The following is a 162219-nucleotide window of genomic DNA, read 5'->3' on the forward strand; positions in this document are numbered from 1 at the left end:
TATTCAGCAGGCAGCTGACGTCAGCGCCGATCAAAAACTCCGGCTTCGCATCCATCAGATGTAAAACTTTCTCTTTCACCATCTCGCCGGAGATCTCGGCCATCTTGACCGAGAACGTCCCGCCAAAGCCGCAGCAGGTGTCCTGATCGGCAAACGTCAACAGCTCCAGTCCGCGCACGTTTTTCAGCAGCGTGAGCGGCTCTTCCTTCACCCCCAGTTTGCGGGTCAGGCTACAGGAAGGGTGATACACAGCGCGGCCCTGTAGGCTGGCACCCACGTCCACCACACCCAGTTTGTTGACGATAAAAGAGGTGAGATCCTGCATACGTCCGGCAACCTTCTCGGCGCGCAGCGCCCATTCAGGCTCATCCGCCAGATACGTCGGGTAGCTTTTTACCGCGTAGGTGCAGGAGCCTGCCGGGGAGATAATCGGATCGTCGTTGTCTTCCAGGGCGGCGATCAGGTTTTTCATCCCGGGGATCGCCTCTTTGATGTAACCGCTGTTGATGGCTGGCTGACCGCAACACCCTTGCTTCTCGGGGAAATTAACGCGACAACCCAGTTTTTCCAGCAGCAATACGGAGTCTCGTGCCATCCGTGATTTCAGTGCGTCACCAATACAGGTAACAAAGAAATTTACATTCACAATAACTACTCCATTGCTTCATTTCTGTTTATTGCGCTTGATATCGCGATATCAAACAAATGTTCATTCGTATTTCATGCCCAGTTTTTCTGTTTGCTGGTTTTACCAATACCTGGGTTCATGGTGATGCTCTGATCGTTTTCCTTTGATGACGACTCTCCTCTTCTTATATCAGGACAATCGCAAATGTCTGTATTTTCATTTGTATGACAAAACCAAATAATCCCCTAATCGACTCGCACATGCAATACCCTGGTTTATTTATTTCGGCCTCGCTCACATTTTTACATTGGAAACCACAGCGTTATTAACACCTTAGAAAACAGTTTCAAGTGATTACCACTGTTGTCACTACCATTATTAAAAAGTTTATTAAATAACTACTTATAGGTATTTAATCGGCACTTAAGTATATTTACCTGGCATTGGATTTTAATTAAAAGATTACAATAGTTACAAAACTATAAATCATAATTACTTTATTCACTGAAGCGATTCAGTTTGCATACTTTATTAGAACAGCAATGTAGCCTCCCCACCATAAATATAAATCAGGTTTAATGAACCAATTGGGAATAGCAATGAACGAATATTTTATGTTTGCCCTGGCACTCTCTCCGTTACTACTGATGGTATTTTTAATATTGAAATTGAAAATGCCCATCCATTATTCAGTACTGATCTCTTTGGTATTCACCGCTGCACTATCGACAGTATTCTGGGAAATGCCCGTACAAAATCTGAAAGCCGCGATAGGCTATGGCGCGCTGAAGGGATTATGGCCGATTGTGATCGTGATCCTCGGCGCTATCTTCAGTTATAACGTCATGCAGGCGACCAAAGCGCTGGATATTCTGCGCGATATTCTCGCCAGTATAAGCGAAGATAAGCGTATTCAGGTGCTGCTGATTTCATGGTGCTTTGGTGGATTTCTTGAAGCCGCGGCGGGTTATGGTACAGCGGTCGCCATTCCGATCGGCATTCTTATCGCACTGGGTTTCAATCCACTGAAGGCGGCGATTGCCTCTCTGGTGGCAAATACCGTTCCCACTGCATTCGGCGCGGTCGGGATCCCGGTTTCTATTCTGGCAGAACAGGTTAACCTGCCGGTTTATACCTTAGGCGGAACCATTATTCTGCAGCTCGCGCTGTTTAATATCCTGCTGCCGTTTGTGATTGTCTGCATTATTGGCGGCGGCCTGAAAGCCATTCGCGGCGTATTTCTGATCACGTTGATTTGCGGTATTACCACGCTGGTTCCGCAGTATTTTGTCGCTATTCATCTCGGCGCTGAATTACCCGCCTTTGCCGGTAGCCTGGTCAGCCTGTTTGCCGTGGCGATGGTTAGTCGCCTGCGCAAAGGGAAAACCGATCCCGAGTGGCGAATTGAAGTCAGCCATACCCGCGAAACCACGCCGCGCTCGGCAAAAGTGTTGTTCCGAGTTGGCTCTATTTATCTGTTTATTTTTGTGTTTATCCTGATGTGTTCGCCGCTGTTCCCGACGATAAAAGGCGCAGCCTCACAACTGGCCTCGGTGCTACATTTCACGTTGGCTGACGGCAAAACGATGGCGTTGAAAGTTGAATGGGTGACCACGCCAGGGATGTTGATCATCTTTGCGACCATTATCGGTGGTTTTATTCAGGGAGCGTCCGCACGCGGGATGCTGGAAGTATTTATCAAAACGATTTTCCAGCTTAAAAACTCTATCGTCGCAATTATGGCGATCGTCGCGCTGGCCACGGTGATGGATCTCAGCGGGATTATCTCCACGCTGGCACAGTCAATTGTCGATCTGACCGGCAGCTCGTACGTCTTCCTCGCCCCGGTGATTGGCGCGCTGGGCACGTTCGTTACCGGCAGCGATACCAACTCGAACATTTTGTTCGGAAAACTGCAAACCATTGCCGCCAGCAAACTGCATATCGATCCCAACTGGCTGGCGGCGGCCAACACTTCTGGCGCAACGGGCGGGAAAATGATTTCGCCGCAAAGCATCGCCATCGCGGTATCCGCCACAAAAATGGACGGTCAGGCCAACCAGATCATGTCTGGCACCATGAAATACTGCTGCGCCTATATCGTGATCCTCGGCTTAAAGGTTGGCCTCTTTTATTACTGGTTTATGGCGTAAGCCATTGTCAACCCCGTCAAATTTGCGGCAACCGTATTTGACGACGCGGTGACCAAAAAGGTTTACACCTCCCCGGAAACGGAACGAGGCGACAGACTTTACGATTTGTCGGCGCTGACTAAAATAGCGCCGATGTTTCAAATCGAGGATTGTTGTTATGTTGTTCTGGAAAAAGATGGTGAAGAAGTTCGACGCCTTTTCCGCGTTGATTCCACCACGCTACTTCCGCGTGTAATACTGGGCACTTATGCCAGATGGCGCTTCGCTTATCAGGCCTACGTTTCGCACTCATTTGTAGGCCGGATAAGGCGCTAGCCGCATCCGGCAGCAGCGTAAAATGTTCACCCCTTTCTCTTACGCAGTCCGCACGTTCTTAACATCACAACCCAAATACGAAGCCATGCAAAACGGTAGACCAGCGGATGCTGAAACCTCAGCAATGTCAGAAACACAGAGCCCCCTTGCGGCTTCAGATCACCGTTGCCTGATAGCGAACCTGTGGGTCCATAATCTGGTGGCGCGCGTCTATCAGCCGCAGTTCATACGAATCATGCTCTTTCGTCAGCCGCATTACCGCGTCAACAACACTGGTGGTCCGCTCCAGTGCCTGCTTGTCCTCGTAACCATTGAGCAGTGAGGCCAGCATCACGCTGCAAATCAGATCCCCAACGCCGACCGGCATTTTGGCAAAGGTATACAGCGGCCGGGCAATGTGTAACGTCTGTTCCGGCGTCACCAGCAGCATTTCAAACGCCTGTTTGTCCCGCGAACAGTCGCCGAGATGCTTCACCAGCACCTTCTTTACGCCCCACGACACCAGCTGCCGCGCCGCTTCCACCACCTCGTCAAAACTACGCAGTTGTCTGCCCGTCAGCACGCCCAGCTCATAGAGATTCGGTCCCATCATGTCGGCCAGTTGAATGGCGTCATCGACAAAAAATGACTCCACGCCCTGCGCGACAATGCAGCCTTTTTGCGGGTCGCCCATTACCGGATCGCAAAAATAGAGCGCCTGCGGATTACGCTGACGAATGGTGGTGACCGCGTGCTTCACCTCTTCACAATGGCGTTTATCTCCAAGATACCCGGACAATACGGCATCGCATTGCGCCAGCTTTTGCAGGTCATCCAGCCCGCTGATGATCGCGCTCAGCTCGCCGTGCGGCATCGCCATGCCCTGCCACATCCCATATTGGGTGTGGTTGGAAAACTGTACGGTGTAAAACGGCCAGACATCGATCCCCGAGAGCTGCATCGGCAACACAGCGGCTTTATTTCCGGCATAGCCATAAACGACCGACGACTGAACAGACAACACGTTTTTCATTTTGACTCCGTCTAACGAAACGTTGGCAGCAGACCAAATACGTCCAGAACAACCGTCAGATAGACAACCGCTCCGCAGACAATCACCAGGTTAAGCACGGTGTTATTACAGGGCGCGGTATAGCTGGCGGTTGGGAAACGTTTCCGCGCGGCTTTCACCAGGAACGGCGGCAGGATCACGCTCCAGATGGTAAAGGCCAGACCGGCGTAACCAATCGCGTGCACAAAACCGTTCGGGAAGAAGAAGCACACGGCGGCTGGCGGGAAGTAGGTCACCAGCGCGGTTTTCAGGCGGCCCATGCCGTCGTCCGGGAAGTGAAACAGATCGGCGATGTAATCGAACAGGCCAAGCGTCGCCGCCAGCAGGGAACTGGCTACCGCGAAGTTGCCGAAAAAGGTGAGGATCAGATCCATATACCGGCTGGTGAACAGCCCGCTGATGGCCTCGACAAACACATCGATATTGCCGCCTTTGGCGATAATCGGCGGGAATGAGGAACGGCTGATGTTACCCATCGTCACGCCCAGCCAGAAAATATACAGCAGCAGAGCAAACAGCGTACCGATGATAATCGAACGCGTAATATTCGAGACTCCGCTTGTGCCATACAGTTTGACCAGGCTCGGCACGTTACCGTGAAAACCAAACGAGATAATACAGAACGGCAGCGTCATCAGGATGTACGGCAGATACTGCGAATTGGGCAACGCCACCGCCACGCTGTCGATGAGTTTTGCCACTTCGATATGGCCAATCAGCCCGGAGAACGTGGCAAAGAACGCCACAAACTTACCGATAATCAGCACGGTAGTGATGCGTCCGACCAGTAAGGAACTATACCAGGCAATCGCCCCTACCAGCATACTGACGATCACCACCGAGATATTCGCCGGAAAGCGCACGCCGCTGTATTTGAACACGGTTTGCGCCATCACCGCCGACGAACCGGAGATATAGGCATAGGTCAGAATATACAGCACAAAGCCGAAAGCGATACCAACCACGATATTCCACTTCCGGCCTAATAAATCCTGAGTAAAAGTATTAAAACTGGCACCGGCGCCATAATGCAGGTTAACTTCGACCAGCATCAGACCGGTTAATAACATCATGATGGCGATAAACAGAAGAATAACAGACGCACCGGGGAACCATACGCCGGCCATCGCAATCGGCAGGGAGAACATCCCGCCACCCACTACGGTCGCGATAACCAACATGGTTCCGCTAATCAGTCCGGGGGTACTACTCTGTCGCTCAATGGCATTAATATCCATGATAAATGTTCCTGTAGACTATTCGTTATAATTACAGCTGTCATTTGTACATCATGCGGATAATAAAAATGTCGGAGTCAGGGTTTACTTTTTTTAGTTATGTCACGGTAACGGGCACCGCAAAGGCTTCCTGTTCATGGAAAAGGAATACAAAAAAGCCCCATCACGTGATGGGGCCATAACTATTTTTAGATGTAATCAAAGCGTGCAGTAAAGAAACGCAATTGCTTCGGCTCGTAAATAAACTTCAGCCCGCGAATATCTTCTTTGTGCTGGTAAAGTTTAATAATGCCGTCAGCCACGACATCCATATGTGCGTAGGTATAAACACGACGTGGAATAGTCAGACGCACGGTTTCCAGTTTCGGTCTGTGGTGTTCACCGGTCACGTTATTACGGCCCGCAGAGATAATTCCGCGCTCCATGCTGCGCACGCCGGTTTCCACATAGATGCTGGCGGCCAGACTTTGCGCCGGGAACTCATCTTGCGTCAGATGCTCGCAGAAGCGACGCGCATCGAGGAATACCGCGTGACCGCCTACCGGTTCAACAATCGGTACGCCAGCGGCTTTCAGCTTATCGCCCAGGTAGCGAACCTGCTTCACGCGGTGCTCAATGTACTCATACTGCATGGCTTCGCGCAGGCCAATCGCCATCGCTTCCATATCACGTCCGGCCAGGCCGCCGTAAGATGGCATCCCTTCGTAGACAACGACTAACTCTTTGGCAGAAGAGAACATTTCGTCATCGTTCATGCACAGGAAGCCGCCGATGTTCACCAGACAGTCTTTTTTACCACTCATGGTACAACCGTCGGCGTAGCTGAACATCTCATGCACGATCTCGGCGATGCTCTTGTTCTCAAAGCCCTGCTCTTGCTCTTTGATAAAGTAGGCGTTTTCTACGCAGCGGGTAGCGTCGTAGAACACTTTAATGCCATGCGCTTCTGTCAGTTCACGCACCGCACGCATGTTAGCCATCGAGACCGGCTGCCCACCCGCGAGGTTAACCGTCACCGCCAGGCAGATATACGCAATATTCTCTGCGCCTTTTTCATCAATCAGCTTTTGTAATTTTTTAAGATCGATATCACCTTTAAACGCAATATTCAGACCGGCATCGTGCGCTTCGTCACGAACGATATCGACAAACACCGCACCATTTTTTTCCTGGTGATAACGGGTGGTAGTGAAATACATATTCCCGGCAACATATTGCCCAGGTTTAATAGCCAACTGCGATAACAGGTTTTCTGCGCCACGCCCCTGGTGAGTCGGAACAATATGTTTAAAGCCAAACAGTTCCTGCACTGTTCTTTCCAGATGATAGAAGTTTTCGCTGCCCGCGTACGCTTCATCACCCATCATCATTCCGGCCCACTGCTTGTCGCTCATTGCGTTAGTGCCACTGTCTGTCAGCAGGTCAATATAAATATCTTTCGAATTTAACAGGAAAGTATTGTAACCCGCTTCCTGCATTTTCTTGAGGCGCTCATCACGCGGGATCATAGATACAGTTTCAACGCTTTTAATACGGAAGGGTTCTGCCGGATAATTCATTTTGTTTCTCCAGTAACAGTGGTCATGTACGTATTAATGTGAAGTAAATCATACCTGGTTCATCAACAAATCCTGATGAAATATAACTATTCGCCTCCTGAGTCAGGGGGAGAAATAATGTGGAGGCACTATGCAAGATTTGATTGATTATGGAAATAGCCCGGTCAACATTAATCACTGGCAATAATTTAAAAAGCTGTAAATGTGGGTGATGCAAATCACACGTCATTTTTTTACCCGTTAATATTCAACAAGTTTTTTTTTGCGTTTCGATTTGTCATTCGTCGTAGTGTGTCTGCGGAGAGTGGAAATACTGAAAACATAACTTTCCAGGCTGGGCGCATAATGTATTGGTGAATGAGTACACCTCATTTTGTGAGAGTCGGATCACTTCACGGAGTGATATTTGTGATTCACATCACTAAAAGTGTAAAGCAAAGTGTACAAAACCGTGTTGTTTCAGAGTTTGCTATTTGCTTCAGTGAGTGAGATCGCATTTTTGGCCAGATGCAGAGGAGCATTATTTTCTGGAAATGGCAGGTATTTGGCGGATTGGATGAGAATGGATTTATACGGTGAATAATACCGGATTCATTGGGGTGAAGGCGTTTTCTATTTATTCCGAAAGCGTGCTATTCGCGCTTATTTCATCTTATTTACATCTGGACTTCCCCCTGGATACTGGCGTAATTTACAGGGGTTTTATTAGCGCGATGCGAAGGTGCGCCAACACCTCCGCATCGCTAATCACAGCAACTATTAATAGAGAATAGCAGCCATGACTGATACGCATTGTATTGCAGTTTCATTTGATCCAGAAGTCCACGCCGCAGATAACCGTCGCCTGAAGGTGGGTTATGCGAGCCGTTATCCTGATTACAGCCGTATTCCGGTGAAGTACGTTCGGTTTCCGTCCATTGTGATGAAGGGCCAGTGGCTGAAAGCCGCCGGATTCGACACCGGCACCGACGTTGATGTTCGCGTAATGCAAGGCTGCATCGTATTAACCGCCCGCACCGCCGACCCCGAAGAGTCAGAACTGATGAAATCCCTGCGCGCCGTGGAAAAGCTCTCCGCGCGTAAGCAAAAGCAGGTACTGGAGTTTATCGGGGTGATTGCGGGGAAAGCGTTGAAGGGGTGAGTGTGTGATTGTCATTGGGGCGCCTGCGGGCGCCTTTTTGAGCTTTTACAGGTAAGCGATAAAGTGACATCGATAGTGTATCGGCCTCACACCTGTTGATCAGGTGATAATTTGCGAGCATCATCGCAATTATTTACCTGATAATGAAATCAATGACTTCCAGTAAAACCCTGCAACAGGCAATTGCCGACATCACCATCTGGCGTAAAGGCGAGCAGCGCGCGCCGCACAAGCCCCTGCTGCTGCTTCATGTGCTGGCGGGTTATCAGCAGGGTCACGGTCGCCTGTTTGACTACGGTTCGGAGGTTCGCGACCCGTTGCATAGCCTGCTGGAGCGATTTGGACCACAGCGCGCGCAATACCGCCCGGATATGCCCTTCTGGCGCTTACAGGGAGATGGGTTCTGGGAGCTACAAAACGCCGAGCACTGTTCAACATCCGGTAGCAGCAAACAGCCCCCTGCCGGGGAACTGGTAACGCACAACGTTGCCGGAGGTTTTGATGAACAGCATTTTGCCCAGTTGAAAAAGAGCAAAAGCCTCATCAACGCCCTGGCCCAGCAAATCCTCGAGGCGCACTTCACCGAAAGCATTCAGGAAGAGATCGCGGATGAACTGGGATTTGATATCCTGCAAATCCGCAAACAGCGGGACCCATTGTTCCGCCAGCAGGTTCTGCGTGCCTATAACTATGAATGCGCTATTTGTGGCTTCAATATGCGCCACGACAGCACCTCTGTCGCCCTGGAAGCCGCCCATATCAAATGGAAACAGCACGGCGGCCCGTGCGAGATTTCAAACGGCCTGGCGCTGTGTGCAATTCACCATAAAGCCTTTGATAAAGGTTCGATTGGCCTGGATGAAAGTATGCGAGTTCAAGTGTCGCCCGCAGTAAATGGCAGCGGCATGGTGGGCAGACTGTTCTGGGATTTCGACGGGAAGGAGATTGCTCTACCGATGATGCGCGAAAATTATCCACAAGAAGGGTTTGTGGAGTGGCACAGGAAAGAGGTGTTTAGAGGGTGAGTGCGAAGGCCGGACTCGCCGTTCAATGGTAATCAACTGAATTTTAAGTGATTAACAACCAATGAGTTGCATATGTATACTCAGTTGTATACTCAACTACTTTCTTTTGAAAATCAGCGAATAACAAAGTATCTGAATCAACTCAAAGATGATGCAGCGATTATACTGGGTAGAATCATTTCAGCCAGGGATGTTTTAACTATCGGGAGGATGTCTGCAAGTTTCACATTGCTGCAGTGTGGTTGCAGCCTCGCAACAGCCCCATGTCCCGACGCATTCGCAGAATGTCTACAGCTCGCAAGTATGGAGATGGTTCCAACCAGCCAAACGCCCTGCGGTCGATACGAACCAGCTCGTACTTTTCCACCAAGAAGTTAACAGTATCAACGAGTGTAATACCGGCATCGATATGTTCCTGAATGACGCTTTCATCACCGAACGGTGTGTCGTTCAGCGCCAGCCCGTAGTGTTGTTCCAGTAAACGAGTTAGCAACGTTTGCCAGATAGTTACGGGCGATGGGCATAACTGAACAGCCCACTGGTTTATTGCAGGTAAAGTATTCATGAGTTGTTCTCGTAAAAGTGAGTTCTAAAGTTAATTAGCGTTGAGTAGGATAAATGGAGATATAGACGTGACCACAGGAACCCAGCGTATCAGCTTCGCAGGTCAACCCCTTTGCATAGAGGGTGACGCTATGCTGGTGTCGGGGATTCAGTTCGCCGCTAGTAAGCATGAGCTCCGTCTGCTTCAGCAGAACAGGAAATGCCTGGTCAAGATGGAGCAAATCCGCTTTATTGAACTGACCTGTTATGCTGGCGCGGTCAGACAGGTAATGTAGGCGGTTACCTTCCTGGACCAGACGTGCACCAAAACAAGGAATGACATTACGATTCAGCCCCCACCAGGGCTCAGCGGTATCATCATTCACTGTCAGTGTCTTACTCGACATCTGATGCTCCTTTAATAAGGTTAATTGAGAGTGACGCTGCGCAGAGAGACATACGGTCCGTTCCGGTCCTTGCGTCGCTCGGCAAAGACAGCCAGAACACCCTTGATATCCGGAACTTCACGACCGTAGTAATGGCAGACGCTCCCGGACCAGCAATATTTCCCGGTACAGAATTGAAACAATCGGGATTCAGGATGCAGACGATAAATTGCCATCGCCTGACGCTTACTGATGATTTTCATTAGCCCTTCCTCTTCTTATAGCCATCCATGCTCAGCAAACGACAACGCTTCACCATCACCAATGATGAAATGATCCAGTAGCCGGACATCGACCAGACCCAGCGCCTCTCTAATCCTGGACGTAATAGCTCTGTCAGCTTTACTGGCATCGGTAATGCCAGAGGGGTGGTTATGAGAGATGATTACCGCAGCTGCATTATGACGTAGTGCAGATTTCACAATTTCGCGAGGATGAATTTCGGTATGGTTAATCGTGCCGAGGAAGAGCGTTTCATGCTCCAGCAGACGATGTTGATTATCGAGATAGATAACAACAAAGACTTCGCGCTCCTGCTTTGCCAAATAGAGCTGTAACCATTTTTTCGCGAAACTAGCGGCTAGGAACGACTCACTTGGCTGCCGCTGATATTTCTCCAGTAATCGCAGGGCACAACGGATGGTACGTTGTTCATTCATCGGGAAGACCGAAGGTAAAATCAGTTCGGACATGGTGGCTCCTTAAAAGAAAAAGCCCCGTAACAACCAGCTACAGGGCTATAAACAAACACGGAGATATCGTTCATGAGACGAGTTGCAGCATATTTTCTGCCATCACCCACAGAGCTCGATTCAGCTTCACATCACCATCAATACCTTTAATTGCACGTGTATGTGTGCGTCCTCCTTTTGCATTGTGACCGTTCAAACCACCTTTGATTAGGTTCTCCTGAATACGCTGATAAGTTGTCCAGAGATCTCCGGACTCATCCTGCCAGCGACGAGGGGCCAATAGCTGTGATTCCGTCACAGGTTGATGCTCCTCGCCAAAGCGATATGTCAGAGCAGCTTTCGCCAGTGCCTGTTGTGCTGGTGGCGGAAGCATTAGTGACTGCATGGCGTCGCGTTTTTCCTCCACCCTGTCAAACACCCCAAGCACCTCGTAAGCCCCTTCGATAACCTTTTCCACCACGTTGCCCTTATGGGGCACTCGCACCTCTCCAAAGCTCTCGCCGCAAATCAGTCCGTTCTGACAGACCGAGCGGAACAGTCCCGGCAGCATCTGGTATGAACTAGAACCGTCATGGCTGTTAAGCAGGATAATTTCCGGCACCTGTTTACCGGTAATCTGCCCTTCGCGGCGCAGACGCAGCATATGTTTGGTGTGTTCCCGCTTGTCGGGGTTACGCACACGGGTCTGGCAGGCAAAGAACGGCTGAAAACCTTCGCGCTGCAGGTTATCCAGCAGAGTGATGGTCGGGATGCAGGTATAGCGCTCGCTGCGCGATTCATGCTTTTCCTCACTGAACACGCTGGGAACATAGTGAGCAAGTTCATCACGGGTTAAGGGGCGGTCACGGCGAACAAGGTTCACCGCACCAAAGCGGGATGCTAATCGCATAATTCACTCCTTTGTGTGTTTATCGGTATAAAAAGAAAAGGCCACGCTCCCGAAAGAACATGGCCTTTAACATTAAAAATGGCGTGGCGGATAAGACGTTATTGCCCCATGTATTCAACCCTGGCACCGGTGGCCTTACCATCAGCACCAACGGTCACCACCACCTTATCGTAGGTACGATACCCGGCATTGTAGACCTCATAAACCACAGTATTTCCCTCCACTTTGTAGCTGCCAAAATCAGCGGCCTCAGCCGTGTCACGGTCATACTCTTTCGTGTACGCCTCTTTGGCCGCTTTCATGACTGAGCCTTTGTTAATCTCCGGCGCTCGACTCCCGGCACTGGCATCAAGGGCAGATACGTATTTCGGGCAGACCGTCATCATGTCCCCACGGGTGAATGTCAGTTGCGCACCAAAGACCTGAAGGGTCGATGTTTCCTGACCTGCAATCGAAGCAATTGCCTTTCTGGCGGCTGCAGGTGCCTGCCCACCTTCAACCTCAACAGCCTTAAATCCTGTTTGCTGGTTGCACAACTGAGATGTGGGTACCAGATTGCCGTTTACACTGATGCGACTCCCCATCAGTTCCTGCGGGCCATTGGGGCAGCCCTGCAACTGACCAAAGATGCCAATGGTGTTGTTTTTCAGCATCACCAGTGCCTGACCATTATCGGTCAGCGTCTGGCACCAGCCGTTTTTCACAGCCCAGTTACCCGCCTGAGCAGAAACCGAAATGGCTGACAAAACAAGTGCAATCACGGTCTGAATTTTCATATGTCACCTTATTAATGAATCAGAAGCGGCAACGGAGGACGCGGTACACAGAACCTGATGCATCTTTGTATCCGGACCATCACGTCAACGTCCCTGTTCGTCGTGCTCATGAACACTTTTGAGAAAGAAATATCCCTTTGCTTTGATAGGTAAAAGCGATCAATAGGGGGCTTATACATCGATACTTTAATAGATAAAAACGATCGATATTCTATTATCGATCGTTTTTACAGATCAATATACTGTTTTTTGAATGTGGTAATTGAGGGGTAAAGCGGCAGATTTCAGCCAAATACTCGGTCCCATAATGTCGTGGCAAGTTGCACTAATTTTTGTCGGAGACACCTTAACAGAGCAGTCCAGACAGAAGGCAGGTGGTCAGGATTAATCACCGAGTCAAAAGCCTTACCCGCTGCCTCACCAAACTGCTGCCGTACAGCGGCGTCAGTGTCCGGGGTCTGATGCTCTGGTTTCAGCTGGCAATACACGGCACTGCTGGCCTGTACGGGCAAGGCATGCACAATCAACTCCACCAGGGCGGGCAGGTTATAGCCGGTATGTGCAGAGACAGCCATGACCGGGAAAGAGGACGGCAACTGACCGGCAACCTGCGCACTGACTGCAGCCAGTGAAAGGCATTGCTCAGAAGAAGGTGATGCCTGCCAGGGCTCACCATCCCTGAGGGGTGGAATGCGGTCGGCCTGAGTCAGTACAAACAGGAAACGTGAAGGGTCGGCACCGGCTTCCATCAGTGCCCTGTATGCCGTGATATCCGTTGCCCGGGCACGGTCATCGGCACGCAGTACCCAGATAATCAAATCCAGCTCTACCAGCAACGCCTTATAGAGCGCCAGATATTCCTCGTCATATTCCGGTGTCTCGCCCACCCCAGGCAAATCCACCAGTGTCATGCTGCGCTCACCAACGGTGAGTAACAGACGCTGGGGTTCCCGGGTGCAGCCTAGCAAATCACTGGTCAGACAGACGGGTTGCTGAAAAAGCGCGTTGCATAATGAACTCTTGCCCGCACCACTTTTGCCCATGATGCCTATAACGGGTTCATAGTTAATCGCCTCCTTGAGGCGGGACAGAATACGTTCAGTAGCTTGCCGGGGTAAGAGATTGAGACAGGTACGCACCGCATCACAGGTATCCTGCGGATCGGGGATTTGAGGCATGATTTACTCCTGTGAAAAAACTATGCCGGGAAATTTTTCTCCCGGCGACTCACATGAGTAATGTAGGCGTTATATTTTTTGGAGTTATCGTTACCTATTTAGGATGGATTTTTGTAATCAAAAAGTTTGCTTTTATATCTTAGATACTCATCATGAATAAGTTTTTCAATAATTTTAATCTCTTTTTTATCAAGTGCCACTGCTAACTCAGATAATTCCTTGCTGGCTTTGGCAGAGATTGTCAAATCATTTTTTCCAGACCTTCTTTTTCGTTGCTTAAAGGAATCCCTCATATTTTTTAGAAGTGCATCTTTGTCATCCAGAAATTTTCTATAATTTCCCACATCCAATTTATTCGGGATGGCCCAGCAATCAATCGCGCCCATTACACCAATATATCGCTCATTAAGATCTGCTGGTTTGAACCATGACAGAACATTTATTTTTATATCCTTTTTCCTTGACAAATATGACCACGCCCACTCAATGGCTTCGTTATCATTTTTCTTTAACCATTTGGGGCTTTGAACCTGACTATTAAAAACAAGCCAGATACCACGAATATAATCGAATGTTTTCTTACTTTGTTCTGGACTGAGGGAACAAGAAAGTTCATTCATGAAGGTAATAATCACCCGGCTTCTTTCAGCTGAACTAGTTGGATTACTAGGGAGTCTGAAAAAAGAGTATAAGTTTTCCTCTTTTCGATCCCATTCCGGAATTAACCCCGCAGTGTTTTCAGGTAAACAAAGCTCCCGCGCAGAGGCTTTTCGTATATACGCCCAAAACCAAAAAATAGCACGTGAATTAACCGCCCCCTTCAACCACTTTAAATCGACGTCTTGTAGACATGAAGAATCTCCACCATGAAGACTTTTACTTTTAACATTGCGTTTTTCCCCAGCCTGTATATTTTGCATCAAACGCTTAATAGCTTCATCAGCCCCAGTGGCGTTTTTGCTGCTTTCAGATATCGGATTGCCTGAGGCCGTTTCTCCTGTCCTGTCTTCAATATCACAATCCTCGGCTGCCTGCGCAGACTCGTCTTCTGGCAAAGAATCGACACTAAATTTGCTCTCAGGACTGGTAAAGCGGTTCCCTCCCTCATAAGGAGATTCTTCTGGCCTTGCTAATTCTTCAGCGCCCAGTTTACCAATCCTTTTTAGATAATAATTCTCATTATCACCATCACTCACCGTTACCTCCTGTAGTAAAATCCACCATAAATAGTACTTACAATGAATCGATTATGAAGTAAACAAGTTTTCATTTTGAATGAAAATAGCTCGAAAATTGTAAGTTTTTTGTAAGAGTAAAATCGACGCTAACCTCTAAAAAAGGGACTTTCAGCGGTTTGCCAGGTAAAAATGATCATTCATAAAACTTGTACAGCATACAGAAATTTGTGGCAGGGATTCAGTATGTTTTACATTGTCACATGCTCCGCGAACGTAGCTCACGGCAGTTCTGTTCTTATTATCAGACGTTACAGAGCCGGACACGTTATGTACTGATAGCACTACTAGCTGGTGAAAACCAGCTGATGTAATTTTCTACTTATCAGCTAATGGTATGAGAAGGATGCCCGTTCCTCCATCGATGGCAACAGGCCCTCTCCCGACATCACTCTAAATTGCGGGAGCATTTCCATGACAAACAAAACTCATCCGATATCATCCAGCACCCAGACAACCACATCTTTACTGAATGATCAGCTCGTTGATATGACGTTCATCACCGCCTATACAAACATGACAGACAAATGGTTCTACCGATTAATTTCAGAGAATGCGTTCCCTGCACCAATTAAACTGGGTCGCAGTTCACGCTGGCTAAAAAGCGAAGTGGAAAAATGGATGCTGGATAGAATACAAGCATCTCGAGGTTAGAACCTTTAGTGTTGGTGTTTTACACAGGAAGGTTACGTAATTTAATATAGGTTTTTTAATATAATTATACTCACTCTCATTTGTTCTTATATTCACCGCTTACTGTCAATGTCTCTTTTAAACACCCTCGCAAATACTATTGGAACAACCAGTCTCGTCTTTAAAGCAATAATTAATTTAAGTATCGGCTCAGCATTACCTTAAAGAAAAGTCTTGCATGAAACATCATTAAATTAGTGCTTGCACTGGCCTCTCTCATCATCAGCAGTGGAATAATTATGCTCAAAAATTCAGATAGAAATTTTAATGAAGACTGGTTCCTGGCTTCAGTTCTTAATGCACACATCGATGAAATGATAAACAGATACTCATGCCTTTTGGCATTACGTATGGATTTTTTCTACCAAAAGGAAAGTGCCAGGTATTCACACTTAAATCACCAAACACTTGAACATGACTTGCGTGAACTAATGGAGAAAATGACAAAAGAGAAAGGTGTGGTGGGCTATTTCTGGGTTGTCGAATGGACTGAACGACATAGATACCATGCACATGTCGTATTCTGGCTGGACAGACAAAAAACACAGCACTCTTATCCCTTTGCCCTTACAGCAAATACACTTTGGGAGGAAATAACGCACCGGGACGGCGTATCGCACCGATGTGAATATCGGCCGCAGTATTCTGGAAATATCAATATACCTGTTCGGTATAACGATCCGGAAAGCATTAACAATATCCGTCATGTTCTGAGCTATCTGGCTAAGGAAGAACAAAAAGAAGGTTTGTGTGCATACGGCTGTAATGACGTTCCTCCACGCTCAGCGGCAGGGCGTCCACGTAAGCCAGGCCCCTGATGCTACGGCTACGCAACTGGCTCTGCATCCTGTACAAACCCCGTTATTACGGCGACAAATAATGTCCTCGCAGTCGTGACTGAACCTGCCCCTGGAAGCCTGACGTTCCGACCTTTACTGAATCAACTATTCCACAACTCCATTTATTCCCGGCAGCTCACCTGTCGGGTATTTCTCATACCTGTCAAACAAGGGAAATCAAAAATGAAACAGCCAGAGAACACAATCGCGGTAAAAGTGGCGGAATACCGTTTACACATCACCCGGCTAAGGATCTGCCGGGATAGCCTGGCTGGATGTTGCAGTGATGCCGAGCGGCGTGGCTGGCGTTTGAGAGCTCTTGAGCAGTTAAGTAAAGCCTCACTGCTCTACTGCCGACGGGCAAGTTCTGCCGATACCTGCAAGTTTCAACAGGCCTGTGAAGGTCTTCAGCAACACATCAGCAGAGTTTTACCAGAAGGCCAGTGGTGCGGTGATTTGCCTGCATCCCCTGTCCAGGCAAAATTTTGAGGTATCTGTATGAAACAACAATCGACTAAATGCGCGGTCGATGAATGGGGGAATCTGGTCAATGCAGAAGATTTTCGCTACCCCTCATTCTGGAAACTGTACTGCTTCCACTGCAAGAGTCCGGTAGTGCTGGTCCTTGCCCCGAACGGGCAGGTATCGCATTTTTTGCATGATGAAACCTTTATGGCATCAGCCGATTTCATGGCATGCCCGAACGTGGAATGTTCCTAACCGAAGTAACCCGCGTCAAAAGCAGAAAACGACTTATCTGGCTTGCCTTACTCCTTTTAAAAAGCCAACCCTAACTTACATTTTTGAAAGAGAAACCGATGAATAATTACGCTGAAAATGGAGCGTCGAGGACAAACTCTGGTGGTAACGATGTCATGCTTATCCGTGGTGTGTTGAAGCAGACGACTGATCATTATCCACGGCTGGCTGCGCTGGGTTTTACAGTTCAGGAGAGTAGTTCCGGTTTCTGTGACAAAGTACGACATGATAGTGCCCAATTATTGCGTTTTCATGCTGAAACGTATTGCATTATAAGCGACTACTCAAAGAAGCGTATCGAAGCGGGTAAACCGTCTCAACCTACGCTTCTTCGCTGGTTGTGGGAGGCTGGAAGTATTTCAACATGTCGGATGATGATGCTATTCAATCGGGCTGTTTGCAGTCATCCCCGACATGACTCTTCAGCAATGGATGGAATTCAGGAAGTCATGTCGTTGCTGGTGGCTGCATGGCGTGAAGTAGAACCGGGCGGGGATTTAACGGAAATAAAAGCACATCGGGCAGAGAGAACGATGCCAGCAGCTTTCGATAAACGTTATGCAGAGTTACGAGATGCAGCATTGCAAATGACCTCACCTGTTGCTTTTGCCAAGAGTTGTTCGACAGTGTAATTATTACATCCCATTTTTTCTGAGTTCGAAGTTCTACCCCTTATGTATCGAGCTTTTTCTTATTTGACTTTAAAGATCACTTGTTGAGTGATTCAGATCCCGTTTAACGTCTGCTTTGTGCTGTGAGTTCAACTGATGGACGCAACACACTTATTGAACCGTTCTGCGGGTGATTCATAGTCTAGCGTTTTTCTCGGCCTTTCGTTGAGCTGACTGGCAACACTGTTGAGTCTTTGTTGGCTATGAACCGATAAGTCAGTTCCTTTTGGAAAATATTGTCTGAGCAATCTGTTCGTATTTTCATTTGAGCCACGTTGCCAGGGAGATTGAGGATCTCAAAAATAAATCTGAATGTCTGTCGCTATAGTAAATCGTGTGCGGCTGGTCATTTCAGCGCCACGATCCCAAGTTAATGTTTTATAAAGCTCAGCAGGTAATTCCCGGGCTTATCTGATGAGTGCAGATATAACCGTTATGGTCTTGTTGTCTCTGATTTTCGCCAGCATAACAAAACGGGAATGAAGTTCTACGAGGGTGATGATATAGGCGTTTTTCGAGCCCTGAATCAAGTCACCTTCCCAGTGACCTGGAATGGCTCTGTCAGCCGCCTCTGGTGGCCTTTCGCTGATAGGTATCGTATTCGGGATTGACCCTAATCCTTTCCCTTTAAGCGATGACGTTCTGGATCTACGCACTGCTCTTCCGCTTCTGAGGCATTGCTGCAGCTCTTTTTTTAATGCTCCCCCGGGTTTGTATAAAAAGCGTTTTATAAATCGTTTCGTGTGACACATGCATTTCCTGATTATCCAGATAACAGCGTTTCAGCCAACCGGCGATCTGTTCCGGCGACCAGTCCTGATGCATCTTCTCTGCAATGATTTTACACAATGCGGGGCTTTCAATTAGCTTGCAAGGTTTTGGTCTCAGTGCATTTTCCCACGCAGTAACATCGGCTTTTGATGCACGGTATTGTTTTGCACCACCGTGCCTCCTGACCTCGCGGCTAATCGTTGAGGGCGCTCTTGATAATTTGGCGGCAATGTCCCTGATACTGAGTTTTGCTACCAGTCCTCGGGATATCTCCTCTCTTTCATCAAGCGAAAGCGCTAATCGGTGCCGTTTTCGCACGGGAGGACGGTAGCCACCTGTCTGGTGGATAGTGGGCATAATGGAAGAATGATATCTGTCGAACATTCTGTCGATATCATGTAGAGAATCACCTTGCTTATATCTGTCCCAGATAATTGCCTTTTGCTCTGGCGTGTAGTTAATCCGAGTTCTTCGTTTCATGGCAACGTCCCCCCTTGATTAAGGATAGCGTTGCATCGACTCATTGAACTCACAGCCAAGAGCGGATACTAGCGATTGTACTTTGCATTAATATCACAGCGAGGCAGTTTTTTGCTCCCTTTTTGCGAGTATTCGGTAAAACGCCTATTATGCATGAACCATGTAATCTGACGCCCGGTCGCACTGTGCTGATCCGGACGGGCGAAATTCATTCATCAAAAGGAACTAAAATGACTGACCGGGTGATATTGCAGCGTGAGTTTTCTGAGCTTATGAACGGGCTGCACGGAAGCATCTTAAAATATGCTACTGACCGAGCCGAACACCATCAGTGTGAGGTTTATCTGTGCGTGAACAAAATCACACTGCGATCAAATACTAGAACGCATCTTTGAAAAAAATTATTAATAAACTTAAGTTAAATCAGGTTATCTCCGTTAACGGACGGAAATTGAGTTTATAATCACCCCTGACCCTGAATAAAATTTATCTGCCGGAAGCGGTGTATTTATTGATGTTCCCAAGCCCTGAACTGCTGAAATCTGTTGAATATCAGGCGAGCCTTAACCCCGTTCATGAAATTATTGTGTTTACCGAATCAGACGGGCATACGGAGGCTACGGATAACTAGATGTCGGAACATGAGGTGCGCATGCTGGGAGTCGAAAAAACAATCTAATACAAACAGCCAGCAGGAGGTTTTTACGTCTGTTTTCGAGCATATCTTTCGGCGGGTCGTTGACAATCCGAGTCGCAGTGTAGGCTACCAACGACCAACCAAACAATAAAATTCCACCTATCCCTCCCGAGAACTAACACTCCCTTTCCTCCGCTAGGCGGGCCACGTTCACTGGTCTGGCCCGTTTCCAGCAGAATATTGTCACAATACCCGCTAACGACAGTGGAACAATGCCGTCTTCGAACTTGAAGAAAATCCTCGTAATTACTAAACTGCCACAGTTAATGATAAAATTTTTCCTGAGTTATCTCAACAATTTCTCCGGTGTCGTGGTCTAGCTGTACAATCTTCCCATTTAGAAATGTGTATATGTTCAAACCTTTGAATGTATCTTTGACTTCATCAAATTTTGGATATATAAATCCAAGTACACATTTATCACTCCCTTCAATTTGCTCATATCCAGTAACAGGGATGTAAGTAGTATTAAATACAAATATGCCGATTATTTTATTTTGTTGGATAATCCATTCGTTATAAGTTTGACGTTCGGTCAAAGAACTTCTAAGATCCTCTATCCTTATATCTTTTTTATCAGTATGTCGGACGTAATTATCATCCGTATGACTTCCACAATCTTTAGACGATACTGCTACTAACCCACCCTCATCAAACCCGACGATGACACCAATAGCCCCGATAGCGTTGGTTTCATCCGGGCAAAAAGAGAAAACATCTCCTGGTATAATTAATGAACATGAGATTCCGCCATGTACGTCACCATTAATTATTTTATTTAAATCATCAGGGTAATTAAGGTTAGTTTCACGTCCCATACCTTTTGGACACCCCGAGAAATGTACCACTAATCCAGATACTTCATTAAGAAAGTCATAAATTTCTTTGGTTGTTGGTTTGTTCATGCTCATACCCATAATGATTATACTTTTTGTTAAGCTTCTACAAAATTCATAATGAATAAATCAGATAGACCGCTTCGACCAAAATCAATTATTTCATATAGTACTTATTTTTGATTTCTTCTGCTGATTTTTCTAGGCTCGGATAAATTGTACTGGCGTGAATATTAAGTATACTCAGTTGATCCATAATGTGTTTTTTGTTGGTTACAGATATCCTCTTCACGGAAACCTCACTGTCCCCAGACTCCTGTAATGCAGCATCCATTCCAAAAAGTAAAAATGCTCCCGACTGGGACGCAATACGCGTATTCGAAATTTTACCGCGTACAAATAATATCCTTCCCAAATCTAATGGGTTTATTTTATCTTTAAAGTAAGGTTTCTCATCTTTAATACAATGAAGAAGATGACCACAGACTCCTACCTCATTAAATTTGTCTATAACGTCCCTACGATAGGTATCGGTTTTTTCCCGGCCAATATAGTAATTGTTAGCTTTATCCTTCGAAATATCAATAGCCTTGGTCAACTCATTCTTCTGCTCTTTACTCAGATTTGATAAGTTTGTGATGCAACTGACCGTGTCAGAATCAAAAAATTTAACCTGTGATTTATTAGTTTTTAGAATGATGACCTCACCGTCTATTTCCTTACCCTCTTTATCTTTCTTTATTGAAGAGCATGCAAAATACAAGGCGATTAGGGGGTTGTAAGTCAAATCTAGCAGTCTGGTAGGAAGCCCAAAATGTTGCATCCTCACTAACTTATCCAACATGTATTTATCTGATGAAAACTCGCCGGGCTGGACGGTTAGCATTTCACTGTTTAAATTTCTTTCGTTAAAATAATGCGTGTATTCGCCTGTCTTCTTATCCTTCCTCAAAATAGAAGGCTCGAGCCGGTATTCGTGGTCTGAATGTCCACGATAAAATGTTTCTTCTTCATCACTGGATTCCATTTCCAGAATTAACTTAATATAATCTTGGAGATTGTCTATACTTTCTTTATTCTTTCTATGACTCCCAATCGCACCTAATTGGGTGTTTGTAATCACTAGGGCTAAAGGGATATCTATTGGTAGCACAAGAGATTCATTTACCTTCTCTAAAACTTCACGAAGGTTTTTATTTTTAATGGACCAATGAGTTCTGGTAAGTCCGAAGTTATTAATATCGACATCTAAAGCCTCACTAAGCTTACTTTCACTACTCACATATCTTTCGCCGTAATCCTGAAGTAATGTAAACTCGTAATGCACCATTTTATTAGAAAGACTCAATCGATGGATTTTTCCGATTTTGATATCAATGTAATCAAAATATTCTTCAGATTCTTCTATTTGTCTACTGCGAAGTTCGCTGATAAATAATACATATGTTCCCTCCAATATTTTCAGAGAGTCGTCTGTAACAGGAACTATTTTCTGCGAAATATCTGAAGGTGTGGATTCAAGAAAACGAGATAGCGGGAAATTTGAACTTCCCCGGTCGCCCTCAACCATTTTCCAGTCTGTGTTAAGACTTTCCATTATCATATTAAACAATCGATGTTCCTTTTGTTGGTAACTAACTCTGGCATGACTTAATACCCTTGGGATATCTCACTATAATACTGCGGTACGGCATCATCAAACAAAATCCTGAACCGTTCCCTCTCCCTTCACTCCTAGAGATACCACTGCGTAATAACTGGCCTACTCCCTGTCGGTTAACATACGGGAAGGTGAGTAGAGCATTATAAATGGCGATGACAGTTGTGAACTCCTGCTCCTCGCTCATAAGGGACAACCATACTCAAATCTCCCACATTGCAGGAGATTTGAGTATGAACACGTCACCGTGGAACAAAGACCGTATCATCGGCCAAAAAAAGATCACTTCAGATATCTCATATCTGGGGGATCCGAATCCGACTTGAGCTGGAAGGTAAAACGCGCGATTTAGCTCTGTTCAATATGGCCCTGGACAGTAAGCTTCGGGGCTGTGATCTGGTCAAACCAAAAGTATCTGATGTTGCATATGGTAGCTCTGTTTCAAGCAGAGCAACGGTTTTGCAACAGAAAACCGGTAGCCCTGTGCAATTTGAGATAACCAAAATGACCAGAGAAGCTGTTGCTGCATTGATAAAGCTTGGCAATTTGCACAATAAAGACTTCTTGTATCGATCTCGGATCGGAACTAACGAGCACATTTCAACCCGGCAATACAACCAAATCTTTCATGGGTGGGTAGAAAAGCTTGGTCTCGAAGATTCGCTTTACAGCACACATTCCATGAGAAGAACAAAACCTTACCTGATCTACAAGAAAACCAAGAATCTTCGGGTGATCCAGGTTCTGTTGGGCCATAGGAAACTGGAAAGCACAGTCCGTTATCTGGGCATTGAAGTAGATGATGCGTTAGAGATCTCTGAATCGATTGAAGTCTAAGGTTATCAGGACTGTAATAACAGCCCTGTGCCAGGAGCGGACATACTATGTATTTACAATTCCTCCTACTCAAACGAGTCGTGTCATACTCTTATCTAACTACGAAGCTGATATGGATTTATCCAAGCAAGGTTCATCGAATAGACAGATTTTATTTACATCATTGAATTTTTAAGTGATTAACTTAAGATGACTTTTACGAACACTTATCCTGAGAGAGTGTTGAGTTATCTTGGAGTGGTAGGTTAAGGTCCTCCCCGCTACGCGGGGCCATAGCGGAGGTATTGTATTGATTCACTTCAACAAAGGATATGCTGTTCGAATTCCCTAACAAAATCAACATGTTGAGTTAAATGGAGCAATGACAATGGATAAATCAAAAAGCTTACCGAAATTACATGTAAGATATAAGAGATTTCAGAAGGATCTAAAAGACGTATGGGAATCTTTTTTAATTATAGAGTTTTACACACCCCGAATTAAGGATTTAATAAAAAACGATCGGTTGCCGACCTTAACAATTGATACCTTTAGAAATGAAAATACTAAAACACTTGATAAAGATAACACCTATGGTGCATTAAGTTCATTGGAACGGCGTGGTAATTTTAGACGGACATTACTTGAGGCTGTTCTAATATTTGAAGACTACATGTCTGACTTGATCGAATTGGTGTATTTAGACTTACCAAATAAATTAACATCAGTTCAAGATGACAGCAACAATACTGGTTATCAAAAACTTTTAAAATTAATGCTTAGCTGTTCCAACAAAGATGAAATGGTAGAAAGATTAGTTGAAGAGAAAATTCGAGGAGTGTTTTATGGGAATCCTTTGGATGTATTTGAAAAAGATAAAGCAAAATTGGAATTTGGTTCATTCTTTAAGGATAATTGCACGGCAGAACTTAACAAACTAAAGAAGATAATTGCAGCAAGAAATATTATTGCACATAACAACGGTAAGATTGACAGGAAGTATTTGCGCGAAACCGATGCCAGCGCGAATTTAGGCAGTATAATTAAATTAGACCGTGAATTTATTAAAGACACTTTACATACACTTTTTTTATTTGCAACTCAATCTGCTAAACTTGTAGTGGAAAATATCTATAGCGGCACTCCAAATGGTGTTCTAGGTAGAGCGGTCAATTCTTTAAACAAATGAATTGAACTTAGATATTTGAATATTTCGAAATTTGATTAGCATTTTGCAGTTCCATGTATTTCCTTCATCAGTTGTAGGAATTATATTCGAAATCTAGCTCCTCGTTCAAAACCAACATCGCGTTAATTTTGTAGAACATATGTTGAGCGGGGAGCCTTCCTGAGGTGGGCTTTCTCCTCTTCATATAACTTAAGTCACTTCACTTCTGACCCCAAACTTCCTGTGCTAGTTGTAGAAAGTGGGTTGGTCGCTAATAGTTCCCACCCCACCCTTGATTTGCCCTAGCGTAGAATACTGATGATCTTTTCGTAGGGAAAACGCTTCTTTATGGGAATACCTACACGTTGCTAATGAAGACGTTACTTATATCAGGGTGTACTAATCAACGAGGAGCTGGTTAACTTTGCTAGAAATCACCGAAATAATTAAAGATGGTAAATTTGTGCAACTGGTTTAAGACGCCAACTTCCGCTTCTCGCTCATAGCGGATCTTCAGCTCAACCAACTCGTTCGCTTAATGCCAACAGTGAATTTCGCTGAAATCAGTGCTTACTGACCGAATTCAAATTGCACAAATTTTAATGTCTGCCCATGCCGCAATTTACAGACGATATTTTGGTTCGCGAAGATGCCAGAAAATGTTTTCGCCTGTTCTCTCGGAAGAGTCTTGATCCAACGAACACCAACAACCCATTCGGAAAGCTCTTCATTGTCAGAGTTTGCGTTTGGGTGTTCCGCTTTCAATCCTGCGGAGAGTAGAGGAACATTCGAATCAGTTATGAAATCGCGAATCATAACCGCTGGTTTGGTCACTTCCCCAAAGCCGACGTAACCGCATCCCTTCATGTAAGCATAAATTTTGTCACCAACTGCAAGACGATTAAGTGCTGATGAATACACCTTCCCTTGACCTGCTCCAATAAAGCCAAATTGTCTGTTATCGTCCCAAGTTCGATATTCGCATTCGCCCACATTCACGAACCAACTACCAGTCCATTCATCTTGATTAGAAGCAATTGTTCTTTGCTTAACTTCTTTTCGTTCAATATAATCTTTAGCCTCCGGCAACGGAATAATTGTTTCCGGCTTGATAAATAGCTCACCATCAGAATCGATAAATGGAGCAATCCGAGTGCATTGAATATCTATGCCATATTCTCGCAACCATAATACTGCGGAGATGACTTCAGAGTTAAACTCTTTTGAGGCCAAAATAATATGCTGTTTCGCATTAAGTAACTCAATGTCAGCATCAATAAATTCCTCAATTTTTTTAGTCGCATCAAATTCAGACTTGTTTAAATAGGACGCGTACAGCTTAAAAATCTCGCCGGGCAAGAGACTTGAGCAATACGATGCATACTTTATTGCCTGCCATTCAACGGACGAGCCAGAATCATCCCGTTTCAATTCAACCACAACAAGTGCTGCCGATTTATTTACGCAAAGCAAATCAAGGCGCTTACCAGAGGCAAGAATGACCTCTTTGCCAATGACAAGTAGTTCCTCACCTAAAATAGTCGGGCTTTTTTCGATCCATTCCTGAATATCGAAACGTTCCTTCAGCCCAAGTTCCGAGAAGTTTGTTGGTTTCAGTTTGATTAGTGTCTTATTTATTATATCTACACGAAACATTGGCGCTATCTCCTTTCAAACGTTTACTACACATGAATATGCCATATTCAGCGGGATGCCTACACTACTATGACCATAAAAGATAGTACGCAACGTCAGCTCCTCGTTCACAGCAGACCTTCATTTCAGTCAACAATGTCCGCTGCGTGCCAAGAGCCGACGTTGCCAACATCTACCTGCATCAATCTGTGGGGAGCAGGTCAATGCCCCTTTGTACCATGGTTGAATATTGTAATGCACTAAGTGAGTGCGCTTGAGCATCAAGGGGAGTTTCGAGGATGGGCAGCGGTGATGCTGTACAAAGATGAGCTATATGGTACATTTGATCGCAAAGATAAATAGCCAGGCCCATTTAAAGTATTTGCATATTTACTTCTTGAAAATGGTTTATATCACCGGAAGGAGATGTGTTTAAAACCGATACCGAAGTTCAAGCTAAGCTAAATGAAGAGCTAATCAAATACAACCAAAATGAAATAGAATCAGACCGCGATAATTTCCTTGGAACAATTAAAAACTGGTATGACGCAAAAAACTCAGACATCAAAACCCTAATAAAGAGGCTTGTTGAAAAATAATGGCAAATACTTTTTTTAAATATCCAAAAGCAACTAATTACTAAAATACTTTTCATCTAATTGTTTTTGTTTTATAAATTCCCCCCCAGGATACTACCTAACAACCACTTTGCTTCTCATTCATTGACAAATAATATTTAAGTAATATGTAAAACTTAGCTAAAACCACAAATGCCATTCATTTACAATGACTAACATTTGTGGTTCTCTATATACATATCACATATTATATTCATTCCTAATTCGTATGTTTTCAATATTAAGGAATGACGGTAACTTTATCTTACCGGGTAAGGTTTTGCTGTAAAAAGTGTCTTTTTTCAAGTAATCAGATAATGTAACTGTGCCATCTTCATGTATTTTTATATGGCCTGAATCGTATAAAAGATGGAGATCAGAGCGCAAAATAAAACCATTTTCAACAGAATCATTACCACTGTTTTTCACAGGGATAATATGGCATGCCTGAAGTACCTCACTTACACTTGCATTAGACAATAAACATTTCCCTGAATATGCCTCCATCAGCTTTCTTCTGAACTCAGCCTGTTTTGGTCGTAAAGTGATTTCTGTGAGAACTCGTCTTCTAGCGATTACCTCCGTAGCTTCTGCAAGTTTCGGTACAGCTTGTTCAGGCGACATTGATTTATATGATATTTCAGGAGAATCAATGAGTGATTTAGCTAAAGAATACTGGTAGTCTGTTAGATAAAACTCTTGATTTAGATTGGTTGCCCTTTCATTCTGAGATTGTCTCGAATTTAAATATCCATAACTTTCGAGAAAAAACAGAAACTCCCTGGCTATTCTTTTATCATTAGATTTTTCATTAGCTATCCAAGAATCAGGTCCTAAAGTTGTGCCATGTCGACAATCAAGTATTACTTTAAAGATGTCATAAGCGGTGGCTTTGTTACCAGCCATTGGTATCACTATTTCAATTAACTCTTTAGTGGTTAAATATCCATGTTCACATTTGAAATTGTAAAGGTGATAAATAATACATAAAATTAGTTCTAATGGTTTAATCTTAACACCTTCATGATACCACTCAGAAATAACTTCATCATCTTCAATAAATGGATTAGGAAGCTCCATACTCTTAATTACAATAGCAGAAAATTCATCTTTAGTAATTAGCCCTGAAGAATAAGAACGCCCAAAATCAGTCAGTTCTATTCCATGTTCTGTGCTTAACAGGGTACCCGTATTTTTCCAATACTGACCGGAGTTTCTAAAAAGGTTCCTTTTTTCAGAACGTGCTAATGACACGTTTAAGTCATTATAATCCTTAATGTCTTTTTCTACTTTTTGTAGTAATTCAAAAACATGTTTACTGTTTACATGTTCACCTTCATTCAATGAAAGAACACGTAAACAGCCAAAGTAGACTTCTGGAATATTCAAACTTTCGGATGGTGTCATCGAAGCCCATCTCCAACGATATTGAGGAAATGGTTTAACAAAAGAATACATAAGTCCCCCTCCTTGACTAAACACTTGTTGAGACTATCAGACAAGGAAGGGAAAGGGCAATTGCTATTCTATCGTTTTATGATGCTCAGTTAACATTTTACCTAAGGCTAAACCTAGTTTTGGTGGGACAGCATTAGCGATTTGTCGATATCCAGACGTCTTACTACCACAGAAAAAGAAGTCATCCGGGAATGATTGAACTGCCGCAATTTCTCTGACAGTCATTCTTCTCTCATTATTAGGGTGGTGTAATACAACTACACCACCTTTCTCATCTCCACGACCTGTTACTGTCGGAGCTGGTTTATCCGGATCCATAAACCTATGTCCTAGATGCCCATTGAATGTAAGCTTATACAACGAATGCTCATGATTTTTGAACTCACTATTCCCCCCCGGCTCAGTAAACCTTTTCAAGGCCTGGCCTACAGAAATCCATTTAGGTAGATTTATCCCATCTTTTTCATGAGTCTTAGGCGGTGGAAAGTTTTCAATATCAGGCAAATCTTTCCTTACGCCTAATATAATGACTCTCATTCGAGTTTGTGGAACACCATAATCAGCACAATTTAGAAGACTGTATTTAACATTATATCCTAACGATTCAAAATCACTTGTTATCTTTTGTATAACAAGACCTTTATCCAAGGATAAAATACCTTTTACATTTTCAGCTATAAAATATGATGGTTTCTTATCTCGAATAATACGAACCATTTCTAAATATAATTTATTCCGAGGATCTTCAGACTTTCTATTCATATTTGCGACAGAGAACCCCTGACATGGAAATCCGCCAACCACAATATCGCAATTCGGTATCTCAGATGAACTGATATTGGATACATCACCCAGAACAATATGCTCACCTATATTTTTCTTATAGGTATCTACTGCATCTTCATAGATATCATTTGCCCAGATGATATCTAGCCCAGACAGTTTTAAACCAAGGTCTAATCCCCCTGCGCCTGAGAACAATGAAACAACTTTCATTTATTATCACCTACAATAATATTTTTTAAACTCTTGGCTAAAGACTCAGCAAATAAAACAGGAACAGCATTACCAACCTGCCGATAGCAAGATGTCATACTTCCCACAAACTCATAATCTAAAGGAAATGTTTGTATTGTTGCTGATTCTCTAACAGACATTCTACGGTGATTTTTGGGATGCTGAATAGCACAAACCCCACCTTTACCGTTACCTCTTGCAAGAATTGTAGGCGAAGGTTTACTTGGATCTGTTTCCCTATGACCTGTGAAATTCCTATTTGTTATTTTATAGGCTGAGTATACATGATTCAATAAATCACAATTAGAATCGGGTTCGGGAATGCCATTAAGAGCATCACCGATGTTTACCCAAGGAGCTAACCCCATTTTATTAACTTTTTTAGGAGAGGTGTGCGTTGGCAGTGGATACATATACTCTATATTTACATCGTTTCTAACACCAACGATAATAACTCGGTATCGCATCTGAGGCACACCATAATCAGCCACATTGAAGAGCTGTTTTTTAACTTTATAGCCTAACGCTTTAAAATCACTTTCGATTTTTTCTATAGCCGTACCATTATCTAGGCTTAAAATACCCCGTACATTTTCCGCAAAAAAGAACTTAGGTTTTTTAGCGTCTACAACCCTAAGAAACTCTAAATATAATTGATTCCTTTCATCATCTTTATTTCTTAAGAGATTAGCTTGAGAAAATCCCTGGCAAGGAAACCCTCCGATAACAACATCACAATCAGGGATATCATTCATATCAACCTGAGACAAATCTTTTAGAACAATATGATCGCCAATATTTTTTTTATATGTTTGTACAGCGTCAGAGTCAATATCATTTGCCCAGACGATTTGAAAACCGGCGTTTTTAAAACCAAGGTCAAGACCGCCAGCTCCTGAAAATAATGAAACAACTTTCATCATACTCTCAACTCCAAAAATTTAACCCGATAAATTAACACAAAGCGCTTCCAACTGGAACTACTTTATAGAATAAAGGTAAGTAAGATTTCAAAAGACCTTAAGTTTCTTGAACTCATATGGATTCGTTGCTTTGAGTCTATTGGAGTCCAGGAGATCTGCCCACCACTGCAACATCAAACGGCGCTCATCCAAGTGTTCAGCCTTATGAATATACGCAGCCCGTACAGAGTTACGTTCCATATGGCTCATCTGCCGCTCTACTGCATCCTTCGACCACAATCCCGATTCAATCAACGAACTACATGCCATGGTCCTGAATCCATGCCCACAAACCTCCACCTTGGTGTCATACCCCATAACACGCAACGCCTTGTTCACCGTGTTTTCACTCATCGGTTTACGAGGGTTATGATCGCCAACGAAAACAAAATCACGCTCACCACTAAGCTTGTGAACCTGTTTAAGGATTTCTAATGCCTGGCGAGACAGCGGTACTAAATGAGGCGTACGCATTTTCGAGCCACGCTGTGAATGCTTCACTCCTTCAATAGCTTCTCGTTCAGCCGGTATTGTCCACATTGCCGTTTCAAAATCGATTTCAGACCAACGCGCAAAGCGCAATTCACTGGAACGAATGAAGATCAATAAGGTGAGCTCAACGGCCAAGCGGGTCAAAGGGCGTCCCGTGTAACCGTCAATTCGGCGGAGTAGTTCAGGTAGACGTTTCAGCTCAAGTGCAGGGCGATGGACACGGTTACTGGAAGCAACTGCTCCAGCCATCTCTTGGGCCGGGTTGTAATCAATCAAGCCACATTGCACTGCATAGCGCATGATTGCTGTGGTTCGCTGCTGAAGACGAGAAGCGACTTCAAAGCGGCCTGTAGCCTCTACGATTTTAATGGGTGCAAGCAGGTCTCGAGTCTTCAGCTCTTCAATGCTCCGCTTGCCAATAGCGTGAAACAGATTATCTTCTAGGCTCTTCAGTACCCGTCGACTGTGATCCTCTGACCATTTCTTGTTAGTTGCGTGCCACTCTCTGGCAACTGACTCAAAGGTAATAACCTCTTTCGCCTGCTCTTCTTTTACTGCCCGCTTGTGCTCGCGAGGATCGATACCTGCAGCAACAAGCTTTCTGGCCTCTTCTCTCTTTTGACGAGCACCAGCCAGTGAAGTTTCAGGGTAAACCCCAAAAGCCATCAGGTGCTGCTTACCACCAAAACGAAAGCGGAAGCGCCAGTATTTTGAGCCGTTAGGGTGAATAAGCAAAAACATGCCATCCCCATCGACAAGGGTGTACTCCTTTTCCTGCGGTTTCGCAGAACGTACTTTAGTATCTGTCAGAGCCATAAAAGTTCTCCTTCCATGTGCCGCTGTGAGTATACAACCATTATCGAACCAGCATATATACTCGGTTCTATACTCACAAGCGACTTGATGTGGGTTGACTCAGATTGACTTCTATTGAAAGGAAAATCGCGGAAAGCCTTGTGCAGCTCGGATTTTAGGCACAAAAAAAGACGTCCGTTGACGTCTATTGATGTTCCGATGGTGCCGAAGGCCGGACTCGAACCGGCACGTATTTCTACGGTTGATTTTGAATCAACTGCGTCTACCGATTTCGCCACTCCGGCACGGAAGGGATGCGGAAAACGTTGTGGATTATACCTGTCGTGCGCCACCATGCAAGCGCCAGCGTGTGTCTGGCTCGCTAAGTGTTGAAAATTTCAGCATTACCTTTCTTACCTGTAACCATCATCACAGTTTACCCGCTTCTTAATCCCCCCTTCTGCGAAGCGTCCCGTTTCCCCATGCTCTACACTTCCAGTTCAACACCACACTGAGGGAAACACGATGTCGATGATAAAAAGCTACGCCGCTAAAGAAGCAGGCAGCGAACTCGAACTCTATGAATATGATGCGGGCGAGCTCAAGCCGGAAGATGTCGAAGTCCAGGTCGATTACTGCGGTATCTGCCATTCTGATTTGTCGATGATCGACAACGAATGGGGATTCTCTCAGTATCCGCTGGTTGCCGGGCATGAGGTGATTGGTCGCGTGGCGGCGCTCGGCAGCGCGGCGCAGGATAAGGGTCTGAAGGTTGGTCAACGCGTCGGCGTTGGCTGGACGGCACGCAGCTGCGGGCACTGCGACGCCTGTATCAGCGGTAATCAAATCAACTGCCTGGAAGGTTCCGTTCCCACTATTCTTAATCGCGGTGGCTTTGCCGAGAAGCTGCGGGCCGACTGGCAGTGGGTGATCCCGCTGCCGGAGAGTATCGATCTGGCGGCAGCTGGCCCATTATTGTGCGGAGGCATTACGGTGTTCAAACCGCTGCTGATGCACCATATCACCGCCACCAGCCGCGTCGGTGTGATCGGCATCGGCGGCCTGGGGCATATCGCCATTAAGCTGTTACACGCGATGGGCTGCGAAGTGACCGCATTCAGTTCCAATCCGGCGAAAGAGCAGGAAGTGCTGGCAATGGGGGCGGATAAGGTGGTCAACAGCCGCGATCCAGATGCGCTAAAAGCACTGGCGGGCCAGTTCGATCTCATCATTAACACGGTTAACGTCGATCTCGACTGGCAGCCCTATTTTGAAGCGCTGGCCTACGGCGGTAACTTCCATACCGTCGGTGCAGTGCTGAAGCCGCTGCCAGTACCGGCGTTTACCTTAATTGCCGGGGATCGCAGCATCTCCGGTTCGGCGACCGGGACGCCATTCGAGCTGCGCAAGCTGATGAAGTTTGCCGGGCGCAGCAAGGTGTCGCCTACCACCGAGCTGTACCCGATGTCGCAAATTAACGAAGCAATCCAGCATGTGCGTGACGGCAAGGCCCGCTACCGCGTGGTGCTGAAAGCCGACTTCTGATCGTCTTTGCCGGGAGGCGTAAGCTTCCCGGCTATTCTCCCCGCTATTCCAGGCAGGTAAAATTCTCCTCACAATCTCCGCAATTTAGCGGTGAAGAGTGCGTCACGGTTGCCTATACTCCAGGCAGGATAAATGGAGGAAATCTCAATGAGCGCACCCCTGCTAATTGCCCGCACGCCGGACACCGAACTGTTTTTACTGCCAGGCATGGCCAACCGTCACGGGCTGATTACCGGCGCCACCGGGACCGGTAAAACCGTCACACTACAAAAGCTGGCCGAATCGTTGTCCGAAATTGGCGTACCGGTATTTATGGCCGATGTGAAAGGCGATTTAACCGGCGTGGCCGAGGAAGGACAAGCCTCTGAAAAGCTGCTAGCCCGCCTGAAAAACATCGGCATTACCGACTGGCAACCGCATGGTAATCCGGTCACGGTGTGGGATATCTTCGGCGAAAAAGGTCATCCGGTGCGAGCCACGGTATCTGACCTCGGGCCGCTGCTGCTGGCTCGTCTGTTGAATCTCAACGACGTTCAGTCCGGCGTGCTGGATATTATCTTCCGCATTGCCGATGACCAGGGCCTGCTGCTGCTCGATTTCAAAGACCTGCGGGCCATCACTCAGTACATCGGCGATAACGCTAAATCCTTCCAGAATCAGTACGGCAATATCAGCAGCGCTTCGGTCGGGGCTATCCAGCGCGGACTACTGTCGCTGGAGCAGCAGGGAGCGGCACACTTCTTTGGCGAACCGATGCTGGATATCAAAGACTGGATGCGTACCGACGCCAGCGGCAAAGGGATGATTAATATTCTCAGCGCAGAGAAGCTCTACCAGATGCCCAAACTGTACGCCGCCAGCCTGCTGTGGATGCTCTCAGAACTGTACGAACAGTTGCCGGAAGCGGGCGATCTGGAGAAGCCAAAACTGGTGTTCTTCTTTGATGAAGCGCATCTGCTGTTCAACGATGCCCCGCAGGTGCTGCTGGATAAAATCGAACAGGTGATCCGTCTGATCCGCTCGAAAGGGGTCGGCGTGTGGTTCGTCTCGCAAAACCCGTCGGATATTCCGGACAACGTGCTTGGTCAGCTGGGGAACCGCGTGCAGCACGCCCTGCGCGCGTTCACGCCGAAAGATCAGAAAGCGGTGAAAACCGCGGCGCAAACCATGCGCGCCAACCCGGCATTTGATACCGAAAAAGCCATTCAGGAGCTGGGAACCGGCGAGGCGCTGGTGTCGTTTCTGGACGCCAAAGGCAGCCCGTCGGTGGTTGAACGGGCGATGGTGATTGCGCCGTGCTCACGGATGGGACCGGTGACGGACGACGAGCGCAACGGGCTGATTAATCACTCTTCGCTGTACGGCAAATATGAAGAAGATATCGACCGAGAGTCCGCCTATGAACGTTTACAGCAGGGCGTGCAGGCCAGTACCGAGCAGCAAAATACGCCTCCCGCCAACGGTAAAGCGGTCGAGGTGGACGGCGGTATTCTCGGTGGATTGAAGGATATTTTATTTGGCAGCACAGGGCCGCGCGGCGGCAAGCGTGATGGCGTGGTACAGAGCGTGGCGAAAAGCGCGGCACGACAGGTTACTAATCAGATAATCCGCGGCATGTTGGGGAGTTTGATGGGCGGGAGAAAACGCTAGCCCGTATTACGTTGCCGGATGGCGGCTTAACGCCTTATCCGGCCTACGGGTCCGGAGTAGGCCTGAAAAGCGCAACGCCATCAGGCCTACGATTACTGTGATTACGATTTACGCAGCATCAGCCACAGGCTTATCAGGAAGAAGCTGGCGCTTGGCAGCAGCGCACCGATAATCGGCGGAATGCCGTACACCAGCGTCAGCGGGCCAAAGATTTGGTCCAGCACATAGAACACAAAACCGAAGCTAATCCCCGTCACCACACGCACACCCATCGGGACGCTACGCAACGGACCAAAGATAAACGACAGCGCCATCAGCATCATGACCGCCACTGACAGAGGCTGGAAGACTTTGCTCCACATATTGAGCTGGTAGCGTCCGGCATCCTGGCCGCTCGACTTCAGGTACTTCACGTAGTTATGCAGACCGCTAATCGACAGCGCGTCAGGATCCAACGCCACGACGCCGAGCTTGTCGGGCGTCAGGTTGGTTTTCCAGGTGCCGCTCACCGTTTGCGAGCCGGTGATTTGTTTCGGATCGGTCAGGTTGGATTCATCCACCTGTGACAAACGCCAGACCTTCTGCTCCGGGTCAAACGTCGCGCTCGCAGCGTAGCGTACAGACTGCAGACGGCGCTTGTCGTTAAACGAGTAGATGCTAATCCCGCCCAGCTCGGCCTCGCCTTTCACCCGCTCGATGTAGACAAAGCTGTCACCGTCTTTCGCCCACAAACCCTGCTGGGTAGAGAGCAGCGAGCCGCCGTACATCTGCTGCGCACGGTAGTTACGCGCCATCTGTTCACCCTGCGGTGCGACCCATTCGCCAATGGCCATCGTCAGCAGCACCAGCGGAATCGCGGTTTTCATCACCGACAACGCCACCTGCATACGGGTAAAGCCAGAAGCCTGCATCACCACCAGTTCACTGCGCTGGGCCAGCATGCCCAGCCCCAGCAATGCCCCCAGCAGCGCCGCCATCGGGAAGAAGATCTGGATATCTTTCGGCGCACTGAGCAGGGTATACAGCCCGGCGCCCATCGCATCGTAGCTCCCCTGCCCGGCTTTTTTCAGCTGGTCAACGAACTTGATGATCCCGGAGAGCGACACCAGCATGAACAGCGTCATCATGATGGTGGTGAAAATGGTTTTACCGATATAGCGGTCAAGTACACCAAAAGGCTGCATTATACCGCTCCTTTACGCATAAAACGGGCACGCAAGCGGCGCATCGGCACCGTATCCCAGAGGTTAAGCACAATCGCCAGCGCCAGATAAGCCAGGTTAACCACCCACATCCAGAACACCGGATCCAGCTTACCTTTGCCACCGTTCGACTTCAGCGATGTCTGAACCAGGAAGAACAGCAAATAGAGCAGCATTGCTGGCAGCATCGACAACACGCGACCCTGACGCGGGTTTACCACGCTCAGCGGTACAACCATCAGCGCCATCATAAATACGGTGAATACTAACGTGATACGCCAGGTCAGCTCCGCGCGGGCGCGATCGGTGTCGGTCGCCAGCAGCGTACGCATGGTCATCTGTTCGGTATCGTTTGGATCCAGCGCCACGGCCTGATGGCCGATAATCGCCTGATAATCCTGGAAGTCGGTAATGCGGAAATCACGCAGCAGCGCGGTACCTTCAAAGCGCGTCCCCTGGTTTAGCGTCACAACCTGAGAGCCATCGCGCAATTGGGTAAGATGTCCGGAATCAGCTACGACGACCGAAGGACGAGCGTTGCCTTTCGGGCGGATTTGCGCGAGGAACACGTCTTTGAAGTTGCTGCCGTCAACGCTTTCGATAAACAGCACCGAACTGCCGTTGGTCGCCTGCTGGAATTGCCCCTGAGCAAGCGCCGCCATACCGGGGTTCGCTTTCGCCTCTGCCAGGACTTCGTCCTGATGTCTGGAGGACCACGGTCCGGCCCACATCACGTTGACCGCCGCAATAATACTGGTAAACAACGCCAGCACCATCGCCGCTTTAACAAGCACAGCCTTGCTCAGCCCACAGGCATGCATGACCGTAATTTCACTTTCGGTATACAGTTTGCCCAGCGTCATCAACAGCCCGAGGAACAGGCTTAAGGGCAAGATAAGTTGCGCCATTTCTGGCACGCCCAGCCCCAGCAGCGAGAGCACCAGATTTGCCGGGATATCACCGTCAACAGCCGCACCAAGGATCCTGACCAACTTTTGACAAAAGAAGATCAAAAGCAGGATGAATAGGATCGCAAGTTGGCTTTTGAGCGTTTCCCGAACCAGATATCTTATGATTATCACTTTAAATACGCCCGTAAAAACCCGTCTTTTGCCGGAATTTAGCTTGTTTCATGGCTTAAACGTCATTTATTCTCTTGAGTCGTCGAAATCGTCGCTAAGATCATTATACTCAACGGATCCACCTCTCAGAAATTGTTCTGACGTGCCAATGCCGTAATAACGTTAAGATTAACACGAAGTCACCGCAACAGCGGGTATGAGTTACGAAAGCTTGCAATTCTATCCGTAGCCACCGCCGTTGTCTTTAAGATTCAGGAGCGTAGTGCATGGAGTTCAGTGTAAAAAGCGGTAGCCCGGAGAAACAGCGGAGTGCGTGCATCGTCGTGGGTGTCTTTGAACCACGCCGCCTCTCTCCGATTGCAGAGCAGCTCGACAAGATCAGCGACGGGTACATCAGCGCACTGCTGCGTCGTGGCGAACTGGAAGGCAAACCGGGTCAAACCCTGTTGCTGCACCATGTTCCTAACGTTCTGTCTGAGCGAATTCTCCTTATTGGTTGTGGCAAAGAGCGCGAACTTGATGAGCGCCAGTACAAGCAGGTCATTCAGAAAACCATCAATACGCTGAATGATACTGGCTCAATGGAAGCCGTGTGCTTTCTGACTGAGCTTCACGTCAAAGGGCGTAATAACTACTGGAAAGTGCGCCAGGCCGTTGAGACGGCACAGGAAACGCTGTACAGCTTTGACCAGTTGAAGACCAACAAAAGCGAGCCGCGTCGCCCGCTGCGTAAAATGGTCTTCAACGTGCCGACCCGCCGCGAGCTGACCAGCGGTGAGCGTGCGATCCAACACGGTCTGGCAATCGCCGCTGGCATTAAAGCGGCGAAAGATCTCGGCAACATGCCGCCAAATATTTGTAACGCTGCCTATCTGGCTTCTCAGGCGCGTCAGCTGGCAGACAGCTACAGCAAAAATGTTGTGACCCGCGTGATCGGCGAGCAGCAGATGAAAGAGCTGGGTATGCACTCTTATCTCGCCGTCGGTCACGGTTCGCAGAACGAGTCGCTGATGTCAGTCATCGAGTACAAAGGCAATCCGTCCGAAGACGCGCGTCCGATTGTGCTGGTCGGTAAAGGGTTAACCTTCGACTCCGGCGGTATCTCCATCAAACCTGCCGAAGGCATGGATGAGATGAAGTACGACATGTGCGGCGCAGCAGCAGTGTACGGCGTAATGCGCATGGTGGCCGAGCTTCAACTGCCCATCAACGTCGTCGGCGTACTGGCGGGCTGCGAAAATATGCCGGGTGGCCGCGCGTATCGCCCAGGCGACGTGCTGACCACCATGTCTGGTCAGACCGTTGAAGTGCTCAATACCGACGCCGAAGGACGTCTGGTGCTGTGCGACGTGTTAACCTACGTCGAGCGCTTTGAGCCGGAGGCGGTGATTGACGTTGCGACCCTGACCGGCGCGTGCGTGATTGCTCTGGGCCATCACATCACCGGCCTGATGTCGAACCACAACCCGCTGGCGCATGAGCTGATCGGTGCGTCCGAGCAGGCTGGCGACCGCGCGTGGCGTTTGCCGCTGGGTGATGAATACCAGGAGCAGTTAGAGTCTAACTTTGCGGATATGGCGAACATCGGCGGACGTCCTGGCGGCGCCATTACCGCGGGCTGCTTCCTGTCACGCTTTACCCGTAAGTACAACTGGGCGCACCTGGATATCGCCGGTACCGCATGGCGTTCCGGGAAAGCCAAAGGCGCAACCGGTCGTCCGGTCGCGTTACTGTCGCAGTTCCTGCTCAATCGCGCGGGTTTTAACGGCGAAGAGTAAGTTTAAGATTGCCCCGTAGGCCGGATAAGCGCAGTGCCATCCGGCAAAACGCCTGATGGCGGCGCTAATACGCCTTATCAGGCCTACGGTGTGCATCATGGCAACGCATTTAAATCCACCACAAGAAGCCCCATATATGAAGAATGCGACGTTCTATCTTCTGGACAACGACACACAACAAGATGGTTTAAGCGCCGTCGAGCAACTGGTGTGTGAAATTGCCGCAGAACGTTGGCGGGCTGGCAAGCGCGTGCTTATCGCCTGTGAAAACGAAAAGCAGGCTCTTCGACTGGATGAAGCCCTGTGGGCAAGACCGGCAGAAAGCTTTGTTCCGCATAATCTGGCGGGCGAAGGCCCCAGAGGCGGTGCGCCGGTAGAGATTGCCTGGCCGGAGAAACGCAATAGCAGCCCGCGCGACCTGCTCATCAGTTTGCGCGTTGGCTTTGCAGATTTTGCCACCGCTTTCACAGAAGTGATAGACTTCGTTCCTTACGAAGATTCTTTGAAACAATCGGCACGCGATCGCTACAAAGCTTACCGCGTGGCTGGTTTTAACCTGAATACGGCAACCTGGAAATAATGGAAAAGACATACAACCCACAAGATATCGAACAGCCGCTTTACGAGCACTGGGAAAAGCAGGGCTATTTCAAACCTAACGGCGATGAAAGCAAAGAGTCCTTCTGCATCATGATCCCGCCGCCGAACGTCACCGGCAGTTTGCATATGGGTCATGCTTTCCAGCAAACCATCATGGATACCATGATTCGCTACCAGCGCATGCAGGGTAAAAACACCCTGTGGCAGGCTGGTACCGACCACGCGGGTATCGCTACCCAGATGGTGGTTGAGCGTAAGATTGCCGCTGAAGAAGGTAAAACCCGTCATGACTACGGTCGCGAAGCGTTTATCGATAAAATTTGGCAGTGGAAAGCGGAATCCGGCGGCACCATTACCCGCCAGATGCGCCGTCTCGGCAACTCCGTTGACTGGGAGCGCGAGCGTTTCACTATGGACGAAGGTCTTTCCAATGCCGTGAAAGAAGTCTTTGTTCGCCTGTACAAAGAAGACCTGATTTACCGTGGCAAGCGCCTGGTAAACTGGGACCCGAAACTGCGCACCGCTATTTCTGACCTGGAAGTGGAAAACCGCGAGTCTAAAGGCTCCATGTGGCATATCCGCTATCCGCTGGCCGACGGCGCGAAAACCGCAGACGGTAAAGATTACCTGGTCGTGGCGACCACCCGTCCGGAAACCATTCTGGGCGACACCGGCGTGGCCGTGAATCCGGAAGATCCGCGCTATAAAGATCTGATCGGCAAATTCGTTATTCTGCCGCTGGTTGACCGCCGTATTCCGATCGTCGGTGATGAACACGCCGATATGGAAAAAGGTACCGGCTGCGTGAAGATCACCCCGGCACACGACTTTAACGACTACGAAGTCGGGAAACGTCACGGCCTGCCGATGATCAACATTCTGACCTTTGACGGTGACATCCGTGAAACCGCGGAAGTGTACGACACCAAAGGTGAAGAGTCCGACGTTTACTCCAACGCAATCCCGGCTGAGTTCCAGAAGCTGGAACGCTTTGCCGCGCGTAAAGCGATCGTCGCAGCCATTGATGCGATGGGCCTGCTGGAAGAGATCAAACCTCACGATCTGACCGTTCCTTACGGCGACCGTGGCGGCGTGGTTATCGAACCGATGCTGACCGACCAGTGGTACGTCCGTGCCGACGTGCTGGCAAAACCGGCGGTTGAAGCGGTTGAAAACGGCGACATTCAGTTCGTACCGAAGCAGTACGAAAACATGTACTTCTCCTGGATGCGCGATATTCAGGACTGGTGTATTTCCCGTCAGCTGTGGTGGGGTCACCGTATCCCGGCATGGTATGACAACGACGGCAACGTATATGTTGGCCGTACCGAAGACGAAGTGCGTCAGGAAAACAACCTCGGCGCCGACGTTGCGCTGCGTCAGGACGAAGACGTTCTCGACACCTGGTTCTCCTCCGCGCTGTGGACCTTCTCTACCCTGGGCTGGCCGGAAAACACCGACGCGCTGCGTCAGTTCCACCCAACCAGCGTGATGGTCTCCGGCTTCGACATCATCTTCTTCTGGATTGCCCGCATGATCATGATGACCATGCACTTCATCAAAGATGAAAACGGCAAGCCGCAGGTTCCGTTCCATACCGTCTACATGACCGGTCTGATTCGCGACGACGAAGGCCAGAAGATGTCCAAATCCAAGGGCAACGTAATTGACCCGCTGGATATGGTCGACGGTATCTCACTGCCGGAGCTGCTGGAAAAACGTACCGGCAACATGATGCAGCCGCAGCTGGCCGAGAAGATCGCCAAACGTACCGAGAAGCAGTTCCCGAACGGCATCGAGCCGCACGGCACCGACGCCCTGCGTTTCACCCTGGCGGCGCTGGCCTCTACTGGCCGCGACATCAACTGGGATATGAAGCGTCTGGAAGGTTACCGTAACTTCTGTAACAAGTTGTGGAACGCCAGCCGCTTCGTGCTGATGAACACCGAAGATCAGGATTGCGGTTTCAACGGCGGCGAAATGACCCTGTCTCTGGCAGACCGCTGGATCCTCGCTGAATTCAACCAGACCATCAAAGCGTACCGCGAAGCGCTGGATAACTTCCGCTTCGATATCGCCGCGGGCATCCTGTACGAGTTCACCTGGAACCAGTTCTGCGACTGGTATCTGGAGCTGACCAAGCCGGTAATGACCGGAGGAACTGATGCTGAACTGCGCGGTACCCGCAATACGCTGGTGACCGTGCTGGAAGGTCTGCTGCGCCTGGCGCATCCGATCATCCCGTTCATTACCGAAACCATCTGGCAGCGCGTGAAGGTTATCTGCGGCATTACCGCCGACACCATCATGCTGCAGCCGTTCCCGGAATATAACGCGGCTCAGGTAGACGAAGCGGCGTTGGCCGATACCGAATGGCTGAAGCAGGCGATCGTTGCCGTACGTAATATTCGTGCGGAAATGAACATCGCCCCGGGCAAACCGCTGGAGCTGCTGCTGCGTGGTTGCAGCGCGGATGCGATGCGTCGGGTCAACGACAACAAGAGCTTCCTGCTGAACCTGGCGCGTCTGGAAAGCATCACCGTGCTGCCAGCCGATGACAAAGGTCCGGTCTCCGTGACCAAAATCATCGACGGTGCCGAGCTGCTGATCCCGATGGCGGGCCTCATCAACAAAGAAGATGAGCTGGCGCGTCTGGCAAAAGAAGTGGCGAAAATCGAAGGTGAGATTGCCCGTATCGAAGGCAAACTGTCCAACGAAGGTTTCGTTGCCCGCGCCCCTGAAGCGGTCATCGCCAAAGAGCGTGAGAAGCTGGACGGTTACGCAGAAGCCAAAGCGAAGCTGATTGAACAGCAGGCGGTTATCGCCGCGCTGTAATTGTTGTTGAGGTTATCGCTGCATTAAAGGCCGGAGCTTGCTCCGGCCCTGTTGTTTTTACATGAAGTCCAGCGTCGGCATCATGCCACGAGAAAGGCGCGCCACCACGCCGTTTTCAACGACGTCATCGCTATTGGTTAGCTCTAGTTCATCAAGATTACCGACGACAAAGGTATTTTCCGCCAGCCACGCAATGACCCACATTCTCAGCAAAGGATATGCCAGTCCACCGGTAATGGCCGAAATCACATACAGGCTACCTAAGCGGTAAACCATGCCATGAAACGTCAACGTTGAACGAAAGCGAATATTGCCGTCAGCTAATTTCAGATTATTAAGGAAATGATTGCGGAACGCCACGGTCAAATAGCTCATGGATACCGCAATACCTATGTAATAAATGATTTCACTGATAATAATCTGGCGCTGATATTCGAGAAATATCATCATTTCGAGCTCATCCTCTGTCATGGCAGTAGTATCCAGTTCCGCCATAGACAGAAACAGTGCACTCAGAATAAAACCGACCACCACCAGGAAAGGAATCAGCGCCATCATTGCCAGAATCGCCGATTTAATACAGTGACGAACATTGATTTGTACGTCAAAGCGATGAATGCCGAAACGACCGCCCTGGCCAACAATGGTCATCAGTCGGCTGTAAGATATACCGCTAGCGACCCCCAATCCCACCAGCCCGATCAGTCCAATCACTATTACAGAGAAAATCATCTCCCCCGCCGTTTCCATCGGGCAAATCTGCACAAGCGCAAATATCACCGCGCTCCACCCCAGCAGCATGGCTATGGGTAGCCCCAGCATATTCCACCAGGCCCGCATTGCCCCGCATTTGAAACTGAAACGGATACCGTTCAGGGTGGTCATCATCCCCTGATAGTGCAGGTTCTTAACGATCAACACAGGGATTGATAAAACCAGCAGAAGCAGGATTAGAGATCCGGCAAAAATATAATTGTAACTAATCAACACCATGCCAACAATATAAATCACCATCAGCATCAACCAGCTTAAAAAAACCGATCCGCCCGTCACGCCGTAGGTGAAAGACTGCCCATCTAATTTCATGTTAGAATAAATATAACGGCGACATTTCATCAGCGCCCAGGGCAGGTAAATACCCAAAGTAATAAATACCAATAATGAATTCACAAGACAAATAAGAAAATAGCGACCGCCGTCTCCGGTAAACTTAAACGCCTGAGAAGACTGGCTTTCACCCTTAAAATTTCCATCCATAATTTTTCCCTGATTTAATTAACCTTTCCAATGATAATTATTTGCAGGCATCACAATTACCCGCTCAAATATATTATCTTATTACTAGTCAGGCGAACATACACCCTCTCGATTTATAAGTTACTTGCATCGCAATTCAGAGAGTGCTATTAGATAAATTTATTAGCATTGTTTAATCGGGTAGTAGAATGAATGTTGTCGAATCACTCACGTTACGTCCTCTGACGGCTGAAGATAATCCAGCTATCGCTGCCGTGATCCGCCAGGTTTCCGCCGAATACGGCCTGACCGCCGATAAAGGCTACACCGTTGCCGACCCTAATCTGGACGAATTGTTCCAGGTTTACAGCCAGCCGGGCGCGGCCTACTGGGTGGTTGAGCAAAACGGTGAAGTCGTGGGCGGCGGCGGTGTTGCACCGTTAGGATGTAGTGAACCAGACATTTGCGAGCTGCAAAAGATGTACTTCCTGTCGAGTGCGCGCGGTCAGGGGCTGGCGAAAAAACTGGCGCTGATGGCGCTTGAACATGCCCGTGAGCAAGGTTTTAAGCAGTGCTATCTTGAGACCACGGCTTTTCTGACTGAGGCAATTCGCCTGTATGAGCATTTAGGCTTTGAGCATATCAGCGAAGCGCTGGGCTGTACCGGGCACGTAGATTGTGAAGTGCGAATGTTAAAGCCCCTCTGACCTTACGCCGAGAGGCTTTAACCGCGTTACTGCATCTCGGCTGAGAGCATCAGTCGAATAACGCCAGCCGCGCGAGCGGTTGGCAGCTTCAGCACCTGTGACCATAAATCTTGCACCATTTCACAGGCGACTTTCTCTTTGCCCACGCCTTTACTCGGATCGGCCATGATTTGGATATCCGGTCCAAAGCGTTGTACCAGCCCCGGACTGATGGATTGCAGATCCTGAAGCGCCAACTGTTTTTCTTCCGCCGTAACCGTATGTTTGTTCGGGCCATAGGCCGCGTGCATCATACTCATGTCGCTGGCCATACGACGGTTCATGAGCTCGTGCGGAATAATACGCACCGGGTTAATCCCGCCTTTCACTGCCGGGAACAAAAAGCGAAAACATTCGTCATTGCCCACTTTTGCCACCGCGGCAATCTGCTCGAGATTAATCTTCATATACTCGATCACGTTGGCATCAGGCGCCTGCTGCAAACGCGCCATCTGTACCTGCAGGATCTGCGGCTGAATAGCGTCGATAATCTGTTGCTCGCTTTTCCCCGCCTCTTTCAGCTGCGTTGCCTGGGTGAGGATGTTCTGCCACAGCGCTGGCTCCTGCTCCTTAAGCACCTGATAAACGGGCATGGACAGCATCGCGTTTTCAAATTTCTGCGCATCCGTCAAACCATAATCCGGGCTTTCGCGTGGGATCAGGTAGTGCACATCAAACAGATTCCACGCGATAATCGCCACCACAAAGACCACCGCGCCAGAGACCTTGCCCAGCCAGCCTTTTTTGCGAAACATGCCGACGACGATAGCAATCACCGCCCCGATATAACCTGCCAACAAAACGTGTGCCCAGTTCATTAACCATCCTTATGCCAAATCGTCTCTGTTACAGGGATATATTTCCCCTTCGATGTTTTGATTATTACGGCAGCGGCGAGCTATTTCCAGCCACCAGATTTTGCTAACAGAAACAGGAAGGATTAAACCGCGCGGCGATGGGCACCGCGCGTCAAAGAAAGGAACTAAGCTGGCACACCGCTGTGGAAGCGGAATTCATCGTCAGGAGAGGTGATCAACGCGGCTTCTACTTCGCCAAAAAACCGCACCCGGCTACTGATATCATCGGCTGAAACCTGCTGCGCCAGCGCCAGGTAATCCTGATAGTGCCGCGCCTCGGATCGCAGCAGCGACAGATAAAACGCCTGCAAATCGTCATCCAGATACGGTGCGAGCGCGGCGAACCGTTCACAGGAACGCGCCTCAATGTAAGCCCCGCAAATCAGTTTATCGATTAACGTCAGCGGCTCGTGGGTGCGCACCTCTTTGAGCATACCTTTGGCGTAACGGCTGGCGGTAATCTTAATATAGGGAATGTTGCGACTCATCATCGCCTCACGCACCTGCCAGAAATGATGCAGTTCTTCTTTGATCAGCAAAACCATGCTGTCGATAAGCTTGCGTCCCCACGGGTCGTCGGTTTGCGGCATCACGCTTTTGCATATCTGTTTATTCAGCGCGATAAAATCCGGCTCATCCCCTTCTCTGAAAGCAAACGCTTCATAGGGTTTCAGCCAGTCCAGCAGCGCCTGAGATCCCTGTTTATCTGCGACATACTTACGCACCAGCAGCATCGCCGTTTGCGCCGCTTTCAGCTCACAGACGAGGTGGTCGGTCAATAACAGAGGCAGATTAGCCGGGTCTCGCGCTTTATCAAGCCAGGCCTGGGGCGTTTTACAGTGCAGGAAATTGTGAATCGGGGAGAGTATTTGCAGATAATCCATACATTGTCCTTGGCCTGCGGCAGCCTGGGCTACCGCAGGTCAGTAGATGACTTAGTGACGCACGCCGTCATCATCTTCGTCGACGAGATCTTCATCGTCGCCGTCTTCACCTTCTTCGCCGTTCGGGTCTTCAAAATAGGTGCCCCAACCGTCGTATTCCACATCATATTTTTCAGCCAGGTTCATCAGCTGCTCAACCTGAGCATCGATCAACTCCGCATTCAGTGCACATTCGCTCAAAATGTCACAGCAAATAACCGTGTCGCCTTCTTCCACTTCCAGCTCTTCCGGCTCGGTCACTTCATAACCCAGCTTGAAGGCTTCTACTGCCGCTTTTTCCAGGGTTTCGAAGTCATCCGCGGAAAGGTGATGCTCAATGGTGTACAGCGCGTCTGGATCGCTGCCATCTTCGAGTAACTCTTCAATAATCAAGCGCGTTTCTTCACGCTGTTCTTCCAATAGTTCCGGGTTTGCCATGGCTCGTTCCTCATAATGTCCTGCCGATACTCTTATTGTCACATACCGCTGTCATTGCCTCCACCTTTCCAGGAAAGATTTGTTAAACAAGGTTGCAAATGAATAAACATCCATATAAATTGAATTTTAATTCAATAAATGGCCTAAGCCATGTGAGGGAACCATGTCTGCGTTTTATCATAAACATTTTTTGAAACTGCTTGATTTCACCTCTGCTGAACTCACGTCACTGCTCCAGCTCGCCGCGCAGCTAAAGGCAGATAAGAAAAACGGCACTGAAGTCGCAAAGCTCACCGGTAAAAACATCGCGCTCATCTTCGAAAAAGACTCAACCCGCACCCGTTGCTCTTTCGAAGTTGCCGCATACGACCAGGGCGCTCGCGTGACGTATCTCGGGCCAAGCGGCAGCCAGATTGGCCATAAAGAGTCGATCAAAGACACCGCCCGCGTGCTCGGCCGCATGTACGACGGTATTCAGTATCGGGGACACGGCCAGGAGATTGTCGAGACGCTGGCGGAATATGCCGGAGTTCCGGTGTGGAACGGATTAACCAACGAGTTTCATCCCACCCAGCTGCTGGCGGATCTGTTAACTATGCAGGAACACCTGCCAGGTAAAGCGTTTAATGAGATGACGCTGGTCTACACCGGTGATGCCCGCAACAATATGGGCAATTCCATGCTGGAAGCCGCTGCGTTAACCGGGCTGGATCTGCGCCTGGTCGCACCGCAGGCCTGCTGGCCAGAGGAAAGTCTGGTTGCAGAGTGCAAAGCGCTGGCGCAGAAAAACGGCGGCAATATTACGCTGACCGAAGATGTCGCCGCGGGCGTGAAAGGTGCGGACTTTATCTATACCGACGTCTGGGTATCAATGGGCGAAGCAAAAGAGAAGTGGGCCGAACGTATTGCGCTGCTGCGTAAGTACCAGGTTAATAGCACGATGATGGCGTTGACCGGCAATCCACAGGTGAAATTCCTGCACTGCCTGCCCGCGTTTCATGACGATCAAACCACGCTTGGCAAACAAATGGCACAGGAATATGGTCTGCACGGCGGTATGGAAGTGACCGATGAGGTCTTTGAATCACCCGCCAGCATCGTATTTGATCAGGCGGAAAACCGGATGCACACCATCAAAGCGGTGATGGTGGCGACGCTGGCGAAGTGAGGGCATGGATGAAAAGAATGCCGGATGGCGATGCTAAGCATCTTATCCGGCCTACAACCGCGCTCTCGTAGGCCGGGCAAGGCGAAGCCGCCCCCGGCAAATACGCTTATGCCACTTGCATTTTCACCACGGCTTTGCGTACCAGCGCAGGAGCACCGACCGCGCACAGCGGTTTATGCACTTCACCCGGATAGAACACCACGAAATCACCTTCGTTCAGCACCACCGTTTTCTCCTGTACCCCTTCCGGCAGGAAGGCGATGTCTTTATCCGCCAGCCAGTCAGTTTCCGGCGCGCCCGCAGGCTGCGTGCTGAAGGTCATTCCTTCCTGGCCTTTGAGCAGGATCTGAATATCCAGATAGCGGGCGTGATACTCGGCGCGGCGCTGTGCAAACGGCTCCGTCATATCTTCGGCAATCAGATAAAACAGGCGATCGCCGTCAATGTCGTGCTTACCTTTTTCCGTCGCATCCGTCACATGCGCTTTAATGTGTTCAATTGCCTGACGCAGCTCTTCCGGCAGCCAGGCATCCAGGTTGTGAATATTGCCAACAATCATCTCAAACCCCTTAATTAAAACATCGTTTCATTTTAGTTGTTATACGAAAAAACGGCCTGCCATACTACTGCTATTTGCCGATATTTTGCGTCAACGCATGTTTATCGCTGATGGTGTTAAATAATTGCTAACTCTCAGCAACAGGTTATGCATAAACTTTGCATAACTTTCGGCTACCCTTTTTCAATCTGATCAGTAACATACTGTTATTAAAAGTTTTATTAGAAAAACCAGCTATCGATCACAGTTCACCTCTCCTTCGCTATCCTTCTTCATCGTCATATTTATTTTGAAATAAACTTTACCGCGCAAATAATAAAATCATATATTCGCATAATAATTCACCACGCAGAAAAAAGCACAAATAAATCAATGCATTACTTATATTACAGCACACTAAAAGTGTACATAAAATTAACACCGATAAATAACAAGACATATTCCCGCGTAGTAATTCAATTATTCATATTTTTATTTTATTAATTCTCCGAGCCATATCATAAATTAAACATCAAAAGGCAAATATCGACCTGACTGTGAAATAAATCACGTTTCCTCATCAAATAAGATCTAAATATAGATTCCGAAATCAGCTGAAAAGTCATGACTGCAATAAATATTATTTGCAGGCACATCCTCTTTATTTTTTAAAATAGTATTAAAGGAATAATGATGGAAAAGCATTATGTCGGGTCTGAAATCGGTCAATTACGTAGCGTAATGCTACATCGCCCTAATCTCAGCTTAAAAAGGCTGACGCCATCAAATTGCCAGGAACTGCTTTTTGATGATGTTCTTTCGGTAGAACGTGCAGGAGAAGAGCATGACATTTTCGCCAACACGTTACGTCAGCAAGGGATTGAGATTCTGTTACTCACTGATTTATTGACACAAACCTTAGATGTCCAAGATGCCAAAGACTGGTTGCTGGAGACACAAATCTCTGATTATCGCCTTGGCCCCGCTTTCGCCACGGATATTCGCGCCTGGCTTGCAGATATGCAGCATCGGGAACTCGCCCGGCATTTAAGCGGTGGGCTAACCTACGGAGAAATTCCTGCCTCAATCAAAAATATGGTGGTCGATACTCACGATATTAATGACTTTATTATGAAGCCATTACCAAACCACTTATTTACCCGCGACACCTCATGCTGGATATATAACGGTGTGTCAATTAACCCAATGGCAAAAACCGCGCGACAAAGAGAAACCAATAACCTGCGGGCGATCTACCGTTGGCACCCTCAATTTGCTGATGGTGAATTTATTAAATATTTCGGCGATGAAAATATTAATTACGACCACGCCACATTAGAAGGTGGAGATGTGCTGGTCATTGGTCGCGGCGCGGTACTCATCGGTATGTCGGAACGCACCACGCCGCAGGGCATTGAATTCCTTGCCCAGTCGCTGTTTAAGCATCGCCAGGCTGAACGCGTCATCGCGGTTGAACTGCCGAAACATCGCTCCTGTATGCACCTCGATACCGTCATGACCCACATTGATATCGATACCTTCTCCGTCTACCCGGAAGTGGTACGCCCGGATGTCCAGTGCTGGACCCTGACGCCAGACGGGCGCGGCGGCTTGAAACGCACCCAGGAAAGTACTCTGGTACATGCCCTCGAAAAAGCGCTGGGCCTCGACCAAATCACGCTGATAACCACCGGGGGCGACGCCTTCGAAGCTGAACGCGAACAGTGGAATGACGCCAACAACGTCCTGACGCTACGCCCCGGTGTGGTCGTGGGCTACGAGCGCAACATCTGGACCAACGAGAAATACGACAAAGCGGGCATCACCGTTTTACCCATTCCTGGCGACGAACTTGGACGCGGACGCGGCGGCGCACGCTGTATGAGCTGCCCACTGGAACGCGACGGTATTTAAGGAAAAGTCATGGAAAACAAACCTACTCTGGTTGTGGCGTTGGGCGGCAATGCGCTGCTCAAACGCGGCGAGCCGCTGGAAGCTGACATCCAGCGCAAGAACATTGAGCTGGCGGCAAAGACTATCGCTCAGCTCACACAGCAATGGCGCGTGATTCTGGTGCACGGCAATGGCCCGCAGGTTGGACTTTTGGCGTTGCAAAACAGTGCGTATGCCAGCGTCACCCCCTATCCGCTCGACATTCTCGGCGCGGAAAGTCAGGGAATGATTGGCTATATGCTGCAACAGGCGCTGAAAAACCAGCTTCCACAGCGTGAAATTAGTGTGCTGCTGACTCAGGTTGAAGTCGATGCCCACGATCCAGCCTTCAGCAATCCGACCAAATATATCGGACCGATTTACGACGACGCTCAGGCTAAAACGCTACACGCGGAAAAGGGCTGGATTTTCAAAGCCGATGGCAAAGCGTTCCGCCGCGTTGTGCCCTCTCCACAACCCAAACGTATCGTTGAAAGTGATGCCATTCGCACATTGATCGCCCGCGATCATCTGGTGATTTGCAACGGCGGAGGCGGCGTACCGGTGGTGGAAAAAGCCGATGGCTACCACGGCATTGAAGCGGTGATCGACAAGGATCTCTCCGCCGCCCTACTCGCCCGCCAACTCCATGCCGATGCGTTGCTGATCCTCACCGATGCTGATGCCGTGTACCTCGACTGGGGCAAACCTACCCAGCGCCCACTGTCCCAGGTCACCCCGGAACTGCTCGGTGAAATGCAATTCGACGCCGGTTCAATGGGCCCCAAAGTCACCGCCTGTGCGGAATTCGTCTCTCACTGTCGTGGGATTGCTGGCATCGGTTCACTGGCCGACGGCTCAGCCATTCTCGCCGGCGACAAAGGCACGCTAATTCGTCTCGAAACCACCGACGCTAACGCGTAGGACTTTTTTTTGCCGGATGACGGCTTCGCCTTATCCGGCCTACATAAGGACATTTTCATGACTGTTAACCTGAAAAATCGCAATTTTCTCAAACTGCTGGACTACACCCCGACGGAAATCCAGTACCTGATCGATCTGGCTATCGAGTTAAAAACGGCAAAAAAGGCCGGGCGCGAAAGACAGACGCTGGTCGGTAAAAATATCGCGCTGATCTTCGAAAAAACCTCAACCCGTACCCGCTGTGCCTTTGAAGTCGGCGCTTTCGATCAAGGCGCACAGGTGACCTATCTCGGCCCAAGTGGATCGCAGATCGGCCATAAAGAATCAATGAAAGATACTGCCCGCGTGCTAGGCCGCATGTACGACGGCATTGAATATCGCGGATACGGCCAGGACATTGTGGAGGAACTGGGGCAATTTGCCGGAGTTCCTGTTTGGAATGGACTGACAAATGAATTTCACCCCACCCAAATCCTCGCGGATCTGATGACCATGCTGGAACACGCCCCGGGTAAAACCTTGCCGGAACTGAGTTTCGCTTATCTCGGTGACGCCCGCAATAACATGGGTAATTCGCTGATGGTTGGCGCAGCGAAAATGGGGATGGATATTCGTCTGGTCGCACCTAAATCCTTCTGGCCTGACGAGGCACTGGTTGCCGAATGCCGTGAAATTGCCAGCGTGACTGGCGCACGCATTACGCTCACAGAGGATGTTGAGGAAGGCGTATACGACGTCGATTTCCTCTACACCGATGTCTGGGTCTCTATGGGCGAACCCAAAGAAGCCTGGGCAGAACGCGTTAGCCTGATGACGCCCTATCAAATTAATCAGCGGGTCATCAACGCAACCGGTAACCCCAATGTGAAATTTATGCACTGTCTGCCCGCCTTCCATAACGAGCACACAAAGGTTGGACGTGAAATCGAAATGGCCTACGGCCTGAAAGGGCTTGAAGTCACGGAAGAGGTTTTTGAGTCAGCTCATTCCATCGTCTTCGACGAAGCAGAGAACCGGATGCATACCATTAAAGCGGTAATGGTAGCGACCCTCGGCGACTAACCCCAGCGGGCGTATGTCGCCTGACGGCATATGCCCAAGCTATCCGGAGAACATCATGGGCAAATTCAAATTTCCCAGCGCATATACCATCCTGTTTATTCTCATTGCACTCGTCGCGTTTATGACCTGGATAGTCCCGGCAGGGAAATACCAGATGGCGATGAATGCTACTCTGGGCAAAGAAGTGCCAGTTGCCGGTACTTATGCCCCCACAGAGGCGCACCCGCAAGGTTTTACCGCTGTACTGCTGGCCCCGATTGACGGTCTTTACAACCACGAAACCTATACCGCAGGCGCAATTGATGTGGCGTTGTTTGTCCTGATTATTGGTGGGTTTCTTGGCGTAGTAAACAAAACAGGCGCCATCGACGCAGGTATCGAGCGCGTGACGGTCAGGTTGAACGGTAAAGAGGAGTGGATGATCCCCATTCTAATGGGGCTTTTCGCCGCCGGAGGTACGATTTACGGGATGGCGGAGGAATCACTCCCATTCTACACATTGCTGGTTCCGGTCATGATGGCCGCACGCTTTGATCCGTTGGTTGCCGCCGCCACCGTTCTGCTCGGCGCGGGCATTGGCACACTCGGCTCGACAATCAACCCTTTCGCAACGGTTATCGCGGCTAACGCCGCCGGGATCCCCTTCACCCAGGGAATGCTGATGCGCATTCTGCTGCTGGTCGTCGGCTATGTTATCTGTGTGGTGTGGGTCATGCGTTATGCGCGCAAAGTCCGCAATCACCCGGAGTTGTCGATTGTGGCGGATAAAATGGAGGAAAACCGTGCGCATTTTCTCGGCAATCGCGGCAATACCAATCTTGAATTCACAGCCACGCGTAAGTGGATCCTGCTGATATTCGCCGCCGCCTTTGCGGTAATGATTTATGGCGTCGCGGTACTCGGATGGTGGATGGCAGAAATATCCGCAGTCTTTCTGGGTTCTGCCATTATCGTCGGCGTGATTGCCCGCATGAGTGAAGAAGCCTTCACCAGTACCTTCATTGACGGTGCGCGGGATCTGCTTGGCGTGGCGCTGATTATCGGCATTGCACGCGGTATCGTCGTGGTGATGGACAACGGCATGATCACCCACACTATTTTGCACAGCGCCGAAAATTTAGTCTCCGGTCTGTCCACCACCATTTTCATCAATGTAACCTACTGGCTGGAAGTATTGCTCTCCTTCCTGGTCCCTTCCTCGTCTGGCCTGGCGGTGCTCACGATGCCCATTATGGCCCCGCTGGCCGACTTCGCGCATGTACAGAGGGATCTGGTCGTCACCGCGTATCAATCCGCTTCCGGCATTGTGAATCTGATTACACCCACCTCAGCCGTCGTGATGGGTGGGTTAGCCATCGCCCGTGTTCCTTACGTGCGCTACCTGAAATGGGTCGCCCCGCTCCTGCTCATTTTGACGTTACTGAACATGGCCGTCCTGAGTATCGGCGCGATGTTGTAGCCCTTTTAGCCGTCGGATCCCGACGGCTTTTTTGAGCGCACTCTCGTTTTTCTGCGCAACCGCCCGTTTGAGCCGTTATTGATACTGCAAATGTGGTGAATTTCGCCATCACATTGATACAAATGATAAACTTAGGGTGTATTTATGAAGGAATTCGATGATTACTCGACCAAGGAGCAGAAACAATTGGCGATTTGTCAGCGCCTGATTAGCGAAAAAAGCTACCTTTCTCAGGAAGCGCTTCGCCGCGATCTCCAACACCATGGTTTTACCGGAATTAGCCAGTCAACGGTATCCCGTCTGCTGAAACTGCTCGGGGCTATAAAAATAAGAAATACAAAAGGGCAAAAAATTTATTCTGTAAATCCGCAGTCGCGCCCCGCTCCTGATGCTGCCCGATCGATTGCTGAAATGGTGGTCAGCGTTGAGCACAATAGCGAATTTATCCTCATCCACACGGCGGCAGGTTATGGCCGTGCCGTTGCCAGAATCCTCGATTACCACGCGTTACCAGAGATTCTGGGTGTCATCGCTGGCAGCAGTATTGTCTGGGTTGCGCCGCGAGTTGTGCAGCGAACGGGGCTGGTGCACAAGCAGATTAACTATCTATTTAAAATGAATTAAAATTCATAAGAACCGTTTGCGGTGAATAAATTGTGCATTTTCCGCTTGATCCCATAACGGAGCTGAGTATAATCGCGGACAATTTGCCGGGAGGATGTATGGTTCAGTGTGTACGACATTTTGTCTTACCGCGTCTGAAAAAGGACGCTGGCCTGCCGTTTTTCTTTCCGTTGATCACCCATTCCGAGCCCCTCAATTGAGGGGCTTTTTTTTTGCCCAGGCGTCAGGAGATAAACATGGCTAACCCGCTCTATCAAAAACACATCATTTCCATAAACGACCTCAGCCGCGATGACCTCAATCTGGTCCTCGCGACGGCGGCGAAATTAAAAGCTAACCCACAGCCGGAGCTGTTAAAGCATAAGGTTATCGCCAGCTGCTTCTTTGAAGCGTCAACCCGCACCCGTTTATCCTTTGAAACCTCCATGCACCGCCTGGGCGCCAGCGTGGTGGGTTTTTCTGACAGCAGCAACACGTCGCTGGGCAAAAAAGGCGAAACCCTGGCCGATACCATTTCCGTCATCAGCACCTATGTCGACGCCATCGTCATGCGTCATCCGCAGGAAGGCGCCGCACGTCTGGCTACAGAGTTCTCCGGTAACGTTCCGGTACTGAACGCAGGCGACGGCTCCAACCAACATCCCACCCAAACGCTGCTGGACCTGTTTACCATTCAGGAAACTCAGGGTCGCCTGGACAATCTGCACATCGCCATGGTGGGTGACCTGAAATATGGCCGTACCGTCCACTCCCTGACCCAGGCGCTGGCGAAGTTCGAAGGTAACCGTTTCTACTTCATCGCCCCGGACGCACTGGCCATGCCGCAATACATTCTGGATATGTTGAACGAAAAAGGTATCGCCTGGAGCCTGCACGGCACTATCGAAGAGGTGATGGCGGAGGTCGATATCCTCTACATGACCCGCGTACAAAAAGAGCGTCTGGACCCGTCCGAATACGCCAACGTGAAAGCACAGTTTGTTCTGCGCGCCAGCGATTTGAACGGCGCCAGAGCGAACATGAAGGTGCTGCATCCGCTGCCGCGCATCGATGAAATCACCACCGACGTCGATAAGACGCCGTACGCCTGGTATTTCCAACAGGCTGGCAACGGCATCTTCGCCCGCCAGGCGTTACTGGCACTGGTACTGAATAGCGAACTGGCACTGTAAGGGAGAAAAAAAGATGACACACGATAACAAACTGCAGGTTGAAGCCATCAAACGTGGCACTGTGATTGACCACATTCCCGCACAGGTTGGTTTTAAGCTGCTGACGCTGTTCAAACTGACGGAAACCGACCAACGTATCACCATCGGTCTGAACCTGCCGTCTGGCGAGATGGGCCGTAAGGATCTGATTAAAATCGAAAACACGTTCCTGACCGACGAGCAGGTAAACCAACTCTCCCTGTACGCCCCGCAGGCAACGGTAAACCGCATTGACGATTACGACGTGGTGGGTAAATCACGTCCGAGCCTGCCTGAGCGTATCGATAACGTGCTGGTTTGCCCGAACAGCAACTGCATCAGTCATGCTGAGCCGGTTTCTTCCAGTTTTGCAGTGAAAAAACGCGCTGATGACATCGCACTCAAATGCAAATACTGTGAAAAAGAGTTTTCGCATTATGTGGTGCTGGCCAACTAATTGGGGTTGGTTATGAAATCCCGTCTCCCGTTACACATAAGCATTCGCAATGCATCGAGGCGGCAAGTCCGATTATCACTGGGAGCATAGTAAACTATGTGACCAGGGTAAGAGGACGTAGCCAACGAAGAGGCAGTGTGAAGGATGACGTGTATAATGGGCGGGAACATTCTACTACCGCTGTAATTCAGGAGAAATCATGAGCAAGACTATCGCGACGGAAAATGCACCAGCAGCAATCGGCCCATACGTTCAGGGCGTTGACCTGGGTAGCATGGTAATCACTTCCGGTCAGATCCCGGTCGATCCGAAAACCGGTGCCGTAGCGGAAGACGTATCCGCTCAGGCACGTCAGTCGCTGGAAAACGTAAAAGCTATCGTTGAAGCAGCAGGCCTGAAAGTGGGTGACATCGTAAAAACGACCGTTTTCGTTAAAGACCTGAACGATTTCGCCACCGTAAACGCGACCTACGAAGCATTCTTCACCGAGCACAACGCGACCTTCCCGGCGCGTTCTTGCGTAGAAGTTGCCCGTCTGCCGAAAGACGTGAAAATCGAGATTGAAGCGATCGCCGTTCGTCGCTAAGTCTCCTTGTGCCGGATGGCGGCTTCGTCTTATCCGGCCTACGCAAGCATAGTTTGTAGGCCCGGTAAGCGTGAGCGCCACCGGGCATTTATCACATCACGCCAAACAATTTCGGCAGGAACAGTGAAATCGCCGGAATGTATGTCACGAGCATCAGCACCAGGAATAGCACGAGGTAGAACGGCAGCATCGCCTTTACCACCTGCTCTATTTTCTGCTTACTCACCGCACTGGCCACAAACAGCACCGACCCCACCGGCGGCGTAATCAGGCCGATCCCTAAGTTCACCAGCATGATCATACCAAAATGAACCGGATCAATGCCGAGCGCGTTGGTCACCGGTAGTAGCACTGGCGTCAGGATCAGGATCAGCGGCGCCATGTCCATCAGCGTACCGATCAGCAGCAGCATGATGTTAATGCACATCAGGATGACATATTTGTTATCCGAGATGCTGGTGAAGGCTTCGGTAATCCGCATCGGCAACTGCATATAGGTCATAACGGCCCCAAACGCGGCGGCAAAGCCTATCAGGATCATCACGATAGTGACCGTCTTCACCGTGCGGAACATCAGCTTCGGCAGTTCAGACCATTTATAGTCACGATAGATAAACATGGTGACAAAGAAGGCCCACAGACAGGCAATCGCCGCGGATTCCGTCGCGGTAAAGATACCTGACAGGATGCCGCCCATGATGATCACCACCGTCATTAATCCCCACAGCGTATCGACGAAAATCTTCAGCGCCTGGCGAAACGGTACGCGCTCCCCTTTTGGATAACCGCGTTTATGGGCAAAAGCCACGCACATCACCATCAGGCTAAAGCTCAGCAACAGGCCCGGCAGGATCCCGGCGATGAACAGCGCGGCAATCGACACCGTCCCGCCCGTTGCCAGCGAGTAGATAACCGAGTTATGGCTGGGCGGCGTGAGGATCGCCTGCACCGAGCCGCTGGCGGTTACCGCCGCGGCAAAGTCGCGCGGGTAGCCTTTTTTGTCCATCTCCGGGATCATCACTGAACCGATAGAAGCGGTATCAGCCACCGACGATCCTGAAATTGCGCCAAAAAAGGTCGAGGCGACGATATTTACCAGCGACAGTCCGCCGCGAATAAAGCCAACAAAAATATAGGCAAAGTTCACCAGTCGCCGCGCAATTCCCCCTTCGGCCATAATAGCCCCGGCCAGAATAAAGAACGGGATCGCCAGCAGGGAGAACTTATTCACCCCGCTGGTCAGTTGGATCATCACCGCTTCCAGCGGAATATCAATGTACCAGGCGCCAATGATGGCGCTAATGCCAACCGCATACGCTACCGGTACCCCAATTGCCAGCATAATGCCGAGCGTAAAGACGAGAATAAATGCATCCATCTGCTTTCCTTTCTGAAATGGGGGCGGTAACTAGCTGGTCGATCCCAGCATGACAACGGGACGTTGGTACTGCGGACCACGGAAAATCTTTTCTGCGATAAACAGCAGCGTTATGGCAGAGCCAATCGGCAATGGAAGGTAGTTTTGCCCGGCACTTAAAAGTGGGAATTCGGCCACGGGCTGTTCCCACAGCTCAAGACAGAGATTGGTTCCGTACCAGAGGATAAAAAGGCTTATCGCCACTAACATAACGTCAGCGATTACAGAGCAATAACGGCGGGAAGCATCACCCAGACGGTCAATCACCATGCTTACCGCGATATGCGAGCCTGCACGATAGCTCACCGCCGCGCCAATAAAGGTGAATGTCACCATACACAGAATAGCGACGGGTTCAGGCCATGACAGGGCGTTATTCAGAACATAACGCGCGAATATACCAATGGGGATAATGGCGACCATGACTAATAATGCGATACCGGCAATCCACATTGACACCCGATAAAGAAAATCCATTACCGATGAATAGCATTCACCCATAATCATCACCTCGAATTAATCAAAAGATTCAGGCGGAGGGTTGATATCCTCCACCTGATGAATTACTTCACATCCTGAATTCGTTTGATCAAATCCTGGTGGTCTTTACCGTAATTATCCCGCACTGACTGCGTGGCTTTATAGAAATAGTCCGTATCAATATCGTGGAACTGAACGCCGTTGGCTTTCATGGTCTCCAGCGATTTTGCATTATAATCCTGCCAAAGTTTTCGTTGCTCTACCTGTGCTTCTTTGGCGAGTTTAATAATGAGGTCCTGGTCTTCTTTTTTTAACTTATCCCATTTGGCTTTCGAGAACAGAAAAAGCTCAGGAATAATAAAGTGTTTGCTCCAGGTATAGTTTTTCACGACCGGCAAATAGTTATGCGCAACAAACGTTGGCGGGTTATTTTCCGTGCCATCAATAACGCCGGTCTGCATGCCGCTAAATACTTCACTAACGCCCATGACAACGGAGTTAGCGCCCATCGCCTTCAGGGTATCCAGCGCTATCGGACTCCCTTGAACACGGATTTTCATACCGTGTAAATCTTCCGGTTTCACCACCGGATTTTTGGTGATCAGGTTACGCGTTCCGGCATCCATCCAGCCGAGGAACACCAGCCGCGATTTGGCGTTGGCCGTCAGGCGGTCGCCAATCTCCTGACCAATCATGCCGTCGAGAACCTTATGCAGATGGTCTTCATCACGGAAAATATATGGCAGGGTAAACACGTTAATTTCAGGGAGAATAGCGGCGACTGGCGTCATTGAGACACGAATAATATCGATAGCGCCTAATTGTGCCTGCTCAATCATCTGTTTTTCGTCGCCTAACACACCACCGGGAAAGGTTTTAATCTCCAGACGACCTTCAGTGGCGGCGCTAAGTTTTTCCCCCATATGTTTCACGGCAACAACGTTCGGGTAATCAGCCGGATGCACATCTGCGGCGCGAAAGGTTTGTGCCAGCGTTGCATGACTCGCCAGTAATACAGACGCGCCAATACACAGACTTAACAGGTTTTTTGTCAGTTTCATTTGTCCTTCTCCAGAAGTTCATAATATCCATTAACAGGAATAGCTTGCAGAGCAAATGACTGCCGGAATTAAAAACGGGCAGCGAGAAACTTTCTTAACGACGTTACCTGCGCAGACTAACTGGTGTAACAATTTATTTCGATGACTACGTTCACAAAAAATAGCAGACGCTTAAAATTTTTAGCACACTGTTTCATTTTTGCAATACAGATCGTTTTATTGATAAAAAAACAACGCAAGGAAGGCGATTTGATACTAACAACCCGCGTTAGCATTTCAATAAAAATAAAACACCAATATTTCGGGAGAATATCTTTCGAATGAAAAAGAGAAATGCAGGATGGTATTAACACCATCCTGCAGAAGAGAAGTTGAGGATTACTGCCAGCCGTAGCGGCGGCTATAAAAACCTTTCACAAGCTGGGTTAATGTCATGTAACCCGCCAGAATTGCAATCAGCCACGGGAAGTAGCTCAGCGGCAGCGCCTGCAATTGCAGATAGCTGGCCAGCGGCGAGAACGGTAATGCAATGCCCACCACCATTACCACCAGCGTCATCAGCATCAGCGGCCATGCGGCGCGGCTTTGGATGAACGGCACGCGACGGGTACGGATCATATGCACAATCAGCGTTTGCGACAGCAGGCCCACCACAAACCAGCCAGACTGGAACAATGTCTGATGTTCAGGTGTATTGGCATGGAAGACGAACCACATCAGGCAGAAAGTCAGAATGTCAAAGATCGAGCTGATCGGTCCAAAGAAGATCATAAAGCGGCCCAACTCGGCGGGATTCCAGCGCTGCGGCTTTTTGATCTGCTCTTCATCAACGTTATCAAACGGAATCGCCACCTGGGATACATCGTACAGCAGGTTCTGAATCAGTAAGTGCAACGGCAACATCGGCAGGAACGGTAAGAAGGCGCTCGCCACCAGCACGCTAAACACATTACCGAAGTTAGAACTGGCCGTCATTTTGATGTACTTCAGCATGTTAGAGAAGGTACGGCGTCCTTCGATTACCCCTTCTTCCAGCACCATCAGGCTCTTTTCCAGCAGGATGATATCAGCCGCTTCACGGGCAATATCAACCGCGCCGTCAACGGAGATACCAATGTCCGCCGCGCGCAGCGCCGGGGCGTCGTTAATGCCATCCCCCATAAAGCCGACCACATGACCTTCGCGCTTGAGCAGCGTGACAATACGCTCCTTGTGCATTGGTGTCAGGCGGGCAAACAGCGTGGTGCGCTGAGCAAGCGTTGCCAGTTCGTCATCGCTTAACCCCTCAATGCTGCTGCCGATCACCACATCGCCCGCATCCAGCCCCACTTCATGACACACTTTCGCCGCCACCAGCTCGCTATCGCCCGTCAGAATTTTCACCGTAATACCGCTGGCTTTCAGCGCCTTAAGCGCCGGTGCGGTGGTCTCTTTCGGCGGATCGAGGAACGCGATATAGCCTTCGAGGATCAGATCGGATTCGTCAATACGCTGGTAATCACCTTCACGCGCTGGCAGGTATTTCGTCGCCACCGCCACCACGCGCAGCCCCTGGCGGTTCAGCGTGTCCGTGACGCGTTTCACCCGACGCAGCATGTTGTCATCTAACGGAACAATCTCACCATTGTGGCGCACCTGGGTACACACGCTGAGGATCTCCTGTAGTGCCCCTTTACAGACCAACTGGTGCACATCGGTTTCTTCTGCCACCACCACCGACATGCGGCGACGTTCGAAATCAAACGGGATCTCATCGATTTTTTGCCAGCGGGTAGAGAGCCGGCGGGCGGATTCTTCGTCCACGCCTTCCAGCACTGCCGTATCCAGCAGATTCTTCAGCCCGGTCTGGTAGTGGCTGTTCAGCCACGCAGAATGCAGGACGTGTTCGCTGGGCTTTCCAGATATATCAGTATGATTCTCCAGCACTATTTTATCTTGTGTCAGAGTGCCGGTTTTATCGGTGCACAGAATATCCATCGCGCCAAAGTTCTGGATAGCGTCGAGGTGTTTAACGATGACCTTTTGTTTTGACAGCTTCACCGCCCCACGCGCCAGCGTCGAGGTGACGATCATCGGCAGCATTTCTGGAGTCAGTCCCACCGCCACAGACAGCGCAAACAGCGCCGCTTCCCACCAGTCACCTTTGGTGTAGCCATTAATGATAAGCACAATCGGCGCCATCACCAGCATAAAGCGGATCAGCAGCATGCTGACGCGGCTGATTCCTTTCTGGAAGGCATTCTGCTCGCTTTCCTGCTCGCTGACGCGGCCCGCCAGTTGCCCGAACCAGGTATTGGCCCCAGTCGCAATCACGATGGCCTGTGCCGTGCCGCTCACCACATTGGTGCCCATAAAGCACAGGGTATCGCATTCCAGCGGGTTGCTTTGCTGCGGGTCGCGGCTGGTTGCAACTTTTTCTACCGGCAGCGATTCACCGGTCAGCGAAGCCTGAGCCACGAACAGGTCACGTGCCTGAACCACGCGCAGATCGGCCGGGATCATATCCCCTGCCGCCAGTTTGATAATATCGCCAGGAACCAACTGATCGATCGGCAGTTCAACCCAACCGTTCTCCCCTTTCTCGTTGATAACGCGCAGCACCGTGGCGGTGTTGCTGACCATCGCTTTCAACGCATCCGCCGCTTTGGTGGAGCGCGCCTCCTGCACAAAATTCAGCAGCGTCGAGATGACAACCATCAGCGCGATGACGCCGGCAGCGAACAGATCCTCAGTGGCATAGGAAATAGCACCAAGGATGGTCAGCAGAATATTAAACGGGTTGCGGTAGCAGACCCACAGATGCACCCACCAGGGCGACGGCTTCTGCGCCGGCAACTGGTTTTCGCCATGGATTTCGCGAGCGTTCTCGACTTCTGCGGCGTTCAACCCCTCTGGGTGCGCGCCGAACGTTTTCCACAGCGCTGCTTCGTCCATCAGCGCCATTTTCAGGCAATGTTCGCTCAGCGAGGGTGGGATCGGCGTGCTGGCAACGGTCTGCGCATTGGGTAGCGGATCGCGATGCACCAGACGATGCGGTAGATGGCGGTTTAGCCGGGCAAATAGCTGGCGGGTAATATTTTTGAACATAGGCAGTCCCCCTGCGCCAGTCTTAACAGGCGCAGTAAATCCTTCAGGCGTGGCAAATCCTTGCCTGATGGCAATCTCAAAATCGTAACAGGGACGTCAGAACGTCACTGTCTTACGCATCCGGTAAGACAGTGAAAGACAGGCTTACCGGAAAGGGTTGTTTCTCCGTCTCGGGAGAGGGGTGGGATCGGGATCCATATAGCCTCCGGTAAGTGAAAGATTTGCGCTGCGGATTATACGCAGAAAACCATAAGGTTTGTGGCAATTATGGCGGTATGATACAGCACGGAAACTAAACCAAATGTATACCAGACTTTGCCCATTGCACTGCGCTTGAGTAAAGTTATTCTCTATTTGGCATAACTTCACACGCAACATGGGAAAACAGGATGCAAAATCGGCTGACCATTAAAGACATCGCCCGCTTAAGCGGTGTGGGAAAATCAACCGTTTCCCGTGTGCTCAACAATGAAAGCGGCGTGAGTGAACGCACCCGCGAACGCGTTGAAGCGGTGATGAATCAGCACGGTTTTTCCCCTTCCCGCTCCGCACGCGCCATGCGTGGGCAAAGCGACAAGGTAGTGGCGATTATCGTCACGCGTCTGGACTCACTTTCGGAAAATCTCGCCGTGCAGACCATGCTGCCCGCCTTTTATGAGCAGGGTTACGACCCGATCATGATGGAAAGCCAGTTCTCTCCTGAGCTGGTTGAAGAACATCTCGGCATGCTCCGACGCCGCAACATTGACGGCGTGGTGCTGTTTGGTTTTACCGGCATTACTGAATCCATGCTCACCACCTGGCAAGATTCGCTGGTGCTGCTGGCAAGAGATGCCAAAGGCATTGCCTCCGTCTGCTATGACGATGAGGGTGCCATTCGCACCCTGATGCAGCGTTTATACGAACGCGAGCATCGCCATATTAGCTTTCTTGGCGTTCCTCATAGCGACGTGACCACCGGTAAGCGCCGCCATGAAGCTTATCTGGCATTCTGTAAGAAACACAAACTGCATCCGGTTGCCGCGCTGCCGGGTCTGGCCATGAAGCAGGGCTATGAGCAGGCCGCCAGTGTCATCACCCCGGAAACCACCGCATTAGTCTGCGCGACAGACACCCTCGCCCTTGGGGTCAGTAAATATCTACAGGAGCAGCGAATAGAGAACCTGCAATTGGCGAGCGTGGGCAGCACGCCGCTGATGAAATTCCTCCATCCGGAAATTATCACCGTCGACCCAGGATACGCCGAAGCCGGGCGACAAGCGGCCTCGCAGCTGATCGAGCAGATCAACGGCCGCAGCGAACCACGACAAATCATTATTCCTTCCACCCTCTCCTGACCGCTTTCTGAGCGTTAATTTGTGATCTTCGCTGCGTTTCGGGAACGTTCCCATTTTTAAATATTCATCGACGATATACTCTGGCGCCAACAACGCGAGAGTTGCCGGATGGCGACCTAACGCGTCTTATCCGGCCTACAGGGAACACACGTCATCATGAGCAAAATAAAACAAGCAGACATCGACCGGCTGATTGAGCTGGTAGGCGGGCGCGACAATATCGCCACGGTAAGTCACTGCATTACTCGCCTGCGTTTTGTGCTGAATCAGCCTGCGAACGCCAGGCCGAAAGATATCGAACAGTTGCCGATGGTCAAAGGCTGCTTCACCAACGCCGGGCAATTTCAGGTGGTGATTGGCACCGAGGTAGGTGATTACTACAAAGCACTGCTGGCGACTACCGGACAAGCCAGCGCCGACAAAGAGCAGGCGAAAAAAGCGGCGCGGCAGAATATGAAATGGCATGAACAGCTGATTTCTCATTTTGCGGAGATCTTCTTCCCGCTGCTGCCCGCGCTGATTAGCGGCGGCTTGATCTTAGGTTTCCGTAACGTGATCGGCGATCTGCCGATGAGCAATGGTCAGACGCTGGCGCAGATGCATCCTTCGCTGAAAACCCTTTACGACTTCCTGTGGCTGATTGGCGAGGCGATCTTCTTCTATTTGCCGGTCGGAATCTGCTGGTCGGCGGTGAAGAAAATGGGCGGTACGCCGATCCTCGGTATTGTGCTGGGCGTAACCCTGGTTTCACCGCAGTTAATGAACGCTTATTTGCTCGGTCAGCAGGTACCGGAAGTGTGGAACTTCGGCCTGTTCAGCATTGAGAAAGTGGGCTACCAGGCGCAGGTCATTCCGGCATTGTTGGCCGGGCTGGCGCTCGGGTTTATTGAAACACGCATGAAGCGCATCGTGCCGGATTACCTGTATCTGGTGATCGTCCCGGTGTGTTCGCTGATCCTTGCGGTATTCCTTGCGCACGCCTTTATCGGTCCGTTTGGCCGCATGATCGGCGACGGTGTCGCGTTTGCGGTCCGCCATCTGCTGACCGGCAGTTTTGCTCCGATTGGCGCGGCTCTGTTCGGCTTCCTGTACGCCCCACTGGTGATCACCGGTGTGCATCAGACCACGCTGGCTATCGACATGCAGATGATTCAGAGCATGGGCGGCACGCCGGTATGGCCACTGATCGCACTGTCGAATATCGCTCAGGCTTCTGCGGTGGTCGGGATCATTATCTCCAGTCGCAAGCACAACGAACGTGAAATCTCCGTTCCTGCCGCGATCTCTGCTTATCTTGGAGTAACTGAACCAGCAATGTACGGGATCAACCTGAAATACCGCTTCCCGATGCTGTGCGCGATGATCGGCTCCGGTCTCGCCGGACTGCTGTGCGGCCTGAACGGTGTGCTGGCAAACGGGATTGGCGTCGGCGGTTTGCCGGGCATCCTCTCCATCCAGCCGACTTATTGGCAGGTATTTGGCATGGCGATGGTCATTGCGATTGTTATCCCAATGATACTGACCTCATTTGTTTACCAGCGTAAATACCGTCTGGGCACATTACAAATTATCTAACTTTTCTTCGGGGCGCAGTTGCGCCCCAGCGTATTTCCAGGAAACAACCATGAATATTCCCCACTGGTGGCAAAACGGCGTTATCTATCAGGTTTACCCCAAGAGTTTTCAGGACACTACCGGCAGCGGCACCGGCGATTTACGCGGCGTGACGCAGCGCCTCGACTATCTGCAAAAACTGGGCGTTGATGCCATCTGGCTGACGCCGTTCTATATTTCGCCGCAGGTTGATAACGGCTACGACGTCGCGGATTACCTGTCTGTCGATCCGGCCTACGGTACGCTGGAAGATTTTGACGAACTGGTGGCGCAGGCGAAAGCGCGCGGCATCCGTATTATTCTCGATATGGTGTTTAACCACACCTCAACCCAGCACGCCTGGTTTCGTGAAGCGCTGGATAAAGACAGCCCGTATCGTCAGTTTTATCTCTGGCGCGACGGCACGCCAGACAGCCCGCCGAATAACTGGCGTTCCAAATTTGGCGGTAACGCCTGGGGCTGGCACGCCGAAAGCGAGCAGTACTATCTGCACCTCTTTGCTCCGGAGCAGGCCGATCTGAACTGGGAAAATCCGGCGGTACGCGCCGAGCTAAAAAAAGTCTGTGAGTTCTGGGCAGATCGCGGCGTGGACGGATTGCGCCTCGACGTGGTGAATCTTATCTCTAAAGATCAGGACTTCCCGAACGATCCCGACGGCGATGGGCGGCGTTTTTATACCGATGGTCCGCGCGCGCATGCGTTTTTACGCGAGATGAACCGCGACGTCTTCACGCCACGCGGCCTGATGACGGTGGGCGAGATGTCTTCCACCACACTGGAAAACTGCCAGCAGTACGCCGCGCTCGATGGCAGCGAACTGTCGATGACCTTTAACTTTCACCACCTGAAAGTGGATTACCCCAACGGTGAGAAGTGGACATTAGCCAAACCCGATTATGTCGCGCTGAAAACCCTGTTCCGTCACTGGCAGCAGGGCATGCACAATCAGGCCTGGAACGCGCTGTTCTGGTGTAACCACGATCAGCCGCGCATCGTGTCGCGTTTTGGCGATGAAGGTAAATACCGCATTCCGTCGGCCAAAATGCTGGCGATGGTGCTGCATGGCATGCAGGGCACGCCCTATATCTACCAGGGTGAAGAGATCGGCATGACCAATCCGCACTTCAGCCAGATTACTGATTATCGCGATGTGGAAAGCCATAACATGTTTGCCGAACTGAACGGTCAGGGGCGAGATGCCGACGACCTGCTGGCGATCCTCGCCAGTAAATCCCGCGATAACAGCCGCACGCCGATGCAGTGGGATGCCAGCCAACACGCGGGCTTTACCGAGGGCGAGCCATGGATCAATCTGTGTGACAACGCGGCGGAGATCAACGTGGCGGCAGCGCTGAGCGATGCCGACTCGGTGTTCTACACCTATCAGAAACTGATCGCATTGCGCAAAGTGGAGCCAGTTATTACCTGGGGCGACTATCAGGATCTGTTACCGGACAGCCCACATCTGTGGTGTTACCAACGCGAGTGGCAAGGGCAGCGGCTGCTGGTCATTGCTAATCTGAGCGATACCTTCCAGAACTGGCAACCAGCCCAGGCTGATGGAAACTGGCAGGTGCTGATGCACAACTATGCCGAGGTCGCCAGCCAACCTGGGGACATGACACTGCGTCCTTTTGAGGCCGTCTGGTGGTTGCAGAAGTAACGCCGCAAAGATACGGATAAGCATCTTTATCCGTATCTTTTATTATTCAATTCAGGAGTGACGTATAGCGATACCTGAAATGTACCATGATAAAATTTACAAGCGCTGGAGAATAAAACAAAAATACCCCTGCCTCTTATTATATAACCCGGCAGGATATTATGAAAAATCTTATTAGAACATGTTCTCTTTCAGCATTACTGATTAGCAGCCAGGGATGGTGTGGAAATACTGCTGTTGATTTACGCTTTGGTCATAACACCAACTCTGACGTTAATGACTCACGTATTAAAGTCATGCACCAGGCCGATAATGGATTTTATTTTTCCGTTGAGGCTGCACAAAATCACAATGACACATTTTTTGGCGATACCGATCGTAACGACCCCGATGATAAAGGTGTCACTGAAGCCGCTCAAGAAATAGAAACACGCTGGCGTTTTGATTTAGGCGATGGTTATGCAATTGCGCCGGGGATGGTTACTGTATTTACCACCAGCAACACGCATTACCGTCCCTTTATTCAGGGATGGAAGTCTTTTGATAATGGACTTAATCTCTCCGCACGTTATCGCTATAACACCGTAAATGACTCACACAGTGACAGAGAATTAGACGGCAGCGGTTACACTCGCCGTCAATCTCACCAGTTCGATATCTGGTTTGCCTATAATATCGGCAAGTTTGGCATGTCTTATAATCCCCGCTTCCGCTGGCAGGATGGTGTCGACCAGGGAACGGGTGATGATACGTATTGGGAGCATACCGTGGCGTTCAATTATAAACTGGACGATGGCTGGACCCCGTATGTTGAGCTAGTGTCTCTTGATAAAACCTACATCAATGACCACGGAAATCATGAAAATGATTACGCCGTGCGTCTGGGTATCGTTAAGCAACTCTGATGTTTTACGCCGCATCGTGTTGCAACAAATAGCAACCGATGCGGTCAACAACGGTCAACAACTCCAGTTGACCTTCCCGTTGGTACAAGGAAATCGCATCGATATCAATGTCCAGGGGCCAACACAGCGTAGCCAGCGCCGCTAACGACGATTCTCTCCTGGTAATCGCAATTATTTTTAGCCCTTTTCGCAAAGCATTTCTTGCCATCTCAACTAAAGAAGCGGTTTCTCCCGATTTACTGATCAGCACCAGCGTTCCTCGCGAGACCCGAGTAAGCTGATGAATATCATTGAGAATTAAATGGGGTAAACTCGCCAGTGAAAGAAAGCGAGAAAGGTAATTCAAACTGGTCAGCGATGCACCACGTGAATATAAAAATATATGACTTGAATTACTCAGCAGGTTACATAATTGTATAATTACTTCTGTTTTTTCGTTGCCAACACTATATTTTACCGGTTCGGCAACACGTCTGTCTCGTGAAAATTTATAACGCAGTTCGGTATAACTCTGATACCCCATTTTCTTACACACCCGATTCACCGACGTCGTCGTCGTGAAGGTCTCGGTCGCAATCACTTTAGCGGAAATATCAGAAATTTCATGTGCATGGCACTGTATATATTCGAATATTAATCTTTCACTACCTTGAAAAGAATTCATAAAACAGCACTCTTTAACTAAAGATAGAATAATCATACTCGTATCTTATACCTGACACTGCAATGCGAATCACACTATCAGGATACAGGTATGCCCATACGCAATTAGTATCACCAAACGTTTAATGGTTCTTTTATTTCTCTTTATAATTTCCGCAGTCCTATTTTTAGAGATTTTACAATGACAAAACTAAAAATTGTTGCAGTAACGGCGTGCCCTACAGGTATCGCCCATACATTTATGGCGGCCAACAAAATTGTCACCTGGGCGAAAGAAAATGGCTTTGACGTTAAGGTAGAAACACAAGGAAGCGATGGGGTCAAAAATAAGCTTTCCCGGCAAGATATCGCCAGCGCTGACGCTGTCATACTGGCAACGGACGTTCCTATACAGGATGCTGAACGATTCGCAAACACGCTACATCTTAAAATTCGTACCCAAGAACTGATTAAGAATACCGAGCGCTATATTCGCCAGGCGCTAGCCTTGAGCAAAGGCTCCACCCAAATAACTGACGAACCCGAAGAGCATCGTTCCGCATGGCAGATATTTATTGGCCATATTATGGCAGCAATCAGCTATATGCTGCCTGTTGTCGTTCTCGGTGGATTACTTATGGCGGTGGCGAAAATAACCGGGCAATTTATTCCCATCGCCGGAACGCCGTTCGAGGTGCTGGATAAACTGGGCTTTATGGTCATCAAGTTTATGTACCCGGTATTTGCCATGTACCTCGCCTTTTCAATTGCCGGGAAACCCGCACTGATACCTGGTCTTATCGGCGGAATTATGTCTGACGAAGTCTACAAGCGCTTTTTTAATCTCGAAGGTTTTATGCCCTCGGGATTCTTTGGCGCAATCGCCATCGGCTTTTTTGTCGGTCATCTGGTGCAATGGCTCAACGATACAATAAAAGTACGTCAGCAAATCACCACCATAAAAACCATGCTGATCGTGCCGCTGTGTACCGGTATTACACTGGTTATTGTGATGCAGTATCTGATTAACCCCATTTTTGGCGCGCTGAATCAGGCGATGGTGGCCTTTTTTACTTCCGCCGGAGAATCCGGGCGCAGCTTTTACTCGCTGATGATCGCAGCAGGTACCGCTTTCGACCTCGGCGGGCCAATTAACAAAGCTGCGGGGTCGGTGGCGCTGGGACTTAACGGCGTGAGCGATACCTTCGATTTAACAGCCAGAGAACTGGCTATCGTCATCCCTTCAATCGGCGTCGGCATTGCTGCATTGCTCAATAACCGCTTCGGTCTTCCTGATGTGTTCAATAATGAAGAAAAAACTATCGGTAGTACCTCACTACTGCTGGGATTCATTGGCATTTCCGAAGGCGCGATCCCCTTTATTCTAAAAAACCCGCGTCTGATCCCCGTCTTTATGGTCGGCGCAATGTCTGGCGCATTCATCGCCACAACGTTAGGTGTCAAACAATCCTTACCGCTACCTGCCGTTTGGGGATGGCCGCTCGCCACCAACGTCACCGGCTATCTGGTAAGCGTTTTCGCAGGCTCTCTGGTGTGCGCGTTGGGCGTACTTTTCTTCAGCCCGAAACTGGCAACAAATTCAGGAAAGTAAAATGAGTCATATCCATGTCATCGCCCACACGCACTGGGATCAAGAGTGGTATTTCACGTTGCAGGACAGCAATATCCTGGCATCGCGAAACTTTGCCGATGTTATTGATACATTAGAACGTTACGCCGATTACACCTGTTACCATTTCGACGGACAAACCGCCGTGGTTGAGGATTTTCTGGCCGTCAATCCGCAATACGCTGACCGCCTGAAGCTGCTGGTCAAAAACAAGCGGCTTTACATCGGCCCGTGGTACACCCAGACGGATACGTTCAACGTTCACGGCGAATCGATTATCCGCAACCTGAAGTACGGCATACTTTCCGCGCGTAAACTGGGCCACGCCATGATGGTGGGATATCTGCCCGATACCTTTGGTCATAACAGCCAGCTCCCGACGCTGCTTCGCGGATGCAACCTGGACAACATCGTGTTCTGGCGCGGCATTGATCATGACACGCAGGTTGCACAGAGCCAGTTTATCTGGCGTGCGCCGTCAGGTTCGCAAGTCATTGCCTGCGCAATGCTGTTTGGCTACGGGGCAGCCAAAAATATTCAACCGGACGATGCCCACCTGCAGGAAAAAATCTTTCCAATGGTGAATCTCATCCGCCAACGCGCCGGTCTGCATGACTTACTCCTGCCCTGCGGCGGCGATCAGGTCAATATTGATCCTCTGTTACCCGAGATTCTGCAGACGGTCAGCGAACGCTCCCCTACAGGCGATCGGTTCCAGATATCATCGCTGGAAGCGTTTGTTGATACGCTTCGTCAGCAAGCCGATGGATTTACCTGCTGGCAAGGCGAACTGAAATCCCCGCGCTATACCCGGATCCACAAAACCATCGGCTCCGTTCGTTACGACATTAAAAAGAAAAATTACGATATCGAACAATTTTTGTTGGGCAAGCTGGAACCGACTATTGCGCTGGCCCGCCATCATGATATTCACGTCAACCTCCAGTGGGTTGATCAAATCTGGAAAAACCTGTTACGCAACCATGCCCATGACTCCATAGGCGGGTGTAACAGTGATGCCACCAACCGGGATATTCTGCATCGCCTGGAACAGACGGAACAGCTCAGCCATAGCCTGTGGAATCTGGTGATTAAAGAGCTGGCCATTGCCAGCAGCCAGGAGAACGACCTCTTTGTGGTGAACCCTGGCGCGACGCCCTGGTCCGGGGTTGTCAACGCCACGCTATATACCAGCACACCATCCCTTGAACTCTGCGCTGGCGAGCAGACTCTCTCATTTAGCATTATTGAACAAACAGAGCTTTCCGGTGGACGCGTGATTCAGGTTACGCCGCAGGGAGAAAAAGAGGTTGAGCTTCCGCCTTATTATCGCTCGCAGGTCGCTATCGACACGCAGGAACTGCCCGCACTGGGTTATATCAATATTGCCGTTCGCGAGGGCACGCACACGGTTTCTACGCTGCGCCCTTATGCCGAAAACCATATTGAAAATGACCATTATCGACTAAGCCTTGATGACGGAACACTGACACTACGGGATAAACGTACCGGCAGAACTCTCTCCGACCTGCTGACCTTCGAAGATTGTGCGGATGCAGGTGACAGTTATGATTTTTCACCGCTGCAAGGTGATATCCCCCAAAAGTTCAATCATTTCACACTTCTCGCCTGCGAAAAGAGCCAGCACGTCGAGCGCTTAACGCTGGGCATCACGCTCAACCTGCCCTATTCATTAAGCCAACGCGCAACACAAGAATGCCCGGTACAGGTTGTTTGCGAACTCCGTCAGGGCGAAGCCCATCTTTTTATTGATGCCCGTTTAGAAAACAACGTTTGCGACCACCGCCTGCGCCTGCTGATCAACAGCGATATTCATACTCAGGAATCAATAGCCTCTCAGCCTTTCGGCATTATTCACCGCCCCATTGCCGACGCCCCTGCGAACTGGCAGCAAAACTATCGTGAGAAACCTGTCGATATCGAAACCAGCGAAGGAATTATCGCCATTGCGGAAAACGACAACGCTCTGGTCATAAACAGCCTGGGCATGAAAGAGTATCAGATCCTGCAAAACACAACATCGCAGGTGGCGCTGACGCTCTTCAAATCGACAGGCGTTCTGGGACGCGACGATCTGGCCTGGCGCCCCGGACGCGCTTCCGGCATCAATAATACCGTCGTTTACACGCCCGAGGCCCAGCTCCACAAGCCCCTGATCTTTAACCTGACCCTGACACTTAGCGAGCGTGCCGACCATCTGACATTACGCCGCCTTGAGGCCAGAGCTTTACGTCAGCCTTTCAGCTGGCAGAACCAGAAATTGAATACGCTGGACAACCGTCTGGAGCGCTTCACGCTCAATTTCACACCGCGTTCACTGCCAGAAACTTTCAGTCTGCTGGCGTTGCCTGAGCCGCTTATGCTCTCGGCGCTGCCACACGCCCAGACGATAAATGGAACAATATTACGTATTTTCAATGCCGGTGAGCATCCTGTTGAACTCCCACCATTGCTGCAAGAAATGCCGCAGATTAACTATCTGGAAGAACCCGTTAAGCACTGCCGCGAAATTGCGCCTTTCGCCACATGCGATTTCCTTTTCTCACTGCCGGAGCGTGACGCAAAAGTATGAATATCTCCCCACATAAAGCATTTATCCGCGACACGCTGGCACAGCTCTATCCGCAAGCGGATCATCAGGCAATCGCAGCGAAGATTGAACAGCTTATCCAACGCTGGAAACCCAAAACGCAAACGACGATTCCGTTAGATCAAAGCCGTATCTGGATGATCGCCTATGGTGATAGCATCTGCGCGCAAGGGGAAAATCCCCTATCGATTCTCCACCAGTTTGCAAAACTGTGGTTGAAGGGGACGATCAGTGACATTCACCTGCTGCCGATGTTCCCCTGGACCTCCGATGACGGTTTTAGCGTGGTGGATTACCGACAGGTTGATCCACATCTTGGGCAGTGGTCAGATATTGCCGCGCTGGCGGGCGATTTCAATTTAATGTTCGATTTTGTGATTAACCATATTTCACAGCAAAGCCGTTGGTTCCAGGGCTATTTGCATGGTGAGCATCGCTACCAGAACTACTTTATCAACGCCGATCCGGATGAAAATTACAGCCGAATCACACGTCCGCGTACATCTCCTTTATTAACGCCATTCACGCTTAAAACAGGGGAAACGGCGCATATATGGACCACATTCAGCGCCGATCAAATCGATCTTAACTTCCGTGAACCCGAGGTTTTACTGGAAAGTATTGATATTCTTTTGGAATATGCTTCACGCGGTGCCCAGGCAATTCGACTCGATGCCGTCGGTTTCTTGTGGAAAGAGAAAAACAGCCGCTGCATTCATCTGCCGCAAACCCATCAGGTAATCAAACTCTGGCGGGCGATCCTGGAAGAGATCTGGCCTGACTGCCTGCTGATTACCGAAACCAATGTGCCACATCAGGAAAACATCAGCTATCTGGGTGCCGGGGATGAGGCTCATATGGTGTATCAATTCCCGCTACCACCGCTGACACTGCATGCCTGCCTGCGCGGCAACGCACGCTGGCTACGCCAGTGGGCGCAAAGCCTGGAGCAAGAAACCTTTCCTGCCAACACCACATTTTTCAATTTCCTCGCTAGCCATGACGGCATTGGCCTGCGACCTGTCGAAAACATCCTCTCGACGGAAGAAAAAGCGTTCCTGGTCAGTGAAGTAGAACGTAAGCAAGGACGAATTTCCTGGCGCACCAATCCAGACGGCAGCCAGTCGCCGTACGAGATGAACATTAACTTTCTGAGCGCGTTAAGCGAACCGGGAGAAGCTCCCGACACGCAGGTTGCCAGATTTGCCGCCGCTCACGCCATCCTCTTTATGTTGCAGGGCGTTCCTGCAATTTACTACCACAGCCTTCTCGGTAGCGAAAATGATATCGCAGGGTTGAACGCGTCAGGGATCAATCGCCGTATTAACCGTGAAAAACTGGATTTCGCCACCACGCATCAGGCATTAGTCACGCCAGAATCCCGACAAGCGAAGATCTATGCCGCACTAACGACATTACTGCGCATTCGCCAACAACATCCCGCGTTCTCACCGGCAGCAGCTCAGCAAGTCCTTACACTGCCGGATGCGCTATTTGGCGTCAAACGCCACCACCAGACAGAGGAAGAAACTGTCTACGGTATTGTGAATGTCACTGGCGCATCACAAACACTTTTCTTACCCGTGACGGGGACAGATCTCCTGACAGGAACCCCCTTTAATGGCGTTTGCGAACTGGCGGGCTGGCAAACGATCTGGATCCACGTCAAGGCACAACCGGAGGCATAAAACATGGAATTGTCTACACTGACTCGTCAGACGCTAATTTTTATCGATCCGCCGCAATCGTCTCCCGATGCGATCATCCGGTATATGTCTTCAGCATTGTCTGAATGCGGACTCATTACCAATAAAGACGCTTTTATTGACAGCGTTCTGCGCCGTGAAAATGAAGGACCAACCGCGCTGGGAGAAGAGCTGGCCGTCCCTCACGGAAAATGTGATTCCGTCGTGCAGGCGTCGTTCTGCGTCGCCCTTTTTCCCGAGCCAATACTGTGGCCGGGTCTTGAAGGGCCTGAACCAGTACGGTTAGTGTTCCTGCTGGCGATCCCGCCAAATGAAGCGGGTACAACGCATATGCAACTGCTCACCCAGCTCACCTCGTCGCTGGTTGAGGATGAGATGCGAAACGCCATGCTTAACGCTACGTCTGCCGAAGAAGTACTGGCGCTGCTCTCGACTGGAACGACACCAGCTCAGGAAGTGCCAGAAAACCGCGTGAAGAGCAGTTACCTTGTACCACTCATTCTGGGTCTCGTCGCCTCGGCAGCCTTCATTAATGCCGGTATCCACTGGATGAAGTCGCTGTCGTCATAGTGTGTTCCGGGCAGCAGATGCCTGCCCGGCTTTACCTTCCTGTTTTTGTTGAATAATTAATCAGAATTTTCTGCCCATAATTTACAATCGCTGTACTGCCCGTCATCTGTACGCTCCGATTTTTACTTTGCGCTACATCAAATAAACCGTAAACATCCTTGATGCAAATCACTACATATAGAACTTAAAATGCACACCGACCCAATATGTTGTATTAATCGACTACAATTGCTACAACTACAGTGCACCGCTTTACGGTGAAATTGTGGATAAAGTGGGTCAGGATTGCGGGAAGTCATTGGCAATAGAGATGAATAAAGCCATGGCCGCTTCCCCAACCTCTGTGGATAACCTGTTCTTATAAATATGGAGTGATCATGACACCGCATGTGATGAAACGAGATGGCTGTAAAGTGCCGTTTAAATCAGAGCGCATCAAAGAAGCCATTCTGCGTGCAGCTAAAGCAGCGGGAGTCGATGACGCAGATTACTGTGCCACCGTCGCAGAAGTCGTTAGTAGCCAGATGAATGAGCGCAGCCAGGTCGATATCAACGAGATCCAGACAGCGGTAGAAAACCAGCTGATGTCTGGTCCGTACAAACAACTCGCCCGTGCGTACATCGAATATCGCCACGACCGTGATATACAGCGTGAAAAGCGTGGCCGTCTGAACCAGGAAATTCGTGGTCTGGTTGAGCAAACCAACTCTGCTCTGCTGAACGAAAACGCCAACAAAGACAGCAAAGTGATCCCGACCCAGCGTGACCTGCTGGCCGGTATCGTCGCCAAACACTATGCGCGTCAGCACCTGCTGCCGCGTGATGTCGTCCAGGCGCACGAGCGTGGTGATATTCACTATCACGATCTCGACTACTCTCCGTTCTTCCCAATGTTTAACTGCATGCTGATCGACCTGAAAGGCATGCTGACGCAGGGCTTTAAGATGGGTAACGCGGAGATTGAGCCGCCAAAATCCATCTCCACCGCTACGGCCGTCACCGCGCAAATTATCGCGCAGGTTGCCAGCCATATTTATGGCGGTACCACCATTAACCGTATTGACGAAGTTCTCGCACCATTCGTGACCGAGAGCTTTAACAAGCATCGCAAAACCGCTGAAGAGTGGCAGATCCCGGATGCCGACGGTTATGCGCATTCCCGTACCGAGAAAGAGTGCTACGACGCATTCCAGTCCCTCGAGTATGAAGTGAATACCCTGCATACCGCTAACGGCCAGACGCCGTTCGTCACCTTCGGTTTTGGCCTGGGAACCAGTTGGGAATCACGTTTGATCCAGCAGTCCATTCTGCGTAACCGCATTGCGGGACTGGGTAAAAATCGTAAAACCGCCGTGTTCCCGAAACTGGTGTTCGCCATTCGCGACGGCCTGAACCACAAGTTTGGCGATCCGAACTACGACATCAAACAGCTGGCGTTGGAGTGCGCAAGCAAGCGTATGTATCCGGACATCCTGAACTACGATCAAGTAGTGAAAGTGACCGGTTCGTTCAAAACGCCGATGGGCTGTCGCAGCTTCCTCGGCGTGTGGGAAAACGAGAACGGCGAACAGATTCACGACGGGCGTAACAACCTCGGCGTTATCAGCCTCAACCTGCCGCGTATCGCGCTGGAAGCCCACGGCGATGAAGCCACCTTCTGGAAACTGCTCGACGATCGACTGGTGCTGGCACGTAAAGCGCTGATGACCCGCATTGCGCGTCTGGAAGGCGTGAAAGCTCGCGTGGCGCCAATCCTGTATATGGAAGGTGCCTGCGGCGTGCGTCTGAAAGCGGACGATGACGTGTCAGAAATCTTTAAAAATGGCCGCGCGTCTATCTCGCTGGGTTACATCGGCATTCACGAAACCATTAACGCACTGTTTGGTGACAAACATCTGTACGACAGCGAGCAGCTTCGCGCCAAAGCTATCGCCATTGTCGAACGCCTGCGTCAGGCAGTCGATCAGTGGAAAGACGAGACCGGCTACGGCTTCAGCCTGTACAGCACGCCGAGCGAAAACCTGTGCGATCGTTTCTGTCGTCTGGATACCGCCGAGTTTGGTGTGGTGCCAGGCGTGACCGATAAAGGTTACTACACCAACAGCTTCCACCTCGACGTGGAGAAAAAGGTTAACCCGTACGACAAGATCGATTTCGAAGCGCCATACCCGCCGCTGGCGAGTGGAGGCTTCATTTGCTACGGCGAATACCCGAATATTCAGCACAACCTGAAAGCACTGGAAGACGTCTGGGATTACAGCTATCAGCACGTGCCGTATTACGGGACCAACACGCCAATTGATGAATGCTACGAGTGCGGCTTTACCGGTGAGTTCGAGTGCACCAGCAAAGGCTTTACCTGCCCGAAATGTGGTAACCACGACGCCGCGCGCGTGTCGGTCACCCGCCGCGTCTGCGGTTATTTAGGCAGCCCGGACGCCCGTCCGTTTAACGCCGGTAAGCAGGAAGAAGTGAAACGCCGTGTTAAGCATCTGGGTAACGGGCAGATCGGTTAATTTCTTTTCACAGCAAGCAAATCAGGAGATCGCAGTATGAATACTTACGAGTTAATCAAAGGTGCAATTCTGAATAAAAAGCAAGTAACGGCTGTATATGATGGTTACTATCGTGAAATGTGCCCACATGCCTTAGGGACTAAAAATGGTAAGCAACAAGCACTATTTTTCCAATTTGGTGGCGAAAGTAGTAAGGGGAAAATAGATCCATCATCATCTTATAACTGGCGCTGCTTAAGATTGGTTGATCTTGAAGATGTCCAAATTCGTGACGGGGAATGGTATACCGCGGACAATCACAGCAAGGCTCAAACCTGTGTCGATCATATTGATTATGAAGTGCAATTATAAGTGAATTATCATCAATACTATCCTGTTGACATCGTTAACGGCCCAGGAACCCGCTGCACCCTGTTTGTATCAGGGTGCGTGCATGAATGTCCCGGTTGCTATAACAAAAGCACCTGGCGGCTCAATTCCGGCAAGCCATTTACCAAAGAGATGGAAGACAAGATCATTGCCGATCTGAACGATACGCGAATCAAGCGTCAGGGGATCTCGCTCTCCGGTGGCGATCCGCTACATCCGCAAAACGTGCCGGAAATCCTGCAACTAGTGCAGCGCGTTCGCGCTGAGTGCCCCGGCAAAGATATCTGGGTGTGGACCGGCTACAAGCTCGATGAACTCAACGCCGCGCAAATGCAGGTGGTCGATCTCATCAACGTACTGGTCGATGGCAAATACGTGCAGGATCTTAAAGACCCGGCGCTGATCTGGCGCGGCAGCAGCAACCAGGTCGTACATCATTTGCGTTGATCGCTAAAGCCGTTTGTTTGCATCGAGATAAACGGCCGAATGTTCTCGCTTGCCGACCGCGACAACAAACACGGTCACAACCTCATCCCGAACCTGGTACACCAGACGATAGCCGGACGATTTAAGCTTAATTTAATAGCAGTCTGGAAGACCGTTTAAACGGGCAGAGTCAATTCTGGGGTTCAACAACACGTCGGCCAACTTCTTCTTAAACTGAGCCTTCACCGTATCACCCAGTTTATGCCACTCTTTTAAGGCTCTCGGGTCGAATTCCAGTTCATAAGTCATCCAGACTAACCTTGATTCCTTTTTGCGGGCTGGCCAGCCTCTCCCGGACTGTCTGAATCAGTGTATCTTCGCTGTCGCTAACGGTGACGGTTTTCACTGGCATGCGCCCCGTTTCCGCGACGTACTGAAACAGTAATCGCACAGCTTCCGTTGGAGTAATGTTCAGTTTTTCCAGCACGGCATAAGCCTCATTTTTGAGTTTGTCATCCAGACGGACGTTCAGCGTGGCCATTATGCCTCCAGTAGAATCGAATGTGTAATGCAGTTTAGCATTACATACGCATTACATCGAATTCTGGATAACGCCTCTCAAAAACGACTGACACACTCCATGGCGACGGTTTTGAACTCGGTGAAATTCCGGCATGCGCAGAGCCGCGTCATGGCGCGTTCACGCAGGAAGGTGACGAAAATATCGTAGATCGCCATCGCTTCTTCGTACTCGCTTTTACTGATGGCGAGCAGGAAGATCACATGCGCCGTTTCATCACCCCATGCAATGCCCTGCGGTGCGAGGATAGTGTAAACCACCGTTTTCTTTGCCAGCAGACCGAGGGCGTGCGGCAGGGCAATGCTGTCACCCAGCATGGTGCTGACGATGGCCTCACGCTCAACCACAGAATCAAGGAACTCTGCGTCGACAAAACCTTCATCCTGCAACTGACGGCATAAGGTTTTGAACAACGTTTGTTGATCCATTGACTCGTCAATTACACGAAAATGGGCGGCATCGAAGAATTTGTTCAACATCCACGGGCGGGTTCTGTCCACCAGCACCAGTTTGCCAATTTGTTCCAGTTGATAATCTGTCGGGAACGGCGCAATCATCGCTACAGGCTTATCTTTTTCACCGATCCGCGCGGTAGAGATGACAAAATCTTCGCTGATGCTTTCCCGCTGTTCGTAGTCACGCAGCGTGACGGTATCGACGATCTCTATCTGAGGATACTTACGCGCCAGCACCGCTTCAATCATCCGCGCCATCGCATTTCCGGCATCACATACCAGCAGAACCTTCGGCTGTCTCTGGTAACCGATGTTGTAACTACGCTCCAGCCCGACGCCAATATGCAGCACGAGGAAGCCGATCTCATTTTCACTGATGGTGTACGGCGTATATTTTCCCCATCCCGAGACGGCGGCCAGCGTCATGTCCCACGCCATGGGGTAGTGCTGTTTAATATTTTCCAGCAGCGGATTGGGGATCATTATCTGGTAACGCACCCGGGTGATCATCGTCTTAATATGCGTCAGCAGATCAGCATGTAACTGTTTGTCATTCAACAGGTTGTAGTTGTACTGGGTGTTGATAAAACGCAGGATGTAATTGACCAACGCTTCGTCATCATCCGCGTTGATAGCACTGGGCGCGATCTCTTGTACCTGGCGAGCAGCAATATGCACCTGTAGCCAGTTTTCTTCGGAAACGGAAAGCGGTTTGTCTGCCAGGCGGTGCAATACCGCCGCGATTTCCCGCGTGGCCAGGCACACCGATTGATCGGCCTCTTCTGCGGCAAAATCCGGGAGTGGATACCCTTCGCTAATCCGCCGTACCGCCACCGCGCAGTACAAGCGTAAAAACAGCTCGCCCTCATCGGTCAGACGAATATGAAAACGAGCGAAAATATCCTGTAAAACGGGCTGTAGCTGCTCAGGGATCCCGGCATTAAGCGCCTCCTGCATCACTAATGGGTGCTGCGGATCCTGCTGTGCCAGCGTCCACAGCAGATCGGTCAAACAGGCGCGAATCGCCATTTCGCTGCCGAACAGCTTCATGCCGTGACGGGGACGCGTTTCCAGCGTCAGATGATAACGTTGAAGATGCTCGCGCACCTCAGCCATATCGTTTTGCAGCGTCGCGCGGCTGATAAACCATTCATCAGCCAAATCTTCCAGCTTTAGCGAGAAAGCCGACGTCAGAAAACGCACCACCAGCCAGTGTATCCGTTCCTGGCTGGTTCGAGGGATGCGTAGTAACGCGTTGGGCTGCTGCGTTTTCAGGGTGTTATAACTTGCCGGGTCGTCAATTTTGAGCTGATAACCGTTACCCCGGCTGAGGACAAACTGTGCGCCGTACTGGGTGAGCAGCGCGTTTAGCGCGGTGATATCCGCCCGTACGGTGCGTGTGGAAACCGACAACCGCTGCGCCAGCTCGTCCTGTGGAAGCGCTTCGTTTTGCAACATGTCAAACAGCTGTGCTAAACGTTGGTTGGGAAATCGCACGTCAGTTTCCTCATCAGTCAGTTAGCCTACGCAGGCCCGGGTCATCGCCATCAGTTGGCGTACGTCATCCGGACGAGTGTTACCACTCACCTTATCAATAATCGAACTATAGATGTGAGGAATGATTTTACTCACTCCGGCATCGAGGGCAATCTGCAGGATTTCAGTGAAATTATCCAGATCGATACCGCCGGTTGGCTCCAGCCAGAAGTCATGACGGGCGCAGGCCTGTGCTACGGCAATGTACTCTTCACGGCATTTCAGGCCGCCCATCGGGAAGTATTTAATCGAGCTACCGCCCATGTCTTTGAGCAGCGCAATCGCGGTTTCTACCGGCACAATACCGTCCGGCGTCTGGCTGCTCAGCGGACCGGTGGAGATTTTCACCCTGCCCGGCATGCCGGTTGGCGAGACCAGACCGTTGACCACTGTATCCTGCTGGCCCAGCAGCGCGCGACTGGTGGCCACACCGGTAAAGACCTGATTAACATGCTGGGGCTGCACCTGACGGGAAATTTCACTGACCATCGCCGACTGGTTAGGATCGCCTGCCCCCAATCCCACGGAGAGCGCATTGTCGATAAGCGCTGCGTATTCACGCATATCCGCTACTGCGCTTGCGACATCCGGGTAATTTTTTGACAACACACCAACCAACACGTGTCCTTCCGCCGCCGCGTAAATATCCCGCGCATTTTCTTTGGAGCCTGCCAGCACGTTCAGGCAGACGCGGTCGCGATAAAAGTTAGGGATCAGTTTCATGCGTTTTTCTCCTGCGAAATCACTTCACCAATTCGACGGGCCACAATCTCCAGCTGCGCACGATCGACGCTGCGCACATCAGCTTCGATAATGCCTTCGTTGGCTTTGTAACCACGGAAGTAAATCGCGTACTCGCCTTGTTTCAGGGCTTCAACCAGTTCGCCCGTGGCGATCCCGGTTACCGCTTCATCAAACTTAATTTCCGTGCGTGCGATGTCGCGCCCTGCGCTATCCCACACCACGCGGGCGCTCACGCCGTTAAGCTGGTTCAACGCATTAATGAACGGCGTCATTTTCTCGACCATCTCCGCGCCACTCTCTTTCTGCGCGTTCAGATACAGTTCGATGGCGCAGGTTAGGCCAAGAATTCCCTCTTTCCCCACCTTCATCGCCCGGCCAATTCCCGCCGTCTGGCGTTTCACCCACTCAACGTACTGGGTTTTACCTATCACCAGACCGCTGGTTGGTCCTTCAATCGCCTTCGCGCCGCTATAAATAACCAGATCTGCGCCAACCCGGTAGTAGCATTGCAAATCTTCTTCCGCCGCCGCGTCCACGATCAGCGGCAGGTTATGCGTACGCGCCACCACCGCAGCCTGCTCCACGCTGAGCATACTTTTCTGGACGCAGTGGTGAGATTTGATATACAGAATGGCCGCCGTACGCGGTGTAATGGCCGCAGCCAGCTGTGCCGCGGAACATTCGTTGGCATAACCAGCCTCTACTAACTTACCGCCGCCAAGCGCCACCATGGTACCCACCGGAGCGCCAAAGTTGACGTTGTGGCCTCTGGGCAGCACGATTTCGTTGTTCTCGATGGGCGTGACGTGTAGGTTCTCCAGCAGCCAGTCGCTGTCTTTAACCAATACGCCAGCCACCGACAGGGCGATCCCCGCCGAGGCGCAAGAGACAACGGTTGCCCCTTCCACTTCCAGCAATTTCGCGATGTAGTCGCCGGTTTTATTCACCAGGTCTTTCATCTCAAAGTATTGATTCATCCCGGCCATCGCGGCTTCAACCACTTCTGGTCGCGGCGTGGAAACGCCAAGCGCCGTCATGCGGCCGGAGGTATTAATCACCTGTTTTAAATCGTATTTCTCAAAAATCGAAGGCATGTTCCGCGCTCCCTTGTTCGGTCATATAGCCCTTGCCCGCACGTATTGCGGCAAGCGGCACCAGCAGTTGTTCAGCCTGCAGGCTGTCGTTTTCTGCATCTACCAGCACGGTTGGCTGGCGCTTAAGCGTAAAGAGGGTTAAATCAGCATCCAGACCGACCTGCAGTCGCCCCTTCTGTTTCAGGCGCAGGCCGTCGGCAGCATTGGCGGTAACGCACTCAATGACCTGCGGAAGCGACATCCCAATGGCGAGAAATTTCGACATCACATTCGCCAGAGAATGGACCGGGCCGCTGATACGGTTGCGACAGTAAATATCGGAACTGATGGTGTGTGGCAAAATCCCCAGTTCAATAGCGCGTTTTGCCACCGCAAAGCTCAGGCTGGCGGTGCCATGCCCAACGTCCAGACGCACGCCGCGTGAAATCGCCCGCGTCACCGACGCCCGCAGCTCGCCTTGCGGCGTCAGAATGCGGTTCGGCTTACCGTTGTAGCAGTGGGTAATGATGTCACCCGCGCTCAGGCGCTCGGCGATCTCATCCAGGTCCGGCGGGTTGTTGCCGATGTGCACCATCAGCGGCAGGTCGCCGTTCTCTTTTTGCATCGCTTTGGCGCGATCCAGCGGCGTGATGCCATTTTCACCGACTACGCTGCTACTCATACGTGCCTTCAGACCGACGATAAAATCAGGGTGGCGTTTCACCGCCTCTCGCACCGCATCAGCGTCAATATTGGCCATGTTGGCCAGCTCGTTCTGGGCGATAAGCCCAACGCGGGAGATATTCAGCAACGCATACACCTCGGTGGCAGCTTCCCGGGTCAGGGTGTAAAAATCGTCGATGTCATCCGCCCCGGTACTGCCCGCATCCACCACGGTAGTGACGCCGGTCGCAATACCGACGCTATCCGGCTGGTCGTGGTAAATCGGGGATTTCGGGTAGCAATGAACGTGGGAGTCAATCCAGCCTGCGCTGACGTAGCACTCGCCGCCCAGCTCAATGGTTTTCAGCGCCGGGCCATCAACGTCGCCCAACGCCGCGATCTTGCCGTCTTTGAGCGCAATATCGCTCACCGTATCGTCAACGAGGCGCGCACGGCGCAGGAGTAAATCAAACATCGCTCTCTCCTATGCCGGATGGCGGCGTAACCGCCTTATCCGGCCTGCAAATCAACAGTTAGCTAATGGCAATCGGGAAGATGGACCCGAGGATCATTGCCCCAAGAATCGCCCCGCCGGTAATCGGTTTTTGCCACAGATAAAACAGCAGCGCCCCCGCCAGAGAACCGATTCCGATAGGAATAGAAGCCGTCATCGCGCTGAGGATAATCAACGGTCCGAGGAAGCGGCCGGAGGCGTTACCGGCCCCCATCATGACGTCCGCACCGTAGGTTGAATCGCTCTGGTTGATGGTGAACTTACGCGCCAGAATGATGATGTAGCCAATCGCCAGACCAATCACCAGACCAGTGACCAGCGAGGCGGCAAAGTTGGCGACCGGGAAGATAATGCCCGCGCCCAGCAGCAGCGCCGGAACACCTAACCCAACCCCGGTCTGAATCGCCCCGCCGATATCCAGAATACCCACCAGCGAACCTTCAATGATGCGGGCAAACAGGAAACTTGCGCCAAATGCCGCCACCGCCCCGTAGGAGCCGGTATCCATTCCCGCCTTCAGCATCGCCACAAAAGCCACTTCGTTAAATGCGCCAATACCGTACAGGTAGTACATGTGCGTTCCGGCAAATACGCCGGATGAGAGCAGGCCCACGAAGATCGGGAACGACCAGTCAGCGAACCAAAAACCTTTATTCTGTTCCATGATGACCTCCGTTATTTGCCGCTGAGCGAGTTGTGGATAAGTTCGAGCCAGTTAGGCACGGTCAGATGGAAGGATTCGATCATCTTCATATCGAAACCGCGGAAGAAGCCGCTCAGGACAAACAGCGCGACAATAGCCACCATCATCACTTTGGTGACGTGGTTCCAGCCGCTCTCTTCGACGCCTTTGCCGATCAGAATGCCGAGCACCAGCCCCGGAACGGCGTTGCCCATGATCAGCTGCGCCGCGCCGCCAAAAACGGTGGCCCAGAAGCCGGATTTCTTACCGGCGTCGATCGCCGCCAGCCAGAAGATCACCGGCATCACGGTGTTAACCAGCAGGTTAGCCGCGGGCACCAGCACCTTGACGGCGGTAACCTGCAGCGCTTCCGGTACGGATGACGCAGTGAGGTTCAGGAAGGTCACCACGATCATCCCGATAACGCCGCAGGCAATTGCCATGCGCTTAGGATCGTGCAGCGTTTCACCGACGTTGCGATTTTTAATCATCAGCGCGGCGGCGCCCCAGTTGGGGATGATGCGATGGTCGACGTCCTGAGTGAACGCCCCCGCCGCAACGGAGGAAGCCCAGGCGTTAAAGAAGAAGCCCAGGCCGAACGAGAAGTGAGAAGCCGGATCCCCTTCGCAGGAATTCAGTTCTCCAAGAGTACGAAACGCGCCCATCCCTTGAGTGGTAGGCGCATGAAACATGCGTGCAGCCCCAGCGCCGACACCAACGCCAACCAACGCGCCGATGATGAGCGATTTTATTAATATTATCAGGAACATAATTATGCCTTTTAATAGAAAATCAGCGTTGCGTAACGAAATCCACCTTGTCGAGATTGATGGCAGTCACGTTGACGGTCACGTCCAGCTCCACGCTGAAAGTGCGTCTTTCCCGGCGCAAAAAGAGGAATAAAAACGCCTCTTTACGCACCGATTCACGCGCTTGAACAACCTGCACATCCTGTGGCTCAATACGCAGTAAGATATGCGGCGACGCTTTCATCACCGCAGCCTGAACGTGGTTCAGGGCATCGGCAAAGGCGCGAGCTTTGGTCTCGCCCTTACCCGTGACTCTCACCGTGGTGGTGAATTGTTCTTTCATGCTTAAGCGCCGTGTTTCTTTTGCCAGGCCTGCACCAGGCGCTCGCCGAGCTCTTCTTTGTCCATAAAGCCGAATCCCAGTACGTTGCACCCTTCGTTGATGGCGGTTACCCCTTCATCGACCGAACGCATGCCGTATTTCGCCTTGTAGCCGTATTTGGTCTGCGCAGTAATCGCCCCCGCACCACCGCTGCCGCAAAACGAGATACCAAAGGTGGCGTTTTCCGCCTTCATCACGTCACCCAGCTTCATATCTGCTGCAACGCCCGGCACCACAACGGCACGGCCACCCGCTTTCTCTACGCCTGCCGCCACTTTCTGGCCTTTACCCAGACGATCGCCAATCACTACGGTAATCTGTTCCATCTTTTTCTCCTTAAAGGTTGTCTTTCGCGACTTCAAAGTGCACCGACAGCAGCCAGGCCTCTTCCTCAGGAAGATTGCCAAACTCGGCGACCACGTCGCGGGCAAGCGCCATTGACTCGGCAGATATTTCATCAAACAAGCTGGCATCGACTTCTGGTAAGGGTTCACCCGTTACCGAGCGGTGCGCCATGGCGCGAACATGCGACGTCAGCATCTGTTCCTGTACGGCGTTGGGAATAATGTTGCGTTCACGCAGCAAGGCATACACCTGCGCCAGCATGCGGTCGGCCAGTTCCACCGATTCCCCCATGTCATTCATTACAGCTCCGTTATTCACTCGTCTTACCCCGTTAATGTCTCTGAGGGTAAATTAGCGACGGAGGTTATAAGTTTGTAGCGAGTTGTTTTCCACTTCGAAGTGGAAAGGTGTGCAGCGATAGTGATCTGTGCCGCAAAAAGGGCTGGAACCACGATTTATCACCGGAAGAATGTGATTGAGATCGCAAGAGTGGGCCGCAAAATGGAAGGAAGTGCGAACAATGAATGGACGATAAAAATGAAAAAATGTGATGGGGATAGCGTTTACTTATGGGGCGTGCAGTAGCGGAGGATTTTATCCGGCCTACAGGTATGTAGGCCGGATAGCGCAGATTAGCGGAACTTCTTGTGGTTTTCGTTGCGCGTGGTTTTCAGCTCTTCCGCAACGGCTTTCGCCTCTTTAACTTTACCTTCGTTCGCCAGCTTCAGCGCGCCGTCAATCTGGCCGATCAGCGTGTCAAAGCCGTGGCGGAAATCCTTCATCTCCGGGCTGTCCGGGGATTTGTTTTCCAGCTTCGGCGGCGTACCTTTTTGCGCGTCCAGCGCGGCTGCACGCATTTTGGTTAACGCGTCTTTCAGTTCAGTCGCATTATCCGTTTTTTCGACAATTTTCAGGTTGTCGTTGAGGATCCCCATGTCATCTTCGAGATCGGCTGCAAACGCAGAAGAACCAAGAACCAGCGTTGAAGCCGCGACGATCGCTAACAGGTGTTTACGCATTGCTCACTTCCTTTTTTATTATTAAAAATTAACGCCTTAACGAGTATTACTGCCCGGCGATTTTCATCTCCGGTAACAATACCGAACCACATTGGATATTACTGCGCGTTTCAATATCGTTCCCCACGGTCACAATATTGCGCCACATCTCTTTTAAGTTACCGGCGATGGTAATTTCACTCACCGGATACTGAATTTCGCCGTTTTCGACCCAGAAGCCCGCCGCGCCGCGCGAGTAATCGCCGGTAATGCCGCTTACGCCCTGTCCCATCAGCTCGGTAACCACAAGACCTGTGCCCATCTCTTTGAGCAACTGCTCGAAGCTTAGACCCTGTCCCGGAATTCGCCAGTTGTGGATCCCGCCCGCATGCCCAGTGCTCTTCAGCCCCAGCTTACGTGCGGAATAGTTAGTCAACAGCCATTGAGTCAGCACGCCTTCTTTAATAATGTCACGGCGTTCAGTCCGTACCCCTTCGCTGTCGAACGGTGAAGACGCCAGCCCTTTCAGCAGGTGCGGATGTTCTTCAATAGTCAGCCATTCCGGCAGAATTTGTTTGCCCAGCGAATCCAGCAGGAAGGTGGATTTGCGGTACACCGAACCGCCGGCGATCGCGCCGACCAGGTGTCCGAACAGTCCGGTCGCCACTTCGTTGGCGAAAATCACCGGCGCTTTCATGGTGGACAGCTTACGCGGCGACAAACGAGATAAGGTGCGGCGAGCACAGTCAGCCCCTACCCACTCCGGCGTTTGCAGATCGCCCATCGCCCGGCCAATGGTGTAGGCGTAATCGCGTTCCATATCGCCATTTTCTTCCGCGATCACACAGCTGGAAAGGGAATGACGCGTGGAGCAGTAGCCCTGCAGCATGCCGTGGCTGTTACCAAACACTTTGATGCCATAGTGGCTGTTAAAGCTGCCGCCTTCGGTATTGGTGATACGCTTATCAGCCTGCAGCGCCGCCTGTTCAGCACGAGCAGCCAGTTCGATGGCTTCATCAGGGGAAACTTCCGCCGGGTGGAACAGGTCCAGATCGGGCGCATCAAAGGCCAGCAGTTCTTTATCTGCCACGCCTGCGCACGGATCCGGCGAAGTGTAACGTGCAATGTCCAGCGCAGCCTGCACGGTGCGTGCAATCGCCTGCGGGCTTAAATCGGTGGACGATGCGCTGCCCTTACGGTTCTGGTGATAAACCGTAATCCCCAGTGCACCATCGCTATTGAATTCGACGTTCTCCACTTCACCATAACGGGTGCTGACGCTAATACCCGTGGTCTTGCTCACAGCGACTTCCGCGCCATCCGACTTACCTGACGCTAATTCCAGTGCCGTCGAGACTGCTTCTTCCAGAATCTTACGCTGCGCTTCAACTTGTGAGATTACTTTCATCGCAAATGCCATAATGTAGAGAGAGTTTCTCTGAAGTCTAACAGAGAACCGTTTTTCAGTGCGCATCTTAACTGGTAACATTAGCCTCTTTTTTTAAGGAGCCTGAAATGACAAAGCAGCCCGAAGACTGGCTCGACGACGTTCCCGGTGATGACATCGAAGACGAAGACGATGAAATTATCTGGGTCAGTAAAAGTGAAATTAAACGCGATGCCGAGGAGTTAAAACGCCTGGGTGCGGAACTGGTTGATCTGGGGAAAAACGCGCTGGATAAGATCCCGCTTGATGCGGATTTACGTGCCGCCATTGAGCTGGCCCAGCGTATTAAGATGGAAGGACGTCGCCGCCAGTTGCAGTTGATTGGCAAAATGTTGCGCCAGCGCGATGTTGATCCTATCCGTCAGGCGCTGGACAAGCTGAAAAATCGTCACAACCAGCAGGTCGTTGTCTTCCATAAGCTGGAGCAACTGCGTGACCGTATGGTTGACGGTAGCGATGAAGCCATCGAAGAAGTGATGAATCTGTGGCCTGACGCCGACCGCCAGCAACTGCGTTCGCTGGTGCGTAACGCCAGGAAAGAAAAAGCGGGCAACAAGCCGCCAAAATCTTCCCGCCAGATCTTCCAGTATCTGCGTGAACTGGCGGAAAACGAGGCCTAACCTCTTCGTCTGCCGAAAGTGCCGGATGGCGGTGCAATCACCTTATCCGGCCTACAATCCGTTAACACGTTGTAGGCCCGGTAAGCGTAGCGCCACCGGGCATTTTTTTACTCTTCCGCTTCTGCCTGAGCTTTCTTCGCCAGGCCATCCAGCAGTTTTTGATGAATACCACCAAATCCGCCGTTGCTCATCACCAGAATGTGATCGCCTGGCTGCGCGGTTTTCACCACCATATCTGCCAGGGCATCCACATCGCCACTCCAGTGTGCCGGCTGAACGCAGGCTTCAGCGACTTCGGCTACCTGCCACGGAATATGCGGAGGTTGCAGCAGGAACACTTCGTCCGCACGGCCTAACGACGGCGCCAGATCGTCTTTGCACAGGCCCATTTTCATGGTGTTCGAGCGAGGCTCCAGCACTGCGATGATGCGCGCCGTACCGCCCACTTTACCGCGCAACGCCGCAAGCGTTGCCAGAATGGCCGTCGGGTGATGGGCAAAATCGTCATACACCGTCACGCCATTGGCTTCACCGCGCAGCTCGAGACGACGACGGGCGTTAATGAATGAACCGAGCGCATTAGCTGCATCTGCAGGCACGACGCCCACATGGCGCGCGGCCGCAATCGCCATCAGACCGTTATGCATATTGTGCTCGCCCACCAGGCCCCACTTCACTTCACCGACTTTTTCACCGTCCAGCCACACTTCCCACTCAGAAGCATCGGTGGTCAGTTTTTTCGCCTGCCAGTGACCTTGTTCGCCCACCAGTTCTTGTTCGCTCCAGCAGCCCATTGACATCGTCTGTTTCAGATTGATGTCGTTTTCCGGGTAGATGATGCGCCCCTGGCCCGGCACGATACGCACCAGATGGTGGAACTGTTTCTGGATCGCTTTCAAATCGTCAAAGATGTCCGCGTGATCGAACTCAAGGTTGTTGAGGATCAGCGTACGCGGGCAGTAATGCACGAATTTAGAACGCTTGTCGAAGAACGCGCAGTCGTACTCATCCGCTTCAATCACGAAGAAGTCGCTTTCGCCAAGACGCGCAGAAACCTCGAAGTTACCCGGTACGCCGCCGATCACAAAGCCAGGCTTATAGCCGCAGGCTTCGAGGATCCAGGTCGCCATTCCGGCGGTGGTGGTTTTGCCGTGCGTACCCGCAACCGCCAGTACCCAGCGGTCGCGCAATACAAAGTCATGCAGCCACTGCGGACCAGACATGTACGGAATGTTCTTCTCGAGAACCGCTTCCACACACGGATTACCACGGGTCATGGCATTGCCGATGATCACTAAGTCCGGCTGCGGGTCGAGCTGGCTGGCATCGTAACCCTGAATCAGATCAATGCCTTGCTTCTCAAGTAAGGTACTCATCGGCGGATACACATTGGCGTCCGAACCGGTTACTTCATGACCGAGCGAGCGCGCCAGCATCGCCAGACCGCCCATGAAAGTGCCACAAATTCCCAAAATATGAATGCGCATACGTCACTATCCTTTTTTAATCTGGGGGCCATTTTACGCACATGTCCGGCAAGTGAGAAACGCATTTCAGGATATTCCGCAGTTTGCTGGCGCGATTCACCTAAGCGCAACAATGGAAATATTTGTTAATATTGTTGCGGTCGCTTTACTCCACATAAATTGCAGGGAAAGTGTTATGAAAACGTTAGGTGAATTTATTGTCGAAAAGCAGCACGAGTTTTCTCATGCTACCGGTGAACTCACTGCTTTGTTGTCGGCAATAAAGCTGGGCGCCAAGATCATCCACCGCGATATCAACAAGGCCGGTCTGGTCGATATCCTGGGTGCCAGCGGTGCTGAGAACGTGCAGGGAGAGGTTCAGCAAAAACTCGATCTGTTCGCGAACGAAAAACTGAAAGCTGCACTGAAGGCGCGCGACATTGTGGCGGGCATTGCCTCGGAAGAAGAAGATGAAATCGTCGTCTTTGAAGGCTGTGAACACGCTAAATACGTTGTGCTAATGGATCCGCTGGATGGCTCATCCAACATCGATGTTAACGTCTCTGTCGGTACGATTTTCTCTATTTACCGCCGCGTAACCCCAGTCGGTACTCCGGTCACGGAAGAGGATTTCCTGCAACCGGGCAACAAGCAGGTTGCTGCAGGTTACGTGGTTTATGGTTCTTCCACCATGCTGGTGTACACCACCGGCTGTGGCGTGCACGCCTTCACCTACGATCCTTCTCTGGGCGTATTCTGCCTCAGCCAGGAACGTATGCGCTTCCCGGCGAAAGGCAGCACGTACTCCATTAACGAAGGTAACTACATCAAATTCCCGAACGGCGTGAAGAAGTACATTAAATTCTGCCAGGAAGAAGATAAGTCAACCCAGCGCCCGTACACCTCGCGCTACATTGGCTCTCTGGTTGCGGACTTCCATCGCAATCTGCTGAAAGGCGGGATCTACCTGTACCCAAGCACCGCCAGCCACCCGGAAGGGAAACTGCGTCTGCTGTATGAATGCAACCCAATGGCCCTGCTGGCCGAGCAAGCGGGCGGCAAGGCGAGCGACGGTAAAAATCGTATTCTGGATATCATCCCGGAAAGCCTGCACCAGCGCCGCTCCTTCTTCGTGGGTAACGACCATATGGTTGAAGATGTAGAACGCTTTATCCGCGAGTTCCCGGACGCGTAAGCGCAACATCCGGCCTACAGCACGTTGCAGGCCGGATAAGCGAAGTGCCATCCGGCACAATACGGTGATATTGCCGGATGGCGGCGTAAACGCCTTTATCCGGCCTACGCGCGGTTACGCTGTCTGTAGCTTAAATACGGCCATTGCTTCGATTAGCGCTGAAGACTGTTCTTCCAGCGAGCGGGTAGCCGCTGACGACTGCTGTACCAGCGCCGCATTTTGCTGCGCCGTTTCATCCATCTGAATCACCGCAATATTCACCTGCTCTATGCCGCGACTCTGTTCCTGGGACGCACTGGCAATTTCACGCATCAGTTTGGTCATGCGCATGACTTCATTGGCAATCTCATCCATGGTTTCGCCCGCCTGCTGCGCCAGCTCACTACCTTCCCCTACGTGGGTGTGTGAATCACTGATTAACGTGCGGATCTCTTTGGCCGCCTCGGCACTGCGGCTGGCCAGATTACGTACTTCACCTGCAACAACCGCAAAGCCCCGCCCCTGCTCACCGGCGCGCGCCGCTTCAACGGAAGCGTTGAGCGCCAGGATATTGGTCTGGAAAGCAATACCGTCGATTACGCTGAGGATGTCGGCGATTCGGCTGGAGCTGCCGGAAATATCGCGCATTTTCTCGATCACATAGCATACCATTTCGCTACCGCGATCGGCGGTATCCGACACCGATTTTGCCAGTTGGTGAGCCTGTTCCGCGTTCTGCGCATTCTGTTTCACCGTCGCCGTGAGTTCTTCCATGCTGGCGGCGGTCTGCTCCAGTGAAGTAGCTGTCGATTCAGTGCGTTGCGCCAGATGCTGGTTCCCGGCCGTCAGTTCACGACTGCCAATATCAATTTGCGAACTGGCATCGCGTACGCGTTGTACCGAGTCGCCCAGCGCATGGCGCATGTCATCCATTGCCGCGTTCAGGCGGTTGAATTCAGCGCTGGCCGACAGCGTGGTAACAGGTGATAAATCCCCCGTCGCCAGACGTTCCAGTTGCTCAACCATATTATCCAGCGGTTTGAGAAACTTATTTCGCAGCATAAACCAAATAACCGCCAGCAATGCGATAGCAGCCAACATCGCAGCGCTCATAATACCGTGATAAATCAATGAGGTAATGACACGCGTCGAGGCATATAGCCCCATACCACCGGTCAGTAACAGAAGGAAAGTCAGCAAAGACAATAACACCAACAAACTTGATCGAATTGAAAGGGATTTTGGCATCGTTATATTTCCGGTTGTAGGGTTAAAACAGACCTGTACAGAACCTATCGACTACAACCGGAAAAAGTTTAGGTATTTAAATGTTTTGTGCAAAATCAGGATGTTACTTTGGTGTTGCCGCCGTACCCACTCGGGTAACCGGCGAGCTTTGACGATTTTCCCAAAGCACCGTCAGACCGCGTTGTAACGCTATAAAAATAAACAATAAAATGCCAATCGCGATCTTCGTCCACCAGGAACTTAATGTGCCATCAAAATTAATGTAGGTCTGGATCAGCCCTTGGATCGCCACGCCAAATAGCGTACCCAACACCGTTCCCACGCCGCCGCTTAGCAGCGTTCCGCCAATCACCACTGAGGCAATCGCATCCAGCTCAACGCCAACGCCCGCCAGCGCATAACCCGCCTGGGTGTAAATGGAAAACACAATGCCGGCAAGCGTCGCCAGCCCGGTAGACAGCATATAAATGCGGATCGTTGTGCTGCGAGTAGAAATGCCCATCAGGTTAGCAGAGGTGGCGTTGCCGCCAATGGCGTAAACCTGATTACCGAAGCGCGTACGGTGCGCAAGGAAGATGCCAATCACCACCACGCCCAGCATTAACAACCCCATCGCGCTCAGGCGACCGCCGCCAGGAATTTTCCATGCCAGACTTGAGAGCGTGTCATAAACCGGATGGTTAATTGGGATCGACTCTTCAGAGACCAGATAGCTGACGCCGCGCAGGAAAAACATTCCCGCCAGCGTAATGATGAATGCAGGGATCTTCAGCGCATCAATCAGTAACCCCATAAACGCGCCAAACGCGCAGCCCATCAGCAAAATCAGGGGGAACGCCAGCAGCGGGGAAATACCCCAATAGCCAATGGCCTTCGCCAAAAATACGCCGGTAAACGCGATCACCGAGCCAACGGAAAGGTCGATCCCGCCAGAGAGGATCACGAAGGTCATGCCCACGGCGATAATCCCTAAAAAAGCGTTATCAGTCAGGATATTGCAAATCACCCGGGTGGAAGCAAAAGCTGGAAACTGCGTCAGGCAGTAAAGGTAGCCCAGCACAAACACGCCGAGGGTGATCATCAGCGGTAAATTACGTTTTATCATGACCACGCACTCCTTTTATCAGGCTGATAAAGCGTTGTGATTGCACGACCAGCACACACAACACCACCACGGCTTTGACCACCTGATTCAGTTCCGGCTGGAAGCCCGACAGCAAAATCCCGGTGTTCATGCCCTGAATAATCAACGCGCCTACCACCGACAGCAGCAGGTTAAAGCGCCCGCCCATTAGCGAGCCACCACCGATGACTACCGCCAGGATGGCATCCAGTTCCAGCCATAATCCGGCGTTATTGGCATCTGCCCCACGAATATCCGCCGTGACGATAATGCCAGCGATAGCCGCGCACAGGCCGCTCAGCACATAGGTGAGCATCACGATAATGCGGGTGTTCACCCCAGCGTTTTTTGCCGCACGAATGTTGATACCCACCGCTTCGATAAACATACCCAGCGCCGTTTTCCGCGTCAGCAGCCAGAACACCACCAGCGTGAGCAGTGCAATAATTACCGGCGTAGGGAACAGTAAGAGCGAGCCGCTACCAAACCACGACAGCTCGGGCGAGTTGAAAGTGACGATTTGCCCGGAAGTGATAAGCTGCGCCACTCCACGCCCGGCCACCATCAGGATTAGCGTGGCAACAAACGGTTGGATCTTGAGTATGGCCACCAGAATCCCATTCCACAGCCCAGCCAGAATGCCGGAGCCTAAGGCGGCAAGCAGCACCACCGGTAGACTGTGCCCGGCCACCGTCATCGCCGCAGTAGTGGCGCCAGCAATAGCCATGACGGCCCCCACGGAAAGGTCGATACCGCCGGTGGCAATCACCAGCGTCATACCAATCGCCAACAGCGCCACGGGAGCGGCGCGGTTGAGAATATCAATCGGGCTACCAAACAGCCGACCATCCTGCAAAATCACCTGGTAGAAGTGCGGGGCGACCAGGCTATCCACCAGCAGCACCAGCAGTAACGCCACCAGTTGTGGCATCCCCTTTGACCAACGGAACCGCCGTTTAGGCGGATTGGATTGAGGGAGGGATTGAGGCATCACCATAGTCTCCTTAGGCCGCAATGGCGTTCATGATCGCCGGTACGGACAGTTCAGCCAGTGGGATCTCGGCCACTTGTTTGCGATCGCGCATAATAATGACCCGATCGGCATAGCCCACTAACTCTTCCAGTTCGGATGAGATGACCAGCAGCGCCAGACCATCCGCGCACAGCGTTTCGATCAGTCGGATAATCTCCGCATGCGCGCCGACGTCGATCCCACGCGTGGGTTCATCGAGGATCAGGAACTGCGGTTTGGTCAGTAACCAGCGCGAGAGCAATACTTTTTGCTGATTGCCGCCGGAGAGAAACTCGATCGGCTGTTCAGCGTTGGGGGTGCGAATTCCGAGCTGGCGGATAAAACGCTCGGCAATCTCGTTTTGTTCTTTCCGTGGGATAGGCCGCAGCCAGCCGCGCTGCGCCTGCAATGCCAAAATGATGTTTTCCCGCACCGAAGCGGCGGCAATAATGCCATCCGTTTTGCGATCCTCCGGACAGAAACCGATTCCCAGACACGAAGCCTGATGCGGCGATCGCAAGGTCTGCGGTTTGCCTTTGATCAGCGCACTTCCGCTGTCGGCGGGTTTAATACCGAAGATCACCTCTGCCGTTTCCGTTCGCCCGGATCCCAGCAGCCCTGCGAGACCGACGATCTCACCGGGACGCACCTGTAGATCAAACGGCGCGATGGTGCCTTTTTTGCCAAAGCCGCTAAAGGCCGCCACCGGCTTATCGCTAAGCAATGTGCGTCCCGCACGCTGTAGCGCATGGGTATCCAGTTCGCGACCCAGCATCATTTTGACCAGTTCAATTTGCGGTAATTCCCGGGTTTCACGGCAGCCAACGAAGCCGCCGTTACGCAGAACGGTGATGCGATCGCTGACCTGATAAACCTGATCGAGGAAATGAGTGACGAAGATCAGGCTGACGCCCCGATCGCGCAGATGACGCATCAGGCCGAACAGCATTTCAACTTCCTGGGTATCGAGGCTGGCGGTCGGCTCATCGAGGATCAGCACTTTCGCGGAGAGATCGATCGCCCGACAGATGGCGACGATTTGTTGCATCGCCACGGAAAAGCGGTTCAGCGGCTCACGCACGTCAAGGGAAAAACCGTATGACGCCATCAGCTCCGTCGCGCGTTTTTCCATCTGCTTGCGCTGAAGCAGGCCAAAACGCCGCGGCTCACGACCAATAAATAAGTTATCGGCAACCGACATATTGGGCAGCAGGTTCACTTCCTGGTACACGGTGCCAATCCCCAGTTGCTGGGCATGGGCGGTGTTTTTGGGGGAGATCGGTTGGCCTTCGAGCCAGATAGTGCCGCGATCGGCATGGTAAACGCCGGTCAGCGCTTTGATGAGCGTCGATTTGCCGGCTCCGTTTTCCCCCAGCAGCGCCATAATTTCACCGCGACGCAAGCTGAAATCCACGTTATCCAACGCTTTGACGCCGGGAAAGAATTTGCTTAATCCTTCGGTGCGGAGGATTTCCTGATGTTGGTCGGTGGTCATGATTCCTCCTGCATCACGCCGGATGGCGCTACGCTTATCCGGCCTACAAAAGAGCGTAATGTAGGCCGGGCAAGCGCAGCCCCCCCGGCATTTTCATGAAGGCTTAGTAGCCCATGTTTTTCTTCTTCTCTAACTCTTCTTTCGCCGTATCCGGCAGATAGAGGATCGACTTGGTAATGGTCAGCTTCTCAGGCATCGTGCCGTCTTTTTTGAATTTCTCCAGCGCGTCGAATGCCGGCCCCGCCATATTCGGCGTCAGTTCGACACTGGCGTTGGCTTCACCGTCAATCATCGCTTTGTAGATATCCGGTACGCCGTCGATAGAACCGGTGAGAATATCTTTGCCGGGTTTCAGACCCGCTTCTTTGATCGCCTGGATAGCACCGATCACCATGTCATCGTTGTGGGCGTAAACCATGCAGATGTTCTTGCCGTTGTTTTCTGCTTTGATAAAGCTCTCCATCACTTCTTTCCCTTTACTGCGGGTGAAGTCACCGGACTGAGAGCGGATAATTTTGATGTTTGGCGCACTGGCGATGGCTTCAGCAAAGCCTTTTTTACGATCGATCGCCACGCTGGCCCCGACGGTCCCTTGCAGCTCAACGACGTTACACGGCTTGCCGTCCACTTGTTTAATCAGCCAGTCGCCGATCAATTTGCCTTCCAGCACGTTGTCGGCGGTGACGGTGGTCATATAGAGAGATTTGTCTTTTACATCGATGGAACGATCAAGCAAAAAGACCGGAATGTCGGCATCTTTCGCTTCTTTTAAAACCGGCTCCCAACCTGTTGCCACGACCGGCGCAATAAAGATGGCGTCGACGCCCTGGGCAACAAATGAGCGAACTGCTTTAATCTGGTTTTCCTGCTTTTGTTGGCCATCAGCGATTTTCAGCGTAATTCCCCGCTTTTCGGCCTCGCTTTTCGCGACGTTGGTTTCTGCTGCGCGCCAGCCGGATTCAGAGCCAACCTGCGAAAATCCTACGGTTAAAGGGGCTGCCATTGCCATAGACGACATGGCTGCCGAAACTGCTGTGACTAAAAGTAAGCGCTTCCACATAAGTGCGTCCTCGTAGGGTGATTATTGTTGGTTAATTAACCGTTGCGAAAAAACTATAGACAATTGAGCATGTAACGGATTGCGTTACATCACACTTCAAAAAAGTAAATAAAACGTTAATCACAACTTTGTAATCGCTTTCATCTCGCTATGAAAAATGCGGCTGAAGATATGGACTTTTCTGTCACGAGAGAGAGGTAAAAAGAAGAAAATGCACGCAGAGAAAGCGAAAACAAGCGGAGACATTCCGCGCGAGTTGGCTATAATACCCGCCACTTGTTTGCCATAGCTTATTTAAAGGAAACAGACATGAGCTTACTCAACGTCCCTGCCGGTAAAGACCTGCCGGAAGATATCTACGTTGTTATCGAGATCCCTGCTAACGCAGATCCGATCAAATACGAAGTTGACAAAGAGAGCGGCGCCCTGTTCGTTGACCGCTTCATGTCCACCGCGATGTTCTATCCGTGCAACTACGGTTACATCAACCACACCCTGTCTCTGGACGGTGACCCGGTAGACGTTCTGGTCCCGACTCCGTACCCGCTGGAACCAGGTTCAGTGATTCGTTGCCGCCCGGTTGGCGTACTGAAAATGACCGACGAATCCGGTGAAGATGCGAAACTGGTTGCGGTACCGCACACCAAGCTGAGCAAAGAATACGATCACATCAAAGATGTGACCGACCTGCCGGAACTGCTGAAAGCGCAGATCACCCACTTCTTCGAGCACTACAAAGACCTCGAAGCTGGCAAATGGGTAAAAGTTGACGGTTGGGACAACGCTGAAGCTGCTAAAGCTGAAATCGTTGCTTCCTTCGAGCGCGCGAAGAAGTAAGTTGGCTTTCTAAGATCAGCATAACTTATTGAAGCCCCTCACTTTATGAGGGGCTTTTATTGAGATCAATCTAAACAATTAGTTTCAGTTCAGGCTTCGTTTCAAAGAAACGTTCTTGTTCTTGAAAATCTATTAACCTACTAGCCCCTTCAGGTATTTTGGTTCTCGAAATTTTCACTCCAGATTTACAGGTTTCGCACCAAATAACCTTCCAGCCAATATCACCATTATCGAAACCAAAGTATTGATAAGAAAGTCCTTTTTTACCACATGCTGGGCATTCACATGAACTGTAACTACCATCATCTTTTGGTAAGTGCTTCATCCATTCAAGATAGGTCAAAGAGTTCATCTATTTGTACTCCTCTAGCTTTCCGGTCTTATTATTCAGGTAAAATTGCCAAAAGCTATCTTCAATACTATGGGCGGCTTTTTCATTCAATATCAATTCTTTATTCATCTTGATTGCATCATCAGCATATGTATTTGGATGCTTAAAGAGATAGATTTGCATAGTATGTGTTCTTTCATGTCCTAACGTTTTTATTAATTGCTCAATATCCGCAAAAGCATCCGGGTACAAATCAATATCACCACTAGGGTGAGTATAACCATAGATATTCTTACCTTTCAGGTCAGAATCCCTGATAATTCTCACTTTAACTCCCCCCAAGCCTATCCCACCTTCACGTGCAGCCTGTTCAACATAGCGCATCTGCATAGGCACTTTTAGATCTGAAAACACTTCAGTATTGCTAGTCCGACGATATAAATTTTCAGTGGTGTTACTACGCCCTAATGATATGCTCTTGGTTTCAATCCGCCCCAGCTTTTCAAGACTTCTTATCGTCGAACTTAACTCCATCCTCCCAAGCCCATAACCAGCGGCAATAGAGGCAGCCGTAATGGCGACGCCGACCGTTTTCTCATTAAGAATCTGATCGTAGCCTTTGACGGCATCACCACCCAGTTTTTCTGCAGTGTCCCTGAACCCTTCGATGTTACCGTTATAAATCCCTCCAGCCGCCAGCAATCGGCCCACACCTGCACTGTTAAGAGTTTGAGTCTGGGGTTTCGGAATCGGAACAAAAAGCTTATTGTAGTCTGCAGGTAAAGCCAGATAGCTACACTCGGTATTGCTTATCAGGTGCTTACAAAGGATATAATCATAATTTACTGATATTATTTCTGTATCTATCTGGTCTTTTATAACCCTCATCTGAATACTTGATATCGATGCACCTCTGAGCTGAATATAATAATACTTCTCCCATTGACCATATCTATTTATGTGATAAAACCAAAACTCTAGAAACAGGTTTTCATTGTTATTAATCGCATTCATTAATAGTGGTGAGCTTTTATCTATTTGCTTACTGAATGTTAAGTTCTTTAGATTCGTACCTTTACCTGTACTCGCTACTCCTGCAACCAGAGAAAAAACAAATATTTCATTCACATGATTCTGTTGCCACCGATTACCAACTGAATCAATTGTGCCACATCCATCAGAAATATCGCCTTGTTGTTCACCAATGAGCTTGAGATAAACAATATTACTCATTCCATTACTATCCTTACCTGGATAATTATTTTTACAGAATGAGAGTGCAACTAAAATAAAATTATTTCTGCTAACGTGATCATATTGCCTTACAATAATCCACGGTGATGTTTTGAGTAAAATAATAAATTATATTAATTAACGCTTTATTGAACAGGTATTTTTATGTGATGAAAAAAAAGAGAAATGCTTCCTGATAGCCCAGGATTACAGCGACCATCGTATAAAACAACGCCACCCGAGGGTGGCGTGTTATACCTGTCGTCTTTCAAACTGCCTCTGCGTTGGCTTTACTCGGCCTTTGGCCTCGCCCCTTCGGGGCCAGCGTAAGCGCTGTTCAAACTGGCTGTGCCAGTTTGTCCTCGCTCACCCCAGTCACGTACTGAAGTACGCTCCTGGGGATTCTCTGCGTCGCCGCCTTGATGCAACTCGAAATCCATCAGGTATATGTTAGTACTGATCTCTGTCTAACCAGTTACCGCTTTCAATCAGCGTTAAGCCATCAACCGGACGTTGGTACACGTACATCCATGCACTTCCGTACGGCGTTTGAATTAACTGGCGTGCGTATTCACCGCCACGGGTACGCAGAGCGTCAAGCTCTGCCAGCGTGGCGTTATCAATACGATAAACTTCCCCGTGTACTGTTCCATTTCCCGGAACCGCGCCTGGATAGTGGCCCAGGCTGTACAACTGGTAGTTATCGATACTGAAATTTCCCAGCAACAGGGCATTGGTCATCCAGTGGCTGTTGCCTTGTTTGGTTCGTAAACTGCCGTAGACAAATATTCGCATTGCTAAAACTCGAACTGATAGAGCAAATCAAGTGCCTGATCTACGCCAGACACTGCTTCCAGATATAGCTTAGGCATCAGACGATAACGTAGCGTGAGTGTCGCTAAGGAGTCAAATATACCCACACCATATTTCACCTGCAGACCTGGCAGTACGTATCCGCTGACAACCACCTGAGATGAGTCGCCCACCCCTTGCGTGTCCAGTGCCAGATTGCTTACGCCAAATGTCTCCCCGATTTTACCCACAACCTGACCACTTTGTGCAACCCCCAGACCAATAAGCATTGAGGTCATCGCTGCGCTATCGCTCTGCTCGCTATCCAGCCCTTGTCCGCGTAGCAGGTAGGAAAGCGCCATTTGCTGCGACATTGCCGGGTCAGAGAAGATCTCCGCCTTCGGTTCATCGGCGGTACCAGTGACGCGAACGCCAGCGATCACGTCGTCTTCGGTGGCATCAGGGTTACGAATCGCTTCGATGTTAAGCAACGGCTGATCCGGCGGACCGGAGAACAACAGCTCGCCCTTACGCACAATCAGATCCTGACCATAGGCATGGAAGCGACCGCTCGGAATATTAATTTGTCCGTTCAGCCCCAGCCCCTGCTTATCCTGCACCACTTTCAGATCGCCCGTCAGACGCGCTTTCAGACCAAAGGCGTCAAGACGCACGTTGTTACCGACGTGGATGTTCAGGTTGCTGTTGATCGGAATGCCGGCAGTCTGCGGTTTCTCGGGCTGCAGATTGTTGTTAAGCATGACCATGTCGCTGGAAACCCCAACTGCGCTTTCCGGCAGGTCATGTACCACGATACGCGCCCACGGCACATCCACGTTGCCATCAAGGGTGAACAGGCTTGGCGTGGCTTCAAAGACCACGTCCGGCGAGACATCCAGGCGGACCATTGGCGGTACGGTAATACGCACCCTACTGCCTTTAGCCGCGACGCGCGCCCTCCAGTTGTCTATCTGACTCCAGTCGGCATCGCCGCTCAGGTTAATTTCTCCCTGCTGCGTACGCACCACGCCCGCCAGCGTTGAGCGTGTTCCGGTGAAGTTAACGGCTAACTGGCTTGGCTGCATGTCAAACGGCATAAAGTTACCGTCTATATCAAGACCGCTCAGTTGCAGCTGTCCGAGCAACTGCGGGCTTTGCACATCGCCGCCCAGCCGCAGGTTGGCGTTGATCATCCCTGCCGCTTTTTCACCGCGCGAGAAGATGGGGTTCACCATCGCCAGATTGAAGTTGCGAATATTGACGTTACCGCCCAGATTACGGCGCCCTTGCGGATCTGTTACCTGCACCTGTCCGTCAAACTGTCCGTTGTTGGTCAGACGAATCAGCCAGCCCAGCTCGGCACGGTTATTGTGCAGGTCGGCGGTCAGATTCAACGTTTCAAACGCCACGGGGAGCGGTGCATCATTAACGCTTTGCGTGACCTTCACGTTACGTCCGCTCAGGGTGACCTGCCCCTGTGGCAGCCCCTCTTTGGTGGTGTCCCAACTCACATCGGCTTTACCGGTGAACACGCCGCTGGCCTGGGTTGTCTCCGGCATAAACGGTTTTAGCATCGCCAGGTCGAAGCGGTTTAGATTCACCACCGCGCGCCCTTCCGCGCCCGCATCAATCGTCTGTGGTACGCACAGCTCCGCATTCGGGTTGTTCCAGCAGTGCGGTCCGATACTAATTTTTTGTTCCTGATTACGGTAATCCAGCGCGATAGCCCGGTTGAGCAACCACGGACCGACCGGCGTCTGGAAGCGGGTATTGCTTAACTCTCCTTTCCAGCGCTGTTCTTTGCGATCAAAGCTCCCGGCAAGATCCAGTTGCCCGGAAACCGGTTCTCCCTGAATGCGCAACCGCAGCTCGTGCTGCTTTTCACTGCCTTTGGCGTTGAGCGTCACCAGGCCAATATTCACGTCAGGTTGTACAATCCGCTCTACGCGAACATTAAGATTACCGGCGATTTGCTCGGCCGATTTAACATCCCCTTCAATACGTACCTGAGCAACGGAAAGTTCCTGCCAGCGCAGACCACGGGCGGTAATATCCGCCAGCAGCTGTGGTGCTTCAACCGTACCGCGAACTTTTACCAGCCCTTTCGCCGTACCGCCCAGCCCCGGCAGCGCGTTATCCAGGCTTGGGGCATCAATCGTCGCGTCGAGGTTGAGGTCTTTAACCCCCAGTTCACCTTTTACGTCCGCACTGTTGCGTCCCAGTTCCAGATGCAGGCCCGGGATCGTCCACTGCAGGTAGCTGTTCCCCTTCAGCGAACCGTTCACATTGACCTTATTCTGCTTCACGTTGCCGGTCAGCTTCAGCTCGGGAACCTCCATCTGCCAGCTTCCGCCGTACAGACTGCCGCGAGTTTTCACCAGGCCATTCAGTTTTGACGGCCAGTCCGGGATCGCTTTTGCGGTGTTGATACCATCCAGCGTTAGCTCCCCGCGCCAGCTGATCGCCTGCTGCCAGTCCACCAGCGCTTTCAGCTCGGTTTTCCCTTCCAGTGCCGCAACGCTGAGTTTGTCGAGATTGATCTGCTGCTCGTTGCCTTTGGCGTCCAGCGTGATGGTAGCCGGTGGAATATCCTGACCTTTCACGGCGGTACGCATCGACAGCGTATAGTCGGTCATCTTACCGGTCAGTTTGAGTTTGATGTCATCGGCCTGGAACTGTTTCTCACCGGTAAACGGCCAGTAAACCTGCTTACTCACCACCTCAATGTTGAGCGGTAATCCGGCTTCAGACAGACGCGTCTGTGCACGCAGGTCCATATCCACCGGACCAGACAGATTGACGCCGACTTCCAGCTGCTCGCGCAGCGCGCCGCCGACCTTCAGCTTCACCTTTTCGCCTTTTAACGGGTCGATGTTTAGCGTACTGTTTAACGTAATATCAACCGGCCACGTGTTGGTCAGTTGCGCTGTGCCGCTGGCTTTTACCGTTCCCTGATTCGAGTCGATGTCCAGCGCGTCGAGCTTCATGTTGCCGTCAATGCTGCTCACTTTCAGCAGCATGCTATGGACCGTTAAATCCGTATCTCCGGTCACGCGCAGCTGCTCGCCGCGAAACTCTTCAATATTGAGATTGAGCGGCAGATGGACATCGGTCATTTCCGGCAGCACCGGCTGTGAGAACAGATCTTTTAGCGTTTCGCCGAGCGGCTTTTCATCCGGCTGCGGGTTTTGAATCTTCGGTTCGACAACCTCTTCCTGCGCCACTTCCGCCACTTTGGGCAGAGCAATCAGCAGCCCCTGTAATGACGTTGGCTTCAACGTCAGCGTTTTTTCCTGCCAGTTCAGGCCGGAGGTAAAATCCAGCACGGAAACCGTGGTGTCATCGATTTTGATATTGATGTTGTTCAGCGCCACGCGTGAAAGCGTGATGGGGTAAGGCGTGGAAAGATTAAGCGGACCGCTCTCTTCTTCCTCAACCGGCGCGGATGGCGGCATCTTTTTGCTGTCGATCGCCACATTGATGTTTTTCAGCGACAGATCGTTGACGCACAGACTGCTGTCCCACAGGCAGTTAAGCCCCACGGCCAGATGCACTTCGCCGGCATTCACCGCCACGCCAGGCTGGTCATAACGAATATTTTTCAGTGATAAATCCCGCCAGCCGCCGGTGACCTGACCAATCTCCAGCCCCGGAACCCAACGATTAGCTGCTTTGAAGATCAGATGCAGGCCCGAGGTGGTACCGACGAGGAACGCCACCGTGCCTAACAACAGCAGGATAAAAATCAGCACACCGAGGCTTATCTTCTTCCATAAACTCATAATTCAGGCCCCAGACCGATGTAAAACTGTAAACCATGTTCATCTTTGTCGCCGACCGGGACGGCAAAGTCGAGCTTGATAGGCCCCACTGGTGATTGCCAGCGTACGCCGACCCCGGCACCGGTTTTGAAATCGCTTCGGCGAATATCGCTGACCGCTTCACCGCTATCGACAAACATCGCGCCCCACCATTTACCGGTCACGTTGTACTGGTATTCCAGCGAGCCAGTTGCCAGCTTGGAGGCCCCTTTCAGCTTGCCGTCGCTACCTTCCGGCGAAATAGATTTGTATTTATAGCCGCGAATACTGCGATCGCCCCCGGCGAAGAAACGCAGGTCCGGCGGTACTTTGTCGAAGTCTCCGGTCTCAATCCAGCCGAGATTACCGCGCATCACAAAACGATGGCGGTCGTACAGCGTGCGGATCCAGACGTTTTGCGCCTGGAAAACGGAGAAATCAACATCTGACCCCCAGGCGGTGTTGGAGTAATCAATAGAATAACGCTGAGAGTCGCCCCAGACAGGCATCAAGCCGCCGCGTGAGCGCGTCCGGCTGATCATCACGCCCGGATAGAGCAGCATAGTAGTGTTGGTGACGTTACCCTGGGTAAAGTGGTCGAGGCTCCAGCGCAGGTTAATCGCGCGCTGCCAGCCGCTGGAGAGGTCCCAGTAGCGGGAAACCGCAAGCGTTGTGGAATCCTGCTCGGTATCGTTTAAATCGGTTCGCTTAAAGCCGCCCTGTACCAGGTAATACTGTTCCAGCGGGTTCTTTAACAGCGGCATTTTATAGCTGAAATCAAGCACCTGCTCTGGCGCCGAGATACTGGCGCTGGTTGTCAGGCTGTGGCCGTAGGAGTTCATCCACGGCTTTTTCCACGAGGTCTTCACCCGTGGTCCGACATCAGTTGAATAACCAACCCCGGTTTCGATGGTGTTTTCGGTGCGCGGTGAGACCACGCCTTTCAGCGGCAGCACTTTGGTTTTGCGGGCTTTATCAAACTCCGGCGCGACGACCACGGAGTTAAACCATCCGGTCGCCGACAGACGACGGTTCAGTTCGCCCAGATCTTTCGACTCGTACTCTTCACCTTCTTTAAAGGGCACCAGATTTTGCAGATACTCATCGCGAATTTGCGAGCCTTCAAAGGTGACATGTCCAAAGCGATAGCGTTCACCGCTGTTGTAATCGATATCCCAGAACGCCTGGCGGCGCTCAAGCGCTATTCCAAGCTGGCTTTTATTAAATTCACTGTCGAAATAACCTTTGCGCAGCGCCACGCTGGTGAGTGACTTTTTGAAGTTGTCATAGTCCCCCTGATTCAGCACGGTGCCGATTGCCGGGCGCGTTTTCAACAGATCCAGATAATCTTTATCCGTACGCGCGCCACCACGCAAAATCACCTCGGTGCCACCAATCAGCACCGGCTCGCCGGGGGTCACTTTGGCGATCAGCACCTGGCGGCCTTTCGCCGGCGGTGGACGTAGTTCAAAATCAATGGTCGGCTCAAAGTAGCCCAGCGCTTTTAGCCCTTCGCGGATGGCATCATCAACGCGCGCACGAAAGCGTCGGTCTGGAGTGACTTCATCACTTTGAATCGTGGACAGCTGCGCACGGACGTTTTTCTCCAGCGGTCCTGATAATCCTTCGACCTGTAAGCGAACATTCGCGGCGGCGGCGGAGCCACTTAAGCACAGTAATCCCACCCAACATAACTGACGGATATGTGGCACATTTTCTCCTGAATATCCTTTTTTCCCACCCCTGGAAAAAAATACTATGCCGTTCCTCGGCTTAACAAAAAATCAACAATAAGAGTTGAAAAACAGACGGCAACCCAAATATTTCTTATGTTTAACTCTAGACGTATTCACGCCGTTTATTGTGGGCAAAGACGCGTCTCGTTACAACCTTAACCCAAATGACTGATTTCGGGAGAACGGCCATGAGTTTATTTGATAGAAAGCATCTTGTTACTCAAGCAGATGCGCTACCTGGACGCAACACCCCGATGCCAGTGGCAACGCTGCATGCGGTTAACCAACATTCGATGACCAACGTGCCTGACGGTATGGAGACCGCTTATTTCGCCATGGGATGTTTCTGGGGCGTTGAGCGTTTATTCTGGTCATTACCCGGTGTATACAGCACGGCAGCCGGATACACCGGCGGCTACACCCCAAACCCAACCTATCGGGAAGTGTGTTCTGGCGACACTGGACATGCCGAAGCGGTACGCATCGTCTATGACCCGCATGTTATCAGCTACGAACAACTGCTGCAGGTGTTCTGGGAAAATCACGATCCGGCGCAGGGCATGCGTCAGGGGAACGACCAGGGTACGCAGTATCGCTCCGCCATTTACCCGTTAACGCCGGAACAAACCGCCGCCGCACAGGCCAGCCTTGAGCGTTTTCAGGCAGCAATGACCGCCGCAGGCGACGAGCGCACCATTACCACGGAAATCACTACGGCAACGCCTTTCTACTATGCCGAGGACGATCACCAGCAATATCTGCATAAAAATCCTTATGGATATTGTGGCATTGGCGGGATTGGCGTTTGCCTGCCGCCAGAGCGTTAATCCGCGATTAACGCGCTACCGTCACCCGCGCGGCATGGCGCGTTGCGTGGGTAACGGTGCCTCGATCCGTCACCTTTCCTTTCAGCAACAGGTTAAAAACCGGCGCAGAGGGGCGATTAAGACGGTTCTGCAGCAAATGCACCGCTTCCACGCCCAACGCCCGACAAGGAATCGTGATACTGGTCACCGCAGCAACGATATGCGCGTCAAGTTCCTGAACATCCGTCGTCATCAGCGACAACTCACCGGGTATCTCCACGCCAATCTTTTCCAGCACCCGCCGGATGCCCGTCGACATTGACGCCCCGGCGCAGAAAATAACTTCCGGCCACGCTTCACGCGGTGTCTCATTTAGCCAGTTGCCTATCGCCCGCTCTGATTCGTCCTCAGAAAAGCCCTCCGTTACCAGCAGATCGCGCCCGGTATCAAACGGTATTTGATACTGTCGGTAGACCTCCTTGATGCCCTCCAGACGCCAGTACATCGTTTCCCGACGCAGGCTGGTAACATGGAGAATACGCCGGTGCCCCTGATCAAAAAGATATTGCACAGCACGGTTGCCAATCGCCCGATGATCGGGGGATACCGCATCCAGCAACCCTTCCTGGTCCTGCGAATTAATCAACACGCAGGGTTTATCCAACAGTTGCGCCAGTTTATGCACGGTCGGGTCATCAATGCCGATAAGAATAATCGCATTAATATTCTTATTGTTGGCCTTTTCCTGAAAGACCTTGATGTCCGCACGTTGCTCATCCAGTCCGCAGTAACTCAGATAGACATCATGCGGCGCTATCGCCTCGGCAATGCCGCGTGTCACTTCGAGGTAAAATGCATCGCCACGGGCGGTAAAGGTGCGCAACGGGGCGAAAACAGCAATGCCGTTGATCAACAACCGCCCGCTGGACAACGAGTCCAGAACTCCCAGCCTGCGCGCGCAACTGACAATCGCCTCACGTGCTTTATCGCTGGTGTATGACTTTCCGCTTAGCACCCTCGACACCGTACTCACCGAGTAGCCCGTCAGAGCAGCAATTTCGTCCATTTTTAGCTTGCCAGACATTCTGTGACCTCACTCGCAATCAATCTTTGCAATTTTTTGCAAACGCAGTTCATTGACTCTAAAACACTTTTTCAATGACTGGACCAACTTCTTTTTCATCCTGCAACCGTTCTCACAAAATCACATTGTCGATATTCCAGGCGTTTCTTATGTTCCGCATATCCCTTATTTCTGACGAAAAAGGCACGACATGAAAAAAATACGCTTTGGCATTATTGGGGTTGGCAACATTGGTACCGTCCACGCACGCTACCTGCTGGCCGGAACGGTACAAGAAGCAGTGCTCGCCGCAGTTTGCGATAACAATCCGGATAAACATCCGGCGATCCGTCGGCTGGTCGGCGAAGAGGTGAGATTGTTCAGCGATGCGCGAGAGATGCTGGAAAGTGGGCTGATCGATGCCGTCATCGTCGCCACGCCGCATTATGACCATCCGGGTTTATCGATGATGGCCATGCGTCTTGGTATTCATACGCTATGTGAGAAGCCTGCAGGGGTCTACACCGCGCAGGTACAAGAGATGAACGCCTGCGCGCGCGAATGCGATGTGGTGTTCAGCATGATGTACAACCAGCGCCCTAATCCGCTGTATCAGAAAGTAAAAGATCTGATCGACAGCGGCGAACTCGGCGAGCTGCGTCGATCTAACTGGATCATTACCAACTGGTATCGTTCGCAAAGCTATTACAACTCCGGCGGCTGGCGCGCGACCTGGAAAGGTGAAGGCGGCGGCGTGCTGCTGAATCAGGATCCGCACCAACTCGATTTATGGCAATGGCTGGTCGGCATGCCGGTACGCTTGCGTGCTTTTTGCCAGTTTGGCAAGCATCGTCAGATTGAGGTCGAAGATGACGTCACGGCCTACGCAGAATACGCCAACGGCGCAACCGGGGTGTTCATCACCACCGTAGCCGAAACGCCTGGCACTAACCGCCTCGAAATTGTCGGCAGCAGGGGAAAAGTGGTGGTAGAAGAAGGTCGCCTGCGCTTCTGGCGACTGCGTGAATCCGAAACCGAGTTCAACGCCCGCTGGCAAAACGGTTTTGGTGAGCCGGAATGCTGGGAGGTCATCATCCCTACCGAACCGGAATGCAGCGAGCACTATGTCATTACCCGCAATTTTACCGCCGCGATCCTGCACGGCGAGCCGCTGATCGCCCCTGGCCTGGAAGGCATTCGCGGCCTGACGCTTTCCAATGCGATGTACCTCTCTACCTGGACGGATGACTGGGTAGAGCTGCCGCTTGACGAGCAACGCTACTTCCAGCTGTTACAGGAACGTATCGCCTCTTCAGTGGATAAAAATACGGCCAGCCGCACGCTGGACGCTTCCGGTAGCTGGTAACGCGCAGGAGAAAATCATGCTGAACATTGCGATTGTCGGTACCGGGAATATCTCCCACAACCACATTCAGGGCTATTTACAGTTCGCGGATCGTTGTCGGATTGTTGCTCTGGTCGATATCTACCCGGAGAAAGCAGAGGAGAAGAAATCACGCTATGGCCTGAGCGAAGCGCAAGTCTTCCGCAGCAATCAGGCGATGCTGAACGCGGGTATTGAGGTCGATGTGGTCGATGTCTGCACGCCGCCGTACGTACACGCAGGCATCAGCATTGAAGCGCTGCACGCCGGAAAACATGTGCTGTGCGAAAAGCCGATGGCCGCCTCGCTCGAAGAGTGCGATGCGATGATCGCCGCGCAGAAGGCCAGCGGGAAAATCTTATCGGTCATCGCCCAAAACCGCTTTACCGATGCCTTCTGGCGTTTGAAAACCGTGGTTGATTCCGGGCTGGCGGGCAAGATTTGCCATGCGCAGGTGGATTCGTTCTGGTGGCGCGGACACTGTTATTACGATTTGTGGTGGCGCGGCACGTGGCAGAAGGAAGGCGGCGGCTGCACGCTGAATCACGCGGTGCACCACATCGACGCCATTCAGTGGATGCTCGGCTTCCCAACGGAAGTGGTGGCGATGATGACCAACGTCGCCCACGACAACGCCGAAGTCGAAGATCTTAGCGCGGCTATTTTCAAATACCCACACGGGGCGCTGACGCAACTGACCGCCTCGGTGGTGCATCACGGTGAAGACCAGAAAATTGTTATTCAGGGCGAAAAAGCGCGAATTTCTGCGCCGTGGCAAGTCCATGCCAGCCAGTCGGCGGACAACGGCTTTCCGCAAACGGAAAATAACGGTGAGCTGGAACAAGGTCTGGACGCGCTTTTTCACGCTACGCCAGCGCTGCAATGGACGCTGCATACCGGGCAAATCGACAACCTGCTTAGCGCCATCGAACGACAAACCCGTCCGCTGGTCGATGGCGAACAGGGCAAACGCTCGCTGGAGCTGATCACCGCTATCTATAAATCCGCCATCACCCGCACGGTGGTGACGCTGCCCATCCACCACAGCGATGCGTTTTATCGCACCGGCGGCCTGATTGAAATCGCCCCGCATTTCTATGAGAAATCCGCCTCCGTGAGCAATTTTGCGGAAGTGGGCGCCATCCCTCTGGGTAAAGACTTAGATTCAGGAGTTAAATCATGAACAAGCAAGACGGAATGAACTACGCCCCTACCGGGAAGCCTCAGCCGGTCGTGAAGCCTGGCGAGTTTGTCATTGCCGCCGCCACGCTCGACCACGGCCATATCTACGGCATGTGCAACGGGTTGATTGAGGCAGGCGCCACGCTGAAATGGGTTTACGATCCCGATCCGCACAAAATAGATCAATTTTTGCAGCAGTATCCGCAGGCGCAGGTGGCAGATTCGCTCGAAACCATCCTCAACGATCGTGAGGTACAACTGGTTGCCGGGGCGGCTATTCCGTCTGAACGCTGCCCGCTGGGGCTAAAGGTAATGGCGGCAGGGAAAGACTACTTCACAGACAAGGCTCCGTTAACCACCCTTGCACAACTGGAAGACGCCAAAGCGATGGTGGCGAAAACCGGACGCAAATACGCAGTCTATTACAGCGAGCGTCTGCACGTTGAAAGCGCTGTCTTTGCTGGTCAGCTCATTCAGCAAGGGGCGATTGGGCGCGTGATGCAAACCCTGGGCACAGGGCCGCACCGTGAAGGCAATGGGCGCCCGGACTGGTTTTATGACAAACGCTACTTTGGCGGCATTCTGTGCGACATCGGTAGCCATCAAATCGAACAATTCCTGTTTTATACCGGCAACCGCGAGGCACACGTCGTCGCCAGCCAGGTGCGTAACGTTAATCATCCGCAGTTTTCGCAGTTTGAAGACTTTGGCGATGCCATGCTGGCGGGCGACAACGGCGCAACGGGTTATTTCCGCTGCGACTGGTTCACGCCGCAGGGGCTCAGTAGCTGGGGGGATGGACGCCTGACGTTGCTGGGTACCGAAGGTTACATTGAGATCCGCAAGTATGTGGATATCACCAGAGGCGAACAGGACGTGGTGTATCTGGTGAATAAAGAAGGAGAGTTTCGTTTCCCGGTCGCAGGAAAAGTCGGTTTCCCGTTCTTCGGTGAATTCATTCTCGATTGTCTGAATCGCACGGAAAACGCCATGACTCAGGCCCACGCCTTTAAAGCCGCAGAGCTATGCGTGAAAGCGCAAATGCTGGCGAATGCTCGCACATAACCGGAGGTGACATGACAACACTCAATGCCGCCATCATCGGCGCGGGGGCGATTCACCGCAGCCACGTTAACGCCCTCCGGCTTTTGCCGGGGGTCACGCTGCGCGCGCTGGTCGATATTGATAGCGCTAACGGTTTGCAACAGGCCATGGCGTATAACTGCCGCTTTTACCAGAATTACCGTGAAATGCTGCTGGATAATGACATCGACGTCGTCCATATCTGTACACCTCATTTCGAGCACAAAAACATGATTACCGCCGCGCTTGCCGCCGGGAAACATGTGTTTTGTGAAAAGCCGGTGGGGTTGAATTGCACAGAAGTCGCAGACATCGCTAACACAGCAGCGTCCGCCCAAGGCTTGCTGGGCGTGTGTTATCAAAACCGGCTTAATCCAACCAGCTTACGTATCCGCGACGAACTGGCGAAAAATACGCTGGGTAGAATGTTGAGTATTAAAGCGGTTTTGACCTGGTCACGCTCTAAAGCGTATTACAGCGAAAGCCCGTGGCGTGGGCGTTTTGCCAGCGAAGGCGGCAGTTTACTGATCAACCAGGCCATTCACACTCTCGATCTGATGCAGTGGTTCGCCGGCGGTGTAACGCGTTTGAAAGGCGTGGTGGACAGCGGCGAACTGGCAGACGTTACCGAAGCTGAAGACTGCGCGATGGCGACCCTGCACTTTACCAACGGTGCCCGCGGTCTGTTTTATGCCAGCAACTGCAATACCCTCGATTCACCGCTGCTGCTGGAGATCCATTGCGAACACGGCATGCTGCAGCTCACGGATAACACCCTGTGGCGCGTTACAACGGATCGGCGCCTGAAGCTGGATTGCGACGGTTCACCGGACGGCCACAGTAAAAGTTACTGGGGCCTGGGCCACCAGCAGGCCATTCGTCAGTTTTATCATGCTATTACTCATGGAGGTCAAACAGAATATATCAATATTAATGATGCCCGCAAATCACTGGCGATGGTCGATGCTATTTATCATTCGTCTAAAACCCGACAATGGATAACCATTAATAATTAAAAATTAACCTGGCACTACAGAATTAATAAACATCAGCCGGATAATACCGGAGTACAAATACCCTACATACTGGAAAATATTATGGTCAAACCAACTGAACGCAGAGTCAGTTATGGTGTAGCGATCGGCTATGGCATTACTGATTTATTTGGCGGCGGTGCTTTCGCCATTATCGGAACCTGGCTTTTATTTTTTTATACCACCTACTGCGGTTTAAGCGTACTGGAAGCAGGCTCAATATTTGCTATTGCCCGCGTGATTGATGCAGTACTCAGCCCAATTATGGGTTACATCACTGATAACTTTGGCAACACGTGGCTGGGTCGACGATTTGGCCGCCGTCGCTTCTTTTTATTACTCAGTTCTCCTTTAATGTTTCTCTATGCTCTACTGTGGCTGACCGACATGGGTTACTGGTATTACCTGGGAACCTATCTGTCAATTGAGCTACTGTCAGCGATGGTGCTGGTGCCGTGGGAAACCCTCGCCGCAGAGATGACCAATCGCTACGAAGAACGCAGTCGCCTCTCCGGCGTGCGCATGATCTGCTCGCAGTTGGGCGGATTCCTTGCCGTCTCGGTACCCGGTATCCTGATGCAGTTCACCGGCAAAGATAATCCCTTTACCTATACGCTAACCGGACTGATTTTTTCCGTCGTGTTCTGTCTTGCCGTATTTATAACCTGGCGCTGTACATGGGAAGCCAAAGACGTTCAGGAAGAGACATTTCAGGCTGACTTACAACGAAATAGCGGGCTACTGAATCACCTTAAATATTTAATACTTGATCTGTTTTCGTCATTCCGTATCCGGGCATTTCGCTTGCATATCATTATTTATATTTTCTCATTTACCGCCATGGATGTATTCGGCTCGGTTTTCACCTATTACGTGGTGTATTGTTTAAGCCAGGATGCCGCCTCCGTTTCGGGCTGGTTAAGTATTGCCGCCTTTGCTTCAGTATTTGGCACCTATGGATTTATGCTACTACTGAACAAACTCAATATCACCCCGTCAGCGGCACTACGTCTTTCTTACACCTGTATATTTAGTGTATTACTCTTTTTATTTATTATTTATTACACTGAAACCCAGGTATCCAACATTCTGTTCTCGGCGGTATTTATTCTACTCGGTATGGCGCGTTCCGGTCTTTACTATATCCCATGGAATATCTACAGCTTTATTCCTGATATCGACGAAATGGTTACCCAACAGCGCCGTGAAGGGATTTTTGCAGGCGTTATGGTACTCACACGCAAAAGTACCGTGGCAATCGCTATTTTGCTTATCGGCATGGTGCTGGAAGAGTCTGGCTTTATAAAAGGCAGCGGCGCACAGCCGGAAAGCGCGCTCCACGCTATTATCGGATTGATGATCTTTGCTACCGCGGCGCTGCTGGCGGTGAGTTTCTACGCGACCTACAAATTCAAACTCACTCGCGAAACCCACAAAGTTCTGCTTAAAGAGATCGCTCGCCGCAAGCTGGGTGGCAACTATCGCGACTGCGATGAAGAAACTCGGGTGGTGATCAAGCAACTTACTGGCTACGAGTACGATGAAGTTTGGGGTGGCAGCGCCACGCAGCGTGCGACGGGACGCGTCAGTCTCTCAGATGCAGAATAAGGAGCGCATCATGTACAACCCATGGAACAAAGCACGGGCGCAAAGCTGGTATCAACAGCAACCCTGGGGCTGCGGATTTAACTACTTGCCGCGCACCGCGGTTAACTGGCTCGAAATGTGGCAGGCAGAAAGTTTCGATAGCAGTACTATCGATCAGGAACTCGGCTGGGCCAGCCTGTATGGCTATAACCAGCTGCGAACAAATTTACCGTTTACCGTCTGGCAGTATGACCGTGACGGGCTTCTCGAGCGCATAAATCTCTTCCTGAGCATTGCCCATAGCCACCGTATAAAAGTGATGTTGACGCTGCTCGACGACTGCGCTTTTTCTGGTGATGAGCCCGTTATCGGTCAGCAAAAACCGCCGGTTCCCGGCATTCACAACAGCCAGGCGGCGGGTAGCCCTGGGCGCGCCTGCGTGCTGGATCGACGCTGTTGGCCGCACATTGAAGCCTACGTCAGAGATATCATCCGTTACTTTCGCCATGACTCGCGCATCAGCGTCTGGGATTTATATAATGAGCCAGGCAACGGCGGGATTTTTTGTCATACTGGCGAATTTGCCCGCTATGATGACAGGCTGGAAATCTACGCCTTAACCCTGATGACCCATCTGTTTAGCTGGGCCCGACAGGAGTCACCCTCTCAACCGTTGACCGTAGCAGCCTGGCATATTGACGATCGCGCGGCGTGCGGGAATGCGTTTACGCATCCTGTTGATATAGCGGCGCTGCGGCTTTCCGATGTGATTAGCTACCATGCCTATGTCGACACCCCTGGCCAGCTGTCTCTTCTGTCACAGCTGGCCGAATTTGGCAGGCCGCTCTTTTGTACCGAGTGGCTGGCACGCCATGTCGATAGCCGAATAGAAGAACAGCTGCCGCTATTTCGCGCCCAGCGCGTTTCCAGCTTTCACTGGGGGCTGGTACAGGGGAAAACGCAAACCTGGTTGCCGTGGCCGGATATCCCGCGGAACGAGACGACGGCGCTGCTATGGTTCCACGATGTGCTGAAGTCGGATGGTTCGCCTTATAGCGAAAAAGAAATGCAGATGGTGCGCAGGCTTAACGCCGCAGGATAAGGCCAAAAAAGCTCCTCTGGCGACTTTACAGTACCTTACGCTATACTAGCTTCTGAAATTACCGGTCCACTCCCTTCGGACCGGTTTTCATTGAATATTCCATTGGATTTATACTCTATGGATTTCGAGTTGCAGGCAGGCGGCAAACTCGTGAATCCCCAGGAGCATAGATAACTATGTGACTGGGGTGAATGAGTGCAGCTAACGCACCTGCAGCTTGAAAGACGACGAGTATCAACTTCTCCCTTCCGAGGATCTGACCTGAACGGTCGGATAAGATATGTTAAACAGTATTTTAGTCATTCTCTGCCTGATCGCCGTGAGTGCGTTTTTCTCGATATCTGAGATCTCGCTTGCTGCATCACGCAAAATAAAACTTAAACTGCTTGCCGATGAAGGCAACGTAAACGCACAACGTGTTTTGAAGATGCAGGAAAACCCCGGCATGTTTTTTACCGTCGTGCAAATTGGCCTTAACGCGGTCGCCATTCTCGGCGGTATCGTCGGTGATGCAGCATTCTCCCCGGCGTTTTACAGCCTTTTCTCGAAGTACTTCGCTCCAGAGCTGTCCGAACAGTTAAGCTTTATTCTGTCATTCTCGCTGGTTACTGGCCTGTTCATCCTGTTCGCGGATTTAACCCCGAAACGCATCGGTATGATTGCGCCAGAAGCTGTGGCTTTGCGTATCATCAACCCGATGCGCTTCTGCCTGCTGGTCTTCCGCCCGCTGGTGTGGTTCTTTAACGGTCTGGCAAACAACATTTTCCGTCTGTTTAAGATCCCAATGGTACGAAAAGACGACATCACCTCAGACGACATTTACGCCGTGGTCGAAGCCGGTGCGCTGGCGGGTGTTCTGCGCAAACAGGAGCATGAGCTGATTGAAAATGTGTTCGAACTGGAATCGCGTACCGTCCCGTCTTCAATGACCTCGCGCGAGAACATTATCTGGTTCGATCTCCATGAAGATGAGCAAAGCCTGAAGAACAAAGTGGCGGAACATCCGCACTCCAAATTCCTGGTGTGTAACGAAGATATCGACCACATCATTGGTTATGTCGATTCAAAGGATCTCCTCAACCGCGTACTGGCGAACCAAAGCATGGCGCTGAACAGCGGCGTACAGATCCGCAATACGCTGATCGTCCCGGACACGCTGACGCTCTCTGAAGCACTGGAAAGCTTCAAAACCGCAGGCGAAGACTTTGCCGTCATCATGAACGAGTACGCGCTGGTGGTAGGGATTATCACGCTCAACGACGTGATGACCACGCTGATGGGTGATTTAGTTGGCCAGGGTCTGGAAGAGCAGATTGTGGCGCGTGATGAGAACTCATGGTTGGTTGATGGCGGTACGCCGATTGATGACGTTATGCGCGTGCTGGATATCGACGAGTTCCCGCAGTCCGGCAACTATGAAACCATCGGCGGCTTTATGATGTTCATGCTGCGTAAAATCCCGAAACGCACCGACTCGGTGAAGTATTCTGGCTACAAATTTGAAGTGGTGGATATCGATAACTACAAGATCGATCAGCTGCTGGTGACGCGTCTGGACAGCAAACCTACTGTTCTGGTACCAAAACTGCCAGATGCAAAAGAAGAGGCAAAGGCGTCGTAACGCCTTACAGAAACATCAACGGCTCCTGTCCAGGAGCCGTTTTTTTAACTACTGCATAGCACTTGATCAAGCCATCTCAGTTTGCAGACGCAAGACCTGACGGTTAACTTCGGACATCACGGAAAAATGCAGCTTGTCCTTCACTTTTGGGATAAGAATCTTACCCTTATCAAATTCAAAAGCGCCTACATCCTTGATATATAACCGTCCACGAAACAGGATCTTCACGTACTTCGCCACCTGCAGCGGGTTGTATCGTTGGAAAATTTTCATTGTTGTCTCCTGCTGAGCATTACGCCTTTGCGGTACCACAATCGGTCCGACAATCCTCAGGCGCAAATTTTAATGCCCTATGACTATAGACTATCTCGTTGATGTTTCCAGCGTGTATAAGTTTATTTACCTTCAGGTTACAATTATTCAGAATTATCTTTTCAACGCTTCGCTGTCTTCAGTATAAGCCTTCATTTTTCGCAGGATTTGTGCGCCCGTCCGCAAACTGGCATCGCGCTTGCGGGAAAAAGCATCAATCGCACATATGATTAAATTCCAGACCCAAGTGGTCGGATCACCTGCAAAATAAAAGAAAGAAGGAAAACCTATGACCTTACGAAAACTGTTGGCGCTGTCGTTTCTGCTGCTGCCGATGATTGCCTCCGCACATAAGTTTGAGACTGACCAACGCGTACCACCGGTGGGGATCGCCGATCGCGGCGAACTGATTCTCGATAACGATAAGTTTAGCTACAAAAGCTGGAATAGCGCGCAGTTGCCTGGGAAAGTGCGAATTGTGCAACACATTGCCGGACGCACCTCCGCCAAAGAGAAAAATGCGACACTGATCGAGGCAATCAAAGCCGCCAACCTGCCGCACGACAAATACCAGACCACCACTATCGTCAACACAGATGACGCCATTCCCGGCTCCGGTATGTTTGTGCGCAGCAGTCTGGAGAGCAATAAGAAGCTCTACCCGTGGTCGCAATTCATTGTCGACAGCAATGGCATTGCGCGTAAAGCCTGGCAACTGGATGAAGAGAGCTCCGCTATCGTCGTACTCGACAAGGACGGACGCGTGCAGTGGGCAAAAGATGGCGCATTAACGCAGGAAGAGGTGCAGCAGGTAATTGCCCTGCTGCACAAATTGCTCAGTAAATAGAAACGCGGAAGCCGGGGTTGAGGAACGATTCACGTGGGGTGTAATCCAGAGGTTTCCCCTGCCAGTCGTGAACGTGCGCTCCGGCTGCGGCGGCAACAGCGTGGCCCGCGGCGGTGTCCCATACGTTAGTGGGCCCAAAACGCGGGTACAGCTGTGCGTGCCCTTCCGCCACCAGGCAGAACTTCAACGATGAGCCAATCGACGTGGTCTGGTGCTCGCCCAACTGTTGCAGATACTCTTTTAACTCATTATCGGCATGCGAGCGGCTAATGACCACCAGCGGTGGACGCGCGTCACGAACCTGAATTTGTTTACGTACGCCGCACTCTTCTTTCCACGCTTTACCTTCTGCTGCGCTGTACATCACTTTCATTACCGGCGCGTAAACCACGCCCAGAACCGGCTTTCCCTTTTCGATCAGCGCAATATTGACCGTAAATTCACCGTTACGCTTAATGAACTCTTTGGTCCCGTCCAGCGGGTCCACCAGCCAGTAGCGCTGCCAGTGCTGGCGAACATCCCAGCCAGGAGGCGCCTCTTCAGACAGGACGGGAATATCCGGCGTCAGCGCCAGTAATCCCTCGAGGATAACCTTGTGCGCGGCGATATCTGCCGCCGTGACCGGAGAATCATCCTGCTTGCTGGTAATCTCCATCGGTTTGATTCCATCGTAGACCTGCATAATGGCATCGCCCGCGTTCCGTGCAAGCTGGCATACATGTTCTAGCATTCTCCACCTCGTTTCTGTCAGTGGTGTTAACTCGTTGTTTTACTTATACCCGATCGTCAGGGGATCCGCCAACTGTGATAGCGTCTGCGGTTTTAAACGCTATATTCATGTCATGATTCACAGTTCTGTAAGCAAGAAGATTTATATACATTTTCTTTTGTGGCTTAGATCTTAAAAGGATGCCCCTGATGATTAAGTTTAGTGCAACGCTTCTGGCAACGTTGATTGCAGCCAGCGTCAATGCCGCGACCGTCGATCTGCGTATAATGGAAACCACTGATTTGCATAGCAATATGATGGATTTCGATTATTACAAAGATACACCGACTGAAAAATTCGGTCTGGTACGTACGGCAAGTCTTATCAACGCTGCGCGTGGAGAAGTCAAAAACAGCGTGCTGGTTGATAATGGCGATCTGATTCAGGGCAGCCCGCTCGGGGATTACATGGCGGCCAAAGGGCTGAAAGCGGGCGAAACTCACCCGGTATATAAGGCGCTGAATACTCTGGATTACGCGGTGGGTAACCTCGGCAACCATGAATTCAACTACGGTCTAGAGTATCTGCACAACGCGCTGGCAGGGGCAAAGTTCCCTTACGTTAACGCCAATATCATCGACGTTAAGACCAAAAAGCCGCTATTTACGCCTTATCTGATCAAAGACACTGAGGTTGTCGACAAAGAAGGGAACAAGCAGACGCTGAAGATTGGCTATATCGGTTTTGTGCCACCGCAGATTATGACCTGGGATAAAGCCAACCTCAGCGGTAAAGTGACGGTGAACGACATTACGGAAACTGCACGCAAATACGTTCCCGAAATGCGAGAAAAAGGTGCCGATGTCGTGGTGGTAGTTGCTCACTCCGGGCTTTCTGCCGACCCGTATCAAACCATGGCGGAAAACTCCGTTTATTACCTCAGTGAAGTCCCGGGCGTAGATGCCATTATGTTTGGTCACGCTCACGCCGTTTTCCCCGGTAAAGACTTTGCCAACATCAAAGGTGCAGATATCACAAAAGGTACGCTGAATGGGGTTCCGGCAGTGATGCCGGGCATGTGGGGCGATCATCTGGGGGTGGTGGATTTAGTGCTGAATAACGACAGCGGTAAATGGCAGGTCACCCAGGCGAAAGCCGAAGCACGTCCGATTTATGACGCGGCAGCGAAAAAATCACTGGCAGCAGAAGACAAAAAAATCGTTGAGATCCTGAAAGCCGATCACGACGCCACGCGTGAGTTTGTCAGCAAACCGATCGGTAAATCCGCCGACAATATGTACAGCTATCTGGCGCTGGTACAGGATGACCCGACCGTACAGGTGGTGAACAACGCGCAGAAAGCCTATGTGGAACACTTTATTCAGGGCGATCCGGATCTGGCAAAACTACCGGTACTTTCCGCCGCCGCGCCGTTTAAGGTCGGTGGGCGTAAGAACGATCCGGCAAGCTTTGTCGAAGTCGAAAAAGGCCAGTTAACCTTCCGTAACGCCGCTGATTTGTATCTCTATCCCAACACTCTGGTGGTGGTGAAAGCCAGCGGTAAAGAGGTGAAAGAGTGGCTGGAATGTTCCGCCGGGCAGTTCAATCAGATTGATATCCACAGCAGCAAACCACAGTCGTTGATTAACTGGGACGGCTTCCGTACCTATAATTTCGACGTGATTGATGGCGTGAATTATCAGATTGATGTATCGCAACCCGCCCGCTACGACGGGGAATGTCAGACCATTAATCCGAAAGCGGAACGTATTAAAAATCTGACCTTTAACGGCAAACCAATCGATCCGAATGCTACCTTCCTCGTCGCGACCAACAACTACCGCGCCTACGGCGGTAAGTTTGCCGGAACCGGCGACAACCACATCGCGTTTGCTTCTCCGGATGAAAACCGCTCGGTGCTGGCCGCGTGGATTGGTGCACAGACGAAGCGTGCCGGTGAAATTCATCCGGCGGCAGATAACAACTGGCGTCTGGCGCCAATTCACAGCGATACGCCACTGGATATTCGCTTTGAAACATCACCGTCTGATAAAGCCGCGGCGTTTATTAAAGAGAAAGGCCAGTATCCGCTGAAAAAAGTCGCGACCGATGACATCGGTTTCGCCATTTACCAGCTGGATTTAAGTAAGTAATTTTCGTGCCGGATGCGACGCAATAGCGTCTTATCCGGCCTACGAGTCGAAGTAATCTGTAGGCCGGATAAGGCGTTAGCCGCCATCCGGCAATACTTTACGCCGCCCGCTCTTCCCGCTGCGCTAAAACCTGCGGCAAATTCAGTTCTATCCAGTCCGCCAGCGCGGCGACTTTATCGCTCACCTGCTCACCCAACTGCGTCAAACTATATTCCACGTGCGGCGGTACCACCGGATATGACACCCGATTGATAAACCCGTCCTGCTCCAGCGCCTGCAGAGATTGCGCCAGCATCTTTTCACTGACCCCGCCCATCTTACGGCGCAAATCGCTGAAACGGTGCGTACCGTCGCGCAGCGCCACCAGAATCAATACACCCCAGCGGCTGGTGACGTGTTTTAACACCTCGCGGGAGGGACACTGTTCGGCAAACAAGTTGCCATCGCGTAACTGCTGGGAGAGCGTCGAAGCTGTCATTTTCATACTAACCTTTTTGTACGTACTTACTAAAAGTAAGTTTAGGTGTTAGCGTGATTAAACACAAGACCAATACCAAGGAGTCACCCCATGATCGCGATTACCGGCGCCACCGGCCAACTGGGCCAACACGTTATTGAATCTCTGCTGAAAACCGTTCCTGCCAGCCAGATTGTGGCAATCGTGCGTAATCCCGCTAAAGCGACGGCGCTTAGTCAGCAGGGCATTACCGTTCGTCAGGCGGATTACAGCGATGAAGCCGCCTTTACAACTGCCTTACAGGGTATCGACAAGCTACTGCTGATCTCCTCCAGCGAAGTGGGACAACGTGCCCCGCAGCATCGCAACGTGATTAATGCAGCGAAAGCCGCTCACGTGAAATTTATCGCCTACACCAGCCTGCTGCACGCTGACACCTCCCCGCTGGGGCTGGCTGATGAGCATGTGGCAACCGAGCAGATGCTGGCTGAATCCGGTATCGCCTACGCGCTACTGCGTAACGGCTGGTACACCGAAAACTATCTCGCCAGCGCACCGGCTGCTCTGGAACATGGCGTGTTTATCGGGGCTGCAGGTGAAGGCAAAATTGCCTCAGCGACCCGCGCCGACTATGCCGCTGCCGCCGCGCGCGTCATCAGTGAAGACGGTCACGCCGGTAAAACCTATGAGCTGGCGGGCGACGCAGGCTGGCCCCTGAGCCAGTTGGCTGCCGAGCTGGCAAAACAGAGTGGTAAAAAAGTGGTGTATCAGAACCTGAGCGAAGCTGATTTTGCCGCCGCGCTAAAAGGTGTAGGTCTGCCTGCCGGACTGGCGGACATGCTGGCTGACTCAGACACTGGCGCCTCCAAAGGCGGTCTGTTTGACGACAGCCATACGCTGAGCAAACTGATTGGTCGCCCGACCACCTCGCTGGCTGACAGCGTCAAAGGCATCGTGTAAGTGTTAAAAATTAGTTAATTGTGGTGGCATCCCCGCGCATCCTCTCTGATAATGACAGGATGATGCGTGGGGAGAGAAAACGTGCAAGGTGTACCTGAGCAGTTTATTGATGAGAAAGACAGCGCCCGCTTTCGCCATCTGGCGCAGGTGCCGGGCGTAGAGCTGTATCATGCGCACATCTCACGTTACGCCTTTGAGCCGCACACACATGAAGCATTCGGCATTGGCGCGATAGAAGCCGGAGCCGAACGTTTTCGTTATCGCGGCACGCAGTACGTGGCCCCCGCCCATTCCGTCGTAACCATGAATCCCGATGAGCTGCACACCGGCGAGGCCGAAACCGCCGATGGCTGGCGCTATCGGATGATTTATCTTGAGCCCGATCTTCTGGAAGAGGTCACTGGGATCCGCCACTGGTGGTTTCATGACGTAACGCGTCACGATCCGCTGCGCTCGCGCCAGATCTGCTCGCTGATCCACGGCCTGTGGAACACGGAAGATCCGTTGGCGCAAAAAGGACTATTGCTCGATCTGATCGACACGTTCCAGCCGCTGGCCCGCCATGCACCGGTTTTGCCGGAGGGGGCGCATCGCTTTGAACGAGTACGCGAGTATCTGCACGATAATTATATGCATCCGGTCACGCTCGACGAGCTGGCGCGGGTTGCATCGCTGAGTCCCTGGCATTTTCAGCGCCAGTTTAAATCTCATTTCCACGTCACGCCGCACCAGATGTTGATGGCGATCCGCCTGTGGCGAGCCAAAGGTTTTCTCACTTGCGGTATGCCCGCCGCAGAGGTCGCCGCCGCAACCGGCCTCACCGACCAGTCGCATCTCACCCGCGCGTTTACCCATCGCTACGGCATTACGCCAGTGCGTTATCAGAAACAAGTCGTCCGGCGTTGATCAGCAATCTCATACAATACGGCGGCATTTTTCCTGCCTACACTCGACGTATTGTTAAGCGATGTGGATATCAAAAATGATTAGCGGTGTGTTGTATGCCCTGCTGGCCGGGCTGATGTGGGGATTAATTTTTGTTGGACCGCTGATCGTACCGGAATACCCGGCGGTATTGCAGTCGATGGGGCGCTATCTGGCGCTGGGGCTGATCGCATTGCCGATTGCCTGGCTGGGACGTGTGCGCCTGCGTCAACTCGGGCGGAAAGACTGGGTAACTGCGCTGACGCTAACAATGATGGGAAATCTGATTTATTACGTTTGCCTGGCAAGCGCTATCCAGCGCACCGGCGCACCGGTCTCCACGATGATTATTGGTACATTGCCGGTGGTGATCCCGGTCTTCGCTAACCTGCTCTACAGCCAGCGTGACGGCAAATTATCATGGTGGCGTTTGTCGCCTGCGCTGGTGTTGATTGGTATAGGCCTGCTGTGCGTGAATATCTCGGAGCTGAATCAGGGACTCCCTGACTTTAGCGGCTGGCGATATGGTTCTGGCATCGCACTGGCGCTGATTTCGGTGGTGTGTTGGGCGTGGTATGCGCTGCGTAATGCCCGCTGGCTGCGCGAGAATCCGGATAAGCACCCGATGATGTGGGCGACGGCCCAGGCACTGGTGACGCTGCCTGTTTCTCTGTTCGGCTATATTGCCGCCTGCCTGTGGTTGAACGGGCAAACGCCGGACTTCGCTCTGCCCTTCGGTCCGCGTCCAGCCGTGTTTATCGGCCTGATGATAGCCATTGCGGTATTGTGTTCTTGGGTTGGCGCACTGTGCTGGAACGTCGCCAGCCAGAAGCTGCCGACGGTGATCCTCGGCCCGTTGATTGTCTTCGAAACGCTGGCTGGTTTGCTGTACACCTTTATACTGCGCCAGGAATTTCCGCCGCTGCTGACGGTAAGCGGTATTACGCTGCTGATGGTTGGGGTAGTGATAGCCGTCAGAGCCAAGCCGCAGAAACCGAGCGTCGTCGTGGTACCACAATCATAATGTGCCGGATGGTGCTCCGCTTATCCGGCCTACTGGATAATATCTTGTAGGCCGGAGCAGACGTTAAACTTTAAACACCGCCACCGTCTGGTTCAACCGTGCGGCCTGCTCTTCGAGCGCGGCTGCGGCGGAAGCGGATTCCTCCACCAGCGAGGCGTTTTGCTGCGTGACGCGATCCATCTCAGCCACCGCCTGACCGACCTGATCGATACCCCGACTCTGTTCATCAGAGGCCGACGCAATTTCTCCCATAATATCGGTAACCTGGGTGACGGCACTGACAATTTCCGCCATCGTCTCACCCGCCTCATGCACCAGCGCCGTACCGGCATTGACCCGATTCCCTGAGTCATCAATCAACGCCTTAATTTCTTTTGCCGCCTGAGCGCTACGCTGCGCCAGCGTGCGCACCTCGCCTGCGACTACAGCAAAGCCACGCCCCTGTTCGCCCGCTCGCGCCGCTTCTACCGCCGCGTTCAGCGCCAGGATGTTGGTCTGGAAAGCAATACCGTCGATAACAGTAGTAATTTGCGCAATTTTGCTGGAACTGGTGGCGATTTCATCCATCGTACGCACCACGCCATCAACCACGGTTCCGCCTTTCTGCGCCGTCTGCGAAGCATTTTTTGCCAGGCTGGTCGCCTGACGCGCGTTATCTGCATTCTGTCTCACGGTTGCAGTAAGTTGTTCCATGCTGGCTGCGGTCTCCTCCAGAGAGGCGGCCTGCTGTTCGGTACGTGAAGAGAGATCGTTACTGCCAGCGGCAATTTCACCCGCGCCGGTATAGATGGTGTCAGCCCCGTCACGCACCACGCTGACCGTGTTCGCCAGCGCCTGCTGCATGTCGCGGACGTTGCCTGCCAGCAGCGCCATTTCATTACTGCCATCGGCATTGATGCGGTGAGTCAAATCACCTGCGGCAATATGGCGAATATGTCCCATCACCTCGTGGAGCGGCTTGAGCAGCACTCGCTGCATCGCCAGCCAACTGGCGATAATCACGGTGACGACAATCAGCATCACCGCGGACAGCAGCCAGATTATCTTCTGGTAGTCACTCTCATTGTCCTGTACCCCGGCAGTGGCCAGCGCCGTTTGCGCGCTACGCCATTCCCGATAAACTTCCTGCATGGCCGTTTGCTTTTGCTCGGCGTTCTGCTTGAACATCTCTTCCAGCTTTCCTTCAGCCAGCAGCGCGTTCATTTTTGCCAGCGTCGCAGAATAGATGCCGTACTGTTCTTCCAGTCGATCGGCCAGATGCTCATCCAACCCCGGCGTTTCCGGTAGAGCGTAATATTTATCGTAATGCTCTTTCGATTCGGCCAACAGGCGATTTGCTGTGTTCACCAGCTCCTTCAACTGACCGCCGTTAATCTCGCTAGCCATCGTTCCCTGTAAACGCAGCATGCCCCGGTTGAGCGTGACGCGAGCCTGGTTCAGGCTAATCCACGCATCGGTAAACTCGGCCACATTCTGGCTGGAAAGTTGAGACACGTTAAAGTTCTGCTTATCGTTATTGAGCGCGCCAATAAAGACGCCCGCGGAGATGAGCTGCATTGCGCCCAGGGCGAGTAACACGGTGATAAGTAAGGTTATCACTTTGATTCGTTTGAACATCTGTAGCCTTTTTATTATGCAGGTATTGTCTGAGGTCTAACTATCGGCAGCGGCGTGCGCTTATTTAATCCTGTCGAGCCGCTTTTTTCGCCGCCCCTCACCTTTCCAATAAGATTCAGCACCTTAACGAAATAAGAAATTTTCGTGACGTTCATCACAAAACACCCCACCCCGAAAGGGTTATATCCTTCGCCATAAGTTGCATTTAAAATACATCTTATATTATTGAGAATGAGGTAACGGCAATGTCTTATCGCGATCAACCTTTAGGTGAACTGGCGCTCTCTATTCCTCGCGCTTCGGCCCTGTTTCGTAAATACGATATGGATTACTGCTGCGGCGGTAAGCAAACGCTGGCACGCGCTGCCGCGCGTAAAGAGCTGGATTTAGACGTTATTGAGGCGCAGCTTGCGCAGCTGGCTGAACAGCCGCTGGAGAAAGACTGGCGTACCGTGGCTCTGGCTGAAATCATCGACCATATCATCGTGCGTTATCACGACAGACACCGCGAACAGCTGCCGGAGCTGATCCTGCAGGCCACAAAAGTTGAACGCGTTCACGCAGACAAACCGAACGTACCGCGCGGTCTGGCGAAAAACCTGACCATGCTGCATGAAGAGCTGTCCAGCCACATGATGAAAGAAGAGCAGATCTTGTTCCCGATGATCAAACAGGGCATGGGTAGCCAGGCGATGGGGCCAATCAGCGTGATGGAAAGCGAACATGACGATGCGGGTGAACTGGTGGAAGTGATCAAACACATCACCCACAACGTGACGCCGCCGCCAGAAGCCTGCACCACCTGGAAAGCCATGTATAACGGCATTAACGAAATGATCGATGACCTGATGGAACACATCAGCCTGGAAAACAATGTGTTGTTCCCGCGTGCCCTCGCAGGTGAATAAAAAAAGGCGCCCGAGAGCGCCTTCCTGAAGTCCGAATTCGGCCACTGCTTATGTGGCCTTTTTTGTGTCCGATATGACAACGCTTAACGCATACCCGCCATACGTTTCTTACCGATAAACAACCAGCCCAGACCCAGCGCGATGAACCACAGCGGCGTCACCATCAACGCCTGACGGGTATCATCTTCCAGCGTCAGCAGTACCAGTACGAAGACGAAGAACGCCATACATACCCAGCACATCAGCTTGCCTAACGGCATCTTGTAAATTGATTTTTCATGCAGGTGAGGACGTTGCTTGCGGTACACCAGGTACGAGCAAAGAATGATGGTCCAGACGAACATGAACAGAATCGCCGACACGGTGGTGATCATGGTGAACGCGCCAATCACGCTCGGGTTCACGTACAGCATCACCACGCCGCCCAACAGACAGATACAGGAGAAGGTTAACCCCTTCGCCGGAACTGCGCGTTTAGACAGCTTGGCAAATGCTTTAGGCGCAACGCCTTCCTGCGCCAGGCCGAACAGCATACGGCTGGTAGAGAACACGCCGCTGTTTGCGGAAGAGGCAGCTGAAGTCAGAACCACAAAGTTGATCAGGCTCGCCGCAGCAGGCAGACCAACCAGCACAAACAGTTCAACGAATGGGCTCTTGGTTGGTACTACCGAGCTCCACGGCGTTACGGACATAATCACGATCAGCGCGAACACGTAGAACATGATAATACGAATTGGAATCGAGTTAATGGCGCGCGGCAGAGATTTCTCAGGATCCTTGGTTTCCGCGGCGGTCGTTCCCACCAGCTCAATACCCACAAACGCGAACACCGCTATCTGGAAGCCGGCAAAGAAGCCGCTCAGACCTTTCGGGAACCAGCCACCGTCATTCCACAGATGCGTGAACGATGCCTGAACGCCGGTTGGCGACTGGAAGTGCGTCAGCACCATCACCAGACCGACGACAATCAGGCCGATGATGGCGACGATTTTGATCATCGCAAACCAGAACTCCATCTCACCGAACATTTTTACGGTGGCGAGGTTGAGGCTCAGCAGCAGCACAATCACCGCCAGCGAGGCGACCCAATCTGACAGTTCGGGGAACCAGAATTGCGCATACGCGGTAATCGCGACAACGTCTGCCATCCCAGTAACGACCCAGCAGAACCAGTAGGTCCAGCCGGTAAAATACCCGGCCCATGGCCCGAGCAGATCGGAGGCGAAATCACTAAACGATTTGTACTCCAGATTCGAGAGCAGCAATTCACCCATTGCCCGCATCACGAAAAACAGCATAAAACCGATGATCATATATACAAAGATGATCGACGGTCCGGCGAGACTGATGGTTTTACCGGAGCCCATAAACAGGCCAGTACCGATAGCACCACCAATAGCAATAAGTTGAATATGACGGTTTGTGAGATTGCGCCGTAGCGACTGTTCAGACGACGCCTCTTCAGCGGTGTCGACTTTTACCTGATCTACCATGTTTTTTTCTTCCTGTACCTGTCTGTGTTGTTCAGGCTCTACGGCCTTTAGTGTGTCTATGATACGACGATCCTGTTATCAGGACTCATCGATATTAGGTAAGAATTGGCGGGATGAATACTAAGATTTAGATATAATGTTAATTTAATGTTTAAAGTGAGTGTCATATCACTCTGATAGCGCGAATCAGCTCACAAAAATACACGCTGATGCGGCATTTGCAAGATAAAATATCGACAACGACGTAACTATAGCTTTTCACGCTATTTATTTGTTCCCCCCGACCTCGGGGGGAACAGAAGTCACTGCTTACAGGATCTCAAGCAGCTCAACGTCGAACACCAGCGTGCTGAACGGAGGAATGGACGCGCCAGCACCACGCTCGCCGTAAGCCAGTTCCTGAGGAATAGTCAGTTCCCATTTCGAACCTACCGGCATCAGGGTCAGTGCTTCAATCCAGCCAGGGATTACGCCGTTAACCGGGAATTCAGCCGGTTCGCCACGTGCGACAGAGCTGTCAAACACGGTACCGTCGATCAGTTTACCGGTATAATGCACGCGAACGCGGTCAGTACGCGCCGGAATAGCCCCTTCGCCCTGAGTCAGAACACGGAACTGCAAACCGGATTCAGTGCTGTTCACACCCTCTTTCTCACGGTTTTCTTCCAGATATTTGACGCCATCAGCCGCCATAGCCTGGAAGCGTTCGCGACGTACTGCATCAGCGCGTTCATGGATTTCACGCAGCGCGCGATGCACAACATCAACCGGCACTGCCGGGTGCTTACCTTCCAGCGCGTCAGCGATACCCGCTACCAGCGCTTCAGGCAACAGTCCTTCCAGTCCGGATTCGCTCAGCTGTTGTCCTACCTGCAAACCAATACCGTAGCTTGCTTGCGCTTCGATAGTGTCAAAAGTCGGGTTAGCCATCATATTTCCTTTCATCGGATGTAAAGTAGCGGGCAGCATATCAGCCATGCCGCATCCGGTAAAACTTTGTCTCGGGAACAGATGACAAATCGCGAGGAAACATAAACAATAGGAATATCCCGCGTTGACGTCACGAAAGCGGGTAATATGACGAACATCATAGCGTTAGCCATCTATACTCTATGATCGAGGAACGAGACGCGGAGCAGGAGGAAAGCCATGCCCGGGCGCTTTGAATTAAAACCAACCCTGGCGAAAATCTGGCATGCACCGGACAATTTTCGCATTATGGATCCGCTACCGCCTATGCACCGCCGCGGCATTATTATTGCTGCTATCGTGCTGGTGATAGGTTTCCTGCTTCCTTCCAGTGACACCAGCGATGCCCCTGTGGTGACGCGTACTGCCCAGCTGGATTTACAGTCACAGTCGCAGCCACCAACCGAGGCTCAGCTACAGGCACAGTTAGTCGCCCCGCAAAACGATCCCGGCCAGGTCGCTCCGGTTGCTCCAGAGCCAATCCAGGAAGGAGAACCTGATGCGCAGCCGCAGGCTCAGCAATCTCAGCCGCAGACGCAACCTTTCCAACAGGATAGCGGAATTGAGCAACAGTGGCGCTCTTATCGCGTAGACTCGGGCAAAACGCTGGCCCAGGTCTTCCGTGACCATAACCTCCCGCCAACCGATGTGTATGCAATGGCGCAGGTTGAAGGCGCGGGAAAACCGCTAAGCAACCTGAAAGACGGTCAGATGGTGCAGATCAGGCAGAATGCCAATGGCGTGGTGACGGGATTAACCATTGATACCGGGAATGGCCAGCAGGTTCTGTTCACCCGCCAGCCTAACGGCAGTTTTATTCGCGCCCGTTAAGCGGCGCCATCAGGCATCAAGGTGAAGCGTCAGCGCTTCACCTTATTCACCCACCAGATCCCCGAACAGACCAGCACCAGCGCCAGTGCATATTTCCATTCGAGAATGTTTTCGCCGAGGAATATCGCCGACAGCACCGCCCCCGAAACCGGGATCAGGAAGTTAAACGGCGCAATCATCCCCACACGATTATGCTTGAGCAGAATACTCCACAAGGCAAAGGCGACCGAAGAGAGTAACGTCAGGTAGCCCAGAATTGCCACCGAAGACGCTCCGTGTACGGTCAGCGTGCCGCCAAAAGCGTAGCCACCGATAACCAACGCCAGACCGCCACCGCCCAACTGGTACCCTGTCATTACCGTCGGATCCACCGTCTGAGAAATACGTTTTCCATATAGCGTGGCAGCAGAAAGAATAAAGGCCGCCATCACTACTGAGCCGTCTCCTAACAGGCTGAAACTAAAATCCATTCCGCTGCTAAAGTTTACTACCATCACCCCAGCAAAGCCGAGGATACAGCCCAGCGCTTTGTTGTAGCTCAGTTTGTCATTATGGTAGATAAAATGGGCCAGTAGCACGCTGAAGAAGGTCCCGGTCGCATTCATGATGGACCCTTTCACCCCCGTCGTGAAAGCCAGGCCAATATAGAAGAAGATGTATTGCAGCGAGGTTTGCGTCAGCCCCAACAGCGTGAGTTGGCCGTACTGACGCGGGCTTAACCGGCCAATCGGTTTTCGCTGCGCCATCGCCAGCATTAGCAGCAATATTCCCGCAAACAGAAAGCGATATCCGGCAAAGACAATCTTTGAGGGAATGTCATCCGTGGCAATCTGGAAGATCTCATATCCACTTTTGATCGCCGGATAGGCGCTCCCCCACAGCAGGCAGCAGAACGCCGCGCTCAGATAGACAACATTTTTACGCGCAAACAGAGGTTGGTGCGTTGGTTCCATTCCATCACCACTTTGAAATAATGTTTTATTTTTGTGATTATCCCGAAAAGGATAAAGAATAGCCAGAGAGAAAAGCGGGGGAACAGAAAAGCAAAACGCCGGCACAGGGCCGGCGCTTTTACGCGGTCATCAGAATAAAAACTTATTCTGCAACTACGTTTACAGTCAGCTTAGCAAACACTTCGCTGTGAACCTGGAAGCTCACTTCGTGCTCACCAGTGGTACGCAGAACGCCGTTCGGCAGACGAACTTCGCTCTTAGCTACTTCAACGCCAGCTGCAGTTACAGCGTCAGCGATGTCGCGAGTACCGATGGAACCGAACAGTTTACCTTCGTCGCCAGCTTTAGACGCGATGGTTACGGTTTCCAGTGCGTTGATTTTCTCAGCACGAGCTTCAGCAGCGGACAGAACGTCAGCCAGTTTAGCTTCCAGCTCAGCGCGACGCGCTTCGAAAAATTCAACGTTTTTCTTGGTAGCAGGAACAGCTTTACCCTGTGGTACCAGGAAGTTACGAGCATAGCCCGCTTTAACGTTAACCTGATCACCCAGGCTACCCAGGTTTGCTACTTTATCAAGCAGAATAACTTGCATTACCTTATCCTCTCAAAGTCGTATTAATGGACCGTGACCGATTACTGATGACGATCAGTGTACGGCAGCAGGGACAGGTAGCGAGCGCGTTTGATAGCGCGAGCCAGCTGACGCTGGTATTTTGCACGGGTACCGGTGATACGGCTTGGGACAATCTTACCGCTTTCGGTGATGTAGTTTTTCAGCGTAGCGATATCTTTATAGTCGATCTCTTGAACGCCTTCCGCGGTGAAACGGCAGAACTTGCGACGACGGAAATAACGTGCCATATGGCTAGTCTCCAGAATCTATCAATTCAATCTGCTCGGCATGCAGAACCATTTTGCTCAGGCCGTTCTTTGCCTTGTGGCAAGAGATGAACCCCTGAACGGTCACTGCGCTACCGACCGTTATACTGTGAGTAATGGCCTGGTTTTCGTGTCCGCTAATAATAACGGGCATTTGGCACCACGCCTGCCGGTGAAACCCGGCTTCCTCCTGCACAGAACGATGCTCAAGCACGAACTGGCAATGAGGAATTCCTGATGGACTGACCTTTCGAAGGGGAGCCCTGCACACGGTGCCGGACAACGCCAGACGGTTGGTCATCAGAAATTACTCTTCAGAATCCCCAGCTTCAGCATCATCTGCGGTTTCGTTAGCGAAATCATCGCGACGCTCACGGCGCTCGTCTTTCGCTTTAACCATCGGAGATGCTTCGGTAACAGCGTGTTTAGTACGCATAACCATGCTGCGGATAACGGCATCGTTGAAGCGGAAGGTAGTTTCCAGCTCATCGATCACTTCCTGCGGCGCTTCAACGTTCATCAGAACGTAGTGAGCTTTGTGCAGTTTGTTGATCGGGTAAGCCAGCTGACGGCGGCCCCAGTCTTCCAGACGGTGGATCGTGCCTTCTGCACCAGTGATGGCAGCAGTGTAGCGTTCGATCATACCCGGAACCTGTTCGCTCTGGTCAGGATGGACCATAAAAACGATTTCGTAATGACGCATCGAATTGCTCCTTACGGATTATTCAGCCTCCTGTCTGGGTCAGCCGAGGCCCATGGAGGCAAGGAACGTGTTAAAGGTCGGCTGAAAAATGACGCGTCATAATACTGGGGTCAGCAGTTAAACTCAAGGTGCTTGTACGATTATTTATCATGTCGCCATTAATACATATCCAGCAGCATTTTGACGCTGATACAAATAGAGACGATGACAATCATGGGTCGGATGACTTTCTTGCCGCGCGTCAGTACAACTGTCGCACCCAGACGTGCGCCAAGGGATTGCCCGGCAAACATCACCAGCCCCAGCGACCAGATCATTTTACCGCCGAAAATGAAGAACAGAATCGAGGCAATGTTCGACGCCAGGTTGATAAAATTCGAGTGAATTTGCGCTTTATCGATACTGTACCCCCACAGCAGGATATAGCAGAGCGTATAAAAGGAGCCGGCCCCGGCACCGAGAAAACCATCATAAAACCCAATACCTCCCCCGCAGATCAACGAGAAGAGAAACAGGGATACATGCTGCTTCCTTTTCGGTTCGCTAAGATTAGGCGCAGAAATAAAGTAGATAGCGACCGCGATAATCAGGATCGGCAGCAGTTTCTTCAACACGTCCGGTTCAATAAACTGGATAAGCGTTGTGCCCATCGCAGAACCGATAAAGGCAGATAAAAAGACATATTTGTGCTCCTGCACATTAATATGTCCCCGGCGTAAAAAGTAAATTCCGGAGGTTAGCGAGCTACCCAGTGCCTGAATTTTATTGGTTGCCAGCGCATTAGCCGGGGGTAAACCAGAAATTAAGAGAGCGCCAATAGAGAGAAAACCACCGCCGCCCGACACCACGTTAATAAAGCCAGCCACCAGCGCGACCATAAACATAATCACGAAATAGCTGAAATCCATGAATGAAGTATCCATAAGTTTTTGCCTAATTATCATAAAGTTATATTAATTATCTGGCTCACTATAAACGGCGTACTCACCCGATTAAATTGACTATTTGGTAAGAGCTTATGCGCGTAAGGCAGGTATTTTTAACCGTAGCGGAAGGCATCAGCTGATTGTTAATTAAAGAAAAGATGGCTTTACGGTAATTTTTTGAACAACTGCATCAGAAATGGTCGCTATCGACTGCGCCGGCAGCGGTTAAAATTAAATCAGAAGTTATCCACTCACAGGAGAGAGCTAACCAGAGACCGCAGTCGAGGAGGTACATATGCGAGCCCGTGTTTTGACCCTTCTGGCTGTACTTTTGCTCAGTGCAAATGCAACGGCAGCCATCAAAATTGACAATCATCAGGCCAGGAATATGGATGATGTGCAGAGCTTAGGCGTTATTTACATAAATCATAACTTCGCCACTGAAAGTGAAGCCACTCAGGCCCTGAATGAAGAAACCGATGCGCAAGGCGCAACCTACTATCACGTGATCCTCACCAGGGAACCCGGTAGTAACGGAAATATGCACGCCAGTGCAGATATTTATCGCTAGCACCAGAAACAACCAACGAGAACATTGCCACAGTTTGACTTGCCCCCTTCACTGGGGGCTTTTTTTTGCAAAACAATCCCGAAGCCAGACCGATCTCATCCCCATGAAGAGTTGGCTCCGGAACGTTTTTTCTTACTTCTGGCCGTAATAGGCATTTGGGCCGTGCTTACGCATGAAGTGCTTATTCATCAGGTAACTGTCGATGGGGCTGAGCGCCGGATTAATGCCACGCGCAATCCATGCCATTTTTGCCACCTCTTCCATCACCACAGCGTTATGTACCGCGTCGTGAGCATCTTTGCCCCAGGCAAACGGGCCATGTTGGTACACCACTACGCCAGGCGTATGTAAAGGTTCCACCTCCCCGAGCGTTTCAATAATCACCCTACCGGTATTAAGTTCATACTCCTCCTGAACTTCAGCTTCAGTTAAAGCCCGGGTACAGGGAATATCGCCAAAGAAGTAGTCAGCATGCGTCGTGCCGAGCGCAGGAATTGCCAGACCTGCCTGCGCCCATGCCGTCGCGTGGGTTGAGTGGGTATGCACCACGCCGCCGAGAGAGGAAAAACGGCGATACAACGCCAGATGGGTGAGGGTGTCGGAAGAAGGACGATAGCGTCCCTCCACCACATTACCGTGCAGATCCACAACCACCATGTCATCCACTGTCATTGTTTGGTAGTCGACGCCACTGGGCTTAATCACCACCAGCCCGCGTTCGCGGTCAATGGCGCTGACGTTACCCCAGGTAAACGTCACCAGCCCGTAGCGCGGCAGATCCATGTTGGCCTCAAAAACCTGCTGTTTACGTTTTTGCATTACACTGCCTCCACCAGGCCCGCGCTGGCCATACGCGCTTTCACCCAGTCGCGCGCCTTCGCCACTTCACGTGCCGGGTCGTCCGACGTTTCGCTCCACATCTCAATCAGGTATGGTCCGCAATACCCACTCTGTTTGAGCGTCGCAAAACAACGTTCGAAATCGACAACCCCTTCACCAAACGGCACATTTTTGAATACACCGGGTTTGGTATCTTTCACGTGTACGGCAACTATATGGCCCATTCCCGCCTGCAGCTCCATCTGCACGTCGTTATCCCACGCCGATAAATTGCCAATATCGGGATACAGCTGGAACCACGGATTGTTGAGATAGTGGGCGTATCCCAGTGCCTTACTGATCGAATTCATCAGTGGATAATCCATGATTTCCATCGCCAGCGTCACCTGTGCACGGCTCGCCATCTCTACGCTCTCTTTCAGCCCATCGCGGAACCGACGACGCGTTTCGTTATTGGCCTGCTGGTAATAAACGTCGTAACCCGCCATTTGAATAACGCGAATACCGATATCCTGCGCAAACTGAATGGCTTTACGCATGATCTCCAGCCCCTGTTCGCGTACCGCATCATCTTCACTACCAAGCGGAAAACGACGATGAGCGCTCAGGCACATGGACGGTACCCGTATCCCGGTGTCGGCGATAGCGGCCACCAGCGCCAGTCGCTGCTCGCGGTTCCAGTCAAGACGCGCCAGGCGAGCGTCGGTTTCATCAACCGACATTTCGACAAAGTCAAAGCCCAGTTCCTTCGCCAGTTGCAAGCGTTCCAGCCAGCACTCCCCGCCGGGGAGTGCTTTTTCATAAATACCGAGCGGGACCTGTTTCGACAACATAGTCGCTCCTCATCCCCACAGTTGGGCGATAGAACGTTTGAACTGACGGGCCGCTTCCACCGGAGAGGCGGCATCGCGAATACTGCGGCCGGCAATAAAGACGTGAATCGGAATTCCCTGGAACAGCGGCAGATCTTCCAGCGCCAGACCGCCGGTGACGGTGACTTTAAAGCCCATCTCGGACAGACGCTTGATCGCGCTGATATCCGCTTCTCCCCACGCCACGCCCGCCGCCTGCGCATCACGACTGCGGTGATATACAACTTGCCCAATCCCTGCGTCACGCCACTCTTGCGCCTGCTCCCAGGTCCAGTAACCAGTCAGTTCAATCTGTACATCACCGTTAAATTCTTTCGCCACCTCCAGCGCACCCTTGGTGGTGTTGATATCGGCACAGCAGATGACGGTGACCCAGTCAGCGTTGGCTTCGAAACACATGCGGGAGAGGATTTTTCCCGCATCGGCAATTTTGGCGTCCGCCAGCACAATTTTATGTGGGTAAAGCGCTTTCAGATCGCGAACGGCGCGCACGCCCTCTGCCACGCAAAGAATAGTGCCCACCTCAATGATATCGACCTCTTCGGCAATCAGACGCGTCGTTTCATACGCGGAAGACATTGATTGGTTATCCAGCGCAACCTGCAACATAGGTAATGACATTTTGGTATCCTTTTAAACAGCCGCCGCAGTGGCGTTATCAATTAAATCCAACACTTCCTGCGCGGTGCGGCAGGCGCGTAAACGGTCGAAATTGGCTTCGTCATCAAAGAGATTCACGATCTGCATGATGCCCACTTCCTGATGCGTGTTGGCGTCAACTGCCGCCATCGTGATCAGAATGTCGACCGGGTCGTTATCCTCGTGGTTAAACACCAGCGGCGTTTTCAGCGTCACCAGCGCAAAACCGGTTTTCTTGACCCCTTCCTCCGGACGGCCGTGCGGCATCGCCAGGCCTGGCGCAATCACAAAGTACGGGCCAAACTGCTCAACGCCATCAAGGATGGCTTGGTAGTAGCGTGGTTCAACCACATCAGCCTTAACCAGCAGATCCACGCCAAGCTTTACCGCTTCCTGCCAGGTACTGGCCTCGGCTTGCAAAAGGATGGAACTATTGTCTGCCAGCGAGTCACGTAATTTCATATGCCGCCCCTTACTTCACGTCCTGCGGAAAATGCGCTTTGATCACTTCCAGCAGTTTTGGTCCAAAATCGGCAGGAGACAGCATGTTGCGTACGCCAACGACATATTTATTGCCAGAAACGGTAATCTCGCCGGCGATATGCGTAGAGGCGATGATAATATCCGCTCCGCTCAGTTCACTTTTGTATTCACCCACGGCGCAGCTGTTTACCGTATGGTCAATATTTGACTGGGTTAAAAACTGGTCCACCTTCATTTTCATGATCATGGAACTGCCCTGCCCATTGCCACACACAGCCAGAATACGTACGGTCATAATCGGAACTCCTTATTAAGCAGAGTGTTCTGCCAGTTGTTTTTCTGCGTCTTCCTCAGCACGCAACGTGCGTCCTGCGAAAAACATATAAGCCAGTGCAATCAGAATAATGACGGCCATAAACACGATGCCGATGGAGGCAAAGCCTTGCATCATCGGCGGTGCCAGAATTGACCAGTCCGCCATGCCCATCCAGGCGCTCATACCGGTGAGCTTCACCGCCCAGACGCAGCCGAAGATTTCGATCATCCCCATCACCAGGCAAATCTTGAGCGCTGCGCGCCAGCCGCCAAAGTGGTTAGCAAATACGCCGATAGTGGCGTTCGAGAAGAACATCGGGATAAAACCTGGGATAATCAGAATGGAAGAGCCGCAGGCCACAAGGATGCCCACCGCAATCAGTTGGCCGATGGTCCCCCACATAAAGCCCCAGACCACCGCGTTAGGAGCAAAGCTATAAATCGCCGCGCAGTCGATGGCCAGTACCGCGCCCGGGATCAGGCGTTGAGAGATACCGTTGAACGCTTCTGAAAGTTCAGCAACGAACATACGTACGCCCTGGGTGATGATGAAGATAGCGACAGCAAACGAAAAACCGGTTTGCAGGATATACACCGTCCAGTGGGTTTTACCCGCCATCGCCTGAACCACATCAATGCCGAAAGAGAGCAGGATCGCCCCGAAGAAGATGGTCATCACAATCGCGGTAGAAACGATGTTGTCATGGAAGATATTCAGCCAGCCTGGCAGCTTGAGATCTTCTACGCTCTCCTCTTTCTTACCCAGATACGGCGCGACTTTGTAAGCAATCCAGGAGGCGAACTGCTGCTGGTGACCGATGGAAAAACCACAGCCGTCGGTCACTTCCTGGGTCGGCTTGTACATCATATTGGAGGTAATGCCCCAGTAGAGCGACACCAGCACCGCGGTACAGATGATGGTGGTCCACATGGAATAGCCAAAGATGTAGAAAGAGACGGCGATCAGGCCCGCCTGCTGGAACATGATGTGCCCGGTCAGCATGATGGTACGAATACCGGTAATCCGCCGTAGCAGTACATAACAAATGTTTAGCGCCAGCGCCAACAGTACCGCGTACCCTACCCAGCTATAGGCATCCCCCATACGTTCGATGGTTGCCATCATGGAGGCATAGGTATCGGAAATCGCACCGTTGATACCGTAAACCTCGGACATCTTCGCCACTACCGGTTTAAACGTGCTGGTCAGAATGCCCGACCCTGCCTGCAATAACATAAAACCGATAATCGTTTTGATCGTGCCTTTGATAATGACGCTGACACTTTTACGCAACAGGATGTAGCCGAGGCAGGTCACAATACCCAACAGCAACGGTGCATTGGTCATGACCTGATTAAAAAAGACGGTAAAGATGTTGTAGAGGATCTCCATAACGATCTCCAGTAGACGAAGTTGCTGAACATTCATTACAGATGCCCAGGATGTTGTGCTCTCACTCTAATTTTCAAAAGTAATCACAACAAGATTGAATTTGATTAAATGTGATGCAGTACGCAAATAATTCTCTCACTTGCAGAGTGGATTTGCTCCGAATTCATTCACTTCAAAATAAATCCATTTAAAACAATAAAATAAAAAAATACATTTCATATAAACCATCTTGTCACGTTGTAATTTGTTAACAATTTTTCATTCAACATCAAAAATCAACGCATTGCCTTCTTGAGAAAATGATGTCAGTATCAATCAAAACAAATCACAATTTGATTCAACTTGAATAAACATGAAGGTAATTGCGATGAGTAAAGTAAAAAGCATCACGCGTGAATCATGGATCCTGAGCACATTCCCGGAGTGGGGAAGCTGGCTGAATGAAGAGATCGAGCAGGAACAGGTCGCACCAGGTACTTTCGCGATGTGGTGGCTCGGCTGCACCGGAATTTGGCTGAAGTCGGAAGGCGGGACTAACGTCTGCGTCGATTTCTGGTGCGGCACGGGCAAACAGAGTCACGGTAACCCGCTGATGAAAACCGGTCACCAGATGCAACGCATGGCAGGGGTGAAGAAGCTGCAGCCAAACCTGCGCACCACGCCGTTTGTTCTTGATCCGTTTGCCATTCGTCAGATCGATGCGGTGCTGGCCACGCACGATCATAACGATCACATCGACGTAAATGTTGCGGCAGCCGTCATGCAGAACTGTGCCGACGACGTGCCGTTTATTGGACCGCAGACTTGTGTGGATCTGTGGATCGGTTGGGGTGTACCAAAAGAGCGCTGCATCGTGGTAAAACCAGGCGATGTGGTAAAAGTGAAAGATATTGAAATTCATGCGCTTGATGCGTTCGATCGTACTGCGTTAATCACCCTGCCCGCCGATCAGAAAGCCGCTGGCGTACTGCCGGATGGTATGGATGCCCGCGCAGTAAACTATCTGTTCAAAACGCCGGGCGGTACGCTTTATCATAGCGGCGACTCACACTACTCCAACTACTATGCAAAGCATGGCAACGAGCACCAGATCGACGTCGCACTCGGATCCTACGGCGAGAACCCACGGGGTATTACGGACAAAATGACCAGTTCTGACATGCTGCGTATGGCGGAGGCCCTGAATACAAAAGTGGTGATCCCTTTCCATCATGATATCTGGTCAAACTTTCAGGCCGATCCGCAGGAGATCCGCGTACTGTGGGAGATGAAAAAAGATCGCCTTAAGTATGGCTTTAAGCCATTCATCTGGCAGGTAGGTGGCAAATTCACCTGGCCGCTGGACAAAGATAACTTTGAATATCACTATCCGCGCGGCTTTGATGACTGCTTCACCATTGAACCGGATTTACCGTTTAAATCGTTCTTGTGATCCACACAAAATGCCGGGCCATCCCGGCATTTTTTTCCCATTTACTTTAGTATTTCCAGGCTATTTCAAATATCATCTTTTCAAATCAATTTGTATCGGAATAGCTCATGACTGAAGCACAAAGACATCAAATATTGCTGGATATGCTGGCGCAGTTGGGCTTTGTTACCGTTGAGAACGTAGTTGAGCGTCTGGGGATTTCACCCGCCACTGCGCGCCGGGACATCAACAAGCTCGACGAAAGCGGCAAACTCAAAAAAGTACGCAACGGCGCAGAAGCTATTACCCAGCAGCGGCCGCGCTGGACGCCAATGAATCTGCACCAGGCGCAGAACCACGATGAAAAAGTTCGCATTGCCAAGGCAGCATCCCAGCTTGTGAATGCGGGTGAAAGCGTAGTGATCAACTGCGGATCGACCGCTTTCCTGCTGGGTCGCGAAATGTGCGGCAAGCCGGTGCAGATCATCACCAATTATTTGCCGCTGGCGAACTATCTGATCGACCAGGAGCATGACAGCGTGATCATCATGGGAGGGCAATATAACAAAAGCCAATCCATCACGCTTAGCCCGCAAGGCAGTGAAAATAGCCTGTATGCCGGACACTGGATGTTTACCAGCGGCAAAGGGTTGACCGCGGACGGACTGTATAAAACCGATATGCTGACCGCGATGGCCGAGCAGAAGATGCTTAACGTGGTGGGTAAACTGGTGGTGCTGGTCGATAGCAGTAAAGTCGGTGAACGTGCGGGAATGCTGTTCAGTCGCGCCGATCAAATCGATATGCTCATTACCGGCAAAAATGCAAACCCTGAGATTCTGCAACAGCTTGAAGCTCAGGGCGTGAGCATTATGCGCGTTTAAAGGTGCTGGCGGAAAAACGTCACTGTTGCGGCCAACGCTTCTGGCGTGATGCGATGCCGTACGCCCGCTTCCCACAGGCAGGTCAGATTGTTGTCCAAACCTGCCTGAATCAGCGCTTGCTGTAAGCGGAAGGTTTCAACTGCCGGTACAACATCATCATCCTGTCCATGCCACAGCAACAACGGCCTGTCGGCGAGGCGTGGCAACTGATGCGTAACATCCCATTCGGCAAGCGGGGCGATAACGGCATCAAACTCCGCCTGTTGCTCTGGGGTCTGAACCTGTAAAGGAGGAAAAAGCGTCTGCGCAAGCCGGGTAAAATAGCCTGAGCCCATCAGGCTGGCTACACATTTAACCTCAGGATGGCGCGCCATTATGCCCAATGCAGTCATTCCCCCCATCGATGCCCCACCGACGGCAAGCCGCTCATCTGAAAGCCAATTTTCTGCCACCAGAGCCGCACGTAACGTCGTAAACTCCTGCATGTTTTGCTGCAATATATGCCAGAAGCGGAACATTCGCTCCTGAGCATTACCTTTAAAGCGGGCGCCATGTTCGGGCGCATCTGGCATGACGACGCGAAATCCGGCCTGAGCCAGCGCAACAGCAAAATAACTGTAGACCAGACTTGAAGATGTAAACCCGTGATAAAAGAGAATACAAGGGAGTGAACATTCGCGTTTACCAGCCGGAACGGCGTGCAGGACAGGGATACCAGCTAACTGTCGTGTCTCAATTTCTATCATTTGTTGCCCCTTTTTTTCTGGTATGCCATGCAGCAATACTTAACGCAAGCGAATGTGTTCGGCAATGATTCATAATGTTGAGAACTGGGTTACGTTTTCGCAACATTTTCATTCGAAAATCGCGTGAGAGATAACAATTCGGGAACATTCCCCTAAAGGGAAATTAATAAGGCACTACACTATGGCTATCAGGAAACGAGATAGAGTTATGCGTCGGTTTGCCTCTTTGTTGCTGGTTATGTTTTTAAGCGCCTGTAGCGTGCTGCAGGGAACGCCGCAACCCGCACCGCCCGTTGCCGACCACCCGCAGGAGATCCGCCGTGACCAGAGTAATGGGTTACAGCGATTAGGGACGGTTAGCGCGCTGGTAAGAGGCTCTCCGGATGATGCGCTGGCAGAGATCCGTGCCAAAGCCGTCGCGGCTAAAGCTGATTACTACGTGGTTTTATTAGTAGATGAAACCATCGTGACAGGCCAATGGTATTCACAGGCAATTTTGTATCGTAAATAACATTGGGTTGAAATTTAGTCAGCTTTACATTGCTTTGCGCCTCTATGCGTTTACCTGTGCACAATAAACCAACAGCAGGAAGCTTGAGGTTTATTATCGCGATGGAATGCCCTGCCGTGTGTAGGGGTACGAATAATGGAGCTGACGATGAAACAATCTCTTGCCTTATCCTCACTGCTGCTTTCTGCCGGACTGGCAGGCACTACGGCGCAGTCTGCCGAATTCGCCAGTGCTGACTGCGTTACTGGCCTGAACGAAATTGGCCTGATCTCTGTCAGTAACATTGCAGGGAATCCGCAGGATGTAGAACGTGTAATCGCGTTAAAAGCGGATGAACAAGGTGCCTCATGGTATCGGATCATTCAGATGTACGAAGACCAGCAGCCCGACAACTGGCGCGTACAGGCCATACTTTATGCGTAACAGATTGCCGGATGGCGTAAACTTATCTGACCTGGACTGAGCGTAGGCATGATAAGACGCACCCGCGTCGCCATCAGGCAAGTTATTACCGTAACCCCCCCGTTGCCCGCAGGAGCAAATCGTTCAGCACCTGTTCAGACAATCGTAGTCCACCCCGCGTATCAAGCATCATTTGGCACCAGGCCTGCGCCACTGGCGGAGAAGAATAACGCAACATCTGCGCCCCGCAACCGAGCAGGAAAAGCTGCTGCGTAATCTCTCGTCCCAATGCCTCACTGGGTTTACGTAAACGCTGCTGTAGCTGACGCACCATCCGATCGTAATGTCGATCCTGCCCCTTTACCTCCGCAAAGGCTTCGCTGAGCATATCGTAGATGCCGGGTTGTTTTGTCAGTACCCGCAATACATCAAGGCACATAATGTTGCCGGAGCCTTCCCAGATACTGTTTACCGGCATCTCACGATACAGGCGCGACAGCTCACTCTCCTCGCAATAGCCAATCCCGCCCAGCACTTCCATCGCCTCAGCCACAAACGGCATACCGACCTTGCAAACGGAGAATTTCGCTGCTGGCGTGAACAACCTGGCCCACAGCGCTTCTTTGGCATCAGCACGACGGTCCCAGGCCCGCGCCAGTCGAAACAGTAGCGCCGTTTGACCTTCCAGTTGGAGCGCCATCCGACCTAATACCTGACGCATCATCGGCTGTTTAATCAATGACTTGCCAAAAACCTGTCGCTGGTGCGCATGATAAATCGCGACGGAAAAAGCACGTCGCATCATGCCGTGACTGCCGAGCGCGCAGTCAAAACGCGTCATCCCGCCCATCTTCAGGATATGGCGGATACCTTCCCCTTCTTCGCCCAATAGCCAGCCAATCGCATCGTGGAATTCAACCTCGCAGCTGGCGTTGGAGCGGTTGCCTAACTTATCTTTCAGTCGTTCAAGACGGATGGCATTACGCTGCCCATCAGGTAAAAATCGCGGTACAAAAAAGCAGGATAAGCCGCCCTTTGCCTGGGCCAGCACCAAATGGGCATCGCTTTGCGGCACGGAGAAAAACCACTTATGTCCCACCAGCCGATACGAGCCGTCGACAAGACGTTCTGCCTGAGTGGTATTGCTCAGCACATCTGAACCACCCTGTTTTTCGGTCATACCCATACCAATCAGTAGCCCGCGCTTTTGCCCTCCGGGCAGTAAATGCGAGTCATAACGGTCGCTTAGCAGCGGCGTCAGCCAGTCGTGAAAGGGGGCGGGTAACATTTGAAGTAACAGCGGCGTAGCGGCAAACGTCATGGTCACCGGACACAACGTGCCTGCTTCAACCTGCGCATGCAGCATGAAACGCGCCGCCCGGGCAACAAATGTTCCCTGCCTCGCGTCTTCTTCCCAGGCCAGATTATGTACGCGGTTGGCGCACAATCCCTGCATCAGCAGATGCCAGGCAGGATGAAAACGCACATCATCCAGCCGCTGCCCCTGCGGGTCGTAGCGCAATAGTTCAGGTGGAAAAGCATTGGCCAGACGACCCAGTTCGAGCGACTCGGCAGTCCCTAGCTGCTGACCAATACTGGCGAGAAGATCGCTATCCCAGCCAGCACCTTCACGGATAACCGCTTCGCACAGCGCGCCGTCGGACAAATATAAGTTACTGTTATTGAGCGGTACAGGTTGGTTAAAAACGGTGTGCGTTTGCCAGTGCATTGTGTCTCCCTCCGTCAATGGCCGTCGCTTTAAGTATGGTCAGGCAGCAGAGAGAACGCATGGGACAACGGTCACAAAAAAGCCATCCCGAAAGATGGCTTGAGAGAAGAGAGAAATCAGGGAGATAGTTTAGCTGCGCTGACGGACTGCTTCAAACAGGCAGATGCCCGTCGCAACTGAAACGTTCAGCGACGAAACGCTACCTGCCATCGGGATACTGATCAGTTCGTCACAGTGTTCACGGGTCAGACGGCGCATACCTTCACCTTCTGCTCCCATCACCAGCGCCAGACGTCCGGTCATTTTGCTCTGGTAGAGAGTATGGTCGGCTTCGCCAGCGGTTCCGACGATCCAGATATTCTCTTCCTGCAGCATACGCATGGTGCGCGCCAGGTTGGTCACGCGGATCAGCGGTACGCTTTCTGCCGCACCGCAGGCCACTTTTTTCGCCGTAGCATTCAACTGAGCGGAACGATCCTTCGGTACGATTACAGCATGTACGCCAGCGGCATCGGCGCTACGCAGGCATGCCCCCAGGTTATGCGGGTCGGTGACGCCATCGAGGATCAAAAAGAACGGCTGATCGAGCGTAGCAATCAGATCCGGCAGATCGTTTTCCTGATACTGACGGCCCGGCTTCACACGAGCAATAATCCCCTGATGTACCGCACCCTCGCTTTTCTCATCCAGAAACTGACGGTTAGCCAGTTGAATGACAACACCCTGTGCTTCCAGTGCGTGGATCAGCGGCAGCAGGCGTTTATCTTCACGACCTTTGAGAATAAAGACGTCCTGGAAGCGCTCAGGCGCACGTTCCAGCAGAGCCTGCACCGCATGGATGCCGTAAATCATTTCACTCATGAATGTACTCGTTAATAGTTTATGCATAACGCGGGCAACACGAGATTGCCCGACTTACTGTTTATGGCAGTTATTGTGCGACTTTCTTTTTCGCCGCACGTTTAGCTTTGGTGGCGGCAGCAATTTTAAGCGTTTTTGCCGATGGCTTTTTCGCTTTTTTGTCGCCTTTCTTCTCAGCCGCATTCTTTTCCGCCTGAGGTTTGGCTCTGCCTTTTTTCTCGCCGCGGAAAGCACTGTCCGGCTCGAAATTCACCTTTTTGCCCATCTGACGACGTTTACCGGTATTTTTACCCGCATCGCTTTTTTTGGCTTTTTCGCGCGCAGTTTTACCTTCATTACGCGGCGCACGTTCGCTGGAGATCAAGCTAAAGTCGATCTTACGCTCGTCCATGTTGACTGCTTCCACGCGAACTTCCACGCGATCGCCCAGGCGATACATCTGACCGCTGGATTCCCCCGTCAGGCGCTGCCCAACCTGGTCGAAACGATAGTAGTCGTTATCCAGGGAGGAGACATGCACCAGACCGTCGATAAACAGCTCATCAAGACGGACAAAGAAACCAAATCCGGTGACGCTGGCAATCACGCCTTTGAAGACATTCCCTACCTGATCCAGCATGAAGTCGCACTTCAACCAGTCAGAGACATCGCGCGTGGCTTCGTCAGCACGGCGCTCGGCCATCGAACAGTGCTGACCCAGTTGCAGCATCTCTTCCATCGAATAATGGTAGCCACCCGTTTCCGTGGTGTTGCCTTTATGACCCTGCTCCTGCGCCAGCAGATACTTAATCGCCCGGTGCAAGGAGAGATCCGGGTAACGACGGATCGGTGAAGTAAAGTGTGCATAAGATTGCAGCGCCAGGCCGAAGTGACCACGGTTTTCCGGATCGTAAATCGCCTGCTTCATCGAACGCAGCAGCATGGTTTGCAGCATTTCTGCGTCAGGACGGTCAGCAATCGACTCCAGCAGTTCAGCGTAATCGCGCGGCTCAGGTTTGTTGCCACCTGGCAGCTCCAGCCCTAGCTCTGCCAGGACGGAACGGAACGAGTTAATCGCTTCGGTCGTCGGCTTATCGTGAATACGGAACAGCGCGGGCTCTTTGGCTTTCTCAACGAATCGCGCCGCTGAGATGTTCGCCATGATCATGCACTCTTCAATCAGCTTGTGCGCGTCGTTACGCTGCGTCTGCTCAATACGCTCAATACGGCGTTCAGCATTGAAGATAAACTTCGCCTCTTCACTTTCAAACGAGATACCGCCGCGCTCTTCGCGGGCTTTATCCAGCACTTTGTAGAGGTTATGCAGCTCTTCAATGTGTTTGACCAGCGGTGCGTACTGCTCACGCAGCTCCTGGTCGCCCTGCAGCATGTGCCAGACCTTGGTGTAGGTCAGACGTGCATGGGAACTCATGACCGCTTCGTAGAATTTAAAGCCGGTTAAACGGCCTTTCGACGAAATGGTCATTTCACAGACCATACACAACCTGTCCACCTGCGGGTTGAGCGAACACAATCCATTAGAAAGCACTTCCGGCAGCATTGGGACAACCTGCGACGGGAAGTAAACGGATGTGCCACGGCTGCGGGCTTCCTGGTCCAGCGGAGTCGGCGGGCGAACGTAATAGCTTACGTCGGCAATCGCCACCCATAAACGCCAGCCGCCGCCGCGTTTCTTCTCGCAGTAAACCGCATCGTCGAAGTCACGCGCATCTTCGCCATCGATAGTCACCAGCGGCAGGTCGCGCAGATCGACACGTCCTATTTTCGCCTCTTCCGGTACTTCTTCTTTCAGTCCGGCGACCTGTTTCTCAACAGCCTGCGGCCAGATATATGGGATTTCATGAGTACGCAGGGCCATATCAACGGCCATGCTGGTTCCCATGTTGTCACCCAGCACTTCTACAATTTTACCCACCGCTTTGGTGCGGCGAGTCGGACGTTGGGTCAGTTCAACGACGACCACAAAGCCCATACGAGCGCCCATCACCTCTTCCGGCGGGATCAGAATATCGAAACTCAGACGGCTGTCGTCAGGGACGACAAACCCAACGCCAGCATCGGTGAAGTAGCGACCGACAATTTGGCTGGTTTTTGGCACCAGTACGCGCACAATACGCGCTTCGCGACGACCTTTACGGTCCGCGCCCAGCGGCTGCGCCAGCACCTGATCGCCATGAATGCAGGTTTTCATCTGCTCGCTGGACAGGTACAGGTCATCTTTGCGGCCTTCAACGCGCAGAAAGCCGTAGCCATCACGGTGGCCAATAACGGTACCTTTCAGCAGGTCGAGACGCTCCGGCAGCGCATAGCACTGACGACGGGTGAAGACCAGTTGTCCGTCACGCTCCATCGCGCGCAGACGGCGGCGTAGTGCTTCCTGCTGCTCTTCACCTTCAATGTTGAGTTCAGCGGCCAGCTCATCACGGTTGGCCGGTTTTTCACGTTTAGTTAAATGTTCGAGGATAAATTCCCGGCTTGGGATAGGATTCGCGTATTTTTCAGCTTCGCGTTCCTGGAAAGGATCTTGTGACATTGAGGTTCCTCCATTGTCAGCTCTGATGGAATTCCTTCGTCTTTCACGACGCCTCTTTGTTGGCTGCCTTTGCTCCCACCAGTCACTTACTTTTGTAAGCTCCTGGCGACTCGCTCAGTTGCCGCCGCGATGCGACGCGAAATACTTTGGACTTCATTACTCCACCAGCAATAATTTATAAAGCGGTTGATTCTCTTCAACCAAATCAGCAAGTGTGTAGTTGTCCAGCTCCGTGAGAAAACTTTGCACTGCCTTAGAAAGCGCCTGTTTGAGTCGACAGGCTGGGGTAATGTGGCAAAACTCGCTGCTACAATTGACCAACGATAAGGGTTCCAGCTCGCGAACCACATCACCAATACCAATATCCTTAGCGGGTTTACCCAAGCGGATACCGCCATTTTTTCCTCGAATAGCAGTAACAAAGCCCGCCCGGCTAAGTTGATTGATTATTTTGACCATATGATTACGGGACACGCCGTAGACTTCTGTCACCTCAGAAATACTGGTCATACGTCCTTCGGGAAGTGACGCCATGTAGATTAGCGCACGTAATCCGTAATCGGTGAAACTTGTTAACTGCACATCAACCTCAGGAAAAGGGATAAAACGGATAAACCTGGTGGTATTAATTATATTGATGATAAACCAGCCACCAGCCAGGTCGCTAATTTATTTCAGTTCGGGAAGGAAAAAAGCGAGGAACTTACGTGATTTTAAGCCGGATTCTGATGCAAAGCACCTTATCCGGCTTGAGATATTGCAAGCGCAGCGCCATTCGACGCCACGCTATAACCAGAATTATGCGTCGAACGGGTCGCGCAGGATCATGGTTTCAGTACGGTCTGGGCCAGTTGAGATAATATCAATCGGCACACCGGTCAGTTCTTCAATACGCTTGATGTAGTTCAGTGCAGCCTGCGGCAGACCGCTACGTTCCTTCACGCCGAAGGTAGATTCAGACCAGCCCGGCATGGTTTCGTAAATCGGCTCGATACCTTTCCAGTCGTCTGCTGCCAGCGGAGTAGTCGTTACTTCACGGCCATCCGGCATACGGTAAGCGACACAGATTTTCACCTCTTTCAAACCGTCCAGTACGTCCAGTTTGGTCAGGCAGAAGCCAGACAGGGAGTTAATCTGTACTGCACGGCGTACAGCAACGGAGTCCAGCCAGCCGGTACGACGACGACGACCGGTGGTCGCGCCATACTCGTTACCTTGTTTGCACAGGAACTCGCCAACGTCATCAAACAGTTCAGTCGGGAACGGCCCCGCACCTACACGAGTAGAGTAAGCTTTGATGATACCCAGAACGTAGTCCACATAACGTGGGCCCAGGCCGGAGCCGGTTGCCACGCCACCTGCGGTGGTGTTGGAGGACGTTACGTACGGATAGGTACCGTGGTCGATATCCAGCAGCGTACCCTGCGCACCTTCAAACATGACGAAATCGCCACGCTTACGCGCCTGGTCCAGCAGATCGGAAACATCAACAACCATCGAGGTCAGGATGTCGGCGATAGCCATCACATCATCCAGCACTTTCTGGTAGTCAACTGCTTCAACTTTATAGAAATTCACCAGCTGGAAGTTGTGATATTCCATCACTTCTTTCAGTTTTTCAGCGAAGGTTGCTTTATCAAACAGATCGCCAACACGCAGACCGCGACGAGCTACTTTGTCTTCATAAGCCGGACCGATACCACGACCGGTAGTACCGATCGCTTTCTCGCCACGCGCTTTCTCACGAGCGTTATCCAACGCAACGTGATAATCAAGGATCAGCGGACAAGCTTCAGACAGCAGCAGGCGCTCGCGAACCGGGATACCACGATCTTCCAGTCCTTTCATTTCTTTCATCAGCGCGGACGGAGACAGAACAACACCGTTACCGATGATGCTGATGACATTCTCGCGAAGAATACCTGATGGAATAAGATGGAGGACGGTTTTTTCACCGTTGATTACGAGAGTATGGCCTGCGTTGTGACCACCCTGGTAGCGCACAACATATTTAGCCCGTTCAGTCAGAAGATCGACGATCTTCCCTTTACCTTCGTCACCCCATTGGGTGCCCAGTACGACGACGTTGTTACCCATTTTTCAAAATCACCGTTTGCTTAAAAATGGATTCTACCACCGCTTTTTCAGATATACAGCACTTTTTGCATGCGAAAATCCGCAAATTAGTCTACTTATTAATCAGCCAATCGTTTTCCTCAACATGTAGTAGACCACAACGCCCGCAACCACAAGACCTCCACCAAAACGACGCAAAATATTTTCGGGAAGTTGCGCCATTGCAGAGATCATTTTCTTCCATGCGCTGGGATAAAGCATCGGACCCAGCCCTTCCAGCACCAAAACCAGCGCGAGCGCCAGCAAAATTGTTGAATTCATCCATCGCCCTTATATAAAAAGAAAACCACCGCATCCCTGGAGATGCCGGTGGTTTTGCTGCTTTAAAACCGCTGGAACGCGATTAGCGTGTCGCGGAACTCGGTGTCTTCATGTAGCGGAAGAAATCGCTGTCCGGACTCATGACCATCACGTCCTGGTTGCCTTCGAAGCTCTTCTCGTAAGCACGCAGGCTACGGATGAAGGCGTAGAAGTCAGGATCCTGACTGAACGCATCGGCAAACAGCTTAGCGGCTTCTGCATCGCCTTCACCGCGCATGATACGGCCCTGACGCTCAGATTCTGCCAGCGTTTTAGTGACTTCATAGTCCGCCGTTGCACGCAGTTTTTCCGCCTCTTCCTGGCCTTGTGAACGATGGCGACGCGCTACGGCTTCACGCTCAGCGCGCATACGGTTGTAGATAGCCTCAGACACTTCAGCAGGCAGGTTGATTTGCTTAATACGCACGTCAACCACTTCGATGCCCAATGCCGCCATACTGTTCGGGTTGATGACCGGTACTTTACCGTTCGTTTCAGCCTGAACACGTTCAGCCGCTTCGGCAATCGCGCTATCTGCTGCCGGAGTCGCCACTTCATCTTCCGTGCCAGCAGAACCGGAGTTCAGCGCGTCACGAACTTCCAGGGTCAAACGACCACGGGAATCGGTAACGATGTCCTTCACGTCCAGACGACCAATTTCAGAACGCAGACGGTCAGAGAACTTACGTTTCAGCAGGACTTCCGCCTGAGAAACATCGCCACCGCCCGTTGCCAGGTAGTAACGGCTAAAGTCACTGATGCGCCACTTGATGTAGGAGTCAACAATCAGGTCTTTCTTCTCTTTGGTAACAAAGCGATCGGCCTGGTTGTCCATGGTCTGAATACGCGCATCGAGCATCTTCACAGATTCAATAAACGGAATCTTGAAGTGCAGGCCTGGTGCAACGACCAGCGGCTTGTTTTCATCGTCACGCAGAACTTTACCAAAGCGCAGAGTAATACCGCGCTCGCCTTCTTTGACCACAAAGACAGACATGAACAGAACTACCAGAACGATGATGATAATCGCAATAACTGACTTACGCATCGTTATTCCCCCTGACGCTGGTAGTCGTTACGCTGCGCATTCGCGCGGCGTTGGTCCATAATATCGCCCTGACTGGTGGACGATGTATTGCTTGCTCCAGTGCTGGAAGTCGTTGCTGGCGGCAGACGCAACAGGTTTGAACTGCTGTCAGTCTTTGCTGCTGGCGCACTACCACCTTTCAGCATTTGATCCAGCGGCAGAACCATCAGATTGCTGCCTTTATCGTTAACCAGGACTTTGCGGGTATTGCTCAGCACTTTTTCCATGGTTTCGATATACAGACGCTCGCGGGTAATTTGCGGTGCGGCTTTATATTCCGGCAGAATTTTTGCGAAGCGAGCCACTTCACCCTGTGCTTCCAGGATGGTCTGAGTCTTATACGCACGCGCTTCTTCCAGAATACGCTGAGCCTGACCGTTTGCACGCGGCTGAACTTCGTTGGTGTACGCTTCTGCTTCACGGATGTACTGCTGTTCGTTTTCACGTGCTGCGATAGCATCGTCAAACGCGGCTTTTACTTCTTCCGGCGGACGTGCTGCCTGGAAGTTGACGTCCAGCAAGGTGATACCCATGTTGTACGGACGGATCGTTTCTTCCAGTTCACGCTGGGTATCGCTACGAATAACGGTACGCCCTTCGGTCAGGATACGGTCCATGGTGTATTTACCGATAACCCCACGCAGGGCGCTGTCAGTTGCCTGACGCAGACTGTCATCCGCACTGGTTACGCTAAACAGGTAACGCTGCGGATCGGTCACGCGGTACTGTACGTTCATTTCGACGCGCACGACGTTTTCGTCAGAGGTCAGCATAACGCCGGATGCGGCAAGTTCACGCACGGCTTCAACGTTGACCGGTGTCACTTCATCGATAAAGGTCGGTTTCCAGTTCAGACCCGGTTCAACCAAATGGCTGAATTTACCGAAGCGTGTCACCACGCCACGTTCCGCTTCTTTAATGGTATAGAAACCGCTAGCCGCCCAGATAATGACGATGGCGGCCGCTGCGATAGTAAAGACTCGACCGCCCAGTTGCGGACGCGGGCCTTGAGATGAACTACCGCCGCCAGAACCAGTACCTTTACCGCCACCCAGACCACCGAGCTTTTTACTCAGTTTGCGGAAGATATCGTCCAGATCGGGAGGTCCCTGCTCGCGACCACCTTTGTTTCCATTTCCCTCAGGGTTGCCGCCAGGTTTGCTGCTTCCCCAGGGGTCGCGGTCTTGTCCGTTATTACCGGGCTGATTCCACGCCATTTTTGTGCTCCATATTTGTTATGCGATGCTATACCTGCGTCTTTTGCGCTGCCGATGCGTTGGCTGCGTCCCTCACTCCAGTCACATAGTTGACTATGCTCCTGGAGATTTCAGGACTTGCCGCCTTCCTGCCGCACAAAATCCACAAGGTATAGAGGCGAAAAAATCTTCAGGCCATATCCGTCAGATCAGACAACATAGTCTTCCAGTGCCGGTTCTTGTTTACAGAGGCGACGCCAGTCTACGATCGGCATACGAATCTGCAGACCTACGCTGCCGTCTTCCTCCATCCACTCTTTTTCTATTGCCTGAAGTTGATAAAACCGGCTTCTCAATCGCCCTTCCTGCGGCGGCAAACGCAACGTATGCTGCGCCACCTCACCGGAAAGTCGCTCAGTCAAAGCCTGAAAAAGTTGTGGTATACCAATCCCCGTTTGCGCAGATACCCAAACGCGAATGGGTTTATTCTCTTCATCTCTATCGATACGCGGCTCAAAGTCATCCAACATATCGATTTTATTCATCACCAGCAGGGTCGGGATCTCATGTGCATCGATCTCTTCGAGCACCGTGTCGACTGCTTCGATGTTTTCCTGCACACGAAAATCTGCAGCATCAATAACGTGCAGCAGCAATGTCGCCTGACGTGTTTCCTGCAAGGTGGCTTTAAATGCCGCCACCAGGTCGTGCGGCAAATGGCGTATAAACCCTACGGTATCCGCCAGCACGGTCTCACCCACGTCCGCCACGTCTATGCGGCGCAGCGTTGGGTCCAGGGTCGCAAACAGCTGGTCCGCTGCATAAACCCGGGCTTCGGTGATCTGGTTGAACAGGGTGGATTTTCCGGCGTTGGTATATCCCACCAGTGATACGGTTGGGACATCCGCTTTCTTGCGCGACTGCCGCCCCTGCTCACGTTGCTTTTCAACTTTTTCCAGGCGCGACTGTATTTGCAAAATGCGATTACGCAGCAAACGACGGTCGGTTTCGAGCTGGGTTTCACCCGGACCGCGCAAACCAATCCCGCCCTTTTGCCTTTCAAGGTGGGTCCAGCCACGGACCAGACGCGTAGCCATATGGCGCAACTGCGCCAGCTCAACCTGCAACTTACCCTCATGGGTGCGCGCACGCTGGGCAAAAATATCTAAAATAAGACCGGTCCTGTCGATAACAAGACACTGGCACAACTGTTCCAGGTTACGTTCCTGGGCGGGGCTCAGAGCATGATCAAAAATCACCACCGCAGCGCCAGTCGCTTTTACGGCTTCGGCAATTTCGATTGCCTTACCTTCACCAACAAAATACTTCGGGTGCGGTGCTTTACGGCTCCCGGTAATCACCTGCATTGCTTCGACACCGGCGGAAGAAACCAGAGATTCAAACTCCTGGAGGTCTTCCATATCTTTGTCTTGCGAAAAATAGATGTGTACCAGTACCGCCTGCTCACCGGCATCATAACGGTCAAACAAGCGTCAACCCCTTAATATAAATCAACGGGGAACGCAGGATCGCTGGCTCCCCGTATGTAAAACAGCTAATAACCTTATTCGGTTTCTTCGCTGTCCTGTTGCGCAGATGAACCTTGCGCGTTGCTACCGTGATGGTAGTTGCTGCCAGTGCCGCCGGTGGCATTATTGCTGTGATGAGAAACCGGACGAGACGGGACAACAGTAGAAATCGCGTGCTTATAAACCATCTGGCTGACCGTGTTTTTCAACAGGATCACGAACTGATCAAAAGACTCGATTTGACCTTGCAGCTTAATACCATTCACCAAATAAATAGAAACTGGAACACGTTCCCGACGCAATGCGTTCAGGAACGGATCTTGTAAAGATTGCCCCTTAGCCATTCTCTCTTTTCCTTATATGCTTATTTGTACTTTGAACCTTTCGATTCTGAAAAATTGCGCACGATACGTTTCAATTGTACACATTCAGTTCGCGATAGCACCAACAACCTGTAATACTTCGTTTCGCGCCAGGTCAGGCTTTTCACTGTCAAGCCAGTGCACCCCTTCCCAACCACGCAACCAGGTTACCTGTCGCTTCGCCAACTGCCTCGTGGCGCAAACACCTCTATAAACCATTTCATCGTATGAAATTTCACCTTCAATGTATGACCACATCTGGCGATACCCTACACAACGAATGGAAGGCAAATCCGTATGCAAATCTCCACGGGCAAAAAGCGCCCGGACTTCTGCTTCAAAACCTGAAGCTAACATCTGATGAAAACGCTGCTCAATTCGCTGATGGAGCAGTTCACGGCTCGCCGGGGCGATTGCAAACTGATGCACCTGATACGGCAAAGCATCTCCTGACGTTTGCGTCAGCTCCGTTAAAGTTTTACCCGAAATGAAAAAAACTTCCAGTGCCCGGGAAAGTCTTTGCGGATCATTTGGATGAATACGCGCCGCAGCCACCGGATCGATGTCCTGAAGCTGTCGGTGTAACGCGTCCCAACCCTGCTCTGCCGCCTGCTGCTCAATTCTGGCCCTGACTTCCGGGTCCGCCGACGGTAACGGCGACAGCCCTTCAAGCAAGGCTTTGAAATATAACATTGTGCCGCCCACCAGCAACGGGATACGCCCCGCGGCGGTGATGTCGGCCATCTCGGCTAACGCATCGCGACGAAAATCCGCAGCGGAGTACGCTTGCGACGGATCGCGAATATCCAGTAATCGGTGCGGCGCGGCCTGTAATTCATCTGCATCGGGCTTGGCTGTACCGATATCCATCCCCTTGTAAATAAGGGCGGAATCAACGCTTATCAACTCTATGGGCAAAACTTTACGCAATTCAATTGCGAGTGCCGTTTTACCGGAGGCCGTTGGCCCCATCAAAAAAATCGCCTTTGGCAGGCTCGCCTTACGGGTATCACTCATGTTTCAGGGCATTCATTACCGAATGTAAATCAACAGGTTGTAACAGACCGCCCGGCGGTGCCTTCACGAGTTGTGGGCAGAGCCGCTCAACATCCGCTAACAGCGTAATCGCCTGTGCCATACTCCACTGTGGATGCTCGCTAATCAGGTTACGTGCGATCCACTGCGCAATATTGCCCGGCTCGAATACGGATTGCTGCGCCAGGTAGCCTATCAGTTCAGGAATCAAGATTTGTAAATTTTGTTGGCGTAAGGGTAAAGGCACCGCCCGGATGGTCACATGCTGCGCATCCAGTTGAAATTCAATGCCCAGCTCAGCCAGTTGGCTCTGTCCTTTTTGCAGCGCCGCTTTTTCATCGGCGTTGACTTTTAACCGTAAAGGGATCAGCAACGGCTGGGCGCAAACGGTCCCCTGGTCCGGCGTTAATTGCGCCTGACGCAGCCAACGCTCAGCCACCGGTAATGCCAGCAACCGAATATGACCATCGCACTCGAGTAACGCGCAGTCTGCACCGACAATCGTTAGCACCCGGCCAAAGCCCTGACTGCTGCCGCTCAGAGGTGCCGATGATGTTTCAGAGACCGGCGTTTTACGGGTTGGAGCCGGCGTCTGCATCAGTTTCTGATAAATTTCGCCCTGCTGCTTTTGGTATCCGGGTTGGGCATGAGGCCAACTGGCCCCCGCCTGACGGCCTGCGCCACTACTGCCGTTTCCAGCGCCAGTTGAGTACCGCGGTGTCGCAGGTTCACGCGCGGGAGCTGGCTCGGCAAAATGGTTACGTCCGGCAGCAACGCGGTTTTCCGGGATGTGCCTTGGAGCGGGTTCGTCGTCATCAGCCAACGGCAGCGGCGTTTCAAGCTGCTGTTGCAGGACGCTCAACACGCCCTGGTAAATAAAATCGTGCACCAGGCGGGATTGATGGAAACGGACCTCATGTTTAGCTGGGTGTACGTTGACATCAACTTGATGCGGATCGATTTCCAGATACAGCACAAAAGCGGGTTGTTGATCGGCTCCCAGCTTATCTTCACAGGCCTGGCGGATAGCATGGTTGATCAGCCGATCTCGCATCATCCGACCATTCACATAACAATACTGTATTTCTGCCAGTGCCGCCGTTGTGTGGTTAGGATCGGCCACCCAGCCGCGCAGCGTCAAATCACCATGCTGCCATTCAATCGCCAGCGCATTCTCCAGAAACGGCGTGCCGCAAATCGCGCCCAGCCGGCGCTCTTTCTGCCCATCCGCGGCCACTGCCCGGTACTGACGCACCACTTTGCCGTTGTGAGACAAATTAATCGTCACATCAAAACGCGCCAGCGCAATGCGGCGAATAATCTCGTCGATATGATTAAATTCCGTTTTCTCGGTGCGCATAAATTTGCGCCGCGCCGGGGTGTTGTAGAACAGATCTAACACCTCCAGTGTGGTTCCCACTGGATGCGCAGCAGGTTTTACCGTCACATCCATGTCGCGCCCTTCAGCATAGGCTTGCCAGGCCTCAGGCTGCTCTTGTGTGCGCGACGTCAGGGTTAAACGAGACACGGAGCTGATACTTGCCAGCGCTTCGCCACGAAATCCGAGGCTCACGATGGCCTCAAGATCGTCAAGCGAGGCTATTTTACTGGTGGCATGACGCGCCAGCGCCAGCGCCAGCTCGTCTTTTTTAATCCCGCAGCCGTTGTCACGAATACGGATAAGCTTCGCGCCGCCGCGCTCAATATCGATATCAATTCGCGTCGCACCGGCATCGATGCTGTTTTCCACCAGCTCTTTCACCACTGACGCAGGCCGTTCTACCACCTCGCCCGCGGCAATCTGGTTCGCCAGCTGTGGCGGTAGAACCTGAATCGGCATGGCTAATCCTTAATTTGTTAACGTGTTACCCGGCGATATGGCGCTGGCGGTTTGCGCCGGCGCGCCCTGCGGTCCGGTTTGCATCGGGTGCGCCTGGAAATAGTTACGCAATCCTTTGTATATCGCCTCAGCCAGTTGCTGCTGGTAATCATCGCTCGCCAACAGACGTTCTTCGCTGTTGTTACTGATAAAGCCGGTTTCAACCAGCACAGATGGGATATCAGGCGAACGCAGTACGCCAAGACTGGCGTGTTCCGGACGGCGCTTATGCATCGAACCAATACGTTCTAACTGGCCGATCATGCTGGTCGCCACATCATACCCGACGCGCTGCGAATGACCGAATTGCAGATCCAGTACGGCCTGGCTGAGATAAGGATCGGACTGGCTGTTTGCCAGCACATCGCCCGCGCCGCCCAACAGCTCCGATTGTTTTTCATGCTGTTCCAGCCAGCCGGCCATCTCACTGTTCGCCCGACGGTTCGACAACACCCAAACGGAAGCACCTGTGGCATCACGGTTTGGCGCGGCATCCGCGTGAATAGAAACCAGGAAATTGGCGTTTTGTTTACGTGCGACGTCTGAACGCCCCATCACCGAGATAAAGTAATCGCCATCACGGGTGAGTACGCCTTTAAACATTGGGTCATCATTGAGCAAGCTGCGCAGTTTACGCGCCACGGCAATCGTGACGTTTTTCTCACGCGTGCCGCCAGGGCCAATCGCCCCCGGATCCTGCCCGCCGTGTCCGGCATCAATGGCAATAACCACTTTTTCACCGCTGCCGGTGCTGGCGCGCGCCGCAGGTCGTGTGGAGGTATTACTGTTGGTCACCATCGTGGTGCGATCGTTCTCTGCTTTAAACGGGTTACGCGCAGGCTCGGCAGGACGAGGGGCGACAACCGGCGTTTCAACACGCTTAACAACCACTGGAGGTGGAGGCGGCGGCGGTGGCGCATCCGCTTTGATGGTAAACACAACGGTATAATTGCCGCCGTTCTGGCGTTTAACGGCTTCGGCCTTGCCGTTCTCGGTTAAATCCACCACCAGACGCAAGGACTGCGCATCTTTTGGCGTGCCGGAGCGGATAGATTTCACCAGATTATTGCCGCTAAACAGCAGCGGTAATCCCTGAATCACTCCGGTTTGTTTTATATCCAGCGCGACGGTGCGTTTCCCGTCCTGGCTCACGGCGTATTCAGGCTCGCCAATAAAGCTCAGCGTAATCCGCGCCTGTTGATTGCCATTGGAAACCTGAAGATCGGAGAGGCTGGCGGCCCCTGCCTGCGCGCACAGCAGGACCAGGGTTGCCATCAGCCAGTTTCTGATGCGATAAATCATCCCGCCACCCTTAAGGTTATTCGGCTAAACGCGCCAGCAATAATTCACCCGATGAGGAGACTGCGCTTACGCGCGCCTCTCGACCTTGCGCCTGATATTCAATGTGTATTTCGACGTCCGGGTCTGGCAGTACACCTTTACCTTGTTGCGGCCATTCCACCAGGCAGATGGCATCATTGGCAAAATAATCGCGGATCCCCATAAATTCCAGCTCCTCCGGGTCCGCAAGTCGGTATAAATCGAAGTGATATACCATCAAGTTATCGAGTGAATAGGGTTCAACCAGCGTGTAGGTGGGGCTTTTTACATTACCTTTATGACCTAACGCCTGCAGAAATCCCCGGCTGAAAGTGGTTTTACCCGCCCCCAGGTCGCCGTACAAATATATAACCGTCGCGCCGTCACAGGCTTTGGCTACCCGCAGTCCCAGGTCTAAAGTTGCCTGCTCATCAGGTAGTGGAATTACTCGATTCATCATGATAAACGTCAATCACATCAGGGTTAACAATACGCTGTAGCGTGGTAAAAAGATCTGTCGCCAGCATGCCGCGCGTACCAAAACGCGCCGCCAGCACATCCGCAGCCGCTCCGTGCGCAACACATCCCGCACATGCTGCATCATACGGGGTAAGCTTCTGTCCGAGCAATGCGCCAATAATACCGGAAAGCACATCCCCCATTCCGCCGCTGGCCATCCCTGCATTGCCTGTATCAATAATACCTAACTCAGCTTGTTCAGCAGCAACAACCGTACCCGCGCCTTTCAGCACTACCACGCCTCCGTACCGTTTTACCAGACGTTGTGCGCAAAGTAAGCGATCGTCTTCAATTTCTGCAATGGAACAGCCCAGCAGTCGCGCGGCTTCACCTGGATGCGGCGTGATCACGCGATTGTGACGTTTATCGGGGTTGATTGCCAGCAGGTTCAGCGCATCCGCATCCCAGAGCATCGGTTTGCGAAAATTCTCTACTTTTTGCAGCGCTTTTTTACCCCACTCCTGCTGACCAAGCCCAGGTCCTATCACCACAACATCCGCCCATGCCAGGCTCTCTTCCAGAGTCTGCGGCGTCAGCGCATCGACCATCAGTTCTGGTCTGGCAGTCAGAACAGGCGCAATGTTCTCACTGCGCGTCAATACTTTGACCAGCCCGGCTCCCGCACGCAACGCCGCTTCACCGGCCATACGTATTGCACCTGCCGTGCCGTGGTCGCCGCCGATAATCACCAGCCGACCGTGGGAGCCTTTGTGTGAGGTGGGCCGACGCGGCGTTAGCCAGTGCGCAAGCTGTTGAGCATCAAAACGTTGCAGCGGCGCGTTCTGCACCGCCAGCCAGTCGTCCAGCCCGAGTGCGTTAACATGCAGACGTCCGGTGACATCGCGTGCTTTACCGGTGAGCAGACCTGGCTTGAGCGCAATAAAGGTAACGGTATGCGCAGCGTTGATGACTGCCCCCGGCGTCGCCCCCGTCTGCGCAAGCAGGCCGGAGGGAATGTCGATTGCAATTGTAGGGGCTGGGTGGCTATTGGCACGTTCGATCAACGCCGGGAGAGGTTCACGCGGCGCGTTTTTTAAGCCAGTACCTGACAGCGCGTCGATAATGACGTCCACACTGTCTGGCCAGTTAATATCAGCAGCATGAATAACGCCACCGGCGTTAAGCCAGGCGTCGTGCGCCTGCTGCGCTTCCTCGGGGAGCGGTTTATCACTCTCGTGCGCCAGCAACGTAATATTAAAACCCTGCGCTTTGGCAAGTCTTGCCACCACGTAACCATCACCGCCGTTGTTGCCGTGACCACATAGCACCAGCCAGTGTTGGGCGTTCGGGTAAGCCTCACGGGTGACCTGAAACGCCGCCTCTCCCGCCCGTTGCATCAGCTCATACAACGTCAGCCCTAAACTGTCTGCCGCCTCTCGCTCCATCCGCCTGATATCATCGGCGTGCCAGATGGAGTGTGGTATACTTGCGGGGTTTTTCTTCATTGTATGGTCCGTCATGTCAGAGCCCCTCGATCTCAATCAGTTAGCGCAAAATATTAAGCAGTGGGGGCTGGAGCTTGGCTTTCAGCAGGTCGGTATTGCCGATACCGACCTCAGCGAAGCAGAGCCCAAACTGCAGGCCTGGCTGGATAAACAATACCACGGCGAGATGGACTGGATGGCCCGTCACGGCATGATGCGCGCCCGCCCCCACGAATTATTGCCCGGTACGCTACGTGTCATCAGCGTACGTATGAACTATCTTCCTGCCAAAGCGGCCTTTGCCAGCACGTTGAAGAACCCTTCTCTGGGTTACGTCAGCCGTTACGCGCTTGGCCGCGACTACCATAAGCTGCTACGTAACCGCTTAAAAAAGCTGGGAGAGATGATTCAACAGCACTGCGTTTCGCTGAATTTTAGACCTTTTGTCGATTCTGCGCCCATTCTTGAGCGTCCTTTGGCGGAAAAAGCCGGGCTTGGCTGGACAGGTAAGCACTCACTAATCCTCAATCGCGAAGCCGGTTCATTTTTCTTCCTCGGGGAATTACTGATCGATTTGCCCTTGCCGGTCGACCAACCAGCAGAAGAAGGATGCGGGAAATGCGTCGCCTGCATGACAATCTGTCCCACCGGGGCCATCGTTGAACCCTACACCGTAGATGCGCGCCGCTGTATCTCTTATCTCACTATCGAACTGGAAGGCCCGATACCGGAAGAGTTTCGTCCATTGTTGGGGAATCGAATTTACGGCTGCGATGATTGCCAGCTCATTTGCCCGTGGAACCGCTATTCACAGTTGACGACAGAGGATGACTTCAACCCGCGCAAGCAGCTTCATGCTCCGGAGTTAATAGAGCTGTTTAGCTGGAGCGAAGCGTGGTTTTTAAAAGTCACGGAGGGGTCTGCCATTCGTCGTATTGGCCACCTGCGCTGGCTGCGAAATATCGCCGTTGCATTGGGTAATGCTCCCTGGAATGACGCTGTTATTCTCGCGCTGGAAAGTCGCAGAGGTGAGCACCCACTTCTCGACGAACACATAGACTGGGCGGTTGCTCAGCAAATCGAGAAGCGAAATGCCTGCGTAGTTGAGGTGCAGCTACCGAAGAAACAACGTTTGGTCAGGGTCATTGAGAAGGGTCTGCCGCGCGACGCTTAAGTCATCCACAGCTTGTGTATAAAAATAAAAACACATTGATATTCAAGAAGGAAAAAATCGTCAAGTGATCGCATTAACAATTTAAAATGATAATTAAGTCAATAATTTCAATTAGTTAAAATGATACTATTTACCCGGCGAAGCTTTTTGCATTCCAGGAATAATACCCGAACCTGTGGATAAGTCTGTTTACAAGAGTATGTCAATGACGAAACAAAACGTCCCCAACGCGATTATTCGTTGTGGATATTTTTATTGAGGTAAGAATTTGGAGCGGGAAACGAGACTCGAACTCGCGACCCCGACCTTGGCAAGGTCGTGCTCTACCAACTGAGCTATTCCCGC

The 162219-nt window shown here is 51.4% G+C and carries 154 protein-coding genes, 2 tRNA genes and 3 pseudogenes (1 of these 159 only partly in view); 63 read left to right on the forward strand and 96 right to left on the reverse strand.

What is annotated here, in order from left to right; translation table 11 throughout:
• Window positions 1-646, reverse strand: the 5' portion of a protein-coding gene (locus OGV98_RS20845; protein WP_003845579.1) for a (Fe-S)-binding protein. 74 nt of this gene lie to the left of the window's left edge; 646 of the gene's 720 nt are visible here — the first part of the coding sequence; its start codon is at window positions 644-646; the stop codon falls past the left edge of the window.
• A gap of 581 nt (window positions 647-1227) precedes the next feature.
• Here OGV98_RS20845 and OGV98_RS20850 point away from each other — a divergent pair.
• Window positions 1228-2781 carry an L-lactate permease gene (locus OGV98_RS20850; protein WP_032937662.1) on the forward strand — a complete coding sequence of 518 codons (1554 nt, stop codon included), beginning with the start codon at window positions 1228-1230 and terminating at the stop codon, window positions 2779-2781.
• A 469-nt stretch (window positions 2782-3250) separates the two neighbouring features.
• Here OGV98_RS20850 and pdxY read toward each other — a convergent pair whose 3' ends face one another.
• The 3 genes from pdxY to OGV98_RS20865 all read right to left on the reverse strand — a co-directional run bounded on the left by pdxY (window position 3251) and on the right by OGV98_RS20865 (window position 6944).
• Window positions 3251-4108, reverse strand: coding sequence for a pyridoxal kinase PdxY (pdxY, locus tag OGV98_RS20855; protein WP_003837157.1), 858 nt, complete (start codon window positions 4106-4108; stop codon window positions 3251-3253).
• An 11-nt stretch (window positions 4109-4119) separates the two neighbouring features.
• Window positions 4120-5385: an aromatic amino acid transporter gene (locus tag OGV98_RS20860; RefSeq protein ID WP_003837156.1), complete on the reverse strand. Its 1266-nt coding sequence runs from the start codon at window positions 5383-5385 to the stop codon at window positions 4120-4122.
• Window positions 5386-5573: 188 nt separating this feature from the next.
• Window positions 5574-6944, reverse strand: a complete 1371-nt coding sequence (locus tag OGV98_RS20865) for a tyrosine phenol-lyase (protein ID WP_003837154.1) — start codon at window positions 6942-6944, stop codon at window positions 5574-5576.
• Between the two features lie 778 nt (window positions 6945-7722).
• Between OGV98_RS20865 and symE the strand changes: the two genes are divergently transcribed.
• Both symE and OGV98_RS20875 read left to right on the forward strand, forming a co-directional pair.
• Window positions 7723-8085 carry an endoribonuclease SymE gene (symE, locus tag OGV98_RS20870; RefSeq protein ID WP_048219798.1) on the forward strand — a complete coding sequence of 121 codons (363 nt, stop codon included), beginning with the start codon at window positions 7723-7725 and terminating at the stop codon, window positions 8083-8085.
• Between the two features lie 152 nt (window positions 8086-8237).
• Window positions 8238-9110: a phosphorothioated DNA-binding restriction endonuclease gene (locus OGV98_RS20875; protein WP_081366016.1), complete on the forward strand. Its 873-nt coding sequence runs from the start codon at window positions 8238-8240 to the stop codon at window positions 9108-9110.
• Between the two features lie 223 nt (window positions 9111-9333).
• On the opposite strand, the gene OGV98_RS20880 is transcribed toward OGV98_RS20875, so the two are convergent.
• From OGV98_RS20880 to OGV98_RS20915, 8 genes are all read right to left on the reverse strand, one after another.
• The gene (locus tag OGV98_RS20880) at window positions 9334-9675 is read right to left on the reverse strand and encodes a TA system toxin CbtA family protein (RefSeq protein WP_224232207.1); all 342 of its coding nucleotides are present in this window, start codon (window positions 9673-9675) and stop codon (window positions 9334-9336) included.
• Window positions 9676-9709: 34 nt separating this feature from the next.
• The gene (locus tag OGV98_RS20885) at window positions 9710-10060 is read right to left on the reverse strand and encodes a type IV toxin-antitoxin system YeeU family antitoxin (protein ID WP_286552038.1); all 351 of its coding nucleotides are present in this window, start codon (window positions 10058-10060) and stop codon (window positions 9710-9712) included.
• A 20-nt stretch (window positions 10061-10080) separates the two neighbouring features.
• A complete protein-coding gene (locus tag OGV98_RS20890; protein WP_004129348.1) occupies window positions 10081-10302 on the reverse strand; it encodes a DUF987 domain-containing protein in 222 nt (73 codons plus the stop codon).
• A 15-nt stretch (window positions 10303-10317) separates the two neighbouring features.
• The gene (gene radC / locus OGV98_RS20895; RefSeq protein WP_286552041.1) at window positions 10318-10791 is read right to left on the reverse strand and encodes a RadC family protein; all 474 of its coding nucleotides are present in this window, start codon (window positions 10789-10791) and stop codon (window positions 10318-10320) included.
• A 70-nt stretch (window positions 10792-10861) separates the two neighbouring features.
• Window positions 10862-11683, reverse strand: coding sequence for a DUF932 domain-containing protein (locus OGV98_RS20900; protein WP_224232208.1), 822 nt, complete (start codon window positions 11681-11683; stop codon window positions 10862-10864).
• 95 nt (window positions 11684-11778) lie between these two features.
• The gene (locus OGV98_RS20905; RefSeq protein WP_117101813.1) at window positions 11779-12456 is read right to left on the reverse strand and encodes a hypothetical protein; all 678 of its coding nucleotides are present in this window, start codon (window positions 12454-12456) and stop codon (window positions 11779-11781) included.
• Window positions 12457-12740: 284 nt separating this feature from the next.
• Window positions 12741-13634: a GTPase family protein gene (locus OGV98_RS20910; RefSeq protein WP_286552047.1), complete on the reverse strand. Its 894-nt coding sequence runs from the start codon at window positions 13632-13634 to the stop codon at window positions 12741-12743.
• Window positions 13635-13732: 98 nt separating this feature from the next.
• Window positions 13733-14830, reverse strand: coding sequence for a hypothetical protein (locus OGV98_RS20915; protein ID WP_286552048.1), 1098 nt, complete (start codon window positions 14828-14830; stop codon window positions 13733-13735).
• 453 nt (window positions 14831-15283) lie between these two features.
• Here OGV98_RS20915 and OGV98_RS20920 point away from each other — a divergent pair, with 453 nt between their 5' ends.
• The 5 genes from OGV98_RS20920 (at window position 15284) to OGV98_RS20940 (ending at window position 17792) form a co-directional block, all read left to right on the forward strand.
• Window positions 15284-15523, forward strand: coding sequence for a helix-turn-helix transcriptional regulator (locus OGV98_RS20920; protein ID WP_004129359.1), 240 nt, complete (start codon window positions 15284-15286; stop codon window positions 15521-15523).
• A gap of 278 nt (window positions 15524-15801) precedes the next feature.
• The gene (locus OGV98_RS20925) at window positions 15802-16380 is read left to right on the forward strand and encodes a rolling circle replication-associated protein (protein ID WP_023326606.1); all 579 of its coding nucleotides are present in this window, start codon (window positions 15802-15804) and stop codon (window positions 16378-16380) included.
• A 204-nt stretch (window positions 16381-16584) separates the two neighbouring features.
• Window positions 16585-16890, forward strand: coding sequence for a hypothetical protein (locus tag OGV98_RS20930; RefSeq protein ID WP_286552052.1), 306 nt, complete (start codon window positions 16585-16587; stop codon window positions 16888-16890).
• 9 nt (window positions 16891-16899) lie between these two features.
• A complete protein-coding gene (locus tag OGV98_RS20935; protein ID WP_286552055.1) occupies window positions 16900-17121 on the forward strand; it encodes a hypothetical protein in 222 nt (73 codons plus the stop codon).
• Between the two features lie 98 nt (window positions 17122-17219).
• Window positions 17220-17792: a UCP030791 family putative phage-derived protein gene (locus OGV98_RS20940; protein ID WP_286552059.1), complete on the forward strand. Its 573-nt coding sequence runs from the start codon at window positions 17220-17222 to the stop codon at window positions 17790-17792.
• Between the two features lie 128 nt (window positions 17793-17920).
• Here OGV98_RS20940 and OGV98_RS20945 read toward each other — a convergent pair.
• The 3 genes and pseudogenes from OGV98_RS20945 to OGV98_RS20955 all read right to left on the reverse strand — a co-directional run bounded on the left by OGV98_RS20945 (window position 17921) and on the right by OGV98_RS20955 (window position 22218).
• A pseudogene (locus OGV98_RS20945) lies at window positions 17921-19082 on the reverse strand (IS30 family transposase).
• A 960-nt stretch (window positions 19083-20042) separates the two neighbouring features.
• Complete coding sequence (locus OGV98_RS20950; protein ID WP_286552062.1) at window positions 20043-20684, reverse strand: hypothetical protein; 642 nt, start codon at window positions 20682-20684, stop codon at window positions 20043-20045.
• An 88-nt stretch (window positions 20685-20772) separates the two neighbouring features.
• A complete protein-coding gene (locus OGV98_RS20955) occupies window positions 20773-22218 on the reverse strand; it encodes an FRG domain-containing protein (protein ID WP_286552124.1) in 1446 nt (481 codons plus the stop codon).
• A gap of 290 nt (window positions 22219-22508) precedes the next feature.
• Here OGV98_RS20955 and OGV98_RS20960 point away from each other — a divergent pair.
• Both OGV98_RS20960 and OGV98_RS20965 read left to right on the forward strand, forming a co-directional pair.
• Window positions 22509-23112, forward strand: a pseudogene (locus OGV98_RS20960) (tyrosine-type recombinase/integrase).
• 367 nt (window positions 23113-23479) lie between these two features.
• A complete protein-coding gene (locus OGV98_RS20965) occupies window positions 23480-24280 on the forward strand; it encodes a hypothetical protein (protein WP_286552064.1) in 801 nt (266 codons plus the stop codon).
• A gap of 549 nt (window positions 24281-24829) precedes the next feature.
• Here the strand turns inward: OGV98_RS20965 and OGV98_RS20970 are convergent.
• Window positions 24830-25915, reverse strand: coding sequence for a DUF8606 domain-containing protein (locus tag OGV98_RS20970; protein WP_286552067.1), 1086 nt, complete (start codon window positions 25913-25915; stop codon window positions 24830-24832).
• A gap of 407 nt (window positions 25916-26322) precedes the next feature.
• Here OGV98_RS20970 and OGV98_RS20975 point away from each other — a divergent pair, with 407 nt between their 5' ends.
• A complete protein-coding gene (locus OGV98_RS20975) occupies window positions 26323-26493 on the forward strand; it encodes a hypothetical protein (RefSeq protein WP_286552069.1) in 171 nt (56 codons plus the stop codon).
• Between the two features lie 219 nt (window positions 26494-26712).
• Here the strand turns inward: OGV98_RS20975 and OGV98_RS20980 are convergent, their stop codons facing one another.
• The 5 genes from OGV98_RS20980 to OGV98_RS21000 form a co-directional block, all read right to left on the reverse strand.
• The gene (locus OGV98_RS20980) at window positions 26713-27969 is read right to left on the reverse strand and encodes an HNH endonuclease (protein ID WP_286552071.1); all 1257 of its coding nucleotides are present in this window, start codon (window positions 27967-27969) and stop codon (window positions 26713-26715) included.
• Between the two features lie 63 nt (window positions 27970-28032).
• Window positions 28033-28965: a DNA cytosine methyltransferase gene (locus OGV98_RS20985; RefSeq protein WP_106902696.1), complete on the reverse strand. Its 933-nt coding sequence runs from the start codon at window positions 28963-28965 to the stop codon at window positions 28033-28035.
• Complete coding sequence (locus OGV98_RS20990) at window positions 28962-29909, reverse strand: DNA cytosine methyltransferase (protein ID WP_106902697.1); 948 nt, start codon at window positions 29907-29909, stop codon at window positions 28962-28964. The genes OGV98_RS20985 and OGV98_RS20990 overlap by 4 nt, the downstream gene beginning before the upstream one ends.
• An 87-nt stretch (window positions 29910-29996) precedes the next feature.
• Window positions 29997-31256: a tyrosine-type recombinase/integrase gene (locus OGV98_RS20995; protein ID WP_117101799.1), complete on the reverse strand. Its 1260-nt coding sequence runs from the start codon at window positions 31254-31256 to the stop codon at window positions 29997-29999.
• A gap of 199 nt (window positions 31257-31455) precedes the next feature.
• Window positions 31456-31540 (reverse strand) — tRNA-Leu (locus OGV98_RS21000).
• Between the two features lie 220 nt (window positions 31541-31760).
• Between OGV98_RS21000 and ahr the strand changes: the two genes are divergently transcribed.
• Together ahr and OGV98_RS21010 are read left to right on the forward strand one after the other, a co-directional pair.
• Window positions 31761-32780 (forward strand): NADPH-dependent aldehyde reductase Ahr, encoded by a 1020-nt coding sequence (gene ahr, locus OGV98_RS21005; protein WP_044699125.1) that lies wholly within the window; start codon window positions 31761-31763, stop codon window positions 32778-32780.
• Between the two features lie 147 nt (window positions 32781-32927).
• The gene (locus tag OGV98_RS21010) at window positions 32928-34430 is read left to right on the forward strand and encodes a helicase HerA-like C-terminal domain-containing protein (protein WP_003025876.1); all 1503 of its coding nucleotides are present in this window, start codon (window positions 32928-32930) and stop codon (window positions 34428-34430) included.
• Window positions 34431-34531: 101 nt separating this feature from the next.
• Here OGV98_RS21010 and lptG read toward each other — a convergent pair whose 3' ends face one another.
• The 3 genes from lptG to OGV98_RS21025 form a co-directional block, all read right to left on the reverse strand.
• Window positions 34532-35614 (reverse strand): LPS export ABC transporter permease LptG, encoded by a 1083-nt coding sequence (gene lptG / locus OGV98_RS21015; protein WP_003025875.1) that lies wholly within the window; start codon window positions 35612-35614, stop codon window positions 34532-34534.
• On the reverse strand, window positions 35614-36714 hold the full coding sequence (lptF, locus tag OGV98_RS21020; RefSeq protein ID WP_003839630.1) for an LPS export ABC transporter permease LptF: 1101 nt from the start codon (window positions 36712-36714) through the stop codon (window positions 35614-35616). Before lptF ends, lptG begins: the two co-directional genes overlap by 1 nt.
• A gap of 62 nt (window positions 36715-36776) precedes the next feature.
• The gene (locus tag OGV98_RS21025; RefSeq protein WP_212723231.1) at window positions 36777-36827 is read right to left on the reverse strand and encodes a hypothetical protein; all 51 of its coding nucleotides are present in this window, start codon (window positions 36825-36827) and stop codon (window positions 36777-36779) included.
• 153 nt (window positions 36828-36980) lie between these two features.
• Between OGV98_RS21025 and pepA the strand changes: the two genes are divergently transcribed.
• From pepA to OGV98_RS21040, 3 genes are all read left to right on the forward strand, one after another.
• Entirely contained in the window at window positions 36981-38492 is a 1512-nt protein-coding gene (gene pepA / locus OGV98_RS21030) for a leucyl aminopeptidase (RefSeq protein ID WP_003025870.1), read from the forward strand.
• Window positions 38493-38628: 136 nt separating this feature from the next.
• A complete protein-coding gene (gene holC / locus OGV98_RS21035; protein ID WP_003025862.1) occupies window positions 38629-39072 on the forward strand; it encodes a DNA polymerase III subunit chi in 444 nt (147 codons plus the stop codon).
• Entirely contained in the window at window positions 39072-41927 is a 2856-nt protein-coding gene (locus tag OGV98_RS21040) for a valine--tRNA ligase (RefSeq protein ID WP_049003492.1), read from the forward strand. The genes holC and OGV98_RS21040 overlap by 1 nt, the downstream gene beginning before the upstream one ends.
• Window positions 41928-41984: 57 nt before the next feature.
• On the opposite strand, the gene OGV98_RS21045 is transcribed toward OGV98_RS21040, so the two are convergent.
• Window positions 41985-43184: a YjgN family protein gene (locus OGV98_RS21045; RefSeq protein ID WP_202580821.1), complete on the reverse strand. Its 1200-nt coding sequence runs from the start codon at window positions 43182-43184 to the stop codon at window positions 41985-41987.
• 188 nt (window positions 43185-43372) lie between these two features.
• On the opposite strand from OGV98_RS21045, the gene OGV98_RS21050 reads away from it, so the two are divergent.
• Window positions 43373-43870 (forward strand): GNAT family N-acetyltransferase, encoded by a 498-nt coding sequence (locus tag OGV98_RS21050; protein WP_046670837.1) that lies wholly within the window; start codon window positions 43373-43375, stop codon window positions 43868-43870.
• Between the two features lie 26 nt (window positions 43871-43896).
• Here OGV98_RS21050 and OGV98_RS21055 read toward each other — a convergent pair whose 3' ends face one another.
• The 3 genes from OGV98_RS21055 to rraB form a co-directional block, all read right to left on the reverse strand.
• Entirely contained in the window at window positions 43897-44727 is an 831-nt protein-coding gene (locus tag OGV98_RS21055; RefSeq protein WP_202580822.1) for a topoisomerase II, read from the reverse strand.
• A 164-nt stretch (window positions 44728-44891) separates the two neighbouring features.
• Complete coding sequence (gene miaE, locus OGV98_RS21060; RefSeq protein WP_202580823.1) at window positions 44892-45650, reverse strand: tRNA isopentenyl-2-thiomethyl-A-37 hydroxylase MiaE; 759 nt, start codon at window positions 45648-45650, stop codon at window positions 44892-44894.
• A gap of 51 nt (window positions 45651-45701) precedes the next feature.
• Window positions 45702-46127, reverse strand: a complete 426-nt coding sequence (gene rraB, locus OGV98_RS21065; protein ID WP_003025845.1) for a ribonuclease E inhibitor RraB — start codon at window positions 46125-46127, stop codon at window positions 45702-45704.
• 98 nt (window positions 46128-46225) lie between these two features.
• Between rraB and argL the strand changes: the two genes are divergently transcribed.
• Together argL and argF (OGV98_RS21070) are read left to right on the forward strand one after the other, a co-directional pair.
• Window positions 46226-46321, forward strand: coding sequence for a putative translational regulatory protein ArgL (gene argL, locus OGV98_RS23665; protein ID WP_371303384.1), 96 nt, complete (start codon window positions 46226-46228; stop codon window positions 46319-46321).
• Complete coding sequence (argF, locus tag OGV98_RS21070) at window positions 46291-47295, forward strand: ornithine carbamoyltransferase (RefSeq protein ID WP_003844898.1); 1005 nt, start codon at window positions 46291-46293, stop codon at window positions 47293-47295. The genes argL and argF (OGV98_RS21070) overlap by 31 nt, the downstream gene beginning before the upstream one ends.
• Before the next feature lie 106 nt (window positions 47296-47401).
• Here the strand turns inward: argF (OGV98_RS21070) and OGV98_RS21075 are convergent, their stop codons facing one another.
• The gene (locus tag OGV98_RS21075) at window positions 47402-47854 is read right to left on the reverse strand and encodes a YhcH/YjgK/YiaL family protein (RefSeq protein ID WP_003839618.1); all 453 of its coding nucleotides are present in this window, start codon (window positions 47852-47854) and stop codon (window positions 47402-47404) included.
• Between the two features lie 672 nt (window positions 47855-48526).
• Between OGV98_RS21075 and arcA the strand changes: the two genes are divergently transcribed.
• The 5 genes from arcA to OGV98_RS21100 all read left to right on the forward strand — a co-directional run bounded on the left by arcA (window position 48527) and on the right by OGV98_RS21100 (window position 53834).
• Window positions 48527-49747, forward strand: a complete 1221-nt coding sequence (gene arcA / locus OGV98_RS21080) for an arginine deiminase (protein WP_202581346.1) — start codon at window positions 48527-48529, stop codon at window positions 49745-49747.
• Between the two features lie 9 nt (window positions 49748-49756).
• The gene (arcC, locus tag OGV98_RS21085; protein ID WP_088902785.1) at window positions 49757-50689 is read left to right on the forward strand and encodes a carbamate kinase; all 933 of its coding nucleotides are present in this window, start codon (window positions 49757-49759) and stop codon (window positions 50687-50689) included.
• A 57-nt stretch (window positions 50690-50746) separates the two neighbouring features.
• The gene (argF, locus tag OGV98_RS21090; protein ID WP_003025826.1) at window positions 50747-51751 is read left to right on the forward strand and encodes an ornithine carbamoyltransferase; all 1005 of its coding nucleotides are present in this window, start codon (window positions 50747-50749) and stop codon (window positions 51749-51751) included.
• A gap of 55 nt (window positions 51752-51806) precedes the next feature.
• Window positions 51807-53210 carry a YfcC family protein gene (locus OGV98_RS21095; protein ID WP_210943322.1) on the forward strand — a complete coding sequence of 468 codons (1404 nt, stop codon included), beginning with the start codon at window positions 51807-51809 and terminating at the stop codon, window positions 53208-53210.
• A 144-nt stretch (window positions 53211-53354) separates the two neighbouring features.
• The gene (locus tag OGV98_RS21100; protein ID WP_003839609.1) at window positions 53355-53834 is read left to right on the forward strand and encodes an arginine repressor; all 480 of its coding nucleotides are present in this window, start codon (window positions 53355-53357) and stop codon (window positions 53832-53834) included.
• Here the strand turns inward: OGV98_RS21100 and OGV98_RS21105 are convergent.
• Window positions 53831-53953, reverse strand: a complete 123-nt coding sequence (locus OGV98_RS21105; protein ID WP_085951582.1) for a hypothetical protein — start codon at window positions 53951-53953, stop codon at window positions 53831-53833. The genes OGV98_RS21100 and OGV98_RS21105 overlap by 4 nt on opposite strands.
• Here OGV98_RS21105 and pyrL point away from each other — a divergent pair.
• The 4 genes from pyrL (at window position 53933) to ridA (ending at window position 56067) form a co-directional block, all read left to right on the forward strand.
• Window positions 53933-54034, forward strand: coding sequence for a pyr operon leader peptide (gene pyrL, locus OGV98_RS21110; protein WP_003025819.1), 102 nt, complete (start codon window positions 53933-53935; stop codon window positions 54032-54034). The two genes, OGV98_RS21105 and pyrL, sit on opposite strands and share 21 nt — an antisense overlap.
• 36 nt (window positions 54035-54070) lie before the next feature.
• Complete coding sequence (gene pyrB, locus OGV98_RS21115) at window positions 54071-55006, forward strand: aspartate carbamoyltransferase (protein WP_202580824.1); 936 nt, start codon at window positions 54071-54073, stop codon at window positions 55004-55006.
• 13 nt (window positions 55007-55019) lie between these two features.
• Window positions 55020-55481 carry an aspartate carbamoyltransferase regulatory subunit gene (gene pyrI / locus OGV98_RS21120; protein WP_003025816.1) on the forward strand — a complete coding sequence of 154 codons (462 nt, stop codon included), beginning with the start codon at window positions 55020-55022 and terminating at the stop codon, window positions 55479-55481.
• Window positions 55482-55680: 199 nt separating this feature from the next.
• Entirely contained in the window at window positions 55681-56067 is a 387-nt protein-coding gene (gene ridA / locus OGV98_RS21125) for a 2-iminobutanoate/2-iminopropanoate deaminase (RefSeq protein WP_000047544.1), read from the forward strand.
• A gap of 91 nt (window positions 56068-56158) precedes the next feature.
• Here the strand turns inward: ridA and OGV98_RS21130 are convergent, their stop codons facing one another.
• From OGV98_RS21130 to mgtL, 5 genes are all read right to left on the reverse strand, one after another.
• Window positions 56159-57445: a TRAP transporter large permease gene (locus tag OGV98_RS21130; protein WP_003839607.1), complete on the reverse strand. Its 1287-nt coding sequence runs from the start codon at window positions 57443-57445 to the stop codon at window positions 56159-56161.
• Between the two features lie 30 nt (window positions 57446-57475).
• Complete coding sequence (locus tag OGV98_RS21135; protein WP_048216913.1) at window positions 57476-57985, reverse strand: TRAP transporter small permease; 510 nt, start codon at window positions 57983-57985, stop codon at window positions 57476-57478.
• 62 nt (window positions 57986-58047) lie between these two features.
• Window positions 58048-59025 carry a TRAP transporter substrate-binding protein gene (locus tag OGV98_RS21140; protein WP_003839604.1) on the reverse strand — a complete coding sequence of 326 codons (978 nt, stop codon included), beginning with the start codon at window positions 59023-59025 and terminating at the stop codon, window positions 58048-58050.
• A 378-nt stretch (window positions 59026-59403) separates the two neighbouring features.
• Window positions 59404-62112 (reverse strand): magnesium-translocating P-type ATPase, encoded by a 2709-nt coding sequence (gene mgtA, locus OGV98_RS21145; protein WP_202580825.1) that lies wholly within the window; start codon window positions 62110-62112, stop codon window positions 59404-59406.
• Window positions 62113-62256: 144 nt separating this feature from the next.
• A complete protein-coding gene (gene mgtL, locus OGV98_RS23565) occupies window positions 62257-62490 on the reverse strand; it encodes a mgtA regulatory leader peptide MgtL (protein ID WP_099975506.1) in 234 nt (77 codons plus the stop codon).
• Between the two features lie 11 nt (window positions 62491-62501).
• Between mgtL and treR the strand changes: the two genes are divergently transcribed.
• From treR to OGV98_RS21165, 4 genes are all read left to right on the forward strand, one after another.
• Entirely contained in the window at window positions 62502-63449 is a 948-nt protein-coding gene (gene treR / locus OGV98_RS21150; protein WP_049002379.1) for a trehalose operon repressor TreR, read from the forward strand.
• A 156-nt stretch (window positions 63450-63605) separates the two neighbouring features.
• Window positions 63606-65024: a PTS trehalose transporter subunit IIBC gene (gene treB, locus OGV98_RS21155; protein ID WP_049002378.1), complete on the forward strand. Its 1419-nt coding sequence runs from the start codon at window positions 63606-63608 to the stop codon at window positions 65022-65024.
• A 49-nt stretch (window positions 65025-65073) separates the two neighbouring features.
• A complete protein-coding gene (gene treC, locus OGV98_RS21160) occupies window positions 65074-66726 on the forward strand; it encodes an alpha,alpha-phosphotrehalase (RefSeq protein WP_202580826.1) in 1653 nt (550 codons plus the stop codon).
• 161 nt (window positions 66727-66887) lie between these two features.
• Window positions 66888-67631, forward strand: coding sequence for an oligogalacturonate-specific porin KdgM family protein (locus OGV98_RS21165; RefSeq protein WP_003839593.1), 744 nt, complete (start codon window positions 66888-66890; stop codon window positions 67629-67631).
• Between the two features lie 4 nt (window positions 67632-67635).
• Here OGV98_RS21165 and OGV98_RS21170 read toward each other — a convergent pair whose 3' ends face one another.
• The gene (locus OGV98_RS21170; RefSeq protein WP_003844915.1) at window positions 67636-68295 is read right to left on the reverse strand and encodes a MurR/RpiR family transcriptional regulator; all 660 of its coding nucleotides are present in this window, start codon (window positions 68293-68295) and stop codon (window positions 67636-67638) included.
• Window positions 68296-68475: 180 nt separating this feature from the next.
• Here OGV98_RS21170 and OGV98_RS21175 point away from each other — a divergent pair, with 180 nt between their 5' ends.
• The 7 genes from OGV98_RS21175 (at window position 68476) to nrdG (ending at window position 78122) form a co-directional block, all read left to right on the forward strand.
• Window positions 68476-69885, forward strand: a complete 1410-nt coding sequence (locus OGV98_RS21175) for a PTS fructose transporter subunit IIC (protein ID WP_071593166.1) — start codon at window positions 68476-68478, stop codon at window positions 69883-69885.
• A gap of 1 nt (window position 69886) precedes the next feature.
• A complete protein-coding gene (locus tag OGV98_RS21180) occupies window positions 69887-72496 on the forward strand; it encodes a glycoside hydrolase family 38 N-terminal domain-containing protein (RefSeq protein WP_138828134.1) in 2610 nt (869 codons plus the stop codon).
• On the forward strand, window positions 72493-74202 hold the full coding sequence (locus tag OGV98_RS21185; RefSeq protein WP_130715211.1) for a sugar phosphorylase: 1710 nt from the start codon (window positions 72493-72495) through the stop codon (window positions 74200-74202). Before OGV98_RS21180 ends, OGV98_RS21185 begins: the two co-directional genes overlap by 4 nt.
• 3 nt (window positions 74203-74205) lie before the next feature.
• Window positions 74206-74790, forward strand: coding sequence for a fructose PTS transporter subunit IIA (locus OGV98_RS21190; protein WP_003844920.1), 585 nt, complete (start codon window positions 74206-74208; stop codon window positions 74788-74790).
• A gap of 377 nt (window positions 74791-75167) precedes the next feature.
• A complete protein-coding gene (gene nrdD / locus OGV98_RS21195) occupies window positions 75168-77306 on the forward strand; it encodes an anaerobic ribonucleoside-triphosphate reductase (RefSeq protein ID WP_003844922.1) in 2139 nt (712 codons plus the stop codon).
• 36 nt (window positions 77307-77342) lie between these two features.
• Window positions 77343-77657, forward strand: a complete 315-nt coding sequence (locus OGV98_RS21200) for a hypothetical protein (protein ID WP_286552081.1) — start codon at window positions 77343-77345, stop codon at window positions 77655-77657.
• The gene (gene nrdG / locus OGV98_RS21205) at window positions 77658-78122 is read left to right on the forward strand and encodes an anaerobic ribonucleoside-triphosphate reductase-activating protein (RefSeq protein ID WP_003844926.1); all 465 of its coding nucleotides are present in this window, start codon (window positions 77658-77660) and stop codon (window positions 78120-78122) included. It abuts the gene before it with no gap.
• 3 nt (window positions 78123-78125) lie between these two features.
• Here nrdG and OGV98_RS21210 read toward each other — a convergent pair.
• From OGV98_RS21210 to pmbA, 13 genes and pseudogenes are all read right to left on the reverse strand, one after another.
• A pseudogene (locus OGV98_RS21210) lies at window positions 78126-78410 on the reverse strand (type II toxin-antitoxin system RelE family toxin).
• Window positions 78400-78642 (reverse strand): type II toxin-antitoxin system RelB/DinJ family antitoxin, encoded by a 243-nt coding sequence (locus OGV98_RS21215; protein ID WP_003839576.1) that lies wholly within the window; start codon window positions 78640-78642, stop codon window positions 78400-78402. The pseudogene OGV98_RS21210 and the gene OGV98_RS21215 overlap by 11 nt, the downstream one beginning before the upstream one ends.
• A 77-nt stretch (window positions 78643-78719) precedes the next feature.
• On the reverse strand, window positions 78720-80633 hold the full coding sequence (locus OGV98_RS21220; protein WP_196614789.1) for a BglG family transcription antiterminator: 1914 nt from the start codon (window positions 80631-80633) through the stop codon (window positions 78720-78722).
• A gap of 21 nt (window positions 80634-80654) precedes the next feature.
• The gene (gene dagF / locus OGV98_RS21225; RefSeq protein ID WP_202580827.1) at window positions 80655-81395 is read right to left on the reverse strand and encodes a 2-dehydro-3-deoxy-phosphogluconate aldolase; all 741 of its coding nucleotides are present in this window, start codon (window positions 81393-81395) and stop codon (window positions 80655-80657) included.
• Window positions 81392-82510 carry a DgaE family pyridoxal phosphate-dependent ammonia lyase gene (locus OGV98_RS21230; protein ID WP_054527995.1) on the reverse strand — a complete coding sequence of 373 codons (1119 nt, stop codon included), beginning with the start codon at window positions 82508-82510 and terminating at the stop codon, window positions 81392-81394. The genes dagF and OGV98_RS21230 overlap by 4 nt, the downstream gene beginning before the upstream one ends.
• On the reverse strand, window positions 82494-83627 hold the full coding sequence (locus OGV98_RS21235; protein ID WP_016149471.1) for an amidohydrolase/deacetylase family metallohydrolase: 1134 nt from the start codon (window positions 83625-83627) through the stop codon (window positions 82494-82496). The genes OGV98_RS21230 and OGV98_RS21235 overlap by 17 nt, the downstream gene beginning before the upstream one ends.
• Before the next feature lie 58 nt (window positions 83628-83685).
• The gene (locus tag OGV98_RS21240; RefSeq protein ID WP_003830379.1) at window positions 83686-84330 is read right to left on the reverse strand and encodes a DUF4310 family protein; all 645 of its coding nucleotides are present in this window, start codon (window positions 84328-84330) and stop codon (window positions 83686-83688) included.
• An 11-nt stretch (window positions 84331-84341) separates the two neighbouring features.
• On the reverse strand, window positions 84342-85118 hold the full coding sequence (locus OGV98_RS21245; protein ID WP_003025764.1) for a DUF4311 domain-containing protein: 777 nt from the start codon (window positions 85116-85118) through the stop codon (window positions 84342-84344).
• A 22-nt stretch (window positions 85119-85140) separates the two neighbouring features.
• Window positions 85141-85440 carry a DUF4312 family protein gene (locus tag OGV98_RS21250; protein ID WP_003025762.1) on the reverse strand — a complete coding sequence of 100 codons (300 nt, stop codon included), beginning with the start codon at window positions 85438-85440 and terminating at the stop codon, window positions 85141-85143.
• A 2-nt stretch (window positions 85441-85442) separates the two neighbouring features.
• The gene (locus tag OGV98_RS21255; RefSeq protein WP_003830384.1) at window positions 85443-85805 is read right to left on the reverse strand and encodes an SFCGS family glycine-rich protein; all 363 of its coding nucleotides are present in this window, start codon (window positions 85803-85805) and stop codon (window positions 85443-85445) included.
• Window positions 85806-85815: 10 nt separating this feature from the next.
• Window positions 85816-86124, reverse strand: a complete 309-nt coding sequence (locus OGV98_RS21260) for a glycine dehydrogenase (RefSeq protein ID WP_003025758.1) — start codon at window positions 86122-86124, stop codon at window positions 85816-85818.
• Between the two features lie 332 nt (window positions 86125-86456).
• On the reverse strand, window positions 86457-86843 hold the full coding sequence (gene cybC, locus OGV98_RS21265) for a cytochrome b562 (protein WP_003025756.1): 387 nt from the start codon (window positions 86841-86843) through the stop codon (window positions 86457-86459).
• Between the two features lie 46 nt (window positions 86844-86889).
• On the reverse strand, window positions 86890-88242 hold the full coding sequence (pmbA, locus tag OGV98_RS21270; protein ID WP_032937740.1) for a metalloprotease PmbA: 1353 nt from the start codon (window positions 88240-88242) through the stop codon (window positions 86890-86892).
• 95 nt (window positions 88243-88337) lie between these two features.
• Here pmbA and yjgA point away from each other — a divergent pair, with 95 nt between their 5' ends.
• Window positions 88338-88889, forward strand: a complete 552-nt coding sequence (gene yjgA, locus OGV98_RS21275) for a ribosome biogenesis factor YjgA (protein WP_003025750.1) — start codon at window positions 88338-88340, stop codon at window positions 88887-88889.
• 107 nt (window positions 88890-88996) lie between these two features.
• On the opposite strand, the gene mpl is transcribed toward yjgA, so the two are convergent.
• Window positions 88997-90376 carry a UDP-N-acetylmuramate:L-alanyl-gamma-D-glutamyl-meso-diaminopimelate ligase gene (gene mpl / locus OGV98_RS21280; RefSeq protein ID WP_171862401.1) on the reverse strand — a complete coding sequence of 460 codons (1380 nt, stop codon included), beginning with the start codon at window positions 90374-90376 and terminating at the stop codon, window positions 88997-88999.
• 175 nt (window positions 90377-90551) lie between these two features.
• Between mpl and fbp the strand changes: the two genes are divergently transcribed.
• Entirely contained in the window at window positions 90552-91550 is a 999-nt protein-coding gene (fbp, locus tag OGV98_RS21285) for a class 1 fructose-bisphosphatase (RefSeq protein WP_003025742.1), read from the forward strand.
• Window positions 91551-91664: 114 nt separating this feature from the next.
• Here fbp and OGV98_RS21290 read toward each other — a convergent pair whose 3' ends face one another.
• From OGV98_RS21290 to ytfQ, 5 genes are all read right to left on the reverse strand, one after another.
• Window positions 91665-92777, reverse strand: a complete 1113-nt coding sequence (locus tag OGV98_RS21290; protein ID WP_003839560.1) for a methyl-accepting chemotaxis protein — start codon at window positions 92775-92777, stop codon at window positions 91665-91667.
• 103 nt (window positions 92778-92880) lie between these two features.
• Window positions 92881-93882: a galactofuranose ABC transporter, permease protein YjfF gene (gene yjfF, locus OGV98_RS21295; RefSeq protein WP_119173896.1), complete on the reverse strand. Its 1002-nt coding sequence runs from the start codon at window positions 93880-93882 to the stop codon at window positions 92881-92883.
• On the reverse strand, window positions 93869-94891 hold the full coding sequence (gene ytfT / locus OGV98_RS21300; RefSeq protein WP_136138439.1) for a galactofuranose ABC transporter, ATP-binding protein YtfT: 1023 nt from the start codon (window positions 94889-94891) through the stop codon (window positions 93869-93871). The genes yjfF and ytfT overlap by 14 nt, the downstream gene beginning before the upstream one ends.
• A 13-nt stretch (window positions 94892-94904) precedes the next feature.
• Complete coding sequence (ytfR, locus tag OGV98_RS21305) at window positions 94905-96407, reverse strand: galactofuranose ABC transporter, ATP-binding protein YtfR (protein ID WP_048212855.1); 1503 nt, start codon at window positions 96405-96407, stop codon at window positions 94905-94907.
• Between the two features lie 103 nt (window positions 96408-96510).
• Window positions 96511-97467 carry a galactofuranose ABC transporter substrate-binding protein YtfQ gene (ytfQ, locus tag OGV98_RS21310; protein WP_003025728.1) on the reverse strand — a complete coding sequence of 319 codons (957 nt, stop codon included), beginning with the start codon at window positions 97465-97467 and terminating at the stop codon, window positions 96511-96513.
• A gap of 309 nt (window positions 97468-97776) precedes the next feature.
• Between ytfQ and ppa the strand changes: the two genes are divergently transcribed.
• The gene (gene ppa / locus OGV98_RS21315) at window positions 97777-98304 is read left to right on the forward strand and encodes an inorganic diphosphatase (RefSeq protein ID WP_003025726.1); all 528 of its coding nucleotides are present in this window, start codon (window positions 97777-97779) and stop codon (window positions 98302-98304) included.
• Between the two features lie 70 nt (window positions 98305-98374).
• Here the strand turns inward: ppa and OGV98_RS21320 are convergent, their stop codons facing one another.
• The 5 genes from OGV98_RS21320 to tamA form a co-directional block, all read right to left on the reverse strand.
• The gene (locus OGV98_RS21320; protein ID WP_003839553.1) at window positions 98375-98656 is read right to left on the reverse strand and encodes a hypothetical protein; all 282 of its coding nucleotides are present in this window, start codon (window positions 98654-98656) and stop codon (window positions 98375-98377) included.
• Complete coding sequence (tssD, locus tag OGV98_RS21325; protein ID WP_003839551.1) at window positions 98657-99868, reverse strand: type VI secretion system tube protein TssD; 1212 nt, start codon at window positions 99866-99868, stop codon at window positions 98657-98659.
• 450 nt (window positions 99869-100318) lie between these two features.
• Entirely contained in the window at window positions 100319-100663 is a 345-nt protein-coding gene (locus OGV98_RS21330) for a gamma-glutamylcyclotransferase family protein (protein WP_003025723.1), read from the reverse strand.
• A gap of 2 nt (window positions 100664-100665) precedes the next feature.
• Window positions 100666-104442 (reverse strand): autotransporter assembly complex protein TamB, encoded by a 3777-nt coding sequence (tamB, locus tag OGV98_RS21335; RefSeq protein ID WP_202580828.1) that lies wholly within the window; start codon window positions 104440-104442, stop codon window positions 100666-100668.
• Window positions 104439-106172: an autotransporter assembly complex protein TamA gene (gene tamA, locus OGV98_RS21340; protein WP_003025718.1), complete on the reverse strand. Its 1734-nt coding sequence runs from the start codon at window positions 106170-106172 to the stop codon at window positions 104439-104441. The genes tamB and tamA overlap by 4 nt, the downstream gene beginning before the upstream one ends.
• A 212-nt stretch (window positions 106173-106384) precedes the next feature.
• Between tamA and msrA the strand changes: the two genes are divergently transcribed.
• Complete coding sequence (gene msrA, locus OGV98_RS21345) at window positions 106385-107023, forward strand: peptide-methionine (S)-S-oxide reductase MsrA (protein WP_016149464.1); 639 nt, start codon at window positions 106385-106387, stop codon at window positions 107021-107023.
• Window positions 107024-107030: 7 nt separating this feature from the next.
• On the opposite strand, the gene OGV98_RS21350 is transcribed toward msrA, so the two are convergent.
• Entirely contained in the window at window positions 107031-108086 is a 1056-nt protein-coding gene (locus OGV98_RS21350; RefSeq protein ID WP_032948399.1) for a LacI family DNA-binding transcriptional regulator, read from the reverse strand.
• Window positions 108087-108276: 190 nt separating this feature from the next.
• On the opposite strand from OGV98_RS21350, the gene OGV98_RS21355 reads away from it, so the two are divergent.
• The 7 genes from OGV98_RS21355 to paeA all read left to right on the forward strand — a co-directional run bounded on the left by OGV98_RS21355 (window position 108277) and on the right by paeA (window position 117058).
• Window positions 108277-109431 carry a Gfo/Idh/MocA family protein gene (locus OGV98_RS21355; protein WP_286552087.1) on the forward strand — a complete coding sequence of 385 codons (1155 nt, stop codon included), beginning with the start codon at window positions 108277-108279 and terminating at the stop codon, window positions 109429-109431.
• Between the two features lie 16 nt (window positions 109432-109447).
• On the forward strand, window positions 109448-110632 hold the full coding sequence (locus tag OGV98_RS21360; RefSeq protein WP_193338987.1) for a Gfo/Idh/MocA family protein: 1185 nt from the start codon (window positions 109448-109450) through the stop codon (window positions 110630-110632).
• On the forward strand, window positions 110629-111696 hold the full coding sequence (locus OGV98_RS21365; protein ID WP_048234092.1) for a Gfo/Idh/MocA family protein: 1068 nt from the start codon (window positions 110629-110631) through the stop codon (window positions 111694-111696). The genes OGV98_RS21360 and OGV98_RS21365 overlap by 4 nt, the downstream gene beginning before the upstream one ends.
• An 11-nt stretch (window positions 111697-111707) precedes the next feature.
• Entirely contained in the window at window positions 111708-112730 is a 1023-nt protein-coding gene (locus tag OGV98_RS21370; RefSeq protein WP_202580829.1) for a Gfo/Idh/MocA family protein, read from the forward strand.
• Between the two features lie 81 nt (window positions 112731-112811).
• Window positions 112812-114356 (forward strand): MFS transporter, encoded by a 1545-nt coding sequence (locus OGV98_RS21375; RefSeq protein WP_003839533.1) that lies wholly within the window; start codon window positions 112812-112814, stop codon window positions 114354-114356.
• A gap of 10 nt (window positions 114357-114366) precedes the next feature.
• Window positions 114367-115437, forward strand: a complete 1071-nt coding sequence (locus OGV98_RS21380; RefSeq protein WP_121540695.1) for a glycoside hydrolase 5 family protein — start codon at window positions 114367-114369, stop codon at window positions 115435-115437.
• A 280-nt stretch (window positions 115438-115717) separates the two neighbouring features.
• Complete coding sequence (gene paeA / locus OGV98_RS21385; RefSeq protein ID WP_003025713.1) at window positions 115718-117058, forward strand: polyamine export protein PaeA; 1341 nt, start codon at window positions 115718-115720, stop codon at window positions 117056-117058.
• A 66-nt stretch (window positions 117059-117124) separates the two neighbouring features.
• Here the strand turns inward: paeA and OGV98_RS21390 are convergent, their stop codons facing one another.
• The gene (locus OGV98_RS21390; RefSeq protein WP_003025710.1) at window positions 117125-117331 is read right to left on the reverse strand and encodes a DUF1107 domain-containing protein; all 207 of its coding nucleotides are present in this window, start codon (window positions 117329-117331) and stop codon (window positions 117125-117127) included.
• A gap of 328 nt (window positions 117332-117659) precedes the next feature.
• Between OGV98_RS21390 and OGV98_RS21395 the strand changes: the two genes are divergently transcribed.
• The gene (locus tag OGV98_RS21395; protein ID WP_003025707.1) at window positions 117660-118217 is read left to right on the forward strand and encodes a YtfJ family protein; all 558 of its coding nucleotides are present in this window, start codon (window positions 117660-117662) and stop codon (window positions 118215-118217) included.
• Here the strand turns inward: OGV98_RS21395 and cysQ are convergent.
• Window positions 118207-118947 carry a 3'(2'),5'-bisphosphate nucleotidase CysQ gene (gene cysQ / locus OGV98_RS21400; protein ID WP_003025705.1) on the reverse strand — a complete coding sequence of 247 codons (741 nt, stop codon included), beginning with the start codon at window positions 118945-118947 and terminating at the stop codon, window positions 118207-118209. The genes OGV98_RS21395 and cysQ overlap by 11 nt on opposite strands.
• Before the next feature lie 188 nt (window positions 118948-119135).
• Here cysQ and cpdB point away from each other — a divergent pair, with 188 nt between their 5' ends.
• Window positions 119136-121079: a 2',3'-cyclic-nucleotide 2'-phosphodiesterase gene (cpdB, locus tag OGV98_RS21405; protein WP_016149457.1), complete on the forward strand. Its 1944-nt coding sequence runs from the start codon at window positions 119136-119138 to the stop codon at window positions 121077-121079.
• A gap of 97 nt (window positions 121080-121176) precedes the next feature.
• On the opposite strand, the gene OGV98_RS21410 is transcribed toward cpdB, so the two are convergent.
• Window positions 121177-121557 carry a winged helix-turn-helix transcriptional regulator gene (locus OGV98_RS21410; protein WP_003839526.1) on the reverse strand — a complete coding sequence of 127 codons (381 nt, stop codon included), beginning with the start codon at window positions 121555-121557 and terminating at the stop codon, window positions 121177-121179.
• 90 nt (window positions 121558-121647) lie between these two features.
• Between OGV98_RS21410 and OGV98_RS21415 the strand changes: the two genes are divergently transcribed.
• The 3 genes from OGV98_RS21415 to OGV98_RS21425 all read left to right on the forward strand — a co-directional run bounded on the left by OGV98_RS21415 (window position 121648) and on the right by OGV98_RS21425 (window position 124444).
• Complete coding sequence (locus OGV98_RS21415; RefSeq protein ID WP_202580830.1) at window positions 121648-122496, forward strand: SDR family oxidoreductase; 849 nt, start codon at window positions 121648-121650, stop codon at window positions 122494-122496.
• Window positions 122497-122577: 81 nt separating this feature from the next.
• Window positions 122578-123402 carry an AraC family transcriptional regulator gene (locus tag OGV98_RS21420; RefSeq protein WP_003025695.1) on the forward strand — a complete coding sequence of 275 codons (825 nt, stop codon included), beginning with the start codon at window positions 122578-122580 and terminating at the stop codon, window positions 123400-123402.
• A 76-nt stretch (window positions 123403-123478) separates the two neighbouring features.
• Window positions 123479-124444, forward strand: a complete 966-nt coding sequence (locus OGV98_RS21425; protein WP_049002365.1) for a DMT family transporter — start codon at window positions 123479-123481, stop codon at window positions 124442-124444.
• A gap of 63 nt (window positions 124445-124507) precedes the next feature.
• Here OGV98_RS21425 and OGV98_RS21430 read toward each other — a convergent pair whose 3' ends face one another.
• Window positions 124508-126061 (reverse strand): methyl-accepting chemotaxis protein, encoded by a 1554-nt coding sequence (locus OGV98_RS21430; RefSeq protein WP_003844953.1) that lies wholly within the window; start codon window positions 126059-126061, stop codon window positions 124508-124510.
• Between the two features lie 245 nt (window positions 126062-126306).
• On the opposite strand from OGV98_RS21430, the gene ytfE reads away from it, so the two are divergent.
• Window positions 126307-126969, forward strand: a complete 663-nt coding sequence (gene ytfE / locus OGV98_RS21435; RefSeq protein ID WP_003025690.1) for an iron-sulfur cluster repair protein YtfE — start codon at window positions 126307-126309, stop codon at window positions 126967-126969.
• 83 nt (window positions 126970-127052) lie between these two features.
• On the opposite strand, the gene cycA is transcribed toward ytfE, so the two are convergent.
• Window positions 127053-128462: a D-serine/D-alanine/glycine transporter gene (gene cycA, locus OGV98_RS21440; protein WP_003025688.1), complete on the reverse strand. Its 1410-nt coding sequence runs from the start codon at window positions 128460-128462 to the stop codon at window positions 127053-127055.
• A 309-nt stretch (window positions 128463-128771) separates the two neighbouring features.
• The gene (gene bamJ / locus OGV98_RS21445) at window positions 128772-129392 is read right to left on the reverse strand and encodes a BamJ family beta-barrel-assembly machinery protein (RefSeq protein ID WP_003025685.1); all 621 of its coding nucleotides are present in this window, start codon (window positions 129390-129392) and stop codon (window positions 128772-128774) included.
• A 219-nt stretch (window positions 129393-129611) separates the two neighbouring features.
• On the opposite strand from bamJ, the gene OGV98_RS21450 reads away from it, so the two are divergent.
• Window positions 129612-130262, forward strand: coding sequence for a LysM-like peptidoglycan-binding domain-containing protein (locus OGV98_RS21450; protein ID WP_003025681.1), 651 nt, complete (start codon window positions 129612-129614; stop codon window positions 130260-130262).
• Between the two features lie 29 nt (window positions 130263-130291).
• Here OGV98_RS21450 and OGV98_RS21455 read toward each other — a convergent pair whose 3' ends face one another.
• From OGV98_RS21455 to OGV98_RS21480, 6 genes are all read right to left on the reverse strand, one after another.
• Entirely contained in the window at window positions 130292-131215 is a 924-nt protein-coding gene (locus OGV98_RS21455; protein WP_003844954.1) for a DMT family transporter, read from the reverse strand.
• A 142-nt stretch (window positions 131216-131357) separates the two neighbouring features.
• On the reverse strand, window positions 131358-131807 hold the full coding sequence (gene rplI / locus OGV98_RS21460) for a 50S ribosomal protein L9 (RefSeq protein ID WP_003025676.1): 450 nt from the start codon (window positions 131805-131807) through the stop codon (window positions 131358-131360).
• Between the two features lie 41 nt (window positions 131808-131848).
• Entirely contained in the window at window positions 131849-132076 is a 228-nt protein-coding gene (gene rpsR / locus OGV98_RS21465) for a 30S ribosomal protein S18 (RefSeq protein ID WP_000135199.1), read from the reverse strand.
• Between the two features lie 4 nt (window positions 132077-132080).
• Window positions 132081-132395 carry a primosomal replication protein N gene (gene priB / locus OGV98_RS21470; protein ID WP_003025674.1) on the reverse strand — a complete coding sequence of 105 codons (315 nt, stop codon included), beginning with the start codon at window positions 132393-132395 and terminating at the stop codon, window positions 132081-132083.
• 6 nt (window positions 132396-132401) lie between these two features.
• The gene (rpsF, locus tag OGV98_RS21475) at window positions 132402-132797 is read right to left on the reverse strand and encodes a 30S ribosomal protein S6 (RefSeq protein WP_003025672.1); all 396 of its coding nucleotides are present in this window, start codon (window positions 132795-132797) and stop codon (window positions 132402-132404) included.
• Between the two features lie 158 nt (window positions 132798-132955).
• On the reverse strand, window positions 132956-133720 hold the full coding sequence (locus OGV98_RS21480) for a TSUP family transporter (RefSeq protein ID WP_044713127.1): 765 nt from the start codon (window positions 133718-133720) through the stop codon (window positions 132956-132958).
• A gap of 298 nt (window positions 133721-134018) precedes the next feature.
• Between OGV98_RS21480 and yjfY the strand changes: the two genes are divergently transcribed.
• Window positions 134019-134294 carry a DUF1471 family protein YjfY gene (gene yjfY, locus OGV98_RS21485; protein ID WP_003025668.1) on the forward strand — a complete coding sequence of 92 codons (276 nt, stop codon included), beginning with the start codon at window positions 134019-134021 and terminating at the stop codon, window positions 134292-134294.
• A 132-nt stretch (window positions 134295-134426) separates the two neighbouring features.
• Here yjfY and OGV98_RS21490 read toward each other — a convergent pair whose 3' ends face one another.
• From OGV98_RS21490 to ulaA, 6 genes are read right to left on the reverse strand one after another with little or no spacing between them, the layout of a single operon-like run.
• Window positions 134427-135113 (reverse strand): L-ribulose-5-phosphate 4-epimerase, encoded by a 687-nt coding sequence (locus OGV98_RS21490; protein ID WP_044713128.1) that lies wholly within the window; start codon window positions 135111-135113, stop codon window positions 134427-134429.
• Entirely contained in the window at window positions 135113-135967 is an 855-nt protein-coding gene (locus OGV98_RS21495; RefSeq protein ID WP_049002364.1) for an L-ribulose-5-phosphate 3-epimerase, read from the reverse strand. The genes OGV98_RS21490 and OGV98_RS21495 overlap by 1 nt, the downstream gene beginning before the upstream one ends.
• 9 nt (window positions 135968-135976) lie before the next feature.
• Window positions 135977-136627 (reverse strand): 3-keto-L-gulonate-6-phosphate decarboxylase UlaD, encoded by a 651-nt coding sequence (gene ulaD / locus OGV98_RS21500; protein ID WP_003025660.1) that lies wholly within the window; start codon window positions 136625-136627, stop codon window positions 135977-135979.
• 12 nt (window positions 136628-136639) lie between these two features.
• Window positions 136640-137107, reverse strand: a complete 468-nt coding sequence (gene ulaC, locus OGV98_RS21505) for a PTS ascorbate transporter subunit IIA (protein WP_003025658.1) — start codon at window positions 137105-137107, stop codon at window positions 136640-136642.
• Window positions 137108-137117: 10 nt separating this feature from the next.
• Window positions 137118-137423: a PTS ascorbate transporter subunit IIB gene (gene ulaB / locus OGV98_RS21510; RefSeq protein WP_003025655.1), complete on the reverse strand. Its 306-nt coding sequence runs from the start codon at window positions 137421-137423 to the stop codon at window positions 137118-137120.
• A gap of 15 nt (window positions 137424-137438) precedes the next feature.
• Window positions 137439-138836, reverse strand: a complete 1398-nt coding sequence (gene ulaA, locus OGV98_RS21515) for a PTS ascorbate transporter subunit IIC (RefSeq protein WP_003025652.1) — start codon at window positions 138834-138836, stop codon at window positions 137439-137441.
• A 367-nt stretch (window positions 138837-139203) separates the two neighbouring features.
• On the opposite strand from ulaA, the gene ulaG reads away from it, so the two are divergent.
• Window positions 139204-140268 carry an L-ascorbate 6-phosphate lactonase gene (gene ulaG / locus OGV98_RS21520; protein ID WP_003025649.1) on the forward strand — a complete coding sequence of 355 codons (1065 nt, stop codon included), beginning with the start codon at window positions 139204-139206 and terminating at the stop codon, window positions 140266-140268.
• A 107-nt stretch (window positions 140269-140375) separates the two neighbouring features.
• On the forward strand, window positions 140376-141131 hold the full coding sequence (gene ulaR, locus OGV98_RS21525; RefSeq protein WP_003839504.1) for an HTH-type transcriptional regulator UlaR: 756 nt from the start codon (window positions 140376-140378) through the stop codon (window positions 141129-141131).
• Here the strand turns inward: ulaR and yjfP are convergent.
• The gene (yjfP, locus tag OGV98_RS21530; RefSeq protein WP_016149449.1) at window positions 141128-141877 is read right to left on the reverse strand and encodes an esterase; all 750 of its coding nucleotides are present in this window, start codon (window positions 141875-141877) and stop codon (window positions 141128-141130) included. The two genes, ulaR and yjfP, sit on opposite strands and share 4 nt — an antisense overlap.
• Window positions 141878-142058: 181 nt before the next feature.
• Between yjfP and bsmA the strand changes: the two genes are divergently transcribed.
• Both bsmA and yjfN read left to right on the forward strand, forming a co-directional pair.
• Complete coding sequence (gene bsmA / locus OGV98_RS21535; protein ID WP_003025640.1) at window positions 142059-142388, forward strand: biofilm peroxide resistance protein BsmA; 330 nt, start codon at window positions 142059-142061, stop codon at window positions 142386-142388.
• A gap of 147 nt (window positions 142389-142535) precedes the next feature.
• Window positions 142536-142811, forward strand: coding sequence for a DUF1471 family protease activator YjfN (gene yjfN / locus OGV98_RS21540; RefSeq protein WP_003839497.1), 276 nt, complete (start codon window positions 142536-142538; stop codon window positions 142809-142811).
• A gap of 85 nt (window positions 142812-142896) precedes the next feature.
• Here the strand turns inward: yjfN and OGV98_RS21545 are convergent, their stop codons facing one another.
• From OGV98_RS21545 to nnr, 15 genes are all read right to left on the reverse strand, one after another.
• The gene (locus tag OGV98_RS21545) at window positions 142897-144519 is read right to left on the reverse strand and encodes an isovaleryl-CoA dehydrogenase (protein ID WP_286552095.1); all 1623 of its coding nucleotides are present in this window, start codon (window positions 144517-144519) and stop codon (window positions 142897-142899) included.
• Between the two features lie 129 nt (window positions 144520-144648).
• Window positions 144649-145380 (reverse strand): 23S rRNA (guanosine(2251)-2'-O)-methyltransferase RlmB, encoded by a 732-nt coding sequence (gene rlmB / locus OGV98_RS21550; protein WP_003025615.1) that lies wholly within the window; start codon window positions 145378-145380, stop codon window positions 144649-144651.
• Between the two features lie 70 nt (window positions 145381-145450).
• The gene (gene rnr / locus OGV98_RS21555) at window positions 145451-147913 is read right to left on the reverse strand and encodes a ribonuclease R (protein ID WP_003025612.1); all 2463 of its coding nucleotides are present in this window, start codon (window positions 147911-147913) and stop codon (window positions 145451-145453) included.
• A gap of 156 nt (window positions 147914-148069) precedes the next feature.
• A complete protein-coding gene (gene nsrR / locus OGV98_RS21560) occupies window positions 148070-148495 on the reverse strand; it encodes a nitric oxide-sensing transcriptional repressor NsrR (protein WP_003025609.1) in 426 nt (141 codons plus the stop codon).
• A gap of 216 nt (window positions 148496-148711) precedes the next feature.
• On the reverse strand, window positions 148712-150010 hold the full coding sequence (gene purA / locus OGV98_RS21565) for an adenylosuccinate synthase (protein ID WP_003025606.1): 1299 nt from the start codon (window positions 150008-150010) through the stop codon (window positions 148712-148714).
• 102 nt (window positions 150011-150112) lie between these two features.
• A complete protein-coding gene (locus tag OGV98_RS21570; RefSeq protein ID WP_003025602.1) occupies window positions 150113-150310 on the reverse strand; it encodes a DUF2065 domain-containing protein in 198 nt (65 codons plus the stop codon).
• 82 nt (window positions 150311-150392) lie between these two features.
• Window positions 150393-151397, reverse strand: coding sequence for a protease modulator HflC (gene hflC / locus OGV98_RS21575; RefSeq protein ID WP_003025595.1), 1005 nt, complete (start codon window positions 151395-151397; stop codon window positions 150393-150395).
• 2 nt (window positions 151398-151399) lie between these two features.
• The gene (gene hflK / locus OGV98_RS21580) at window positions 151400-152653 is read right to left on the reverse strand and encodes an FtsH protease activity modulator HflK (protein ID WP_003025593.1); all 1254 of its coding nucleotides are present in this window, start codon (window positions 152651-152653) and stop codon (window positions 151400-151402) included.
• Between the two features lie 188 nt (window positions 152654-152841).
• Entirely contained in the window at window positions 152842-154122 is a 1281-nt protein-coding gene (gene hflX, locus OGV98_RS21585) for a ribosome rescue GTPase HflX (protein WP_049002362.1), read from the reverse strand.
• Between the two features lie 74 nt (window positions 154123-154196).
• Entirely contained in the window at window positions 154197-154505 is a 309-nt protein-coding gene (gene hfq, locus OGV98_RS21590; RefSeq protein ID WP_003025584.1) for an RNA chaperone Hfq, read from the reverse strand.
• A gap of 84 nt (window positions 154506-154589) precedes the next feature.
• A complete protein-coding gene (gene miaA, locus OGV98_RS21595; RefSeq protein WP_016149447.1) occupies window positions 154590-155540 on the reverse strand; it encodes a tRNA (adenosine(37)-N6)-dimethylallyltransferase MiaA in 951 nt (316 codons plus the stop codon).
• Window positions 155533-157398, reverse strand: coding sequence for a DNA mismatch repair endonuclease MutL (gene mutL, locus OGV98_RS21600; RefSeq protein ID WP_202580834.1), 1866 nt, complete (start codon window positions 157396-157398; stop codon window positions 155533-155535). Before mutL ends, miaA begins: the two co-directional genes overlap by 8 nt.
• Before the next feature lie 9 nt (window positions 157399-157407).
• Entirely contained in the window at window positions 157408-158739 is a 1332-nt protein-coding gene (gene amiB, locus OGV98_RS21605) for an N-acetylmuramoyl-L-alanine amidase AmiB (protein WP_016149446.1), read from the reverse strand.
• A gap of 16 nt (window positions 158740-158755) precedes the next feature.
• Window positions 158756-159217 (reverse strand): tRNA (adenosine(37)-N6)-threonylcarbamoyltransferase complex ATPase subunit type 1 TsaE, encoded by a 462-nt coding sequence (gene tsaE / locus OGV98_RS21610; RefSeq protein WP_003025570.1) that lies wholly within the window; start codon window positions 159215-159217, stop codon window positions 158756-158758.
• Window positions 159189-160736 carry a bifunctional ADP-dependent NAD(P)H-hydrate dehydratase/NAD(P)H-hydrate epimerase gene (nnr, locus tag OGV98_RS21615; RefSeq protein ID WP_200061161.1) on the reverse strand — a complete coding sequence of 516 codons (1548 nt, stop codon included), beginning with the start codon at window positions 160734-160736 and terminating at the stop codon, window positions 159189-159191. The genes tsaE and nnr overlap by 29 nt, the downstream gene beginning before the upstream one ends.
• On the opposite strand from nnr, the gene queG reads away from it, so the two are divergent.
• A complete protein-coding gene (gene queG, locus OGV98_RS21620) occupies window positions 160735-161874 on the forward strand; it encodes a tRNA epoxyqueuosine(34) reductase QueG (protein WP_003844973.1) in 1140 nt (379 codons plus the stop codon). The genes nnr and queG overlap by 2 nt on opposite strands.
• A gap of 269 nt (window positions 161875-162143) precedes the next feature.
• Here queG and OGV98_RS21625 read toward each other — a convergent pair.
• Window positions 162144-162219, reverse strand: a tRNA-Gly gene (locus tag OGV98_RS21625).

Source organism: Citrobacter sp. Cf136 (assembly GCF_030333815.1).
GTDB classification, from domain to species: domain Bacteria; phylum Pseudomonadota; class Gammaproteobacteria; order Enterobacterales; family Enterobacteriaceae; genus Citrobacter; species Citrobacter freundii.

Excerpts from the sequence above, each read along its gene's own strand:
- OGV98_RS21190 (WP_003844920.1), top strand. The coding sequence starts at position 74,206 with ATGGAATTGTCTACACTGACTCGTCAGACGCTAATTTTTATCGATCCG.
- tssD (WP_003839551.1), bottom strand. The coding sequence starts at position 99,868 with ATGAGTAATATTGTTTATCTCAAGCTCATTGGTGAACAACAAGGCGAT.
- OGV98_RS20930 (WP_286552052.1), top strand. The coding sequence starts at position 16,585 with ATGAAACAGCCAGAGAACACAATCGCGGTAAAAGTGGCGGAATACCGT.
- arcC (WP_088902785.1), top strand. The coding sequence starts at position 49,757 with ATGGAAAACAAACCTACTCTGGTTGTGGCGTTGGGCGGCAATGCGCTG.
- nnr (WP_200061161.1), bottom strand. The coding sequence starts at position 160,736 with ATGACGGACCATACAATGAAGAAAAACCCCGCAAGTATACCACACTCC.
- ulaC (WP_003025658.1), bottom strand. The coding sequence starts at position 137,107 with ATGAAATTACGTGACTCGCTGGCAGACAATAGTTCCATCCTTTTGCAA.
- OGV98_RS21180 (WP_138828134.1), top strand. The coding sequence starts at position 69,887 with ATGAGTCATATCCATGTCATCGCCCACACGCACTGGGATCAAGAGTGG.
- radC (WP_286552041.1), bottom strand. The coding sequence starts at position 10,791 with ATGTCCGAACTGATTTTACCTTCGGTCTTCCCGATGAATGAACAACGT.
- yjgA (WP_003025750.1), top strand. The coding sequence starts at position 88,338 with ATGACAAAGCAGCCCGAAGACTGGCTCGACGACGTTCCCGGTGATGAC.
- cybC (WP_003025756.1), bottom strand. The coding sequence starts at position 86,843 with ATGCGTAAACACCTGTTAGCGATCGTCGCGGCTTCAACGCTGGTTCTT.
- ytfQ (WP_003025728.1), bottom strand. The coding sequence starts at position 97,467 with ATGTGGAAGCGCTTACTTTTAGTCACAGCAGTTTCGGCAGCCATGTCG.
- OGV98_RS21130 (WP_003839607.1), bottom strand. The coding sequence starts at position 57,445 with ATGGATGCATTTATTCTCGTCTTTACGCTCGGCATTATGCTGGCAATT.
- miaA (WP_016149447.1), bottom strand. The coding sequence starts at position 155,540 with ATGAGTGATACCCGTAAGGCGAGCCTGCCAAAGGCGATTTTTTTGATG.
- cycA (WP_003025688.1), bottom strand. The coding sequence starts at position 128,462 with ATGGTAGATCAGGTAAAAGTCGACACCGCTGAAGAGGCGTCGTCTGAA.
- yjfY (WP_003025668.1), top strand. The coding sequence starts at position 134,019 with ATGCGAGCCCGTGTTTTGACCCTTCTGGCTGTACTTTTGCTCAGTGCA.
- OGV98_RS20880 (WP_224232207.1), bottom strand. The coding sequence starts at position 9,675 with ATGAATACTTTACCTGCAATAAACCAGTGGGCTGTTCAGTTATGCCCA.
- OGV98_RS20905 (WP_117101813.1), bottom strand. The coding sequence starts at position 12,456 with ATGAAAATTCAGACCGTGATTGCACTTGTTTTGTCAGCCATTTCGGTT.
- OGV98_RS20970 (WP_286552067.1), bottom strand. The coding sequence starts at position 25,915 with ATGTTTCGTGTAGATATAATAAATAAGACACTAATCAAACTGAAACCA.
- OGV98_RS21480 (WP_044713127.1), bottom strand. The coding sequence starts at position 133,720 with ATGGATACTTCATTCATGGATTTCAGCTATTTCGTGATTATGTTTATG.
- tsaE (WP_003025570.1), bottom strand. The coding sequence starts at position 159,217 with ATGATGAATCGAGTAATTCCACTACCTGATGAGCAGGCAACTTTAGAC.
- tamB (WP_202580828.1), bottom strand. The coding sequence starts at position 104,442 with ATGAGTTTATGGAAGAAGATAAGCCTCGGTGTGCTGATTTTTATCCTG.
- treC (WP_202580826.1), top strand. The coding sequence starts at position 65,074 with ATGAATATTCCCCACTGGTGGCAAAACGGCGTTATCTATCAGGTTTAC.
- msrA (WP_016149464.1), top strand. The coding sequence starts at position 106,385 with ATGAGTTTATTTGATAGAAAGCATCTTGTTACTCAAGCAGATGCGCTA.
- rplI (WP_003025676.1), bottom strand. The coding sequence starts at position 131,807 with ATGCAAGTTATTCTGCTTGATAAAGTAGCAAACCTGGGTAGCCTGGGT.
- rraB (WP_003025845.1), bottom strand. The coding sequence starts at position 46,127 with ATGGCAAACCCGGAACTATTGGAAGAACAGCGTGAAGAAACGCGCTTG.
- OGV98_RS21545 (WP_286552095.1), bottom strand. The coding sequence starts at position 144,519 with ATGCACTGGCAAACGCACACCGTTTTTAACCAACCTGTACCGCTCAAT.
- cpdB (WP_016149457.1), top strand. The coding sequence starts at position 119,136 with ATGATTAAGTTTAGTGCAACGCTTCTGGCAACGTTGATTGCAGCCAGC.
- ahr (WP_044699125.1), top strand. The coding sequence starts at position 31,761 with ATGTCGATGATAAAAAGCTACGCCGCTAAAGAAGCAGGCAGCGAACTC.
- OGV98_RS21490 (WP_044713128.1), bottom strand. The coding sequence starts at position 135,113 with ATGCAAAAACGTAAACAGCAGGTTTTTGAGGCCAACATGGATCTGCCG.
- OGV98_RS20910 (WP_286552047.1), bottom strand. The coding sequence starts at position 13,634 with ATGCCTCAAATCCCCGATCCGCAGGATACCTGTGATGCGGTGCGTACC.
- OGV98_RS21330 (WP_003025723.1), bottom strand. The coding sequence starts at position 100,663 with ATGCGAATATTTGTCTACGGCAGTTTACGAACCAAACAAGGCAACAGC.
- OGV98_RS21185 (WP_130715211.1), top strand. The coding sequence starts at position 72,493 with ATGAATATCTCCCCACATAAAGCATTTATCCGCGACACGCTGGCACAG.
- ridA (WP_000047544.1), top strand. The coding sequence starts at position 55,681 with ATGAGCAAGACTATCGCGACGGAAAATGCACCAGCAGCAATCGGCCCA.
- OGV98_RS21425 (WP_049002365.1), top strand. The coding sequence starts at position 123,479 with ATGATTAGCGGTGTGTTGTATGCCCTGCTGGCCGGGCTGATGTGGGGA.
- amiB (WP_016149446.1), bottom strand. The coding sequence starts at position 158,739 with ATGATTTATCGCATCAGAAACTGGCTGATGGCAACCCTGGTCCTGCTG.
- lptG (WP_003025875.1), bottom strand. The coding sequence starts at position 35,614 with ATGCAGCCTTTTGGTGTACTTGACCGCTATATCGGTAAAACCATTTTC.
- hflC (WP_003025595.1), bottom strand. The coding sequence starts at position 151,397 with ATGCGTAAGTCAGTTATTGCGATTATCATCATCGTTCTGGTAGTTCTG.
- purA (WP_003025606.1), bottom strand. The coding sequence starts at position 150,010 with ATGGGTAACAACGTCGTCGTACTGGGCACCCAATGGGGTGACGAAGGT.
- OGV98_RS21200 (WP_286552081.1), top strand. The coding sequence starts at position 77,343 with ATGAATACTTACGAGTTAATCAAAGGTGCAATTCTGAATAAAAAGCAA.
- fbp (WP_003025742.1), top strand. The coding sequence starts at position 90,552 with ATGAAAACGTTAGGTGAATTTATTGTCGAAAAGCAGCACGAGTTTTCT.
- priB (WP_003025674.1), bottom strand. The coding sequence starts at position 132,395 with ATGACCAACCGTCTGGCGTTGTCCGGCACCGTGTGCAGGGCTCCCCTT.
- mpl (WP_171862401.1), bottom strand. The coding sequence starts at position 90,376 with ATGCGCATTCATATTTTGGGAATTTGTGGCACTTTCATGGGCGGTCTG.
- rpsF (WP_003025672.1), bottom strand. The coding sequence starts at position 132,797 with ATGCGTCATTACGAAATCGTTTTTATGGTCCATCCTGACCAGAGCGAA.
- OGV98_RS20955 (WP_286552124.1), bottom strand. The coding sequence starts at position 22,218 with ATGATAATGGAAAGTCTTAACACAGACTGGAAAATGGTTGAGGGCGAC.
- ulaA (WP_003025652.1), bottom strand. The coding sequence starts at position 138,836 with ATGGAGATCCTCTACAACATCTTTACCGTCTTTTTTAATCAGGTCATG.
- ulaG (WP_003025649.1), top strand. The coding sequence starts at position 139,204 with ATGAGTAAAGTAAAAAGCATCACGCGTGAATCATGGATCCTGAGCACA.
- argF (WP_003025826.1), top strand. The coding sequence starts at position 50,747 with ATGACTGTTAACCTGAAAAATCGCAATTTTCTCAAACTGCTGGACTAC.
- OGV98_RS20965 (WP_286552064.1), top strand. The coding sequence starts at position 23,480 with ATGGATAAATCAAAAAGCTTACCGAAATTACATGTAAGATATAAGAGA.
- OGV98_RS21215 (WP_003839576.1), bottom strand. The coding sequence starts at position 78,642 with ATGGCCACGCTGAACGTCCGTCTGGATGACAAACTCAAAAATGAGGCT.
- OGV98_RS21105 (WP_085951582.1), bottom strand. The coding sequence starts at position 53,953 with ATGTCGTACACACTGAACCATACATCCTCCCGGCAAATTGTCCGCGAT.
- yjfF (WP_119173896.1), bottom strand. The coding sequence starts at position 93,882 with ATGATAAAACGTAATTTACCGCTGATGATCACCCTCGGCGTGTTTGTG.
- OGV98_RS21140 (WP_003839604.1), bottom strand. The coding sequence starts at position 59,025 with ATGAAACTGACAAAAAACCTGTTAAGTCTGTGTATTGGCGCGTCTGTA.
- OGV98_RS21360 (WP_193338987.1), top strand. The coding sequence starts at position 109,448 with ATGCTGAACATTGCGATTGTCGGTACCGGGAATATCTCCCACAACCAC.
- mutL (WP_202580834.1), bottom strand. The coding sequence starts at position 157,398 with ATGCCGATTCAGGTTCTACCGCCACAGCTGGCGAACCAGATTGCCGCG.
- miaE (WP_202580823.1), bottom strand. The coding sequence starts at position 45,650 with ATGGATTATCTGCAAATACTCTCCCCGATTCACAATTTCCTGCACTGT.
- OGV98_RS20860 (WP_003837156.1), bottom strand. The coding sequence starts at position 5,385 with ATGGATATTAATGCCATTGAGCGACAGAGTAGTACCCCCGGACTGATT.
- rlmB (WP_003025615.1), bottom strand. The coding sequence starts at position 145,380 with ATGAGTGAAATGATTTACGGCATCCATGCGGTGCAGGCTCTGCTGGAA.
- yjfN (WP_003839497.1), top strand. The coding sequence starts at position 142,536 with ATGAAACAATCTCTTGCCTTATCCTCACTGCTGCTTTCTGCCGGACTG.
- OGV98_RS21175 (WP_071593166.1), top strand. The coding sequence starts at position 68,476 with ATGACAAAACTAAAAATTGTTGCAGTAACGGCGTGCCCTACAGGTATC.
- OGV98_RS21165 (WP_003839593.1), top strand. The coding sequence starts at position 66,888 with ATGAAAAATCTTATTAGAACATGTTCTCTTTCAGCATTACTGATTAGC.
- yjfP (WP_016149449.1), bottom strand. The coding sequence starts at position 141,877 with ATGATAGAAATTGAGACACGACAGTTAGCTGGTATCCCTGTCCTGCAC.
- pdxY (WP_003837157.1), bottom strand. The coding sequence starts at position 4,108 with ATGAAAAACGTGTTGTCTGTTCAGTCGTCGGTCGTTTATGGCTATGCC.
- OGV98_RS21245 (WP_003025764.1), bottom strand. The coding sequence starts at position 85,118 with ATGTTCCTGATAATATTAATAAAATCGCTCATCATCGGCGCGTTGGTT.
- holC (WP_003025862.1), top strand. The coding sequence starts at position 38,629 with ATGAAGAATGCGACGTTCTATCTTCTGGACAACGACACACAACAAGAT.
- OGV98_RS21040 (WP_049003492.1), top strand. The coding sequence starts at position 39,072 with ATGGAAAAGACATACAACCCACAAGATATCGAACAGCCGCTTTACGAG.
- OGV98_RS21455 (WP_003844954.1), bottom strand. The coding sequence starts at position 131,215 with ATGGAACCAACGCACCAACCTCTGTTTGCGCGTAAAAATGTTGTCTAT.
- hfq (WP_003025584.1), bottom strand. The coding sequence starts at position 154,505 with ATGGCTAAGGGGCAATCTTTACAAGATCCGTTCCTGAACGCATTGCGT.
- OGV98_RS20985 (WP_106902696.1), bottom strand. The coding sequence starts at position 28,965 with ATGAAAGTTGTTTCATTGTTCTCAGGCGCAGGGGGATTAGACCTTGGT.
- OGV98_RS21375 (WP_003839533.1), top strand. The coding sequence starts at position 112,812 with ATGGTCAAACCAACTGAACGCAGAGTCAGTTATGGTGTAGCGATCGGC.
- OGV98_RS20925 (WP_023326606.1), top strand. The coding sequence starts at position 15,802 with ATGCTCAAAAATTCAGATAGAAATTTTAATGAAGACTGGTTCCTGGCT.
- OGV98_RS21250 (WP_003025762.1), bottom strand. The coding sequence starts at position 85,440 with ATGAAAGAACAATTCACCACCACGGTGAGAGTCACGGGTAAGGGCGAG.
- OGV98_RS21370 (WP_202580829.1), top strand. The coding sequence starts at position 111,708 with ATGACAACACTCAATGCCGCCATCATCGGCGCGGGGGCGATTCACCGC.
- arcA (WP_202581346.1), top strand. The coding sequence starts at position 48,527 with ATGGAAAAGCATTATGTCGGGTCTGAAATCGGTCAATTACGTAGCGTA.
- OGV98_RS20920 (WP_004129359.1), top strand. The coding sequence starts at position 15,284 with ATGACAAACAAAACTCATCCGATATCATCCAGCACCCAGACAACCACA.
- symE (WP_048219798.1), top strand. The coding sequence starts at position 7,723 with ATGACTGATACGCATTGTATTGCAGTTTCATTTGATCCAGAAGTCCAC.
- dagF (WP_202580827.1), bottom strand. The coding sequence starts at position 81,395 with ATGAAACTGATCCCTAACTTTTATCGCGACCGCGTCTGCCTGAACGTG.
- OGV98_RS21100 (WP_003839609.1), top strand. The coding sequence starts at position 53,355 with ATGAAGGAATTCGATGATTACTCGACCAAGGAGCAGAAACAATTGGCG.
- OGV98_RS21355 (WP_286552087.1), top strand. The coding sequence starts at position 108,277 with ATGAAAAAAATACGCTTTGGCATTATTGGGGTTGGCAACATTGGTACC.
- ytfR (WP_048212855.1), bottom strand. The coding sequence starts at position 96,407 with ATGACCACCGACCAACATCAGGAAATCCTCCGCACCGAAGGATTAAGC.
- OGV98_RS20890 (WP_004129348.1), bottom strand. The coding sequence starts at position 10,302 with ATGAAAATCATCAGTAAGCGTCAGGCGATGGCAATTTATCGTCTGCAT.
- OGV98_RS21430 (WP_003844953.1), bottom strand. The coding sequence starts at position 126,061 with ATGTTCAAACGAATCAAAGTGATAACCTTACTTATCACCGTGTTACTC.
- rpsR (WP_000135199.1), bottom strand. The coding sequence starts at position 132,076 with ATGGCACGTTATTTCCGTCGTCGCAAGTTCTGCCGTTTCACCGCGGAA.
- queG (WP_003844973.1), top strand. The coding sequence starts at position 160,735 with ATGTCAGAGCCCCTCGATCTCAATCAGTTAGCGCAAAATATTAAGCAG.
- treR (WP_049002379.1), top strand. The coding sequence starts at position 62,502 with ATGCAAAATCGGCTGACCATTAAAGACATCGCCCGCTTAAGCGGTGTG.
- paeA (WP_003025713.1), top strand. The coding sequence starts at position 115,718 with ATGTTAAACAGTATTTTAGTCATTCTCTGCCTGATCGCCGTGAGTGCG.
- OGV98_RS21390 (WP_003025710.1), bottom strand. The coding sequence starts at position 117,331 with ATGAAAATTTTCCAACGATACAACCCGCTGCAGGTGGCGAAGTACGTG.
- nrdD (WP_003844922.1), top strand. The coding sequence starts at position 75,168 with ATGACACCGCATGTGATGAAACGAGATGGCTGTAAAGTGCCGTTTAAA.
- pyrB (WP_202580824.1), top strand. The coding sequence starts at position 54,071 with ATGGCTAACCCGCTCTATCAAAAACACATCATTTCCATAAACGACCTC.
- ppa (WP_003025726.1), top strand. The coding sequence starts at position 97,777 with ATGAGCTTACTCAACGTCCCTGCCGGTAAAGACCTGCCGGAAGATATC.
- OGV98_RS21260 (WP_003025758.1), bottom strand. The coding sequence starts at position 86,124 with ATGAATGACATGGGGGAATCGGTGGAACTGGCCGACCGCATGCTGGCG.
- OGV98_RS20885 (WP_286552038.1), bottom strand. The coding sequence starts at position 10,060 with ATGTCGAGTAAGACACTGACAGTGAATGATGATACCGCTGAGCCCTGG.
- OGV98_RS21055 (WP_202580822.1), bottom strand. The coding sequence starts at position 44,727 with ATGAACTGGGCACACGTTTTGTTGGCAGGTTATATCGGGGCGGTGATT.
- ytfE (WP_003025690.1), top strand. The coding sequence starts at position 126,307 with ATGTCTTATCGCGATCAACCTTTAGGTGAACTGGCGCTCTCTATTCCT.
- pyrL (WP_003025819.1), top strand. The coding sequence starts at position 53,933 with ATGGTTCAGTGTGTACGACATTTTGTCTTACCGCGTCTGAAAAAGGAC.
- OGV98_RS21050 (WP_046670837.1), top strand. The coding sequence starts at position 43,373 with ATGAATGTTGTCGAATCACTCACGTTACGTCCTCTGACGGCTGAAGAT.
- ytfT (WP_136138439.1), bottom strand. The coding sequence starts at position 94,891 with ATGCCTCAATCCCTCCCTCAATCCAATCCGCCTAAACGGCGGTTCCGT.
- pmbA (WP_032937740.1), bottom strand. The coding sequence starts at position 88,242 with ATGGCATTTGCGATGAAAGTAATCTCACAAGTTGAAGCGCAGCGTAAG.
- hflK (WP_003025593.1), bottom strand. The coding sequence starts at position 152,653 with ATGGCGTGGAATCAGCCCGGTAATAACGGACAAGACCGCGACCCCTGG.
- OGV98_RS20875 (WP_081366016.1), top strand. The coding sequence starts at position 8,238 with ATGACTTCCAGTAAAACCCTGCAACAGGCAATTGCCGACATCACCATC.
- OGV98_RS20950 (WP_286552062.1), bottom strand. The coding sequence starts at position 20,684 with ATGAACAAACCAACAACCAAAGAAATTTATGACTTTCTTAATGAAGTA.
- OGV98_RS21415 (WP_202580830.1), top strand. The coding sequence starts at position 121,648 with ATGATCGCGATTACCGGCGCCACCGGCCAACTGGGCCAACACGTTATT.
- OGV98_RS20980 (WP_286552071.1), bottom strand. The coding sequence starts at position 27,969 with ATGTATTCTTTTGTTAAACCATTTCCTCAATATCGTTGGAGATGGGCT.
- bamJ (WP_003025685.1), bottom strand. The coding sequence starts at position 129,392 with ATGGCTAACCCGACTTTTGACACTATCGAAGCGCAAGCAAGCTACGGT.
- OGV98_RS21495 (WP_049002364.1), bottom strand. The coding sequence starts at position 135,967 with ATGTTGTCGAAACAGGTCCCGCTCGGTATTTATGAAAAAGCACTCCCC.
- rnr (WP_003025612.1), bottom strand. The coding sequence starts at position 147,913 with ATGTCACAAGATCCTTTCCAGGAACGCGAAGCTGAAAAATACGCGAAT.
- OGV98_RS21350 (WP_032948399.1), bottom strand. The coding sequence starts at position 108,086 with ATGTCTGGCAAGCTAAAAATGGACGAAATTGCTGCTCTGACGGGCTAC.
- argL (WP_371303384.1), top strand. The coding sequence starts at position 46,226 with ATGAATAAACATCCATATAAATTGAATTTTAATTCAATAAATGGCCTA.
- mgtL (WP_099975506.1), bottom strand. The coding sequence starts at position 62,490 with ATGTTGCGTGTGAAGTTATGCCAAATAGAGAATAACTTTACTCAAGCG.
- OGV98_RS21240 (WP_003830379.1), bottom strand. The coding sequence starts at position 84,330 with ATGGAACAGAATAAAGGTTTTTGGTTCGCTGACTGGTCGTTCCCGATC.
- ulaR (WP_003839504.1), top strand. The coding sequence starts at position 140,376 with ATGACTGAAGCACAAAGACATCAAATATTGCTGGATATGCTGGCGCAG.
- pyrI (WP_003025816.1), top strand. The coding sequence starts at position 55,020 with ATGACACACGATAACAAACTGCAGGTTGAAGCCATCAAACGTGGCACT.
- OGV98_RS21450 (WP_003025681.1), top strand. The coding sequence starts at position 129,612 with ATGCCCGGGCGCTTTGAATTAAAACCAACCCTGGCGAAAATCTGGCAT.
- cysQ (WP_003025705.1), bottom strand. The coding sequence starts at position 118,947 with ATGCTAGAACATGTATGCCAGCTTGCACGGAACGCGGGCGATGCCATT.
- ulaB (WP_003025655.1), bottom strand. The coding sequence starts at position 137,423 with ATGACCGTACGTATTCTGGCTGTGTGTGGCAATGGGCAGGGCAGTTCC.
- ulaD (WP_003025660.1), bottom strand. The coding sequence starts at position 136,627 with ATGTCATTACCTATGTTGCAGGTTGCGCTGGATAACCAATCAATGTCT.
- OGV98_RS21395 (WP_003025707.1), top strand. The coding sequence starts at position 117,660 with ATGACCTTACGAAAACTGTTGGCGCTGTCGTTTCTGCTGCTGCCGATG.
- treB (WP_049002378.1), top strand. The coding sequence starts at position 63,606 with ATGAGCAAAATAAAACAAGCAGACATCGACCGGCTGATTGAGCTGGTA.
- OGV98_RS20995 (WP_117101799.1), bottom strand. The coding sequence starts at position 31,256 with ATGGCTCTGACAGATACTAAAGTACGTTCTGCGAAACCGCAGGAAAAG.
- OGV98_RS21230 (WP_054527995.1), bottom strand. The coding sequence starts at position 82,510 with ATGCCTTCGATTTTTGAGAAATACGATTTAAAACAGGTGATTAATACC.
- OGV98_RS21170 (WP_003844915.1), bottom strand. The coding sequence starts at position 68,295 with ATGAATTCTTTTCAAGGTAGTGAAAGATTAATATTCGAATATATACAG.
- OGV98_RS21235 (WP_016149471.1), bottom strand. The coding sequence starts at position 83,627 with ATGTTTGATTTACTCCTGCGCCGTGCGCGCCTCGTTGACGATACGGTG.
- OGV98_RS21095 (WP_210943322.1), top strand. The coding sequence starts at position 51,807 with ATGGGCAAATTCAAATTTCCCAGCGCATATACCATCCTGTTTATTCTC.
- mgtA (WP_202580825.1), bottom strand. The coding sequence starts at position 62,112 with ATGTTCAAAAATATTACCCGCCAGCTATTTGCCCGGCTAAACCGCCAT.
- bsmA (WP_003025640.1), top strand. The coding sequence starts at position 142,059 with ATGGCTATCAGGAAACGAGATAGAGTTATGCGTCGGTTTGCCTCTTTG.
- argF (WP_003844898.1), top strand. The coding sequence starts at position 46,291 with ATGTCTGCGTTTTATCATAAACATTTTTTGAAACTGCTTGATTTCACC.
- OGV98_RS21010 (WP_003025876.1), top strand. The coding sequence starts at position 32,928 with ATGAGCGCACCCCTGCTAATTGCCCGCACGCCGGACACCGAACTGTTT.
- OGV98_RS20935 (WP_286552055.1), top strand. The coding sequence starts at position 16,900 with ATGAAACAACAATCGACTAAATGCGCGGTCGATGAATGGGGGAATCTG.
- OGV98_RS20850 (WP_032937662.1), top strand. The coding sequence starts at position 1,228 with ATGAACGAATATTTTATGTTTGCCCTGGCACTCTCTCCGTTACTACTG.
- OGV98_RS21075 (WP_003839618.1), bottom strand. The coding sequence starts at position 47,854 with ATGATTGTTGGCAATATTCACAACCTGGATGCCTGGCTGCCGGAAGAG.
- OGV98_RS21570 (WP_003025602.1), bottom strand. The coding sequence starts at position 150,310 with ATGAATTCAACAATTTTGCTGGCGCTCGCGCTGGTTTTGGTGCTGGAA.
- OGV98_RS21290 (WP_003839560.1), bottom strand. The coding sequence starts at position 92,777 with ATGCCAAAATCCCTTTCAATTCGATCAAGTTTGTTGGTGTTATTGTCT.
- OGV98_RS21380 (WP_121540695.1), top strand. The coding sequence starts at position 114,367 with ATGTACAACCCATGGAACAAAGCACGGGCGCAAAGCTGGTATCAACAG.
- OGV98_RS20990 (WP_106902697.1), bottom strand. The coding sequence starts at position 29,909 with ATGATGAAAGTTGTTTCATTATTTTCAGGAGCTGGCGGTCTTGACCTT.
- OGV98_RS20865 (WP_003837154.1), bottom strand. The coding sequence starts at position 6,944 with ATGAATTATCCGGCAGAACCCTTCCGTATTAAAAGCGTTGAAACTGTA.
- OGV98_RS21410 (WP_003839526.1), bottom strand. The coding sequence starts at position 121,557 with ATGACAGCTTCGACGCTCTCCCAGCAGTTACGCGATGGCAACTTGTTT.
- OGV98_RS21255 (WP_003830384.1), bottom strand. The coding sequence starts at position 85,805 with ATGGAACAGATTACCGTAGTGATTGGCGATCGTCTGGGTAAAGGCCAG.
- OGV98_RS20940 (WP_286552059.1), top strand. The coding sequence starts at position 17,220 with ATGAATAATTACGCTGAAAATGGAGCGTCGAGGACAAACTCTGGTGGT.
- pepA (WP_003025870.1), top strand. The coding sequence starts at position 36,981 with ATGGAGTTCAGTGTAAAAAGCGGTAGCCCGGAGAAACAGCGGAGTGCG.
- OGV98_RS21135 (WP_048216913.1), bottom strand. The coding sequence starts at position 57,985 with ATGGGTGAATGCTATTCATCGGTAATGGATTTTCTTTATCGGGTGTCA.
- OGV98_RS21320 (WP_003839553.1), bottom strand. The coding sequence starts at position 98,656 with ATGAACTCTTTGACCTATCTTGAATGGATGAAGCACTTACCAAAAGAT.
- OGV98_RS21045 (WP_202580821.1), bottom strand. The coding sequence starts at position 43,184 with ATGGATGGAAATTTTAAGGGTGAAAGCCAGTCTTCTCAGGCGTTTAAG.
- OGV98_RS21365 (WP_048234092.1), top strand. The coding sequence starts at position 110,629 with ATGAACAAGCAAGACGGAATGAACTACGCCCCTACCGGGAAGCCTCAG.